Origin of the sequence: Cellulomonas timonensis, assembly GCF_900046455.1 — a bacterium.
In the GTDB taxonomy this organism is placed as follows: domain Bacteria; phylum Actinomycetota; class Actinomycetes; order Actinomycetales; family Cellulomonadaceae; genus Cellulomonas_A; species Cellulomonas_A timonensis.
In genome coordinates, this window is the sequence record NZ_FCOT01000013.1 from 345,154 (window position 1) to 575,839 (window position 230,686).

190 protein-coding genes, 1 tRNA gene and 7 pseudogenes (2 of these 198 running past the window's edge) are annotated in these 230,686 nt (G+C 72.2%); 120 read left to right on the forward strand and 78 right to left on the reverse strand.

Annotation, left to right across the window (positions count from 1 at the left end; genetic code table 11):
* From BN3788_RS15090 to BN3788_RS15120, 8 genes and pseudogenes are all read right to left on the reverse strand, one after another.
* Nucleotides 1–391 carry the 5' portion of a DUF6766 family protein gene (locus tag BN3788_RS15090; RefSeq protein WP_066587910.1) on the reverse strand. The gene continues 290 nt to the left of window position 1, outside the view, so only the first 391 of its 681 coding nucleotides appear in the window; its start codon is at nt 389–391; its stop codon lies beyond the left edge, outside the window.
* An 81-nt stretch (nt 392–472) separates the two neighbouring features.
* Nucleotides 473–946, reverse strand: a complete 474-nt coding sequence (locus BN3788_RS15095) for a hypothetical protein (RefSeq protein ID WP_066587912.1) — start codon at nt 944–946, stop codon at nt 473–475.
* Nucleotides 947–955: 9 nt separating this feature from the next.
* The gene (locus tag BN3788_RS15100) at nt 956–1,999 is read right to left on the reverse strand and encodes a glycosyltransferase (RefSeq protein ID WP_234346674.1); all 1,044 of its coding nucleotides are present in this window, start codon (nt 1,997–1,999) and stop codon (nt 956–958) included.
* Nucleotides 2,000–2,008: 9 nt separating this feature from the next.
* Nucleotides 2,009–2,338 (reverse strand): DUF2071 domain-containing protein, encoded by a 330-nt coding sequence (locus tag BN3788_RS19540; RefSeq protein WP_066587916.1) that lies wholly within the window; start codon nt 2,336–2,338, stop codon nt 2,009–2,011.
* A 2-nt stretch (nt 2,339–2,340) separates the two neighbouring features.
* Nucleotides 2,341–2,730 (reverse strand): annotated as a pseudogene (locus BN3788_RS20220) (DUF2071 domain-containing protein); the annotation flags it as partial.
* A gap of 91 nt (nt 2,731–2,821) precedes the next feature.
* The gene (locus BN3788_RS15110) at nt 2,822–3,703 is read right to left on the reverse strand and encodes a manganese catalase family protein (protein ID WP_066587918.1); all 882 of its coding nucleotides are present in this window, start codon (nt 3,701–3,703) and stop codon (nt 2,822–2,824) included.
* Nucleotides 3,704–3,883: 180 nt separating this feature from the next.
* A complete protein-coding gene (locus BN3788_RS15115; protein ID WP_066587920.1) occupies nt 3,884–5,506 on the reverse strand; it encodes a methyl-accepting chemotaxis protein in 1,623 nt (540 codons plus the stop codon).
* Nucleotides 5,507–5,652: 146 nt separating this feature from the next.
* Nucleotides 5,653–7,275 carry a methyl-accepting chemotaxis protein gene (locus BN3788_RS15120; protein WP_066587923.1) on the reverse strand — a complete coding sequence of 541 codons (1,623 nt, stop codon included), beginning with the start codon at nt 7,273–7,275 and terminating at the stop codon, nt 5,653–5,655.
* 439 nt (nt 7,276–7,714) lie between these two features.
* Here BN3788_RS15120 and BN3788_RS15125 point away from each other — a divergent pair, with 439 nt between their 5' ends.
* From BN3788_RS15125 to BN3788_RS15145, 6 genes are all read left to right on the forward strand, one after another.
* The gene (locus tag BN3788_RS15125) at nt 7,715–7,912 is read left to right on the forward strand and encodes a hypothetical protein (RefSeq protein WP_066587925.1); all 198 of its coding nucleotides are present in this window, start codon (nt 7,715–7,717) and stop codon (nt 7,910–7,912) included.
* 77 nt (nt 7,913–7,989) lie between these two features.
* Nucleotides 7,990–8,547, forward strand: coding sequence for an RBBP9/YdeN family alpha/beta hydrolase (locus tag BN3788_RS15130; RefSeq protein ID WP_147525140.1), 558 nt, complete (start codon nt 7,990–7,992; stop codon nt 8,545–8,547).
* A complete protein-coding gene (locus BN3788_RS19360; RefSeq protein ID WP_159066907.1) occupies nt 8,544–8,879 on the forward strand; it encodes a hypothetical protein in 336 nt (111 codons plus the stop codon). The genes BN3788_RS15130 and BN3788_RS19360 overlap by 4 nt, the downstream gene beginning before the upstream one ends.
* A gap of 26 nt (nt 8,880–8,905) precedes the next feature.
* Nucleotides 8,906–9,163 carry a hypothetical protein gene (locus BN3788_RS15135; protein ID WP_147525141.1) on the forward strand — a complete coding sequence of 86 codons (258 nt, stop codon included), beginning with the start codon at nt 8,906–8,908 and terminating at the stop codon, nt 9,161–9,163.
* 4 nt (nt 9,164–9,167) lie between these two features.
* Nucleotides 9,168–10,160 carry a hypothetical protein gene (locus BN3788_RS15140; protein WP_066587934.1) on the forward strand — a complete coding sequence of 331 codons (993 nt, stop codon included), beginning with the start codon at nt 9,168–9,170 and terminating at the stop codon, nt 10,158–10,160.
* Nucleotides 10,145–10,399 carry a hypothetical protein gene (locus BN3788_RS15145; protein WP_066587936.1) on the forward strand — a complete coding sequence of 85 codons (255 nt, stop codon included), beginning with the start codon at nt 10,145–10,147 and terminating at the stop codon, nt 10,397–10,399. The genes BN3788_RS15140 and BN3788_RS15145 overlap by 16 nt, the downstream gene beginning before the upstream one ends.
* 707 nt (nt 10,400–11,106) lie before the next feature.
* On the opposite strand, the gene BN3788_RS15150 is transcribed toward BN3788_RS15145, so the two are convergent.
* Together BN3788_RS15150 and BN3788_RS15155 are read right to left on the reverse strand one after the other, a co-directional pair.
* Nucleotides 11,107–12,711 (reverse strand): hypothetical protein, encoded by a 1,605-nt coding sequence (locus BN3788_RS15150; RefSeq protein ID WP_066587938.1) that lies wholly within the window; start codon nt 12,709–12,711, stop codon nt 11,107–11,109.
* A 234-nt stretch (nt 12,712–12,945) separates the two neighbouring features.
* Entirely contained in the window at nt 12,946–13,290 is a 345-nt protein-coding gene (locus tag BN3788_RS15155; RefSeq protein WP_066587940.1) for a hypothetical protein, read from the reverse strand.
* Between the two features lie 69 nt (nt 13,291–13,359).
* On the opposite strand from BN3788_RS15155, the gene BN3788_RS15160 reads away from it, so the two are divergent.
* The 5 genes from BN3788_RS15160 (at nt 13,360) to BN3788_RS15175 (ending at nt 18,354) form a co-directional block, all read left to right on the forward strand.
* On the forward strand, nt 13,360–13,740 hold the full coding sequence (locus tag BN3788_RS15160) for a hypothetical protein (RefSeq protein WP_066587941.1): 381 nt from the start codon (nt 13,360–13,362) through the stop codon (nt 13,738–13,740).
* A 12-nt stretch (nt 13,741–13,752) separates the two neighbouring features.
* The gene (locus BN3788_RS15165) at nt 13,753–14,118 is read left to right on the forward strand and encodes a DUF6507 family protein (protein ID WP_066587944.1); all 366 of its coding nucleotides are present in this window, start codon (nt 13,753–13,755) and stop codon (nt 14,116–14,118) included.
* A gap of 8 nt (nt 14,119–14,126) precedes the next feature.
* Complete coding sequence (locus BN3788_RS15170) at nt 14,127–16,463, forward strand: TNT domain-containing protein (RefSeq protein ID WP_066587947.1); 2,337 nt, start codon at nt 14,127–14,129, stop codon at nt 16,461–16,463.
* The gene (locus BN3788_RS19365; RefSeq protein WP_147525143.1) at nt 16,460–16,951 is read left to right on the forward strand and encodes a hypothetical protein; all 492 of its coding nucleotides are present in this window, start codon (nt 16,460–16,462) and stop codon (nt 16,949–16,951) included. The genes BN3788_RS15170 and BN3788_RS19365 overlap by 4 nt, the downstream gene beginning before the upstream one ends.
* A 110-nt stretch (nt 16,952–17,061) precedes the next feature.
* Nucleotides 17,062–18,354 (forward strand): hypothetical protein, encoded by a 1,293-nt coding sequence (locus BN3788_RS15175; protein WP_147525144.1) that lies wholly within the window; start codon nt 17,062–17,064, stop codon nt 18,352–18,354.
* Nucleotides 18,355–19,709: 1,355 nt separating this feature from the next.
* Here the strand turns inward: BN3788_RS15175 and glnA are convergent.
* Entirely contained in the window at nt 19,710–21,134 is a 1,425-nt protein-coding gene (gene glnA / locus BN3788_RS15185) for a type I glutamate--ammonia ligase (RefSeq protein ID WP_066587957.1), read from the reverse strand.
* A 184-nt stretch (nt 21,135–21,318) separates the two neighbouring features.
* Here glnA and BN3788_RS15190 point away from each other — a divergent pair, with 184 nt between their 5' ends.
* Nucleotides 21,319–21,816 (forward strand): RDD family protein, encoded by a 498-nt coding sequence (locus BN3788_RS15190; protein WP_108723868.1) that lies wholly within the window; start codon nt 21,319–21,321, stop codon nt 21,814–21,816.
* 12 nt (nt 21,817–21,828) lie between these two features.
* Here the strand turns inward: BN3788_RS15190 and BN3788_RS15195 are convergent, their stop codons facing one another.
* The 4 genes from BN3788_RS15195 to BN3788_RS15210 form a co-directional block, all read right to left on the reverse strand.
* Nucleotides 21,829–22,926, reverse strand: coding sequence for a serine hydrolase domain-containing protein (locus BN3788_RS15195; RefSeq protein ID WP_234346675.1), 1,098 nt, complete (start codon nt 22,924–22,926; stop codon nt 21,829–21,831).
* Between the two features lie 53 nt (nt 22,927–22,979).
* On the reverse strand, nt 22,980–23,687 hold the full coding sequence (locus BN3788_RS15200; RefSeq protein WP_066587962.1) for a DUF4191 domain-containing protein: 708 nt from the start codon (nt 23,685–23,687) through the stop codon (nt 22,980–22,982).
* Nucleotides 23,688–23,759: 72 nt separating this feature from the next.
* Nucleotides 23,760–24,761 carry a lipoyl synthase gene (lipA, locus tag BN3788_RS15205; protein WP_066587964.1) on the reverse strand — a complete coding sequence of 334 codons (1,002 nt, stop codon included), beginning with the start codon at nt 24,759–24,761 and terminating at the stop codon, nt 23,760–23,762.
* Between the two features lie 58 nt (nt 24,762–24,819).
* On the reverse strand, nt 24,820–26,097 hold the full coding sequence (locus tag BN3788_RS15210) for an MFS transporter (RefSeq protein WP_147525145.1): 1,278 nt from the start codon (nt 26,095–26,097) through the stop codon (nt 24,820–24,822).
* 213 nt (nt 26,098–26,310) lie between these two features.
* Here BN3788_RS15210 and BN3788_RS15215 point away from each other — a divergent pair, with 213 nt between their 5' ends.
* The gene (locus BN3788_RS15215) at nt 26,311–26,814 is read left to right on the forward strand and encodes a flavodoxin domain-containing protein (protein ID WP_066587968.1); all 504 of its coding nucleotides are present in this window, start codon (nt 26,311–26,313) and stop codon (nt 26,812–26,814) included.
* 24 nt (nt 26,815–26,838) lie between these two features.
* Here BN3788_RS15215 and lipB read toward each other — a convergent pair whose 3' ends face one another.
* Nucleotides 26,839–27,525, reverse strand: a complete 687-nt coding sequence (gene lipB / locus BN3788_RS15220; RefSeq protein ID WP_066587971.1) for a lipoyl(octanoyl) transferase LipB — start codon at nt 27,523–27,525, stop codon at nt 26,839–26,841.
* Nucleotides 27,526–27,534: 9 nt separating this feature from the next.
* Nucleotides 27,535–28,077, reverse strand: coding sequence for a MarR family winged helix-turn-helix transcriptional regulator (locus BN3788_RS15225; RefSeq protein ID WP_234346676.1), 543 nt, complete (start codon nt 28,075–28,077; stop codon nt 27,535–27,537).
* A 55-nt stretch (nt 28,078–28,132) separates the two neighbouring features.
* Between BN3788_RS15225 and BN3788_RS15230 the strand changes: the two genes are divergently transcribed.
* The 3 genes and pseudogenes from BN3788_RS15230 to BN3788_RS19890 all read left to right on the forward strand — a co-directional run.
* Nucleotides 28,133–30,454, forward strand: coding sequence for an MMPL family transporter (locus tag BN3788_RS15230; RefSeq protein ID WP_066587974.1), 2,322 nt, complete (start codon nt 28,133–28,135; stop codon nt 30,452–30,454).
* A gap of 49 nt (nt 30,455–30,503) precedes the next feature.
* Nucleotides 30,504–31,565: a Gfo/Idh/MocA family protein gene (locus BN3788_RS15235; protein WP_066587975.1), complete on the forward strand. Its 1,062-nt coding sequence runs from the start codon at nt 30,504–30,506 to the stop codon at nt 31,563–31,565.
* Between the two features lie 155 nt (nt 31,566–31,720).
* Nucleotides 31,721–32,251, forward strand: a pseudogene (locus BN3788_RS19890) (protein kinase domain-containing protein); the annotation flags it as partial.
* 958 nt (nt 32,252–33,209) lie between these two features.
* On the opposite strand, the gene BN3788_RS15240 reads toward BN3788_RS19890, so the two are convergent.
* The 4 genes and pseudogenes from BN3788_RS15240 to lpdA form a co-directional block, all read right to left on the reverse strand.
* A complete protein-coding gene (locus BN3788_RS15240; protein WP_066587977.1) occupies nt 33,210–34,097 on the reverse strand; it encodes a TIGR01777 family oxidoreductase in 888 nt (295 codons plus the stop codon).
* 128 nt (nt 34,098–34,225) lie between these two features.
* The gene (gene sucB / locus BN3788_RS15245; RefSeq protein ID WP_390620164.1) at nt 34,226–35,650 is read right to left on the reverse strand and encodes a 2-oxoglutarate dehydrogenase, E2 component, dihydrolipoamide succinyltransferase; all 1,425 of its coding nucleotides are present in this window, start codon (nt 35,648–35,650) and stop codon (nt 34,226–34,228) included.
* Nucleotides 35,651–35,779: 129 nt separating this feature from the next.
* A pseudogene (locus tag BN3788_RS19100) lies at nt 35,780–35,963 on the reverse strand (biotin/lipoyl-containing protein); the annotation flags it as partial.
* A 30-nt stretch (nt 35,964–35,993) separates the two neighbouring features.
* The gene (gene lpdA / locus BN3788_RS15250; RefSeq protein ID WP_066587979.1) at nt 35,994–37,379 is read right to left on the reverse strand and encodes a dihydrolipoyl dehydrogenase; all 1,386 of its coding nucleotides are present in this window, start codon (nt 37,377–37,379) and stop codon (nt 35,994–35,996) included.
* Nucleotides 37,380–37,627: 248 nt separating this feature from the next.
* On the opposite strand from lpdA, the gene BN3788_RS15255 reads away from it, so the two are divergent.
* A complete protein-coding gene (locus tag BN3788_RS15255) occupies nt 37,628–37,993 on the forward strand; it encodes an oxidoreductase (protein WP_066589501.1) in 366 nt (121 codons plus the stop codon).
* A gap of 126 nt (nt 37,994–38,119) precedes the next feature.
* On the opposite strand, the gene BN3788_RS15260 is transcribed toward BN3788_RS15255, so the two are convergent.
* Nucleotides 38,120–39,625, reverse strand: coding sequence for a leucyl aminopeptidase (locus BN3788_RS15260; protein ID WP_066589504.1), 1,506 nt, complete (start codon nt 39,623–39,625; stop codon nt 38,120–38,122).
* A 92-nt stretch (nt 39,626–39,717) separates the two neighbouring features.
* On the opposite strand from BN3788_RS15260, the gene BN3788_RS15265 reads away from it, so the two are divergent.
* From BN3788_RS15265 to BN3788_RS19370, 3 genes are all read left to right on the forward strand, one after another.
* Nucleotides 39,718–40,074 carry a hypothetical protein gene (locus tag BN3788_RS15265; protein WP_066587981.1) on the forward strand — a complete coding sequence of 119 codons (357 nt, stop codon included), beginning with the start codon at nt 39,718–39,720 and terminating at the stop codon, nt 40,072–40,074.
* Between the two features lies 1 nt (nt 40,075).
* On the forward strand, nt 40,076–40,516 hold the full coding sequence (locus tag BN3788_RS15270) for a hypothetical protein (protein WP_066587982.1): 441 nt from the start codon (nt 40,076–40,078) through the stop codon (nt 40,514–40,516).
* A gap of 504 nt (nt 40,517–41,020) precedes the next feature.
* On the forward strand, nt 41,021–41,188 hold the full coding sequence (locus BN3788_RS19370) for a hypothetical protein (RefSeq protein WP_159066908.1): 168 nt from the start codon (nt 41,021–41,023) through the stop codon (nt 41,186–41,188).
* Nucleotides 41,189–41,490: 302 nt separating this feature from the next.
* Here the strand turns inward: BN3788_RS19370 and BN3788_RS19375 are convergent, their stop codons facing one another.
* Nucleotides 41,491–42,261: a fructosamine kinase family protein gene (locus tag BN3788_RS19375; RefSeq protein ID WP_147525146.1), complete on the reverse strand. Its 771-nt coding sequence runs from the start codon at nt 42,259–42,261 to the stop codon at nt 41,491–41,493.
* 24 nt (nt 42,262–42,285) lie between these two features.
* Between BN3788_RS19375 and BN3788_RS19380 the strand changes: the two genes are divergently transcribed.
* The 7 genes from BN3788_RS19380 (at nt 42,286) to BN3788_RS15310 (ending at nt 51,296) form a co-directional block, all read left to right on the forward strand.
* Nucleotides 42,286–43,248: an aminoglycoside phosphotransferase family protein gene (locus BN3788_RS19380; RefSeq protein WP_159066909.1), complete on the forward strand. Its 963-nt coding sequence runs from the start codon at nt 42,286–42,288 to the stop codon at nt 43,246–43,248.
* Nucleotides 43,249–43,340: 92 nt separating this feature from the next.
* Complete coding sequence (gene ald, locus BN3788_RS15285; RefSeq protein WP_066587986.1) at nt 43,341–44,456, forward strand: alanine dehydrogenase; 1,116 nt, start codon at nt 43,341–43,343, stop codon at nt 44,454–44,456.
* A gap of 92 nt (nt 44,457–44,548) precedes the next feature.
* Nucleotides 44,549–46,039 carry an amino acid permease gene (locus BN3788_RS15290; protein WP_066587988.1) on the forward strand — a complete coding sequence of 497 codons (1,491 nt, stop codon included), beginning with the start codon at nt 44,549–44,551 and terminating at the stop codon, nt 46,037–46,039.
* A gap of 58 nt (nt 46,040–46,097) precedes the next feature.
* Complete coding sequence (locus BN3788_RS15295) at nt 46,098–46,643, forward strand: dihydrofolate reductase family protein (RefSeq protein WP_066587991.1); 546 nt, start codon at nt 46,098–46,100, stop codon at nt 46,641–46,643.
* Between the two features lie 49 nt (nt 46,644–46,692).
* Nucleotides 46,693–47,721: an NAD-dependent epimerase/dehydratase family protein gene (locus BN3788_RS15300; protein ID WP_187138395.1), complete on the forward strand. Its 1,029-nt coding sequence runs from the start codon at nt 46,693–46,695 to the stop codon at nt 47,719–47,721.
* Between the two features lie 21 nt (nt 47,722–47,742).
* Nucleotides 47,743–49,845 carry a M3 family metallopeptidase gene (locus tag BN3788_RS15305; protein WP_082813065.1) on the forward strand — a complete coding sequence of 701 codons (2,103 nt, stop codon included), beginning with the start codon at nt 47,743–47,745 and terminating at the stop codon, nt 49,843–49,845.
* 77 nt (nt 49,846–49,922) lie between these two features.
* Entirely contained in the window at nt 49,923–51,296 is a 1,374-nt protein-coding gene (locus tag BN3788_RS15310; protein ID WP_066588001.1) for a M20/M25/M40 family metallo-hydrolase, read from the forward strand.
* A 12-nt stretch (nt 51,297–51,308) separates the two neighbouring features.
* Here the strand turns inward: BN3788_RS15310 and BN3788_RS15315 are convergent, their stop codons facing one another.
* A complete protein-coding gene (locus BN3788_RS15315; protein ID WP_066588003.1) occupies nt 51,309–51,566 on the reverse strand; it encodes a DUF5703 family protein in 258 nt (85 codons plus the stop codon).
* A gap of 94 nt (nt 51,567–51,660) precedes the next feature.
* On the opposite strand from BN3788_RS15315, the gene BN3788_RS15320 reads away from it, so the two are divergent.
* Complete coding sequence (locus tag BN3788_RS15320) at nt 51,661–51,990, forward strand: primosomal protein (protein WP_066588006.1); 330 nt, start codon at nt 51,661–51,663, stop codon at nt 51,988–51,990.
* A gap of 16 nt (nt 51,991–52,006) precedes the next feature.
* On the opposite strand, the gene BN3788_RS15325 is transcribed toward BN3788_RS15320, so the two are convergent.
* Entirely contained in the window at nt 52,007–52,969 is a 963-nt protein-coding gene (locus BN3788_RS15325; RefSeq protein ID WP_066588009.1) for an aldo/keto reductase, read from the reverse strand.
* Nucleotides 52,970–53,033: 64 nt separating this feature from the next.
* Between BN3788_RS15325 and BN3788_RS15330 the strand changes: the two genes are divergently transcribed.
* Nucleotides 53,034–53,930 carry an undecaprenyl-diphosphate phosphatase gene (locus tag BN3788_RS15330; protein ID WP_066588012.1) on the forward strand — a complete coding sequence of 299 codons (897 nt, stop codon included), beginning with the start codon at nt 53,034–53,036 and terminating at the stop codon, nt 53,928–53,930.
* 32 nt (nt 53,931–53,962) lie between these two features.
* Entirely contained in the window at nt 53,963–55,225 is a 1,263-nt protein-coding gene (gene mshC / locus BN3788_RS15335; protein WP_066588013.1) for a cysteine--1-D-myo-inosityl 2-amino-2-deoxy-alpha-D-glucopyranoside ligase, read from the forward strand.
* Here the strand turns inward: mshC and BN3788_RS15340 are convergent.
* Nucleotides 55,222–56,085, reverse strand: a complete 864-nt coding sequence (locus BN3788_RS15340) for a PAC2 family protein (RefSeq protein ID WP_066588015.1) — start codon at nt 56,083–56,085, stop codon at nt 55,222–55,224. The two genes, mshC and BN3788_RS15340, sit on opposite strands and share 4 nt — an antisense overlap.
* Nucleotides 56,086–56,192: 107 nt before the next feature.
* Here BN3788_RS15340 and BN3788_RS15345 point away from each other — a divergent pair, with 107 nt between their 5' ends.
* Nucleotides 56,193–56,948: an HAD family hydrolase gene (locus BN3788_RS15345; protein WP_234346678.1), complete on the forward strand. Its 756-nt coding sequence runs from the start codon at nt 56,193–56,195 to the stop codon at nt 56,946–56,948.
* Here the strand turns inward: BN3788_RS15345 and BN3788_RS15350 are convergent.
* Nucleotides 56,880–57,842, reverse strand: coding sequence for a RecB family exonuclease (locus BN3788_RS15350; RefSeq protein ID WP_082812971.1), 963 nt, complete (start codon nt 57,840–57,842; stop codon nt 56,880–56,882). The two genes, BN3788_RS15345 and BN3788_RS15350, sit on opposite strands and share 69 nt — an antisense overlap.
* 96 nt (nt 57,843–57,938) lie before the next feature.
* Between BN3788_RS15350 and BN3788_RS19385 the strand changes: the two genes are divergently transcribed.
* The 4 genes from BN3788_RS19385 to dop all read left to right on the forward strand — a co-directional run bounded on the left by BN3788_RS19385 (nt 57,939) and on the right by dop (nt 63,611).
* Nucleotides 57,939–59,066 carry a site-2 protease family protein gene (locus tag BN3788_RS19385; RefSeq protein ID WP_082812972.1) on the forward strand — a complete coding sequence of 376 codons (1,128 nt, stop codon included), beginning with the start codon at nt 57,939–57,941 and terminating at the stop codon, nt 59,064–59,066.
* An 11-nt stretch (nt 59,067–59,077) separates the two neighbouring features.
* Nucleotides 59,078–60,124 (forward strand): tRNA (adenine-N1)-methyltransferase, encoded by a 1,047-nt coding sequence (locus BN3788_RS15360; protein WP_066588016.1) that lies wholly within the window; start codon nt 59,078–59,080, stop codon nt 60,122–60,124.
* Nucleotides 60,125–60,298: 174 nt separating this feature from the next.
* Complete coding sequence (arc, locus tag BN3788_RS15365; protein ID WP_066588018.1) at nt 60,299–61,933, forward strand: proteasome ATPase; 1,635 nt, start codon at nt 60,299–60,301, stop codon at nt 61,931–61,933.
* A gap of 67 nt (nt 61,934–62,000) precedes the next feature.
* Nucleotides 62,001–63,611, forward strand: coding sequence for a depupylase/deamidase Dop (dop, locus tag BN3788_RS15370; protein WP_066588020.1), 1,611 nt, complete (start codon nt 62,001–62,003; stop codon nt 63,609–63,611).
* A 16-nt stretch (nt 63,612–63,627) separates the two neighbouring features.
* Here the strand turns inward: dop and BN3788_RS15375 are convergent, their stop codons facing one another.
* Entirely contained in the window at nt 63,628–68,277 is a 4,650-nt protein-coding gene (locus BN3788_RS15375) for an SCO7613 C-terminal domain-containing membrane protein (RefSeq protein WP_066588022.1), read from the reverse strand.
* Between the two features lie 778 nt (nt 68,278–69,055).
* Here BN3788_RS15375 and BN3788_RS15385 point away from each other — a divergent pair.
* The 6 genes from BN3788_RS15385 (at nt 69,056) to hisF (ending at nt 73,960) form a co-directional block, all read left to right on the forward strand.
* Nucleotides 69,056–69,253, forward strand: coding sequence for a ubiquitin-like protein Pup (locus BN3788_RS15385; RefSeq protein WP_066588025.1), 198 nt, complete (start codon nt 69,056–69,058; stop codon nt 69,251–69,253).
* Nucleotides 69,254–69,259: 6 nt separating this feature from the next.
* Entirely contained in the window at nt 69,260–70,117 is an 858-nt protein-coding gene (gene prcB, locus BN3788_RS15390) for a proteasome subunit beta (protein WP_066588031.1), read from the forward strand.
* Nucleotides 70,114–70,827, forward strand: a complete 714-nt coding sequence (prcA, locus tag BN3788_RS15395) for a proteasome subunit alpha (protein WP_066588037.1) — start codon at nt 70,114–70,116, stop codon at nt 70,825–70,827. Before prcB ends, prcA begins: the two co-directional genes overlap by 4 nt.
* A gap of 46 nt (nt 70,828–70,873) precedes the next feature.
* A complete protein-coding gene (pafA, locus tag BN3788_RS15400) occupies nt 70,874–72,235 on the forward strand; it encodes a Pup--protein ligase (RefSeq protein WP_066588039.1) in 1,362 nt (453 codons plus the stop codon).
* 74 nt (nt 72,236–72,309) lie between these two features.
* Complete coding sequence (locus tag BN3788_RS15405) at nt 72,310–73,188, forward strand: FKBP-type peptidyl-prolyl cis-trans isomerase (protein ID WP_234346679.1); 879 nt, start codon at nt 72,310–72,312, stop codon at nt 73,186–73,188.
* 1 nt (nt 73,189) lies between these two features.
* Nucleotides 73,190–73,960 carry an imidazole glycerol phosphate synthase subunit HisF gene (gene hisF, locus BN3788_RS15410; protein WP_066588042.1) on the forward strand — a complete coding sequence of 257 codons (771 nt, stop codon included), beginning with the start codon at nt 73,190–73,192 and terminating at the stop codon, nt 73,958–73,960.
* Between the two features lie 43 nt (nt 73,961–74,003).
* Here the strand turns inward: hisF and BN3788_RS15415 are convergent, their stop codons facing one another.
* Nucleotides 74,004–74,654: a TIGR03085 family metal-binding protein gene (locus tag BN3788_RS15415; RefSeq protein ID WP_066588045.1), complete on the reverse strand. Its 651-nt coding sequence runs from the start codon at nt 74,652–74,654 to the stop codon at nt 74,004–74,006.
* Between the two features lie 94 nt (nt 74,655–74,748).
* On the opposite strand from BN3788_RS15415, the gene BN3788_RS15420 reads away from it, so the two are divergent.
* The 16 genes and pseudogenes from BN3788_RS15420 to pyk all read left to right on the forward strand — a co-directional run bounded on the left by BN3788_RS15420 (nt 74,749) and on the right by pyk (nt 95,432).
* On the forward strand, nt 74,749–76,638 hold the full coding sequence (locus tag BN3788_RS15420) for an ABC transporter ATP-binding protein (RefSeq protein WP_066588047.1): 1,890 nt from the start codon (nt 74,749–74,751) through the stop codon (nt 76,636–76,638).
* Nucleotides 76,635–78,458, forward strand: a complete 1,824-nt coding sequence (locus BN3788_RS15425; RefSeq protein ID WP_066588050.1) for an ABC transporter ATP-binding protein — start codon at nt 76,635–76,637, stop codon at nt 78,456–78,458. Before BN3788_RS15420 ends, BN3788_RS15425 begins: the two co-directional genes overlap by 4 nt.
* A 109-nt stretch (nt 78,459–78,567) precedes the next feature.
* Nucleotides 78,568–78,963, forward strand: a pseudogene (gene hisI / locus BN3788_RS15430) (phosphoribosyl-AMP cyclohydrolase); the annotation flags it as partial.
* A gap of 216 nt (nt 78,964–79,179) precedes the next feature.
* Nucleotides 79,180–80,724 (forward strand): annotated as a pseudogene (locus tag BN3788_RS15435) (anthranilate synthase component I); the annotation flags it as partial.
* A gap of 34 nt (nt 80,725–80,758) precedes the next feature.
* Nucleotides 80,759–81,424, forward strand: a complete 666-nt coding sequence (locus BN3788_RS15440; protein WP_082812975.1) for a Trp biosynthesis-associated membrane protein — start codon at nt 80,759–80,761, stop codon at nt 81,422–81,424.
* A 98-nt stretch (nt 81,425–81,522) separates the two neighbouring features.
* Nucleotides 81,523–81,843, forward strand: coding sequence for an HGxxPAAW family protein (locus tag BN3788_RS15445; protein WP_066588053.1), 321 nt, complete (start codon nt 81,523–81,525; stop codon nt 81,841–81,843).
* Nucleotides 81,844–82,025: 182 nt separating this feature from the next.
* Nucleotides 82,026–82,562 (forward strand): DUF4190 domain-containing protein, encoded by a 537-nt coding sequence (locus tag BN3788_RS20015; protein WP_159066910.1) that lies wholly within the window; start codon nt 82,026–82,028, stop codon nt 82,560–82,562.
* A gap of 24 nt (nt 82,563–82,586) precedes the next feature.
* Nucleotides 82,587–83,078: a DUF2752 domain-containing protein gene (locus BN3788_RS15455; protein WP_234346680.1), complete on the forward strand. Its 492-nt coding sequence runs from the start codon at nt 82,587–82,589 to the stop codon at nt 83,076–83,078.
* A 46-nt stretch (nt 83,079–83,124) separates the two neighbouring features.
* The gene (locus BN3788_RS19390) at nt 83,125–83,763 is read left to right on the forward strand and encodes a DUF4190 domain-containing protein (protein ID WP_147525148.1); all 639 of its coding nucleotides are present in this window, start codon (nt 83,125–83,127) and stop codon (nt 83,761–83,763) included.
* Between the two features lie 123 nt (nt 83,764–83,886).
* Nucleotides 83,887–84,699, forward strand: a complete 813-nt coding sequence (trpC, locus tag BN3788_RS15465) for an indole-3-glycerol phosphate synthase TrpC (RefSeq protein WP_066588064.1) — start codon at nt 83,887–83,889, stop codon at nt 84,697–84,699.
* A complete protein-coding gene (gene trpB, locus BN3788_RS15470; RefSeq protein WP_066588067.1) occupies nt 84,696–85,976 on the forward strand; it encodes a tryptophan synthase subunit beta in 1,281 nt (426 codons plus the stop codon). The genes trpC and trpB overlap by 4 nt, the downstream gene beginning before the upstream one ends.
* 2 nt (nt 85,977–85,978) lie before the next feature.
* Nucleotides 85,979–86,812 (forward strand): tryptophan synthase subunit alpha, encoded by an 834-nt coding sequence (gene trpA / locus BN3788_RS15475; RefSeq protein WP_082813067.1) that lies wholly within the window; start codon nt 85,979–85,981, stop codon nt 86,810–86,812.
* Nucleotides 86,809–87,702, forward strand: coding sequence for a prolipoprotein diacylglyceryl transferase (lgt, locus tag BN3788_RS15480; RefSeq protein WP_066588069.1), 894 nt, complete (start codon nt 86,809–86,811; stop codon nt 87,700–87,702). Before trpA ends, lgt begins: the two co-directional genes overlap by 4 nt.
* A gap of 151 nt (nt 87,703–87,853) precedes the next feature.
* Nucleotides 87,854–92,425, forward strand: coding sequence for a glutamate synthase large subunit (gene gltB / locus BN3788_RS15485; RefSeq protein WP_066588072.1), 4,572 nt, complete (start codon nt 87,854–87,856; stop codon nt 92,423–92,425).
* A complete protein-coding gene (locus tag BN3788_RS15490; RefSeq protein ID WP_066588076.1) occupies nt 92,418–93,902 on the forward strand; it encodes a glutamate synthase subunit beta in 1,485 nt (494 codons plus the stop codon). The genes gltB and BN3788_RS15490 overlap by 8 nt, the downstream gene beginning before the upstream one ends.
* A gap of 93 nt (nt 93,903–93,995) precedes the next feature.
* Nucleotides 93,996–95,432 (forward strand): pyruvate kinase, encoded by a 1,437-nt coding sequence (gene pyk, locus BN3788_RS15495; RefSeq protein ID WP_066588079.1) that lies wholly within the window; start codon nt 93,996–93,998, stop codon nt 95,430–95,432.
* Nucleotides 95,433–95,512: 80 nt separating this feature from the next.
* On the opposite strand, the gene BN3788_RS15500 is transcribed toward pyk, so the two are convergent.
* The 8 genes and pseudogenes from BN3788_RS15500 to BN3788_RS15535 all read right to left on the reverse strand — a co-directional run bounded on the left by BN3788_RS15500 (nt 95,513) and on the right by BN3788_RS15535 (nt 103,507).
* Nucleotides 95,513–96,709: a bifunctional 2-methylcitrate synthase/citrate synthase gene (locus BN3788_RS15500; protein WP_066588081.1), complete on the reverse strand. Its 1,197-nt coding sequence runs from the start codon at nt 96,707–96,709 to the stop codon at nt 95,513–95,515.
* 59 nt (nt 96,710–96,768) lie between these two features.
* Nucleotides 96,769–97,662, reverse strand: a complete 894-nt coding sequence (gene prpB / locus BN3788_RS15505; protein ID WP_066588083.1) for a methylisocitrate lyase — start codon at nt 97,660–97,662, stop codon at nt 96,769–96,771.
* Nucleotides 97,662–99,185 (reverse strand): MmgE/PrpD family protein, encoded by a 1,524-nt coding sequence (locus tag BN3788_RS15510; protein ID WP_066588085.1) that lies wholly within the window; start codon nt 99,183–99,185, stop codon nt 97,662–97,664. The genes prpB and BN3788_RS15510 overlap by 1 nt, the downstream gene beginning before the upstream one ends.
* A 167-nt stretch (nt 99,186–99,352) precedes the next feature.
* The gene (locus BN3788_RS15515) at nt 99,353–99,550 is read right to left on the reverse strand and encodes a CDGSH iron-sulfur domain-containing protein (RefSeq protein WP_066589528.1); all 198 of its coding nucleotides are present in this window, start codon (nt 99,548–99,550) and stop codon (nt 99,353–99,355) included.
* A gap of 47 nt (nt 99,551–99,597) precedes the next feature.
* Nucleotides 99,598–100,644 (reverse strand): iron-containing redox enzyme family protein, encoded by a 1,047-nt coding sequence (locus BN3788_RS15520; RefSeq protein ID WP_082812980.1) that lies wholly within the window; start codon nt 100,642–100,644, stop codon nt 99,598–99,600.
* A 123-nt stretch (nt 100,645–100,767) separates the two neighbouring features.
* The gene (locus BN3788_RS15525) at nt 100,768–101,799 is read right to left on the reverse strand and encodes an NAD(P)/FAD-dependent oxidoreductase (RefSeq protein WP_066588089.1); all 1,032 of its coding nucleotides are present in this window, start codon (nt 101,797–101,799) and stop codon (nt 100,768–100,770) included.
* A gap of 116 nt (nt 101,800–101,915) precedes the next feature.
* Nucleotides 101,916–102,425: pseudogene (locus BN3788_RS15530) on the reverse strand (isoprenylcysteine carboxyl methyltransferase family protein); the annotation flags it as partial.
* Nucleotides 102,422–103,507, reverse strand: coding sequence for a type III polyketide synthase (locus BN3788_RS15535; RefSeq protein WP_066588091.1), 1,086 nt, complete (start codon nt 103,505–103,507; stop codon nt 102,422–102,424). The pseudogene BN3788_RS15530 and the gene BN3788_RS15535, both read right to left, overlap by 4 nt.
* Nucleotides 103,508–103,754: 247 nt before the next feature.
* Between BN3788_RS15535 and BN3788_RS15540 the strand changes: the two genes are divergently transcribed.
* Nucleotides 103,755–104,528, forward strand: a complete 774-nt coding sequence (locus BN3788_RS15540; RefSeq protein ID WP_066588092.1) for a UbiA family prenyltransferase — start codon at nt 103,755–103,757, stop codon at nt 104,526–104,528.
* A gap of 18 nt (nt 104,529–104,546) precedes the next feature.
* On the opposite strand, the gene BN3788_RS15545 is transcribed toward BN3788_RS15540, so the two are convergent.
* Together BN3788_RS15545 and BN3788_RS15550 are read right to left on the reverse strand one after the other, a co-directional pair.
* Complete coding sequence (locus BN3788_RS15545; RefSeq protein WP_066589531.1) at nt 104,547–105,410, reverse strand: NAD(P)H-hydrate dehydratase; 864 nt, start codon at nt 105,408–105,410, stop codon at nt 104,547–104,549.
* A gap of 17 nt (nt 105,411–105,427) precedes the next feature.
* A complete protein-coding gene (locus BN3788_RS15550) occupies nt 105,428–106,339 on the reverse strand; it encodes a histidine phosphatase family protein (protein ID WP_082812983.1) in 912 nt (303 codons plus the stop codon).
* Nucleotides 106,340–106,458: 119 nt separating this feature from the next.
* Between BN3788_RS15550 and BN3788_RS15555 the strand changes: the two genes are divergently transcribed.
* From BN3788_RS15555 to BN3788_RS15565, 3 genes are all read left to right on the forward strand, one after another.
* Complete coding sequence (locus tag BN3788_RS15555) at nt 106,459–106,716, forward strand: hypothetical protein (RefSeq protein WP_066588093.1); 258 nt, start codon at nt 106,459–106,461, stop codon at nt 106,714–106,716.
* A gap of 385 nt (nt 106,717–107,101) precedes the next feature.
* Entirely contained in the window at nt 107,102–109,819 is a 2,718-nt protein-coding gene (locus BN3788_RS15560) for a beta-glucosidase family protein (protein ID WP_159066911.1), read from the forward strand.
* Between the two features lie 170 nt (nt 109,820–109,989).
* Nucleotides 109,990–111,561, forward strand: coding sequence for an aspartate:alanine exchanger family transporter (locus tag BN3788_RS15565; protein ID WP_066588098.1), 1,572 nt, complete (start codon nt 109,990–109,992; stop codon nt 111,559–111,561).
* A gap of 28 nt (nt 111,562–111,589) precedes the next feature.
* Here BN3788_RS15565 and narI (BN3788_RS15570) read toward each other — a convergent pair whose 3' ends face one another.
* The 5 genes from narI (BN3788_RS15570) to BN3788_RS15590 all read right to left on the reverse strand — a co-directional run bounded on the left by narI (BN3788_RS15570) (nt 111,590) and on the right by BN3788_RS15590 (nt 119,661).
* Entirely contained in the window at nt 111,590–112,333 is a 744-nt protein-coding gene (gene narI, locus BN3788_RS15570) for a respiratory nitrate reductase subunit gamma (protein WP_066588100.1), read from the reverse strand.
* On the reverse strand, nt 112,330–113,031 hold the full coding sequence (gene narJ, locus BN3788_RS15575) for a nitrate reductase molybdenum cofactor assembly chaperone (protein WP_066588103.1): 702 nt from the start codon (nt 113,029–113,031) through the stop codon (nt 112,330–112,332). Before narJ (BN3788_RS15575) ends, narI (BN3788_RS15570) begins: the two co-directional genes overlap by 4 nt.
* Nucleotides 113,028–114,767 carry a nitrate reductase subunit beta gene (gene narH / locus BN3788_RS15580; RefSeq protein WP_066588106.1) on the reverse strand — a complete coding sequence of 580 codons (1,740 nt, stop codon included), beginning with the start codon at nt 114,765–114,767 and terminating at the stop codon, nt 113,028–113,030. Before narH (BN3788_RS15580) ends, narJ (BN3788_RS15575) begins: the two co-directional genes overlap by 4 nt.
* On the reverse strand, nt 114,767–118,432 hold the full coding sequence (locus BN3788_RS15585; RefSeq protein ID WP_066589533.1) for a nitrate reductase subunit alpha: 3,666 nt from the start codon (nt 118,430–118,432) through the stop codon (nt 114,767–114,769). The genes narH (BN3788_RS15580) and BN3788_RS15585 overlap by 1 nt, the downstream gene beginning before the upstream one ends.
* 98 nt (nt 118,433–118,530) lie before the next feature.
* Nucleotides 118,531–119,661, reverse strand: coding sequence for an MFS transporter (locus BN3788_RS15590; RefSeq protein ID WP_234346681.1), 1,131 nt, complete (start codon nt 119,659–119,661; stop codon nt 118,531–118,533).
* Nucleotides 119,662–119,907: 246 nt separating this feature from the next.
* Here BN3788_RS15590 and BN3788_RS15595 point away from each other — a divergent pair, with 246 nt between their 5' ends.
* Both BN3788_RS15595 and BN3788_RS20225 read left to right on the forward strand, forming a co-directional pair.
* A complete protein-coding gene (locus BN3788_RS15595; RefSeq protein WP_066588109.1) occupies nt 119,908–120,198 on the forward strand; it encodes a hypothetical protein in 291 nt (96 codons plus the stop codon).
* Nucleotides 120,104–120,301: a VanZ family protein gene (locus BN3788_RS20225; protein ID WP_390620165.1), complete on the forward strand. Its 198-nt coding sequence runs from the start codon at nt 120,104–120,106 to the stop codon at nt 120,299–120,301. Before BN3788_RS15595 ends, BN3788_RS20225 begins: the two co-directional genes overlap by 95 nt.
* Before the next feature lie 22 nt (nt 120,302–120,323).
* Here the strand turns inward: BN3788_RS20225 and BN3788_RS15600 are convergent, their stop codons facing one another.
* Genes BN3788_RS15600 through BN3788_RS19115 form a run of 3 tightly spaced genes read right to left on the reverse strand, consistent with a single transcriptional unit; the run spans nt 120,324 to nt 125,436 of the window.
* A complete protein-coding gene (locus tag BN3788_RS15600; protein ID WP_082812987.1) occupies nt 120,324–121,871 on the reverse strand; it encodes an FAD-dependent oxidoreductase in 1,548 nt (515 codons plus the stop codon).
* Entirely contained in the window at nt 121,868–124,096 is a 2,229-nt protein-coding gene (locus tag BN3788_RS15605; protein WP_261797946.1) for a molybdopterin oxidoreductase family protein, read from the reverse strand. Before BN3788_RS15605 ends, BN3788_RS15600 begins: the two co-directional genes overlap by 4 nt.
* Nucleotides 124,093–125,436 (reverse strand): MFS transporter, encoded by a 1,344-nt coding sequence (locus tag BN3788_RS19115; protein ID WP_066588111.1) that lies wholly within the window; start codon nt 125,434–125,436, stop codon nt 124,093–124,095. The genes BN3788_RS15605 and BN3788_RS19115 overlap by 4 nt, the downstream gene beginning before the upstream one ends.
* Nucleotides 125,437–125,695: 259 nt before the next feature.
* Here BN3788_RS19115 and nirB point away from each other — a divergent pair, with 259 nt between their 5' ends.
* The 5 genes from nirB (at nt 125,696) to BN3788_RS15635 (ending at nt 133,648) form a co-directional block, all read left to right on the forward strand.
* Nucleotides 125,696–128,302: a nitrite reductase large subunit NirB gene (gene nirB, locus BN3788_RS15615; RefSeq protein WP_066588112.1), complete on the forward strand. Its 2,607-nt coding sequence runs from the start codon at nt 125,696–125,698 to the stop codon at nt 128,300–128,302.
* Nucleotides 128,299–128,802, forward strand: a complete 504-nt coding sequence (nirD, locus tag BN3788_RS15620; protein ID WP_082812989.1) for a nitrite reductase small subunit NirD — start codon at nt 128,299–128,301, stop codon at nt 128,800–128,802. Before nirB ends, nirD begins: the two co-directional genes overlap by 4 nt.
* Nucleotides 128,803–128,822: 20 nt before the next feature.
* Nucleotides 128,823–129,968 carry a uroporphyrinogen-III synthase gene (locus tag BN3788_RS15625; protein WP_066588114.1) on the forward strand — a complete coding sequence of 382 codons (1,146 nt, stop codon included), beginning with the start codon at nt 128,823–128,825 and terminating at the stop codon, nt 129,966–129,968.
* Nucleotides 129,965–130,717 (forward strand): sirohydrochlorin chelatase, encoded by a 753-nt coding sequence (locus BN3788_RS15630; RefSeq protein ID WP_234346682.1) that lies wholly within the window; start codon nt 129,965–129,967, stop codon nt 130,715–130,717. Before BN3788_RS15625 ends, BN3788_RS15630 begins: the two co-directional genes overlap by 4 nt.
* A 123-nt stretch (nt 130,718–130,840) precedes the next feature.
* Nucleotides 130,841–133,648: a putative bifunctional diguanylate cyclase/phosphodiesterase gene (locus BN3788_RS15635; RefSeq protein ID WP_199824797.1), complete on the forward strand. Its 2,808-nt coding sequence runs from the start codon at nt 130,841–130,843 to the stop codon at nt 133,646–133,648.
* A 19-nt stretch (nt 133,649–133,667) separates the two neighbouring features.
* Here the strand turns inward: BN3788_RS15635 and BN3788_RS15640 are convergent, their stop codons facing one another.
* The 3 genes from BN3788_RS15640 to BN3788_RS15650 all read right to left on the reverse strand — a co-directional run bounded on the left by BN3788_RS15640 (nt 133,668) and on the right by BN3788_RS15650 (nt 136,061).
* Nucleotides 133,668–134,189 carry a Dps family protein gene (locus tag BN3788_RS15640; protein WP_066588116.1) on the reverse strand — a complete coding sequence of 174 codons (522 nt, stop codon included), beginning with the start codon at nt 134,187–134,189 and terminating at the stop codon, nt 133,668–133,670.
* Nucleotides 134,190–134,293: 104 nt separating this feature from the next.
* Nucleotides 134,294–135,535: an MFS transporter gene (locus tag BN3788_RS15645; RefSeq protein WP_066588118.1), complete on the reverse strand. Its 1,242-nt coding sequence runs from the start codon at nt 135,533–135,535 to the stop codon at nt 134,294–134,296.
* 94 nt (nt 135,536–135,629) lie between these two features.
* The gene (locus BN3788_RS15650; protein ID WP_066588121.1) at nt 135,630–136,061 is read right to left on the reverse strand and encodes a GNAT family N-acetyltransferase; all 432 of its coding nucleotides are present in this window, start codon (nt 136,059–136,061) and stop codon (nt 135,630–135,632) included.
* Nucleotides 136,062–136,110: 49 nt separating this feature from the next.
* On the opposite strand from BN3788_RS15650, the gene BN3788_RS15655 reads away from it, so the two are divergent.
* The gene (locus BN3788_RS15655; protein ID WP_066588124.1) at nt 136,111–136,839 is read left to right on the forward strand and encodes an AAA family ATPase; all 729 of its coding nucleotides are present in this window, start codon (nt 136,111–136,113) and stop codon (nt 136,837–136,839) included.
* A gap of 48 nt (nt 136,840–136,887) precedes the next feature.
* Here BN3788_RS15655 and BN3788_RS15660 read toward each other — a convergent pair whose 3' ends face one another.
* Nucleotides 136,888–137,322, reverse strand: a complete 435-nt coding sequence (locus BN3788_RS15660; RefSeq protein ID WP_234346683.1) for a ChaB family protein — start codon at nt 137,320–137,322, stop codon at nt 136,888–136,890.
* Nucleotides 137,323–137,455: 133 nt separating this feature from the next.
* On the reverse strand, nt 137,456–138,358 hold the full coding sequence (locus BN3788_RS15665; RefSeq protein ID WP_066588127.1) for a choice-of-anchor L domain-containing protein: 903 nt from the start codon (nt 138,356–138,358) through the stop codon (nt 137,456–137,458).
* A 481-nt stretch (nt 138,359–138,839) separates the two neighbouring features.
* On the opposite strand from BN3788_RS15665, the gene BN3788_RS15670 reads away from it, so the two are divergent.
* The gene (locus BN3788_RS15670; protein ID WP_108723870.1) at nt 138,840–140,498 is read left to right on the forward strand and encodes a glycoside hydrolase family 68 protein; all 1,659 of its coding nucleotides are present in this window, start codon (nt 138,840–138,842) and stop codon (nt 140,496–140,498) included.
* Nucleotides 140,499–140,695: 197 nt separating this feature from the next.
* Nucleotides 140,696–142,177 (forward strand): glycoside hydrolase family 32 protein, encoded by a 1,482-nt coding sequence (locus BN3788_RS15675; protein WP_234346684.1) that lies wholly within the window; start codon nt 140,696–140,698, stop codon nt 142,175–142,177.
* Here BN3788_RS15675 and BN3788_RS15680 read toward each other — a convergent pair.
* Nucleotides 142,164–142,931: a helix-turn-helix transcriptional regulator gene (locus BN3788_RS15680; protein ID WP_066589549.1), complete on the reverse strand. Its 768-nt coding sequence runs from the start codon at nt 142,929–142,931 to the stop codon at nt 142,164–142,166. The two genes, BN3788_RS15675 and BN3788_RS15680, sit on opposite strands and share 14 nt — an antisense overlap.
* A 106-nt stretch (nt 142,932–143,037) precedes the next feature.
* On the opposite strand from BN3788_RS15680, the gene BN3788_RS15685 reads away from it, so the two are divergent.
* From BN3788_RS15685 to BN3788_RS19905, 3 genes are all read left to right on the forward strand, one after another.
* Nucleotides 143,038–144,213: a hypothetical protein gene (locus BN3788_RS15685; RefSeq protein WP_199824798.1), complete on the forward strand. Its 1,176-nt coding sequence runs from the start codon at nt 143,038–143,040 to the stop codon at nt 144,211–144,213.
* Nucleotides 144,210–145,475 (forward strand): hypothetical protein, encoded by a 1,266-nt coding sequence (locus BN3788_RS19900; protein ID WP_234346685.1) that lies wholly within the window; start codon nt 144,210–144,212, stop codon nt 145,473–145,475. Before BN3788_RS15685 ends, BN3788_RS19900 begins: the two co-directional genes overlap by 4 nt.
* A gap of 69 nt (nt 145,476–145,544) precedes the next feature.
* A complete protein-coding gene (locus BN3788_RS19905; RefSeq protein ID WP_234346686.1) occupies nt 145,545–146,927 on the forward strand; it encodes a multicopper oxidase domain-containing protein in 1,383 nt (460 codons plus the stop codon).
* 4 nt (nt 146,928–146,931) lie between these two features.
* On the opposite strand, the gene narI (BN3788_RS15695) is transcribed toward BN3788_RS19905, so the two are convergent.
* Genes narI (BN3788_RS15695) through BN3788_RS15715 form a run of 5 tightly spaced genes read right to left on the reverse strand, consistent with a single transcriptional unit; the run spans nt 146,932 to nt 155,106 of the window.
* Complete coding sequence (gene narI / locus BN3788_RS15695) at nt 146,932–147,681, reverse strand: respiratory nitrate reductase subunit gamma (protein ID WP_066588129.1); 750 nt, start codon at nt 147,679–147,681, stop codon at nt 146,932–146,934.
* On the reverse strand, nt 147,678–148,352 hold the full coding sequence (gene narJ, locus BN3788_RS15700; protein WP_066588131.1) for a nitrate reductase molybdenum cofactor assembly chaperone: 675 nt from the start codon (nt 148,350–148,352) through the stop codon (nt 147,678–147,680). Before narJ (BN3788_RS15700) ends, narI (BN3788_RS15695) begins: the two co-directional genes overlap by 4 nt.
* Entirely contained in the window at nt 148,349–150,040 is a 1,692-nt protein-coding gene (narH, locus tag BN3788_RS15705) for a nitrate reductase subunit beta (protein ID WP_066588134.1), read from the reverse strand. Before narH (BN3788_RS15705) ends, narJ (BN3788_RS15700) begins: the two co-directional genes overlap by 4 nt.
* Nucleotides 150,040–153,786: a nitrate reductase subunit alpha gene (locus BN3788_RS15710; RefSeq protein WP_066588137.1), complete on the reverse strand. Its 3,747-nt coding sequence runs from the start codon at nt 153,784–153,786 to the stop codon at nt 150,040–150,042. The genes narH (BN3788_RS15705) and BN3788_RS15710 overlap by 1 nt, the downstream gene beginning before the upstream one ends.
* 12 nt (nt 153,787–153,798) lie before the next feature.
* Nucleotides 153,799–155,106 carry an MFS transporter gene (locus BN3788_RS15715; protein ID WP_066588143.1) on the reverse strand — a complete coding sequence of 436 codons (1,308 nt, stop codon included), beginning with the start codon at nt 155,104–155,106 and terminating at the stop codon, nt 153,799–153,801.
* Nucleotides 155,107–155,753: 647 nt separating this feature from the next.
* Between BN3788_RS15715 and BN3788_RS18795 the strand changes: the two genes are divergently transcribed.
* Together BN3788_RS18795 and BN3788_RS19910 are read left to right on the forward strand one after the other, a co-directional pair.
* Entirely contained in the window at nt 155,754–158,666 is a 2,913-nt protein-coding gene (locus BN3788_RS18795) for an NACHT domain-containing protein (RefSeq protein ID WP_082812992.1), read from the forward strand.
* Between the two features lie 226 nt (nt 158,667–158,892).
* Nucleotides 158,893–159,071 (forward strand): annotated as a pseudogene (locus BN3788_RS19910) (23S rRNA (adenine(2503)-C(2))-methyltransferase RlmN); the annotation flags it as partial.
* Between the two features lie 44 nt (nt 159,072–159,115).
* Here the strand turns inward: BN3788_RS19910 and nrdG are convergent.
* Both nrdG and nrdD read right to left on the reverse strand, forming a co-directional pair.
* Nucleotides 159,116–159,718 (reverse strand): anaerobic ribonucleoside-triphosphate reductase activating protein, encoded by a 603-nt coding sequence (nrdG, locus tag BN3788_RS15730; RefSeq protein WP_066588149.1) that lies wholly within the window; start codon nt 159,716–159,718, stop codon nt 159,116–159,118.
* A gap of 1 nt (nt 159,719) precedes the next feature.
* Entirely contained in the window at nt 159,720–161,957 is a 2,238-nt protein-coding gene (gene nrdD, locus BN3788_RS15735) for an anaerobic ribonucleoside-triphosphate reductase (protein ID WP_066589558.1), read from the reverse strand.
* Nucleotides 161,958–162,280: 323 nt separating this feature from the next.
* On the opposite strand from nrdD, the gene BN3788_RS15740 reads away from it, so the two are divergent.
* A complete protein-coding gene (locus tag BN3788_RS15740; protein ID WP_234346687.1) occupies nt 162,281–163,540 on the forward strand; it encodes an LCP family protein in 1,260 nt (419 codons plus the stop codon).
* 214 nt (nt 163,541–163,754) lie between these two features.
* Complete coding sequence (locus tag BN3788_RS15745; protein WP_147525149.1) at nt 163,755–164,351, forward strand: hypothetical protein; 597 nt, start codon at nt 163,755–163,757, stop codon at nt 164,349–164,351.
* A 22-nt stretch (nt 164,352–164,373) separates the two neighbouring features.
* Here BN3788_RS15745 and BN3788_RS18800 read toward each other — a convergent pair whose 3' ends face one another.
* Nucleotides 164,374–164,868, reverse strand: a complete 495-nt coding sequence (locus BN3788_RS18800; RefSeq protein ID WP_082812993.1) for a hypothetical protein — start codon at nt 164,866–164,868, stop codon at nt 164,374–164,376.
* Between the two features lie 278 nt (nt 164,869–165,146).
* Nucleotides 165,147–165,220 (reverse strand) — tRNA-Leu (locus BN3788_RS15755).
* Between the two features lie 136 nt (nt 165,221–165,356).
* Here BN3788_RS15755 and BN3788_RS15760 point away from each other — a divergent pair.
* The gene (locus tag BN3788_RS15760) at nt 165,357–166,061 is read left to right on the forward strand and encodes an ANTAR domain-containing response regulator (RefSeq protein ID WP_066588160.1); all 705 of its coding nucleotides are present in this window, start codon (nt 165,357–165,359) and stop codon (nt 166,059–166,061) included.
* Nucleotides 166,062–166,281: 220 nt separating this feature from the next.
* A complete protein-coding gene (locus tag BN3788_RS15765) occupies nt 166,282–167,535 on the forward strand; it encodes an ABC transporter substrate-binding protein (RefSeq protein ID WP_066588163.1) in 1,254 nt (417 codons plus the stop codon).
* A gap of 69 nt (nt 167,536–167,604) precedes the next feature.
* Here BN3788_RS15765 and BN3788_RS15770 read toward each other — a convergent pair whose 3' ends face one another.
* Genes BN3788_RS15770 through BN3788_RS15785 form a run of 4 tightly spaced genes read right to left on the reverse strand, consistent with a single transcriptional unit; the run spans nt 167,605 to nt 171,759 of the window.
* Entirely contained in the window at nt 167,605–168,411 is an 807-nt protein-coding gene (locus BN3788_RS15770) for an ABC transporter ATP-binding protein (protein ID WP_066588169.1), read from the reverse strand.
* Complete coding sequence (locus BN3788_RS15775) at nt 168,408–169,337, reverse strand: ABC transporter ATP-binding protein (RefSeq protein WP_066588171.1); 930 nt, start codon at nt 169,335–169,337, stop codon at nt 168,408–168,410. Before BN3788_RS15775 ends, BN3788_RS15770 begins: the two co-directional genes overlap by 4 nt.
* Nucleotides 169,327–170,313, reverse strand: coding sequence for a branched-chain amino acid ABC transporter permease (locus tag BN3788_RS15780; protein WP_066588172.1), 987 nt, complete (start codon nt 170,311–170,313; stop codon nt 169,327–169,329). Before BN3788_RS15780 ends, BN3788_RS15775 begins: the two co-directional genes overlap by 11 nt.
* A 12-nt stretch (nt 170,314–170,325) precedes the next feature.
* Nucleotides 170,326–171,759 (reverse strand): branched-chain amino acid ABC transporter permease, encoded by a 1,434-nt coding sequence (locus BN3788_RS15785; protein WP_234346688.1) that lies wholly within the window; start codon nt 171,757–171,759, stop codon nt 170,326–170,328.
* Nucleotides 171,760–172,100: 341 nt separating this feature from the next.
* Between BN3788_RS15785 and BN3788_RS15790 the strand changes: the two genes are divergently transcribed.
* Nucleotides 172,101–172,790 (forward strand): GNAT family N-acetyltransferase, encoded by a 690-nt coding sequence (locus tag BN3788_RS15790; protein ID WP_234346689.1) that lies wholly within the window; start codon nt 172,101–172,103, stop codon nt 172,788–172,790.
* Here BN3788_RS15790 and BN3788_RS15795 read toward each other — a convergent pair.
* A complete protein-coding gene (locus BN3788_RS15795; RefSeq protein WP_066588174.1) occupies nt 172,703–173,107 on the reverse strand; it encodes a hotdog fold thioesterase in 405 nt (134 codons plus the stop codon). The two genes, BN3788_RS15790 and BN3788_RS15795, sit on opposite strands and share 88 nt — an antisense overlap.
* Between BN3788_RS15795 and polA the strand changes: the two genes are divergently transcribed.
* The 3 genes from polA (at nt 173,106) to BN3788_RS15810 (ending at nt 178,532) form a co-directional block, all read left to right on the forward strand.
* Nucleotides 173,106–175,874, forward strand: a complete 2,769-nt coding sequence (gene polA / locus BN3788_RS15800) for a DNA polymerase I (protein ID WP_082812995.1) — start codon at nt 173,106–173,108, stop codon at nt 175,872–175,874. The two genes, BN3788_RS15795 and polA, sit on opposite strands and share 2 nt — an antisense overlap.
* Before the next feature lie 676 nt (nt 175,875–176,550).
* Nucleotides 176,551–176,886, forward strand: coding sequence for a DUF485 domain-containing protein (locus tag BN3788_RS15805; protein WP_066588177.1), 336 nt, complete (start codon nt 176,551–176,553; stop codon nt 176,884–176,886).
* On the forward strand, nt 176,883–178,532 hold the full coding sequence (locus BN3788_RS15810) for a solute symporter family protein (protein ID WP_066588179.1): 1,650 nt from the start codon (nt 176,883–176,885) through the stop codon (nt 178,530–178,532). Before BN3788_RS15805 ends, BN3788_RS15810 begins: the two co-directional genes overlap by 4 nt.
* A gap of 24 nt (nt 178,533–178,556) precedes the next feature.
* Here the strand turns inward: BN3788_RS15810 and BN3788_RS15815 are convergent, their stop codons facing one another.
* Nucleotides 178,557–179,372, reverse strand: coding sequence for a class I SAM-dependent methyltransferase (locus BN3788_RS15815; RefSeq protein WP_066588181.1), 816 nt, complete (start codon nt 179,370–179,372; stop codon nt 178,557–178,559).
* Between the two features lie 168 nt (nt 179,373–179,540).
* Between BN3788_RS15815 and BN3788_RS15820 the strand changes: the two genes are divergently transcribed.
* From BN3788_RS15820 to BN3788_RS15865, 10 genes are all read left to right on the forward strand, one after another.
* Complete coding sequence (locus BN3788_RS15820) at nt 179,541–181,208, forward strand: ABC transporter substrate-binding protein (RefSeq protein ID WP_066588183.1); 1,668 nt, start codon at nt 179,541–179,543, stop codon at nt 181,206–181,208.
* 16 nt (nt 181,209–181,224) lie between these two features.
* Entirely contained in the window at nt 181,225–182,229 is a 1,005-nt protein-coding gene (locus tag BN3788_RS15825; RefSeq protein WP_066588185.1) for an ABC transporter permease, read from the forward strand.
* Entirely contained in the window at nt 182,226–183,158 is a 933-nt protein-coding gene (locus BN3788_RS15830; RefSeq protein ID WP_066588186.1) for an ABC transporter permease, read from the forward strand. Before BN3788_RS15825 ends, BN3788_RS15830 begins: the two co-directional genes overlap by 4 nt.
* A 5-nt stretch (nt 183,159–183,163) precedes the next feature.
* On the forward strand, nt 183,164–184,900 hold the full coding sequence (locus tag BN3788_RS15835; RefSeq protein ID WP_066588188.1) for a dipeptide ABC transporter ATP-binding protein: 1,737 nt from the start codon (nt 183,164–183,166) through the stop codon (nt 184,898–184,900).
* Nucleotides 184,901–185,038: 138 nt separating this feature from the next.
* On the forward strand, nt 185,039–186,064 hold the full coding sequence (locus BN3788_RS15840) for a 6-phosphofructokinase (RefSeq protein WP_066588191.1): 1,026 nt from the start codon (nt 185,039–185,041) through the stop codon (nt 186,062–186,064).
* A gap of 178 nt (nt 186,065–186,242) precedes the next feature.
* Complete coding sequence (rpsA, locus tag BN3788_RS15845; RefSeq protein WP_066588192.1) at nt 186,243–187,730, forward strand: 30S ribosomal protein S1; 1,488 nt, start codon at nt 186,243–186,245, stop codon at nt 187,728–187,730.
* Between the two features lie 143 nt (nt 187,731–187,873).
* A complete protein-coding gene (gene coaE, locus BN3788_RS15850) occupies nt 187,874–188,503 on the forward strand; it encodes a dephospho-CoA kinase (RefSeq protein ID WP_066588197.1) in 630 nt (209 codons plus the stop codon).
* Between the two features lie 87 nt (nt 188,504–188,590).
* Nucleotides 188,591–190,684 carry an excinuclease ABC subunit UvrB gene (gene uvrB, locus BN3788_RS15855; RefSeq protein ID WP_066588203.1) on the forward strand — a complete coding sequence of 698 codons (2,094 nt, stop codon included), beginning with the start codon at nt 188,591–188,593 and terminating at the stop codon, nt 190,682–190,684.
* Between the two features lie 192 nt (nt 190,685–190,876).
* Entirely contained in the window at nt 190,877–191,890 is a 1,014-nt protein-coding gene (locus BN3788_RS15860) for a TerC family protein (protein ID WP_066588205.1), read from the forward strand.
* Between the two features lie 50 nt (nt 191,891–191,940).
* Complete coding sequence (locus BN3788_RS15865) at nt 191,941–192,678, forward strand: Type 1 glutamine amidotransferase-like domain-containing protein (protein ID WP_066588207.1); 738 nt, start codon at nt 191,941–191,943, stop codon at nt 192,676–192,678.
* A gap of 28 nt (nt 192,679–192,706) precedes the next feature.
* On the opposite strand, the gene BN3788_RS15870 is transcribed toward BN3788_RS15865, so the two are convergent.
* Entirely contained in the window at nt 192,707–192,997 is a 291-nt protein-coding gene (locus tag BN3788_RS15870) for a YciI family protein (RefSeq protein ID WP_066588210.1), read from the reverse strand.
* 89 nt (nt 192,998–193,086) lie between these two features.
* On the opposite strand from BN3788_RS15870, the gene BN3788_RS15875 reads away from it, so the two are divergent.
* Genes BN3788_RS15875 through BN3788_RS15885 form a run of 3 tightly spaced genes read left to right on the forward strand, consistent with a single transcriptional unit; the run spans nt 193,087 to nt 195,852 of the window.
* Nucleotides 193,087–193,929: an aldo/keto reductase gene (locus tag BN3788_RS15875; RefSeq protein WP_066588213.1), complete on the forward strand. Its 843-nt coding sequence runs from the start codon at nt 193,087–193,089 to the stop codon at nt 193,927–193,929.
* 5 nt (nt 193,930–193,934) lie between these two features.
* Nucleotides 193,935–195,092 (forward strand): acyl-CoA dehydrogenase family protein, encoded by a 1,158-nt coding sequence (locus BN3788_RS15880; protein WP_066589575.1) that lies wholly within the window; start codon nt 193,935–193,937, stop codon nt 195,090–195,092.
* A 46-nt stretch (nt 195,093–195,138) separates the two neighbouring features.
* A complete protein-coding gene (locus tag BN3788_RS15885; RefSeq protein ID WP_066588215.1) occupies nt 195,139–195,852 on the forward strand; it encodes a GNAT family N-acetyltransferase in 714 nt (237 codons plus the stop codon).
* On the opposite strand, the gene BN3788_RS15890 is transcribed toward BN3788_RS15885, so the two are convergent.
* From BN3788_RS15890 to BN3788_RS15900, 3 genes are all read right to left on the reverse strand, one after another.
* Entirely contained in the window at nt 195,836–196,534 is a 699-nt protein-coding gene (locus tag BN3788_RS15890) for a hypothetical protein (RefSeq protein WP_066588218.1), read from the reverse strand. The two genes, BN3788_RS15885 and BN3788_RS15890, sit on opposite strands and share 17 nt — an antisense overlap.
* A 93-nt stretch (nt 196,535–196,627) precedes the next feature.
* Nucleotides 196,628–197,332, reverse strand: a complete 705-nt coding sequence (locus tag BN3788_RS15895) for an MBL fold metallo-hydrolase (RefSeq protein WP_066588220.1) — start codon at nt 197,330–197,332, stop codon at nt 196,628–196,630.
* 2 nt (nt 197,333–197,334) lie between these two features.
* On the reverse strand, nt 197,335–199,191 hold the full coding sequence (locus BN3788_RS15900) for a glycoside hydrolase family 15 protein (RefSeq protein ID WP_066588222.1): 1,857 nt from the start codon (nt 199,189–199,191) through the stop codon (nt 197,335–197,337).
* Nucleotides 199,192–199,283: 92 nt separating this feature from the next.
* Between BN3788_RS15900 and uvrA the strand changes: the two genes are divergently transcribed.
* Nucleotides 199,284–202,145 (forward strand): excinuclease ABC subunit UvrA, encoded by a 2,862-nt coding sequence (gene uvrA / locus BN3788_RS15905; RefSeq protein ID WP_066588224.1) that lies wholly within the window; start codon nt 199,284–199,286, stop codon nt 202,143–202,145.
* Between the two features lie 24 nt (nt 202,146–202,169).
* Here the strand turns inward: uvrA and BN3788_RS15910 are convergent, their stop codons facing one another.
* Nucleotides 202,170–202,697, reverse strand: a complete 528-nt coding sequence (locus BN3788_RS15910; RefSeq protein WP_066588227.1) for an OsmC family protein — start codon at nt 202,695–202,697, stop codon at nt 202,170–202,172.
* A gap of 72 nt (nt 202,698–202,769) precedes the next feature.
* On the opposite strand from BN3788_RS15910, the gene uvrC reads away from it, so the two are divergent.
* The 9 genes from uvrC to BN3788_RS15955 all read left to right on the forward strand — a co-directional run bounded on the left by uvrC (nt 202,770) and on the right by BN3788_RS15955 (nt 211,842).
* The gene (gene uvrC, locus BN3788_RS15915; protein WP_066589577.1) at nt 202,770–204,767 is read left to right on the forward strand and encodes an excinuclease ABC subunit UvrC; all 1,998 of its coding nucleotides are present in this window, start codon (nt 202,770–202,772) and stop codon (nt 204,765–204,767) included.
* Between the two features lie 22 nt (nt 204,768–204,789).
* Nucleotides 204,790–205,734 (forward strand): RNase adapter RapZ, encoded by a 945-nt coding sequence (gene rapZ, locus BN3788_RS15920; RefSeq protein WP_066588231.1) that lies wholly within the window; start codon nt 204,790–204,792, stop codon nt 205,732–205,734.
* Nucleotides 205,731–206,711 (forward strand): gluconeogenesis factor YvcK family protein, encoded by a 981-nt coding sequence (locus tag BN3788_RS15925; protein ID WP_066588234.1) that lies wholly within the window; start codon nt 205,731–205,733, stop codon nt 206,709–206,711. Before rapZ ends, BN3788_RS15925 begins: the two co-directional genes overlap by 4 nt.
* A 19-nt stretch (nt 206,712–206,730) precedes the next feature.
* Nucleotides 206,731–207,711, forward strand: a complete 981-nt coding sequence (gene whiA / locus BN3788_RS15930) for a DNA-binding protein WhiA (RefSeq protein WP_066588237.1) — start codon at nt 206,731–206,733, stop codon at nt 207,709–207,711.
* 197 nt (nt 207,712–207,908) lie between these two features.
* The gene (gene gap / locus BN3788_RS15935; RefSeq protein WP_066588240.1) at nt 207,909–208,916 is read left to right on the forward strand and encodes a type I glyceraldehyde-3-phosphate dehydrogenase; all 1,008 of its coding nucleotides are present in this window, start codon (nt 207,909–207,911) and stop codon (nt 208,914–208,916) included.
* A 129-nt stretch (nt 208,917–209,045) separates the two neighbouring features.
* On the forward strand, nt 209,046–210,245 hold the full coding sequence (locus tag BN3788_RS15940; RefSeq protein ID WP_066588242.1) for a phosphoglycerate kinase: 1,200 nt from the start codon (nt 209,046–209,048) through the stop codon (nt 210,243–210,245).
* A 3-nt stretch (nt 210,246–210,248) separates the two neighbouring features.
* The gene (gene tpiA, locus BN3788_RS15945; protein WP_066588245.1) at nt 210,249–211,043 is read left to right on the forward strand and encodes a triose-phosphate isomerase; all 795 of its coding nucleotides are present in this window, start codon (nt 210,249–210,251) and stop codon (nt 211,041–211,043) included.
* Nucleotides 211,044–211,236: 193 nt separating this feature from the next.
* Nucleotides 211,237–211,479 carry a preprotein translocase subunit SecG gene (gene secG, locus BN3788_RS15950; RefSeq protein WP_082812997.1) on the forward strand — a complete coding sequence of 81 codons (243 nt, stop codon included), beginning with the start codon at nt 211,237–211,239 and terminating at the stop codon, nt 211,477–211,479.
* Between the two features lie 12 nt (nt 211,480–211,491).
* Complete coding sequence (locus BN3788_RS15955) at nt 211,492–211,842, forward strand: RNA polymerase-binding protein RbpA (RefSeq protein WP_066588248.1); 351 nt, start codon at nt 211,492–211,494, stop codon at nt 211,840–211,842.
* 79 nt (nt 211,843–211,921) lie between these two features.
* Here the strand turns inward: BN3788_RS15955 and pgl are convergent, their stop codons facing one another.
* Genes pgl through tkt form a run of 5 tightly spaced genes read right to left on the reverse strand, consistent with a single transcriptional unit; the run spans nt 211,922 to nt 218,452 of the window.
* Entirely contained in the window at nt 211,922–212,677 is a 756-nt protein-coding gene (pgl, locus tag BN3788_RS15960; protein ID WP_066588251.1) for a 6-phosphogluconolactonase, read from the reverse strand.
* Complete coding sequence (locus BN3788_RS15965) at nt 212,674–213,591, reverse strand: glucose-6-phosphate dehydrogenase assembly protein OpcA (RefSeq protein WP_066588253.1); 918 nt, start codon at nt 213,589–213,591, stop codon at nt 212,674–212,676. The genes pgl and BN3788_RS15965 overlap by 4 nt, the downstream gene beginning before the upstream one ends.
* Entirely contained in the window at nt 213,588–215,129 is a 1,542-nt protein-coding gene (gene zwf / locus BN3788_RS15970) for a glucose-6-phosphate dehydrogenase (RefSeq protein WP_066588256.1), read from the reverse strand. The genes BN3788_RS15965 and zwf overlap by 4 nt, the downstream gene beginning before the upstream one ends.
* A complete protein-coding gene (gene tal / locus BN3788_RS15975) occupies nt 215,126–216,247 on the reverse strand; it encodes a transaldolase (RefSeq protein WP_066588258.1) in 1,122 nt (373 codons plus the stop codon). The genes zwf and tal overlap by 4 nt, the downstream gene beginning before the upstream one ends.
* A 30-nt stretch (nt 216,248–216,277) precedes the next feature.
* Nucleotides 216,278–218,452 carry a transketolase gene (gene tkt, locus BN3788_RS15980; protein WP_066588261.1) on the reverse strand — a complete coding sequence of 725 codons (2,175 nt, stop codon included), beginning with the start codon at nt 218,450–218,452 and terminating at the stop codon, nt 216,278–216,280.
* Nucleotides 218,453–218,897: 445 nt separating this feature from the next.
* On the opposite strand from tkt, the gene BN3788_RS15985 reads away from it, so the two are divergent.
* From BN3788_RS15985 to BN3788_RS16045, 13 genes are all read left to right on the forward strand, one after another.
* Nucleotides 218,898–219,824: a heme o synthase gene (locus tag BN3788_RS15985; RefSeq protein WP_066588263.1), complete on the forward strand. Its 927-nt coding sequence runs from the start codon at nt 218,898–218,900 to the stop codon at nt 219,822–219,824.
* Between the two features lie 13 nt (nt 219,825–219,837).
* On the forward strand, nt 219,838–220,821 hold the full coding sequence (locus BN3788_RS15990) for a site-specific tyrosine recombinase XerD (protein WP_082812999.1): 984 nt from the start codon (nt 219,838–219,840) through the stop codon (nt 220,819–220,821).
* 80 nt (nt 220,822–220,901) lie between these two features.
* Complete coding sequence (locus tag BN3788_RS15995) at nt 220,902–221,753, forward strand: ParA family protein (RefSeq protein ID WP_066588268.1); 852 nt, start codon at nt 220,902–220,904, stop codon at nt 221,751–221,753.
* A complete protein-coding gene (locus BN3788_RS16000) occupies nt 221,737–222,684 on the forward strand; it encodes a segregation and condensation protein A (RefSeq protein ID WP_066588271.1) in 948 nt (315 codons plus the stop codon). Before BN3788_RS15995 ends, BN3788_RS16000 begins: the two co-directional genes overlap by 17 nt.
* On the forward strand, nt 222,681–223,349 hold the full coding sequence (scpB, locus tag BN3788_RS16005) for an SMC-Scp complex subunit ScpB (protein ID WP_066588273.1): 669 nt from the start codon (nt 222,681–222,683) through the stop codon (nt 223,347–223,349). Before BN3788_RS16000 ends, scpB begins: the two co-directional genes overlap by 4 nt.
* On the forward strand, nt 223,346–224,269 hold the full coding sequence (locus tag BN3788_RS16010; protein ID WP_066588279.1) for a pseudouridine synthase: 924 nt from the start codon (nt 223,346–223,348) through the stop codon (nt 224,267–224,269). The genes scpB and BN3788_RS16010 overlap by 4 nt, the downstream gene beginning before the upstream one ends.
* A complete protein-coding gene (locus BN3788_RS16015) occupies nt 224,266–225,381 on the forward strand; it encodes a prephenate dehydrogenase (protein WP_066588280.1) in 1,116 nt (371 codons plus the stop codon). Before BN3788_RS16010 ends, BN3788_RS16015 begins: the two co-directional genes overlap by 4 nt.
* Complete coding sequence (gene cmk / locus BN3788_RS16020) at nt 225,363–226,121, forward strand: (d)CMP kinase (protein ID WP_066588286.1); 759 nt, start codon at nt 225,363–225,365, stop codon at nt 226,119–226,121. Before BN3788_RS16015 ends, cmk begins: the two co-directional genes overlap by 19 nt.
* Complete coding sequence (locus tag BN3788_RS16025; protein ID WP_082813000.1) at nt 226,118–226,843, forward strand: lysophospholipid acyltransferase family protein; 726 nt, start codon at nt 226,118–226,120, stop codon at nt 226,841–226,843. Before cmk ends, BN3788_RS16025 begins: the two co-directional genes overlap by 4 nt.
* A 33-nt stretch (nt 226,844–226,876) precedes the next feature.
* On the forward strand, nt 226,877–228,466 hold the full coding sequence (gene der / locus BN3788_RS16030) for a ribosome biogenesis GTPase Der (protein WP_234346691.1): 1,590 nt from the start codon (nt 226,877–226,879) through the stop codon (nt 228,464–228,466).
* The gene (locus BN3788_RS16035) at nt 228,463–229,581 is read left to right on the forward strand and encodes a hypothetical protein (RefSeq protein WP_234346692.1); all 1,119 of its coding nucleotides are present in this window, start codon (nt 228,463–228,465) and stop codon (nt 229,579–229,581) included. The genes der and BN3788_RS16035 overlap by 4 nt, the downstream gene beginning before the upstream one ends.
* A gap of 7 nt (nt 229,582–229,588) precedes the next feature.
* Nucleotides 229,589–230,269, forward strand: a complete 681-nt coding sequence (locus BN3788_RS16040) for a GntR family transcriptional regulator (protein ID WP_066588288.1) — start codon at nt 229,589–229,591, stop codon at nt 230,267–230,269.
* A protein-coding gene (locus BN3788_RS16045) for an MFS transporter (RefSeq protein ID WP_082813001.1) crosses the window boundary here: on the forward strand, nt 230,266–230,686 show its 5' portion. Its footprint extends 923 nt past the window's final position; 421 of the gene's 1,344 nt are visible here — the first part of the coding sequence; its start codon is at nt 230,266–230,268; its stop codon lies off the right edge, out of view. Before BN3788_RS16040 ends, BN3788_RS16045 begins: the two co-directional genes overlap by 4 nt.

The following is a 230,686-nucleotide window of genomic DNA, read 5'->3' on the forward strand; positions in this document are numbered from 1 at the left end:
TCGAGTACACGGCGAGCCGCCAGCCGCGTTCACGGGACCAGGACGGCGACTCGGCGGTCGCGCTGTCGGCGACGCGCTGGTCCTGCTCGGACTCGCGCCCGGCGTTGCCGAGCGGCTTCGACTCGGGCGAGCCGCGTTGCACGAACCAGACGGTCGCGAGGATGAAGAGCAGGAACTGCAGGAACTCGGACTGCCAGTTCTCTGTCACGTCGACGGCGAACGCGGAGGAGGTGAGGTACTGCCCGAGCGTGATCGCCTCCAGGCCGGCGCTGGCCTGATCCTGGTTGAACATCGCCAACCCGACAAGCGCCTGCCCCCCGAGGGCCAGCAGGAAGATTCCGGTGAAGACCAGTGTGAGGCCGTTGTCGCTCAGCGTGGTCCGGATGCTCATCGGTGCAGCAGCCCGATCGTGACGAAGTACGCGAGGGCGAGGAGCACGCCGGCCAAGAGCCCCACGTAGACCAGTCTCATCTCAGGCTCCTTCCAGGAGGCAGTCGTAGGGGCGCTCCGGCCGTGGGGCGCAGCCCGTCGCCGAGATGCGCCATCCGCCTCCCGACACGACGAGGAACGAGACCTCGCCGTCGAGGACGACTTGCGCGTTCCGGCCCGCGACCGTGACCGACTGCGCCGTCGCTCCCGTCGCTTGCTCGGCCGCGGCGGTGAGCTCGGGCCCGACCTCGTCGTCGAGAAGCGCGTCGGCGCAGGGCAGGCCGGCCTCCTCTTCGAGGCCCTCGAGGGCCGCCGGCGCGAGCAACCTGCAGGCTGCGGCGCCGTCCCCGTCGACGACGGCCCGGTAGAAGTCCCGCGTGACGTCCACGGCGGCGCCGCTGTCGGGGCCAGACGAGCACCCCGCGAGCAGCGCGGCAGCCGCCCCGGCGCTCGCGGCGCTCGCGGCGCTCGCGGCGAGGCGGTGGGGCAGGAGGACTGGGCGGGCGGCCGTGGGCATGCTCGGACGCTAATGCGCAGGTGGGCGGACCGCCACAGGTCGCCGCGCACTCGGCCGTGCGCCTCGGCGTGCGGGCCGCCCGCCGTCCCGCGCGAGGACGTGGGCGCGGATCCACCGCTCGGAGTGGGCCGCCGTGCGCAGCCTCGCGCCGGAGTACGGCATCCCCCCAGCGAGCAGGTGGCCGATCGCCAGCCACGAGCACACCGCGCGCTCCACCAGCCACACGGGTGTGAACGCGACGCACGACAGCCCGAACTCCCGCCTCCCGCCGGCCCGTGCCCGCCCGCATGCCGCCGTGAGCAGGGCTGCTGCCGCCAGCAGGACGAGGCGACGTGGACGCCGTGCTGCCCCGACGATCAGAGGGAGCAGGGCCAGCTCGGCCACGAGACGGACGGGCTGCGCCTGGCTGTCGTACGCCTGGCGCACCCGTTGGGAGAGGAAGCGGCCGGCGGTGGGCGGACGGCGCGCCACGAACAGGTCGTGGGCGCGGGTCTCGCGTCCACCGCCGGCGCGAACCGTGCGCATGAGTTCCAGATTCTCGAAGAGGACGTGAGTGTCGTAGCCGTGGGGGAGCGCGTCCCGTCGCACGCCCAAGGTGCCTGGGTAGTCTCCGCCGGCGGCCCGGTTGACCAGCGCGCGCGAGGTGTCCCACCGCGCGTGCCACGGAAGCGGCTGGAAGCGGTTCTGCGGGCGGACCAGGTCGGCGTCCTCGAGCAGGCGCAGCATGCGCGTGAGCCCGGCCTCGTCATACCGCACGTCGTCGTCGGCGATGACGACCAACGGCGCGCGGCTGGCCCGCAGGCCCTCCATCACGGCGACGGCCTTCCCGTTCTCGTCCGGGCCGGGGGCGCGGGACGCGAGGTGGGTGACCAGCTGGCCCCACGCCGCCCGGTGCTGGGCGAAGACGTAGGGCGGCGAGCCGTCGACGACGAGCACATCGATCCAAGCCGCCAGGCGCCTCAGGTACCGCATGAGCTCCCCGTCATCCGCGTGGTCCCAGCGCAGCGGCAGGAGGTAGACCGCGTCCGGGCGCGTGGTGCGCTGCGCTCCCACGAAGGCCCCTCAGCGCCAGCTGGCGAGACGGGGGGCGCCCAGCAGCGTGCTGACGCCGGGGGAGGCGTGCGCCATCGGCGCCGCGGTGGGCGTGGGCAGCCCCATCACCGTGAACACGTCGGTGTCCAGTGAGGCCACCTGCGCCTGGCGCAGCGGCCACGGCTCATGGGACACGGGGACCCGCCACAGGCGGCCCAGGCGCTCGAAGTACGCGTTCCACCGTCCGGTGAGCCAGGTCTCCAGGTCGGACGGCGCCGCGATGCGGTCTCCAGCCTGGACCGTCGCGGACAGGCGCAGCGGCGTCGTCCCCGGCGCCGGGGACGCCTGGTAGGCCAGCACCCCAGCTCGGGGGACGACACACGGGCGCGCATGCCGTGGTAGGGCAGGCCCAGCCCGCGCAGCGCGACGTTGAAGGCCGTGCGCGTCGACCACAGGCCCAGGAACCACAGGCCATCGGAGCCGTTGTCGTGCCGCACGTCAGTGCGCAGGTTCACTTCGGGGAAGGTCGACCAGCCGCGCAGGGGCGGCAGTGGCGGCACCCGGACGTCCCGCATCACGAAGGGCGTCAACCCGATCCACATCGCCCCAGAGTGCGTCTGCACGCGCAGCCCATCGGGGAGGCGGGACTGGACGACGTCCGGGTCCACCGGCCAGTGCAGGAAGGTCATCGCCGACCATGCCTGGCTGTTGACGGGCACGCGCACCCTGTTGTCCGGTATGGCCCCGCTCATCGCCCTCGCCTCCCACCGCGCCGGCGCGGATCCAATTCGGGGACCTCATGCGCGCCCGGGCCGTCGAGACGACGGCCCGGGCTGTCCCCGCTCACTCCTTGTGGAGGGCGTCCTTGGCCACGCCCTTCGCCTTGTCCAAGGTGTTCGGCACGTCCGTCGTGCCATGGAGGCGTGAGTCGGGGCGGGTGGGCTCCGGCATGGGGACGCCCGCGGGCGGCTCGGCCACGTACTGGAACTCGCCCCTGCCGTCAGGGGTGGGCCCGGCCGCCCAGCGGCCCTCGGAGGCATGGGCCCCGTTGGAGAAGTTGATGTACTGGTAGGAGACCGACCTGTCCTCCTTGGACAGCGGGAACGTGCTCGGCACCGGCAGCTCCTCCAGGCCCTCGTCGCGCAGCTCCTGCGCCGCGGCGAGCCACTGGTTCTGGTGCATCGTGTCCCTCGCCAGCAGGAACGCCAGGAGGTCCCTGACGCCGTGGTCGTCGGTCATGTGGTAGAGCCGGGCCACCTGCAACCGGCCCTGCATCTCGGCGTTCGCGTTGGACGTGAAGTCGGCGAGCAGGTTGCCGCTGGCGGTGACGTACCCGGCGGACCACGGGTTGCCATTGGAGTCGACCGGACGCGCCCCTGCCCCCGCGACGATGGCCTGCTGCGGATCCGTGCCACCGACGATCGCGGCGACCGTCGGGTCGTCCTGGACCGCGCCCTCGACCACTCCCAACGGGGCGTCCGCCAACAACTGGGAGATCATCGTCGCGAGCATCTCGACATGGCCGAACTCCTCCGCGCCGATCCCGTACAGCAGGTCGCGGTACTTGCCGGGCAGATGCGCGTTCCACGACTGGAACCCGTACTGCATCGCCACGGTGATCTCGCCGTACTGGCCCCCGAGGACTTCCTGGAGCTTGCGGGCGTACACGGCGTCTGGGCGGTCGGGCTTGGCGGTGTGCTGGAGTTCTTGTTTGTGGAAGAACATGCGGCGCCCCCTCGATAGGCCGCGGCAGTTCGCGCTCCATCGGAACCCCGTGACCACGGGGCGACCGCCGCGGTGCTCGCGCGCGCCTCGTCGACGCGCCGTCGTCCACGATGCCCGCAGTCTGGCGGGCCTGCATGTCGTGACGGCGACGACATCCAGCCCACGCGACAGACGAGGAGGTCAGTAGGTGAACACCACGACCTGGCGGCGCAACTCGGCGGACATGCGGGCGAGCTCGTCGACCGCCGCGCCCATCTGGCTGACGATGACCGCGCTTGACTCGGCGGACGCCGCGACCCCCGTGATGTGGGTGGCGATCTCGCCCGATCCAGACGCCGCCTCGCCCACACCGCGCGACATCTCGTGGGTGGTGGCGGTCTGCTCCTCGACGGCGGAGGCGATGGTGAGCTGGTAGTCGTTGATGTTGGCGATGATCTGCGAGATCTCCCCAATCGCCTCGACGGCGCCCCGGGTGTCGGCCTGGATGGCAAGGACGCGGCGCGCGATGTCCTCGGTGGCCCGCGCGGTCTCCCGGGCCAGCTCCTTGACCTCCCCGGCGACGACCGCGAACCCCTTGCCCGCCACGCCGGCCCGTGCGGCCTCGATCGTCGCGTTGAGGGCCAGCAGGTTCGTCTGCTCGGCGATCGACGTGATCACCTTCACCACGTTCCCGATCTCCTGGCTCGAGGCGCCCAGCTTCGCGACCTGCTCGTTCGTCGACTCCGCGACGGCTGTCGCACGCTCGGCGACACGCGCCGCGGCATTCGCGTTCTGGGCGATCTCCCGGATCGAGGCGCCCATCTGCTGGGACCCCGCGGCCACCGCCGGAACGCCCCGGCTCACCCGCTCCGCCGCTGCCGCCCCCCCGCCCGCCTGCACACTCGTCTCCTGCGACCCCGTGGCCACGCGCGCGTTCGCCGCCGACAGCTCCTCCGCGGAGGCCGCCACCATGTCGGCGGACCCGGCCACGCCGCCGACCAGCCGCCGCAGCGAGCCTTGCGCGACGGCGAGTGTCTGCGCCATCTGCCCGAGCTCGTCGCGGCTCGTGACCTCGGCATGGACTGTCAGATCGCCTGCCGCCAAGGCGTCCATCGCGGTGATCAGCCGTGTCGCGGACCGCCGGACGCTCCTGCCCACCACCTGCGTGGCGGTGATCACCAGCGCGGCGCCCGCCAGCATCGCGATGACCATGACGGCGCGGGCGCGCGCCGTCGCGGCCTGGGCATCCGCCACATCACTGGCGGTGCGCTCGGCGAGCAGGTCGTCGAGGACCGTCGTGTCCTCGACGATGTCGTCGTAGATGGAGTACACGTCTCCGCCGATCAACGCGTCGGCCTTGGCCTTTGCGCTCTCGGCGCCGTTCTCGTACAACGCGACGACAGCGTCATCCGCCACGAAGAACAGGTCCCACCGCTCGACGACGTGGTCGAACACGGCCCGCTCCTCGGCGGTCATCACTGCGACATCGATCTCCGCGAGCAGCGCGCGTAGTGCCTGTGCCGAGTCCAGGTAGCCCTGGCGGTTCGCAGCACCGGGGGCCACCGCCTCACTGGGGCCACGCAGGCTCGCATCCCACGCATAGGCCGTCTGCCACCCGCTCACGTCGGAGTTGTAGCGCGCGATGTCGGCGATCTGGAGCCGCAGGTCGTACAACCGGGTGAGATGGGCCGTTCGGGTGGCCTGTGTGGATTGCGTGAGCCACGCCGTGGCGGTGACGCCGACCGCGAGGAGCAGGCCCATGACGCCGATGCCCACAACCTTGCCGCCCAGTCCAACTCCGCGTCGTCGCGCAAGACGTGCCATCAGATGACCTCCAGAACCGAAGCCGACATGTGATCTGCAGGCCAGCGGCCCTGCTCACTCGATCGGGTGATCGTGTTCGGTTCTGACTGACAGTGGCCGTGACGTCGGTCATACGCGCAGGCCAGCCCGATCTCGGCGTCGCGACGTCAGTACGTGAACGTGTCGACTTGGGCGCGGAGCTCGGCGGACATGCGGCTGAGCTCGTCGACGGAGACCCCCATCTGCGCGACGACCGCAGCGCTGGACGCGGCCGCGTTGGCGACGCCGACGATGTTGGCGGCGATCTCCCCGGATCCGGTGGCGGCCTCGCTGACCCCGCGAGCCATCTCGTTCGTGGTGGCGGTCTGCTCCTCGACTGCGCTGGCGATCGTCACCTGGTAGTCGTTGATGGTCGCGATGATCTGCGAGATCTCCCCGATCGCCTCGACGGCGCCCTTCGTGTCGGCCTGGATGGCCTCGACGCGGCGCGCGATGTCCTCCGTGGCCCTGGCCGTCTCGGAGGCGAGCTCCTTGACCTCCCCGGCCACGACGGCGAACCCCTTGCCCGCCTCGCCGGCCCGCGCCGCCTCGATCGTCGCGTTCAGGGCCAGCAGGTTCGTCTGCTCCGCGATCGACGTGATCGCCTTGACCACGTCGCCGATCTCGGCCGATGAGGACCCGAGCCGAGTCATCTGCTGGTTGGTGGACGCGGCGACCTCGGTGGCGCGGGTGGCCACCCGGGCGGCCTCATGCGCGTTCTGCGCGATCTCCCGGATCGAGGCGCCCATCTGCTCGGATCCCGCAGCCACGGCCTGCACGCTGCGGCTGACCTGCTCGGCGGACGCGGCCACGGCGGCGGCCTGCACGCTGGTCTCCTGCGATCCCGCGGCGACTTGCACGTTCGCGGCCGACAACTCCTCCGCCGATGCCGCGACGACGTCTGCCGTGCTGGCGACCCGCCCGAGCGTGCCTCGCACCGAGTGCTGCGCTACCGCCAGCGCCCGCGACGTCTGGCCCACCTCGTCCCCGCTGGCCACATCGGCTGCCACGGTGAAGTCGCCCTCTGCCATCGCCGAGATCGCCATGCGGACCTTGAGCACCGAGGAGCGCAGACGGCGGGCGACCACGAAGCCCAGCGCGATCGCGACGACCACAGCGACGGCCACCGACGTGATCAGCACCAGCCTCGCCTGGGCGGTGCGCGCCTGACTGGTCTCGGCGATCGCGCCCGTCGCAGCCGCTGCGGCCTTCCGCACGGACGTCAGGTCGGCCTCGAACTCGGCGACCAGGGGAGCTCCGACCTGTTGGGACGCCTGCTCGTAGCGCGCCGGGTCCGCGGCGAGGGCGGCGGGAAGGATCTGCGCGTCACGGACGGCCAGCCACGCGGAATACCCGTCGACGAAGGCCGGCCACGCGTCGACGCGCGCCAATTCGGAGGCCCCGAATTCCTTGATCGCGCTCTGGACCAGGGCGTCATTCTCGTCTTGCAGGGCCAGGAGCGTCTGCGCCAACTCCGGGTCCTTGATCGCCGCCACCTGCGCGAGGATCCAGCGGGCGGTGACCTGCCCGTGGTCGATGTCGTCGGGCAGCTCGGCGACGGCCTGGATCTCCATGATGCGGTTCATGTCCTCGCCCGCGAACCGCAGGTTGGCCATGGCCATCCACCCCGCCCCCAGCGAGACCGCGCCGAGGAGCGTCACGACGGCCAGGATCTGCGTCTGGACCGACCTGTCCCGCCACACGCGGCGCGGGGCGAGGGCGGGGGCGGGGGACTGGCTCGCTGTGCTCATGGGCGTTCCTCTGCTGGTGCTGCCCCGGTCGGGTTCCGCCGTGGGGCGGATCCGGCTGAGGTCGGGAGGCGGCCGTGACCCGCGCGCGCACACCCCGGGCCGGTTACCTCTTCCATCGGCGCGGGAATCCGCGACTCGACCCGTCGCCACTGTGAGTTGTGCCACGGATCGGAATTTCACCTCCTCCTCACGGAATTGCGCCCTCAAGTACCGGGGAATTCAACGCCGGCGCGGTTCCTCACGCCATCCCGATCATTTGTGGCGCGCCTTGCCGCCTCGTATTGCCATGGCCGTCGCAAGGGCTGGGCGCGGCCGTCACACGGGCGGTGGTCCCGGTGTGGTGGCGGCTGTCTCGCCCCCATGCGAGATCGGCACGGATCGCGTCCCCCTGTCCCCGGCCCGCTGTGCCACGATGGCGGGCAAGCAGGGGGGAGACGCTGTGGTCCTCGTCGTTCCACGGACGGACTCGGGCGGCTGGGGGGCGGGCCTCGCCTACGGCGCGGCTGTCCTCGTCTTGGCGCTGCTCCAACCGCCCCGGCTTCTGGCCGATCTCCCTGTGGGCCGTGTGCTCGCCGCGGCCGTGCTGGGCACCGCCACCGCGGCGGTCTACGGCATCGGGCCGCGCGAGCAGCCCTGACAGCAGCCGGGCGACAGGACCAACAGCGCGGCGAGCGCTTGGTCGCACTGCCGCGGCGCCAAGGAGGAGGTGTGAGCATGTCCGTGAACCCCCTGAGCCCGGTCCCGGTCCCGGTCTTCGTCGCCGGCATTGGCAACTCGGGCGCCGACCACTGGCAGGCGCTGTGGCATGCCGAGCTGCCACAGGGCGTCTGGGTGGGGCACTCGTCGTGGGACGCGCCGGAGCGCGACGTCTGGGTGCGTGAGCTCGACGAGACCCTCAGGGCCATCAACGGGCCGAAGGTGCTGGTCGCTCACAGCCTCGGGTGCGCGCTCGTCACCGAGTGGGCGGCGCAGCACCAGGACGAGGGCGTGGTCGCGGCGCTGCTCGTGGCGGCGCCCGACGTGCACGGGCCCGCCTTCCCCGGCGAGGCGGTCGGGTTCGGCACGCCCGAGCTCCACGACCTGCCGTTCCGGGCCATCCTGGTCGCCAGCCGGGACGACCCGTACGGCTCGTTCGCGCACGCGGCCAGCACGGCGACCGAACTCGGCGCCGAGCTGGTGGACGTCGGGGCCCTGGGCCACATCAACTCCCGGTCCGGCCTCGGCCGCTGGCCGCAAGGGCGAGCTCTCCTCGAGGTGTTGTTGACACCATGACGTTCGGCCCGGTCCGCCTCGTCGCGACGATCACCAGCCTGTGGGACATCGCGTGGCTCCTCGCGGCGCTGCTAGTCGCCGGCACGGGCTCGCGCTGCCGCGACGGCAAGACGGGCGTACAACTGAGCGGTGGACGCACCGAGCAGCAGGTCCATGCACCGCAGCAGGGAAGACTTGCCGACGTCGTTGGCGCCGACGATCACGAGGTGCTTGCGCAGCGCGACCTCCATGTCGGCCAGCCTGCTGATGAAGCCGCACCTGAGCGCGTGAGTCGGGACTCGCGATCACGCGTGCACCGTCAGATCCAGATGAGTAGAGGACGCGGCCGTTGATGCGGTCACGGCAGGAGAGGAACGTCATGACCACCCAGGTACCTCCGCCCGCGCCGGGCTCCGACGTCGCCGATGCGGATGCGATGGTTGAGCTCGATGGGTCGCTGCGGATCCTCGTCCTGCCGCTCGTCGCGCGTGTGACCACGGAGCCCATGGCGCAGCCCCGTGAGGGTTCGTACTTCCTGCCTGGTCGCCAGCTCCAAGGTGAGGCGACGCGACTGTCGATGGATGCCGGGTGGGGAGCGCCGGTGCTGCTCGCGCAGACGTACCGAACTCTCGCGTGAGCCGATGGTCCGGTTCGGCAGGTCGATGGCGACTCTCAGCGGCCTTCGAGACGACGAGAGCATTGAGCACGAGGCGCCCCTCGTCGAGCAGGCCGTCGCGTTCTCCCTATGGGACACACGCGATGGGGTCGTGCTCGCCGCGGAGACGCTGCGGCACGTCGACGAGCCCGACGGCGTTCTCGGTGAGGGTAGGCGCGAGGGAGTCGTCGACGTCACGGCTGACTTCGCGCCGGCGCTGACCTCTCTGCTGGTCCTGGCGGGCATGTCGGACGATGCGTCGCTCGAGAAGGTGTTCGGGGCGCGGTTCCAGTGCCTGTCGGATGGTGACTGGAGGGCCCCGATCGCGTCGCGCCTCAGCCTCGCCGTCGAGCAGGCTCGCGGTAAACCGATGACGAACGGGCTGTACGTGGTCGTTCGTGCGGACTGCTCGGGCCTCGTCGAGGACCTGCTCCGCACGTCAGATCCGGCGTTCGGCGACCTCGAGCATGCGCAGCAGACGGGGATCACCCACGGCTGGCGGGCTCTGAGCCTGGCCGGAGAGCCCGCCGATCCTGATGCGCGGTCGGCGATCCGCGACGACGCGCGCGTCGTGGTGATGAACCTGGAGTCGATGTCGGTTCACCACGATTACGGCGGGCGGGTCGCGGCCGGCATCGTGGTCGCCGCGCTGCCGGTTGTCTCGAGTCGGGCACGGGCTGACTCGGACCACCTGGCGCTGATCGCGATGTTGTCACAGGGGCGGAGCTCGGCTGTCGAGGCGCCGGGGGTGCTGTTGAGCCTGCGCCGTGAGCACCTGCTGCGGGGGTGTCTCGCCGGAGGTCCAGGCTCGAAGAGCCGCACCCATGGACCCAGCCGACGACACTGGCGAACGCGCTGCTGTCGGTCGACTACGACGGTCAGTCCCGGGGCGAGGAGCTCGAGCGGATCGCCAGGTTCCTCCAGGAGGAGGCGGAGTTCGATCGTGACGAGCGCGAGCGCTGGTTGCAGTCGCTGCTGAAGATCTTCACGCCGGTGGCAGGGCTCGGTGTGGTGGCGACGATCCTGTCGGCGCTGCTCGCGGTTCCCTCGTTCGTAGGCGAGGGCCCGGTGCTGAGCCCTGGGATGGCAGTCGGCGCGATGGGCGGCTTGTGCGTCGTGGGCGTGCTGGCGGGGGTGCTGCTGCGCCTGCGTACGTCTCGCTCGACGGTGCGTGGCGAAGGGACCGGGCGCTGGCGGCGGGTCGGGCGTTCGCTGTAGCGCGAGGCAAGAGGGGTGCCGCGGCTGCGGGAGTGCCAGCGTCGCTGCGCCGGGGAGAGCCCGTGTTGGTCGGTGCGCCGGAGGCCTCGGCGAGGGCTGTCGGACCGCGGCAGGCTGCTGGCATCGGTCGACGCGCCCGCAAGATGAGCACCAGCGCCCTTCAGTCGCCGCCCCGACGTCTGTGGAGACCTTCCTGTCTATGGCGTGTGCGCGTTCGTGCAAGCGGGCGGCCAGACGGGCCAGCACCTGAGCACGTCGCGACTCACGAGACGCGGGTTCTGACAGGCCGCGGGACGCTCGTGGCGAGCGCCGTCGCCCGGGGCAGCGGTGAAGGGACTGACCGATCAGCTCGACTGCAGTGTCGGCCGTTCGTCGACCTGCCCGATCTGCAACCGGACCCGTTTGCATCGAGACCTTCGGGAGCGGTCCCGCGACGTTTGCTGTGCCTGGGCCGAGGTGGACTTGAAGTCGCGCAGTGTGGCGTAGCGGGTGGGCCCCGTAGGTGAGGTGCCCCATTCGGACTAGCACATCGTGTTTGGGTGGTCTGTAGCCGGGCGCGGGCGTCGTGGAATGACGTCGGGTAGGTCGCCGGCGAGGTCCGCCGGAGCCCGCGGTGGCACGTTCGGCTGGGCGCCGCTGAGCTGCAAGGTCAGCCGTTGCATGGGGTTGGGAGTGGCGGCGCACAGGTGGGGACGACGAGAGGACCCTCAACGGGCGGCGGCCCATTGTTGGCGCATGCTGACGCCTACCTTGAGGGCGGCGAGCTCGCCATGGCGGGACTGGATTTCCTCATCAAGGACGTCCAGCATTAGTCGCCCGGTCGTGGCAGCCTGCATCGCGTAGTGCAGGGCGCGGAACACCCGCCACCGCGAGTACTCCATCACGGACTCCGTCACCTCTGCCGAGGGCGGGGTTCCGTGAGCGATGCCGTTGCGCACGCGCTTGGTTCGACCGGCGAGCAGTTCGCACTGGTCTGCGAGGGTGTCGAGGAGTTCGACGTGGGCTGTGGCGTCATCGATGCTGGCAAGCCAACGGCGAGCGGTACGGCGCGTGTGGTCGTCGCCAGCCGCGGCGAGCAATTCGTCGAGGCGATCTGAGGCGACGTCGAAGTGATAGGTGCCGTGCGTGCGGACTGCCGAGTCCAGCGCCGGGTTGGCCTGGTTCTCCCACGACAGGCACGCATTGATGGCCTTCACCACTTCGCGGCTCCACCTCATGGTCGGCCAGCCTTCGCAGACGCGGGCGGCGAGCTCGTCGCCCGAGCACCGGGCGTACGTGGCCAAGTGGTCGTGCGCGGAGTCGTGCAGGGCAAGGACCGTTCGTCGATCGATCGTGCGCCGGTACCCGGAAGGACGCCAGGGGTCGTCAGCCTGACCAGCCTCGCCGAGCATGCGGACCGCCTCAGCCAGGTCGGGCGCGATGGGGCGAGACAACAGGTTGCCCACCAGGGGCCCGTGTTCGGCTAAAGACTCGGCGAACACGCGCCGACCGTAGCTCTCGGAGGGGTCCCCGGCACCGACCTCGGGAGAGTCGTGCCAAGTGGAGCTGCCCTGGCCGTCTACGACGAGGACCGCCGGCCCTGCGCGCCTCCAAGGGCGGCCCCCACCTTGGAGCCGTGAGACGTCGATCATGAGTTGGACGAGTTCGCCGGCGTGCTCGATCGCCTCGGTTGTGGCTCGGTCGCCCAGGTCAACGCGCGCGAGGACGATGTACGGGCGGCGGCTGCGGTCCGGCTTCCAGTTCTCGCCATCGAACTCCCAGTCGATGCCCTTCGCGGCGAGGGCGCGGACTTCGTCCCTGAAGGGGAAGGGTCGGCCGTCCTCACGGATGGCGTTCGGTAGGCACCAATCAGCCTCGAGGAACGTGATCGTGCCGTACGTCGAGGTGAAGTCGTCGGGCATCGCCTCGTCGTATGTCAGCCACGCCACGCACCGCCCAGTCTCCGGGTCACTGGCGAGGAGGTGCTCCGCCGTCTGCACCCGCATCTCCACGGGCGGGATCGGCCCGACGGTGTTCGCCGGGAGTTGCCCGACCAGAGCCGACGCCGCACCGGACAGCATCAGCTTGCCGGTGAAGCCTCGAGCGGTGAGCTGTGCCTCCAGGCACTCCGCTCCCCACAGCATCGCTGCGTCATCGCCGTCGCGTGCGGCCTCGACCAGGTCCGCCCAGGCGGCTTGCACTGCTGCAACGCTCATGAGTGATGCGACGAACGCCCCGCCCGAGATCGACCGCATCGTGGCCATGTCGGGCTTGCTCTCGCAGAACGGCCCCGAGACGGCCTCCACGAAGCGGCTGAGTTCGGGGTCAAGCACAGCACTCAGCCGGGGGCCGGCACCCGCAGTCGCAGCTCGCAGGTCCCGCGCCAGTGCGCGACGGTTCGCCCGCGCCGTCCATGTGTCAGGGCTCGCGAGCCGCTTCCATTCGTCCACCTCACGGACGGCACGGATGAGCGGGAGAGCAGGCGTACGGGGTGCCGGCGCGTTGAGGGCGGCAACGAGCGCCCGAATCCAGCCCGGGTCGTCGGTGGATCGTCCCCGGCCCACGTTCTACTCCACGCTCTCGGCTGCCAACAGCGAGTGTCCGCGCAGGTACTCGGTCTTCAGGTAGCGGTACCGCCCGTTCGAGGGGCCGTTGGCGCGTGCGGACCAAAGAGCACGGGCGTGCTCGTTGACGACCGCCGCGGGGACGAGGAAGGCATGCTCGGCACGCACCTCCCCTTGCGCCGAGAGGCTCCCTGGAGCCGGGCCGTCGACCAGGCGGAGTGCGTTCGTCTCGGCAAGGACGATCAGGCCGAGGTGCGTGGTCGGTGGGCGCACCAGGGGCATGCCGTTGCGCCCGTGCCACTCGATCACGTCGACGAGACCCTTGCCGTCGACGTCCGCTTGCGTCATTGTCGCGACCTTCGCATCGACCAGGTAGTCGGTGCTGTCAATTGCGGTCGACCTGACGTCGTACCCGGGGTGGCGCGGGCCCTCCCAGACCGTGCTGCCGGGGCCGTGCCGGAGGTGCAGCAACTCGGCGAGGAGAGCCTCGGCTGCGCGCCCACCGCGCACGCGATCGGGGTCGCCGCCGCGCAGGACCACCCCCTGGGGTCGCTGATCGACTACCACGACGGACTCATCCGGCAGGTCGTCGACGGCGACGGCCGCGCGCTGCTGTCGGTGTACCCGTCCAGGCCGGTGCTCGACCCGACGCAGGCGACCCAGTGCGTGGCCGATCCGCCGTCGAGCTTCGCGCTGTGGACCGACCTGGCCATCCCGTACGGCGACCCGACCGATGGACGCGCGCTGGCCGAGGCCATCGCCGCCGCCGTCGGCGGCGTCGTCACCGACCGCATCTGACCAAGGGGAAACGTGACCAGCTGGAGCATCCGACCGGCCGACGTGCAGGCGGTCCTGAGCGAGGTGCAGGCCACCGCCACGGAGCTGGGCGAGCAGCTGCCCGAGGCGAAGTTCCAATCCGTGCTCGACGGGCTGGGCTGGGCCGGGCCGCTCACCGGTGACGTGCCCGCCGCGGTCAACGCGATGCTCGGCGACCAGATGGGCCACCTCACCTCCATCTCGAACCGCATCAACGCCGGGACCCTGGGGGTGGCGAACGCGGTCATCGCGTACAACAACGGCCAGGAGGACATGGCCGGGGCCTACCAGTCGGAGCTGACGCGGGCCGCGGAGAGCGGCGACCTCACTTACTTCGCCCAGCACGGGCACCAGGGCTGAGGGCGGCAATGACCGACGCGACCTCCCGCGGGGGCCTGATCAACCCCGCCGCGTTCCCGGCCAAGTCCGCCGACCTCGACATCTCCGCGATCGGCGACTCGGCGTGGACGCTGCGGTCGATGGGGCAGGCGGTGGAGGAGAAGACGACCACGGTCAAGACCATCTGGGACCGGCTCACCGGCTGCTATCACGCCCCCGAGCAGGAGCAGGTGTACACCGTCATGGCGCCGGCGGTGACGTCTGCGCAGCAGGTGAACTCCCGTTTCGGGGAGGCCGCCACGCACATCGACACCTACGCCGGCGCCCTCGAGGCGATCAAGCCGCGCCTGGCCGACCTGGAGCGCCGCGCGACGGCGTTCCGGGCGAAGGTGGTCAACGGGGTGTGGATCGACGCGGCCTACTCCGCGAACGCCAGTTTCGGGGACCACGTGATGTCGGTCTTGGACCCGCTGCCGGTGTTCGAGAAGCGCCGCGTGAAGGTGTCCTGGACCGAGGACGGCGACTCTGTCGCCCGCAACACCGCGCTCCTTGAGGAGTGCGCACAGATCCTCGCCGACATCTCCACCGCCGCCACCACCTGCGCCCGATCGATCAACGCCCTCATGACGGGCGTGTGCGTCGCGCCGGTCGAGGCCATCCCGGCCGCGGCGTTCACCTCCGGCGAGGCGCAGATGCCGTGGGGGTCGCCCGCGGTGGAGGACCGCAACTGCGTGGAGTCGGTGGGGAGCGGCGCGCACACCTTCGGCTCGGAGTTCCTCGAGGGCGCCGGGATGCTGCTGGTCGGGTACAACCCCGAGACCGGGGACTGGTGGACTGGCGCCGGGTACGGGCAGGCGTGGGGCGGGCTGGGTGACCTGGTCGGGTCCGTGGCGGTCCTTGGCTCCCCGGTGGGGTGGGTCGCGGCGGGCATGGCTGCGACCGGTAACAACGACAACGCCTTCTCGGACTGGATGTACGAGCGGGCCACCGTGGCGCGCAACGCCGGCGGGTCCCTGGTCGGGTGGGACCCGACCGCCGAGGACGGCTGGCACCGGTGGAAGGAAGACGGCATCGCGGCCGGCACCAGCGTCGCGCTCAACGTCGGCACGTTCTTCATCCCCGTCGCCGGGCAGGTCGGCGCCGGGCTCAAGGCGGGGTCGATCGGCGCCCGAGTCGCGCGCGTCGCCGGCGCCGGCGCCGAGCTGGCGGTGCAGGGCGGGTCGTGGGCGGTGCGCGGCGGCGTCAAGGTCGTCACCGGCCTGCGCACCGCGGTCACCCGGGTCGACCTCGACGGCCTCATGCCCGGCGCCCGCGCCGGGCAGCTCGTCGACGCGGGAGCCGGGATCCGCCTGAACCCCGGTGGGCTCGTCAACGCGATGACCGACGCCTCCCATGCCGCCCCGAGCGGCGCTGCACACGTACCCGTGCGCGAGGCGCTGTTCGGCCGCGACACCGCGCCCGACCTCGACACCGGCGCCCGAACCGCGCCGGACGGTCCCCATTCGACGCGTGAGGGGCAGTCACCACCGGCATCCGGCGAAGCGCCCGCGGTGCGCGATCCCCACCCGGCGGGACCCGCACGGGACAGCGCCGCGCCGCACCCCACAGCGCCCGCACCCGAGAGCCCGCACGCACCCGGAGGGGACAGCGAACACCCCAACGGGCATCCCGATGTGCCTGCTGGCCATGCTGACTCAGGCCCGGACACGCCACCCGACACGCCAACACCCGCCCGTGCGCTGGAACAGCTCACGCGCAACGGTGCTGAACGCGGACCGGGATGGCGTCACGGAGCAGAGGTGCCGATCGATCTCCAGTACGGCGATCGCGCCCCGCGTCCGGGCGTCGACATGCCTTCCTACGTCGAGCCGCCAGCACAGGTTTCCGAGGACGTGGGCGCCGTGGGCGGCTCCGTCGACCAAGCCTGGGGCGTCGATGCCGTCGACGAGCATCCGCTGACCCGCAGCGAGTGGGTCGAACGCTACGTGGACGAGTATGGGGAACTTCGACGACCTCTGAACGACGGGGCGGTCCCTGGCACGAAGATCATCTTCGAAGACCCGACCCTGTTCGCCGAGATGTTCGGAACCAAACTCGACAGGGTGGGCAAACCCGGCGGGGTGTTCCTAGGCGTTCCTCCAGGGACTCCCTGGGCACAGCGGTCCTTGACCCCTGACACCCTCGGTAGCCGTGTCTTCCAGTACGCATTTGACGCTGCAGCCGCTGCGCGCGAAGGGGTGGAAATTCAGGTGTCGCAAGTCGCCAAGGCCTTCGGCCAACCCGGTGGCGGGATCCAGGTACAGTTCCTGCAGGATGGCGCCGAGGTGATAGTGCAAAAAATGATGGATGCCGGGGTACTAACGTGATCGATCTGGACGAAGACCTGAAGCGGCTACTGGAGGAAGGGGGGGACCGATTTAGAATCGTCAACGGCGCGCCATTCTGGGGCGACTCGGAGGCCGGGTATATTCTGACGGAGAACGGTGCCCTACTTGATGTCTCACTTTGGTCAAAAGGTCGCACGAACCCGCCCGAATTAACTGGAGCGACTTCACTCATAGCGCAGGTCTACCTGGCAATCTCGCTTGGCAACGACTGGCGCGTTGTGCACGGCATGCCTTTCCTCAGGATTAGCACTCCTGATGCGAGCTTGCCGCCTGGCTTCGAGGTGCTGGAGGAACCGGGGCGCCGACGAGTCGGGCTTCGCGTTCATGGCGATCCGGACATAGTGCTGGGCGAGTTGCTCAACAGACGAAATGCGATTGGGCTGGCGCGCGCCCTCGTGGTTCCTTTTGACAAACTCATCGCCTCTTTCCGGCATCCGGACGGGTTGCCAGCTTTCCCCCAGGGGTGACGGCCCGCCTGATAGCCGTCTGGCGATCAAGGAGGCCGCTGCATTGTGCGCGCCTCGCGGAGGTCGATCGAAACGTCGCTGGCTCCCCGGTGGGGTGGGTTGCCGCGGGCATGGCGGCGACGGGCAACGACGACAGTGCTTTCTCGGACTGGATTTACGACCGGGCCACCGTGGCGCGCAACGCCGGCGGATCCCTGGTCGGGTGGGACCCGAGTGCCGAGGGCGGCTGGCACCGGTGGAAGGAAGACGGCATCGCGGCCGGCGCCGGTCTCGCGCTGAATGTCGGCACGTTCTTCATCCCCGTCGCGGGGCAGGTCGGCGCGGGGCTCAAGGCGGGGTCGATCGGCGCACGGGTGGCGCGCATCGCCGGCGCCGGGGCCGAGCTCGCGGTGCAGGGCGGTTCCTGGGCGGTGCGCGGCGGCGTCAAGATCGTCACCGGCTTACGCACGGCGGTCACCCGGTTCGACCTCAACGGCCTCATGCCCGGCGCCCGCGCCGGGCAGCTCGTCGACGCGGGAGCCGGGATCCGTCTGAACCCTGGTGGGCTCGTCAACGCCATGACCGACGCCTCCCATGCCGCCCCGAGCGGCGCTGCACACGTACCCGTGCGCGAGGCGCTGTTCGGCCGCGACACCGCGCCCGACCTCGACACTGGCGCCCGAACCGCGCCGGACGGTCCCCATTCGAGGCGTGAGGGGCAGTCACCACCGGCATCCGGCGAAGCGCCCGCGGTGCGCGGCCCCCACCACACCAACGTCGTTCAGGACGACGTTGCGTCACACCAGACAGCAGCGGTCCCCGAGGTGCCGCATGCACTCGAGGGAGACGGCGTACACGTCGACGGGCATCCTGATTTCTCGGGTGCCCCTAGTGAACACAGCAACGGTCCACGCTCGGAGATTCTGCCCGGAATGGCGGAGCACAGTGCCATTCAGCCGGAACCTTATCCTGACATCCCACCGCCGGTCCCGATCGATCGATCCCTAGTCGACAGTTCGGTGTTTGATGCGTTCAAACCTGCCGTCGAACGAGACGGTGCGACCTTTTGGTCTGGACGCGTCATCATTGAGGGCGATGTCGTGCCCGACGGTGCAATGAATGGCGCGCGGTTGCTGGCTGAGCGCACCTACGGCGCTACCCTTGAGCAACTCCTGGAGCGCCAGGGTCTCGCTGAGCGCATGCCGACGGACTGGACCGACGTGAGGACAACTGAGACGTGGCGCGCAGTTTCAACGGAGTTGGCGTCCAATGCGTCGGGAGATGTGCGCCTGTACCTAGGCGATGTTCGCCCTGCGTCAGTGTGGAAGCAGTACGAGTTTCCAACGTTTAGGAATCCGAACGTCACGTCGATTTCGATTATCGACGCTGCGAGTGGGGAGTTGTTGCGTGTCTACCGACCTTGAAGGGTTCGATGTTGAGATTGTCAACTGTGCATTAGTGGCCTACGTCGGGCGTGGCGAGAGAAGAGATCGCCCGGGGCGGTACGCTGGCGCAGTCAGGTCGTTAGCGGACGCTGGGCGTGAAGAAGAACTACTCGCCATCGTGGAGCGACTCAACGAGGTTGCCGACTCAATTAGTGTGGACACTTCCGAAGCTGTTGACTTCAGTGTTACTCCTGCATTCACGCGGAAGATTCGTGCGCATTACCCCTGGATCGACGAGCAAGCAGCTGACGCCCTCTCCTGGGCGTCTCGCTATCGGCGGCTTCTTGAGTGATCGGTAGAACTCGAATGCCTCCTGTCAGGAACCGCGCGGTAGCGGTTCGACGGCGTTGTCCTCGAGGCGAGGGTAAGTATGCAAGGCGTTGCGGCACCCCGAGGTGACGCACGGCCCGCACCGGGCAGCTCGTCTCACCTCCGGCGGGGCGCAGATGCCGCCAGGGTCGGTTCATCCCCGGCGCTGAGCAGGTGGCGCACTGCCACCGGACGACGCGACGTATGCCGAAGACCGTCGGCGTTTCCCTCGCGACGTGGCACATCGGCCGATGTCGTTGCGGGAGAAGGTTGCGCGGAAGTGCGCAGCCGCACGGTGAGGTGGACGCCGTGCCTTGGAACGGTCTGCGTTTTCGAGGCGTCGTTCACCCCTGCGCGGTGCCTGACGGCTGTGCTCGACTTCCGGCCCCGTCCCGAGGCCACGAACTGGGCCGAGGGGGCCGCCGCACACCTGCGCGCACTTGGGATCGCGGCAGAGGTCGCGCAGGACATCGACGAGGAGAGCGGCGAGACGTTCCCAGTCGTCCGAGTCGAAGCTGGATCAGTGACGAGACCGTACGAGCGGGCGCTGGTGGACTTGCCCCCGAGTGACAGCCAGCCGAATCGCCGTCGTGGTCCGGGCGGGCGCGGGTGCGGCGGGTGCGGGTGCCGGGGTAGGCGTCGGAGCGGGACCCGCGGTGGCCGCGACGCCGACGGCGACGAAGTCGAGGATCTGCTCGCGGGGCCAGTACAGCCGGGCGGTGCGCGCGGGGCCGGTGCGGAACGCGGCCGGGAACCCGGGGGCGGCGACCAGGGCGCGGGTGGCCCGGGCGCCGAGTCGGACGGCGAGCGCGAGGTGTCGACGGTCCAGATCGGGTCGGCCAGGTCGGCGGGCGGCAGGGGAGTGGTCCGGGGGTGCATGCCGGGGACCGTCCGGCCGCCCGCGGCCGGCGCCGTCGCCGCACCCGGTTGTGGCAAAACGTGCGCCGCCCCCGCCGCCACGAGGGCGACGGGGGCGCCGTCACTGCAGGTCAGACGCTCACGGGAGCAGCCGTGAGCGCGAGCGATCAGCAGTCGTAGTAGAGCTCGAACTCGTGGGGGTGCGGCCGCAGGCGGATCGGGTCGACCTCGTGCGAGCGCTTGTAGTCGATCCACGTCGAGATCAGGTCGGGGGTGAAGACACCGCCGGCCGTGAGGTAGTCGTGGTCGGCCTCGAGGTTGTCGAGCACCTCGGAGAGCGAGCCCGGGACCTGCTGGATGAGGGCGTGCTCCTCGGGCGGCAGCTCGTAGAGGTCCTTGTCGACCGGCTCCGGCGGCTCGATGCGGTTCTGGATGCCGTCGAGGCCAGCCATGAGCATCGCCGCGAAGGCGAGATACGGGTTGGACGACGGGTCCGGGACGCGGAACTCGATGCGCTTGGCCTTCGGGTTCGATCCGGTGACCGGGATGCGGATGCACGCGGAGCGGTTGCGGGCCGAGTAGACCAGGTTGACCGGGGCCTCGAAGCCGGGGACCAGGCGGTGGTAGGAGTTCACCGTCGGGTTCGTGAAGGCGAGCAGCGAGGGCGCGTGCTTGAGCAGGCCGCCGATGTACCAGCGGGCCATGTCGGACAGGCCGCCGTAGCCCTTCTCGTCGAAGAACAGCGGCACGCCGTCCTTCCACAGCGACTGGTGCACGTGCATGCCCGAGCCGTTGTCGCCGAAGAGGGGCTTCGGCATGAACGTCGCGGTGCGGCCGTTCGCGTGGGCCACGTTCTTCACGACGTACTTGAAGAGCTGGATCTTGTCGGCGGACTTGCCGAGCTCGTCGAAGCGGTAGTTGATCTCCGCCTGGCCGGCGGTGCCGACCTCGTGGTGCGCGCGCTCGACCTGCAGGCCGAGGGCGTCGAGCTGCAGCGAGATCTGGTCGCGGATGTCGGCGAACTGGTCGACCGGCGGGACCGGGAAGTAGCCGCCCTTGTAGGGCGTCTTGTGCCCGAGGTTGCCACCCTCCTCGACGCGGCCCGAGTTCCAGGCGCCTTCGATGGAGTCGATGTAGTAGTAGCCGGCGTTCTGCTTCGTCTCGAAGCGCACGTCGTCGAAGATGTAGAACTCGGCCTCGGGGGCGAAGAACGCGGTGTCCGCGATGCCCGTCGAGCGCAGGTACGCCTCGGCCTTGGCGGCGACCTGGCGGGGGTCGCGGCTGTACGGCTCGTCGGTGTACGGGTCGACGATGTGGAAGTTGACGTTGAGCGTCTTCTCCGTGCGGAACGGGTCGACGTAGGCCGTCGTGACGTCCGGGATCAGCTTCATGTCGGACTCGTGGATCGCCTGGAAGCCGCGGATCGAGGAGCCGTCGAACATCTGGCCCTCGGTGAAGAAGTCCAGGTCGAGGGTGCCGGCCGGCACGTTGAAGTGCTGCATCGTGCCGGGCAGGTCACAGAAACGCACGTCGACGAACTTGACGTCCTCGTCCCTGATGAACGCCAGGACCTCTTCTGGCTTGCTGAACATCCGCTGCTCCTCGGGTTAGTCGTGCCCTGATCGGGCGCTTCGAGGCTAGGCCCACGCCGTTACTCGACTGTGTGCTGCCTGTTTCGGGGGTGTTACGCGACACCCCCTGGTGTAACGATCGCGCGGCCGACCCCTGTCGCCGGAGGTCGTCGGACCGTCTCCTGCCGCTGGTTAGGCTAGCGGTGTGGACGCACGTCAGAGTATGGGGTCATGGCTCGAGGGCGGGCCGTCGAGTGGTGGTGGCGCGTATCAGGGGGCCCGGTTGGGGCTGCCGCAGGACGGCCCGGGCTCGCTCGCCCCGCTCGGGCGTCGCGTCGTGGCGCTGATCATCGACTGGGTCGCGTGCGTCGCGATCTCCAATGCGTTCTTCGGCGGGCATCCGATGGCGACGCTCGCCGTGTTCGCCGTGGAGAACATCCTGCTCGTGAGCCTTTTGGGCACGACCCTGGGCCACCGGCTGTTGGGCCTGCGGGTGCGTCGCGTCGCGTCGCCGGAGCGGCTGGGCCCGCATCCGAGCGGCCAGGAGCCTCAGGTGGACGCCGGTCCGGCCGTGGTCCCCGGGCTGTTCTCCGGCATCGTGCGCTCGGTGCTGCTATGCCTGGTGATCCCCGTCGTCATCTGGGACGCCGACGGCCGCGGCATGCACGACAGGCTCGCCGGCACCGCCATCGTCCGGCGCTGACGCGGCTGACACTCAGCGCCCGTCGAGGATCTCGTCGATCTGACGGAACGGCGCCCACGCGCCATCCTCCGACGAGGTCACGAGCGCGACCGTCACATCCGACGCCGGGTAGTGCCGCAATATCGCGCTGGCGCCCGCGTTGATCCCGTCCTTCGAGGACGACCGCACCGACCCGTCGGGCAGCACGACGAACTCGAGCCCGAAGCCGTAGCGCACCGTGTGGCCCTCCGACTCGTGGTGCGTCACCTGCGGGGTGAGGAACGCGGCGGTCATCTCGGGCCCGAGGAGCTCGCCTCCCCGCACAGCGTCGAGGAATCGCACCAGGTCGCGGGCGGTCGCGTGGGCGCCTCCGTCGGGGGAGCCGATCGGCGGGTAGCAGAAAATGTTCGAGCGCCAGCCGGTGATGGCCCCGTCGTCATCCCGCACGGGGTCCCAGCCCTCGGCGACGTCGGGCACGGCGTCACGCATGTCGAAGAAGCCCGAGGAGTGCATGCCGGCGCGGGCGAGGACGTGCTCGCGGACGTGGTCGCGGTACGGCGTGCCCGTCACCGCCTCCAGCGCGAGCCCGGCCAGGACGTACCCCACGTTGCAGTACCGGCATCCCTCGCCGGGGGCGAAGTTGGCGGGCTTGTGCGCGAACTGGGGGAGGAAGTCGGCGGTGGTCGTCACGGTGTGGCAGGGGCGCTCGAGCCAGAGGGCCTCGTAGGACTCGCCGGCCTCCTCGTCGGCGTCGTCCCCGATGCCCGACGTGTGGGTGAGCAGATGCCGCAGCGTCACCGCGGGGGCGATCGTCGTGCCGGAGAGGTCGACGACGTCGGTGATCGGGGCGTCGAGGTCGAGCCTGCCGGCCTCGACTTGCTGGAGCACCGCCACCGCCGTGAACAGTTTCGTGATCGAGGCGATGTCGAACCTGGTCGCGGTGGTGACGGGCGCGTGCCAGCGGCGTGACGTCACGCCGTAGCCAGCGTCGAGCAAGGGCTCGGCGCCCTGGGCGATGTGGACGGCTCCAGAGAAGCCGTCGTCCATGGCCGCCGCGGAGAGCAGGTCGTGGATCGCCTGGATCGACGCGGTCGCAGGCATGGTGGCGCTGGTCAGCGGGGTGTCGGGCATCCGGTGAGCCTAGGCAGCGTCGTCAACGGGCGCCACCGGATTCCTGGGGACGGTCAGCGGCCGCGCATGCCCTTGCGGTCGGGGCGAGCGCGCATCGGGTCGACGCCCTTGGGCACCGGCAGCCGGACGGCGCCGAGCGCGGTGAGGCGCTTGAGCACCTCGCCGGTCTCCTGCTTGGTCAGGGTCGGCTTGAGCTTCTGCACGGCGCGCGGCAGCTTGCGCAGCGGCACCTGGCCCTCGCCGTTGCCGGCCTGGATAAGCGTGATCGGGACGCCGGAGAGGACGCGGGCGGTGCGCTTGCGCTCCGACTCCAGCAGCTTCTCGATACGCGGCGCCGGGCCCTCGCCGACCAGCACGACACCGGCACGGCCGACACCGCGGAACACGAGGTCCTGGGTGCGGGGGTCGACGGCGACGGGCTCCTCGGGGAAGGTCCACCCGCGGCGGATGGTCCCCAGCGCGGCGCGCGCGGCGCCCGGCTGGCCCTCGATCTGCGTGTACGCGGCAGCCTCGGCACGGCGCGCCAGGATGAACATCGCGCCCAGCACCGCGAACGGCAGGCTGACCACCAGCACGTACACGGGGTGGTTGATCAGGATGCCGACGATGGCGCCCACGGCGACGATGCCGAAGAACACCGCGAGCACGAGCCAGGTCACCGCCGGGTCGTTGCGGCGGGTCATCTGGTACGCCTGCCAGACCTGGTGGTACCACCGGGTCTTCTTCACCTTGGCGGGGGCGGGATTGGTGTCACGGGCCATGACGTTGGAGTCTACCGACCGTCCGAGGGCGCTGGGGACGCCTCGAGCCGGGACGGCGGCCTTTCGTCGAGGTCAGCGAGCCAGCAGGCTCGACGCCTCCTGCCGAGACGCCCGCTCCTCGCCGAGGTGCGCGAGGGCTTCGGGGATCTCGTGGCCCTTGCGGCGCATGGCCTGGCCCCACAGGCGCCCAGCCCGGTAGGACGAGCGCACCAGAGGGCCGGACATGACCCCGAGGAAGCCGATCTGCTCGGCCGTCTCGGAGAGTTCCACAAACTCCTCGGGGCGCACCCAGCGGCTGACCGGGTGGTGGCGCACCGACGGGCGCAGGTACTGGGTGATGGTGATGAGGTCGCAGCCGGCGGCGTGCAGGTCGGCCAGCGCCTCCTTCGCCTCCTCGATCGTCTCGCCCATGCCGAGGATGAGGTTGGACTTGGTGACCAGCCCGGCCTCGCGGGCCATCGTGATCACCGACAGCGACCGGTCGTAGCGGAAGCCGGGCCGGATGGTCTTGAAGATGCGCGGCACCGTCTCGACGTTGTGCGCGAGCACCTCGGGGCGCGAGGAGAAGACCTCGGCGAGCAGCTCGGGGACGGCGTTGAAGTCGGGGATGAGCAGCTCGACGCCCGTGGCGGGGTTGCCGGCGTGGATCTGGCGCACCGTCTCGGCGTAGAGCCAGGCGCCGCCGTCGGGCAGGTCGTCGCGGGCGACGCCGGTGATGGTGGCGTACTTCAGGCCCATCGCCTGGACGGACTCGGCGACGCGGCGCGGCTCGTCGGCGTCGAAGTCCGCGGGTTTGCCGGTGTCGATCTGGCAGAAGTCGCAGCGGCGCGTGCACTGGTCGCCGCCGATGAGGAACGTCGCCTCCCGGTCCTCCCAGCACTCGAAGATGTTGGGACAGCCGGCCTCCTCGCACACCGTGTGCAGGCCGCCGCTCTTCACCAGGCCCTTGAGCTCGGTGTACTCCGGGCCCATCGTGGCCCGCGTGCGGATCCAGTCGGGCTTCTTCTCGATGGGGGTCTCGGCGTTGCGGGCCTCGACGCGCAGCATCCTGCGGCCTTCGGGAGCGATCGTCACGTTCCTCACCCTACGACAGGCGACCTCGCCGGGGCAGGAGCCGCGGAGGAGTCGCCCGTCACATGGACGTGCTGGTCACCTCGGTGATCGAGGTCGCGCCAGCCGGTCCGCGCGGCGACAGCAGGCCAGCCGCCGCGACGAGGGCCGCCGCCACGAGCGGCACGACGAAGACCGCCGGGGCGCCCGCCTGGTCGGCGACGGACCCGGCGACGGCTGCGCCCAGGGCCACCCCGACGACGTTCGCGCTCACGAGCATCGTCATCGCCGTCCCGGCCTGCGCCACCGGGACCAGCGAGCCGCCCACGGAGAACAGCGTGACGAGCGTGGGGCCGACGAACAGGCCGACCACCGCGAGCACCGCCGCGAGCTGGCCCGGCCCGTCGGTGAGCAGCGTCGCCGCGGTGGTGAGGGTCAGGCCGGCTGCTCCGGCCACCCAGCGGGTGCGGTAGCCGATCGTGTCCGGCACGGCGACGAGGGCGAGCGCGGTGATCGCCGACCCGATGCCGAGCACGGCGTACAGCAGCCCGGCGATGCCCGCCTGGCCCGCCGCCTCGGCGACCGCCGTCACGCCGGCCTGGGTGCTGCCGAAGAAGACGCCCACGCCCAACATGCCGACCAGGGGCAGCGCGAGCCGGCGCAGTACGCGGGGCGAGCCGTGCCTCGTGCTGCCGGGGGCTGGGCGGGCCCGGCGTGTCGGGGCGTTGGCGGTCGGGTGCAGGGCGAATGCCAACCCGAACGTGGTGACCAGGCCCGCGGCGACGAGCAGGGCGATGGCGGGGCTGCCGGCGGTGGCGATCACGCCGACCAGCGCGGGGCCGAGCACGAACGTGATCTCGTCGACGGTGCTCTCGTAGCCCATCGCGGCGCCGATGGCCTGTGGCTCGTCATGCATGAGCGCGATCCAGCGCACCCGCGCGAGGGCGCCGACCTGGGGCGCGCTGGCGCCGAGCAGGAAGCAGGCGGCGGCGAGCACGATCCGGTGGGCGCCGCTAGTGGCGGCGAGCACGACGAGGACGGCGGCCACCGCGTTGAGCAGGCTCGCAGCGATCAGCACGGGGCGTTGCCCGAGGCGGTCCGCGAGCTTGCCCTGCACGGCCCCGAAGGCCGCGGTGCCGAGGGACGCCGCCGCGGTGGACAGTCCGGCGGCCGCGACCGACCCGGTGGTGGCGGTCACCAGGACCATCACCCCGAGGGTGTTCATCGAGAAGGGGAGTCGCGCCAGGAACGCGACGGGGAGGTAGACGCGCCCGCTGAGCGCGGGAAGGGTGCGGTAGGCGGCGAAGGCGCCCGCTGTGGTGGAGCTCTGGTTCATGGCCTCGGCGATGCGTGAGGGCACGCCGACCCACCCGTTCCCGGCGCGCACCTGACCCTGAGTACTCCGATGGTACCGGGGGAGGTGGGGCTGCAGCGTGCAGAGGAGGCCGGCGCGTCCTCCCTGCACACACGTGTGTGACCAGTTCCAGGGACCTCTGGCCTAGCGCGGCGGGTCCTCACCTGTGCACCCTGTTCCTGGGTGACGTCGCCCAATCGAATCGGCACGGAGGTCCTCTTGCGCATCTTGGTCAGCGTCGCCTCGCGACACGGAGCGACACAGGAGATCGGGACCGTCGTCGCCGAGGTCCTCGCAGAGGCGGGGCATGAGGTCGACGAGATCGAGCCCGACGACGTCGGCACCCTGGCGCCATATGCGGCGGGGGTCCTCGGCTCGTCCGTCTACAACGGCCGGCTCGCCGCCTCGTTGCGCGAGCTGGTGGACCGCCAGGAGGGCGCGCTCAGCGCCCGGCCGGTATGGCTGTTCTGGTCGGGGCCCGTGGGCGAGGACGCAGCGCCGCAGGAGCCCGACGACGTGAGGGACGCGGCGCGCCGCACGGGCGCCTATGCCGCGCAGTGCTTCCCCGGCCGGTTGCGGCCTGCTGAGCTGGGCATCGACGAGCGTGCCGTCGTCGCGCGGATCGACCCGGAGCCGGGTGACTTCCGCGACCTCGACGACGTGCGGGCGTGGGCGCGCACCATCGCCGAGCAGCTCCTGAGCCCGCGCGGCCCCGGGGGCTGATCTCCGCGATCTCCGGATGCGGGATCAGGTGGGGGAGAGGGGCTCGGCCCCTCGCGGCTCCAGCATCGGCCCCAACACGTCCGCGAGATGGCGCCGCACTAACGGCAGGGCTTCGGCGATGGACACTCGTCGGCCTGTCTCGAGCGACAGGGATGTGACGTCCGCGTCGGCGATGCCGCACGGCACGATGCGCTCGTAGGCGCCCAGGTCGGCGTCGCAGTTCAGCGCGAAGCCGTGCATGGTCACACCGCGGGCGACGCGGACGCCGATGGCGGCGACCTTCCGCGCCCGGCGCGCATGGGGCGCCGCGGCCGGGTCGGCCGGGAACCAGACACCGCTGCGCCCCTCGACCCGCTCGGCGGCGAGCCCCAGGTCGGCGCAGGCGCGGATCAGCGTCTCCTCGAGCGCCCGCACGTAGCGGACGACGTCGACAGGGCTCGGCAGCCGCACGATCGGGTAGCCGACGAGCTGGCCGGGGCCATGCCAGGTGATGCGGCCACCACGGTCCACGTCGACGACGGGGGAGCCGTCCACGGGCCGGTCCCAGGACGCTGTCCGGCGCCCTGCGGTGTAGACGTCCTCGTGCTCGCAGAGCAGCACGGTGTCCTCCCGCTCGCCCGCGGCCACCGCTGTGTGCACCTCGCGCTGGAGGTCCCAGGTCGGCTGGTAGGGGAGGAGGCGTGTCCCCAGGTCGAGCTCGACGAACTGCATGTGGTCAGGCTAGCCCTGGCCCGGCGCGCGGCCTGCGCCAGGCCGGTGGCTGGGCGCGTCCGGGCCGTTGGGCTTGGCGACGATGGCCAGGAGCTCCCTGAGCTGGTCGACCTGCCCGGCGGTGAGCCCGCGGGCGGTCATCTGCTCGGCGGGCGCCGGGTCGGCCGCGACGGCGGCTGCGGCACGCCCGGCATCGGTGACGGCGATCACGTGCCGACGGCGGTCGTCCTGGTGCGCGGAGCGGGTGATGTAGCCGGTCCGCTCCATCTTGGCGAGCACGCGGCTCATGGTCTGCTCGGTCACGCCGCACGCGTTCGCGAGCTCACGCTGGGAGTGCGGCCGGCGCATCAGGTGCACCAGGACGGGCAGGCTGGCGTGGTTGAGCTCCCAGCTGGACAGGTGGGTGTTCCACTCGCGCTCGACGCGGCGGGAGGCGGCCGAGAGCAGCCGCCCGAGCGGCCAGTCGCGCATGTCGGAGGAGCCCATCTGGTCCCACGGCATCCCGCCCTCGGCGGGCGGCTCCTGCTGCTGTGACAGGGGCTCGGTGGCCATCGGCTCGCGTCCTTCCGAATTGCGCATCGCGACCAGTGCCCTCATAGTACTCAGCATGCTGAGTAAAAGCGCCGGGGCAATCGGCCGAGCTCTCGTGATCGTCGCTGTCCTCGCCGCCTGGCTGGCGATCGGCGGTGTGGGGGGGATGGCTCAGGGTCGTCTCTCGCAGGTCCAGACGAACGACACGGCAGCCTTCCTGCCGTCGTCTGCGGAGTCGACCCGAGCCGCCGAGGCAGGTCAAGGTTTCATCGACAGTGAGACCTTACCGGTGCTCGTCGTCATGACGCCCTCGGACGGCGCGGAGGTCACGCCCGCGCAGGTCGCAGCCGTGCAGCAGTACCTGCAGACCCTCCCCGAGACGCCCATCCCCGGCGCCGACGCCGCCGCCGGCGACCCCACGACATTCGCCGACGTCCTGGCCGGCCCCACCGTCGCCGTCCCCTCGGAGGACGGCGAGGCGCTGCTCATCCCGTTGTCCCTCGACGCCGCAGTCACCGAGGAGCCGCTGGCCGATGGCGAGGGTGTCACCGGCGCAGTCGTCTCCGAACTGCGCGCCTCCCTCGCGGACGAGCTCGGGGCCACCGCGGACTCTGCCGGCGACCTCGGCCTGAACGCCTGGGTCACCGGGCCTGGCGGCTACGTGGCCGATCTGGTCGAGGCCTTCGGCGGCATTGACGGCGTGCTCCTCCTGGTCGCGCTCGGCGCCGTCCTCGTCATCCTGATCCTCGTCTACCGCTCGCCGTTCCTGCCGGTGATCGTGATCCTCTCTGCCGTCTTCGCGCTCTGCCTCGCCGCCCTCGTGGTCTACAACCTGGCCGACGCCGGCGTGCTCGTGCTCAACGGGCAGGCGCAAGGCATCCTGTCGATCCTCGTGGTGGGCGCCGCGGTGGACTACTCGCTGCTGCTCGTCAGCCGCTACCGCGAGGAGCTGCGCCGGGTCCCGAGCACCTACACGGCGATGGCGCGGGCCGTGCGTGGCTCCATCGAGCCGATCGCCGCGAGTGCCGGCACCGTGATCGCGGGCCTGCTGTGCCTGCTGCTCTCCGACCTCGGGTCCAACCGGAGCCTGGGCCCCGTGGGCGCGATCGGCATCGCCTCGGCCCTGCTGGCCACCCTCACACTGCTGCCCGCGCTGCTGCTCATCCTGGGCTCGCGCTCGCGTGGGCTGTTCTGGCCGCGCAAGCCCCGGCCCGTCGAGGGCGCCGCGGGCGCCACAGCCCCGGCGCTGCGGCCCACGGCCGAGGTGCTCACCGGGCTGTGGGGCCGCCTGGCCCGATTCGTCGGCGCCCACGCCCGCCCGGTCTGGGCCCTGACCACTCTCGTGCTCATCGGCGGCGCCGCGTTCCTGCCCACCCTGCAGGCCAGCGGCACCAACCAGTCCGATGTCTTCCTCACCCCGGTCGACTCCGTCGCGGGCGAGGAGGTGCTCGCCGAGCACTTCCCGGCCGGTGTCGTCCAGCCCGTCGTCGTGATCGCGCCGGAAGGCGACCTGGACGCGGTGATCGCGGCGGCCAAGGGAGTCGACGGGGTCGAGTCGGCCACGCCGGTCGCGGAGCGGGACTCGGGTGCGCCCGCAGGCGGCGCCCCGTCCGACGGGCCTCCCGCGGAGCCCCGTGTCGTCGACGGCATGGTCAAGGTCAACGTCGTCACCACAGCGGCGTCCGACACCCAAGACGCCGTGGAGACCGTCGAGTTGCTGCGCGACGAGGTGCACCAGGCGTCGCCCGACGCGCTCGTCGGCGGCGCCGCGGCGCAGACCCTCGACACGCAGATCGCCGGCGCCCGCGACCTCAAGGTCATCGTCCCGACGGTCCTCGCCGTGATCCTGGTCATCCTCGTGATCCTGCTGCGCGCCCTCGTCGCCCCGCTGCTGCTCGTCGTCGCGAACGTGCTGTCCTTCGCCGCGGCGCTCGGCATCTCCGCGGTGGTCTTCAACCACGTGCTCGACTTCCCCGGCGCGGACCCCACCGTCCCGCTGTACTCCTTCGTGTTCCTGGTCGCGCTCGGCGTCGACTACTCGATCTTCTTGATGACCCGCGTACGCGAGGAGACCGTGCACTTCGGCACCCGCGACGGGGTGCTCCGGGGCCTGGCCGTGACGGGCGGCGTGATCACCTCGGCCGGCGTGGTGCTGGCCGCGACGTTCGGGGCGCTCGGCATCCTGCCGCTGCTCTTCCTGGCGCAGCTCGCCTTCATCGTGGCCCTCGGCGTGCTGATCGACACGCTCATCGTCCGCAGCCTGCTGGTGCCCGCGCTGGTGCACGACCTGGGCCGCGTCGCGTGGTGGCCGAGCCGCCTCGCACGCGCCGACGTCGAGGCCGAGGTCCTGGCCGACCACGATCCGGGCCTGGCCACGGCGTCGGGTGGGGGGCGCTGACACCAACCCGCGCTCTGCCGCCTCCCGCCCCGCCGCCTAGGGTGAGCGCATGAGCGTCACAGAGCGGGTGGGACTGGTCGGATACGGATCCGCGGGGCGCACGATCCACTCCCGGCTGCTGCGGGAGGCCGGGCTGCGGGTGACGCACGTCGTCACCCGCAGCCCCGAGCGGTCCGCCGCCGCACGCGAGGACTGGCCCGGCGTGACAGTCGTGCCGAGCCTGCAGGTGCTCCTCGAGAGCGCGGCCGAGCTCGACCTCGTCGTCATCGCGAGCCCGACGGCCGAGCACGCCGAGCAGGCGCATGCGGTGCTCGCGGCAGGTGTGCCAGTGGTCGTCGACAAGCCGCTCGCGACCACCACCGAGGCCGCGCGCACGCTGGCCCGGGCCGCCGAGGGCTCCGGAGGGCGGCTCACCGTCTTCCAGAACCGTCGCTGGGACCCCGAGCAGCTCACACTCCAGGCTGTCATCGCCGCGGGGGAGCTCGGCCGGGTGCACCGGTTCGAGCGCCGCTGGGAGCGTTGGCGTCCCGAGCCGCAGCACCGCTGGAAAGAGCAGGACCTGATCGGCGGAGGCCTGCTGCTCGACCTGGGCGCGCACCTCGTGGACTCGGCCATCCAGCTCTTCGGCGCCGTGACCAGCGTGTACGCCGAGCTCAGGTCGATCACGACCCCCGCCGAGGACGACGTGTTCCTCGCCCTGACGCACCGCTCGCCCGACGGCGGGCCCGGGGTGATCAGCCACCTGCAGGCCAGCGGGCTCGCCGGGGCGCCCGGTCCGCGCACCCGGGTGCTGGGGGACAAGGGCGCGTTCCTCGTGACGAGCTACGAAGGGGAGCCGACGCCGTTCGCCGTGCTCGACGAGGCCTGGGTCCACGGCGACGGAGGCGAGCTCGAGGGCTGGCTCGTGCGCGGCTCGGAGCGGATCGCCGTGCCCCGCGCCCCGGGTGGACACGAGGACTACTACCGCGCGGTGGTGCGCTGGCTCGACGAGGGCGCCCCGCCGCCGGTCGACCCCTGGGACGCGGTGCGCACCGCGGCAGTGCTCGACGCCGCCCGCGCCTCCGCCCGCGAGGAACGCGTCGTGGCGGTCGGGCCGGCGACGAGCGGCTGAGCACCTCGCCGACGTCGGTCGGCGCCTCGGCCTGTGGACAGCGCGGTTCGGGGGCTTCCGCACGGTTCGATGGGCGGATGCCGACGTCACGTCCCACCGGGGCCGCCGCCCCGCCCGACGACCGGGTCGACCCCGCGCTGGCGGCCGCGCTGCTCATGGCCGGATACCGGGCGCTCGGGCCCGTTGGACGCGGCAGCGGCGGCCCGGCCTGGTCGGCCACCTCGCTCGACGACCCGACGCTCCGCGTCGTCGTCCGCATGGTCGACCTGGCGCCAGACCCGCGTCGTGAGGCGCGCCTGCGTCGCCTGGTCGACGTCCAGCACCCGCACCTCGCCCGCCTGGTCGCGGCCGTCCCCGTCCCGCCGAGCCGGTGCGCGCTGCTGGTCGAGCACGTCCCCGGTCCGACGCTCGAGGCGTTGCGGGCGGCGCGCGGGCCGCTGACGTCCGGCGAGGCCGTCACCGTCGCGGTGCCACTCGCCGACGCGCTCGCCGCACTGCACTCGGCGGGGCTGGTGCACGGCGACGTCTCGCCCGCCAACGTGATCATCCGGCCGGACGGCTGCCCGGTCCTCGTCGACCTGCAGGGCTGCGTCGTCGACAGCGGGGGCACTGCGGGCTTCACGGCGCCGGAGGTCGAGCGGGGCGCCGAGCCGACGTCGGCATCCGACGTGCACGCCCTCGGGCAGACGGTGCTCGCCCAGCTCCCGCCAGATCGGCCGCCGGGGATGCCCAGCCCCGAGCTCACGGAGCTCCGGACTGTGCTCGCCGACGCGAGCGCCCTTGACCCCGCGGAGCGCCCGCACGCCCGGACGTTCGGCGACGCGTGCTTCCGAGTCGACGAGGCGCTGCCGATCGCCTTGCCGGATCCCGCCGTGCTCGCCCGGACAGAGCTGGTCCGGCTGGGTGCTGGCCCCGGTCCCCGCTCGAGCACGCGGCCCGGCTCGGCCTTGCGGGGAAGGGGCACGTCACGGCATCGAGCCGGTCGCCGGTGGCCGACTCCGTTGCTCGGGACGGCGATCGTCGCGCTCGTGCTCGGCGTCGGCGCCGTGGGCGTGGTCGCCGTGCTGCGCCTGGGGCAGGGCGAGCCCGGGTTGCCAGCAAGCGTGGCAGCCGATGCCAAAGCCGCTGCCGCCGCCGATGACGGCGTCGATGCCGGGGAGGCGGCCGCGAACAGGCAGGCGCCGCCCGCTGCCGAGACCAGGGCCCGTGACATGGTCGAATGGTCCGCGCCCGACCCGGTCGCGGCCGCTGTGGCGCTCACCTCCGCACGGATCGCGGCGATCGCCAGCGGTGACCCGGCCAGCCTCACCGCCGTGGAGGCGCCCGGATCGCCTGCGCATGTGGCGGACACCCGCCTGCTGGCGGACCTCGCGGCAGAGGGACTGCGAATCGAGGGCCTCGGCGTCCAGGTGCTCGACGCGCAGCCGATGCCGAAACCCGCCGTGCACGTGCTCACCGCAGGTGCGGCCGTCGCGCTGCCTGAGCAGCTCGTGGCACGGGTGCGCGTCACCTCGACGGTCTCGGCCCACCAGCGGGTGACCGCCGAGGGCGTGCTCCATCACGAGGCCGCCGCGGGCGAGCCCACCACAGTGGTGCTGGTCCTGCGCTTGACCGCTGCGGGCTGGCGGGTCGCCGAGGTCGAGGTCAGCCCTGGGGGACGTAGCGGGCGGCGGACCCGACATCGGGGTGGCGAGGAGCGAATCCGCTCGCCAGCAGCTTGGCGGGGGAGGCGCGCACCGAGCCGAGCACCTCCTGTGACAGGTCGCCCAGCACGAGCCTCAGCGCCCAGGCAGGCGGTTGGAGCACCGCGGGCCGGTGCAGCTCGGCGGCGAGGGCGCGGGTGAGCTCCGCGTTCGTGGTGGCGGACCCGACCAGGTTGACCGGGCCGTGCACCGGGGCCTCGAGCAGATGGACGATGGCCCCGACCTCGTCGGGCAGGGTGATCCAGCTCCAGAACTGCCGGCCCGTGCCGAGTGGGCCGCCCAGCCCGAGGCGCAGCAGCGGCAGCAGCCGCCCGAGCGCGCCACCGCGCGGCGCCAGCACGATGCCGGTGCGCAGGTGCGCGACCCGGATGCCCGCGGCCTCGGCCGCCTGGGTGGAGGCCTCCCAGTGCCGGACCACCCCGGCGAAGAACGTCTGCCCGAGCGGCTCCGACTCGTCGACCACCACGTCGCCGCGGTCGCCGTAGGCGCCGATCCCGGAGGCCTGCAGCAGGACCGTCGGAGGAGTGTCCAGGCTGGCAAGCGCCTCGGCAAGGAGGGTCGTCGACCGGGTGCGCGAGGCCAGCACCTCCCGCTTGCGGGCGCCGGTGAGCGGCCAGTCGCCGATGTTCGTCCCCGCCAGGTTGACGACGGCGTCCGCGCCGCGCAGGTCTTGGGCGTCGAGCCGGCCCGCGCGGGGGTCCCAGCTCACCTCGTCGGGCCCCTGGGCCGGGCGGCGGACGAGTCGGCGGATGCGGTGCCCCCGGTCGCGCAGCTCGGCGGTCAGGGCCGTCCCGATGAGGCCGTGCGAGCCGGCGATGACGATGTCCATAGGGCCACCCTAGGGAGACAGCCCTCCCGTGGGTCGGTGGGCGCCGTCGACACACGTCGCCGGAGCATGACGCTGCCCCCGTCAGCCGGTGTGAGCCGGCCGCCGGGGGCAGCGGGGACGAGCAGGTGTCAGAGGCCGACCTGGTCCTCGAACGCGCCCTCTTCGATGCGCTGCTTGACCGTCATGAGGTAGCGCGACGCGTCGGCGCCGTCCACCAGGCGGTGGTCGTAGGACAGCGACAGGTAGCACATCGACCGGATCGCGATGACCTCGGCGCCGTCGGCGTCCGTCGTGACGACGGGACGCTTGACGATGGTGCCGGTGCCCATGATGGCGGAGGTGCCACCGGGGACGATGGGCGTGTCGAAGAGCGCGCCGCCCGAGCCGGTGTTCGTCACCGTGAAGGTGGCGCCGCTCAGCTCGTCGGGCTTGACCTTGTTGTCACGCGTGCGGGCCGCGAGGTCCGCGATCTTGCGGGCGATCCCGGCGAGGTTCATCCCGCCGGCGTCGCGGATGACCGGCACGAGCAGGCCGCGCGGGGTGTCGACGGCGATGCCGACGTTCTCCTCGCCGTGGTACGTGATCTGGTTGCCCTCGAGCACCCCGTTGACCTTGGGGTGCGCCTTGAGGGCCTCCGTGGCCGCCAGGACGAAGAACGGCAGGAACGTGAGGTTGACGCCCTCGCGTGCCTTGAAGTCGTTCTTGGCCTTCGCCCGGAGCCGCGCGACCTTCGTCACGTCGACCTCGACCACGGTGGTCAGCTGCGCCTGGCTGTGCAGGGCGTCGACCATGCGCTCGGCGATGATCTGGCGCAGGCGGCTGGCCTTCTCGGTGGTGCCACGCAGCGGCGACACCTCGACCGGGGCGGCAGCCTTGGCGGCGGCGGGAGCAGACGCGGCGGGCTTGGCCTCAGCAGCCTTCGCCGCCTCGGCGGCCTTGGCGGCAGCCTCGAGGACGTCCTCCTTGCGGATCCGCCCACCGACGCCCGTGCCCGAGAGGGTGGCGACGTCGACGCCCTTCTCGGCCGCGAGCTTGCGGACGAGCGGCGTGAGGTACGTGCCAGCGGCGGCCGGAGCGGCCGGGGCGGCGGGGGCCGCGGCCGGCTGGGCCGGAGCCTGCGGTGCGGCCGGGGCCGCCTCAGTCGGCTGCGCCGGAGCGGCCGGAGCCGTCTCAGGGGCGGGGGCTGGAGCAGCCGCCGGAGCCGCAGCCGCCGGAGCGGCAGCTGCCGGAGCGGAGCCCGAGCCGATGACGGCCAGCACGGCGCCGACCTCGACGGTCTCGTCCTCCTGGACCCGGATCTCCTGGAGCGTGCCCGCGAGGGGCGAGGGGATCTCGGTGTCGACCTTGTCGGTCGAGATCTCGAGCAGCGGCTCGTCGACCTCGACGGTGTCGCCGACGCTCTTCAGCCAGCGGGTGACGGTGCCCTCGGTGACGGACTCGCCGAGCGCGGGGAGGGTGACCTCCTCGCCGCCGGAGCCGCCCGCTGCGGGGGCTGGCTCTTCTCCCCATCTGACGCTGCCGACGATCCTACGCGTGCGCGCGCGCGCGGTTATGTAGATACATTCGATAACATTTTTGTGTGTTTTTTTTCTTTTTTTTTTGTTTCTTTTCAAGCAGAAGCCGGCATCCGAGATTTCTCCCTTTCTCGTGGGCTCGGAGAGGGCTCGGAGAATGTGTATAAGAGACAGGGATCTGCTCGAGCACGCCCGCGAGGGGCGAGGGGATCTCGGTGTCGACCTTGTCGGTCGAGATCTCGAGCAAGGGCTCGTCGACCTCGACGGTGTCGCCGACGTTCTTCAGCCAGCGGGTGACGGTGCCTTCGGTGACGGACTCGCCAAGGGCGGGGAGCTGCACGTTGTCAGACATGACCGCTCGTGTCTCCTTCGATTCGTGGGGTCAGTTGTGGGCGTGCAGCGGCTTGCCGGCGAGCGCGAGGTGCGCTTCCCCGAGAGCCTCGTTCTGCGTGGGGTGTGCGTGGACCAGTGCGGCGACGTCCTCCGGGTAGGCCTCCCAGTTGACGATGAGCTGGCCCTCTCCGATGAGCTCGCCGACGCGGGCGCCGATCATGTGGACGCCGATGACGGGGCCGTCCTTCTGGCGGACCAGCTTGATGAACCCGGCGGTGCCGAGGATCTGGCTCTTGCCGTTGCCACCGAGGTTGTACTCGAGGGTTTCGACGGCGTCTGCGCCGTGGATCTCCTTGGCCTTGGCCTCGGTGAGCCCGACGGAGGCGACCTCGGGGTCGGAGTAGGTGACGCGGGGGATGCCCGACTCGACGATCGGCTGGGGGTTGAGGCCCGCGATCTGCTCGGCGACGAAGATGCCCTGCGCGAAGCCGCGGTGCGCGAGCTGCAGGCCGGGGACGATGTCGCCGACCGCGTAGATGTTGCCGACGCCGGTGTGCAGGCGCTCGTCGGTGATGACGAAGCCGCGGTCCAGGGTCAGGCCCTGCTCCTCGTAGCCGAGGCCCGCGGTGACGGGGCCACGGCCGACGGCCACCAGCAGCAGGTCGGCGTCGAAGGTCTTGCCGTCCTCGAGGGTGACGTGCACGCCGTTGTCGTCCTGCGTGACGCCCTGGAAGCGGACGCCCAGGTTGAAGCCGATGCCGCGCTTGCGGAACGCGCGCTCGAACGCCTTGGACAGCGCCTCGTCCTCGTTGGGGACTAGGTGGGGGAGCGCCTCGATGATCGTGACGTCGGCGCCGAAGGAGCGCCACACGCTGGCGAACTCCGAGCCGATGACGCCGCCGCCGAGGATGATCGCGGAGCGCGGCACCCAGTCGAGCTGGAGGGCCTGGTCGGAGGTGATGACCCGGCCGCCGATGTCCAGGCCGGGGAGCGAGCGGGCGTAGGAGCCAGTGCCGAGGACGATGTTCTCGCCCGTGACGCGCTGGCCGTTGACCTCGACGGCGTTCTTGTCGACGAGCTTGCCGTAGCCCTCGAAGACGGTGATCTTGCGGGACTTGATCAGCCCCTGCAGGCCCTTGTACAGCCGGGCGACGACCGACTCCTTGTACTGGTTCACCCCCGCCATGTCGATGCCCTTGAGCTCGGTGTGCACACCGAAGTGGGCTCCGTCGCGTGCGTTGTCGGCGATCTCGGCGGCGTGCAGCAGCGCCTTGGTCGGGATGCAGCCGTTGTGCAGGCAGGTCCCGCCCAGCTTGCCGCCCTCGATCAGCGCCACGCTCTTCCCGAGCTGGGCGCCGCGGAGCGCAGCCGCGTAGCCGCCGCTACCTCCGCCCAGGACGACGATGTCGAAAGCGGTTCCGGTGGTGTCGGCCACGTGCAACTCCTCAGGTGCAGACGTGTAAGTTCTTGCTGTTCGGCGACCATCTTGTCATCCCGGCGCCTGACGAACGAACCTGATCAGCCGTTCTGCGTTGTGACGCTGAGAACATTCGTCCCATGTATGTCCGGCTTGTCCGCGTCATCGCCCGCGTCTGTGACCGCGGGCACACGCCGAGCGGCCCCGGCGAGACCAACGACCCAGAGGGCGCGGTGCGCGCGTGGTCCGGTCGGTACGCTGCCGTCATGGGTCTGTTCACACGCTGGCGTCGCGCTGGACGCAACACGACGCCGCCAGAGGCAGCGCCTGAGAAGGGCCGCGACCGCGAGCGGGCCACCATGGCGCACCTCGGCGACTTCGTCGCCACCCGGGTGGGCGTCGAGGCGTACGTCGAGCCGCAGACCAACGTCACGCAGACGACTGTCATGTTCATCGCCACCGACGGCGAGTGGACCCGGCGCCGGGTGCCCGACGCGAAGACCGCCTATGAGATCGCCCGCACGCTCGGAGTCCCCGTCTACGACGTGCAGCGCACCGGGTACCCGCAGCGCATGCGGGACTGGAACACCCGGCAGCGCCTCGAGCGCCAACGCCGCCGCGGGCAGGCCTGACAGCCGAGGTCGACACGGCACGGCGCATCACGGCCCCGGCCCCGGCCCCAGCACAGAAGAACGGCCCGGTCAGGAATCCTGACCGGGCCGTTCTGCTGTGCCGCGCCGTGACGGCGCCGGTGACGACTACTTGGAGCTGGCGGCCGCGCGGGCCTCGACGAGCGCGAGGAGCGTCCGCACGCCCACACCCGTGCCGCCGATCGGCGTGTAGCCGTGCGGGGCCTTCTCGTTGAACGAGGGGCCGGCGATGTCGAGGTGCGCCCACGGCGTGGAGCCGACGAACTCCTGCAGGAAGAGCCCGGCGCTCAGCATCCCGCCGAAGCGGTCGCCGATGTTCGCCAGGTCGGCGACCTTGGACTTGAGCCCGGCACGCAGCTCGGCTGGCATCGGCATCGGCCAGAACTGCTCGCCGGCCGCGTCCGCCGCGGCCACGACCTCGGAGCGAACGTCCTCCGAGCCCATCACCGCCGAGACCCGGTTGCCGAGCGCGACGATCTGCGCGCCGGTCAGCGTCGCGATGTCGAGGACGACGTCGGGCTTCTCCTCGACTGCCGCGGCCAGGCCGTCGGCCATGACCAGGCGGCCCTCGGCGTCGGTGTTGAGCACCTCGACCGTCTTGCCGCCACGGATCGTGATCACGTCGGACGGGCGCTGCGCCGTGCCCGACGGCATGTTCTCGGCGAGGCAGAGCCAGCCCGTGACGGCGACCGGCAGCTCGAGCTGTGCGGCGGCGAGGACCGTGTGCAGCACGGCGGCGGCGCCAGCCATGTCGGACTTCATCGCCTCCATGCCGGCGGCGGGCTTGATGGAGATGCCGCCCGAGTCGAACGTGATGCCCTTGCCGACCAGTGCGACCTTCGCGGTGGGCTTGCTCGGGGTGTAGGCGACCTTGACGAGGCGCGGCCCGCGGGCCGAGCCCTGGCCGACGCCCGTGAGGCCGCCGTAGCCGCCGGCGACGAGCGCCTTCTCGTCGAGGACCGTGATCTTCAGCGCGCTGCCGCGACCGGCCTCCTTCACCGCGGCCTTGGCCAGGTCGGCGAACGCGGCGGGGTAAAGGTCATTCGGGGCGGCGTTCACCAGGTCGCGGGTGGCGTGGACGGCGTCCGCGACGACCTCGGCGCGCGTCACCGCGGCCTTGACCGCCTTGTCCTTGGCCAGGGGCGTGACGACCTGGAGCTCCGCGACGGGGGCCGCCTTCGCGCTCGCCTCGGCGTCGCGGTAGCGGGTGTACGAGTAGGCGCCGAGCAGCGCGCCCTCGGTGACGGCCGACAGCGCGGCGACGTCGTCGGCGGGCAGCGCGAGGGCTGCCGAGGCCGAGCCCGCGAGCTCGCGCACGGCGGCGCCAGCGGCACGGCGAAGGGTCTCCGCGTCGGGGGACTGCGTCGGCCCGACACCCGTCAGGACGAGCAGCCTCGCCGCGATGCGGCCGCCGGTGGGGAGCTTGCGCACCTCGTCGACGGCGCCGGTGATGCCCAGCGGGGCGGCGACGGCCGAGATCTCGGCGCGCCCCTCCGCGGGCAGCCAGTCGGCGTCGACGAGCCGGGGACCGCTGTCGCCCTGGGCGACGGCGACGACCAGGGCGTCGACGGAGAGGAGTTCAGGGTTCTTGGAAGTCAGAGTCACTCGGGGCACAGCCCGATCGTAGTCCGGATGGCGGTACGGGCCAGTGACCTTGGGCTCCGCACGCGCCTGGGCGGGCATCCGCGCCGGTACGGTGGGGCCTCGTGGTCGGTCCCCTCGCACTCATCGTGATCGGAGCCGCGACCGTCCTCGCGGCCTGGGCGGCGTGGTTCGTCGTCCGCGACCGCGCGGTGATCCTGCGCCAGCTCTGGGGCGGCGCCGTCGTCGAGGGCCTGATGGTGGTGCAGGCGGCCGTCGCGCTGGTGCTCGTGCTGAACGGCACGGGCTCGCCGGAGCCGGGGACCTTCTGGGGCTACATCGTGGTGCAGCTGATGATCCTGCCGTTCGCCGCCGCATGGGCGTTCGCGGAGCGCACTCGCTGGAGCTCGGTGGTGCTGCTGGTCGCGTGCCTGACCGTGGTGTTCTTGGAGTACCGACTGCTGCAGATCTGGATGGGGTGACATGGGCATCAAGCTGCCGGAGCAGACCGCCCCCGCGCCGGGGAGCACGTCCTCAGGCCCTGGTCGGGCGCTCGTCGCCGTCTACGGGGTGTTCGCGCTGGCCGCGACCGCGCGGGCTGGCTTCCAGATCGCGACCAAGCTGGGCGAGGCGCCGTTGGCCTATCTGCTGTCGGGGCTGTCGGCGGTGGTCTACGTGGTCGCGACGGTCGCGCTGGCGAAGGGATCGCCGAGGGCCCGCCGGGTCGCGTGGGCGGCGGTGCTGGTCGAGCTCGTCGGGGTGCTCGCCGTCGGCGCCCTGTCCCTCCTCGACGCGAGCGACTTCCCGGACGAGACCGTGTGGTCCGGCTTCGGGGCGGGCTATGGCTACGTGCCGCTGGTGCTGCCGTTCCTGGGCATCGCATGGCTGTGGCACACGCGGCCGAGGGGCCCGTCCACGGACTGAGGCCGCGACCCGGCCGCGTGAGAATTTTCACAGGTGGTCGGCTCTCGGCGCGCCGCCCGGCCGAGTGCTCGGGGGCCCCTCAGCGGCGGTCACGGCGCGCCGCCTCGCGTGGCGTCCGCCGTGACGTCCCAAGCGTCGTCATCCGGCCCGCGTCGCCTCCGCACCGGACTCGGCGGGGACGCCATCAGGCGGGTTGCGAGGCTCCCAGATCGCGATGATCGTCCTGGTCGCGGCGCGTGCTGCGGGCATCGGCACGCTGTTCACGCGGCCCCGCCCCCGGTCGCGCCGCGGCCGCGCCACGATCCGGGCACGGGGCTCCGACGTCGAGGCCCGACGCTCCGCAAGGGGGGCAGGGGAGCGCCGGGCGATGGCCACGGTACCGCCGTCGGCATGGGCTCGGCACGACCCGTGCACAGCAGCCGCCAGTGAGCGCTCATGTGGCAAACGAGGCGAGCGTCCCGCAGGATGGGTCGGCACCTTGACCCACATCTCCAGGAGACATCCATGAGTGGACCGGACCTCTCGAGCGCGGCCGCGGCTCCTCGGGCCGACGCCTCGGCGCACGACGCGTCGCCGATCTACGACGCGCTCGTGGGTGAGCTCGGCGACCCCACACAGGCGGCGCCCGCGCCCAAGAACAGCAAGCTGGCGCGGAGCTCCCGCGGCAAGTGACGGACGCGCGTCGGTGGGACCCGGCCTTCCGCGGGGAATAATCCGTGGACGGTTCGCGCTGACCACCCTGAGACTGGTGCTCCCGGTCTGCGCGGCGGTGTCAGCATCCCGCCGCGAAGGATCGGCCCGGACGTGGAGGACGCGCCCCTCGTGAGGGGTGGACGGACACGGTCCGGGTGGCTCGTCGCCGACAGCCCTCAACAAAGGCCCAGGGCGGTTCAAGTCGCGTGTGAAGAGGACAAGCGGACGCGGTGGACGGCGACGTAGAGATGCTGGCTGACGGGCCAGCGGCCCCGGGGCGCCTAAGGCGCGTACGGGGCCGCTAGGCGCCGCATCTGCTCCACGTAGTGGCCCCCGAACAGCACCGCGTGCACCGCGACCGGATACAGCTGGTGCAGCCCGACCCGCCGCATGAACCCCGGGCGCAACGGATGCGCCCGCTGGTACGCGGCGAGGACCTCGTCGAGGTGGGGGAGCCCGAACAGCGCGAGCATCGCGAGGTCCGACTCCCGGTGACCGCCGTGCGCGGCGGGGTCGATGAGGGTGGCGCCCTGCGGCGTCCAGAAGACGTTCCCGCCCCAGAGGTCGCCATGCAGGCGTGCCGGGGCGTCGTCGTCGTCGAGGTCGCCGCGGACCAGACGGGCGGCGACGGCGTCGAGCAGGCGCGTGTCGTCGGCGCCCAGCGCTCCACGACGGCTGCCCTGGCGGGCGATCGCCTCCAGTCGGCAGTGGGCGTAGAACTCGCCCCACCGGGGGAACTCCCCGTCCAGCATCGGCAGCGGATCGGACATGGGGCCGAAGTAGCCGCCCCCGTGCCAGCCGTCCGGAGGGCTGCCGAACGCGGGTGCGCCAGCGTCGTGCAGCGCGGCCAGCCCCGCCCCGAGGGCGCGGGCGGCGGCGCGGGTCGGCGGCGCCGCGGTGAGCCGCTCCAGGTCCAGATAGCCCGGCCCGACGTCGACCACCCCCACGACCGGCACGGCGTCGGCTGCGCGCAGCCAGTCGAGTCCTGCCGCCTCGCAGGCGAAGAAGCCGGCTGGCGCATCCGCCCGCTGCTTGCGGAACACCTCGCGCACGTGCGCCTCCCGTACCGTCAGTGCGTGACCCCAGAGACCGCGCGCCCCGACCTCGCAGTCCCGACGATCCTGCACGACGGCGTCGGCCGCACGCCGTCTGGCGCGCGGTGGATCGAGGAGCTGCCCGCCCTCGTCGAGCGTGCGGCACGGCGCTGGGACCTCACCCTCGGGGAGCCCTTCCGCGACGGCGCGTCGGCGTGGGTCGCACCCGCACGCACCGTCGACGGCCGGGCCGCGGTGCTCAAGGTGGGGTTCCCGCACGACGAGGCCCGCCACGAGGCGGACGCGCTGCGCGCCTGGGACGGCCGCGGCACGGTGCGGCTGTGGGCGCACGACCCGCAGGACTGGGCGCTGCTGCTCGAACAGGTCGTGCCCGGCGCCCCGATGACGGCCGTCAAGGCCGTGCCCGCGTCCGAGCTGCTGGCCGCCGGCGCCGCGGTGCACCGTGCCCTCGTGACGGCGTGCGCCACTGACGAACCCGGGCTGCCTGGGCTGCCGCACATGGCGGACGTGTGCCGCGCGTGGTCGCACACCCTGCTCGACCGGGCCGGACGCGCTGCCGCGGAGGGCGAGCTCGACGTGGACGGCGGCCTCGTCGAGCACGCCCATGAGCTGCTGCGCGAGCTGCCCACGACAGGCGCCGCCGCCGTCGTGCACGGCGACCTGAATCCGGGGAACCTGCTCCTCGGCCCCGACGACCGGTGGGTGGCGATCGACCCCAAGCCGATGCGCGGCGACCCCGCCTACGACCTGTGGCCCTTGCTGGAGCAGGTCGACTCGCCGTTCCGCTCCGCCGACCCGGCCCGCCTGCTGCGCGAGCGCACCGCCGTGGCCGCCGACGCCGCCGGCCTGGACCCGCAGCGCGTCGCCGCATGGGCGCTGGCCCGCTCCGTCGAGGCGGCGCTGTGGCGATGGGACGAGCTCGGCGACCTCGCCGGCGCCCAGCGCGAGCTGGACCAGGCGGCGGTGTGGGCCGCACTCGCATGAGCGGCGCCCGAATTGGCTGACGCGCGGGCGCTCGGCCGACAGACTGGGGCAGACCCGACGCACCCCCTCCACCGACCGCCAGGAGCCCCGCGATGAGGATCGGCATCCCGACCGAGGTCAAGAACCGTGAGTATCGCGTGGCCATCACGCCCGCAGGGGTCGACCAGCTCGTGACCGCAGGGCACGACGTCCTGGTCCAGGCCGGGGCCGGCGTCGGGTCGGCGATCTCGGACGACCTCTACGCCGACGCCGGCGCCCAGATCGTCGCGCGGGCCGCCGACGCATGGGAGGGCGCCGACCTGGTGTGCAAGGTCAAGGAGCCCGTGGCGTCGGAGTACGGGTTCCTGCGCGACGACCTCGTGCTCTTCGCCTACCTGCACCTGGCCGCCGACCGGCCCACCACGGACGCCCTGCTCGCGTCCGGCGCCACAGCCATCGCCTACGAGACGGTGCAGCTCGAGGACAGGTCGCTGCCGCTGCTCGCCCCCATGAGCGAGGTTGCCGGGCGGCTCGCCGCGCAGGTCGGCGCGTACCACCTGATGAAGAGCGTCGGCGGCTCCGGCAAACTCCTGGGCGGCGTGCCCGGCGTCGACGCGGCGAAGGTCCTGGTGATCGGCGGCGGGGTGGCCGGGCGCAACGCGGCCGAGATCGCGCGCGGGATGCGGGCCGACGTGACGATCCTCGACGTGTCGGCGCGCCGGCTGCGCGAGCTGGACGTGCAGTTCCAGGGCTCGGTGCGCACGCTCGCGTCGAACGCGTACACCCTCGAGCGCGAGGTGGCGGACGCCGACCTGGTGATCGGCGCGGTGCTGGTCCCCGGCGCGCGGGCGCCGCAGCTCGTGACCACCGCGCTGATCAGTCGGATGCGCCCCGGCTCCGTGCTCGTGGACGTGGCGGTGGACCAGGGCGGCTGCTTCGAGCCCACGCGGCCGACCACCCACGACGAGCCCACCTTCCGGGTGGGCGGAGCCGTGCTGTACGCCGTGGCGAACATGCCCGGAGTGGTCCCGGTCACCTCGACCCGGGCGCTCACCAACGCGACCCTGCCGTACCTGACCGCGCTCGCGGACCACGGGTGGCGGGCCGCCACCGCCGCCGACCCCGCTCTCGCCGGCGGCCTGGTCACGCACGCCGGGCAGCTCCTGAGCCCCGAGGTCGCGGCGGCGCACGGCTACGCGGTCGCCGCGGCCCCCGGGCTGACCGTCTGACCGGATCTGGTCTCCGGCGCGGGCCGCGCCTGGCCGCGCGGGCCCGGCGGCGCCTCGCTATCGTCGGGTGACCGCCGGACGAAAGGCGCGCCATGGCGATGCAGCGTCGCGTCAAGACCATCGAGCAGGCCATCGCGGAGACGGACGACCCGGGCCACCAGCTCAAGCACGACCTGCGGACGATCGACCTGATCTCCTTCGGGATCGGCGTCATCATCGGCACCGGCATCTTCGTGCTGACCGGTCAGCAGGCGGCGGTCAACGCCGGCCCGGCTGTGACCCTGTCGTTCTTGTTCGCGGGGATCACCTGCGCGTTCGCGGCGCTGTGCTACGCCGAGCTCGCGTCGAGCGTCCCGGTGGCGGGCAGCGCGTACACGTACTCCTACGCGACCCTCGGCGAGGTGATCGCGTGGATCATCGGCTGGGACCTGCTGCTGGAGCTCATGCTCGGCGCCGCCGTCGTGGCACGGGGCTGGTCTGCCTATCTGCAGACCCTGCTGGACCTGCCGAGCTGGATGGCGGGCGCGGAGGCGCGACCCGACTGGGCGGCGGTGGCGGTCGTCGTCGCGCTCACCTGCCTGCTGCTGCGGGGGGCCAAGGACGCGGGGCGGTTCACCGGCGCCCTGGTCGCGGTGAAGGTGACAGTGATCCTCATCGTGATCGGCGTGGGCATGCGGTACATCGACACCGCGAACTACCGGCCGTTCATCCCGCCGGCCGAGAAACTGCCACCGGACACGGCCGACGTGCTGCGGCAGCCGATCGTGCAGGCGTTCCTCGGCCTGGAGCCCACGGTCTACGGGGTCTACGGCATCCTCGCCGCGGCGTCGGTCGTCTTCTTCTCCTATATCGGCTTCGACATCGTCGCGACGACTGCCGAGGAGACCAAGAACCCGCAGAAGGACATGCCCCGGGGGATCCTCGGCTCGCTGCTCATCTGCACCATCCTGTACATGGCGGTGGCGGCGACCATCACCGGGATGGTGCCCTACCAAGACCTCAACGACGCGGACCCGCTGGCGCAGGCGTTCGAGTCCCTCGGCGTGACCTGGGCGGCGAAGCTCGTCGCGCTCGGGGCGGTGGTGGGCATCACGACGGTGATCCTCGTGCTGATGCTGGGACAGTCGCGCGTGCTGTTCGCGATGGCCCGCGACCGGCTCGTGCCCGAGCGGCTCGCGCGGGTGAACACGCACGGCGCCCCGTCGACCATCACCATGCTCATCGGCCTGGGGGTGGTGCTCCTGGCGGCCTTCGTGCCGCTCAGCGAGCTGTCGGAGCTGGTGAGCATCGGCACCCTGTTCGCGTTCACCGTGGTGTGCATCGCGGTCCCGGTGCTGCGCCGGACCCGGCCGGACCTGCCTCGGCCGTTCCGGACGCCATGGGTGCCGGTGGTGCCGATCCTGGGCGTGGCGACCTGCGTGTGGCTGATGCTCAACCTGCCCGTGGAGACGTGGCTGCGGTTCGTGGTCTGGATGATCATCGGGCTGGTGATCTACGGCACGTACGGCAGGCGCCACAGCCGCCTGGCCCCCGGGGTCCCGCCGTCGGAGGCGCCCGGCGCCCGCAGGACGCCAGCCGGGTGAGGCGCCCCCGGACTGGCGGGGCGGTTGCGGTGTCACACCCGGGTGGGACGCTGCCGGGATGACGCTGACCCAGTACTACGTGGCCGCCAGCATGGACGGCTACATCGCCGACGAGCAGGGCTCCCTGGACTGGCTGTTCCAGTTCAACGACGCGGAGGGCGTGGGCGAGCACGTCCAGGCGTTCATGGCCGACGTGGGCGCGATCGCCATGGGCGCGACCACCTACGAGTTCCTCCTCGGGGAGGGGGTGGCGTGGCCGTATCCGGGCCTGCGCACAGCGGTGTTCACGCATCGCGAGCTGCCGCTGTTCCCCGATGCCGACATTGAGCTGACCAGCGACGACGTGGCCGAGGTGCACGCCCGTCTGGTCCAGGCCGCCGCTGGTCGGAACGTGTGGCTGGTGGGCGGCGGCGGGCTCGTCGCGCAGTTCGCCGAGCGCGGGCTGCTCGACGAGATCTGGTTGGGCCTCGCGCCCGTGGTGCTGGGCGGCGGCTCGCCGCTGCTCCCCGCCCGGCTGGCCGGCACCTGGGAGCTGCGGGACGTCCAGCGGCTCGGCAGCTCGTTCATGGAGCTGCGCTACGGCCGGGGACCGCAGGAGGCCTGAGGCGGGCGCATGGCGTCGGAGCCTGTGCCGGTGCCGATAGCGTCGGCGCATGGCGGACGCGTTGGTGCTGGGCGGCAGCGGGCAGATCGGGCAGGCGGCCGTGCGCGCGCTGCTCGTCGACGGGTGGGACGTGCGCGTCCTGTGCCGGGGGTCGGGCGACCATGCCGGGCGGGTCCGGGCATGGGGCGCCGAGCCGGTCCTCGGCGACCGCCATGACCCTGCCGCGCTGGATCGTGCCCTGGGCGCCGGTGTCGACGTGCTGGTCGACGCGATCGCCTACGACGACCGTGACGCCGCCCAGGTGCTCGCATACCAGCACCGCGTCGGCTCGGCGGTGGTCGTCTCCAGCGCCGCCGTCTACGCGGACGGCGCCGGGCGCTCCCTCGAGACCGAGGAGTTCCCCGACCTGCCCGAGCCCGTCGGCGAGGAGCAGGCGACAGTCGCCCCGGGCCGCACGGGCTATGCCGGCGGCAAGGCAGCGCTGGAGCAGGCGTGGCTGGGCCAGCACAGGGTGCCGGCCACGGTGCTGCGGCCGGGGGCGATCCACGGCCCCGGATGTGTGCAGCCGCGCGAGTGGACATTCGTGAAACGCGCGCTCGACTCGCGCGCGGTGCGGGTCCTGGCCTTCGACGGCGAGAGCCGCTTCCACACCACGTCCAGCGCCGTGCTCGGCGAGCTCATCCGGCTGGCCGCAGCGGCCCCGGGGACCCGGGTGCTCAATGCCGTCGATCCCCAGGCGCTCACGGTCGCGGAGATCGGCGCGGCAGTGCATGCCGCGATGGGGCACGACGCTGAGACTGTGGCGTTCAGCGGGCCGCCGCGCGGCAACGTCGGCCTCACCCCCTGGGCCGTGCCGGCGCCCGTGGTGCTGGACATGGCGGCAGCCGCACGCGAGCTCGGCTACGTCGCGCCCGGCACGTATGAGCAGACCGTCGGGGCGGCGGTCGAATGGCTGCTCGCCGCCGGAGCTCGCGAGGACTGGCGCACGGTGTTCCCTGGTGTGGCGCGCATGGAGGCGGGGCGCGACTTCTTCGACTACGCCGCCGAGGACGACCACCTGGCGCGCGCCGCGCGCTGAGCGATCCCCGGGTCGGGAATGATGGCCGGCATGACGATCGACCTCGACCCGGCCAACCCCTTCGCCACCGAGTCCCCGCTGCCGTACGGGCTGCCGGACTTCACCCGCATCCGCGAGGAGCACTACCTGCAGGCCCTGCTCGCGGGCATGGCCCAGCAGCGTGCCGAGATCGAAGAGATCGCCACCGACCCCGCCGCGCCCACCCCGGAGAACACGCTGGAGGCGCTGGAGCGCTCCGGGCGGCTCCTGCACCGCGCGGCCACGGCATTCTTCAACCAGTCCAGCTCCGACTCCACGCCCGGGCTCGAGGCCATCGAGGAGGAGGTGGCGCCGCTGCTCGCGGCCCACTCCGACGCCCTGTACCTCGACGCGCGGATCTTCGCCCGGCTCGAGGCGCTGCACCAGGCGGTCGAGTCCGGCGACCTCGTGCTGGAGCCCGACACCGCCTGGCTGTTGCACCGCCAGCGCACGGCGTTCATCCGGGCGGGCATCGGCCTGGACGCCGAGTCCCAGGACCGGCTGCGCGCGCTCAACGCGGAGATCACGTCGCTGGAGACGGCCTTCGGCCGCAAGCTGCTGGCCGGCGCCAACGCCGCGGCGGTGCTGGTGAGCGACGAGCGCGAGCTTGACGGGCTCTCATCCGACGCCCGCGCCGCCGCCGCCCAGGCCGCGACGGACCGCGGCCACGAGGGCGCCTGGCTCATCGAGCTGCAGCTGCCCACCCAGCAGGCGCCGCTGGCCGTGCTGCGGGACCGCGCGCTGCGCGAGCGGCTGCACACGGCCTCCGTGACGCGTGGCGCCACCGGCGACGACCACGACACCCGCGCCACGGTGCTCGCGCTCGTGCGGCTGCGCGCCGAGCGGGCCCGCCTGCTGGGCTACGAGCACCACGCGGCGTACATCGCAGAGGACGCGACCGCGAGGACCTCCGAGGCGGCCACGGGCATCCTCACGCAGCTCGCGCCCGCCGCCGTCGCGAACGCCCGCGCCGAGGCGGCGGACCTGCAGGCGGCCCTGGAGCGCGACGTGCCGGGCGCCGAGCTCGAGGCATGGGACTGGGCGTACTACGCCGAACAGGTGCGCAAGGAGCGCCGCGCGCTCGACGACTCGCTGCTGCGGCCCTACCTCGAACTGGAGCGTGTGCTGTACGACGGGGTCTTCCGCGCGGCCACCGAGCTCTACGGCATCCGGTTCACCGAGCGCGCCGACCTCAAGGGCTACCACCCCGACGTGCGCGTCTTCGAGGTCTTCGAGGAGGACGGCACGGCGCTGGGGCTGTTCCTCGGCGACTTCTGGACCCGCGAGTCCAAGCGCGGCGGAGCCTGGATGAACAACCTGGTGGACCAGTCCCACCTGCTGGGCGAGAAGCCCGTGGTGGTCAACAACCTCAACATCCCCAAGCCCCCGGCAGGCGAGCCGACACTGCTCGCCTGGGACGAGGTCATCACGATGTTCCACGAGTTCGGCCACGCGCTGCACGGGCTGTTCTCGGATGTGCGGCACCCATCGCAGTCCGGCACCGAGGTGCCCCGGGACTTCGTGGAGTACCCGTCGCAGGTCAACGAGATGTGGGCGTGGGAGCCGTCGATCCTGCGCGCGTACGCCGTGCACCACGTCACCGGCGAGCCGATGCCCCAAGAGTGGGTCGACACGATGCTGGCCTCGCGGCTCGACAACGAGGGCTTCGCCACCACCGAGTACCTGGCCGCGGCGCTCCTGGACCAGGCCTGGTACCAGTTGGCGCCGGCGGACGTGCCCACCGACGCCGAGGACGTGGTGCCCTTCGAGGCCGCGGCGCTCGAGCGCGCCGGGGTGGCGTTCACGCCGGTGCCGCCGCGCTACCGCACCACGTACTTCAACCACGTGTTCGGCGGCGGGTACTCCGCCGGCTACTACTCGTACATCTGGTCGGAGGTGCTCGACGCGGACACGGTGACGTGGTTCGAGGAGAACGGCGGCCTCAACCGCGAGAACGGCGAGCGGTTCCGTCGCGCACTGCTCGCACGTGGCGGCTCGGGCGACCCGATGGACGCGTTCCGGGAGCTGCGCGGCCGTGACCCCGAGATCACCCCGCTGCTCGCGCGGCGCGGCCTGCTCGCGGCGGCGTCGGCCTCGACCGACTGAGCGGGGGCCGGGCACGGGGAGTCCACCGGGTGGCAGACGCCTGACCAGGTGATCCGCCGACGGGTACGGTGAGGGGCATGTCCGCAGGTGATGACCGTGCCTCGTCCACCGCGCCCGTCGGCGCCCCCGCTGCCTCAGGCGGCCACCCGACCGCCGCCGACGAGGTCGTCCGCATCTGCCAGGAGCTGATCCGGATCGACACGTCGAACTACGGCGACGGGTCCGGGCCGGGGGAGCGCGCCGCGGCGGAGTACGTGATGGGGCTGCTGACCGAGGTCGGGTTGGATCCCGAGTACTTCGAGAGTGAGCCCGGGCGGGCCAACGTCGTGGTGCGGCTCGAGGGGCGCGACCGCGAGCGTCCGGCGCTCGTGCTGCACGGTCACCTGGACGTGGTCCCCGCGCAGGCCTCCGACTGGTCCGTGGACCCGTTCGGCGGCGAGGAGCGCGACGGCCTGATCTGGGGCCGCGGCGCCGTGGACATGAAGGACATGGACGCGATGATGATCGCGGTCGTGCGGCAGATGGCCCGCGAGGGCCGCAAGCCCGCGCGCGACGTGGTGCTCGCCTTCTTCGCCGACGAGGAGGCCGGTGGGGTGCACGGCGCCCGCTGGGCGGTGGACCACCGCCCCGACCTCTTCGAGGGCGCCACCGAGGCGATCAGCGAGGTCGGCGGGTTCTCCGTCGAGATCGACGGCCGCCGGGCCTACCTGCTGCAGACCGCCGAGAAGGGCATCGGCTGGCTGCGCCTGGTCGCCGACGGGCGGGCCGGCCACGGCAGCCAGGTCAACCACGACAACGCCGTGACGCACCTCGCCGCGGCCGTCGCGCGCATCGGGCAGCACCCGTGGCCACTGGCCCTGACCCCGACGGTGGAGCGGCTGCTGCGCGGCGTCGCCGACCTCACCGGGCTCCCGTTCGACCCTTACGACCCGCAGACCGTCGACCGGCTAGTGCGGGCGCTCGGCCCCGCGTCGCGCTTCGTCGGCGCGACGCTGCGGAACACCGCGAACCCCACCCAGCTCAGCGCCGGGTACAAGGCGAACGTCATCCCCGGCCGCGCCGAGGCCGTCATCGACGGGCGCTTCCTGCCCGGCCACGAGGCGCAGCTCATGTCCACGCTGCACGAGCTGGCCGGCCCGGAGGTGCGGATCGAGGTGCTGCACCGGGACGTGGCGCTCGAGGTCCCGTTCGAGGGGGACCTGGTGGACGCGATGACGGCGGCGCTGCTCGCGGAGGACCCGGGCGCCGCTGTGCTGCCGTACACGCTCTCCGGCGGCACCGACAACAAGTCGCTGTCAGTGCTCGGCATCACCGGCTACGGCTTCGCCCCACTCCGGCTGCCCGCCGCGCTGGACTTCTCCTCGATGTTCCACGGCGTGGACGAGCGGGTCCCCGCCGATGCGCTGCGGTTCGGGGTCCGAGTCCTCGATCGGCTGCTCCAGACGGCCTGACCGGGAGGCCGGTCAGTCGCGGTCGCCCACCAGATCGAGCGTGCTGCGCACCCGGATGATCTTGCGCCGGAGCCACACCTTGCGCTCGCCACCGGAGTAGAGGCGGGAGCGGGCCAGCTCCCACCGTCCGTACTCGGCCTCCTCCGTCAGCCTTCTGCGGGTGTCGCCGCGGCTGACGGTGCCGGGGAAGGTCAGCACCCGGTACTCGAACTGCGCGGTGGGCGCGTTCCTCGCCCGCTGGACGGGACGTCCTGTGTGCCTGTCGGTCATCCGTCACCACCGTTCTCCTGACAGACCGGGACAACGCAGACCGGCCCCGGTTCATTCAGTGCCATTGTGCACGGCGCGGCGCTACCGTCGTGGCATGACCGCCGACCCCCGTGCCGCGCTTGACCGCCTGATCGCCGCCCTCGAAGCCCACTATCTCGCCGTGACCACCCGGCGTGGCGAGGACGACCCAGCAGTGGACGACGCGTACGACATCCTCGCCGACGCCTTCGAGGTGTACGACGACGCGCTGGCCACCGTGCATGGCGAGGCGACGCCGTTCGACCTCGCCGACGATGACGATGACGACGACGACGATGAGGACGACGACTTCGACGAGGAGGGCGACGCCCCCCACTCCGCCGACGACGACGAGTACGACGACCTGGACGACTTGGTCGACGGATCGGCCCGCCAGGACCAGTGACGGGCGGACATGAGGGTCAGCGCCGCTCGGGATAGCCCAGATCGGGCGCGCTGACCTCGTCCAGGGCGCGGAGGATCTCCGGCGGGAGCTGGACGTCCTCCGCGGCCAACGAGGCGCGGAGCTGCACGGCGGTGCGCGCGCCGACGATCGCCGAGGACACCTGGGCGCGCACCCGCAGCCAGGCCAGCGCCACGTCGAGCGGGCTGCGGTCCAGGCCCTGGGCGGCGATGGCCACGGCCTCCACGACCGCGAGGGAGTCGGCGCCCAGATACGGCTCGACGAAGCCCGCCAGGTGCGGTGAGGCGGCGCGGGAGTCCGCGGGGATCGTGCGGCGGGACTTGCCGGTCAGCACCCCGCGGCCCAGGGGCGACCACGCGAGGACCCCGACGCCCAGATCGGCGGCCGCGGGGAGCACCTCGCGCTCGATGCCGCGCTGCAGCAGCGAGTACTCCGCCTCGACGGCGGCCAAGCCCACGTCGTCCGCCATCAGCGTGGCCGCGCGAGCGACCTGCCACCCGGCGTGGTTCGAGAGGCCCACGTACCGGGCGCGCCCGCTCGTGACCGCGAGCCGCAGCGCCGAGACCGTCTCGGTGAGCGGCGTGCGCGGATCGGGCGTCTGCACGAGCCACAGATCCACGTGGTCGGTGCGCAGCCGCGCGAGGGAGGCGTCCAGCGTGGTCAGCAGCCCACCACGGGACGCGTCCACGACACCCCCGGACGCGGTGCGCCGCACACCCGCCTTGGTGCACAACACCACGTCCTCGCGGGCCACCACATCTCCCAGCAGTGAGCCGATGAGCTCCTCCGCGCCGCCGTCGGCATAGGAGGCCGATGTGTCCACCAGCGTGCCGCCCGCGTCGACGAAGTCGCGGAGCTGTTCGCGGGCCTCGTGCTCGTCGGTGTCACGGCTCCAGGTCAGGGTGCCCAGGCCGAGGTGAGAGACGCGAAGACCCGTGCGGCCGACCTGGCGCTGTTCCATGAGGCGCAAGAGTAATCGGGGTGTCGTCGCCGGGGGGCTATCGTTCACGCTCGTGGAGTCCGGCATGGGTACATGGGAAGCAATCGTCCTCGGACTGGTGCAGGGGCTCACCGAGTTCCTCCCGGTGTCGTCGAGCGCGCACCTGCGCATCGTCGGCGAGCTGATCGGCTCGGCCGATCCCGGCGCGGCGTTCACCGCCATCACGCAGATCGGCACCGAGACCGCCGTGCTGCTCTACTTCCGGCGCGATATCGCGAGCATCTGCCGCGCCTGGTGGAGCTCAGTGCGCGGCGACCGGGGGACCGACCTGCGCGCCCGGCTCGGGGCGCCACGCGGGCAGCGGCCGGACCACGAGGCGCTGATGGCCTGGTTCATCGCGCTCGGCTCGGTGCCCATCGTCGTCCTCGGCCTGGCGTTCCAGGACAAGATCGAGGGCAGCTTCCGCAACCTGTGGCTCATCGTGCTGACCCTCGCCGGCTTCGCGCTCGTGCTCGGCTGGGCGGACCGGATCGGCTCGAAGCGGCGCGAGATCACCGAGCTCAACACCAAGGACGCCGTGCTGTTCGGCTTCGCCCAGGCGATGGCGCTGATCCCCGGCGTGTCCCGCTCGGGCGGCACGATCACCGGCGGCCTGCTCATGGGCTACACCCGTGAGGCCGCGGCCCGGTACTCGTTCCTGCTGGCGCTGCCCGCGGTGTTCGGCTCGGGCCTATTCCAGCTCGCGAAGAGCGTGGGCGACTTCGGCCAGAACGGCACTCCCAGCTTCGCCTCGACGCTCGTGGCCACCATCGTGGCCTTCGCCGTCGGCTACGTGGTCATCATCGCGTTCCTCAAGATCGTCTCGACGTTCAGCTACAAGCCGTTCGTCATCTACCGCCTGGCGCTGGCGGCAGTGGTGGCGATCCTCCTGCTCACCGGGGTGCTCGACCCCATCGGCGTCCAGCCCACGGGGGCGTTGTAGGAGTGCCCGCCCACGGCGGTTAGGCTTCCGACGTGCTTACCTGGCCGGCCCCGCAGATCCCCCAGCTCCCCGGACAGGGGGAGCCCGTCCGAGTCCGGGACACCTCCACCGGCGAGCTCGTCGTGGCCGCGCCGGGGCCCACCGCCACGCTGTACGTGTGCGGGATCACCCCGTACGACGCGACCCACCTGGGCCACGCCGCCACCTACGTCGCCTTCGACCTGCTGGTGCGGGCCTGGACCGACGCCGGGCAGCAGGTGCGGTACGCCTCCAACGTCACCGACGTCGACGACCCGCTGCTCGAGCGCGCCACCGCCACCGGCATGGACTGGCGCGAGCTCGCCCGTGAGCAGACGGCCCTCTTCGCGGAGGACATGACCGCCCTCGGGGTCGTCCCGCCCGACGTCTACACCGGCGCCGTCGAGTCCGTGCCCGCCGTCGTCGACGCCGTCGAGCAGCTCGTGGCGGCCGGCGCCGCCTACCGCGTCGGCGTCCCCGACGCCTCCGGCCAGGGCGAGGGCGATGTGTACGCCGACCTCTCCGCCGACTCGGCCTTCGGCGACGTCGCCGGCCTCGACGCCGCGACCATGCGCGAGGTGTTCGGCGAGCGCGGGGGAGACCCCGAGCGCCCCGGCAAGCGCAGCCCGCTGGACCCGCTGCTGTGGCGCGCCGAGCGTCCGGGCGAGCCCGCCTGGGACGGTGGCACGCTCGGCCGCGGCCGCCCCGGCTGGCACATCGAGTGCGCGGTGATCGCCCGCGACGGCCTTGGCCTCCCGTTCGACGTGCAGGGCGGCGGCGTCGACCTGCGCTTCCCGCACCACGAGATGAGCACGTCCCACGCTCGGCTGCTCGCCCACGGCCACGGCGCCCGCCACCACGTGCACGCGGGGATGGTGGGCCTCGACGGCGAGAAGATGAGCAAGTCGCGCGGCAACCTGGTGCTCGTCTCACGGCTCCGCGAGGCCGGCGAGGACCCGATGGCCATCCGCCTGGCGCTGCTGGCCCACCACTACGCCGACGACTGGAGCTGGACCCGTAACGACCTGGTCGTCGCCCGCCAGCGGCTGGAGCGGTGGCGCGCCGCCGTCGCCGGCAACGGCGGGCCCGACGCGACGGCGACCCTCGCCGCGATGCGGGCCGCGCTCGCGAACGACCTCGACGCGCCGGCGGCGCTGGCGGCCGTCGACGCGTGGGCAGCGGAGTCGATCTCGCGCGGAAGCACCGACGACGCGGTCGAGGGCGCGCCCGGCGTGATCGCCCGGGCCGTCAACACGCTGCTCGGCGTGCGGCTCTAGCCGCCCGTGCCCTTGTCCCGCCGGCGCAGGTAGCGTTCGAACTCCTGGGCGATGGCCTCGCCACTCGCCTCGGGCAGCTCGGCCGTGTCCTTCGCCTCCTCGAGCTGGTGCACGTACTCGGCGATCTCGCTGTCCTCGGCGGAGAGCTCGTCCACGCCGTGCTGCCACGCGATCGCGTCGTCCGGCAGTTCCCCGAGCGGCACGGGCTCGCCGATCAGCCCCTCGATGCTGGTCAGCAGCGACAGCGTCGCCTTCGGCGAGGGCGGGTGCGCCACGTAGTGCGGCACCGCGGCCCACAGCGACAGCGCGTTCATGCCCCGCGCCTCTGCCTCGTGCTGCAGCACGCCGACGATCCCCGTGGGGCCCTCGTAGCTGTTCGTCTCCACGCCGAGCTGCTCGCGCACCGTCGCGTCCTCGCTCGTGGTCGTCACCGGGATGGGCCGCGTGTGCGGCACGTCGGCGAGCAGGGCTCCCACCGTCACCACGGTGCGCACACCTAGGCGCTCCGCGATGTCGAGCAGCTCCGCGCAGTAGCGCCGCCAGCGCATCGACGGCTCGATGCCGTGCACCAGCACCACCTGGCGCCCGGTGCGCGGCGCCGAGGCCACGGCCACCGACGTGGTGGGCCAGGTGATCTCCCGGCGCCCGTCGAGGCCTGGCCCGACGATCGGGCGGTTCACCTGGAAGTCGTGGTAATCCTCCGGGTCGAGCTCGTCGATCTGCTCCGCCGCCCACACCTCGTGCAGGTGCTCGAGCGCCTGCGTCGCCGCCGATCCGGCGTCGTTCCAGCCCTCGAAGGCGGCCAGCATGATCGGGTCCCTGGTCGGGACGTCGGTCGGCCCCTGTGGCTGCTCGCTCATCACCCCAGCCTAGGGGCGCTGTCACGGACCGTCCGAGCCGCAGCGCCGAACACGGCGGGCATGGGCTGCCGGGCGGCTCTCAAGCCGGCTCGCCTACCATCGGTCAGATGCCCGATCTCGCTGACACAGCCCTCAACGCCCTGGACACGACCACGCGCTCCGCCGCCGACCGGCCCGCCGGCTCGCCACCGCCGTCCGCGCGGGTACTGCCGGCCGCGGTCCTGTGGGACATGGACGGCACGCTCATCGACTCCGAGCCGTTCTGGATCGGCGCGGAGTTGGAGTTGGCCGCCCTGCACGGCGCCGAGTGGACGCATGAGGACGGCCTCGCGATGGTCGGCAACCCGATGACGACGTGCGCCGCCGCACTGCGGGCTCGGGGCGTCGACCTCTCCGACGAGGAGATCTGCTCGTTCCTCAACTCCCGGGTCGCCGCCGGCGTCGCCGCGGGCACTCCGTGGCAGCCCGGCGCCCAGGAGCTGCTGAGTGCGCTCGTCGCGGCCCAGGTGCCGATGGCGCTGGTCACGTCCTCCCACCGCGAGCTCGCCGACCCGTTCGTGCGGTCTGCCGGGGTCTTCGACATCTCGGTGTGCGGCGACGAGGTGGCCCACCCCAAGCCTGACCCGGAGCCCTATCTGACCGCCGCGGCGCGGCTCGGGGTGGACATCGCCGACTGCGTCGCGTTCGAGGACTCGCCGGCCGGCATCGCCTCGGCGGTGGCCTCGGGCGCCCACGTCGTCGCCGTCGAGGTGATGGTGGGACTCGCACCGCGGCCGGGCGTCAGCAGGGTTCGGTCACTGGCTGACGTGACGCTCGACGACCTCGCCCGCGTGCTGCGCGGCGAGCGGCTCGAGCCCCGCTAGGCCGCTGACGACTGGCTCCACCCCGAGGGCGAGCCGCACGGCCCCCTCGGGGATCTCGGGCGGCGTCCCCCCGAAGGCCGGGCAGAGGTCGCGGTGCGCGCACCAGTCGCACAGCTTCGACTTCCGCGGCCGCCAGTCGCCGCTGCGGGCCGTCTCCTCGATGCCGGTCCAGATGGACCGGACCCGGGCCTCCAGGCTGAGCATCTCCGGCTCGGTGGGCTCGTGGCGCAGGATCGTGCCGTCGCCCAGGTAGACGAGTTGCAGCATGCGCGGCAGCTCGCCGCGCTCGCGCCACAGCATGAAGGCGTAGAAGCGCATCTGGAACAGCGCGGAGCTCTCGTAGCCCGCACGCGGCGAGCGTCCTGTCTTGTAGTCCACCACCCGCATGGCCCCGTTCGGCGCCACGTCCAGGCGGTCGACGATGCCGCGGAGCTGCGGGCCGTCGTCGAGCTGCGTGCGCACGGACATCTCCCGCTCATGCGGCTGCAGGCGGTTCGGGTCCTCGAGGGTGAAGTACGTGTCGAGCAGGCGTCCCGCGCTCGCCAGCCACTCGTCCCACTCGGCCTCGTGCTCGAAGAGCTCGGCGTGCCGCGGCTGGGCGGCGAGCAGCTCCTCCCAGCGCGCGGGCAGCATCGCGTGCGCGGCCGCGAGGGTGCGCTGGCCGGCCGGCAGGTCGAAGAGGTGCTCGAGGACGGCGTGGACCAGCGTGCCCCGCACGGCGGCGGCGCTTGGCGGCTCGGGGAGGCGGTCCACCACCCGGAACCGGAACAGCAGCGGGCACTGCAGGAAGTCGTTCGCACGCGACGGGGAGAGGCCGGGCACGGACCGGCGCGCGGCGGGCGCCTCGCCACTGGGCGGCTCGGACGGCGGGAGCGGGGTCTGCGTGGTCGACACGCGGCCAGCCTAGGTGCCGGGCCTGACACCGCCGTCGCTGGCCGCTGGCCCGGCCCCCGGCGCCGTGACCGCCCGGCGGCCACCTAGGCTGACCGGGTGAGCAACAGCGAGCGACCTGGCGCCCCGGGCTGGGTGATCGGCCGTGTGGCCGGCGCCCCGATCATCCTCACCCGCAGCTGGATCCTCGCCGCGGTGGTGCTGACGCTGGTCTTCGAGCCCACCGTGCGCGCCGCGGCGCCGCACCTCGGGGCGGCGGGCTATGTCGTGGCGTTCGGCTTCGCGGTGCTGCTGTTCGGCTCGGTGCTCCTCCACGAGCTTGCGCACGGCCTCATGGCCCGAGCCCGCGGCCAGCACGTCGAGGAGTTCGCGCTGACCGTCTGGGGCGGCCACACCACGTTCAGCGGCGCCGCGCCGACCCCTGCCACCAGTGCGCTCGTCGCCGTCGTCGGACCAGTGGCGAACCTCGTCCTCGCGCTGGCCTTCTGGCTGGGCGCCCAGGCCGTGCCCCCCACGGGACTCCTGGCGCTGCTGATGTACGCCGGGGCGATCTCCAATGGCTTCGTCGGGCTGTTCAACCTCGTCCCCGGCCTGCCGCTCGACGGCGGCCAGATCCTCCAGGCGGTGGTGTGGCAGGTCACTGGCGACCGCCACAAGGGCGCAGTGGCGGCTGGCTGGGCGGGCCGCGTCGTCGCGGTCGGGGTGCTCGTCTGGGCGCTCGTGACACCGCTCGCGCAAGGCCGTCCGGTGGACCTGTTCACCGTGGTGTGGGCCGCGCTCATCGGCGCGTTCCTGTGGAACGGCGCGTCAGCGGCGATCGCCATGGGACGGGCCAGCCGCTCCCTGGAACGCCTGACCGTCGAGTCCGTCGGGCGCCGCGCCATCTCGGTGCCCGTGCAGGCCACGCTCGCCGACGTCGACCGTGCTCGCGGCTTGGCCCAGGTCGACGAGGTTGTCATCCTGTCGCCCGACGGCCGCCCCGCCGCCTATGTCGACCAGGCCGCGGCGGCCACCGTCCCGCCCGAGCACCGGGCCGTCACCCCGGTCTCGGCGGTCGCGGTGGTGATCCCGGTGGGCGCGGTGGTCGACGCCCCGCTGCGGGGCGCCGACCTGGTGCGCGCCGTCGGCCACGTCACCCGCGCGTCGGGCGTCGTCGCCGCCGTCCAGGACGGCCACGTGACGGCCATCGTCAGGGCCGCGGACGTGATCGCCGCGTTGCGCTCCTAGACTCGACCCCCGTGACCGACCAGACGCCCCCAGCCCACACGACCGCCAGCACCGGGGCGGCCCAGCGCCGCGGCCCGCTGCGGGAGGGCGACCGAGTCCAGTTGACGGACCCGCGTGGCCGCCTGCACACCATCACGCTGACGCCCGGCGGCTCCTTCCACACGCACAAGGGCTACTTCACCCACGACCAGCTCATCGGAGCCCCCGAGGGCACCGTGGTGCGCAACACCGCCGGGATCGAGTACCTGGCGCTGCGCCCCCTGCTGAGCGACTTCGTGCTGTCGATGCCGCGCGGCGCCGCGGTGGTCTACCCCAAGGACGCCGGCCAGATCGTCGCCATGGCGGACATCTACCCGGGCGCCCGGGTAGTCGAGGCGGGTGTGGGTTCCGGAGCCCTCACCATGTCGCTGCTGCGCGCGGTGGGCGACGGCGGCCACCTGCACTCGATCGAGCGGCGTGAGGACTTCGCCGAGATCGCGCGCGGCAACGTCGAGTCGTTCTTCGGCGGCCCGCACCCCGCGTGGCGGCTGTCCGTCGGCGACCTGTCCGACGTGCTGCCGACGGTGGCGGAGCCCGGCTCCGTGGACCGCGTCGTGCTGGACATGCTGGCCCCGTGGGAGAACCTCGAGGCCGTCGCGGACGCGCTGGCGCCCGGCGGCGTGCTGATCGCCTACGTCGCCACCACGACGCAGCTCTCCCGCCTCGCCGAGGACCTCCGCGCCGATGGGCGCTACACCGAGCCCGAGGCGTGGGAGTCCATGGTCCGCGGGTGGCACCTGGAAGGGCTCGCTGTCCGCCCCCAGCACCGGATGATCGGGCACACCGGCTTCCTGCTCACGACCCGTCGCCTGGCCGACGGGGTCGACGCGCCGCTGCGCCGCCGTCGCCCGTCCAAGGGGGCCTACCCGGCGCCGGGCTCGCAGGACGCCGAGGCGAGCAGCGCCTCGGCCGTGCCGGACGACGCGTGGACGCCCGAGGCGCTGGGCGAGCGGCCCATCTCCGACAAGAAGATCCGCCGGGTGCGCCGCGACGTCGGGCGGGGCCCGGCCACCGACTGAGGCCTGACGGGCGGGCACGCCGCCGCGACCCGCGCTGAGCCCTGTGACCAGCGCCTTCGTGGCGGCATGCCCACCAGGAGAGAAACGATCGGCAGCGCGCTGCCCGAGAAGTTAGGGTCGTCAGACCAGCACATCGGTGTGCACCTCGGGGGTCGATCATGGGAGGACCACACGATGACGGAACCGGCAGCACCTGGCCACGACCTGCAACGTGAGATGAACCTCCTCGCCGCCCGCAACGAGCGCATCGCCGAGGCGTTGATGGCGGCCCGCGAGCAGATCGTGGAGCTGAAGCGCCAGCTCGACGAGCTCGCCAAGCCTCCGGGGAGCTTCGCGACGTTCCTGGCGGCCCGGCCCGACGGCACGGTCGACGTCATCTCCTCCGGCCGCAAGATGCACGTCGGCGCCAGCCCGGCGCTCGATGTCGAACGGCTGCGCCCGGGCCAGGAGGTCATGCTCAACGAGGCCCTGACCGTCGTCGAGGCCGGGGGGTATGAGGACGTCGGCGAGCTCGTCACCGTCAAGGAGCTCCTCGGCACGCATCGCGCCCTCGTGGTGGGACGCGGTGACGAGGAGCGGGTCGTGCGGTTCTCCGGGCAGCTGCTCGAGGACTCGGTGCGGGTGGGCGACGCGCTGACTGTCGAGACCCGCTCCGGCTTCGTGCTCGAGCGCATCCCCCGGGCCGAGGTCGAGGACCTCGTGCTCGAGGAGGTCCCCGACATCGACTACTCCGACATCGGCGGCCTCGGCCCGCAGATCGAGGCGATCCGCGACGCCGTCGAGCTGCCGTTCCTGCACCCGGACCTGTTCCGGGAGCACGGCCTCAAGCCGCCGAAGGGCGTGCTGCTCTACGGGCCGCCCGGCTGCGGCAAGACGCTCATCGCCAAGGCGGTGGCCCGCTCGCTCGCGACGACTGCCGCGAAGGCGCGCGGCGAGGAGGGCGACGAGGCGCGCAGCTACTTCCTCAACGTCAAGGGCCCCGAGCTGCTCAACAAGTACGTGGGGGAGACCGAGCGCCACATCCGGCTCATCTTCGCCCGGGCGCGGGAGAAGGCATCCCAGGGGCACCCCGTGGTGGTGTTCTTCGACGAGATGGAGTCGCTGTTCCGCACCCGCGGCACCGGGATCTCCAGCGACGTCGAGACCACGATCGTGCCCCAGCTGCTCAGCGAGATCGACGGCGTGGAGCGGCTCGACAACGTCATCGTCATCGGCGCCTCCAACCGCGAGGACATGATCGACCCGGCCATCCTGCGGCCCGGGCGACTCGACGTGAAGATCAAGATCGAGCGGCCCGACGCCGAGAGCGCCCGCGAGATCTTCGCCAAGTACCTCGTCCCCACGCTGCCCATCCACGCCGACGACCTCGCGGAGCACGGCGGGCAGGCGAGCGCCGCCGTCGAGGCCATGATCAACCGCGTCGTGGAGCGCATGTACTCCGAGAGCGAGGAGAACCGCTTCCTCGAGGTCACGTACGCCAGCGGCGACAAGGAGGTCCTCTACTTCAAGGACTTCAACTCGGGCGCGATGATCCAGAACGTCGTCGACCGCGCCAAGAAGTCCGCCATCAAGGACCTGCTCGCCACCGGCCAGCGGGGCGTCCGGGTGGACCACCTGCTGACGGCCTGCGTCGACGAGTTCAAGGAGAACGAGGACCTCCCCAACACGACCAACCCGGACGACTGGGCGCGGATCTCCGGCAAGAAGGGCGAGCGGATCGTCTTCATCCGCACGATCGTCCAGGGGAAGAAGGGCGCGGACGCGTCCCGCACGATCGAGACCGTCACCAGCACCGGGCAGTACCTCTGACGCGTCAGGGCGCCCCGGGCTGGGCGCCCGGGGTCCCGCCGTCGCGGCCGACGCCTAGGGTGTGCCTGTGAGCGTGCGTCGCGTGATGGGCATCGAGACCGAGTACGGGATCCTCCAACCGGGTCGGCCCAGCGCCAACCCCATGCTGCTGTCGAGCCACGTCGTGGCCGTGCACGCCGCCGCCCGCGAGGGAGGCCGCACGCGCGCCCGGTGGGACTACGACGACGAGGACCCGCTGCTCGACGCGCGCGGCTTCCACCTCCAGCGGGCGTCGGCGCACCCGTCGTTGCTCACCGACGACCCCGGTCGCCCCGCGCCGTCCGGCGACGGCCCGCAGGAGCTCGCCCGCTCGCTCGTCGAGGAGTACGAGGACCCGGGCGCCGCGAACGTCATCCTCACCAACGGCGCCCGGCTGTACGTGGACCACGCGCACCCCGAGTACTCCTCGCCGGAGGTCACCGGGCCGCTGGACGCCGTCCGGTGGGACCGGGCGGGGGAACTCGTCATGCTCGCGTCCGTGCGCGCCCTCGCGTCGACGCCGGCGTTGCCCGACGTCGCGCTGTACAAGAACAACGTCGACGGCAAAGGCGCCACCTACGGCACCCATGAGAACTTCCTGGTGGACCGCGCGGTGCCGTTCGCCCAGCTCGCCTCCCGGCTGATGCCGTACCTCGTGACCCGCCAGGTGTTCACGGGCGCCGGGCGGGTGGGCCTCGGGCAGCGTGGCGAGCACCCCGGGTTCCAGATCTCGCAGCGCGCGGACTACATCGAGGCCGAGATCGGGCTGGAGACGACCCTGCGGCGTCCCATCGTCAACACCCGCGACGAGCCGCACGCCGACCCGGACCGCTGGCGCCGGCTGCACGTGATCTTCAGCGACGCCAACCTGCTGGAGGTGGCGACCTACCTCAAGCTCGGCACGGCCTCGCTGGTGCTCTGGCTGATCGAGCAGGCGGAGGTCGCGGGGGCCGACGTCGGGCCGATGCTCGCGGCCGTCGACGCGCTGACCCTGCGCGACCCGGTGTCGGCGACGCACATCGTGAGCCACGACGTGGCGCTGACCGCGCGCCTGGAGCTCGCGGACGGACGCCGGATGACCGCCCTGGAGATCCAGGGCGCCTACCTCGACGCGGTGCGCGAGGCGCTCGACCGCACCGGCGCCGAGCCCGACGACGAGACGCGCGACGTGCTCGACCGCTGGGAGTCGCTGCTCCGCCGGCTCTCCGACGATCCGGCGAGCTGCGCCCGCGAGGTCGAGTGGCTCGCGAAGCTGCGGCTGCTCGAGGGGATGCGCCGTCGCGACCATCTGGAGTGGGACAACCCCCGGCTCGCCGCCGTCGACCTGCAGTGGTCCGACGTGCGTCCCGAGCGCGGCCTGTACCACCGGCTGCTGGCGGCGGGAGCCGTGGAGACGCTCGTGACCCCCGAGGAGGTCGAGCAGGCTGTCAGCCACCCGCCGCGCGACACCCGCGCCTACTTCCGGGGCGAGGCCATCGCGCGGTTCGGCGCGCAGGTCTCCGCGGCGAGCTGGGACTCGGTGATCTTCGACGTGCCCGGCGCCCCGACCTTGCAGCGCGTGCCGATGCGCGACCCGTTGCGCGGCACCGAGGCGCACGTGGGCGCGCTGCTCGAGGCGAGCCCGGACGCCGAGAGCCTGTTGAAGGCGCTCGGGAACTGAGCCGGCGGGGGACCGGTCAGCGCATCGCCCCGACGAACCGCACGGCCTCGCGGGCCTCCCGCAGTCGGCGCTCGTACGTCAGGCCCAGCCCGAGTAGCACCGCGCCGCCGACCGCCAGCACCGCCCACCACTCGACGACCCGCATCGCGGCCACTGCCGCCGGCGAGGCCTGGATCAACGCGACCGCTCCAAGCACGGCGCCGCCGAGCAGGAACGGCGCCTGCCAGCGCAGGACCGCCCCGGCGACGACCGCGACGAGCGCCCCCACGACGACCAACAGCAGCCGCCAGGTGGTGGGCGTCGCCCATCCGGTGGCGAACGGGACGGCCAGCACCAGCACCAGCCCGATCCCCAGTGTCGACCAGCTGCTGGCGTCCGGGTCGCGCCGCAGCCGCGCGGTCCCGAGGGTGAGCACCACCGTGCCCAGCAGCACGAGATAGACGTCGGGGGGCACGACCGGAGCGAGCCAGGCGCCCAGCAGCGCTGCCACGGCGGCGCTGACCAGGCCGGTCGCGACCGCGCGTCCCCGCGCCGCCCCGACATCCGCCCGCAGCCCGGCGACGAGCGCGAGCGTGCTCCCAGCCGTCAGCACGGCGAGGGCACGGGCCGCGCCCGCGCCGGTCGAGTCCACGGCGAGCAGAGTGGGGGCCAATGCGACAGCCGTCACCAGCGGCAGCCCCCATCGCCGCGGACCCGCGCTCGGGTAGGGCCATCGCCAGGCGGCCAGGACCAGCACGGCGGTGAGCAGCGCCGCACTCGGCAGCGACCACAGCTCGACGTCGCCCACACCGGGGGTTGCCCCGCCGTCGCGGGCGGTCGCGGGGACTGCGGCATAGCGCGCGGTGACGGCGACGGACAGCAGGGCCGCGCCGAGGAGCGGGCCTGCGCTCGCCTGAGCGGCACGGGCGCCGCGCTCAGCGGAGAGCCGGCCACGCGACAGCACCGCCGCGCTCGCGGCGATCAGCGCGGCAGCGGTGGCGAGGACGACAGGCGCGCGCCAGGGAGCGGCGGGGCCGAGCGCGAGCGAGGCGAGCAGGAGGGGGCAGGCCACGGTCCACGCCGTGCCCATGTGGCCACGGGCTGCCCACAACGCGCCGGTGGCGGTGAGGACTGCGCCGAGCACGACCAGGGGCAGTTCCACGCTCGGCAGCACGCCGTGCTGGAGCGCGGAGGGCGTGGCCAGCGCGCACGCGGTGAGCCCGACCGCCACGAGCTGCCCTGCGCGAGCCCCGGCGTGCGGCGACCAGGCCGCCCACCAGGCCATCGCCGTGCCCGCGACGATCACGCACGTCCAGCGGACGACGCCCGCGAGCGTCCCGTCCACCGCGAGGGCGGTGGGCAGCACGAGCACGAGGGTGAGCAGCCATGGCGCCAGGCGGGCGACGGCCCGCGAGTCGGCGCCACTGAGGTGGTGCAGCGCACGGGCGGCGGCCAGGAGGACGAGGGCAGCGGTGATCGTCCACAGCTCGACGTCGACGATCGACGGAGTGACGATCGACGGCGTGCTGTGGTCCAGGGCCCCCACGAGGCCGTGACGCACCGGTCCGGCCAGCACGAGCGCGGAGCCGACGAGCACGACCACCCGGGAGGCCGGCGCCCGGCGGAGCAACTCGGCGGAAGCCACCAGCGCGGCCCCGACGAGGAGCGTGGTGAGCATCCGCCAGAGGTCGTGGTGGAGAGCCGTGGGGAGCATCAGCAGTGCCCCGGTGCTGAGTTGTGCGGCTCCCGGCGCGTCGGAGTCGAGCAGCAGCGCGGCCACCGCGACGAGCAGCAGGCCGAGCAGTGCGAGCGGGACGTCCCAGGGTGTCGTCGAGGCGGCTGACGAGCCGACGAGCGCCGCGATGGCAGCGACCGCGAGGCCGACCGGCACGGCCGCGACGCCCCCCGTCGTGCGCCATGCGCCGCGAGCCGCGGTGCGCACGGCGAGCACGCCTCCCGCGGCGAAGAGCACGGACCAACGAGCCGCGCCGAGAACAGAGGCGTCGACGGCCAACAGGCTCGGGACCGCCACCACTGCGGCCACCGTCCACGGTCCGGCGAGGACCGCCACCTGCCGACTAGGAGGGGAGCACGAGGCGAGCCCTCGCAGGGCGATGACGACGAGTGCCGCCGCAGGCAACGACCAGGCCTCCACACCGAGCAGGCCTCGCTCGCCCTCGAGGGCGACTAGCGCACGACCCGTCGGGCCGAGCACGAGCACAAGGGCGGCCACCCACAAGACGACGTCGCGGCGCGGCGCGGCGAGGGCCGGACTCGTGCGACCCCACATCCCCCAGGCCACGAGTGCGGCCCCTGCGCCCAGCGCGAGCGCGGCACGTGGCACGTCCCCGAGCGGGAGGTCTCCGCCGAGCAAGGCGGTGGGCACGAGCGCCAGCGCGAGCCCTGAGAGCAGCAGCGGGACGTCGTCCTCGCCGCCGAGGCGTCGGCGGCGCAGCGCCACGACGAGCAGCACCACACCTGTCGGCGCCAGGTAGGCCTCGGGGACGCCCACCCCGCCGTCCAGCAGGAGGACCCAGGTCGCGGCGACGCCGAGCCCGAGCGCCCACCAGCGGGCCCACCGGCGGTCGCGCCGCAGCGACCACGCGCCGGCGATCACCGACGCGACGACCACGGCCAGGGCCAGGCGCCCGGCGCCGCCTTCGGCCGAGACCCCTGCCGCGGCGACCATCATCTGGATGCCTGCCATCGCCCACGCGGCGATCTCGGTGGCGCGGCGCGCGCCCTCGTGGCCTGAGGACAGCGGCCCTGCCAGGAGAACGCTGGCGCCCGCCACCGCTGTGGCGGCGACGGGCAGCGAGGCGCCCAGCAGGGCGCCGTCGGTCGCCATCGACACGACGAGCAGAGAACTGGGGACGAGCACACCCCATGCGGCCGCCGCGGCCACCTGCCACTGTTGCCCGAGTGCCGACCTGCCACGGCCTGCGACGAGCAGCGCCGCCAGGGCCGCGGCCACGGGGAGGGCGGCCACCGTCACCCTGTCGAGGGCAGAGGGCTGTGCGGGCAGGGCGCTCCATGCCCACCCGATGACAGACACCGCCGAGGCGACGCCCAGGGCGGCCCCCCGGTCGGCGCGGGTCCACGGCACACGCGGCGCCAGGACTGCGGCGACGACCCCGGCGAGCAGCAGCACCGCGAGGGCCGGGGCCGCCGTGCCCAGCGCGAGCCGCTCGGCGAGGAGGGCGACCGAGCCGGACCACAGCAGCCCGATGGACGTCGCGAGCAGCACGGCCCGGGTCCAGGCTCGGCCAGGAGCCCATCTGCGGGCGACCGCCGCCGCGGCCGCGCAGGCCAGCAGGGCGAGCCCAGCCGACCGCGCGTCCCGCGACGCGATGAGCGACACCGTGGGAGCCAGCACGACGAGGGCGCGCACGGGGGCACGGGCGCCGACGTCGAGGCGCACGCCGGCGCGGTCCGCGAGGTGGGCGAGCGCGGCCACTGCCGCCAGCAGCAGCACCAGGCCGACAGAGCCCAGGCCTGGCCATGTCGAGAGGACGGGCCCGGGCATGACGAGCGCGGCCAGCGCCGCGGTCCACGCCCCACCCACACGCACCGCCCGCCAGGGTGACGCGAGCCGCGTCGCCGCATAGAGCGCCAAGGCCCCCACGACCATCGCCGCCGCAGTCCAGGGCTCCGGCAGCAGGCGGACGTTGACCAGCATGGCTGCGAGCAGGGACATGAGCATGGCCGCCGAGGGTGCGGACACGAGCATCGTGACGACGAGTGCCCCACGCGTCGCGCGACCGGCGGATCGGGACAGGCCGATCGTGACGGCCGCCGCGCCGACGGGGCCGCACGCCCACAGGGCTCCGCTCGGGATCCCCGCATGGACTCCGGCCAGCGCGACGCCCGCGGCGCCCAGCGCGAGCAGCGCGCCCGCCGCCGACTCCCAGGCCTGGGCGCTGCCTGGGCGCCGCCCACGAGCCCAGCGGCTCTGCAGGCCCGCCAGCACGGCGAGCACGAGCAGGGCAGCAGCCGGGGACCATGGGGTGGCGCGGGGCGTCAGCACATCGACCAGGGCGACGACCGTCGCCGATCCGGCGGCCAGCCATGCCACCCACTCCAGCACCCCGCGCTCGATCCGGCTCCAGCCCCGCACGCGCTCGGCCCCGTGCTCCACTCCAGGGCGTGGCGCCTCCTCGAGAGGGGTATGACCGTCGGGCAGCTGGCCATCGACTGTGTCGACGGGACCCACTGTGACGAGGGGGTCCATGGCGAAGCGGCTCGAGGCCAGCAGCACGCTTCCGACCAGCAGCCAGCTCGTGTGGCCGGGGGTCAACGGGGCCAGGAGCACGGGAGCCACGGGGAGCAGCACCGCCGCGGCGGCGGCGCCGGTCCTGATCCGCGCGAAGTGGCCCCACGCCCCGAGCAGCAGCGCGCAGACCAGGCATGCGACGGCGGCGTACACGGCGCCGCTGCTCGGCGAGATCAGCCCGGTGGCGTGCACCGCCCATGCGTCGAGCAGCAGCATCACCGTCCCGATGCCGCCGACCGCCTCGGCGCTGGAGCCGAGCCGCGCTCGCCGGAGGCCCGACGCGGCGACGAACACCACGACGGTGCCGATCCCGATCACGGCCGCACGGCCCACCAGGCCGAGCCATCCCCAGCTGAACAGCAGGAAGACGACGCAGGCGGCGGCGAGCAGGAGGGCGCCCAGCACCTGGAGCACCCGTCCCTCTTACACATCCGACGCTGCCGACGCTCCGACCCGCGCCCGCATGACCCAATCGCCCATCCTTGCTCACATCGCTCCACTCCCCGCCCCCCCCCACCACCCCGTTACACTGCTACTTTCCTCTTCGTCGGCGGCATCGGGGGCGCCGGAGACGTCGGACCGGCCGGAGGGGAGACATGTGCCCCCGTTGCGGCGGCCTGCGGCGCGGACGGGATGACCGGGCCGGCTGGCAGAGGCGCGAGGGGCGGAGGCGCGAGGGGCGCAGGCGCGAGGGGTAGAGGGCCGACGGCCTGAGGCCTGACTGGCACGGGTGCGGCCTGGACGGCGACCCGAGCCGCCGCCACCGCGGCCGCGGCCTGCGCCGCGCTGCGCTGGTGCTGCTCGGCCCACATCAGGTCGAGGTGCTCGGTCCGGCGATCGAGCGCGTCGACGGCCTCGCGGGAGAGCGCCCAGAGGCGGCTCCCCGCCGGGCCGGTCAGCTCGAAGCCGCACGCCACGCAGATGCTCGCGGTGAGGCGGACTCCGCAGGACGGGCAGCCGGAGGAGTCGACGAGCGCCGCGCGCACCGCCATGACGAGGTCGCCTGGCTGGTCAGGGCGTTGCGAGGACGGCATGTGGCACATCGTGGCGCACACCGAGGCCCGCTGTGCGGGTATTCCACAGGCGATGTCGGCGAGGCTGTCCGCAGGGTGGACGGCTTCAGTCGGACCGGTCGCGGGGCAGGGCCTACTGTGGGAGCAGCACGACTCGTTCAGCACACCGGGAGGTCACGATGGCTGGTCAGGAACACGGTCGCGTCCGCCGCGAGGAGGACGAGCCGGTCGACGGACCGGACGTCCCCACGCCACCGACGCCCGCGGCGCAGGCCCGCGACGCGGAGGTCGACGCCCTCCTCGAGGAGATCGACGAGGTGCTGGAGTCGAACGCGGAGCAGTTCGTGCGCGGATTCGTGCAGAAGGGCGGTCAGTGACCGCCGATGGGCACGGACCACACCGCCTCCCCGGGGCGTCTGCCGGGCGCGTTCATGACGCCGGGCTCCTCGTCGTTCGTCGAGTTCTTGCAAGGGCATGCCCCTGCGCTGCTGCCCGGGCGGGGTGCGCAGACGTCGGGTGAGGGCCCGCTCGCGCCGCACGGCACCACGATCGTCGCCCTGACCTTCGATCGGGGCGTCATCATGGCCGGGGACCGCCGCGCCACGATGGGCTCGATGATCGCGCACCGCGAGATCGAGAAGGTCTTCCCCGCAGACGAGTTCTCCGCCGTCGGGATCGCGGGCACGGCAGGGCTGGCCGTCGAGCTGGTCCGCCTCTTCCAGTTGGAGCTGGAGCACTACGAGAAGATCGAGGGCACGCTGCTCTCGCTCGACGGCAAGGCCAATCGGCTGTCCACGATGATCCGCGGCAACCTGGGGCTCGCCATGCAAGGGCTGGCGGTGGTGCCGCTGTTCGCGGGGTACGACCTCGACCGCGACGCGGGGCGGATCTTCTCCTACGACGTCACGGGCGGCCGGTACGAGGAGCGGGACCACCACAGCGTCGGCTCGGGCTCGGTGTTCGCGCGCGGCTCGCTGAAGAAGCTCTGGCGGCCCGGCCTGGACGCCACGGCGGCGGTGCGGGTCGCGGTAGGCGCGCTGGTGGACGCCGCGGACGACGACTCCGCGACGGGCGGGCCCGACGAGTCCCGCCAGATCTTCCCTGTGATCGCGAGCGTGACGGCAGCCGGCTACGTCCGGGTGCCCCACGACGAGCTGGGGCGCATCGTGGAGGACGTGCTGGACGAGCGTCGCGCGCAGCATCGCCGCGACCGCCGCGAGACGGAGGACTCCGACCGATGAGCATGCCGTTCTACGTCTCGCCCGAGCAGCTCATGAAGGACCGGGCCGACTACGCGCGCAAGGGCATCGCCCGCGGCCGGTCGGTCGTGGTGCTGCAATACGAGGACGGGATCGCGTTCGCCACGGAGAATCCGTCCCGTGCCCTGCACAAGATCTCGGAGATCTACGACCGGATCGCGTTCGCGGCGGTCGGCAAGTACAACGAGTTCGAGAACTTGCGGGTCGCGGGCGTGCGCTACGCGGACCTGCGCGGGTACTCCTACGACCGCAAGGACGTGAACGCCCGGGGGCTGGCGAACGCGTACGCGCAGACGCTGGGCACCGTGTTCACCACCGAGTCCAAGCCCTTGGAGGTCGAGCTCGTCGTCGCGGAGGTGGCGGACACCCCGGCGGGCGACCAGATCTACCGGCTGTCCTATGACGGCTCGGTGGCCGATGAGCACGGATACGGCTACGTGGTGATGGGCGGCCAGGCTGAACGCCTCGGAACCGTGCTCGCCGAGGAGTGGCGGGCGGGGATGTCCTTGCCCGAGGTGCTCTCGGTGGCCGTGAAGGTGCTGGGCTCGACCGGTGAGGGCGAGCCGCAGACGATCCCGGCCAGCCAACTCGAGGTCGCGGTGCTCGACCGCACGCGTCCGAGGCGCGCGTTCCGGCGGTTGACCGGCCCGGTGCTCGAGGATCTGCTCGCGGTGGCGCCGCCGAGCGCATGAGCCGTCGGCTCGCACGCAGGCCAGTCTGACCACAGGGGGGCGAACGATGGACCGTCGGATCTTCGGGCTGGAGACGGAGTACGGCGTCACGTGCGCGTCGGACGATGGGCGTGGCCTCTCCGCCGACGAGGTCGCGCGCTACCTGTTCCGCAAGGTCGTCTCGTGGGGCAGGTCGTCGAACGTCTTCCTGCGCAACGGCTCACGGCTGTACCTCGACGTCGGCTCGCACCCCGAGTACGCGACGGCCGAGTGCGACGACGTGCGGCAGCTCGTCGCGCATGACCGGGGCGGCGAGCGGATTCTCGAGGGCCTGGTGCAGGACGCCCAGCAGCGGCTCGAGCATGAGGGGCTGACCGGCCGGATCCACCTGTTCAAGAACAACACGGACTCGGCGGGCAACTCCTACGGCTGCCACGAGAACTACCTGGTGCGACGGCAGGGCGACTTCGCGCGGCTGTCCGACGTGCTCGTGCCGTTCCTCATCACGCGGCAGGTGCTCACCGGCGCCGGGAAGGTGCTCACCACCCCGCGCGGCGCCGTGTACTGCCTCTCGCAGCGCGCCGACCACATCTGGGAGGCGGTGTCGAGCGCGACGACGCGATCGCGGCCGATCATCAACACGCGCGACGAGCCGCACGCCGACGCCGAGCACTACCGGCGGCTGCACGTGATCGTCGGCGACTCGTCGATGTCGGAGACGACCACCCTGCTGAAGGTGGGCTCGACGGACCTCATCCTGCGGATGATCGAGGCGGGCATGCCGATGCGGGACATGGCCCTGGAGAACCCGATCCGCGCGATCCGCGACATCAGCCACGACATGACGGGCATGCGGCCCGTCGTGATGGCCAGCGGGCGCACGGTCACGGCCGTCGACCTGCAGGAGGAGTACCTAGCGCGGGTCAAGGACTTCGTGGACCGCGAGGTCGGCCCCACGCCGGTGGTCAAGCAGGTGATCGACCTGTGGGAGCGCGGGCTGCGAGCGCTGCGCACCGGCGACCTGGCGCTCGTGGAGCGCGAGCTCGACTGGGTGATCAAGTACCGGCTGATCGAGCGCTACCGCGCCAAGCACGGCCTCGACCTGTCCGATGCCCGCGTGGCACGGCTCGACCTGGCGTACCACGACATCTCCCGCACCGAGGGCCTGTACAACCTGCTCGCGGCGCGCGGCCTCGTCGAGCGGGTCACCACGGACCTGGAGGTCTTCGAGGCGACGGCGGTGCCCCCGCAGACCACCCGGGCGAAGCTGCGCGGCGACTTCGTGCGCAAGGCGCAGGAGGCCCGCCGGGACTACACGGTCGACTGGGTGCACCTCAAGCTCAACGACCAGGCGCAGCGGACTGTCCTGTGCAAGGACCCCTTCCGCAACGTCGACGAGCGCGTGGAGAGGCTCATCGAGTCCATGTGATCGTCGTGGACCCCCGCAGGGCGCTCGGCGCCCGCCCCGTACAGTGGGGGCGGATCCACGACGGAAGGACGACTGTGCGACGTCACGTTGTCGCGTGCTTCGCGGCCGCGATGCTGCTGCTCACCGGCTGTGTCGCCGCGCCGGACGACCCGCCGGAGGTGGTGGTCACCGGCACGTCTGGCGAGCAGCCCACGGTCACGTACCGCACGCCGCTGGCGGTGAGCGAGACGATCACCCAGGAGGTCTGGCCCGGCACCGGCCCCGAGCTGGTCGAGGGCAGCCCGGTGCTCGTGGACTTCTGGCTGGAGAACGCCACGGACGCGAGTGTCGTCACGGAGAGCTACTCGACGAACCCCACGCCGCGAGTCCTCACGGCGGAGGACCTCGGCAAGGACCTCTACGAGATGCTGCGCGGGCAACGCGTCGGCGCGCGGCTCGTGCAGGTGAGCCCGGCGCCCGGGAGCGGCGCGGCCAACTACCCGACCGTCACGGTGATCGACGTGCTGAACACCCGCGCCGACGGCGAGCCGGTGGCGCCGCGCGAGGACCTGCCCGCGGTGACGCTGGCGGAGAACGGCGCCCCGTCGATCGCCCCGTCGGCCACCGAGCCGCCGTCCGACCTGGTGGTCCAGCCGCTGCTGCGCGGAACGGGCCAGCAGGTGGCCGAGGGCGACACGATCACGGTGCAGTACACGGGCTTCTCCTGGACGTCCGGCGAGCCGTTCGACACGAGCTGGACCAACGGCGTGCCGTGGACCTTCCGGCTCGACAGCGTGCCCGCGTGGTCGGCGCTCGTGGAGCAGCCGGTCGGCAGCCAGGTGATGCTCGTGGTGCCCCCGAGCTACCCGATGCGGGCGACCGAGAGCGAGGAGCTCGCCGGCCAGACCATCGTGTTCGTGATCGACATCCTCGCCACGGGCCCCGCGTCCGGCTCCGGCGGGACGGGAGGCTGACATGGCTGTCGCGCTGCGGGTCATCCCGTGCCTGGACGTGGACGCGGGCCGCGTCGTCAAGGGCGTCAACTTCGAGAACCTGCGCGATGCCGGGGACCCGGTGGAGCTCGCGCACCGCTACGACGCCGAGGGCGCCGACGAGCTCACGTTCCTCGACGTGTCCGCGTCCTCCGGCAACCGTGAGACCACCTACGACGTGGTGCGCCGCACCGCCGAGGAGGTCTTCGTCCCGCTGACGGTCGGCGGCGGCGTCCGGTCCACCGACGATGTGGACCGGCTGCTGCGCGCGGGCGCGGACAAGGTGGGCGTCAACACCGCGGCCATTGCGCGCCCCGACCTGATCGCCGAGATCGCCCAGCGGTTCGGCAGCCAAGTGCTCGTGCTCTCCGTCGACGCGCGGCGCGTCACGGGTGACGTCCGCACCGACTCGGGCTACGAGGTGACGACGCACGGCGGCCGCACCGGCACCGGCATCGACGCCGTCGAGTGGGCCGCTCGCGCCGCGGAGCTGGGCGCTGGGGAGATCCTGCTCAACTCGATGGACGCCGACGGCACCACCGCCGGCTTCGACCTCGAGATGTTGCGGGACGTGCGGCGCGAGGTGCGGGTGCCGCTGATCGCGAGCGGGGGAGCGGGGACGCCCGAGCACTTCGTGGAGGCCGCGCTCGCCGGGGCCGACGCCGTGCTCGCCGCGAGCGTGTTCCACTTCGGCGCGCTGACGGTGGCGCAGGTCAAGGACCACCTGCGGGGCGCCGGGATCACCGTCCGTTAGGGCGCCGGGATCACCGTCCGCTAGGACGCCCGGCGCTGGGCCGTCAGCCGCCGGGCAGCGTGACGCGCAGCGCCTCGACCGCGTGCGGCGCGCCGTCGAGCGTCACGCGGGCCGCCTCGCCGCGGCCGAAGACGTGCAGCACCAGCTCGCCGACGTCTCCGCGCACCACCACAGTGCCCTGGTCGCCGGTGGGCCTGCGCACCGCGCGCCGGACGCCGTCGGGGCGGACGAGCACGACGCCGGCGCCCGAGCGGCGGTAGGCCAGCGGCGCCATGCGCAGGAGCTGGCGCCACAGCGCCTCCGTCCGGTCGGCGTCGAGCTCGCGGGGCTCGACCTCGCCGTCGCCGCGGCGCACATCCTCGGTGTGGACGAAGAACTCGAGCACGTTGGCGAGCTCGCCGCCCCAGGCGAGCGGGTGCCAGCGGCGGGGGCCCTCGGCGATCTGCTCGAGGAGGGCCTCGAAGCCCGGCGCGGTGGCGCCCTGCGCGGCGGCGTCCTCGATGGCCTGGTCGGCGCGCTCGGCCAGCGGACCGCCCCCGAGCCCGGCAGGCACGACGAGCGAGCGCTCGCGCAGCACGACGTGCGCGGCCAGGTGGCGGGTGCGCCAGCCGGCGCACAGCGTGGGCGCGTCGGGCCCGGCATCGGACAGTGCCTGGACCAGGTCTGCGCGCTCAAGCGCGTGCCACGTCGTCATGCGCGCATCGTCCCACGTCACGAGCCCTCGCGGGCTGCTGTCGGTGCTGCGTGAGAGGATCCTCAGACCCCGCCCGCCCCATGGAAGGACCGTTGTGCCCGCGCGCCCCGCAGCACCGCGTCAGGTCGCGCTGACCGGATCCCTCGCCCGACGATCGGCCCTCCTGCTCTGGCGGGGCATCGCCTCCCAGCCGCGCACGTACGTCCTGGCCATCGGCACGTCGGCGGTGTTCGGAGCCTCGACGGTCGCGGTGAGCAGCGTGCTGGGCGTCGTCACCGACGACGTGGTGGTCCCCGCGCTCGACGGCTCCGCCGAGGCGCGGGCGCAGATCTGGCTGGCCGGGCTCGCGCTCGTCGCCGTCGCGATCACCCTGGCGCTGAGCGTCGCCGGCCGCCGGGTGTTCGCGGGCATGGGCGTGGCCGACCAGCAGGCGGGCTTCCGCACCAAGGTCACCCGCCAGTACCTGCGGCTGCCGATGTCGTGGCACCGGCGCCACCCCACCGGGCAGCTGCTGTCGAACGCGAACGCCGACGTCGAGGCCGCCACGTCCGTGTTCAACCCGCTGCCGTTCGCGCTGGGCGTGGTCGTGATGATCGGCGTCGCGGCCGTGCAGCTCCTGCGCACCGACGTGTGGCTCGCGCTGGCCGCCCTGATCGTGCTCCCGCTGGCCATGATCGCGAACGTGGTCTTCGAGCGCAGGATGTCCCCGGCGGTCACCCGGGCCCAGCAGCTCCGCGCGGAGGTCTCGGATATCGCGCATGAGAGCTTCGAGGGCGCCCTGCTGGTCAAGTCGCTCGGCGCGGAGGACCGTGAGGAGCGCAGGTTCACGGCGAGCGCGCAGACGCTGCGGGACGCGAACATCCGGGTCGGGGTGATCCGCGCGTTCTTCGACCCGACCATCGACGCGCTGCCGGGCCTCGGGACCCTGCTGCTCCTGCTGGTCGGCGCGGTGCGGGCCGCCGACAACGCTGTGAGCACCGGAGACATCGTCTCCGCGGCGTACTTGCTGACCTTGATGGCCGTGCCGGTGCGCGCGTTCGGCTGGGTGCTCGGCGACCTGCCACGGGCCCTGGTCGGCCACGACCGGGTCTCCCGGGTGCTCGACTCGAGCAGTGCGCTGGAGCCGGGCGAGGCCGAGCTGCCCCGCTCCGCCGAGGGAGCCCGGGTCTCGCTGCGCCACGTGGGCGTGAGCGTGCCGGCTGGCGGCGGCCTCGCGGAGCTCTTGGCCGACGTGGACCTCGACCTCGCTCCGGGGCGCACGGTCGCGCTGGTGGGCCCCACAGGCTCCGGCAAGACGACGCTGGCCTCGATGCTCAGCCGGCTGATCGACCCGTCGAGCGGCGTGGTCGAGATCGACGGCCACGACCTGCGCTCGCTGCGCGCGGAGGCGATCACCTCGCAGGTGGCGCTCGTGGCGCAGACGACCTTCGTGTTCGAGGACACCGTGCGGGGCAACGTGTCCCTGGCAGACGTGGACGAGCCCGGGGCTCCGAGCGACGAGGAGGTCTGGGCGGCGCTGCGGCTCGCCCGGGTGGACGACGTGGTTCGAGCGCTTCCAGGCGGGCTGGACGCGCAGCTCGGCGAGCGCGGGTCGAACCTGTCCGGCGGCCAGCGGCAGCGACTCGCGCTGGCCCGAGCGCTGGTCCGCCGGCCGCGGCTGCTCGTGCTCGACGACGCCACCTCGGCGGTCGACCCCGGCGTCGAGCAGCAGATCCTCGCCGGGCTGCGCGCGGCGGCCTCCGCCGACGAGGGCGCGGTGTCGCCGACGGTGCTGATGGTCGCGTACCGGATGTCCTCGGTGAGCCTCGCCGACGAGGTCGTGCACCTCGAGGGCGGCCGTGTGGTCGACCGGGGCACGCATGCCGAGCTGCTCGCGCGCGATCCCGGGTACCGCGAGCTGGCCACCGCCTACGAGCAGGAGTCGGCCCGCCGGGCGGCGGAGCTCGACGAGCCCGCCGGCCTGCCGACCGGAGGACCCCGATGACCGGCCCCACCGCGCCGCAGGAGGCCGACCACCGCATCGGCGCCTCGACGCTCGGCGTCTGGGGCACGCTGCGGCGCGGCGTGCAGGTCTCCCCGGAGCTCCTCGACGGCATCGCGCTCACCCTGCTGCTGGCGCTGCTCGCCGCGACGGGGCGCATCGTGGTGCCGATCGCGGTGCAGCAGACCATCGACAGCGGCATCCTGTCCGCCGGCGGCCCCGATGTGCGGCGTGTGGCCACGCTCGTCGCCCTGGCCGTGGTCGGGCTGCTCCTCGGCGCCGTCTGCTCGGCCCTGGTCAACGTGCGGCTGTTCCGGGCCAGCGAGCGCGGGCTGCTGGCCCTGCGGGTGCGGGCGTTCCGCCATGTGCACGACCTGTCGGTGCTGACCCAGAACACCGAGCGGCGCGGGTCGCTGGTCTCGCGCGTCACCTCGGACGTCGACACGATCTCGATGTTCGTGCAGTGGGGCGGCATCATGCTGCTCGTCTCGATGCTGCAGCTCACCGTCGCGACAGCGCTCATGGCCGTCTACTCCTGGCAGCTGACGATCCTCGTCTGGCTGTGCTTCCTGCCGCTGATGGTGGCGCTCGGACCGCTGCAGAAGCGGGTCAACGCCGCGTACACCGCAGTCCGCGAGCAGATCGGCGCGATGCTCGGCGCGATCTCCGAGGCCGTCGTGGGCGCCGAGACGATCCGCGCGTACGGCGTGCAGGCCCGCACGCAGCGCAAGATCGACCGCGCGATCCGCGGCACGCGCAACGCCATGGTGCGCGCGCAGAACACCGTCGCGCTGGTGTTCTCCAGCGGGGTGCTGGTCGCGAACCTGGTGCTCGCGGCCGTCGTGGTCGGCGGCACGCACCTCGGCATCGCGGGCGACTTGAGCGTGGGGCGGCTGCTGGCCTTCCTGTTCCTGGTGCAGCTCTTCACCGGCCCCGTCCAGATGGCCACCGAGGTGCTCAACGAGCTGCAGAACGCTGTGGCGGGCTGGCGGCGGGTGCTGGCCGTCATCGAGACGCCGGTGAGCGTCGTCGACCCCGGCCCCGACGCGCCGAGATCGCCGCGCGGCCCCGCAGCCGTCACGTTGCGGGACGTGGGCTTCGCCTACCCGGGCGGCCCCCCGGTGCTGCACGGCGTGGACCTCGAGCTGCCCGCCCGCACGTCCGTGGCGGTGGTCGGCGCCACCGGCTCGGGGAAGACCACCATGGCCAAGCTCGTCGGGCGCCTCATGGACCCGACATCGGGCCAGGTGCTCCTCGACGGGGTGGACGTGCGCGACATCGGGCTGGCGAACCTGCGCGAGCGGGTCGTGATGGTGCCCCAGGAGGGGTTCCTGTTCGACACGACGCTCGGGGAGAACATCGCGCTGGGGATGCGCGGCGTCGACGCGCCCACCCCCGAGGTGTGGGAGCCGGCCGCACGAGGCGCCCTCGTGGAGCTGGGCCTGGGCGAATGGCTCGACGAGCTCCCGCAGGGGCTGCGCACGCCGGTGGGCCAGCGCGGGGAGTCGCTGTCGGCAGGGGAGCGCCAGCTCGTGGCCCTCGCGCGGGCACACCTGGCCGGCGCCGACCTGCTCGTGCTGGACGAGGCCACCTCCGCGGTCGACCCGGCGACGGAGGTGCGCATCGCCCGCGCGCTGCGCTCGCTGACCCAGGGCCGCAGCACGCTGACGATCGCGCACCGGCTGTCCACCGCCGAGGCCGCCGACCTGGTGGTCGTGGTCGACGCGGGGGAGGTCGTCGAGGTGGGCACGCACCATGAGCTCGTCGCGCGCGGCGGAGCGTACGCGGGGATGCACGAGAGCTGGGTGTCCCAGACCCGTTGAGCCGCCCGCGCTCGACGCCCGGGCCGCTCGCCGGATCCCCGGCGGCGTCGGGCGTCCGGGCGGCGGACGACGGCGACGGGCGCGCGTGCCCGCGTGGGAAGATCCATGGGTGCCCGCATCGACCCCGCCCGCCACGGACCCGACTCCCGCAACCGGCCTCGACCCCGCCGTGGCCGCCCGCCTGCGGCGCGATGCCGCAGGCCTGGTCGCCGCCGTGGTGCAGCAGCACGACACCGGCGAGGTGCTCATGGTCGGCTGGATGGACGACGAGGCGCTGCACCGCACGCTGACCTCGGGCCGCGTCACGTTCTGGAGCCGGTCGCGCCAGGAGTACTGGCGCAAGGGCGACACGTCCGGCCACGCCCAATACGTGAAGTCGGTGAGCCTGGACTGCGACGGCGATGCGCTGCTCGTCCGCGTCGACCAGGTCGGCGCGGCCTGCCACACCGGCACGCGCACCTGCTTCGAGGCGGGCGGCGACCTGCCCGCCGTCGTGGGCTGGCGCCCAGAGCCGACCGCCGACAGCACCCGTCCTGTCCCGCCCCACCCTCGAGGAGCAGGTGTCTGGCTCTTTTCTCTCTACTCCGCTCCCCGCTCACTTGGGTTTGTTTTTTCCAAGCCGAGAGGGCCCATAGGTTTTTGCTGGCGGTCTGGGGGGCGGGGAGATGTGTAAAAGAGCCAGCCCTGGGGGGGAAGGGGGGGCGCCCCCGCCGTCCCCGCCGCGACGACAGCCGTCGAGGTTCCCTGGGGCGCGACGTGGCCGGCTCTCGAGGAGTTCCGCGCCCTCGCCGCCGAGCGCCGCGTGGTGCCGGTGGTCCGGCGGCTGCTCGCGGACGACGTGACGCCGGTGGGCCTGTACCGGACCCTCGCGCAGGGCCGGGCGGGGACGTTCATCCTCGAGTCCGCTGAGTCGGACGGCGCCTGGTCGCGGTACTCGTTCATCGGCGTGCGGTCCCGCGCGACGCTGACGGCGCGTGACGGCCGCGCGGTGTGGCACGGCGACGTCCCGGTGGGGGTCCCGCTCGAGGGTGATCCCGTCGAGGTGCTCGGCGCGACGCTCGAGGTGCTGCGCACCCCCACCGTGCCGGGCCTGCCCCCGCTGACCGGTGGCCTCGTGGGCGCCCTCGGCTGGGACGTGGTGCGGCACTGGGAGCCGACGCTGCCCGCGCGGGCCCCCGAGGAGCTCGGCGTGCCGGAGCTGACGATGTGCCTGGCGAGCGACCTGGCCGTCGTCGACCACCACGATGGCTCGGTGTGGCTGGTCGCCAACGCGATCAACTTCGACGACACCGACGAGCGGGTCGACGAGGCGCACGCCGACGCGCTGGACCGGCTGGACGCGATGCAGCAGGGCCTGCTGAGCCCGGCGCCCCCTGCGGCGTCGGAGCTGGTGGACGCCCCCGAGCCGGCCCTCGAGTTCCGCACGTCACGCGAGGACTTCGAGACGTCCGTGCGCACCGGCCAAGAGGCCATCCGCGACGGCGAGGTCTTCCAGGTGGTCCTCTCGCAGCGCCTGGACCTGGAGTGCGCCGCGGACCCGATCGACGTCTACCGCGTGCTGCGGACCATCAACCCCAGCCCGTACATGTACTACCTGCAGCTCGAGGACGCGGACGGCGCCGGGTTCGCGGTGGTCGGGTCCAGCCCGGAGACGCTGGTCAAGGTGACCGACGGACGCGTCGTGACCTTCCCCATCGCGGGTTCGCGGCCGCGTGGCGCCGATCCGGACCACGACAAGCAGCTCATGGACGAGCTGCTGGCCGACCCGAAGGAGCGCGCCGAGCACCTGATGCTGGTCGACCTCTCCCGCAACGACCTGGTCAAGGTGTGCGAGCCGGCCAGCGTCGAGGTGGTGGAGTTCATGGAGGTCAAGCGCTTCAGCCACATCATGCACATCTGCTCGACGGTGGTCGGGCGGCTGCGCGAGGGCGCCACCGCGCTGCAGACCCTGATGGCGACGTTCCCGGCGGGCACCCTCTCCGGCGCCCCCAAGCCCCGGGCGATCGCGCTGATCGACGAGATCGAGCCCGCTCGTCGCGGGATCTACGGCGGCACTGTGGGCTACTTCGACCTCGCGGGCGACATGGACATGGCGATCGCGATCCGCACCGCGCTGATCCGCGACGGCCGGGCCAGTGTCCAGGCCGGTGGGGGCATCGTGGCCGACTCGGTGCCCTCCCTCGAGTACGAGGAGTCGCGCAACAAGGCGGCCGCGGCGGTCCGTGCCGTGCAGGTCGCGTCGCGGCTGCGGGCTGTGCGGCGATGACGACCTCCCGGCCGCGTCGTGCGGGTGAGGCGCGATGAGCACCCGACCTGAGCACGTCTCCGAGGCGTCCGCGCCGGGCACTGGCCCCAGGCCCGAGCCGGCGATCACGGCAGGCGCCTCGGGTCGTCGGCGTGCCGGGCGCGGCCAGGCGGCGCTGCTGCTCCTGCTGCTCGCCGCGCTCACCGCGCTCAGCGCGGTCCCCGTCTGGCTGCGGAGCGCCGGGGCCTCGGCCCTCCAAGGCGAGGTCGCCGTCGACGTGACCGGCGCGCAGGCGGCGCCGGGCGTCGTGGCCGCCGCAGTGGTGCTGCTGGCGGCAGTCGGGGCGACAGGCCTGGTGGGGCGCGCCGGACGCTGGGTGGTGGTCGCCGTCGTCGCTCTCGCCGGCGCCATCGTGCTGGCATCCACCGTGGGCGCGCTCACGGACGCCGCGGGCATCGCGGAAGCCGCGGCCGCCGAGCTGACCGGCGTGGGCGCGCTGGCCGGGCCCGCGCGTCTCACCGCGTGGCCGTGGGCGGCGCTCGTGGTGGGCGTCGCCGACCTCGGGGGCGCGGTCTACGTCGCGGTGATGTCGCGCGGCTGGCCGAGCCCGACGCGCAGGCACTCCGCCCCCGGCGCCACCGGCCGGGTGGAGGCGCGCGCGGAGCCGGATGACGACCAAGCCGCGTGGGACTCGCTGACCCGTGGCGACGACCCCACCTGAGGCTTCTCCAACGTGTGGGGCCCGCGCCCAGCGCGCCGGTCTCCGTGCTGGTCCGATAAGGTGTCCAGCAGAATCTCTGACCCGAAAGGCGCCGTCACATGGCCGAGCAGACTGTCGAACGTCGTCCCGGGAGCGGTGCCCCGACGGGTTCCACATCCGAGGAGACGGTCACCCTTCCCCTCACCACCCCGCCGACGAACCACGGGCACACCAACGCCTCGTGGACCCTCGTCGTCTTCGTGCTCGTCGGCTTCACCGCCGCGGGCCTCGCGCTCGTCTTCGCGCAGCCGTGGCTCTTCTGGACCGGGATGGCCGTCGTCGTGCTCGGCGTCATCGTCGGCAAGGTCATGCAGATCCTCGGCCACGGCCAGGGCGGAGCCGCAACGCTCGCCAAGCAGGCGGAGCACGGCGCACACTGAACTCAAAGGGTTGCCGCGAGGAGCCCAGCCCCAGGTGGGCGAGTGATTCGCAGCGACGTGTCGGGCTGTGCGGGCTGGGCATCGGCACTAGGCTGCCCGCGCGGCAAGGCGCACCTGCCCTGCCGGAGTCAGACCGTTCCTTACCGATGGTGCGTGCCGTCGGTGTGACCTCAGGAGACATGATGTCGACCCCGAACGAGCCGCAGAACCCGTACGGCGCAGGTGACCAGCCCGAGCAGCCCGGCGGCACGCCGCAGCAGCCCGGTGGCGGCCAGTACCCGCCCGCGCCCCAGCAGCCGCCGGCCCCGCAGTACCCGTCCGCCCCGCAGTACCCGGGCGAGGCCCAGCAGCCCGGCGGCACGCCCTACCCGGCCGCCCCGCAGTACGGCGGCGCCGGCCAGTACCCCGGCGGCGGCTACGGCCAGCCCGCCTACGGCTACCCGAAGAACAGCCTCGGCGTGTGGTCGCCGGTCCTGGGCCTGGTCGGCATCTTCATCTGCGGGTTCTTCACCGGCATCCCCGCCGTGATCGTCGGGTCCAAGTCGAGGAAGGCCGTCGCCGCAGGCGAGGCGAACAACGGCGGCATGGCGCTCGCGGGCATCATCCTGGGCTGGGTCGCGATCGCGTTCTCGGTGCTGAGCATCATCTTCCTCCTCGCGATCGGCGGCCTGTCCGGCTGGGAGGACATGGTCAACGACATGGGCAACACCACCTACTGAGCCTCCTCACCGAGCCTCGGCGGCATGTCCGACCTCCAGCCCAGCCCGCTCCCGGATCCGGGAGCGGGCTGGGCTGCGTCCGGGGCGCCGCAGGAGCGCGGGGCGTCGCGTGGTCGGCTGGAGCGGATGCTGGCCCCCGGGGCCGTGGCGCTCGCCATCGCCGTCGGCACCGCATGCGTGGCGCTCGTGGACCCGCACACGCCCGGCCAGTACGGCGTGTGCCCGCTGCTCGCGCTCACCGGGCTGTACTGCGCCGGATGCGGGGGCTTGCGCGCCACGCACGACCTCGCGACCGGCGACCTGGCCGGGGCCTGGGCGATGAACCCGCTGTGGGTCCTGGCCGTACCGCTGGTCGCGGTGCTGTGGGGGCGCTGGGCTCTGCGTCGATGGCGTGGCACGCCACGCCCGGTCTCCGCCCGGTCCCAGCTGTGGCCCGCCTGGCTGTTCCTCGTGGTCGTGCTCGGCTACTCGGCGCTGCGGAACGTGCCTGATCTCGCCCCGTGGCTGGCGCCCTGAGGCCTAGGCTCACAAGACCGTCCAGGACCACAGAGAGATGCGTGCGATGAGCGACAACCCGAACCAGCCCGCCGACGACGCCGACGGCGCCGAGCCGCAGCAGCCCGCACAGCCGCCGTATCCCGGCGCGCAGCAGCCGGACGCCTCGCAGCCGCCGGCGCCGGGCCAGCCGCTCAGCACGCCGCAGCCCGACGCCGCCCAGCAGCCCGACGCCGCCCAGCAGCCCTACTCCGGACAGCAGCCCTACGGCGCCCAGCCGCCCTACTCCGGCCAGCAGCCCTACGGCGCGCAGCAGCCCTACCAGGGCCAGCAGCCCTACGGCGCCCAGCAGCCCTACCCGGGCCAGCAGCCCTACCCGGGCCAGCAGCCCTACCCGGCACAGCAGGGGTATGGGTACGCGGCTCCCTACGTGTACCCGCGCAACGACCTGGCGGTGTGGTCGCTCGTCCTCGGCATCGCGTCGTTCGTGTTGGGCTGCCTGTTCTTCACGGGCATCCCCGCCATCATCGTCGGCAAGAAGGCGAAGGGCGCGGCACTGGCCGGGGAGGCGAACAACGCGGGGCTGGCCACTGCGGGCGTGGTGCTCGGGTGGATCTCGATCGGGATCAGCGTGCTGATCCTGCTGTTCGCCGTCGTGCTGCCGCTGATCTTGGTCGGAGCCAGCAGCAACTCGTACGGCTACTGACCCCATGCGGCCAACCTGCGGGTCCACAGGTTGGCCGCTGGTCGGTGCCGTGCGGACTCGCCTCTACGATGGCAAGGGATGAGGCCGTCGACCTGAACGGTGACGGGTGCCGAAGGGGGAGACATGACAGTTCTCGACGACATCGTCGCCGGTGTGCGGCTGGACCTCGCCGCGCGCGAGGCGGCCACACCGCTGGTGGCTCTCAAGGAGCGCGCCGCTCGGATGCCCGAGGCCAAGGAGTGCCTCGCGCGGCTCCGGGTCGAGGACGCGGTCACCGTGATCGCCGAGGTCAAGCGCTCGAGCCCGAGCAAGGGAGCCCTCGCGTCGATCGCCGACCCCGCCGCCCTGGCCGCGGAGTATGAGAAGGGTGGCGCCGCCGCCATCTCGGTGCTCACCGAGCAGCGCCGGTTCAACGGGTCGCTCGCGGACCTGGACTCGGTGCGCGCGGCCGTCGACATCCCGGTGCTGCGCAAGGACTTCGTGGTCACCCCCTACCAGGTGTGGGAGGCGCGCGCCCACGGGGCGGACCTCGTGCTCGTGATCGTGGCGGCGCTGGAGCAGACGGTGCTGACGTCGCTCGTCGAGCGCATCCACTCGTTGGGCATGACCGCGCTGGTGGAGGTGCACGACACCGAGGAGGTCGCCCGTGCCGCCGACGCCGGCGCCCGGGTGATCGGCGTGAACGCGCGGAACTTGAAGACCCTCGACGTGGACCGCGGCACGTTCGCGCGCGTCGCCCCGTCCATCCCGGCGGGCATCGTGCGCATCGCGGAGTCCGGGGTGCGCGGCCCGCTCGACGTGATGGACTACGCGCGCGCCGGGGCCGACACCGTGCTGGTGGGGGAGGCGCTCGTCACGGACGACGCGCCGCGCGAGTCGGTGGCCGACCTGGTCGCCGCTGGGGCGCACCCGTCGCTGCGGGCGGTGCGGCAGTGAGCGCCGACGCGCAGCAGCGCGGCCCGCTGGGCACGCACGCCGGACCGTACTTCGGCCAGTTCGGCGGACGCTTCGTGCCCGAGGCGCTCATCGCGGCGCTCGACGAGCTGGAGACCGAGTACCACAAGGCGCTGGCCGACCCGGCGTTCGGCCAGGCGCTCGCCCGCCTGCACCGCACGTACACGGGCCGCCCGAGCATCCTCACCGAGGCGCCCCGGTTCGCCGAGCACGTCGGGGGCGGCGCCCGCGTCTTCCTCAAGCGCGAGGACCTCAACCACACCGGCTCGCACAAGATCAACAACGTGCTGGGCCAGGCGTTGCTGGTCAAGCGCATGGGCAAGAAGCGGGTCATCGCGGAGACGGGCGCGGGGCAGCACGGCGTGGCCACCGCGACGGCGGCCGCGCTCATGGACCTCGAGTGCACGATCTACATGGGCGAGGAGGACACCCGGCGCCAGGCGCTGAACGTCGCCCGGATGCGGCTCCTGGGCGCCGAGGTCGTCCCTGTGACGATCGGGTCGCGCACGCTCAAGGACGCCATCAACGAGGCCTTCCGCGACTGGGTCGCCAACGTCGACACAACCCACTACCTGCTGGGCACCGTGACCGGGCCGCACCCGTTCCCCGAGATGGTGCGCGACTTCCACAAGGTCATCGGCGAGGAGGCCAAGGCCCAGCTCGCTGAGGAGATCGGCCGCCTGCCGGACGCTGTCGCCGCGTGTGTCGGCGGTGGGTCCAACGCCATGGGCGTCTTCAACGCGTTCCTCGACGACCCGGGTGTCCGGCTGTACGGGTTCGAGGCGGGCGGCGAGGGCATCGCCAGCGGGCGCCACGCGGCCCGATTCAGCGGCGGCTCGCCCGGCGTGCTTCAGGGAGCGAAGTCCTACCTGCTCCAGGACGAGGACGGGCAGACACTGCCCAGCCACTCGATCTCCGCAGGCCTCGACTACCCGAGCGTCGGCCCTGAGCACGCGTGGCTGCACGAGATCGGGCGCGTCGACTACCGGCCCGTCAGCGACGTCGAGGCGATGGACGCGTTCCGGCTGCTGTGCCGGACCGAGGGCATCATCCCCGCGATCGAGTCCGCCCACGCGCTCGCCGGCGCGATCCAGCTCGGCGCCGAGGCGAGGGCCTGGACGGTCGCCGGCGGCAGCGAGCCCGTCATCCTCGTGAACCTCTCGGGTCGGGGCGACAAGGACGTGGCCACCGCGGCCGAGTGGTTCGGCCTGATCGACGCCGACGCCGTCCCGAACCTCAACGAGGGGACCCAGCTGTGAGCCTGACCACCACCCGTCTGCGCACGGCGGGCCTGCTCAGCAGGCTCGCGGCGGGCGAGGACGGCGCTCCCGGCCGCGCCGCTCTCATCGGTTACCTGCCGCTCGGATTCCCCGACGTCCCCCGCTCGGTCGATGCGGCGGTGGCGATGGTCGAGGCCGGCGCGGACGTGGTCGAGCTGGGCCTGCCGTACTCCGACCCCGGCATGGACGGCCCGACGATCCAGCACGCCGCCGAGCGCTCGCTCGCTGGCGGGACCCGGGTCCGGGACGTCTTCGGCGCCGTCGAGCAGATCGCGGCCACGGGCGCCCCAGTGCTCGTCATGACGTACTGGAATCCGGTGCTGCGCTACGGGGTCGACGCCTTCGCCCGCGACCTGGCCGCTGCCGGCGGCGCCGGCCTCATCACCCCCGACCTCATCCCCGACGAGGGGGCCGACTGGATCGCGGCCTCGGAGCGGCACGGCCTCGACCGGGTCTTCCTGGTCGCGCCGAGCTCTACCCCCGAGCGGCTCGCGTCGACCGCGGCCGCATGCTCGGGCTTCGTCTACGCCGCCTCCACGATGGGCGTCACGGGCGAGCGCGCGACCGTCGGCACGCGCGCCGAGCAGCTGGTCGCTGACACCCGTGCTGCTGGCGCCGAGCACGTGTGCGTCGGGCTGGGCGTGTCCCGGCCCGAGCAGGCGGCCGAGGTCGCGCGGTACGCCGACGGGGTGATCGTCGGCTCCGCCCTCGTGCGGGCGTTGCAGGAGTCGGAGTCGGACCCCGCCCACGGGCTGGACCTCCTCGCAGAGGTCACCGCCGGGCTCGCCGCCGGGGTGCGGGGGGCGCGCCGGTGACGACGCTCGCGGCGTTGGTCGCCCCCGCCGCCATCCCCAGCCCTTCCGTGGCCGTCTGGCATCTCGGGCCGTTCCCGCTGCGCGCGTACGCGCTCGCGATCCTCGCGGGCATCGTCGTCGCCGTGCTCATGACCCAGCGGCGCTGGGTCGCCCGTGGCGGGAACCCCGACGACGTGCTGGAGATCGCCTTCTGGGCGGTGCCCTTCGGCATCATCGGCGGGCGGATCTACCACGTGTTCTCCTCACCGGACCAGTACTTCGGCAAGGGGGGCGACCCGTGGAGCGCCTTCGCCATCTGGGAGGGCGGGCTCGGCATCTGGGGCGCCGTCGCGTTCGGCGCGGTGGGCGCGTGGATCGGCTGCCGGCGGCAGGGGGTGCGGCTCGCGTCCTTCGCCGACGCCGTCGCGCCTGGGCTGCTGGTCGCGCAGGCCATCGGGCGGCTCGGCAACTGGTTCAACCAGGAGCTGTTCGGCTCGGCCACGACGCTGCCCTGGGGGCTGCGCATCGACGACGCGCACCTGCCGCTCGGCTATGAGTCGGGCACGCTGTTCCACCCGACGTTCCTGTACGAGCTGCTGTGGAACCTCGCGGGCGCCGCGCTGCTCATCTGGCTCGACCGGCGGTACCGGCTGGGCCACGGCCGGGTGTTCTGGCTGTATGTGGTGATCTACACCGCGGGGCGCCTGTGGATCGAGCTGCTGCGCATCGACCCGGCGGAGATGATTGGGCCCTTCCGCCTCAATGTCTGGACGTCGATCGTGGTGGGGCTCGGTGCGCTGGTAGCGTTCATCCTGGTCGGACGTCGGCATCCTGGACGCGAGACGAGCCTCCTGTTGCGGACCCCCGCGGCGCAGGAGGACGAGGAGAACGCATCGGAGTCCACTCGCTGACCGCGGTGGACGGATGCACGTTCCTCACAACGACGATGTGACCCACCTCGCATGAGGGGATATCGTCGCGTGACGTTTGGGCCAATGGCGACCCCGCGTTCCCTCCATGTTGTCGCTACGCCCCGAACTCGGGGTTCTGAGGACGGTGCTGATGTCCACGTCGCCCGTGACCCCCGGCATGCTGCGCGCGCCGGTGTCGCAGGGTCTCTATGACCCCGCAGCCGAGCACGACGCCTGTGGGTTCGCGTTCGTCGCGACCCTGCGCGGCACTCCCGGCCGTGACATCGTCGACGCGGGCCTGACCGCGCTGCTCAACCTGGACCACCGCGGCGCCGTGGGCGCGGAGCCGGACTCGGGCGACGGCGCGGGCATCCTCACGCAGATCCCCGACGCTTTCCTGCGGGACGTCGTCGACGCCGAGCTGCCTCCGGCCGGCCACTACGCCATCGGGATGGCGTTCCTGCCGGTCGAGGCCGGCGAGCAGGCCGCAGCGGTCCGGGCCATCGAGGCCATCGCGATCGAGGAGAAGCTCGACGTCCTGGCCTGGCGTGACATCTCCGTGACGGCTGACCTGGTGGGGCCCACGGCCCGCGCGTCGATGCCGGCCTTCAAGCACCTGGTCGTGGCCGACCCCTCGCGGGAGCTGTCGGGCCTCGAGCTCGACCGTCGCGCGTTCCGGCTGCGCAAGCGGGCCGAGCGCGAGCTGGGCGTGTACTTCGCGTCGCTGTCGGCGCGCACGCTCACCTACAAGGGCATGCTCACCACGGCGCAGCTCGAGCCGTTCTTCGCGGACCTCTCGGACCCCCGCTACGCGAGCGAGCTCGCACTCGTGCACTCGCGGTTCTCCACCAACACGTTCCCGTCCTGGCCGCTCGCGCAGCCGTTCCGGATCGTGGCGCACAACGGCGAGATCAACACGGTGCGCGGCAACCGGAACTGGATGGCGGCCCGCGAGGGGATGCTGTCCAGCGAGCTGCTGGGCGACCTGGCCCCGCTGCTGCCGGTGTGCACCCCGGGCGGCTCGGACTCCGGCAGCTTCGACGAGGTGCTCGAACTGCTGCACCTGGCCGGCCGGTCGCTGCCGCACGCCGTGATGATGATGATCCCGGAGGCGTGGGAGAACCACGCGCAGATGGACCCGGAGCGGCGCGCGTTCTACGAGTACCACTCGACGCTGATGGAGCCGTGGGACGGCCCGGCGGCGATGACGTTCACGGACGGGACGCTCATCGGCTCGGTGCAGGACCGCAACGGCCTGCGTCCCGGCCGGTACTGGGTGACCGAGGACGGCCTCGTGGTGATGGCCTCCGAGGCGGGCGTGCTGGACCTCGACCCCTCCACGATCGTGCGCAAGGGCCGGCTCGAGCCGGGCCGCATGTTCCTGGTGGACACCGGCAAGGGCCGGATCATCGACGACGAGGACGTCAAGGCGCAGCTCGCCGCCCAGCGCCCGTACGCGGACTGGGTCCGGGAGAACTCGATCTACCTGGACCAACTCCCCGAGCGCGAGCATGTGGCGCACTCGTCGGCCTCGGTGCGCCGCCGGCAGCGGGCCTTCGGGTACACCGAGGAGGAGCTCAAGATCATCCTGGGCCCGATCGGGGCCACGGGCGCGGAGCCGCTCGGCGCGATGGGCTCCGACACCCCGGTGGCGGTGCTGTCCACCCGCCCGCGGCTGCTGTTCGACTACTTCACCCAGATGTTCGCGCAGGTGACGAACCCGCCGCTGGACGCTATTCGCGAGGAGCTGGTCACCGCGATCGGCGGGGCGATCGGCCCCGAGCCGAACCTGCTGGAGGACGTGCCCGAGCATGCGCGCAAGCTGGTGCTGCCGTTCCCGGTGATCGACAACGACGCGCTCGCGAAGATCGTCCGCATCGACAAGGACCCGAGGCTCGCGGGGATCTTCCGCTCGGTCATCGTCCGGGGCCTGTACAAGGTCGACGGCGGGGGAGCGGCGCTGGAGCGCCGACTCGAGGAGATCTTCGCCGAGGTCGACCGGGCCGTGGCCGAGGGCGTGAGCTTCATCGTGCTCTCGGACCGTGACGGCGACGCCGACCTGGCCCCGATCCCGTCGCTGCTGTTGTCCAGCGCGGTGCACCACCACCTGCTGCGGCGGCGCAGCAGGACACAGGTCTCCCTCGTGGTCGAGGCTGGCGACATCCGCGAGGTGCACCATGCCGCGCTGCTGATCGGCTACGGCGCCGCGGCGGTCAACCCGTACCTGGCGATGGAGACGGTCGAGGACCTGGCCCGCAGCGGCTACCTGCCGGGCGTCGCGCCCGAGCAGGCCGTGCGGAACCTCATCAAGGCGCTCGGCAAGGGCGTCCTCAAGGTCATGTCGAAGATGGGCATCTCGACGATCGCGTCCTACCGCGGCGCCCAGGTCTTCGAGGCCATCGGCCTGTCCCACGCGCTCGTCGACAGGTACTTCACGGGCACCACGAGCCGGCTCGGCGGCGTGGGCCTGGACGTCATCGCCGCCGAGGTCGCGGCGCGCCACGCCGACGCCTACCCGGCGAGCGGCAACCGCCAGCCGCATCAGCGGCTCGCGGTGGGCGGCGAGTACCAGTGGCGCCGCGACGGCGAGGAGCACCTGTTCGACCCGGAGACGGTCTTCCGGCTGCAGCACTCGACGCGCACACGGCAGTTCGACGTGTTCCGCGAGTACTCGAAGCGGGTCGACGAGCAGTCCTCGCGGCTGATGACGCTGCGCGGGCTCCTGAAGTTCAAGGACGGCGAGCGCACGCCGGTGCCGATCGACGAGGTCGAGCCGGTCAGCGAGATCGTCAAGCGGTTCAACACGGGCGCCATGTCCTACGGCTCGATCTCGGCCGAGGCGCACGAGACGCTCGCGGTGGCGATGAACAGCATCGGCGCGCGCTCGAACACGGGCGAGGGCGGCGAGGACCCGGAGCGGCTGCACGACCCGGAGCGGCGCAGCGCGATCAAGCAGATCGCCTCGGGCCGGTTCGGCGTCACGTCCGAGTACCTGACGTTCGCCGACGACATCCAGATCAAGCTCGCACAGGGCGCCAAGCCCGGCGAGGGCGGCCAGCTCCCGGGCCACAAGGTGTACCCGTGGGTCGCCAAGACGCGGCACTCGACGCCTGGCGTCGGGCTCATCTCGCCGCCTCCGCACCACGACATCTACTCGATCGAGGACCTCGCGCAGCTCATCCACGACGCGAAGAACGCGAACCCGCGGGCCCGCATCCACACCAAGCTCGTGAGCGAGTTCGGGGTCGGGACGGTCGCCGCCGGGGTCGCCAAGGCGCACTCGGACGTCGTGCTGATCTCCGGCCACGACGGCGGGACGGGCGCGAGCCCGCTGACGTCGCTCAAGCACGCGGGCACCCCGTGGGAGATCGGCCTCGCGGAGACCCAGCAGACGCTGGTGCTGAACAACCTGCGGGACCGTGTGGTCGTGCAGGTGGACGGCCAGCTGAAGACGGGTCGCGACGTGGTGGTCGGCGCGCTGCTGGGCGCCGAGGAGTTCGGCTTCGCGACGGCGCCGCTGGTGGTGTCCGGCTGCGTGATGATGCGCGTGTGCCACCTGGACACCTGCCCGGTGGGCGTCGCCACGCAGAACCCCGAGCTGCGGGAGCGGTTCACGGGCAAGCCGGAGTTCGTGGTGACGTTCTTCGAGTACATCGCCCAGGAGGTCCGCGAGATCCTCGCGAGCCTCGGCTTCCGCACGCTGCTGGAGGCGGTGGGGCGTGTCGAGCTGCTCGACACCCGCACCGCGATCGAGCACTGGAAGGCCGAGGGCCTCGACCTGGGCCCGGTGCTGGCGGTGCCGGAGCCGGTGGAGGGCTCGGCCCTGCACCACACCCGCGACCAGGACCACGGGCTGGCCCGGGCGCTCGACAACGAGTTCATCTCGCTCGCGGCGGATGCGCTCGAGCACGGGACGCCTGTGCAGATCTCGCTGCCGGTGCGCAACGTCAATCGCACCGTCGGGACGATGCTCGGCCACGAGGTCACCCGCCGGCACGGCGGCGCGGGCCTGCCCGACGGCACGATTGACGTGACGCTGACGGGCTCCGCCGGGCAGTCGTTCGGGGCGTTCCTGCCGCGTGGCGTCACGCTGCGGCTGTTCGGCGACGCGAACGACTACGTCGGCAAGGGCCTGTCCGGCGGCCGGATCGTGGTGCGGCCGGACCGCAACGCGGTGCTCTCGGGCGGCAACAACGTCGTCGCGGGCAACGTGATCGGCTACGGCGCCACCTCCGGCGAGCTGTACGTGAGAGGGCTCACCGGCGAGCGGTTCGGCGTGCGCAACTCGGGGGCGACGCTTGTCGTCGAGGGCGTCGGCGACCACGGCTGCGAGTACATGACCGGCGGCACGGTGCTCGTGCTCGGGCCCACGGGACGGAACTTCGCCGCGGGCATGTCCGGCGGCAGCGCCTACCTGCTGGACGCCGACCCGGCACTGCTCAACACGACGGCGCTGGCCTCGGGGGAGCTGGCTCTCGAGCCGCTCGACGACGAGGACGCCGCCATCGTCGATGACCTGCTCCGCCGACACCTGGCGGAGACCTCCTCCCCGGTGGCCGAGGAGCTGCTGGCCGACCCGGCCGCGACGCGCGCGCGGATCACGCGGGTCCTGCCCACCGAGTACGCCCGCATGCGCCGTGCGCTCGCCCAGGCCGAGGCAGACGGCCTCGACCCGGCAGCGCCCGGTGTCTGGAACGAGATCCTGGAGGTGGCACGTGGCTGACCCGCATGGCTTTCTGAAGGTGCGGGAGCGCGAGCTGCCCGCCAACCGCCCCGTCCCCGTGCGCCTGATGGACTGGCGCGAGGTCCACGAGCACCGCGCCGGGCATCCCGAGGACACTGCGGTGCTGACCCGTCAGGCGGGCCGCTGCATGGACTGCGGCATCCCGTTCTGCCACAACGGCTGCCCGCTGGGGAACCTGATCCCCGAGTGGAACGACCTGGTGTGGCGCGAGCAGTGGGCGGACGCGAGCGAGCGCCTGCACGCGACGAACAACTTCCCGGAGTTCACCGGGCGGATCTGCCCCGCGCCCTGCGAGACGAGCTGTGTGCTGGGCATCAACCAGCCGCCGGTGACGATCAAGAACGTCGAGGTCTCGATCATCGACGAGGCGTTCGACCGCGGGTTCGTGCAGCCGCAGGTGCCGCAGCGCCTCACCGGCCACACGGTGGCCGTGGTGGGCTCGGGGCCGGCCGGGCTGGCCGCCGCCCAGCAGCTCACCCGGGCCGGCCACACTGTGGCCGTCTTCGAGCGGGACGACGCGATCGGCGGACTGCTGCGCTACGGGGTGCCGGACTTCAAGCTCGAGAAGCGGCACATCGACCGCCGGCTCGAGCAGATGCGCGCCGAGGGCACCCGGTTCCGCCCGGGTGTGGAGATCGGCCGCGACCTGTCGTGGGACGACCTGCGCGCCCGTTTCGACGCCGTGGTCGTCGCCACCGGAGCCACCGTGCCGCGTGAGCTACGCGTGCCGGGCTCCGAGCTCGACGGCGTGCACGTCGCGATGGACTACCTGCACCAGGCGAACGCCGTGGTCGCGGGGCATTCCGTGCCCGACCAGATCACCGCCACCGGCAAGCACGTCATCATCATCGGCGGCGGGGACACCGGCTCGGACTGCCTCGGCACGGCACTGCGCCAGGGCGCCGCGTCGGTGACCACGCTCGCGATCGGCAAGCGTCCGCCGACGGAGCGGCCCGAGAGCCAGCCGTGGCCCACGGACCCGATCCTCTTCGAGGTCTCGAGCTCGCATGAGGAGGGCGGCGAGCGCGACTACCTCGCGTCCACCGTGGCGTTCCTCGGCGGCGAGGGCGACGAGGCGGGGCAGGTCCGCGCGCTACGGCTCGCCACCACGGAGTACCTGCCCGACGGCCGGCGCGTGCCCACGCCCGGCACCGAGCGGGACATCCCCGCCGACCTGGTGCTCATCGCGATGGGCTTCACCGGGCCTGAGACGGGCGACCTCGTCGAGCAGACGGGCATCGCGCTCACCGCGCGCGGACTGGTCGAGCGCTCGGACGACTTCGCGACGTCGGCGCCCGGCGTGTTCGTGGCCGGCGACGCCGGGCGCGGGCAGTCGCTCATCGTCTGGGCCATCGCCGAGGGCCGCGCAGCCGCCGCGGCCGTCGACACCTATCTCGCAGGGAGCACCGAGCTCCCTGCTCCGGTCACGGCCCGCACCATGGCGCTGCGACCGTAATTCCCCAGATCAACGTCGTAACCGGTCGGTGGGAACGCGGGCCGGGACGTTCGGTCCCGAACCAGTTCCCCACGAAAGGCCTAGGCTTGCCTCATGCGTAGAGCAAAGATCGTCTGCACCATTGGACCCGTCACGGAGTCCGCCGAACAGATCCAGGCGCTGGTCGACGCCGGCATGGACGTCGCCCGCCTGAACCGTAGCCACGGTGACACTGACGTGCACCGCAAGGTCTACGAGAACGTGCGCGCCGCCGCCCAGGCGTCGGGCCGTTCCGTGGCCGTGCTGGTCGACCTGCAGGGTCCCAAGATCCGCCTGGGCCGTTTCGCCGAGGGCAAGCACGAGCTGGCCGAGGGTGACATCTTCACCATCACCACCGAGGACGTGCCCGGCACCAAGGAGCTCGTCTCCACCACGCACAAGGGCCTCCCGAACGACGCCCGCGTGGGCGACCCCATCCTCATCGACGACGGCCGCGTGCTCGTGCGCGTCACCGAGGTGGACGGCCCCCGCGTCGTCACCCGCGTCGAGGTCGGCGGCCCGGTCTCCAACAACAAGGGCCTGAACCTCCCGGGCGTCGCGGTCTCCGTGCCCGCGATGAGCGACAAGGACGAGGCGGACCTCCGCTGGGCCATCCAGATCGGCGCCGACATCATCGCGCTGTCGTTCGTGCGCAGCGCGGCCGACTACGACGACGTCCGCCGGATCATGGAGGAGGAGGGCCGGATCCTCCCCGTCATCGCCAAGATCGAGAAGCCGCAGGCTGTCGAGAACCTGGTCGAGATCGTCGCCGCGTTCGACGGCATCATGGTCGCCCGTGGCGACCTCGGCGTGGAGCTGCCGCTCGAGCAGGTCCCGCTGGTGCAGAAGCGCGCCGTCGAGCTGGCCCGCCGTTCGGCGAAGCCCGTCATCGTCGCCACGCAGGTGCTCGAGTCGATGATCTCGGCTCCGCGCCCGACGCGCGCCGAGGCCTCCGACTGCGCCAACGCGGTGCTCGACGGCGCGGACGCGGTCATGCTCTCGGGCGAGACCAGCGTCGGCGACTACCCGATCGAGGCCGTGCGCACCATGGCGCGGATCATCGAGAACACCGAGGAGCTGGGCCGGGAGCGCATCGCGCCCCTCGGCTCGACGCCGCACACGCGTGGTGGCGCCATCACGCGTGCCGCCGCCGAGATCGGCGAGACGGTGGGCGTCAAGTACCTGGTGACGTTCACGCAGTCGGGCGACTCGGCCCGCCGCATGTCGCGTCTGCGCTCGTCGATCCCGCTGCTCGCCTTCACGCCGGAGCGCCAGGTGCGCAACGTGCTGTCGCTGAGCTGGGGCGTGCAGTCCTACGAGGTGCCCTCGGTCGAGAGCACCGACGCGATGGTCAAGCAGGTCGACACGACGCTGCGCGCCAACGGGCTCGCGGAGGTCGGCGACTACGTCGTCGTCGTCGCGGGCACGCCGGTGGGCGAGGTCGGCTCGACGAACTCGATCGTCGTGCACAAGATCGGTGACGAGGACGGCGGCTCGGGCCGCATCGCCTGATCACCCGCTCACGCAGACGCAGGCCCCCGGGATCCTTCCCGGGGGCCTGCGTCGTGTGATGTGCGCGTGGGAGCCAAGTGTCAGCGTGGGCGGGCGGGCTCGGAGCCGTGGGCCGTCCGCTGCGGCACATGGCGGCGCTCCGTCCCGGTGTACGCGCTCAGCGGCCTGATCAGCGCGTTGTGGGCGAGCTGCTCGCGCACGTGGGCGGTCCAGCCGACCACGCGGCTCGCGGCGAACAGGGGCGTGAACGTCGGGGTGTCGAACCCCATCAGGTGGTACGCGGGGCCCGTCGGGTAGTCGAGGTTCGGCAGGATGCCCGTGCGCTCGGCCATGCCGCGCTCCAGCGCGGCGTACATCGCGCCGAGCCCCTCCGAGTCGTCGAGGGCGAGCAGCCCGTCGAGTGCCGCCTTCATCGCCGGCACCCGCGAGTCGCCCGTGCGGTAGACGCGGTGGCCAAACCCCATGACCTTCTGCTTGCGGGCGAGGACGTCGTCGAGCCAGGCGTCCACCCGGTCCGCCGAGCCGATCTCGCCGAACGCGGCCATCACCGCCTCGTTGGCGCCGCCGTGCAGCGGGCCCTTCAGCGCGCCGACCGCCGCGGTGACGGCCGAGTGCAGGTCGGACAGCGTGGACGCGACGACCCGCGCGGTGAACGTCGAGGCGTTGAACGAGTGCTCCGCGTACAGCACCATCGACACCTCGAAGGCCTGGACGACGGGCGCGGGGGGAACCTGCCCGAACACCATGTGCAGGAAGTTCTCCGCGTACCCGAGGTCGGAGCGCGGCTCCACCGCCGCCAGGCCGTGCCGTCTGCGCTGGTCGAGCGCCACCACGGCGGGGAGCTGCGCCATGAGGTCCTGCGCGCGCGACAGGTCGGCCTCCGGGGACTTGTCCTCCCAGGTGGTGTCGTGCGCCCCGATCACGCTCACCGCCGTGCGGACCACGTCCATCGGGTGGGCGGTGAGCGGCAGCGCCAGGACGGTCTCCATGACGGCGTCCGGCAAGGCCCGCCGTGAGCGCTCCGCGGCGCGCAGCCGGTCGAGCTCGGCGGCATCCGGGAGCTCGCCATGCCAGAGCAGGTAGGCGACCTCCTCGAATGAGCAGGCGTCGGCCAGCTCCTGGACGGGGTAGCCCCGGTACAGCAGCGAGCTGCTGGCGGAGTCCACCGAGGAGATCTCGGTGGCGTCCACCACGACTCCGGCGAGGCCGCGATGGATCTGCGGCGGCTCGGGGGGTGCGGCGGCCGTGCCAGCGGTGCGGGTGCTCTCGTCGGTCATCGGTGCCTCCATCGTCGTGGTGACGTCGCGGTGCGCCTGAGCTGTTCGAGTCGGTGCTGTCAGAGCTGGAAGTCGTCGATCCCCGAGTCGAAGGCCCGGTAGCCGGAGTAGTCGACGAGCGAGTAGAGGTCGGAGCGGTGCTGCATGCGGTCCAGCAGGGCGGCCTGCGTCCCCGTGGCCCGGATCTCGTCGAGCCCGGCCTCGGCGGCGCCCATCGCCAGCCGGAGGAGCGTGACCGGGTAGATGACGATGTTGTACCCAAGCGCGGCGAGCTGCTCGGCGGTGAGCAGCTCGCCTTTGCCGAACTCGGTCATGTTCGCGAGCAGCGGGACGTCGATCGCGGCGCGGAAGGCCTCGAGCTCGTGGGGCCCGAGCAGCGCCTCGGGGAAGACCGCGTCGGCCCCGGCGCCGACGTACGCCTTCGCCCGGTCGATCGCGGCGGGCAGGCCCTCGACGGCGCGGACGTCGGTGCGGGCCATCACGAGGAAGTCGGGGTCGCGGCGCCCGGTGACGGCGGCCCGGATCCGCTGCACGGCCGTGGCCTGGTCGACCACCTGCTTTCCGTCGAGGTGCCCGCAGCGCTTCGGGTTCACCTGGTCCTCGATGTGGCAGCCGGACGCCCCCGCGTCCTCGAGCGCCTGCACGGTGCGGGCGACGTTCATCGGCTCGCCGAAGCCGGTGTCGGCGTCGACCAGCGTGGGCAGACGGGTCATGCGGGCGATCTGCCCCGCGCGGGCTGCCACCTCCGTGGCGGTGGTGAGCCCGATATCGGGCAGGCCGAGGTCCGCCGAGAGCACCGCGCCCGACACGTACACCCCGTCGAACCCCTTGGCCTCGACGAGCCGCGCGGAGAGGGGGTTGAAAGCGCCGGGCATCTGGAGCAGGTCGCCGCTGGCGAGCCGCTCGCGCAGGGCGCGCCGCTTGGCGGCTGGGGTGAGGTCCGAGTAGAGCATCAGAACAGGCCTCCGGGGCTGTGGAGCCGGTCCAGGAGCCCCGGCCGGGCGGTGAGGTGCACGCCGTCGAGCTCGCCGGGGCCGAGGGCGGGCAGCCGCTGCGCGAGGTGGAGGAAGCGCTCGAGCTCGCCCTCGTCGACGGCGTCCGCGGCGAGGGCGCGCATCTTGTCCACGTACTGCGGACGCGTGAACGGGCGGGCGCCCAGGGGGTGCGCGTCGGCCACGGCGATCTCCTCCTCGAGCCGGGAGCCGTCGGCCAGCTCGACGACGAGGCGGCCCCCGAACGCCTTCTCCCGCGGATCGGTGGCGTGGTACCGCCGAGTCCACTCCGGGTCCTCCACCGTGGTGATCCGCTGCCACAGCGCCACCGTGTCCGGCCGGGCGGCGCGCTCGGGCGTGTAGGACGCGTCGTGGTGCCACGCGCCGTCCTGCAGGGCCACCGCCAGGATGAACGGGATCGAGTGGTCGAGCGTCTCGCGGGAGGCCGCCGGATCGTACTTCTGCGGGTCGTGCGCGCCGGACCCGATCACGTGGTGGGTGTGGTGGGACGTGTGCAGCACGATCGAGCGGACCTTGCCCGGGTCGCCGACCTCGGGGCGCTCGCGGTGCAGGCGCCGCGCGAGGTCGATGAGCGCCTGCGACTGATACTCGGCCGAGTGCTCCTTGGTGTACGTCTCCAGGATCGCCCTGCGTGGCTCGCCCGGCCCCGGCAGCAGCACCTCGTAGTCGGCCTCCGGGCCGTCGAGCAGCCACGCGATGACGCCGTCCTCGCCCTCGTAGATGGGGGTGGGGGAGGTCTGGCCGCGCATGGCGCGATCCACTGCCTCGACGGCGGCCTTGCCCGCGAAGGCCGGCGCGTAGGCCTTCCAGGTGGAGATCTCGCCCTTGCGGGACTGCCGGGTGGCGGTGGTGGTGTGCAGCGCCTGCCCGATCGCGTGGAAGGTCGCCTCGGGCGGCAGCCTGAGCAGCGAGCCGAGCCCGGCGGCCACGGCGGGCCCCAGATGGGCGACGTGGTCGATCTTGTGCCGGTGCAGGCTGATCGCGCGGACCAGCGCCACCTGCGCCTCGTAAGCGGTGGCGATGGCGCGCACCAGGTCGGCGCCGGACGCGCCGACGTGGTGGGCCACGGCCAGCAGCGGCGGGATCGTGTCCCCGGGATGGGAGTAGTCCGCGGCGAGGGACGTGTCGTGGAAGTCGGGCTCGCGCCCCGCCACGCCGTTGGCCCACGCCGCCCACTCGGGGCTCGTGCGCACGCCCGGCGCTGCGCCCACCACCGTGGACCCCGTGCCGCCGCGGGACGGCGGGTGGCTCAGAGCCTGCGCGCGGGCCGCCACCACGGGCGGCCGCATGAGCGACGCGGCGGCGACGGCGGCGTCGTCCAGGACCCGGTTGACCACCATCTCCGCGACGTCGTCGTCGACGGGGACGTCATCGGCGGCGACCTCCGCCAACGCCCATGCGAGTTGCTCGGAGCGCGCCAGCCGCTCGCTGCTGGGGTGCACGCGGACGCGGTGGGCGATCATGCCGAGGTCCGGGCGTGGTCGCGACAGGCCGCGGACGAGGCGGGCAGGCTGGCGTGTGCTGTGCCGCTGCCGCGCATCCGGTCCTCCTCGATCGGGTGGACGGAACGTATCAACCAGGGCAGGCGCTGTACACCGGCGCCGCGCTCGGGTCAGTCCCCGGGCGCCGGTCAGGGCGCGGTGAAGCCCACCACTTTGTGGCTGCCGTCGCAGAACGGCTTGATCGCCGACATGCCGCAGCGGCACAGCGCCACTGTCGCGCGCCGGCGGGGCACGGGCATGCCGTCGCCGTCCAGGATCTCGATGTCGCCACGCACCAGCAACGGGCCGTCCGGGCAGGCGGTGATCCGCACGGCGGGCACGCGCATCGCCGAGGCTGGCGGCGGTGCGACGCCCTTCGCCGGCTGGGCGCTGGTCATGCGCCGCTCCCCGCATGCGCGGGGGTGCGGCTCGGGTCGATCGGGGAGCGCAGCGCGCTCTCGCCGCGGGTCCACGCGCCCATCAGGTGGGAGCCCGCGAGGTCGTCGAGCAGCAGGCAGGCCGCCGCGCCGAACATGATGTCGGGGAGCAGCGCGGGATCCTGCTGCGCGAGCCCGCCCGCGAGGTCGCGCCCGGCGATCTGCTCGTGCACCGCGTCGGCCTCGACGTGCTCGTCGAAGTACCACGTGGTGCCCTCGTCGTGGCCGAGGCGGCGGAAGCCGTTGCCGTAGAGCTGGTTGGGCGTCGAGGACGTCATCTCGAACGCCGCCAGGTGGCCCACGATCGCCCCGCGCAGCCGACGGTGCAGGCCGAAGAGTGACATGGTGTTGACCGATGCGAGGGTGATGGCCGGGACGTGGTCCACGTAGCGGCCGTAGGAGTCGTCGAGCCCGAGGCCGCGCATCGTCCGGGCGAACAGCGCCGCGTGCATGCGCTCGGGGTCGCCGCCGCCGTACTCGTCCGCCTGGATCTCCACCAGGGCGGCCTTGGGGGCGCCGTCGAGCCTCGGGATGGCCCAGGTGTGCGGGTCGGCCTCCTTGAGCTGGTAGACCGACCGGTGCACCAGCAGCTCCTCGAGCTGGGCCGCGTCCGCGCGCTTGGCCACGTAGGACGCCAGGCCGGGCTTGCCGGGGGCGGTGAGGGCGAACAGCGCCGCGGCGACGGCCGCCGCGGTGGGCTCGACGCCGGACGGCGGTGTGGCACGCTCCCGCAGCACGCGCTCCAGGTCGGCCTCGATCAGCGCGCGTGACGCCAGCAGGCCCGGATCCCACTCCCACCGATCGTCGACGTCGTCGAAGCCGCGGTAGTGCAGCTCGTACAGGCAGTAGAGCGCGAGCTGGAGGTCCTCGTCGTGCAGCAGGTCGCTCGTCGCGCCCAATGCGGCGCTGACGAGGTCGTCCGGGAGGCCATCCTGCCCGGACGGGCCGTGCAGGAGGTCGAGGAGCGCCTCGCTCACGGGTCCGCGCGGCTGGGGGGTGCGCATGGGGTCTCCAACGGGGGTCTTGCCCGGCAGGCCGGACGGAAGGGGGGTCCTTCAGGGTCGCACCGTCGGCGCTGCGCGCAACCGGAGCCGGGTGAAGCGCCCGCTCGGCACAGGGCGCGGGCCTCAGCGGGCCAGGCGTTCCACGACGTGGCCGTACAGGCGGGGCAGGGTGGCGGCAGCCGGGGCGATGGCGCCGCGCAACGGCGAGCGGGCCGCGGCGAGCAGCCCCGAGGTCAGCACGCGGTAGTCCCGCGTCGCCTCCGACCATGCCGCCTCGTAGGCCGCCTCGCCCGCGTCCAGGGTCGCGATGGCCGCCCGGGCCTGGGCCAGGCCCACCCGGATGCCCTCGCCGGTGAGGGCGTCGACGTATCCCGCGGCGTCGCCGACCAGCCGGATGCGCCCGGCGGAGCGCCGCCGGGCGCGCTGCAGCAGCGGGCCCGCGCCGCGCAGCGCCCCGACGGGCTCGGCGCCCTTCAGGCGTGCCGCGAGGTCCGGCAGCGCGGCGAGCGTCTCCCGGTAGCCGGCGCCGGGCGGCCCGAGCAGCGCGACGCCCACCAGCTCGGGCCCGACCGGCGTGACATAGGCCTCCGAGCGAGGCGACCAGTGCACCTCCACCACGTCGCTCCACGGCGCGACACGGAAATGCTGTCGCAGCCCGAACCGCCGGCGCCCCCGTGCGGGCGCCGGCGGGACGGCCAGCCCGGCGAGCTCGCGCACCCGGGAGTGCAGCCCGTCACAGGCCAGCAGCCAGCGCGCGCGGACGCCTGCCGCGTCGACGGACTCCGCGTCCTGCGCGACGGCGGTGACCCGCGCCTGGCACACCGTCACGCCCAACTGCACGGCCCGCACCGCGAGGGCGGCGTGCAACTGCGTGCGGCGCGCCCCAAGCCCGGGGCCGGTGGCGAAGCGGTGCTCAGCGCGCCGCGAGCCGCTCACGTACGCGATGCCGGCCAGGGGGAACCCGGCGGGATGGACCCCCAGCCGGTCCAGCGCCCGCACGGCGCCCGGCATCAGACCCTCGCCGCACGCCTTGTCGATCACACCCCTGCGGGCCTCGAGCACCACCACGCTGAGCCCGGCGAGACGCGCCTCGATCGCCGTTGCCAGGCCGATGGGACCGCCGCCGACGACCAGGACGTCGACGGGCGGGCTCATGACCCCGCCGGGCTCGAACCGCCGCCGCGGCTGCCGGACGGTGAGGGGGCCGTGGGGGAGGAACCGCCGCCGCGGCTGCCGGACGGTGAGGGGGCCGTGGGGGAGGCGGGGGCCAGCGCCAGCGCGCGCTCCTCGGCGGGGATGCGGAACCGCAGCAGCAGCACCGCGTTGAGCACCGTGAACGCCACGGCGGTGAGCCATGCGGAGTGGACGAGCGGCAGCGCGGCGCCCTCGAGGGCCACGGCCACGTAGTTCGGGTGCCGCAGCCAGCGGTACGGGCCGCGGGCCACCAGCGCGAGTCCCGGCACCACGATGATCCGCGTGTTCCAGCGAGGGCCGAGCGTCGCCACGCACCACCATCGGAGCGCCTGGCTCGCCAGGACCGCCGCAAGGGCGGCGAGGCCCCACCTCGGGTCGAACGGGCGCCCCGACCAGAACGCCTCCGCGACGCAGGCGCCCAGCAGGCCCGTGTGCAGCGCGACCATCGCGGGGTAGTGCCCGCGCCCGGACTCGACGCCGCCGTGCGCGAACGCCCAGGAGGCGTTGCGCTGGGCGACGGCCAGCTCCACGAGCCGCTCCGCCGCCACCGCGGCGATCAGGAGCGTGAACAGGGTGAGCGTGCTCATGTCAGTGCCTCCCATCGCAGCAGCAGCAGTTCGGTGCTGACCCCCGGGCCGAGGGCGAGCAGCACCACGGGAGACCCGCGCGGAGGCGGCGGGTGATCCGCTCCGGCCAGCGCGTCGGCGAGCACATGCAGCACCCCCGACGACGAGAGGTTCCCCGTGCGGGCCAGCGCCCGACGGCTCAGGTCCAGCGCATCCGGCGGCAGCCCGATCGATCTGGCGACGGCGTCGAGGATCCTCGGGCCGCCGGAATGGGCCAGCCAGGCGGCGACGTCGGTGACGGCCAGGCCCTGCGAGCCGAGGAAGGACTCGACAGCCGGCCCGAGCGCCGTCTCCACGAGACGCGGCAGCGTCGGCGCCAGGACGATCCGGAAGCCCGTGTCGACCACGTCCCAGCCGAGCACGTCCTCCGTGCCGGGGAACAGCCAGCTCCGGGTGGCCTGGATCGTCGGGCCGGGCAGGGTGGCGCTGACAGCGCGCTCGTCGCCGGCCACGACCACCGCGGTGGCGCCGTCCCCGAACAGCGCGCACGAGACGGCGTTCGCCAGCGTGCCGTCGTCGCGTTGCAGCGTGAGCGAGCACAGCTCGACAGACACGAGCAGCGCGACGTCGGACGGATGTCCCAGCAGGTGGTCGTGCAGCCGGGCGAGGCCCGCCGCCCCCGCCACGCAGCCGAGGCCGAAGACCGGGATGCGCTTGACGTCCGGACGCAGGCCGACCCGGCCCACGAGCAGCGCGTCGAGGGACGGCGCCGAGATCCCGGTGATGGACGTGAACATGATGAGGTCGATGTCGTCCGGGCCCAGCGCAGCCGCCTTGAGGGCCTGCCGCACGGCCTCCTCGGCGAGGTCCAGGCCGAGGGTGATGAACAGGTCGTTCGCCTGCCCGAAGGAGCGCAGCCCGGCGTACTCCTCGAGGGGCAGCGCGAAGTGTCGCGTGTCGACGCCGCTGGCGGCGCTCAGGCGTGTGATGACCGCCTGGCGCACGGGATCGGGGCTCAGCAGCGGGGCGATGTGCGCGGCGACCGCCGCCTGCGGGTAGGCATGCTCGGGGAGGACGGGCGCGACTGCGACGATCCTGGACATTTCGGCATCGTGCCACGCCCTGGCTCGAACGGCGCGGGCGCTGGCGGCGCCCCTACTCTCGGTGGCGGGGGTGAGGCCGATGTCGGACGGGTTGCGGGCCCCGAGCGAGGCGAGCCGCCCAGGCCCTTCAGTGGCGTCGCGCGCGCCTGTCGGGCCGGCGTCGAGAGCCCCCGCGGCAGGACCGCGCAGGCCGTGGCGGGCCGGGTGGGCGCTCCTCCAGGCGAGTCATCCCGGCCCGGCGCTCGCGGTGACGGTCTTCGCCACAGCGCTGTGCGCGGGCATGGGGGCCGCGGTGGGGGCGTGGCTCACGATGGCCGGCGCGGTGCTCCTGGGCCAGCTCTCGGTGGGCTGGTCGAACGACTGGGTCGACCACGCCCGAGACCTCCGTGTCGGCCGTGCCGACAAGCCGCTCGCAGTCGGCAGCCTGCGGGTGGACACGGTGCGGGCGGCGGCGTTGACGGCTCTCGCGGCGTGCGTCCCCGCCTCGTGGGCGCTGGGGTGGCAGGCTGGCGGCCTGCACCTGCTCGCGGTCGCGTCGGCGTGGTCGTACAACGTGGTGCTCAAGCGGACGGCGTGGTCATGGGCGCCGTTCGCGGTGTCGTTCGGGCTCATCCCGGTGTTCACAGCGCTCGCCGTGCCCGGCCGCGCGGCTCCTCCGTGGTGGGCGGTGGCCGCGGGCGCGCTGCTCGGGGTCGGGGCGCACCTGGTGAACGTCGTCCCCGACCTGGAGGACGATGCCGCGACCGGCGTGCGCGGCCTGCCGCACCGGCTGGGCGCGAGAGCCTCGACCGTGCTCGCCGCCGTGGCGATGCTGGTGGCGACGGGCTGCCTGGTGCTGGCGCCGGGCAGGGGGCTGATCGGCCCGCCGGGCGCCGGCCTCGCGGCCGCGGTCCTGCTCGTGCTGGGCTGCGCCGCAACGGCAGTGGCCCGCCCGCGGAGCAGGCTGCCGTTCGCACTGGCCATGGCGGTCGCCGCTGTGGACGTGGTGCTGCTCGTCGGGGTGGTCGGGGCCCAGGCCTGAGCCGTCGAGGGCGGGGGCTCAGGCCAGCAGTTCAGTGAGCACCAGCGGCAGCTCGTCGAGCAGCTCCCGGGCGAGATAGCCACGATGCCCAACGTGGGCGGCGAGCCGGTCCCCGGCGGCCCCGTGCAGATGGGTGCCCCAGCACGCCGCCTGGGCGAGATCGCCGCCGCCCGCGAGCACCCCGGCGACGGCCCCGGCGAGCACATCGCCGCTGCCCGAGGTCGCCAGGCCGTCGCTGCCGGTGGAGGACTGCCAGGCGGCCCCGTCGGGTGTGGCGATTTCTCCGCGCAGCGTCACCACGGCGCCGTGGCGGTCGGCGATCCGGGCGGCGGCGAGCCCAAGGTCACCGACGTCGGCGGAGGCCGGGTCGAGCGGGAGCAGCCGAGCCGCCTCGCCGGAGTTCGGGGTCAGCACCAGCCTGCCGCGCAGCGGCTCCCGGACGGCCTCCGGGAGCTCGGCGAGCACGCCGAGCGCGAACGCGTCGAGCACCACCGACGTGTCGTCGCCGATGCGGGGCAGGAGGGCGGTGAGGAGCGCGCGGGTCTCGTCGGCCCCGTCGAGCCCAGGACCCACGAGCACTGTCGACGCGCGTTCCAGCTCCGGGCCGAGGGTGGCGACGCCGTTGTCCGTCAGCAGCCCGGCATCGGTCTCTGGCAGCGCGAGGGCCGCGCACTCGGGCACGGCGACGCCGACCGCCGTCGCGACCGAGCCGCCGACGGCGAGCGTGAGCCGACCGGCCCCGACCCGTAGCGCCGCGAGGCCGGCGAGCATGGCGGCGCCAGGGGTGCTGCGCGCGCCGCCCACCACGAGGACGGCTCCTCGGGCGTCCTTCGAGCCCGACGCTCCATCCAGCGGCCATGAGCGCAGGAGGGCGGGCGTCACCGCGACCGCGCCGCGGCCTAGGACGCGCTCGGAGGCGTTTGACGGGAGCGTGTCAGGGGCGGGGAGGGCGAGCGCCACGGGGGGGCTCCCTCACGGCCCTCTGGGGGCACTTCCACGGCCAGGGGGGCGTGCCGGCCGCTCCCCAATCCGGCTACCTCCACCCCGCCGACCCCGTGGCTCGCGCGTACGATCACGATTACCGCGTCCACGACGCCCGAGTGCTCGGTGGCGGGCACACCGACGTCCTGGAGGTGGTCGGCGCGGTTGAAGTCATGCAGCGTCCAGGCCCCGCCCGTGGCGGGCCGCGCCAGTGTGGTCACGGAGGCGTTGCGCACGGGCGCCGTCCGATTGGCGTCGAGGACCTCGACCTCGGTGAGCTGCTCGCACACGTAGCGCGTCACCATGACGACGGCGTCGTGGCACACCACGAGCACCCGGCGCCCGGCCTCGACCCTGGCCACGTCGTCCAGGAGCGAGCGCATCCGCAGCGCGACGTCGGCCCACGACTCGCCGCCGGGCGGGCGGTAGTAGAACTTGCCGACCCAGCGCCGCCGCTGCGCCTCGAAGGGCATCCGGACCTCGACGCCGTGCGACGTGAGGGTGTCGAGCACGCCGAGCTCCCGGTCCCGCAGCCGCTCGTCGACGTGGATGGGCAGGGCCAGTCCTGCGGCGCCCAGCGCGATCTCCGCCGTCTGCACGGCCCGGGCGTACGGCGAGCACCACACGGACTGCGGACGCTCGGCCGCCGGGAGCCCGTCCAGCCATCGGCCCAGGGCTGCGGCTTGGCTGACGCCGAGGTCGGACAGCAGCACGTCCGGGTCGCGGGCGGGCACGTCGATCACCTCGGCACCGGCGGCGTCGGCGGCCGCGGCGGCGAGGTTCGCTTGGCTCTCTCCATGCCTGACCAGCAGCAGCGTCGTGGTGCTCATGCACCGAACCTAGGAGGGATGCCGCCAGGCCGCAGGACGGGGCCGGGCGAGCCGGACATCCTGGGCATGCCGCGGAGTCGCAGGCGAGCGGAGGCTCGCCGGCTCGAGGTGGGGGCAGAATGACAGAGGGACTGCCGTACGACGACCCAGGCCCGATCGCTCATGTGCGGGAGGGGACGAAGGTCGTCGACGTGGAGGGGCGCGAGGTGGGCAAGGTCGGCTTCGTGCGGATGGGCGACCCGGAGGCGGTGACGGGACGCGGTCAGAGGGGCATCGGCGCTGTGGCCGCGGCGCTCACCGACGAGGAGTGGCGGCGGGCGGCACCGGTTCGCGTCGTGCTCAGGTGGCCCGGGTGGAGGGCGACGTCGTCCATCTGAGCGCCCGCGAGGCGGATCTGGTGCGCTGACCGGCGGCTCTATACCAGATCCGCCTAGCGGTTGGCAGGGAAATATCGGGTGAAATAGTGTCAATTCCCTCTGGGGTGCCGCGTGAGCGCCGTAGCGACGTTCATCCGCCGCGCGGATCCCCAACACGAGGGAGTGTCCGATGCGACAAACACGACTATCACCGCCGTTGCGCGTCCTGGCTGCCGCCGCCTGTGCGTTAGCCCTCGTCGCGCCCGCGACCGCGGCCGTGGCGGGTGAGAGGAACACGCCACGAGGAGGCCAGCAGCACACCAAGGGGGACAACTGGCGGTCCGGCCAGCAATGGTGGGACACCGACGAGTCAGCGACCGAACGCGCCGAGGCGCTCCTCGCGGAGATGACCCTCGACGAGAAGGTCGACATGCTCCACGGCGAGCTCAACAACTCCTACGGCTTCTACAACGCGCCCATCGAGAGGCTGGGCATCCCCGCCCTGAAGATGACGGACGGCCGCAACGGCGTCCGCGTCGCCAACGACGAGGTGCCGGGCAAGCGATCCACGCTGCTGCCCTCCGCCGTGAGCGTCGCGGCGTCGTGGGACACCGACATCGCCGCCTACGCGTCCGAGGTCGAGACCGACGAGACGTACCTCACCGGTCAGAACATGGTGCTGGCGCCGTCGCTCAACATCGCCCGCGTGCCCCAGAACGGCCGCAACTTCGAGTCCTACGGCGAGGACCCGCTGCTGCAGGGGAAGCTGGGCGGCGCCTACGTCCGCACCACGCAGAACTACGGCGGGGTGATCGGCAACCTGCAGGACTGGGCGGTCTACACCCAGGAGTTCAACCGGCTCGAGGGTCTCAACGCCGTCGTCGACGAGCGCGCCCAGCAGGAGATCTACAACCGCGCCTACGACCTCGCCATCGAGGAGTCCCACGCGGCCTCGGTCATGTGTGGCTTCAACAAGGTCAACGGCGAGTACTCCTGCGGGAGCGACTACCTGATCAACCAGGTCCTCAAGACCCAGTACGAGTTCAACGGCTGGGTCGTCACCGACTACGGCGCCAACCACGGCACGCTCGAGATCCTCGCGGGCCAGGACCAGGAGATGCCCGGCAACTCCGACCCGTCGCAGCAGCCCGGCACATGCGCGTTCTGCGGGCCGCTCATCGACGCCGTGAATGACGGCACCGTGCCGATCAGCCGCGTCGACGACGCGGTGCTGCGCATCCTGCGGCCCATGTTCGGGCTCGGCGTGTTCGACAACCCGCAGGAGATCCAGCCGCTGCCCGAGGAAGAGCACAACCTGGCCTCGGCCGAGATCTCCGAGCAGGGGATCGTGCTGCTGAAGAACGACGACCAGGCGCTGCCGCTGGGTAGCGGCGTCGACTCGATCGCGGTGATCGGCTCCGACGCCGACACAGTCGTCCAGGGCGGCGGCAGCTCGCACATCGCCGACCCGACGATCACCACCTCACCGCTGCAGGGCATCCAGAACCGAGCCGGCAGCGGCGCCGACGTCACGTGGACGAGCGGGTCCGACCCGGTCACCTCGACAGCGCTCCTGCGCGGTGCGCAGCCCATTCCGTCGGACTTCCTGCGCGACGAGTCGGGCGCCAACGGCCTCACGGCCCGGTACTACCTCAACCAGGACTTCTCGGGGACGCCGTACTTCGACCGGACGGACCCGTACGCGGGCCTGAACGGCGGGTTCGTCATCTTCGACGGTCTGAACGCCAACTCGCCGCACTTCCCGCCGCAGACGCAGGCGCTCGACACGAACTCGTCGGTCCGGTGGAGCGGGTCGATCGTGGCTCCCGTGACCGGCGCCTACGAGCTGCAGGTGGTCACGAACGGCGTGACGACGCTCAACTTCGACGGAGCGGACGTCATCACGACCGAGGCGTTCGTCCCGAACGCGACCGAGTCGAACCAGATCGTGAGCTACTCGGTCGACCTCGAGGCCGGCTCGACCCACCCGGTCGTGCTGTCCTACGTGTACGACTCGAGCGAGGCGTGGAACCAGAGCGCCCAGCAGATCAAGCTCGGCTGGGTCCCTCCGGAAGGGGTCGTCGCCCCGCAGGCGACCGGAGCGGCCGAGGCCGCTGCGGCTGCCGACGTGGCAGTGGTCTTCGTCCGCGACTACTCGACCGAGGGCGCTGACCTCGCGACGATCGAGCTTCCCAACGGCCAGCCCGACGTCATCCGGCAGGTGGCCGCGGCCAACCCGCGGACGATCGTCGTCCTGACGACCGGCGCGGCGACCCAGGTCTCCGACTGGCAGGACGGCGTCGCCGGCCTGGTGCACTCCTGGTACGGCGGGCAGAACCAGGGCACGTCGATCGCCCGGATCCTGTTCGGCGACGTCAACCCGTCGGGCAAGCTGCCGATCACCCTCCCGGTGGACGACACCCAGACCCCGACGTCCACCCCCGCCCAGTACCCGGGCGACGGTCTGGACGCCGAGTACACCGAGGGCATCTTCGTCGGGTACCGCGGCTACCAGGAGCTCGGCATCGAGCCGTCGTACCCGTTCGGCTACGGGCTGTCGTACACCTCGTTCGCGTACTCCGACCTGCGGATCGCGTGCAAGACGTGGAACGTCACGAACCCGGACTCCGGCTCGGGAGGCCACCAGAAGAGCGCCGACCCGGATGAGGCCAACGCCAGGTCCAGCCATCTCAACGGCGGTGGCGACCGCGGGGACGACTGGGGCAAGGACAACGGCAAGGGCAAGGGCAAGGACAAGGGCTGGGGCTGGGGCAAGGGGGGTGGCAAGAAGGACAAGAACTGCAAGCAGGGCCTGACCGCCACCGTCAAGATCACCAACACCGGCAGGCGGACCGGCTCCGAGGTGGTGCAGGCCTACGCGGGCGAGCTCACGTCGGCGCCCGTGGCCACCGCGCCCAAGTCCCTGGCGGGATGGGGCAAGGTCACCCTCCGGCCACGTCAGAGCCAGGTCGTGACCCTGGAGCTCGACCAGGACGCGTTCTCCTACTGGGATGTCGACGGCGACCGCTGGGTGACGCCGTCCGGCGATGTGCCCGTGTACGTCGGCCCGTCGTCGCAGGACACCCCGCTGGTGGGGACGGTGCGGATCCGTTCACGCTCGTGAGGGTCGGGGCCGCCTAGGCCTCGAGGCCGGAGCCGGGGAGGGGCAGAGCGCTCTGCTGCTCCCCGGCTCCCGGTCCGCGGGGCCGTCCCGCGCGCTGGCGCTCCTAGGATGAGCGGGTGGGGGCAGCGCGCCCCCGTGGGGAGAACGCACGTGACACACCAGGCAGCCCGATGATCGAGGTCCTCGCCGCCTCCCCGCTCCTGACGATCCTGCTGGTGCTGGCCCTGGGCTCGCTGCTCGGCGCCGTCCCCTTCGGTCCGCTGCGCTTCGGCGCCGCGGGCGCCCTGTTCGTCGGGCTCGCCGTGGGCGCCCTCGACCCGCGGCTCGGGCAGGGCCTGGGGCTCCTGCAGAGCCTGGGCCTGGCGCTGTTCGTCTACACGGTGGGACTCGCGGCCGGCAACAGCTTCTTCCGGGACTTGCGGCGGCAGCTGCCGATCATGGCGGTGTCCGTGGTGATCCTGGTGATCGCCGCGGGGATGACGATCGTCCTCGCCGGCGGATTCGACATCGCCTCCTCGATCGCGTCGGGGATCTTCGCGGGCTCGCTCACCAGCACCCCGGCGCTCGCGGCCGCCACCGCGGCGGCCGACGGCAGCCAGGAGCCCGCCGTCGGCTACGCGCTGTCCTATCCGGTGGGCGTCACCGTCTCGATCATCGTCGTGGCCCTGACGGTCGGGCGGGCATGGCGGGCGCGGCGCGACCCGGAGTCCGCCGCCCGCCAAGGGCTCGTGGACATCTCCGTCGAGGTGCACCGCCCGGGCCCGCTGCGTGACGTGCCGGGCTTCGGCGACGGGTCGGTGCGGTTCTCCTACCTCGCCCGCGACGGCCACACCCGCGTGGTGACGGCCGACGAGGAGCTGCGCGAGGGCGACGTCGTCGTGGTGGTCGGACCGGCGCCGGACGTGCAGCGCGCCCGCGAGTACCTGGGCGAGCGGGTGGGCCAGCACCTGGCGCACGACCGCAGCGTGGTCGACTTCCGCCGGTTCCTGCTGTCCAGCCCGAAGGTCGCCGGGCGCACCGTCGGCGAGCTCGACATCCCCGCGAAGTTCGGCGGCACTGTCACCCGCGTGCGGCGCGGCGACCTGGACCTCCTCGCCTCCGACGACTTCGTCCTCGAGCTCGGCGACCGGGTCCGCGTCATCGTCCCCCGCGAGGAGATGCCCGCCGTCTCCCAGCTCTTCGGGGACTCCGAGCGCAAGGTCAGCGAGGTCGACGCGCTGTCCCTGGGCGTGGGCCTGGTGCTCGGCCTGCTGCTGGGCCTGGTGCAGGTGCCGCTGCCCGGCGGCACGACGTTCGCCCTCGGCGCCGCCGCCGGCCCGCTGGTGGTGGGCATGGTGCTCGGCCGCCTCGAGCGCACCGGGCCGCTGGTGTGGGGGCTGCCGCAGTCGGCGAACCTCACCATCCGCCAGCTCGGCCTGCTGCTGTTCCTCGCCGCCACCGGGCTGGCGTCCGGGCAGGCCTTCGCCGGGCAGGCGTTCTCCCTGCTCGGCCTCAAGATCGTGCTGGAGGCCGTGGTGGTGGTCGGCGCGGCCTCGGTGCTGTTCGTCGTGCTCGCCCGGCTCATCGGGGTCAGCTCGGCGCGCGCGGCCGGCGGACTGGCCGGATTCGTGGGGCAGCCCGCGGTGCTGGCCTACGCGAACAGCCGCACCGTGGACGAGCGCATCGACAGCGGGTACGCGGCCATCTTCGCGCTCGGCATCATCGTGAAGATCATCCTGGCCCCGGTGGTGGCGCTGATCTAGCCGTCCCTGGGCTCAGCAGTCCACCGGCTCAGCGGTCCACGGGCTCTGTCGCGCTCCAGCCCGCGCGGTCCGGGCGGGCGGGCTGATCGCCCCGGCTGCGGTACACGACATACGGCCGCCACAGGTAGAACAGCGGCGCGCTGAACACGTGCACCAGCCGCGTGAACGGCCACAGCGCGAACAGGATCATCGCGACCACCGCATGCGCTTGGAAGCCGATGGGAGCCTCGGCCATCAGCTCGGGCTGCGGCCGCAGCCAGAAGATCCCGCGCCACCACACGGACACGCCCTCGCGGTAGTTGTAGTCGCCCTCGACGCTCGGCACGGCGCCGGAGACGGTGTTGAACACGCCCAGCACGATCACGAGCGCGAGGAAGAAGTACATGACCTTGTCCATGCGCGTCGTGGCCCGGAACACGGGTCCCACCGTCCGCCGGCGGTAGATCAGCAGCGCGAGCCCGACGAGCGTGCAGAACCCGGCGATCGACCCCACCCCCACGGCGAACGCGTGGTAGACGCCCTCGGAGATGCCGATCGCGTCGGTCCACGACTCGGGGATCACCAGGCCGGCGACGTGGCCCACCACCACGGCGAGGATGCCGAAGTGGAACAGCGGGCTGCCCCAGCGCAGCAGGCGGCTCTCATAGAGCTGGGAGGACCGCGTGGTCCAGCCGAACTTGTCGTAGCGGTAGCGCCAGATGTGCCCGCCGATGAAGATCGCGAGGGTCACATACGGCAGCACCACCCAGAGCAGCAGGTCGCCAGAGCTCATCGTCGTGCTCCTTCGGAGGGGTGGCCGCCGAGGGCGGGGTCGTGGGCGCCGTACGGCTCGAGGCCCACCGACTCGTCCGGCGGGCCCTGGGCGACGAGCCGGGCGACCGCGTCACGGTCGTTCCCGGCGAGCGGGGGCAGCGTCGCGCACACCGCGGCGAGGGCTCCCGCGTACGGCGAGCCGGCATCGCGCAGCGCCAGGCGCAGCACCTCGAGCCCGGCACGGTGCTGCAGCAGCAGCGCGGTCCCGGCGGCGAGGTCCTGCGTCGCGCTGAACTCCAGCACCACGCACAGGTGGTCCGGCAGCTCGTCGTCGCGCAGCAGCAGCCCGGCGGCCCGGTAGGCCTGCTTGAACGCGAGCAGGGCCACACCGCGCTGCCGGGTGTCGCCATGCGCGTAGTAGGTCAGGTAGAGGCAGGCGCGGCGGCGCAGGTCGAACGTCTCCACGTAGGCCGCCCCGGCCTCCTGGGGCGGAGCGGCCGCCAGGTGGTCGACCAGCCCGGAGAGGTCGGAGCGCGCCGGCTCGGGGAGGGCGCCCACGGCTGCGCGCAGCGCCGGCAGCCGCCCCAGCAGCTCCGCGTCGGGATAGTCGAGCAGCAGCGCGGCGACGCGGTGCACGAGCGCGCGGTGGCCGTCGTCCAGCGGCGTGCGCCGGGCCCGCCCACGCCGCAGCCGGGCGGCCGGCGCACGGCTCGTCATCGTGCCTCCGGGTCGGGCCTGGGGTCGGGCGTGGGCCCGGTGTCGGGCAGGGGGCTTGCGGCCCCCGACGACTCCGCACCCTCGGACGGCTCCGCCCGGGGTGGGAACATCCCCCGCGGGGCCGCGCGACCGTCCCAGTTGAGCAGGTTGACCCTGCTGCCGGCGCCCGTGGTGTCGGTGCTCGACCCTGAGGTCTGCCGGTCCTGCAGGGCCCGGAAGTTCTCCACGGCGAGTGGTGTGCCCGCCCCCGAGCCCTCGCCGAACGGCCCCGAGCCGCCCATGCCCGGGCCGCCCTCGTAGTCGAGGCTGCACTCCGAGGCCAGCTCCTCCAAGTTGTGCGCCTGCTCGGCGTGCGCCGGGGGGATGACGTACCGCTCGTCGTACTTGGCGAGCGCCAGCAGCCGGAACATCGCCTCCATCTCCTGGGTGGACATGCCCACGGCGGCGGGGATCGACGGGTCGCCCTCGCGGCCCATGTTCAGGTCGCGCATGTACGAGCGCATCGCGGCGAGCTTCTTCAGCACGCCCGTGACCGGCGCGGGGTCGCCCGCGGTGAACAGCTCCGCGAGGTACTCCACGGGGATGCGCAGCGTGTCGATCGCGGCGAACAGGTTGTCGGCCGCCTCGGCGTCCTCACCCGTCTCCGCGACGACGTCCACCACCGGGGACAGCGGCGGGATGTACCAGACCATCGGCATCGTCCGGTACTCCGGGTGCAGCGGCAGCGCCACCCGGTACGTGCTGATCAGCGCCCAGATCGGCGAGCGTCGGGCCGCCTTGACCCAGTCGTACGGGATGCCCGCCTGCTCGGCGGCGCGCTCGACGGCGGGGTCGTTCGGGTCCAGGAAGACGCCGCGCTGCGCCTCGAGCAGGTCGTGCGGGTCCTGCACGGCCGCCGCCTCCAGCACCCGGTCGGCGTCGTACAGCACCAGGCCGATGTAGCGCAGCCGCCCCACGCACGTCTCCGCGCACACCGTGGGCAGGCCCACCTCGATGCGCGGGAAGCAGAACGTGCACTTCTCGGCCTTGCCGGTGCGGTGGTTGAAGTAGACCTTCTTGTACGGGCATCCGGTGACGCACTTGCGCCAGCCCCGGCACCGATCCTGGTCCACGAGCACGATGCCGTCCTCGGCGCGCTTGTAGATCGCCCCCGACGGGCACGACGCCGCGCAGGACGGGTTGAGGCAGTGCTCGCAGATCCGCGGCAGGTAGAACATGAACGTCTGCTCGTAGGACAGCTTGACCTTGTCCGAGACCTTGGCGAGCACCGGGTCCTGGCCGAGGGCCGTCGAGCCGCCCAAGTCGTCGTCCCAGTTCGCGCTCCACGTGATGGCGGTGTCCTCGCCGGTGATCAGCGAGCGGGGCCGCGCGACGGGGATGTGCTCCTGGCTCGGGGCGTCGGTCAGCACCGAGTAGTCGTAGGTCCACGGCTCGTAGTAGTCGTCGATCGACGGCATCTTGGGGCTCGCGAAGATCGTGAGCAGGTTCTTGAACCGCCCGCCCGCACGGAGCTGGAGGCGGCCCTTCTTGGTGAGCTCCCAGCCGCCCTCCCACGTGGACTGGTCCTCGTAGCGGCGCGGATAGCCCTGGCCGGGCCGCGTCTCCACGTTGTTGAACCACACGTACTCGGTGCCCGAGCGGTTCGTCCAGGCCTGTTTGCAGGTCACCGAGCAGGTGTGGCACCCGATGCACTTGTCGAGGTTCATCACCATCGCCATCTGGGCCATGACGCGCATCAGTACCGCACCTCCTGCGAGCGACGACGGATGACGGTGACCTCGTCACGCTGGTTGCCCGTGGGCCCGAGGTAGTTGAACGCGAAGCAGAGTTGCGCGTACCCGCCCACCAGGTGGCTGGGCTTCATGAGGATGCGGGTCAGGGAGTTGTGGATCCCGCCACGCTGGCCCGACGCCTCCGCGAGCGGCACGTCGATGAGCCGGTCCTGGGCGTGGTGCATGTAGACGGTGCCCTCGGGCATCCGGTAGGACACGACGGCCCGGGCCACCACGACCCCGTTGCGGTTCACCGCCTCGATCCAGTCGTTGTCCGCGACGCCGATCTTCGCGGCGTCTTTCTCGCTCATCCAGATCAGCGGCCCGCCCCGGGACAGGCTGAGCATGAGCAGGTTGTCCTGGTACTCGGAGTGGATGGACCACTTGTTGTGCGGGGTGAGGTACCGCAGCGTGATGCCCAGCTCGCCCTGCGTGCCGAGTTGCGGCTCGCCGAAGAGCGCCGCCATGTTGAGCGGCGGCCGGAAGACCGGCAGCTGCTCGCCGAGCTCGATCATCCAGTCGTGGTCGAGGAAGAAGTGCTGGCGCCCGGTGAGCGTGTGCCACGGCTTGAGGTGCTCGGTGTTGGTGGTGAACGGCGAGTAGCGCCGCCCGCCGGTCTCCGAGCCAGACCACTCCGGCGAGGTGAGCACCGGCGCGGGCGCCGCCTGGGCGTCGGCGAAGGTGACGCGCCGCCCCTCGTTCTCCAGCGCGAGCACCTCGACCATCGGCTGCCCGGTGCGGCGCTCCAGGTCGCGGAAGCCCGCCGCCGCCAGGGCGCCGTTCGTGGCGGCCGACTGCGCCAGGATCGCCTCGCAGGCGTGCACGTCCCGCTGCAGCGACGGCCGCCCGTCCGCGACGCCGCCGCGCACCACGCCGTTCTTGCGGGCCAGGTACGCCACCGGCTCGGTGAGGTCGTAGGTGATGCCCTTGGTCGTGGCGCCGAGCTTGTCGGCGAGCGGGCCCAGCGCGCCGAGCTTCTCCGCCACCGCCGGGTAGTCCCGATCCACCACCACGAGCTTCGGCATGGTCTTTCCCGGCACGGGGTCGCACTCGCCCAGCTTCCAGTCCCGGACCCGGCCGGAGGGGTTGGCCATGGCATCGGGGGTGTCGTGCATCAGCGGCACGGCCACGACGTCCTTGCGGGCGCCCAGGTGCACGGCCGCGAGCTCGGAGAACCTGCGGGCGATGGTGTGGAACGCGTCGAAGTCGGTGCGCGTCTGCCACGGCGGCGCGATGGCCGGGTTGAACGAGTTGACGAACGGGTGCATGTCCGTGGTGCTCAGGTCGAACTTCTCGTACCAGGTGGCCGCGGGCAGCACCACATCGGAGAACAGGGTGGTGCTGGTCATCCGGAAGTCCATGGTGAGCAGCAGGTCGAGCTTGCCGAGGGTGGCCTCCGGCGCCCACGCCACGTCCCGGGGACGGACCCCGGGCTCCGCCTCGTGGGCCCGCAGCGAGGAGTCGGTGCCGAGCAGGTGCTTGAGGAAGTACTCGTCGCCCTTGCCCGAGCTGCCCAGCAGGTTCGAGCGCCACACCGTGAGCAGCCGCGGGTGGTTCGCCGCCGCCTCCGGGTCCTCGCCCGCGAACTTGAGGCTGCCGTCCAGCAGCGCGGCTGGCACGTACTGGTCGACGGGGACCCCGGCGGCCTCCGCGTCGTCGGCCAGCGTCAGCGAGCTGCGGTCGAAGGTCGGGTAGCTGGGCATCCAGCCCATCCGCGCGGACTTGGCCAGCACGTCCGCCGTCGCCATGCCCGTGAACGCCCCGCCGCCGGCCGCTGAGGCGAGGGCGTCGGCGCCGAAAGAGTCGTAGCGGTACTGGCCGGAGTGCAGGTACCAGTAGGCCGTCTGGATCATCAGGCGCGGGGGGCGCGACCAGTCGAGCGCGTTGGCGTACTGCGTGAAGCCGGTGAGCGGCCGCACCTTCTCCTGGCCGACGTAGTGCGCCCAGCCGCCGCCATTGACGCCCTGCGTGCCGCACAGCATGGTCAGCGTGAGGAACGCCCGGTACATCGTGTCGGCGTGGAACCAGTGGTTGACGCCCGCGCCCATGATGATCATGGACCGGCCCTTCGACTCCTCCGCGTTGGCGGCGAACTCCCGGCCCACCCGGGCGGCCTTCGACGCCGCCACCCCGGTGATGGCCTCCTGCCAGGCGGGGGTGCACGGCGACGACGCGTCGTCGTACCCCGTCGGCCAGGTCCCGGGCAGCCCCGGCCGCCCCACCCCGTACTGCGCCAGGAGCAGGTCGTACACCGTGGTCACCAGGTGGCCGGCCACCACCCGCATCGGGACGCCGCGCCGGATGACCCCCGCCGAGCCGTCCACCCCGTCGAAGCGCGGGAGGTCCACCTCGACGCCGCGCGCCCCCTCCCCGGCCATGCTGAGCATCGGCACGACGTCGCCCAGGTCGAGGTTCCACCGCCCCTCGCCTTCGTCGCCGTACCGGAAGCCGAGCGAGCCGTTCGGCGCCACGGGCCGCCCAGTGGCATCGTCGAGCAGCATCGGCTTGAAGTCCGCATGCTCGCTGATCCCGCCCAGGTCAGCCTCGGTGAGGACCTTGCCCGGCGTGAACCGGTCACCATGCGGCTCCAGCCGCACCAGGAACGGCAGGTCGGTGAACCGGCGCACGTACTGGTCGAAGTGCGGGGTGGTGCGGTCCACGAAGAACTCCTTGAGCACCACGTGCCCCATCGCCATCGCCAAAGCGCCGTCGGTGCCCGGCTGCGGGGCGAGCCACTCGTCGCCGAACTTCACGTTGTCCGCGTAGTCGGGGGAGATGGCCACCACCTTCTGGCCCCGGTACCGGGCCTCCACCATCCAGTGGGCGTCGGGCGTGCGGGTCACCGGCACGTTCGAGCCCCACATGATCAGGTAGCCGGCGTCCCACCAGTCGCCCGACTCCGGCACGTCCGTCTGGTCGCCGAAGACCTGCGGGGAGGCGACGGGCAGGTCCGCGTACCAGTCGTAGAACGAGAGCATCGCGCCGCCGATCAGCGCGAAGAACCGCGACCCGACACCATGCGACACCATCGACATCGCCGGGATGGGGGAGAAGCCCGCGATCCGGTCCGGCCCATGCTCCTTGATGGTGTGCACATGCGCGGCGGCGACCATCTCGACGGCCTCGTCCCAGGTCGCGCGGACCAGCCCGCCCTTGCCGCGCGCCGCCTTGTACGCCCGGCAGCGCCCCGGGTCGGCCATGATGTCCGCCCACGCGAGGACGGGGTCGTCGGTGCGGGCGCGGGCCTCGCGGTACATCTCCAGCAGCAGGCCCCGCACGTACGGGTATCGGACCCGGGTGGGCGAGTACGTGTACCAGCTGAACGCCGCGCCGCGCGGGCAGCCCCGAGGCTCGTACTCCGGGCGTCCTGGGCCCGTGGTCGGGTAGTCCGTCTGCTGGGCCTCCCACGTGATGATGCCGTCCTTGACGAACACCCTCCACGAGCATGAGCCGGTGCAGTTGACCCCGTGGGTGGAGCGCACCACCTTGTCGTGGCTCCACCTGTCCCGGTAGAAGGCGTCGGCCTGCCTGCCCCCCACCTCGTGCAGCGTGCGCAGATCGTCGGAGACCTCGTTCTTCTGGAAGAACCGGCGGGTGCGCAGCAGCGCGCGGACCACGTCGTCGTCCATCTGTGGCGGGGTGGTGGCGGGGTCCTCCTGGATCGACACGGGGGTCCTTCCCAGTTCTCCGGCGATGCTCGGGCGGGGCTGCGGATCTGGCGGGCAGGTCAGGGGGAGCGGTGCGCGGAGCGGCGCAGCGGCCCCCATGTGAACAGCGCTGTCGCGATGCTGGTGAGGGCGAGCAGCGCCAACCCGGGCGCGTAGCTGCCCACTGAGCTGTAGAAGGCGCCCATGATGAGCGGGGGGACGAAGCCGCCGAGGCCGCCCGCGGCGCCCACAATCCCGGTCACGGCGCCCACCTTCGCCGCAGGCGCCAGGCGCGCGACCAGCGCGAACGTCGCCCCCGCGGCGGCGCCGAGCGCGGCGGCCAACCCCAGGAACGCGACGGTGCCCCAGGGGACGAGCGCGGGCTGGAAGGCGGCGACGGCGGCGAGCGCGGCGGCCACCAGGAAGCAGGCGACGAGCACCGTGATCGGGTCGATCCTGTCTGAGAGCCAGCCCCCGACCGGGCGCATCGCGACGGCCAGGACCACGAACCCTGCCGTCCGCAGCGCCGCGTCGGAGGGGGTGAGGTCGTACGCGTTGGTGAGGTAGGTCGGCAAGTAGACGCTGAACGCGACGAACCCGCCGAACCCGATCGCGTATGGCCAGGACAGCTGCAACGTCGCCGGCAGCTTGAAGGTCTCCCAGGTGCGCTTGACGAAGGAGCCCGGAGGCGGCGGGGTGCGGCCTGGCGCGTCGCGCATCCAGAGGGCGGCGACGATCGCGTACGCCACGAGGATCGCCGAGACGAGCACGAACGGGGCGCCGTCGCCGAACCGGTCCACCAGGTTGACGGTGGTGAACGCGGAGATCGCGGTGCCGCCCATGCCGATCCCGAAGATCCCCAGCGCGGTGCCGCGCCGCGCGGGCGGGTACCAGGCGTTGACCAGCGGGACGCCGATCGCGAAGGCCGTGCCGCCCAGGCCGAGGAAGAACCCGCCGACCAGCATCGCCACATAGCTCTGCGCCACGAAGCCGACGTAGAGCACGGGGATCACGGTGAGCAGGCTGATCACCGGGAACATCAGGCGGGCGCCGAACCGGTCGGTCAGCGCGCCGACGGGGATCCGGCCCAGGGACCCGACGATCACCGGCACGGCCACGATCACCGACTGCTCGAAGTCCGTGAGGTCCAGCGCCTCGCGGTAGCTCGACGCCAGAGGGCTGATCAGCGCCCAGGCCCAGAAGTTCACCATGAACCCGACGGTGCCGAGCAGCAGCATTAGCCCGGCAGGCGATCTCTCGCCCGCCTCGTCTCGCGCACGTCCCACATCGGACACGGCCGCCCCCCGGCGATGGACCTCACCCGTTCGGGCGAGATGTCCACTTCTGGACGCTAGCAGTGGGGCCATCCTCCTGCGACAGCGGGTGTGGCGGTCTGGCATGCCCCGAGCGCCACTACCGTGGGCGGCCCGGTTTTGTCCCGCTTGGAGTGTCTTCCTGTGATCTCCACCCTGCTCGTCGCCTACCCGTGGTTCTCTCCGGCGGTCCTCGCCGTGCTCGTGCTCGCTGGACCGCTGCTCGGCAGTTGGCTGGCCGGCCGCCAGCGGCTGGCGTGGACGTTCTTCGGCGCCTCGCTCCTTCCGGTGGTGGCGCTCACGCTCGTTCCGACGAGCCGGGAGGTGTTCGAGCGCTGCGCTGTGGCGTGGACCGTGCCGACTTTTAGCCGCGTGGAGCTCTGCCGGGATCGAGGTGGTGCAGGCGCTCCTCACCGGTCTCGGAAGGTCGTGTGACACGAACGACTGGCTCTCCAACTCGATCGGCGCCGTGATCGGGGCCGGCCTGGGATGGGCGGCACTAGCGGTGCGCCGACGGGAGGCGGCGCCAGTGCGCTAGGAGGCATGGCCCGCGGCCCGGCTCAGGCGCCAGGGCGAGTCGATCCGGTCCGGGCGCCTGGGACAGCCGGGCGGCGCGCCAGCGAGGGCTGCCCACCAGGCGGGGAGGGGTCGCTGCGCCCCAGCCACTCGAGCAGTCCGCACACGGCGTCCTCGCAGCCGCCGCAGCCGGTCGTCGCGCGGGTGGTCCTGGCGACGTCGGCGACCGAGCGCGCCCCGGTCTGCCAGGACGCCACCAGGTCGCCCTTGGTCACGCCGTTGCAGCGGCACACGGTGGCGCGATCGGGCATGAGCAGCGGCGAGCCGCCCTGCTCCGGGGCTCCGCCGCCGCGGGCCGGTCGCAGCAGCAGGTGGGCCGGGTCCAGCGGCGCCGGGGTGCGGCGCGTGTAGGCAGACGTCAGGTCCGCGGCCACCGGCCCCGCGCCCACGCACGTCGCGCCGACGACCACGCCGCCCTCGACCACCACCTCGACGTGGCGGCCCGCCCCGGGATCGCTGAGCCGGACGGCGCGCCTGCCGTCGCCGCCTGCCCCGCTCACACCCATCGTGATGACGTCGAGGCCCTGGGCCTTGACGCGCAGCACGTCGACCACCGGCGCCTCGTGCTCGGCGTTGGCGTCGGCGTCGCGCGTGCCGCCCGCCAGGTGCTCGGCGAGCCGGCGTGCCTGGTCCCATCCCTGGGCGAGCAGCCCGTGGCCCCCCTCGGGTGGTTGCGCGCAGTCCCCGATCGCGTGCACGTCCGGGTCAGACGTGCGGGCCTGCCGGTCGACGACGATCCCGCGGTCCACCGCGAGACCGCACGCCGCCGCCAGCCCTGTCTCCGGGACTGTGCCCGCGGCCAGCACGAGCAGGTCCGCCGCGACCGCCTCCCCGTCGGAGAGCAGCAGCCCGCGCAGCCGCCCGTCCGCGACCAGTGCCGACGACACTCCGAGGCCCGCCAGGCGCCGGATGCCCAGCCGGTCCAGGGCGTGGGCCACGGCGCCACCGGCCGCCTCGTCGAGGTGGCGTTCCATGACGTGCGTGCCCCGGTGGACCACTGTGACCCGAAGGCCGCGGCGGACGAGCCCGCACGCCACCTCGAGGCCGAGCACGCCACCGCCGAGGACCACGGCGTCGCGGGCGTTCAGTGTCGCCGCGACGATCTCGCGCGCGTCATCGAGGGTGCGCAGCGGATGCACCCCGGCCACCAGCGACGACGGGCCGCGCGCCGGCTCGCCCGCGCGGCGCAGCCCGGGGATCTCCGGCTCCACCGCCCGGGCGCCCGTGGCCAGCACCAGGGTGTCGTAGCCGACCATCGGCCCGTCGGCGGTGGCCACCGTGCGGCGCTCGCGGTCGATGGCCGTCACCAAGGCGCCGGCGCGGACGCGCACGCCGCCCACCGGCGGGCCAGCCAGGGTGAGCGAGGCGAGCTCGACGGTCCCCGCCACCACTTCGCTCAGCAGCACCCGGTTGTACGGCTCGTACTCCTCCGCCCCGAGCACCGTGACGGCCACATCCGGGTCGCGTCGCACGAGCTCCTCGACGAACCGGGAACCGACCATGCCGTTGCCCACGACGACGACGCGCCTCATCGGGGCCCCCGGCCCGCGGCGGCCGCGTCATCCACCGGCTCGTCGTCGGCGGGCTGCTCGGCGGAGGGCGGGGCGGGGCGCCGCGCCACCGCGCACAGCTTGAGGTCGGGCATGCCCGACACGGGGTCGGTGGTGTCGAGGGTGAGCCGGTTCACGCTGCCGGGGCCGGCCCAGTGGAACGGCATGAACACCGTGTCCAGCCGGGCGCTCGGTGTGACATGCGCGACGGCCATCGCCTCGCCCCGCGCGGAGGCGACCTGCACGAGCTCCCCGTCGGCGACACCCACCAGGTCGGCGAGCAGCGGGTGGAGCTCGACGAACGGCTCGGGCTGCGCGGCGGCCAGCGCCGGGACCCGGCGGGTCTGCGCCCCCGACTGGTAGTGCTGGAGGACGCGGCCGGTGATGAGGTGCACGGGAGCGTCGGGGCGCAGGCCGTCTGACGGGGAGTCGGGCTCCACCACGACGAGTCGCGCGCGGCCGTCGGGTGTCGGGAAGCGCTCTAGGAACAGCCGGGGCGTGCCGGGGTGCTGCTCTGAGCCCGCTGGGGTGGCAGGGCACGGCCAGAACAGCCCGCGGTGGTCGGCGTCGAGCCGCGCGTGGCTCAGGCCGCTGTAGTCGGCGACCCCTCCCGCGCTGGCCCGGGCGAGCTCGTCGAAGACCTCGGCGGGGTCGACGGGGAACCCAGTGGGCACACCCAGCAGCGCCGCCAGGTCGTGCAGCACCTCGAGCTCGGTGCGGACGCCCTGCGGCGCGGGCAGCGCCTGGCGGCGGCGCAGCACCCGGCCCTCGAGCGACGTCATCGTGCCCTCCTCCTCGGCCCACTGGGTCACGGGGAGCACCACATCCGCTAAGAGGGCTGTCTCGGAGGGCACCACGTCGCACACCACCAAGAGGTCCAGCGCCGCCAAGCGCTCGCGGACCCGGAGGGCGTCGGGGGCGCTGACCACCAGGTTGGAGCCGTGCACCAGCAGCGCGCGCGGCCCGTCGGCTGTGCCGCACCGCCGCAGCAGCTCGACGGCCGGCACACCCGGGCCCGGCAGGTCGCCAGGGTCCACGCCCCACACCGACGCGACATGCGCCCGGGCGGCCGGGTCGTCGATCCGGCGCGCCCCGGGGAGCTGGTCGGCCTTCTGGCCGTGCTCGCGCCCGCCCTGTCCGTTGCCCTGCCCGGTGATGGCGCCATAGCCGCTGCCGACCCTCCCGGGCAGGCCGAGCGCCAGCGCCAGGTTGATCGCCGCGCTGACCGTCGCCGTGCCCTGGGCGCTCTGCTCCACGCCGCGCCCGGTCAGCACGTACGCGCCGCGGCCACCCCGCGCGGGGGACGCCGCGGCGAGCAGGCGCGCCACTGCGCGCAGGTCGGCGGCGGGGACGCCGCACACCTGCTCGGCGCGCTCGGGCCACCACGCGGACACGCTGCTGCGCACCTCGCGCGCGCCGGTCGTGCGGCTCGCGAGGTACCGGCTGTCGGCGAGCCCCCCCGCCCACAGCACGTGGGCGAGGGCGAGCAGCACCCCGACGTCGGTCCCGGGCGCCGGTTGCAGGTGCACGCCCGCCCCGTCGTCCGCCAGCGCCGCGGGGGGCGTGCGCCGCGGGTCGACCACCACCAGGCCGCCCGACGCGCGCGCCCCGGCCAGGTGCGCCCCCGACGGCGGCATCGTCTCGGCGAGGTTGCTGCCCAACAGCAGCACCGCCTGCGCGCCGCCGAGGTCCGCCAGCGGGAACGGCAGCCCCCGGTCCACCCCGAATGCGCGGTTCGCCCCGGCTGCGGCGCTGGCCATGCAGAACCGGCCGTTGTAGTCGATGAAGGGGGTGCGCAGCCCCACGCGCGCGAACTTGCCGAGCGCATAGGCCTTCTCGTTCGTCAGCCCGCCCCCGCCGAACACCGCCACGGCCTCCCGGCCGTGCCGGGCCTGGATCTCCCGCACACGATCGGCCACCATGCCCAGCGCCTCGTCCCAGGTCGCGGGGCGCAGCTCGCCGTCGGGACCTCGCAGCAGCGGCGTGGTGAGCCGGTCCGAGGCGCGCAGCACCTGGCCGCTGGTCCAGCCCTTCTGGCACAGCCCGCCCCGGTTGGTCGGGAAGTCCCGTCCGGCCACCGCCACCGGCGCCCCTGCGGCTAGCGCGTCGTCGTCCGGCGGCCCCAGCGTCATCGCGCACTGCAATGCGCAGTACGGGCAGTGCGTCGCCGCACTCACGGCTGCCGCGCTCACGGTCGCCGCGCTCACACGCCCGCGCCGCTCATCAGCGAGCCGCGCCGCACGTACACGGCCCACGTCACGGCGCCCATGACCAGGTACACGGCCACGAACAGCGCCAGGGCGGGCTGCAGGCTGCCGGCCACCGAGCTCGACACCGCGAAGCCGCGCGGGATGAGGAACCCGCCCAGCGCCCCGATCGCCCCGGCGATGCCGAGGCAGCCCGCGGCGGCCTTGCGGGCGCGTGCCGCGCGCTCGGGTGTGCTGGCGCCGAGTTGGAAGACCGCCGGGATCATGCGGTACGTCGCGCCATTGCCCATCCCCGTCGCCACGAAGAGCACCAGGAATGAGCCCAGGAACAGCGCGAAGCTCGACTCGCGCAGCGCGAGCACCGCGCCGGCTCCTGCCACGGCCATCACCGCGAAGGCGCCGATGGTGACCCGCGCGCCGCCCCACCGGTCGGCGATGACGCCGCCCAGTGGCCGGGCCAGCGAGCCCACCAGCGCGCCGAGGAACGCGATGCTCAGCGTCACCTCGGGGAACTGGGACTTCAGCAGCGTGGGGAACGCCCCCGAGTAGCCGATGAACGACCCGAACGTGCCCACGTATAGGAACGAGATGATCCATGTGTGCCGGTTGTGCACCGCGGCGCCGAACGCCCGGTAGTCGGCCTTCGCGGAGGTGAGGTTGTCCATCAGCCGCCATGCCAGGAACGCGGCGAGCAGCAGCAGCGGCACGAACATCAGGCCCGCCCGGCCGAGTTGCAGCCCCGCGGGCGCCACGATGACCAGCGGCACCGCGAACTGCACCGCCGCCGTCCCGAGGTTGCCGCCGGCCGCGTTCAGGCCCAGCGCCTTGCCCTTCTCCCGCTCCGGGTAGAAGAACGAGATATTGGCCATCGACGACGCGAAGTTCCCCCCGCCGAGCCCCGCGAGGGCGGCCACGAGAAGCAGCACCCCGAACGGCGTCTGCGGGCGGGACGCGACGAAGGCCAGGGCGCTCGCGGGCAGCAGCAGGAGCAGCGCCGAGATGATCGTCCAGTTGCGGCCCCCGAACAGCGGCACCGCGAACGTGTACGGCAGCCGCAGCGCCGCGCCCACCAGGCTCGGCACCGCGATCAGCCAGAACTGCTGGTCCACGGTGAGAATGAAGCCCACCGCCGCGAGCTGTGGGACGACGATGCTCCAGGACGCCCACACGGCGAATCCGAGGAACTCGGCGAACACCGACGGCCCGAGGTTGCGCGCGGCGACCCGCCGCCCGGTGGACCGCCAGAAGTCGGAGTCCTCGGGGTCCCACGCCTCGATCCATCTGCCGCGCCCGGGCCGGTGCAGCGTGGCGGGGGCGTTCATCGTCTGCGGAGTGGTCATCGCGGGCTCCTGCGTGCTCGACGGGGCCGTGCTCTCCCGATCGAGGCTAGGAAAAGGGTGTTTCGGGCGGCGGCGCCGTGCTGTTTCCGCGCCGGAACGAAGTCCGCACCGCACGGGGGCGGCACCGGTGAGATCTCACACCCAGGACCTGGCGGGTGTGCGCGAACCGTTGCGCATCGGTAACCGCGCCGCGCCGCCGGGCGAAACATCACGTTCGTAGCGTCGAGGCCACGGGACGTCGAGCCGAGTGGGGGAACTGATGACTGCACCGCGGGCGCCGGGGGAGATCGTGGTGGTGGGCGGGGGCATGGCAGCCCAGCGCCTCGTGGAGGCCCTGCGCGACCGCGACGCGGAGGGCCGGTGGGGAGTGACGGTCCTGGCCGAGGAGCCGCGCGCGCCCTACGACCGGGTCGCGCTGACGTCCTACTTCTCCGGCCGTGACCCACAGGAGCTGAGCCTCGGGTCGCCCGCGCTGTGGTCGGACCCGCTGGTCACCCTGGTGCGCGGCGTGCGCGTCGAGGCCGTCGACCGCGCCGCCCGGACCGTGAGCGCCGGCGACGGGCGCACCTGGGCCTACGACCAGCTCGTGCTCGCCACCGGCTCGAGCGCGGCGATGCCGCCCATCGAGGGGAACGACCTGCCCGGCGTCTTCGTGTACCGGACGCTGGACGACGTGGCGGCGCTGCGCGGCTGGGTCGAGGAGCGCGCCGCCGCGCTGGGCGGCCGCCGGGTGCGGGGCGCGGTGATCGGCGGCGGGCTGCTCGGGCTGGAGGCGGCCGGCGCCTTGCAGGCCCTCGGCGCCCGGAGCACCGTGCTCCAACTGGGCACGCATCTGATGTCCACGCAGGTCGACCTCGGCGGCGGTGAGGCGCTGCGTCGGCTCATCCACCGGCTCGGGGTGGACGTCCTCGTCGGCGCCACGACCTCGCGCCTGCGCTCGGGGGCCAGTGGGAGGGTCGAGCGGCTGGACCTGGGGGACGGCGGGCGGCTCGACGTGGACGTGGTCGTGGTGGCCGTCGGGGTGCGGCCACGCGACGAGCTCGCGCGGGGCGCCGGGCTCGAGACGGGCGCGCGCGGCGGTGTCGTGGTCGACGAGGCGTGCCGCACCGCCGACCCGCAGGTGTGGGCGGTCGGCGAGGTGGCGTGTGTCGACGGCGCCTGCGTCGGGCTCGTGGCGCCGGGCTACGCGATGGCCGAGGTGGTGGCCGACCGGCTCCTCGGCGGCGCCGCGGTGGTCCCGCCCGCCGACACGGCCACCAAGCTCAAACTCGCCGGAGTGGACGTCGCGAGCTTCGGGGACGCGTTCGCGCGGACGCCGGGCGCGCTCGAGGTGGTCCACTCCGACCCCGTGGCGGGCGTCTACAAGAAGCTCGTCCTGTCCGACGACACCCGCACCCTGCTGGGCGGCGTGCTGGTTGGCGACGCCTCGGCGTATGCGGGCCTGCGCCCGATGCTGGGCCGGGCGCTGCCCGGCGACCCGTCCGCCTACCTCCTCCCCGAGGGCGGCTCGACGGCTGCGGGGCCCGCAGACCTGCCCGACGACGCCACCGTCTGCTCCTGCAACAACGTCTCGGCCGGGTCCATCCGGTGCGCTGTCACGGACGGCGGGTGCACCGACCTCGCGGGCGTCAAGGCGTGCACGCGGGCGGGGACGAGCTGCGGCTCGTGCCTGCCGCTGGGGAAGAAGCTGGTCACGGCCGAGCTGGCCCGCGCCGGCGTCGCCGTCAGCAACGCGCTCTGCGAGCACTTCGCGATGTCCCGCCGCCAGCTCTTCGACGCCTTGCGCGTCACCGGGCTGCGCACGTTCAGCGAGATCGTCGCGCGGCACGGCAGCGGGCGCGGCTGCGACATCTGCAAACCGGTGATCGCCTCGATCCTGTCCTCGCTGGACGACGGGCACGTGCTGGACGGCGAGCGGGCGACGCTCCAGGACACGAACGACCACGTGATGGCCAACCTGCAACGCGACGGCTCGTACTCGGTGGTGCCGCGCATCCCCGGCGGCGAGGTGACCCCGGAGGGGCTGCTGGCCATCGGGGAGGTGGCGCGCGACTACGGCCTCTACACGAAGATCACCGGCGGGCAGCGGATCGACATGTTCGGCGCCCGGCTCGAACAGCTCCCCGACATTTGGCGCCGGCTCGTGGACGCCGGGTTCGAGTCCGGGCACGCCTACGGCAAGTCGCTGCGGACCGTGAAGTCCTGCGTCGGCTCCACGTGGTGCCGCTTCGGCGTCCAGGACGCCGTGGGCCTGGCGATCGAGCTCGAGCTGCGCTACCGGGGGCTGCGCTCGCCGCACAAGATCAAGCTGGGCGTCTCGGGCTGCGCGCGGGAGTGCGCCGAGGCGCGCGGCAAGGACGTCGGGGTGATCGCGACGGACAAGGGGTGGAACGTGTACGTCGGCGGCAACGGCGGGTTCACCCCGCGGCACGCCCAGCTGCTCGCCGAGGACTTGGACACCGAGACCCTGGTCCGGACGATCGACAGGTTCCTCCTCTACTACATCCGCACTGCTGACCGCCTGCAGCGCACGGCGCCGTGGCTCGACGAGGTCGAGGGCGGGGTGCAGGGGGTGCGGTCGGTGGTGCTGGAGGACAGCCTGGGCATCGCCGCCGACCTGGACGCCGCCATGGCCCGGCACGTCGACGTGTATGAGGACGAGTGGCGCGCCACCCTCGACGACCCGGAGAAGCTGCGGAGGTTCGCGTCGTTCGTCAACGCGCCCACCACGCCGGACCCGTCGCTGGCCTATGTCGCCGAGCGGGGTCAGCGCAGGCCCGCCACGGCCGCCGAGCGTGCCTCCGGCCAGGCCGACCCCGCAGGGCCCGTGCTCGTCTCCGGCGCGACGCTGGAGGTGCGGGCATGACCGCCGACGCGCGCCCGGCGCCCGACGGCCTGCCCAGCGGCGGGCGCTGGGTGGCGGTGTGCCGGCTCGACGACCTGCCGCGCGAGCGGGGTGTGGCGGCGCTCGTGGCGGGGGGGCAGGGCGCGGTCTTCCGGCTCGTGGACGACACGGGGCGCGCCGGGCAGCATCAGGACCCGTACTCCGGCGCGCACGGGCTGGCCCGGGGGATCGTGGGCACGCGCGGCGGCGCCCCGACCATCGCCTCGCCGATGCACAAGCAGGTCTTCGACCTGCGCACGGGGGAGTGCCTCGACCCGGTCGGGTCAGATCCGCGGAGGCTGCGCACGTGGCGGGTCCTGGTCGTCGACGACGTCGTCCTCGTGGCGGGCGTGTCGGGGGGCGACGTCGACTCCGGCGGCCCCGAGCCCTCAGCCCGCGATCTGCCCGCTGTGTCCGATCTGCGAGATACGCCGGGCTCGGCGCCGGACTTCGCCGACCAGCACGCGACAGTGGTGCCGTGAGCGAACCGATTCAGCAGACGATGGCGGGCTGCGCGGTGCTCGTGACGGCGGACCGCCGCTCGGCCGAGCTCGGCGCCGCCCTGCGGCGTCGCGGCGCCCTCGTGCGCACGGCGCCCGCGCTGAGCATGATCCCGCACCACGACGACGAGCAGCTCCTCGCGGGCACGCGCGCCCTGATCGCCGACCCGCCCGACGTCGTGGTCGTGACCACCGGCATCGGCTTCCGCGCCTGGATCGAGGCCGCCGACGCGGCGGGGCTCGCGGGGCCGCTGACCGAGGTGCTGGGCGCCGCGCGGATCGTCGCGCGCGGGCCCAAGGCCCAGGGCGCCCTCCAGGCGGCGGGCCTGGCGGCCGACTGGGTCGCGGAGTCCGAGGTCTCCGCGGAGATCGCCGAGGCGCTGCTGGCCGACGGGGTGCGCGGGCTGTCCATCGCGGTGCAGCACCACGGCGCCGGGTCGGACGGCCTGGACGAGGCGTTCGCCGCCGCGGGCGCCCGGGTCCGCAGCCTCGTGGTGTACCGCTGGGGACCGCCGCCGGACCCCGCCGCCGTGGTCGCGTCGGCGCAGGCCACAGCGGCGGGAGAGATCGACGCCGTGGTGTTCACCTCGGCGCCGGCGGCCGCCGCGTGGCTGGACGCGGCCGACACGGCAGGGGTCGTCCCGGCGCTGGTGGAGCGGTTCGGCTCGGGGGAGGTCGTCGCGGCCGCCGTCGGCCCCATCACGGCGCGTCCGCTGGTCGCGCGCGGGATCACGCCGCTGGTGCCCGATCGCGGCCGCCTGGGCTCGCTCGTGCGGGCGCTCGTCGACCACTACGGCGGCGGGCACGTGCTCGACACCGTGGCGGGGCCGCTGCAGGTGCACCGCGGCGGCGCGGTGCTCGACGGCCGGGTCTTGGCGCTGTCACCGACGAGCCTGGACGTGCTGCGGCTGCTGGCCGCGCGGCGGGGCGCCGTCGTGCCTCGTTCCGACGTGCTCGCCGCCCTGCCCGGCGACTCGCAGGACCCGCATGCGGCCGAGGTCGCCGTCGCACGGCTGCGCGAGGCCGCCGGCAGCCGCGACCTGGTGCGCACGGTGGTGAAGCGGGGCTACCGCCTACAGCTGCATGAGCCAGACCCCGAGCCCGGCCCGCGACTCGACGCTCCGCCGCAGATGGAGACCGCGCCGTGACCGACACCGCCCCCACCTCCGCCGAGCCCGCCGCCGGGCGCGGCGCGGAGCCGGTGCTGATCGGCTGCTCGCATGGCACCGACAACGCGCACGGGCGGGCCGCGATCCGCGCGCTTCTCGACGGCGTGCGCGCCGCCCGTCCCGGCCTGGACGTCCGCGAGGCGTTCGTCGACGTCCAGGAGCCGCGTGTCGCCGCGGTAGTCGAGGGCGCGTTGGCCGAGGAGCGTGCCGTCGTGGTGGCGCCGCTTCTGCTGTCCGCGGGCTTCCACGTGCACGTCGACATCGCCACGGCGGTGGCGGCCCCCCAGGCCGTGGCGGCCGCGGCGCTGGGGCCTGACGCGCGGCTGGCGGAGCTCGTGGCCATCAGGCTGCGGGAGGCCGGCGCGCGGGCGGGCGACGCGGTGGTGCTCGCCGCGGCCGGGTCGAGCGACCCGCGCGCGGCGCAGGCCGTCGAGCAGGTGGCGGCAGGGTTGCGGTCCGCCTGGACCAGCGGGCCCGTGACCGTGGGGTACGGGGCGGGCTGTGCGCCTCGGGTGCCGGACGCCGTGGCCGCTGCGCGTCGGGCGGGCGCGCACCGCGTGGTCGTCGCGTCCTACCTGCTCGCGCCCGGTTTCTTCCACGACCGGCTGCTCGCGTCCGGGGCGGACCTGGTGACCGCCCCCCTCACCCCGGACCGTCGGCTGGTGGATGTGGTGCTCGACCGGTTCGACCGGGCCGCGCGGGCGCTGCCGCAGCGCGACCTCGTCTGACAGGGACCACGCCGTACGTCACATTCGCCTGCGTCGTCGCGTCGCAGGCCTCACGGACGGTGGTTCGCAGCCGATGGGAAGCGAGTGGCCATCGGGAGCGAGGAACCGCGCGAGACATCGGGCGTGACGACGACGCTGATCCTGCGCTACGTGGAGGAGCGCGGCGGTCCGCAAGCCGTCGCGGCGACGGTTGAGGCCGCTGGGGTCCCGTTCACCGTGGCGGAGCTCGACGACCCGTCGCGCTGGGTGGGCTACGACACCCGGATCCGGTTGTTCGAGGCTGCCACCGCAGTGCTCGGCGACCCTCGGGCGCCCTGGGAGATCGGCGCGGCGGCCCTCAGGCACGGGCTGCACCACGCGATCGTCCCGCTGCTGCGCGGCTTCGGCTCCCCGCGCGAGGTGTACCGGCAACTGCCGCGCGCGGTGCCGAAGTTCACCACGACCTCCACGATGGACCTGGTCGAGTGCGCCGGCGACGAGGCGACGATCCGCTACCGGCTGCATGAGGGGCACACCCACTCGAGGCTGGATTGCGAGTACGCGCAGGGGCTCATCTCGGGGGTGCCTGTGATCTTCGGGCTGCCGCCCGCGCGGATCCGGCACCCGGAGTGCGAGTCCGACGGGAGCTCGGCCTGCGTCTACCACGTGAGGTGGGAGCGCCGGCGCCGCTGGTGGTCGAGGGCGGCCCGGCGGGAGTCGGCCGATCTGGGCCTGACCGCGCTACGGGTCCAGCTCGAGGAGTTCCAGGACGCGGCCGCCGACTTGGTCAGCAGCGACGACGTCGAGGAGGTCCTCGAGCGCATCGTCCGGCGTGCCGTCGCGGCGGTCCTCGCCCCGGCGTACCTGCTGGTGCTGGACGGCGGCGACGGGGTGATGGCGCGCCACCACGGGCTCGACGCCGAGCGGGCGGAGCGGCTGGCACAGCTGCTCGTCGCAGGAGAGTCGCTGGGGGAGTCCGCCGTGGTGGTGGACATCGCCTCGGCGCGCCACCGGCACGGGCGCCTCGCGGCCGTCTACCAGCCGGGCCACCTGCCGCTGGACGGCGACCACTCGCTGCTCCGGGCGTACGCACGGCATGCCGCCGCCGCCCTGGACCTGCTCACCGCGCTCGAGGGCAGCAGGCTCGAGCAGCGCCGCACGGCCGCGCTGCTCGGCTTGGCGCATGAGCTCGCCGCGGTCGACACCGCCGCCGAAGTCGCCACAGTCGTCGCGCAGGCGGCCCCCGCCATCATCGGCTGCCGCGCTGCGGGGATCCTGTTGTGGGACCACGAGGCCGGGGCGCTGGGGGTCGTCGCGACATCAGGCCTCGGCCGGAGGCCGGACGACGTGCTGTCGGGGGCCGAGTTCCGCGCGGACCAGTCGCCCGAGCTCGTCGAGATGCTCACCCACCACAGCCCGCGCATGCTCCGGCGCGAACAGGCCAGCCCGGAGATCGCCGCGGCGATGCTGGCGATTGGCGCGGCGAGCCTCGTCGTGGTCCCGCTGCTGGCTGGCGACACGCTGCTGGGTGTGGCGGTGGCGGTCTCCGACACCGAGCCAGGCACCGCGGCCGAGCAGACTGCCCTGGCGCGGCTCGCCGGTGTGGGTGACCAGGCGGCGGCGGCGCTGCAGAACGCGAGGCTGCTCAGCACCGTGCGGCGGCAGGCCCATCACGACTCGCTGACGGGCTTGGCGAACCGGGTGCTGTTCTCCCAACGGCTCGACGCGGTGCTGGAGCGGCAGGGAGAGGCCGCGTGGACGGCGGTGCTGTTCTGCGACCTCGACAACTTCAAGCACGTCAATGACGAGCTGGGGCACAGCGCCGGCGACGAGCTGCTGCGCCAGGTCGCGGGCCGGTTGCGCGAGGCGGTGGGCCCGGAGCACGTGATCGCCCGGCTCGGCGGCGACGAGTTCGCCGTGGCGATGCGGGCGCCGGACGAGCGGACGGCGGTGGCCCTGGGTCGGCGGTGCGTCGACTCGGTGACCGCGCCCTTCCCCATCGACGGCCAGGAACTGCGCGTGACGATGAGCGTCGGTGTCGCCCTGCACGCCGGGCCCGACGGGCGAGGTGAGCGCATGCTCGCCGCGTCGGACCGCGCCATGTACGAGGCGAAGAGGCGCGGCCGCAACCAGGTGGTGGTGGGCGGTGACTCGACACAGGGCGCGCCCGGGCCCTCGCTCCAGGCCGAGCTCCGGACGGCGGTGGAGGAGGGGCACCTGCGGCTGCACTTCCAGCCGGTCGTCGACGTCTCCCAGCCGGGGATGGCCCGCGTGGTGGGCGCGGAGGCCCTGGTCCGCTGGGATCATCCTCGGCTGGGCCTGTTGTCGCCCGCGGCGTTCCTCCCGTTGGCGGAGGAGACCGGCCAGATCACCGACATCGACCTGTGGGTGCTCGAGGCGGCATGCGGCTGGCTCGCCGCGACGCCCGCGCCGGAGTCGGGTGTGCTGCACATCGCGGTGAACGTGGCGGGCCGGACCCTCAACGACCCGCGGTTCCTGTCGACGGTGCGGGGCGCGCTCAACCGGCACGGCCTCGCGCCGCGGCAGCTGGTGCTCGAGATCGTGGAGAGCCGGTCGTTGGCCGACCTGCCCGGTGTCGTGGAACGGCTCGTCGAGCTGCGCCAACTCGGCGTGCGGGTCTCGCTCGACGACTTCGGCACGGGCTACTCGACGCTCGCGTGGCTGAAGAACCTGCCCGTCGACCAGATCAAGATCGACCGCAGTTTCATCACCGCGCTGCCCGAGCAGGCGTCGGTGGCCCTGGTGCGCGGCGTGTTGGCCCTGGCAGCCGAGTTGGGCGTCGAGGTCGTCGCCGAGGGCGTGGAGCTGTTCGAGCAGCTCGAGGCGCTCCGCGAGGCCGAGTGCCACCTGGTGCAGGGATACCTGCTGGGCCGGCCCGAGGTGGAGCCGAGCCTCCAGACCCGGGCGGTGGGCGCGCACCCCGTGGCGTGAGCGAAACCGATCGGGCCGCCTACTGCGCGTCGGGGAGGCTGCCGCCCGAGGACTCCAGGTGCGCCCGCACGAGCCACTGGAAGAACTCCAGGTGGCGCAGCTGGTGCACGAGGATGCGCTGCGAGACGTCGTCGAGGTCGGCGAGTCGCGCGGCGGCGTCGCGATGGGACGCGGCGACCCGGTCGTACACGGCGTCCAGGGCGCGGAGGTGGTCGACTGTCGTCGCCCGGGCCAGGGGGTAGTCGGGCCACGAGCGCGTCGCGACGACGGCGCCCGGGGTGCCGTGGGGGACCGCTCCCAGCGTCGCGACCCGCTCGGCCGTCTTGTCGACCATGCGCTGCACGGACGCCACCTGGGGGTCGAGCATCTTGTGCACGGCGATGAACCGTGGGCCGACCACGTTCCAGTGGATGTGCTTGAGCGTCAGCGCGAGGTCCACGAGCGCGACCAGGCGCTCCTGCAGCACGGCCGCGACGTCGCCGCCGTCCGCGAGGGTCAGGCCGGGCACCGTGTACTTCGGCCGATCAGGCTGACGTGGCATCGCGGGCCCCCTCCGTCCTGCGTCCCGTCCCCGGTGCGGGGCACCCTGCCAACGTGCATCAGGATGCGCGGTCGCGCATCTCGCGGGCACGGGGAGCGGCTGGCTCAGGCCGCGACGGGCGCCTCGTCGGCATGGGCGATGTGGGCCATCTGGCGCCACAGCAGCACCACGAACAGCGCCGAGCCCGCGAACGCGAACCAGAACGGCGCGGTCACGCCCCACCGCTCCGCGAGCACGCCGCCGGCGCCTGAGCCGATCACCAGGCCGCCGAACACCGCGATCGTGTTCACGCTCCCCACCCGTCCTTGCAGGTGGGAGGGCACGGCGCGTTGGCGGATCGTCACCGACGTGGTCCCCCAGATGAAGGCGTGGGCCCCGAAGACGAAGAAGATCGACATCGCGACCCACGCCTGGCGGGTCAGCGCGAGGCCCAAGTGCGTGAGTGTCTCCACGATCAGGCCGATCCGCATGAGCTGGCCCAGGCTCACCCGCCGCGTGATCCAGCCGTACGCCGCCATGCCGGCCAGCCCGCCGACGGCGCTGACAGTGGTCAACAGGCCGAAGCCCACCTCGCCCAGCCCGATCCGCTGCGTGGCGTACAGCACCAGCACCGACCAGGCGGCGCCGAACGTGATGTTGAAGATGAAGATGGTGAGCGCCAGTGTGCGGACTGCGGCGTGATGGGCCACCCACGTGAGGGCCTCCGCGATCTCCTGGCGCACACGCGTCTCGGCGTCGGGCGCGCGCCCGTGTGGCGGCAGGACGATGCGCGAGACGAGCAGCGCGCCCAGCGCCACGGCGAGCGCCTGGGTGGCGAACGGCCACACCGCGCCCACGGCGAACAGCGCCGCGCCGAGGGGCGGGCCCGCGAGTTGGTTGACGGTGATGAAACCGGCCTGCAGCCGGGAGTTCGCCACCGCGAGGTCGTCGCGCGAGACCAGCATCGGCAGCAGGGTCTGAGAGGTGTTGTCGGCGAACACCTCGGCGATCCCCACGGCGAACAGCGCGGCGAGCACGATCCCGATGGAGACGCGGTCGGTGAGCACGACCAGTGCGAGCACCACGAGGACCGCCGCCCGCAGCGCGTCCACCGAGACGACCAGCAGCCGGCGGTCGACCCGGTCCGCGAGCGCCCCGGCGAACAGCCCGAAGAGCAGCGGGGGAAGCCACTGCAGGGTCGCCGCGAGGGCCACGAGGCGCGGGTCGTCGGTGAGCGACGCCACCAGCAGCGGCCCGGCCGCCAGGGCGATGCCGTCCCCCAGGTTGCTGGTCCAGGACGACGCGAGGAGCCAGCGGAAACCGCCGCCCAGGCGGAGGGGGGCGACGGCCTCGCCGAGTCGTGACACCGGCGGATCGTATCCGGGCGTCGACCCCGGGGGTCGGGTCGTTCCGTGGCGCCGCACCGCGCGTCGCGACGCCACGGACGTCACGCCACAGCTGTCACGCCAGGCGCACGGCCATCCCGATCGACGCGGGCGCCGTCTCGGTGAACCCATGACGCGCGTACAGGCGGTGCCCCGGGGGGTCGGCGAGCAGGCTGACAAAGGCCCCCGGGGGCGCGTCCCTGTCGATCTGCTCCAGCAGCGAGGCCAGCACCGCGTCTCCCAGGCCTCGGCGCTGATGCTCGGGCAGCACGGCCATGTCGACCACGTGGAAGCACCAGCCGCCGTCGCCGATCACCCGGCCCATCGCCACCGTCGTCCCGCTCGTGACGTGCACCACATGGCGTGCGGCCCAGCTCCCGGGCAGCCCGGCCACGGCCTGCTCGCGGGTCGCCGGTGTGAGGCCGGCGAGACGGCGCAGCGCCAGGTAGTCCTCGACGCCCGGCACGGCGGCGACGAGCTCATATCCCTCGGGGAGCGCGACGGTCATGGGGCACATTCTCGCCGCTGCGTCAGCGGGCCGTGCCAGGGTGGGGCGCATGACGACGGCACCGATCCTGCGGCGCCTCGGGGCGGATCCCGAAGGCCCGCCCCCGTCGGCGGACTGGTCTACCGCGATCCCCGCCGTGGCCCAGGTGCTCCGGGACGGCTGGGACCTGTCGGCCGTCACCGTCCTGGTGGGCGACAACGGGACGGGCAAGTCCACGTTGGTGGAGGCCTGCGCGCTCGCGGTGGGGACCGGGCCGGAGGGCGGCTCGCGGGGGTCGGAGTTCAGCACCCGGCCCACCGAGTCCGACCTCTGGCGGCGCCTGGTGGCCGAACGGAGCCCCGGCGCCACCCGGCGGGCCTTCTTCCTCCGGGCCGAGACGGCGCACGCGTTCTACACCTACCTGGAGGACAACCCCGGCATGCGCCCGGAGCCGGTGTTCCACGAGATGTCGCATGGCGAGTCCTTCCTCGCACTGGTGGGCGACCGCATGAAGAAGCCGGGCCTGTACCTGCTCGACGAGCCGGAGTCGGCGCTGTCCTTCCATGGCTGCCTCGCGCTGCTCGCCCATCTGCACGCCCTGGTCGCCTCGGGGTCGCAGGTCATCCTGTCCACCCACTCGCCGGTGCTGGCCGCGCTGCCCGACGCCCACATCTGGGAGCTGGGCGAGTGGGGGATGCGCCGGTCCGCGTGGGAGGACCTGGACCTGGTGCGCGCGTGGCGGGGCTTCCTCGACGACCCGGCGAGGTATCTGCGCCATGTGCTCGATGACGCGTCCTGACGCGCGGCACTCCGCTTACTGCCAAGAGCGCCAACGCCCGCGCTGGCCTCACTTTCGTGACGCGGCCGGCGTGCCCGTGCGCTGGATGGCCTGGAGGAGGTCGCCCTTCGACATCGTGGAGCGCCCGGCGATCTCCAGCCGCTTGGCGATGTCATAGAGCTGCGCCTTGGTGGCGCTCGCGTCGACGTTCGCGGTGGCGGGCCTGCGCCGACTGGCCGTGGCGGGGGTGCGCGCCGAGGGCTTGGGTTTGCGCTCCCAGCGTTTGTCGACCTTCTCGAACCTGTCCTTGAGCGCGTCGACGGCGATCCGGTGCGCGCGCTCGCCCTCGCCGTGCTTCCGGGCGGCGGCGTCATGCGCCTTCGCGAAGGCCCGCTGCGCCTTCTTCCCCGAGCGGGCGACGGCGCCAGGCAGCTTCTTGGTGCGGATCTTGCCCTTCCTGCTGATCATCCGCATGACGATCTCCCGGTGTGCGACTCGTCCCATGGCCTGCGCCTATCGTCGGCCGCGTGACGAGCCAGCGCATCCGCAGCGTCGGCGCCGTCCGTTCGAGGTGACTTGACGTGCGGCGCCGGGACAGGCGCGTGCTGTGCCTGCCCCGCCGCCGCATGCTCATGTCCTAGACCGCCCGGGGATGCCATCCCCAGTGGCCGTGGCCCCAGTGGCCGGTGGGCTTGCCGCCGTGGCCGCCACCGCCGCCGTGGCCGCCGCCCTTGGCCCGCTCGGACGTCAATCCGTCGCGGGCGAGGAGGACGGTGGAGTCGAGCTGGCCGTCGCGGGTGTCGGCGATCGCGATGGTGATCGTCGCCACGCGCCCCGCTCGGACCGTGGCCTCGCAGGTGAGCTCCTGCGTGAAGCCGTTGAGCTCCGTGTCGTGCTCGCCGGCGCCCGGGTCGTTCGGGGCGAAGTTCTGCACGTATTCCTCGGAGTGTGTGGTCTCGTTGATGGTGCTGGTCGAGACCAGGTCTGTGGTCCCTGGCACATGCGAGCACGGCTCGCCGTTGACCATGATGGCGAATGAGTCCGTGTAGTCCCGCTCGGCCCAGCCGGCGTACTCCTCGCTGCCGAAGACATACCGGAGCTTGAGTTTCGCGTGGCGCGGGACCACCTTCATCGTGAGGACCGCGGCGTCGTAGGTCGTGGAGCCGAACAGCTCGTCCAGCTCGGCGGAGCCTTCGCCGCCGAGGTCCCCGGTCGTGGTGAGGCTCACGTTCGGGCCCAGGATCGACGATCGTGTGAAGTCGACGTCCTCGGGTGACTGCGGGTCGGAGGGGATGACGGAGCCGCTGGTCAGGGCTACGCCACGTGCGATACCCGTGGCCTCGAGTCCGCCGAATCGGCCTGCCTGGACATCATTGCCCGTGAACTCCACCTCACGGACGTCGATGTTCCGGCCGGCGATGTTGTCGGCGAGCGCCTCGGCGTCGATCTGACGCAATGAGACGACTGTCTGACCAGGCGAGGCGTGCGCGACTGTCGCGCCCCCCGCTGCGATCAGGACGGTGACGACGGTGGTGGCCACTGTGCGCTGTGTCCATCTGTGGCGACCGTCGGCACGTACGGCACGACTGGGTTGGGTTGGGTGCTTCATGATGCTCCATGAGTTCGTCGGGATGCGCCTGAGGCGCCGCCACGCCGGAGCGTGGCGCTTGCTCGATGGAGGGGATGGTCGCCCGTTTCGACCGAAGCACGTGTGACGGCCAGCGGCGTCGCCGGTCCGTCGGGGCGAGACGGCCCGCCCGTGAACTTCACCCCCTTGGGTCTTGACTTCCCGTGCCCACCCTGAGTGGCGTACGGGGTAATCGCGACATTACGCTACGAATCGATGGGGGGAAGACCCGTAGAAAGCCGAAGACGCCACGCCAGTCGAGAGAAAGTGAACGGACGTGAAGTCTTCGACACGCACACCCAGGTCACGCACCGGAAGGCTGACGAGCGCGCTGCTCGCCTCAGCCCTCCTGTTCGGAGTCACAGCAGTCGGCTCCCTCCCGGCATCTGCTGCGGTGGACGATCCAGCGGCATCACCTACTCCGGATCCCGGGGCGGGCACCGACGATCTGGCCACCGACGACCCCACCACCGAGGCGCCTGACGACGACGCGCTGGTGACACCGTTCCGGCTCCCGGGCTTCCCGGCGCCGACCATCCACAGCCAACAGGCCTACGACCCCGAGTCCGACTTCACCTCGAAGTGGACGCGTGCGGATGCCCTGCAGATTCGCGCCTTCTCGGATCCGGCGGCGGCGGCGGGGGAGAACTCACTGCCCACCGAGTACACGATGCCGGACATCCCGCAGGACTTCCCGATCATGACAGACCAGAACGGGGAGCAGATCTGGGTGTGGGACACCTGGACCCTCACCGACGCCGAGTCGGACCAGCTCAGCTTCAAGGGCTGGGAGGTCATCTTCTCCCTCACAGCCGACCCGAACGCGGGGTACACGTTCGACGACCGCCACACCCATGCCCGGCTGGGCTTCTTCTACCGCAAGGCCGGTATTCCGGCGGATGAGCGGCCGGAGAACGGCGGCTGGATCTACGGCGGCCACGTCTTCCCAGACGGCGCCGCCGGGGCGATCTTCGAGGATCAGTCGTTCTCGACGGTCACCGAGTGGTCGGGGTCGACGCGCATCATGACGGGCAACAAGCTGCGGATCTTCTACACCGCAGTGGCCTTCTACCGCGACGCGAACGACCAGGACATCAAGCCGGCGGACCCGCGCATCGTCCAGACGGAGGCGCGGATCTTCGCGGACGAGGACGGCGTCTGGCTCACCGGCGCACGCGTCCAGCATCAGCTCCTCGTGCCGGACGGCACGTTCTACCAGACGCGGGAGCAGAATCCGTTCGTCAACTTCCGTGACCCGTTCACCTTCGAGGACGCGGCCAACCCCGGCCAGACGTTCATGGTCTTCGAGGGCAACACAGGCGGTGAGCGCGGCGCCCTGCCGTGCACCGAGGCCGACCTGGGGTATCGACCGGGCGACCCGTACGCCGAGGATCCGGCGACGGTGACGGCATCAGGCGCCAACTTCCAGATGGCCAACGTGGGAATGGCCACCGCGGACAACCTGGCGCTCACTGAGTGGCACTTCCTGCCCCCGATCCTCTCGGCGAACTGCGTCAACGACCAGACCGAGAGACCGCAGATCTACCAGGCCAACGGCAAGTACTACCTGTTCACCATCAGCCACCGGAGCACGTACGCCCGTGGGCCAGGGGTGGACTCCACCGACCCGCGGTTCTGGTACATGGACGGGCCAGACGGCGTCTACGGCTTCGTGGGCGACGGCATCAGGTCCGATTTCCAGCCGATCAACGAGAGCAGTGGGCTTGCCCTGGGCAACTCGACGAATCTCAACTACCCCGTCGGCACCCCAGCGCTTCCCGCCGAGGGCCAGACGGGGAACGCGTTCCAGTCGTACTCGCACTACGTGATGCCCGGAGGACTGGTTGAGTCGTTCATCGACGCGATCGGCAACCCGGACGTGCGGCGAGGCGGCACGCTTGCCCCAACGGTCCGGCTGCAGATCGCCGGCACCAGCGCCGTCGTCGACCGCTCCTACGGGAACGGTGGGCTCGGAGGCTACGGCGACATCCCGGCGAACAGGGAGCAGGACGTGCCCTCGACGCCGAACCCGCGTCCGACGCCCTTCCCCTAAGGGCGACGTCAGGCGATAGCAGGGCTGGGCGGCCCGTCTCATCGGGCCGCCCAGCTGGTGCGCAGGAGGAGGTCCGAGAGTTGGCACGAGGCGTGGTGCGGGTGGCGGCCGCCCTGGTGGCGACCACGTTGCTCGCGGTGGCCTGCACCAGTCAGGGACCTGTGCCCATCCGGCCCTCCCGGCCTACCCCATCCCCGGTGACCGCCGCCGCGCCCGACGTCGGGGCGTACTCCGAGCCGTGGCGGCCCCAGTTCCACTACAGCCCGCTGAAGGGGCGCATGGCGGACCCGAACGGGCTGGTGTGGTTCGCGGGGGAGTGGCACCTGTTCCACCAGCAGGACGGCACATGGGCGCATGCGGTCAGCACGGACCTGGTCCACTGGGAGCCTTTGCCGACAGCACTCGACCACGACCGGCTCGGCCAGGCCCTCTCCGGGAGCGTGGTCGTGGACGGCGCGAACACGAGCGGGCTGTTCGACGGCGTCGAGGGCGGCGGGCTCGTCGCGGTCTACACCTCGACCGAGGGCGGCGAGGCGCAGAGCCTGGCCTACAGCTCGGATGACGGGCGCACGTGGCAGCGGTACGCGGGCAACCCCGTCATCCCGAACAACGGCCGCGCGGACTTCCGCGACCCCAAGGTGTTCTGGCATGAGCCAACCCGCTCATGGGTCATGGTGGTCTCGGTGGGCGGGGCCGTCGAGCTCTTTGCGTCGCCGAACCTGCGCGAGTGGCGCTTCCTGAGCGCGTTCGGCGACGGGCAGGGGCTGCACGCCGCGGTGTGGGAGTGCCCCGACTTGTTCCCACTGCCGCTCGACGGCGATCCGGCGCGCACCCGCTGGGTGTTGACCGTCAGTGTGGGCGACAACGCCGAGACGAACGGGTCGACCGCCCAGTACTTCGTGGGGGCGTTCGACGGCACGGCATTCACCCGCGACCCCGCCACCCCTCCTTCGACGGTGCAGGTCACAGACGTGGGACAGGACTTCTATGCGGCGCAGACGTTTGAGCACGCGCCGGGCGGGCGACGGATCTGGATGGGGTGGATGGGGAACTGGCGCTACCCGTACTCAGCGCCGACGGCGCCCTGGCTGAACGCCATGAGCATCCCGCGCGAGCTGTCCCTGCGGACGATCGCGGGCCGCGCCACGCTGGCCCAAGCGCCCGTGGCCGAGCTCACCGAACTGCGCGAACGCGCCGTGACGATCGAGGGGTTGGCCGTGGAGGGCGACGTCCCCGTGGACGTCACGAGCACGACCTTCGAGTTCATCGCTGAGATCGACGTTGGGGACGCGGACGAGGTCGGGCTGCGCGTCCGCGAGCGGCCGGCAGGCCGCGGGGCGCTCGCCGAGGCGACGGCCATGGGGGTGGACCTGCGCTCGGGGACGTTCTTCTTGGACCGCACCGAGGGCGGGCTCGCGACGATCCGGGCCCGGGACGGCTCGGACTTCGACTTCGCGCTGCGCCGGACGGCGGCGTACTCCCCGCCCGACGGTGTGGTCCGGCTCCACGGGTTCGTGGACGAGTCCTCGGTGGAGGTGTTCGTCGACGACGGCGCGCTGACCGGCACGCTTCTCACGTTCCCGTCGGCCGGCGCGGACCGGCTGTCGGTCTACGCGAACGGGGGGACGGCGACTCTGCGCTCGCTCACGGTGTTCCCGCTGCGCTCTATCTGGCGTTGACCGCTGCCAGGGACGGGCCTGGCGCGTCGGCCGTCAGGCGCAACGCGCAATGCTGCGGCCCCACGAACGGCTCGAGGGCCTGCGCGCGCACGGGACCGCCGACCTGCTCCAGCACGCCCTGTGCGAGCCCGAGGTGCACGCTGCACACGACCTCGGGCCGGGACCGCGCGAGGCTGAGGAAAGGGCATCGCCACAGGTCGAACGTGAGCGTCTCGGGGTCGAGCACGGGGTCGAAGCCCATCCGGTCCAGGTGTGCGTCGAGCGCGAGGATTTGCCGGTCGCGGGGGTCGCGGGGGTCGCAGGCCGCGGAGTGCCCGGGCGGCGGGCTGCTGTCGACCAACCTCCGGCCGACGCTGGCGCCGTGCTGCTGTGCGGAGTCCGCGACGTCGTCGGTCGCGGCGCCGTAGCCGTCCAGCAGCGCGCGGACCAGCGCGGCCTGTGCGATCGAGTCCTCGAGCCGTCGCGTGGCGAGGGGATCCTCGTGCACGTCGCGCGCGGTGGTGGAGCGGTAGCGCATCCGAGGGCGGCCGCGCCCGTCCGGAGTGCCGCGCTCACGGTGGACGTACCCCTCGGCGATGAGCCGCTGCAGGTGCTCACGGGTGGTGTTCTCGTGCAGGCCGGTGGCCGTGGCCAGCTCGCCGACGGTGGACGGGCCGTTGCGCTGGAGCGCGTCGAGGAGCTCGACCCGTCGGCCGGAGGCGAGGACTGCGCGCGGGCGCCGCTCCAGGGGGTCCGTGCTCGTCGTCTCGTCCATGCGCATCCCCTCACTCCTGCTGCACCGCAGCCTGCGTCGACATCGGCGCCGTGCCCAGGGACGTACGTCCCGTGGACAGCCTGCCCCGAAATACCACGATGATCCCGTGGAAAATCGACGCGTCGCCCCGCGCTCCGCCTTCCTGCTGCCTGCGGGGGTCGCGATGCTCGCGGGCCTCGACGGCGCCCTGCTGCTCCTCGGCCTGCCCGCGCCCGTGGACCTGCAGCGGCTGCCCGAGGTGCACGGGCCGGTCATGGTGCTCGGGTTCGTCGGCACTGTGGTCGCGCTGGAGCGCGCCGTCGCGGTGGGCCGGCGGCCCGGCTTCGCGGCGCCGCTCCTGCTCGGCGCCGGCGGCCTCGCGCTGATCTCACCCCTGCCACGCGTCGTGGGGCAGTGGGGCCTGCTCCTCGGGGCCCTCGCCCTCGGCTGGCTCTACACCCGGGTGTGGCGACGGCAGCCCGCCACGGCAGTCGCCGTGCAGGCCACCGGGGCCGCGCTCGCGGTGGCGGCCGCCGCGCTGTGGGCGAGCGGGGTCTCCATCCCGCACCTCGCGCCGTGCCTGGCGGGCTTCCTGGTCCTGACGATCGCCGGGGAGCGCCTCGAGCTCCTCCGGGTGGCGGCCCCGCCGCGCGGGGTCGAGGACGCCGTGCTGGTGCTGGCACTCGGGTGGTGCGCCGCAGCGGTCCTCGCGCTGCTGTGGCCAGCTGTCGGCTATCCGGTGCTCGGCGCGGTGCTGCTGCTCCTCGTCGGCGTCCTCATGCGTCACGACGTCGCCCGCCGCACCGTCCACTCGACAGGGCTGCCGCGGTTCATGGCGGTGGCGATGCTCAGCGGGTACCTGTGGCTCGCCGTCGCGGGAGGGGTGTGGCTCGCCGCCGGGCCGGTGCTCTCCGGGACGGGGTACGACGCCGTGCTGCACAGCGTGTTCCTCGGCTTCGTGATGTCGATGATCATGGCCCGCGCCCCGGTGATCCTCCCCGCCGTCGTGCGCCGCCCGCTGCCGTACCACCCAGTGATGCTCGCGCCGCTCGCGCTGCTGCATGTGAGCCTGGCCGTGCGGGTGCTGATCGGCGACGCCCACGACGTGCCCGTCGCGGTGCAGATCGGCGGGGTCGGCAACATCGTCGCGCGGCTGGGATTCCTGGTGGTCGCGGCTGGGTCGGTCGTCCGTGCGGGCCGCTGCGGTCCCGACAGGCCCGCCCGGCCGCGCGATCCTGATCCGGCGCTCACGCGACCCGCCGGGCCGACAGTGGTGGCGGGCACGATCGGACTGCGGCCGTGAACCGCGCGGCATGGCACCTGCGCGCCAATGTCGTCGTCCTGGCCTGGCTGGCCGCGGCGGCGCTCGCGACTGTGGTGCACCGCGAGATCGCGGGTTCCGGCTGGCTCATGGTCCACCTGCTGCTGCTGGGCGGCGCCAGCACCGCGATCCTCATCTGGAGCCAGCACTTCGCCGATACGCTGCTGCGCCACCCGGCGAGCCGGCGTGCGCTGCTGGCACGCCTGGCCCTGCACAACGCCGGGGCCGTGGCCGTGGTGGTCGGGGTCCAGGTCGTCAGCACCCCGCTGGTCGTCGTCGGCGGCGCCGCCGTGGCGGGCGCGGCCGTGCACCAGGTGGTCGGCATCGTGCGGCAGCGCGGCCACGCCCTGCCCGCGCGCTTCGCGCACCTCGTGCGCTACTACCTGGCGGCCGCGGTGTTCCTGGTCCCGGGCGTGTCCTGCGGTGTCGTGATGGCGCGCTTCCCCGTCGACCCGGAGCCGCATGCGCGGCTGTCCGTCGCGCACCCCGCCCTCACGCTCTTCGGCTGGGTCGGGCCCACGGTCGCGGGCACGCTCGTCGTCCTGTGGCCGACGGTGCTGCACGCGCGCATCCCCCCCGCTGCCGCGGCCGCCGCCCGGCGCGCGTTCCCCGTCCTCGTGGGCGGTGTGGTCGTCCTGACGGCCGGGCCCGCCTCCGGCAGCAGGGTGCTCGTGGCGGTGGGGGCGGCAGTCGTCGTGGCGGGGATCGCCATGCTCGGCCGCTTCGTGGTCGCCCAGGCGCGGTCCTCGGCGCCCCGGACCTTCTCGGCCTGGAGCGTGGCCGCCGCGCTGCTCTGGTGGACCGGCACGACAGCGACGCTGGGGCTGCGGGTCGCCCTCGCCCCGGACTGGGAGGCGGCAGCCGCCGCGCTCGTCGAGCTGGTGCCCGCGTTCGTCGTCGGGTTCGTCGCCCAGGTGCTGGTCGGGTCCATGTCCCACCTGCTGCCCGTTGTGCTCGGCGGCGGCCCCGCCGTCCAGCGGCGCACCTCGGCGGCGCTCGACCGGGGCGGCGCCGCCCGGGTCGTGCTGCTCAACGGCGCGCTGCTGCTCTACGTCGCGCCGGTGCCCAGCGCGGTGCGGGTGGTCACCTCCCTCGTCGGTCTCGGCGCCCTCGTCGCCTTCCTCGTGCTGGCAGTCGTCGCCGTGCTTCAGTCCCGCCGCCCTGCCCCCGCAGCGACAACCCCCGCGCCGGCGGCTGCAGAAGGGGCGCAGCGTGAGGCGGCGTCAGAGGTGTATAAGGTATAAGGGACAGCGGGTGGGCCGCGGCCCGACCCGCTGCAGCCCACCCGCCACCGGGGAGGCGCCGCAGCCGCGGTGGGCGGCCTGCTCCTCGCCGTGGTCGTCGGCGTCGCGATGGACCCGGTCGCGGCCGGCCTGACGGACGCCGCCTCCTCATCGGCGGGATCGTCGGTCGTCGCCACGGGCGGCACGACGACAGTGCAGGTCACGGCGCTGGACATGCGCTTCAGCCCGCGGGAGGTCGAGGTGCCCGCCGGCGACCGGCTCGTCATCGAGCTGACCAACGGCGACTCCGCGGTGCACGACCTGGTGCTGGCGTCCGGCGCCACCTCGGGGCGGCTCGAGCCGGGGGAGACCACCACCGTGGACGCGGGCGTCGTCGCCTCCGACACCGACGGATGGTGCTCCGTGGCGGGGCACAGGCTCATGGGGATGACCCTGGAGATCGTGGTCACCGGCTCCGCCGCCGAGGCCGCGCCACCCGCTGTCGAGCACCAGCACGGCCAGGCCTCCGACGCGACGGACGCCGCCGACGACCTCGACCCCGGCGCCGAGCCGGACGCGGACTTCCGGGCCTGGGACGCCGTCCTGGCCCCTGCGGCCCTCTCCGGCGTCGAGCAGTCCGGCGGAACGGCGCACACGGTCGACGGCGCCACCACCCATCACGTGACGCTGCGTGCCCAGGAGGCCGAGCGCGAGGTCGCCCCCGGGGTGACGCAGCTCGCCTGGACCTTCAATGGCGCCGTGCCTGGGCCGGTGCTGCGCGGCCGCGTCGGGGACACGTTCGTGGTGACCCTCGTCAACGAGGGCGGCATCGGGCACTCGCTCGACTTCCACGCGGGCGCCCTGTCGCCGGACGAGGTGATGCGCACGATCGCCCCGGGCGAGACGCTCACCTACACGTTCACCGCGAACCGCAGCGGCATCTGGATGTACCACTGCTCCACCGCGCCCATGAGCCTGCACATCGCGAGCGGCATGTTCGGCGCCGTCATCATCGACCCGCCCGGCCTTCCGGCGGTGGACCACGAGTACCTGTTGGTCCAGTCCGAGCTGTACCTCGGCCCGCAGGGCGGCGAGGCGGACGCGGCCAAGGTCGCCGATGGGGACTCCGACCTGGTGGTGTTCAACGGGTACGCGCACCAGTACCGCCACCGCCCCCTCGAGGTGCTGACGGGCGACAGCGTGCGGATCTGGGTGCTCGACGCCGGGCCGAACCGGGCGAGCGCGTTCCACGTCGTGGGGGGCCAGTTCAGCTCGGTGTACCGGGAGGGCGACTGGGTGCTGCGGGACGGCGGCTCAACCGGAACCGGGGGCTCCCAGGTGCTCGCGCTGCAGCCCGCGGAGGGCGGCTTCGTCGAGCTGGACTTCCCGGAGGCCGGGACCTACCCGTTCGTGACGCATGCGATGAGCGACGCGGAGTCGGGCGCCAGCGGCCGGTTCCTCGTCACGGACTGAGCGGTCATCGCTGGCGCGAGCCGGGACGCTCCGAGCGCTCCCACCCCGGGCGCACGGCGCGCGAGCCGATCTGCTCGTCACGGGACCGGTAGACGATGTAGGGCCGGACCACGTAGCCCAGTGGCGCGGAGAACACGTGCACCAGCCGGGTGAACGGCCACAGCATGAACAGGAGCATCGCGCTGAGCACGTGCAGCTGGAACATCAGCGGCACGTCGGCCATGAGCGCCGCGTCGGGCCGCAGCGAGAAGAGCCCGCGCACCCACGGCGCGATCGACCCCCGGTAGTCGTACGCGTCGCCGAGGACCTGGAACAGCACCGTCGCGGCGGTCCCGAACGCGAGCGTCGCCCCGAGGCTGACGTACATGACCTTGTCCATGCGGGTGGTGGCGGTGAACACCCGGGTGACGGTGCGCCTGCGGTAGACGAGGATGGCCAGCCCGGCCAGGGTCAGCACGGCGGCCGCGGCGCCCATCCACGTCGCGCCCAGGTGGTAGAGGTGCTCGGTCACGCCGATCGCCTCGAGCCAGCCGCGCGGGATCAGCAGCCCCACCACGTGCCCGGCGATGACCATGAGGATCCCGACGTGGAACATCGGCGAGCCCCAGCGCAGCAGGCGGTTCTCGTAGACCTGCGACGAGCGCGTGGTCCAGCCGAACTGGTCGTAGCGGTAGCGCCACACGTGCCCGACGACGAAGACGGCGGACGCGACGTAGGGCACGACGACCCACCACAGGGTGTCCCAGGTGTTCACGAGAGCGCCTCCACAGGTCGGGTCGTGGGGAAGGGGAGCAGGGGGGTGGACAGCCCGACCATCTCCTGCGGCGGCCCGGCGGCGACCAGAGCGGTGAACCGCTCGGCGGTCGCGGCGTCCACCTGCGGAAGCGTCAGGCAGACCGCGTCGAGCACGTCGGCGTACGGGCTGGCCAGGCCGTGCAGGGCCGATCGCAGCACCTCGAGCCCGTCGCGGTGGGCGCCCAGCAGCAGGTCGCTGACCTCGCCGGGCTCGCGCGCGCACAGCTCGAGCACGGCGGGCAGGTAGTCGGGGAGCTCGTCGGGGGGCGGCTGCCAGCCGCATGCCCGGTACGCCTCGGAGAAGGTCACGAGCGCCATGCCGCGCCGGCGGGGGTCACCCGCGGCGTAGAACGTCAGGTACAGCGCGCAGCGGCGTTTGAGGTCGAACGTGCGGACGTACTCGGCCTCATGATGGGCGAGGTCCCACGTCCCCACCTGGTCGAGGAACGAGGTGAATGCCCGCTCCACCCGGCGGGGCAGGTCGGCGGCCGTCGAGCGGAGCGTCGCGAACCCGTCGCGCAAGCCGGCCGTCGGGTAGTCGAGCAGCAGGGCGGCCATCATGTGCGCTGCCGCGCGCTGAGTGCCGGAGCACGCGACCGGCGCCAGGAACGGCAGGGCGGTGCGCGTCATGACCGCGCCTCGGGTCCCTGGCCGTATCCGGCTTGGTCGGGCGCGGGCGGGAACAGCCCGGGCGGGGCGCCGCCGCCGTCCCAGTTGAGCAGGTTGACGCGGGCCGGCGCCCCCTGGTCGGCGGGGCTCTCAGCGCGCTGCCGGTCGCGCAGCGCGTGGAACGTCTCGACGGTCGCGCGGACGGGCCGCCCGCTCGCGGCGCCGAAGGGTCCGGCCGGGCCGCCGCCCATGCCAGGCCCGCCCTCGCCGTCGAGCGAGCACCCGCTGGCGATCTCCTCGAGCGCGCGCGCCCCCTCGGCGTGCGCGGCCGGGATGACGTAGCGGTCCTCGTATTTCGCGATGGCCAGCAGCCGGTACATCGCCTCGATGGTCGTGGCGTCCATGCCGACGGCCGCCGCGATGCGCGGGTCCTGCACGACCCCCAGGTTCACGTTGCGCATGTGGGCCCGCATCGCGGCGAGCCGTTGCAGCGACGCGACCACGGGCTCGGTGTCACCGGCGGTGAACAGCCCCGCCAGGTACTCGACCGGGATGCGCAGCCGGTCGATCGCGGCGAACAGCGTGGGCGCGTCCTCGCCGTCGGCGCCCGATCCGGCCACCACGTCGACCACGGGGGACAGCGGGGGGATGTACCAGACCATCGGCAGGGTCCGGTACTCGGGGTGCAGCGGCAGGGCGACCTGGTACTCCGAGATCAGCGACCAGATCGGCGACGCCTGGGCAGCCGTGATCCAGTCCTCGGGGATCCCGGCCTCGCGGGCCGCACGGACCACCTCGGGGTCGTGCGGGTCGAGGAACACCGAGCGCTGGGCGTCCAGCAGCTGGGCAGGGTCCTCGACGCTCGCGGCCTCCAGCACGCGGTCGGCGTCGTACAGCACGAGGCCGAGGTAGCGCAGGCGGCCGACGCAGGTCTCCGAGCACACCGTGGGCAGCCCGACCTCGAGCCGCGGGTAGCACATGGTGCACTTCTCGGCCTTGCCCGTGGCGTGGTTGAAGTAGACCTTCTTGTACGGGCACCCGGTCACGCACATCCGCCAGCCGCGGCACGCGTCCTGGTCCACCAGCACGATGCCGTCCTCGGAGCGCTTGTACATCGCGCCCGAGGGGCATGACGCCACGCAGGACGGGTTGAGGCAGTGCTCGCAGATGCGCGGCAGGTAGAACATGAACGCCGACTCGAACTCGGCCTTGACCTGCGTGCTCATGGTCGCGAGCACCGGGTCGCCGGCCATCGTCTCGCCCGAGCCGCCGAGGTCGTCATCCCAGTTCGCCGACCAGCGGATCTGCATGTCCTCACCGGTCAGCAGCGACTTCGGGCGGGCGACCGGGGTGTGCTCGCCCAGCGGCGCCGACAGCAGCGTGTCGTAGTCGTACGTCCACGGCTCGTAGTAGTCGTCGATCCCGGGCAGGGTCGGGTTGGAGAAGATGTGCGCGAGCTTGCTGAACCGCCCGCCGGCGCGGAGCTTGAGCCGGCCGCCGCGCGTGCGCACCCATCCGCCGCGCCACCGGTCTTGGTCCTCATACCGGCGCGGGTAGCCGACGCCCGGGCGGGTCTCGACATTGTTGAACCACGCGTACTCCACGCCCGTGCGGTTCGTCCACGCCTGTTTGCAGGTCACCGAGCAGGTGTGGCACCCGATGCACTTATCGAGGTTCATCACCATCGACATCTGGGCCATGACGCGCATCAGTACTGCACCTCCTGCGAGCGACGGCGGATGACGGTGACCTCGTCACGCTGGTTGCCCGTGGGCCCCAGGTAGTTGAACGCGAAGGACAGCTGCGCGTAGCCGCCGATCAGATGGCTCGGCTTGAGCAGCACCCGCGTGAGGGAGTTGTGGATGCCGCCGCGCAGCCCTGACGTCTCCGACCGCGGCACATCCACGGTGCGGTCCTTGGCGTGGTACATGTACACCGTCCCGGCCGGCATCCGGTGGGAGACGATCGCGCGGGCCACGACGACGCCGTTGCGGTTGTACGCCTCGATCCACTCGTTGTCCCGCACCCCGATGGTCGTGGCGTCCTGCGGGGACATCCAGATGGTCGGGCCGCCCCGGGACAGCGACAGCATGAAGAGGTTGTCCTGGTACTCCGAGTGGATCGACCACTTGGAGTGCGGGGTCAGGTACCGCACGGCCACCTCCGCCGTCCCCTCGGAGCCGGGCGCCCCGCTGGGGTCGGTGGACCCGGGCCGCGCGTCGCCGAACAACCGGTGCAGGTCGAGCGGCGGGCGGTAGACGGGCAGGTTCTCGCCGAGCTCGGTCATCCAGTCGTGGTCGAGGTAGAAGTGCTGGCGGCCGGTGAGCGTGTGCCAGGGCTTGAGGTGCTCGACGTTGATGGTGAACGGCGAGTACCGGCGGCCGCCGTGCTCGGAGCCCGACCACTCGGGCGAGGTGATCACGGGCACCGGGCGCGCCTGCACGTCGGCGAACCGGATCCGCTCGCCCTCATGGTCACGGGCGAGGGAGGCCAGCTCGGTGCCGGTGCGCCTCTCCATCTGCTCGAAGCCCTGGACCGCGAGGCGGCCGTTCGTGGTGCCGGACAGCGCCAGGATCGTCTCGCACACGTGCTGCGCGGTCGTCAGGCGTGGCCGCCCCGCCGTCGGGCCCGTGGTGACCGTCCCGTTGAGCCGCCCGAGCGCCTCGACCTCCGGCTCCGGCGAGTACGTGACGCCCTTCGTCACCATCCCCGCCTTGGCGGTCAGCGGGCCGAGCGCCTCCCACCGGTCGGCGATGGTCGTGTAGTCGCGCTCCACGACGACGAGCTTGGGCATCGTGACGCCCGGCACCAGCTCGGCCTGCTCGGGCACCAGGCCGTAGGGAGTGCTGAGCTCGTCGGGGGTGTCGTGCAGCAGCGGCGCCGCCACGAGGTCCTCGCGCACGCCGAGATGCTCCGCTCCGAGCCGCTGCACCTCGCGCGCGAGCGTGGCGAACGTGTCGAAGTCGGTGCGGGTCTGCCACGGCGGCGCGATCGCGGGGTTGAACGAGTGCACGAACGGGTGCATGTCGGTGGTCGACAGGTCGTGCTTCTCGTACCAGGTGGCGGTCGGCAGCACGACGTCGCTGAACAGCGTGGTGGACGTCATCCGGAAGTCGCTCGTGACGAGCAGGTCGAGCTTCCCGCGCGGCGCCTCGTCATGCCACTCCATGCTCACGGGGCGGCGTCCGGGCAAGGACTCCTCGGCCCGCACCGCGTTGTCGGTGCCCAGCAGGTGCCGCAGGAAGTACTCGTTGCCCTTGCCGGACGAGCCGAGCAGGTTCGCCCGCCACACCGTCAGCACCCGGGGGAAGTTCGCGGGGTCGTCGGGGTCCTCGCACGCGAACCGCAGCCGCCCGGCCTCGAGCTCGTCCACGACGTGCTGTGCGGGCTCCTTGCCCTGCGCGCGCGCCTCGTCGACGAGGTCGAGCGGGTTGCGGTTGAACGTGGGGTAGGAGGGCATCCACCCGCGTCGCGCCGACTCCACGAGGCAGTCGGCGGTGGTGCGCCCGGCGAACGCGCCCTCGGCGAGCGGGCTGGCCAGCGCGTCGGCGGGCAGCCCGTCGTAGCGCCACTGGTCCGTCGCGAGGTACCAGAACGCCGTGCTGATCATGTGGCGCGGCGGGCGTGACCAGTCCAGGCCGTTGGCGTACTGCGCCCACCCGGTGACGGGCCGGCACTTCTCCTGCCCGACGTAGTGCGCCCAGCCGCCGCCGTTGACGCCCTGGCACCCGGTCATCGTCACCAGGGCGAGGAACGCGCGGTAGATCGTGTCGGAGTGGAACCAGTGGTTGGTCCCGGCGCCCATGAGGATCATCGAGCGCCCGCCCGACGCCTCGGCGTTCGCGGCGAACTCCCGTCCGATCCGCTCCGCCGTCGCGGCGGGCACCGAGGTGATCTCCTCCTGCCACGCGGGCGTGCCGGGGCTGGCCGGGTCGTCGTAGCCCGTGGGCCAATCGCCCGGCAGCCCCTCGCGCCCCACGCCGTACTGCGCGAGCATCAGATCGAAGACCGTGGTGACGAGATGGTCGCCGATCCGCCGCACGGGCACGCCGCGCCGCACGATCCCGGCGCCGCCCTGGTGCTCGTCGCCGGGCTGCGGCGCCACGTCGAAGCGCGGCAGGTCGATGGCGACGGCGGCGCCGTCCCAGTCGGCCGCGTCGGCCACCGACAGCACGGGGTCGATGTCCCCGAGGTCGAGGTTCCACCGCCCCGCCTGCGCGGGGTCGAACCGGTGCCCGAGCGTCCCCGGCGGGACCACGGCCTCGCCCGACGCGTCCAGGACGACCGTCTGGAACGCCGCGTCGCGGTCCGCGCTGGGGGTGGGGAGCAGGTCGCCCGTGAGGAACTTGTCCGGCACCCAGCCGTCCTCGCGCGCCTTGAGCCGCACCAGGTGCGGGGCGTCGGTGAACTGCGTCATGTACGACGCGAACTGCTCGGTGCGGCGGTCGACCAAGAACTCGCGCAGGATGACGTGCCCCATCGCGATCGCCAGCGCGCCGTCGGTGCCGGGGTGCGGGGCCAGCCACTCGTCGGCGAACTTGCTGTTGTCGGCGTAGTCCGGCGAGACGGTGACGACCTTCTGCCCGCGGTACCGGGCCTCCGTCATGAAATGCGCGTCGGGCGTGCGGGTCACGGGGACGTTCGAGCCCCACATCATCAGGTAGCTCGCGTTCCACCAGTCGGCGGACTCCGGGACATCGGTCTGGTCGCCGAAGACCTGCGGCGAGGCGACCGGCAGGTCGGCGTACCAGTCGTAGAACGACAGCATCGTGCCGCCGAGCATTGACACGAACCGGGACCCGGCGCCGTGCGAGACCATCGACATCGCGGGGATGGGGGAGAAGCCCGCGATCCGGTCGGGCCCGTACTCCTTGATGGTGTGCACATGCGCAGCGGCGACGATCTCGGCCGCCTCATCCCACGTGGCACGGACCAGGCCGCCCTTGCCGCGGGCCGACTTGTAGGCCCGCGAGGTCTCGGGGTCGGATGTGACCTCGGCCCACGCCAGCACCGGGTCGCCGGTGCGCTGCTTGGCCGCGCGGTAGGCCTGCAGCAGCACACCGCGCACATACGGGTAGCGGATGCGCGTGGGGGAGTACGTGTACCAGGAGAACGCGGCGCCGCGCGGGCAGCCGCGAGGCTCGTACTCGGGGGAGTCCGGTCCGACCGACGGGTAGTCGGTCTGCTGCGTCTCCCACGTGATGATGCCGTCCTTGACGTACACCTTCCACGAGCACGACCCGGTGCAGTTCACGCCGTGCGTGGAGCGCACCACCTTGTCGTGCGACCAGCGGTCGCGGTAGAACGCGTCGCCCTGGCGGCCGCCCTGGAGGAAGACGGCGCGGAGGTCCTCGGAGACCTCGCCGCGGCGCAGGTGCGAGCCGAGGCGCAGCAGCCGGTCGATAGCGGCGTTGTCCGTGCCGGCCGTGCGCGGCGCGTCGGTGGGTGTGGGCATGGCTCCTCGTTCTCAGCTCGGGCGACGTGCGCCGGGCCGCGCGTAGTTGGACCAGGTCAGCCAGGTGCACAGCGCGAAGTACGCCGCAGCGCCGATGAAGAACGCTCGCGGGCTCCACACGGACAGGGCCATGCCCACGAGGAACGGCCCGAACGCCGCGATGGCGGACGTGAAGCCGATGACGCCACCGGCCTGCCGGCGGTCGAAGATCATGGGCATCTGCTTGAACGTCCCCGCGTTCCCGATGCCCGCGAACGTGAAGATCGCCAGCATCCCCACGAGGAACCAGGTGAACTGGCCGACGTCGTGCGGGTCTAGGAAGAACAGCGTGAACACCGTGCTTGCGGTCATGCCGATGCCCGCCACGAGCGTCCACACCGCGCCGCCGAACCTGTCGCACAGCGGCCCCCACGCCGCCCGGGTGAGCGACCCGAGCAGCGGGCCGAGGAAGGCGAACTTCAGCGGGTCGGGGGCGTTGGCGAAGTGTCCGTACTCGTTGAGGATCAGCAGGCCGAGCTGCGCGGCGAAGCCCGAGAACGCCCCGAACGTCATCGTGTAGATCGCCGTCATGAGCCACGTGTCGCGGTTGGAGAAGATGTCGAGCTGCTGCCGGAAGTTCGCTGTCACGGGCACGCGGCGCAGGAACAGCGCCGCCATCACGATGCCGGCCACGACCCACGGGATGAGCACCAGCCCGGCGTTGTGCAGCCAGAGCCGCCCGCCGTCGACGGTGGTCTGCGGGGTGAGCGCCGCCGTGCCGAGCAGGCCGAAGCCGACCACCCACGGCACCAGGAACTGGATGAGGCTGACCCCGAAGTTGCCCAGGCCCGCCTGGAGCCCCAGCGCTGTGCCGGACATCCGCCGCGGGAAGAAGTAGCTCGTCGACGGCATGAAGCCGGCGAACGCGCCACCGCCGATCCCGGTGGCGGCGGCCAGCAGGATGAGGACGCTGTAGGGGGTCGTGGCGTCACGAACGGCGAGGGCCCAGCCGATCATCGGGATCAACAGGAGCGTCGCGCTGCCCCCGACCAGCGTCCGGGTGCCGAGCACCGGCGGCAGGAACATGAACACCAGCCGCATCAGCCCGCCGGCCAGGCCCGGCACCGCGACCAGCCAGTACAGCTGGCCCGGGCTGAGGTCGAAGCCGATCATCGTGAGCCGCGGGGCGATCGCGGACACCAGGTACCAGACGGCGAACGCGAGGGTCAGGTTGTACGTGGTGATCGACAGCGTCCGCCACGCCAGCCGGCGGTCCCAGGTGTCCGCGTTCTCGGGATCCCAGCTGGTCAGATCACGGGTCGTGCTCGTCTGTGCGGCCATCTGCAACTCCCTTGTGGCGGCAGCCGTCCTGGTCCGGTCGGGGCCAGGATGGCGTGGTGCTCACCAGGGGTGCGAACCCGTAGACCGTGGAAAATCTCTCACCGCCTTCCAGGGCATCCGGGATTGGTTCACACGGTCGTGCCAGCCGTCCGACCCAACATCCATCCCGCGATCCAACAGCCGTCCTACGCCCCGAGAAGGGCTCTGCACGCGCCTCTATCCGGCGTAGGCGCGGGCGACCTCAGAGCAACGTGCCGGCGAAGGCCGCCGGGCAGTTCTTCCGCTGGCATCCGCCACGCGGAGCGCTGGTGCGGCGATCGGCGCGAGCGCGTCAGAGTCAAGAGGTCGCCCGCTCCCGGTACTCGGGCGACACCTCCAGCGGGTAATCCAGTCGGCGATTGGCGGTGCGGCCCCTCTTGCCCTCGTCAACATCGCGAGGGGCGGGTGTCGATGACCGCGGTCGGGCCGGGCGTCGGAAGCAATCCGATGGGCCCTCCAAGTAGCAACGTGGCCCAGCGAGCACAGTGCCGGTCGCCAGGAGAGAGCGTCTGGATTGTCCGGTCGGCCGAACGTCGCGGAGGCGCACGACGTCAGAACACGGCCTGCAGTACCGGTATGCCGATCCTGCCAGCGGTTGACCAGGCTCTATGGTGACGGACAACGAAGGGCCGGAGTTGAGCGAAGGGGCAGATGTGGACGCCGCGACATTGTCGATCTTGACCACCGTTGTAGGCAACGTGGCAACGTCTGCTGTCATGGGTGCAGGTCGCATGCTCGGCAGAGCATCAGCCGAACAATCTGTCGATCGCGGCCCGGAGGTGACCTTGACTGATGATGGCTCGGTCATCATTCAACTCGCCGACGCCAACAGACTGGTCGCAGTCATGGAGGGCCCGTATGTCTCGGCCCTCACGGAAGCTTACGTATTTGCGCGTATTCTCGCGCCGGTGCACGGCGATGCACCCGCGGAATTGGCCTTTATCGAAGAGGTGCGCGACGATTTCAAACGGCACTTGAGTAGAGTCGATGAGTTGGGTGCATCGGCGGCTGCTATCGAATACCTGTGGGTGAACCTCACAGAATATCTAGACTCCGTCGTCATGGCGAGCGAGATACATGACTTGCTCGATCCTGACGAACTGAACCGCCTTGCTCGAATGGACGTGCACGGCAAACTCGACCAGGAGAGCATTAAAGCACCAAGATTCCTGAGGGACCTTGCCAGCATCCTCCGAGATCCAACTCGGCTAGAGCGAGCATACTCATTCGGAAGCGACATAAACGCGCACTATGTGCAAGTGCACACCGACATGCGACTAGAGCACACGCTCGAGAGTGCGCCTCGAGAGGGTACGGCGCGCCTGCTGTTCGACAGCATATATATCTCGCGGGCAGTCCGCACGGCAGAAGGCGAGACGATTCAAACCGATGTCGCGCTCGATCTGACGCGCCGTGGTCGATTCGTCATAACCGGCGCGCCAGGCGCAGGCAAGTCGACCCTGATGCAGCATGTTGTTCGACAAGTGGCGACGGAAGACGGGGTTCGTGTACCGCTTTTGGTGCGCATCAGAGAGTTTTCGTCGGACAGGCCGGTACTGATTGACGAAATCGTTGCCGCCATTCGACGCGACCTTCAGATGCATGATGTAGGCGTGGATGAAATCGAGGCAATGCTCACCCTTGGGAGAGCAACGGTTCTCTTTGACGGACTCGATGAGGCACTGGACTTGCCTCGGCGACGCATAGTCACCGCGGCGATAGATGCTTTCTCCCACAGATTCCCACTGACAAGCGTGATTGTAACCAGCAGGGTTGTGGGGTACGAACAGGCGGCTTTGAGTGCCGCGTTCAAAGTTCTCGCCCTTCTGGACTTCACGGACACTCAGATCATGGAATACGCGCGGATTTGGTTCAGGCAGAATCTCAGCTATGAAGGAGACGTCGAGGTCTTCTACGGCGAACTTGACACAATACCTGACCTGCGCTCAAACCCGCTCATGCTTTCTCTCATTTGCGCCCTGTACCGAGCTCGCGGCCACGTGCCGCGAAACAGGCGGCAAGTTTACGCCGAATGTGCTGACTTGCTGTTTAATCGGTGGGACCCGATGCGTCGGATCACTCAACCCGTCGACCAGGTGCAACACGGTCAAGACCTAATGCAAGAAATTGCCTTGTGGTACTTTAAATCAGCGTCGGCTCAGGCTGGCGTCGAGCAGCGCCAACTCGAGGCCGTGGTGCAGCATTTTTTCGTAGATACCGCCGGGGTCCTCCCATCCGAGGCCAGACGCAGAGCCGCGTCGTTTATTGACTACTGTTCGGGCCGCGCATGGCTCCTGACTTGGGTGACAATGAACGAGAATGGCGAGAAGTTGTACACGTTCACACACCGAACGTTTATGGAGTACTTTGCGGCAGAAGGTTTGGCACGCAGTTCCGCCGACACTGATGTGCTTGTCCATCACGTCTTGAACGCGTACCGAGAGAACGGCAGTTCGGTCGTGCCTGAACTAGTCGTTCAATCGGCGGAATATGCTCGAAGAGGTCAGGGCCGGGCCGTCATTCGCGGTATCGAAGCATACGAGCGAAAGCTCGGCCGCCGCCACGTGGGCACATACCTGGCCCTTCGGGTTCGTCTTGCCGGGGTACTCACACTCCCTGCGTCGTTCATCGAGCCGCTATTCAAGGAGTGTCTCGAGGCATTAGCGAGCCAAAGCGCAGACACGTATGGAGTGCTGCTCGAGATGATGCGACTCCCGCGTGATCAGCGAAACCGCCTTGTTGCACATTTGGCTGGTGATCCCGAGATTGAGACGCCGCTTGGCGAAGAGTCAGTACGTCGACGATGGGCCGCGGACTTTCTTGAGCGTTGGGCTCAAGTGGTGCTTCGGCGAGATGCGAATACGAGTGAGTCGCAAGAATGGGTCCCCCAACTCACTGACCTCTGGCAACTACTGCGGGAAGAGCCTGGCTTCGCACCGGGCCCTGTTAGCCGACTCTATTTCTGGAAAGAGGGTTTCGATAGTAACAGTCTAGAGGGCGACGAGTTGGGCGCCTATTTGAGTCTCGGCCGCGGAATGCGGACTCGGAGCAAGGTTCTGTTCGCTGTGCATGAACTTGCACAGCGCGACAACGAAGGACACCCTGGGCGGGCTGAGATTCTTGCTCAACTACCCAACGTGTCACAAGCAGAGCGGTTCGGATTTGATGACGGGATGGACTACTTTCGCGAACTCGACGAGTTTCGGCGGATCGTGGATCCATCGGGTTGGAGTGTCTCGATACGGCGCGGAATCGGGGTGCTCGCTATGGTGGTATTTGAATCTGCCTCGGATCTGGCGGAACAGGCGGCGGTTGCACTCGCAAACCTTGCGGGTTTTGATCTCGTGGTCGCTGCGGCCGGCAGGCGCCCCGGGGTGGCGAACCGCACTGGGCTTGTTGAGGCCGCCCGCGGCGAGATGCGTCGATTCGGCTTGCCTCGTTGGGCGGACGAGTGGGCTAGTGGGCGCGTCCACCTTATAGCGGTCGAACATGATGAGTTTGACGACGAGATGTCGTTTTGACGGCGGCCGGGTAGTTCAGTCTGTTGTGAATGGTATGATCTGTTGCCTAGTTGGGCCGTTCTTTTGGGTTTGGATCAGAATGACTCGGCAGAGAATGTAGAGACGGCCCGGCTCGAGCGGTTGGCATTTCGGGATGCAGAGTCCTGTCGGGGTGCGCGGCCGTCGGAGTTTGTCAGTTGCAAGGTCTGGCTCCGACGACCGTGCCTCGACGCTTGGGAGAGGGGTGGTCGCGGTGTCGCTGCACACCCCGGACGACGAGCCGCGCGTCTCGCTGATCCCGATCAACACCCGATACAGCGTGGACGAGACGTTCGACGTCCGGCCTATCACTACTTCGAGGTGACCGGTCGGCGGGTGGCGATCGAGTTCGTGCTGATCAAGTACATGAACGATCAGGCGCGGCGACGCTAGCGCGTATGGGCGCGCGTCGGAGGTGTTGTGCGGACGCGCTAGATCAACGGCCGCCGCTCGACCTGCTCGAAGGTGGTCGACGCGTCGGTCCGGCGCTCCCACAGCCGCACCTCGCCCGCGGCGAGTGACGCCCGCACGTCGACGATCCGCTGGTTGCTGCTGCCCCGGAACTGCAGCCCCGGGTCTCGCAGCTCGCGACGGAACGGCCCGTCCACCAGCACGTCCACCTCGTGCAGCAGCGCGACCTTGTCGTCGCTGTCGGCGAGCAGCTCCTCGAAGGTGTAGCCCGACCACGCCCACACGTCCTTGGCGTGGCGGAGCTCCCGGCGCATGCGCGTGATCAGCCGCAGGCACACGCCGGTGTTGAGGAACGGCTCGCCGCCCAGCAAGGTCAGCCCCTGGACGGACTCGTGGCCTAGGTCCGCAAGGATCCGGTCCTCGAGCTCGTCGGTGTAGGGACGGCCGTAGCGGAAGCTCCACGTGGCCTCGTTGAAGCAGCCCTCACAGGCGAACAGGCAGCCGCTGACGTACAGGCTGCACCGCACGCCCTCGCCGTCGACGAACTGGAAGGGCTTGTAGTCCCCGACGTGGCCCTGGCTGAGCTTCTCGGACAGCCACTCGCGGGGGAGCGGGGTCCGCACCTCAGCCCTGGTCGGTCGCGGACGGCTGGCCAGGGACCCCGCCGACGGACCCGGTCATGTGCTTGACCCGCGAGGCGATCTCGGTGTGCCGGCCGTGCACCATGGGCCGGGCCTGCGGGTTGCCCAGGTAGCCGCAGGTGCGCTTGACGACGTCGCAGGTCAGCGGGTCGGCGTTGCCGCACTCGGGGCACTCGAACCCGCGTGCCGTCGCGTCGAAGTCGCCCGAGTAGCCGCACGCGTAGCACCTGTCGATCGGGGTGTTGGTGCCGAGGTAGCCGACTCGGTCGTACGCGTAGTCCCAGACGGCCTCGAGCGCTCGCGGGTTCTGCTGCAGCACCGGGTACTCGCAGTAGTGGATGAACCCGCCCGACGCGTAGGCCGGGTAGTCCATCTCGAAGTCCAGCTTCTCGAACGGCGTGGGGCTCTTGCGCACGTCGTAGTGAAAGCTGTTCGTGTAGTAGTCCTTGTCGGTGATGTCCGCCACGGACCCGAACTTGGCCTTGTCGAGCCGGCAGAACCGGTCCGTCAGGCTCTCGCTCGGCGTCGAGTACACGCTGAACTGGTAGCCGTTCTCCCGGCTCCACGCGCTCGTGCTGGAGTGCAGCGTCCGCAGGATGTCGAGCGTGAACTCCTTCGCCTCCGGGTTGCCCTCCCACGCGCCGCCGAAGAACGCCGCCGCGACCTCGTACAGGCCGATGAAGCCGAGTGACACCGTCGCGCGGCCGTCCTTGAACAGCGCGTCGACCGAGTCGCCCGCCGCGAGCCGCTCGCCGAAGGCGCCGTAGATGTACAGGATCGGCGCATTCTCGGGGGACGCCTCCTTGCAGCGGGCGATCCGGAAGAGCAGCGCGTCGCGCGCGATGGCCAGGCGCTCGTCGAGGATGCTCCAGAACCGCTCGGTGCTGCCCTGCGCCTCGAGCGCGATGCGCGGCAGGTTCAGCGTGACGACGCCCAGGTTCATCCGGCCCTCGGACACGTCGTTGCCGTCGGCGTCCTGCCATCCCTGGAGGAACGACCGGCACCCCATCGGCACCTTGAAGCTGCCGGTCAGCTCGACGATCTTGTCGTAGCTGAGCACGTCGGGGTACATGCGCTTGGTCGAGCACTCGAGGGCGAGCTGCTTGATGTCGTAGTTCGGGTCGCCCTCGTCGAGGTTGAGGCCGCGCTTCAGCGTGAAGATCAGCTTGGGGAAGATCGCCGTGCGCTTCTCGCTGCCGAGGCCGTCGATCCGGATCTGCAGGATCGCGCGCTGGATCTCGCGCTCGAACCAGTTGGTGCCGAGCCCGAAGCCCAGCGAGGTGAACGGCGTCTGCCCGTTGGACGTGAACAGCGTGTTGATCTCGTACTCGAGGCTCTGCATCGCGTCGTAGATGTCCTTGCGCGTGCGCTCCGCGGCGTACTGCTGGTGCAGGGACTCGTCCGCGACCCAGCGCTGGGCGTCCGCAAGGTGCTTGGCGAAGTTCCGCTCCGCGTACGGGGCCAGCAGCTCGTCGATGCGGTTGGCCGAGCAGCCGCCGTACTGGCTCGAGGAGACGTTCGCGATGATCTGGGAGATCTGCGCGGTGGCCGTCTGGATCGAGCGGGGCGGCTCGACCTCGGCGTTGCCGATCCGGAAGCCCCTGCCGAGCATCGTCTGGAAGTCGATGAGGCAGCAGTTCGTCATCGGCGCATACGGGTGGTAGTCGAGGTCGTGGTAGTGGATGTCGCCCTTCTGGTGGGCGTTCGCCACATGCGGGGGCAGCATCTTCAGGCCGATCGCCTTGCCCACCGCGCCCGCCGTGAGGTCGCGCTGGGTGTTGAAGACGTCGCTGTCCTTGTTGGCGTTCTCGTTGACGATCGACTGGTCCTTGTCGATCAGCTTGATGATCGAGTGGTTGATGTCGGTGGCCTTGCTGCGCGCGAAGTCCCGCTGGATGCGGTAGCTGATGTATGCCTCGGCGACGGCGTACTCGCGGCTGTCGAGCAGCACGTGCTCCACGACGTTCTGGATCTCGTAGATCTTCACGTCGACGCTGAACCGGGCGGCGAGCTCGCGGTTGATCCGAGCGACCAGGTCGCGCAGCGTGCGGTGGGTCATGGGCGTGGGCTCGCCGTGCACCTCGACGAACGCCCGGGCCAGCGCCGCGAATATGCGCTCGTCGTCGAAGGGCAGCCGTCGGCCGTCGCGCTTGCTGACCGTCAGCCTTCCCGGAGCCGCCGGGGTCTCCGGGGTCGTCGCGGGCGATTCGGTCTGCAGCATGCGGATGCCTTCCTCGGCCGTCGGACCCGCCAGGCGCATGCCGTCGACGGCCGCTGGGCCGTGCCCGGCGGTGCGCGCCGACGGCCGCTGGCGTGTCCTGGGGAGAGGAGCGCACCGCGGGTCGAACGACAAGATGTGGTGTTCGTGTGAGTGGTTGACGCTAGATGTAGTGATGCCCGACGCGGGGGGTCGTAGGTCCCGGATCAGCGGCGCAGACACGTGAGAGCGCTCGGGGCGACCCTCCGGCAGATGCGCACAGACGCTTCACGGGATCCCACGTCATTCGCGCTGCGCCGCCCCGCGTGCTCGTCTAGGTTCGCCCCGTGATCGCACGCCGCCCACGGCAGCAACTAAGCCCCGCGCCGCACCATGCGCGGCGGCCACGCGGCCACGCGGTGACGCGCGGCGTCGCACTGGGGCTCACTGCGGTGCTGCTGGCGACCGCCGGCGCGGTGGCGGGGATCGCTGTGCGGCTGGGCGGCAACGTGCAGCACATCGACCTCGGCGGCATGGTGGCCGAGCCCTCGTCCGCGCCCAGCAGCACTGGGCTCGACGACCCGGGCGCGGGCTCCGCTGCCACGATCCTGCTGCTCGGCTCGGACCAGCGTGACGGGGCCAACGCGGAGATCGGCGGCGACGCCGACACGATGGCCTCCGACACCGTGATCGTCGCCCACATCTCGGCCGACCGGCAGCGGGTCGAGCTCGTGTCCATCCCGCGCGACTCGATGGTCCGCATCCCCGCGTGCTCTGCGGTGGACGGCTCGACGTCCCGGCCTCGGGAGCGCGCGCAGTTCAACGAGGCCTTCAGCATCGGATGGGATCTCGGGGGCGACATCGCCACGGCGGCGGCATGCGCTTGGAGCGCCGTCCAGGAGAACACGGGCGTGCGGATCGACCATGTCGCCGTCGTCGACTTCTCGGGGTTCCAGCAGATGATCGACGCGATCGACGGGGTGGACATCTGCATCCCCACGGCGATGAAGGACCGCTACACCGGGCTGGACCTGGGACCCGGCGAGCAGCGCCTGGACGGCGTCGTGGCCACCCAGCTCGCCCGCTCCCGGCACATCGAGGGGTCCGACGGCTCGGACCTGAACCGCATCGGCAACCAGCAGCGCCTGCTCTCGGCAGTGCTCGGCGAGGTGCTGGCGAAGAACGTCCTGACCGACGTCCCCGAGCTGCTCTCGTTCCTGTCGGCCGCGACCAGCTCGCTCACCACCGACGGTGCGCTGAACGTCCAGCGGATCGCCGGGCTCGCGTACAGCCTGCGCGGGCTCGACAGGGCGCAGATCACGTTCATGACGATCCCCAACGGCCCCGACCCTGCCGACCGCAACCGGGTCGTGTGGACGGACGACGCCGACGCCGTGTGGGCCGCGATGGCCCAGGACCTGCCCGTCGTCCCGGCCGACGAGACCTCGACTCCGGACGTTGGCGGCGGGCCGGAGGCGACGCCCAGCATGCCAGCGACGGCAGCCGCGATCGCACCTGCCGCTCCCGTCCCGGCGCCCACGCACACGCGGGCCGCAGGCCGCGAGCCGTTCACCGGCGCGGACATCACCGCCACGTGCGGCGCCTGAGCGACGTTCGCGGCGGTGGAGTTGCGAGGGCTCGGCGCCGCGCACCTCACCGCGTCCGATGGTCTTCGTCGTCTGGCCCGCCGGCCGGCACGGCTCACACTTGCGCGCCCCGAGTCGATAGGACCTGCGGGCATTGCGGCGGCCGGCACGGTGGTCGTGGTCAAGAGGACCGCGACCTGCCGGGCCGCCCAAGAGACTGATGGAGGTGAGTTCTGTGGAGAGAGCCATGAAGTGCCTTGCAGGGCCCGCGCTGGGCACCCTGCTGACCGTAGGCCTGATCGCCGGCTGCTCGACGCCGAGTAACGGGCCCGCCGCCACACCGCCGACCGCCTCACCCACCGCTGCCGTCACCACAGCGCCGGAACCGGTCACTGTGACGGCAGGCGACACGGTGACCGAGGAGCAGGCCGAGGAACTGGCAGAGGGACAGGTGGCCTACCCGCTCGCGTCCGGCGAGCGCGTGGTCGTCGAGGCGACCGCACCGCTGCCCGACGCCGTTCGCGCAGACATGGTCGCTGCGGTGACCGCCGGCGTCAGCCCGCTGACCAGCGGTTTCGATGCGTACGCCTTCGCGATGAGCTACACGAAGTCAGCATCCGCGGCTGCGGGCAAGAACGTGCTAGTCGTCTTCCTCAGCCCGCTGGCCAGCTTCGGGGACGAGGAGCCCCACCCGATCTGGATCACCAAGGGCACCATGAATCCTCCCATCCAGGCAACACTCGGGCTGGAGGAGCAGATCGCGAACGTCGAGGCGTTCATCGCCGCGCAGCCCGACCCGAGCCTGTGGGATTACGTCGTCCAGACCGTCTGACCGCAGCTGTCTGCCCAGAGCCCTACCGCCCGTCGAGGAGCGCGTCGACGGCTGACCTGACCTCGGCCACGCGGTCCTTCTTGATCGCCACGAGCGGCGAGTCGCCGCCGAGATGCGGGTTGGCGCCCAGGAACCAGGCGCGTGCGGCGTCCTCGCCCTGGGCCCCTGCGACCCGCAACCAGGTCCGATGCGCGAGGCGCAGGCGGAGCGCGGCATCGGGGCCCGGCAGGGCTCCGTCCGGCGCGGACCACGCGGTCACCTGGTCCTTGCTGGGCGCCTTGGCGACGGCGGCGACGTACGTCGGGCCGAGCGCGGCCACGAGCCCCTGGATGGCGGCCCGCAGCGCCGAGCCACGCGTCGCCAGCACCCGGCTGATGGCGGCGGGCGGCACACCGGCGGCCTGCGCCGCCTCGACCGCGTCCTCTAGGCCCGCCTCGGCCCGATCCGCGGCGGCGACGGCGCGGCTGATCGCGGTGAGCAGAGCGTCGTCTGCGGAGGTGTCGGTGGTGTGAGTCACCCGGCCATCGTCGCATCGCCTCGCGGCGCCGCGGGAAGACCCCCGGCGCGACACCGACGGCTCTCACTTGAGGCTCCTGGTCGCCACGCGCATGCCGATATCGGTCCGCTTCGGCGACGGCCCGATCCGGATGGCATCGACTGGTGGGTGATCGCGAGGATGGACGCCGTGACGTTGCCGACACCCTCAAGGGAGGCTGGCGCCGAAGCGGGCGAGTCAACCGATGAGGCCAGCCGCCCCGTGCGGGCGCGGGAGTTGTCCGCGCGGGTGATGAACAGTGCCCCGAGTGGGATTCGAACCCACACTGGATCGGGTTTGAGCCGAACGCCTCTGCCGATTGGGCTATCGGGGCCCGCGCAGCAGAGTACCGTGCGGCGCGCGCGGTCCAGCATCGACGCGGCGTGGGGCCGTCATGGGAGCCTCATCTGCGGGCGCTGTCGGGGCGCCGTCCGGCCACGTGATGGCTCGCGCGGCATTAGGCTGACGCCGTGAGCACGAATGAGGAATCCCCGAGCACGACGCCGAGCACCGAGGGTGCTGGCACCCCCCTCGACCTGAGTGGCGCAGCCGCCCCCTCCGCCAAGGAGACGCCGGAGCCGGCGCCGACGCGCCCCGCGCGTCGAGCGGTCGTCGCCGAGGATGAGGCGCTGATCCGCATGGACGTCGTCGAGACGCTCCGCGAGGCGGGCTTCGAGGTCGTCGGGGAGGCCGGCGACGGCGAGACGGCCGTGGCGCTGGCCCTCGAGCTCAAGCCCGACGTCGTCGTGATGGACGTCAAGATGCCCGTGCTCGACGGCATCTCCGCGGCCGAGCGCATCGGCAAGGCGCACGTCGCCCCCGTCGTGCTGCTCACCGCGTTCTCGCAGACCGAGCTCGTCGAGCGGGCGCGTGACGCCGGCGCGATGGCGTACGTCGTGAAGCCGTTCAGCCCGGCCGACCTGCTGCCCGCGCTGGAGATCGCGATCTCGCGGTACGCGCAGATCTCCGCCCTCGAGTCTGAGGTCGCGGACCTCGCCGAGCGGTTCGAGACCCGCAAGCGCGTGGACCGCGCCAAGGGCCTGCTGATGGCGAAGATGGGCCTGACGGAGCCGGAGTCCTTCCGGTGGATCCAGAAGACGTCGATGGACCGTCGCCTGACCATGCGCGAGGTCGCCGACGCCGTCATCGACCAGGTCGGTGGCAGCGGCGCCTGACTGATCGGCCCCTGAGCCCGGACCTCCCCGCTGGTGTGGAGGGCCGGGCTTTTGTGCTGCCTGGGTGACTTCGCACGGCCATTTAGGTTACAAATAGGCCACAACCGGCGATGACGGTCGCCAAGTCACGTAACCGACACAAAGGATGGCTAGGTTTCCCGCACTGTTCGAACCGCCTTGCCTCCAGCACGGCGGGACCGTAGCCGAAGGGGTACCACGCATGATTCGCTCGTCGCATGGAATCCGAGCCGCCGCCCTCGCAGGGGCCGTCGCACTCGCCCTGACCGCATGCACGTCGGACTCGGAGTCGCCGTCCGGCGAGGGCGCCGAGAGTGCCGGGGAAGCGCTCGTCATCGGCTCGCTGCTGCCGCAGACCGGCTCCCTCGCCTTCCTCGGGCCGCCTGAGATCGCGGGTGTGGACCTGGCCGTCCAGGAGATCAACGAGTCCGGCGGCGTGCTCGGCCAGGACGTCGTCGTGGAGCACGCCGACTCCTCCGACGCCGACCACGCCGAGGTCGCGACGCAGTCGGTCACGGACCTGATCGGCAAGGACGTGCAGGTCATCATCGGGGCCGCGGCCTCGTCGGTGACGCGCAACGTGGTGGACGACATCACCAACGCGGAGATCGTCCAGATCTCCCCGGCGAACACCGCCACCGACCTCTCCGGCCGCGACCCGTTCTACTTCCGTACCGCCCCGTCGGACCTGCTCCAGGGCGCCTCGCTCGGCAACCTCATCCTCAACGACGGACACCAGAACGTCGCCGCCATCGTCTTCAACGAGGACTACGGCACGTCGCTGCGCGACGTCCTCCAGGACACGGTGGAGTCTGCGGGCGGCACGCTCGCCTACGGCGCCTCGGGCCAGGAGTTCGACCCGACGGAGCAGAACTTCAACACGATCGTCAGCAGCGCGCTGGCCACGAACCCGGACGCCATCGCGATCATCGCCTTCGCGCAGACCAAGCTGATCGTCCCCGAGCTCGTGGCGCAGGGCTTCGACACCTCGAAGCTGTACTTCGTGGACGGCAACCTGTCGGACTACAGCGCCGACCTGGCGCCCGGCACCCTCACGGGCGCCCAGGGCACACTGCCCGGGGCGTACCCGGACGACGCGTTCCAGAAGCGCCTGCTCGCGGTCGACAGCGGCCTCAAGGACTTCTCGTACTCGGCGGAGTCCTACGACGCCGTGATCCTCGCCGCGCTGGCCGCGGTGAAGGGCGGCGCCACTGACGGGCCGACGATCCAGAAGAACCTGGCGGCCGTCTCCGGGGCGAACGGCGGCACGGAGGTCACGACCTTCGCCGACGGCGTCAAGGAGCTCGAGGCGGGCAACGAGATCGCGTACAAGGCCGTCTCGGGAGCCGGTCCGTTCAACGACCAGAACGACCCGTCGTCGGCCTTCATCGGGATCTACCAGTACGGCGAGGACAACAAGTACACGTGGATCAAGGCGGAGTTCGGCGAGCTGTGACGCGCTGAGCACCACGCGGAAGGGCCCGGCGGTCAACCCGCCGGGCCCTTCCGTCATGCTTGCTCGGGGTCAGTCGGTCTCGGCGCCGCCCTCGACGTCGGTGGCCAGGGTGCCCAGGTACAGCTCGATGACCTTCGGGTCGTGCATGAGCTCGCGGCCCGGCCCCGAGTAGGCGTTGCGGCCCTGGTCGAGCACGTATGCGCGGTCGCAGATCTGCAGGCAGCGGCGGGCGTTCTGCTCGACGATCACCACGGACACCCCGGCGCGGTTGATCTTGCGGGTGCGGATGAAGGTCTCGTCCTGGCGCACGGGGGACAGCCCGGCGGAGGGCTCGTCGAGCAGCAGCACCGATGGGTCCATCATCAGCGCGCGTGCCATCGCCACCATCTGCCGCTCCCCGCCGGACAGGGACCCGGCGCGCTGCCGGCGACGGTCGCCCAGGGTGGGGAACAGGTCGACGATGAACTCGAACCTGTCGGCGAAGATCTTCGGGGCCTGGAACACCCCCATCTGCAGGTTCTCCTCGATGGTGAGCGAGGGGAACACATTGTTGTTCTGCGGCACGAAGCCGACCCCGCGGCGCACCAGGGAGTCCGCCCGGTGGTTCGTGATGTCCTCGCCCTTGAGCACGACAGTTCCGGACCGGATGGTCACGAGCCCGAACAGGGCCTTGAGCAGTGTCGACTTCCCGGCGCCGTTGGGCCCGATGATGCCGACCAGTTCCCCGGGGTGGACCACGAGGTTGCAGCCGCCCAAGATGTCGACGCCCGGCACGTAGCCGGCCACGAGGTCGGTGGCGGCGAGCAACGGCTCCCCGGCGGGCGCCCCGCGGTGGACGTCGGCGTTGGCCTCGACGGGTGCGGGGTCGGTGCTCATCGCTGCTCCTCCTCGGCCTGGGCCTCTGCCTCGAGCTGTTCGGTCACGTCGTCCTCGAGCAGGCGGTCGTCGCCCAGGTCGGTGTCGTGGTGGGCGCCCAGGTAGGCGTCGATGACGGCCTGCTCCCGCATGACGGACTCGGGCGGGCCCTCGGCGACGATGCGCCCCTCGGCCATCACCACCACCCAGTCGGAGATGTGCCGCACCATGTGCATGTCGTGCTCGACGAACAGCACCGTGGTCCCCTCGTCGCGCAGCGCCTGGATGTGGCCGAGCAGCGACTGCGTCAGGGCGGGGTTCACCCCGGCCATCGGCTCGTCGAGCATGACCATCGTGGGCTTGCTCATGAGGGCCCCGGCCCTCTCCAGCAGCTTGCGCTGTCCGCCGGAGAGGCTCCCCGCGAAGTCATTCTTCTTCTCCAGCAGCCGGAACCGCTCGAGCAGCTCGAGCGCCTGCTCGGTGATCTGCGCCTCGCGGCGGCGCCACAGCGCGGGCGCCAGGGCGATGAAGAGGTTCTCCCCGCTCTGGTCGGTGGCGCCCAGGCGCATGTTCTCCAGCACCGTCATGCGGGACAAGGCCTTGGTGAGCTGGAACGTGCGCACCATGCCGGCCTGGGCGACCTTCGCGGCGGGCACGCGTGCGAGCGAGCGCCCCTCGAAGGACCACGAGCCGGTGTCCGGGCGGTCGAATCCGGTGAGGAGGTTGAACAACGTGGTCTTGCCGGCGCCGTTGGGGCCGATCAGCGCGGTGATGGCGCCGCGCTGCACCTCGAGGCGGTCCACGTCGACGGCCGTCATGCCGCCGAACGTGCGGGTGACGTCCTGCGCGCTCAGGATCGGGTCGGGCTTCGCGGAGCCGGGGACGCGCTCGACGTCGGCGAGGGCGGGCCGGGCGGCGGCTCGGCCGGGGGGTGTGTCAGCGGACATCGATCGCCAGCTCCTTGCGGTCGCCGAGGATTCCTTGTGGTCGGAAGATCACCAGGAGCATGAGGGTCACGCCGACCAGCACCCACCCGAGCATCTCGATCTGCTCGGTGCGCAGCACGGTCGTGGGCACCACGTCGCGCAGCACCGTCTTGATCAGCATGAGCGTGGTCCACAGCAGGATCGACCCGAGCACCGGCCCGAACACCGTGGCGGCGCCGCCCAGTAGCAGGATCGTCCACACGTAGAACGTCATGGGGCGGCCCATCGAGTCCGGTTGGACGGCTCGTGGCAGCACGTACACGATCCCCGCCACCGCGCCGATCGCGCCGCCCAGGACCAGCGCCTGCATCTTGTAGGCGTACACGTTCTTGCCGAGCGAGCGGACCGCGTCCTCGTCCTCGCGGATGCCCTTGAGCACCCGGCCCCACGGGCTGTTCATCCACCGCCACACCAGGAAGCACGCGAGGGCCACCAGCGCCCACCCGACGATCCGCACCCACCAGCTGTTGGACAGGTTGGTGGAGTACGACCACGGGCCGATCGCGAAGTTCCCATCCGGCAGGGGCGACAAGTCTTGGAAGGAGCCCTTGAAGCCGTCACCGGCCAGGCCCGCGTTGCCCCCGGTGACCGCCGTCATCGAGGTGGAGCGCCCGACCATGCGGATGATCTCCGCCGCGGCGATCGTGACGATCGCCAGGTAGTCGCCGCGCAATTTGAGCGTCGGCACGCCGAGGATCAGCGCGAAGACCACCGCGCAGGCCAGCGCCACGAGGAACGCCGCCCACACGGGCCAGCCCGCGATGGACGCGATGGCGTAGCCGTAGGCGCCGAGCAGCATGAAGCCGGCCTGGCCGAAGTTGAGCAGCCCGGTCATGCCGAAGTGCACGTTGAGGCCGATCGCCGCGAGCGCGTACGCCGCGGTGGTCGGGGCGATGATCTCGCCGGCGACGTTGGTGAGGATCTGCTGCCAGTCCATGGGTGGCCTCCGTCAGCCGATGCGCTCGGCCCGGCCCAGGATGCCCTGGGGCCGGACGAGCAGGACGAGGATGAGGATGACGAGCGCGCCCGCGTAGCGCATGTCGCTCGGGATGACGAATGTCGACAGCTCGACGACGAGGCCGATGACGAGCGAGCCCACCAGGGCCCCCCACGCGGTGCCGAGGCCTCCGAGGGTGACCGCGGCGAACATCAGCAGCAGGATCGCGCCGCCCATGTTCCAATTCGTCGCGTTGAAGTACAGGCCGAGCAGCACCCCGCCCAGGGCGGCGAGCCCCGCGCCCAGGGTCCACACGATCCGCACGATCCGCTCGACGGTGATGCCGGACGCCGCGGCGAGCGCCGGGTTGTCCGAGACCGCGCGGGTGGCCCGGCCGGTGCGGGTCCGCACCAGGAAGAAGGCCACCGCGCCGATCGCGATGATCGCGATGCCGGCGGAGGTCAGCGACTGCTGCGTGAACAGCATCCCGCCGATGCGCACCGGCTTCGGGTTCGCCGTGACGATGCGCAGCGGGCTGCCGCCGAGGAAGAACTGGTACGTGTACTGCAGCGCCATCGACAGGCCGATCGTGACGATCATCTGCTGCGTGGTGCCGACCCTGCGCCTGCGCAGCGGATGCCAGATGCCGGCGTCCTGCAACCACCCGGACGCCGCCCCGAGCAGCACCGCCACGATGCCGGAGACGAGCAGCGGCAGGTCGAGCAGCTGGCAGCCAACGTAGGCCAGCAGGGCCCCGAGGGTGACCTGCTCGCCGTGCGCGAAGTTGCTCAGCCCGGTGGTGCCGTAGATCAGGGACAGGCCCACCGAGGCGAGCGCCAGCAGGAGGCCGAAGACGATGCCGTTGACGGTCTGCTGCGCGACGCGCTGCGCGGTGATGCTGCTCGGCTTGCCGCTGTCCGGCGTTGTCACCGCCGGGTCAGTGCCGGGCTCAGGGGTTGCGGTGGACGGGTCTCCGCCGCCCCCGCTGCCGCCAGCCGTCGGGGCTCCGAGCGGGAACAGGGCGCCGACGCTGGCGCCGAGCCTGACGGTGACGGTGCGCGGGTTGGCCGCCGGGTCCCGCAGTGTCTCGCCGGTGGGGAGCGTCGCCTCGTCGAGCGCGACCTCGTAGTCGCCGGCCGCCGTCACCGGGGTGGACCAGCGGCCGTCGACGCCGGTGACCACCGCGAGGCTCTCACCCTGGCCGGTGATCGTGAGGCCGATGCCCGGGGCGGGCTCGCCCGCCGACGTGCGGATGGTCCCGCCGATGCATCCGGTCGCCGGATCGGCGGCACACGGCACCGCCGCGGCCTGGGCGGGGATCGCGGCCAACAGCGCGGCGAGCACGCTGAGCAGCACAGTCAGCAGCGGGACGAGCGCGCGCCGTGAGCGGTGCGCGATCCGTGTGCGCGAGCTGGTGATGCGGTCCGGTGACGCGGCTCGGCGCACTGGGACCTCCGTCCGGTCGGTTCGATCGGTGGTTCACGGTCTTCGGCGCGGTGCCGTCTGGCGCTGTGCCGAGCGAAGCCTGGGCCCCGAGTGGGGAGGAGACTAGGAGCGGATTGTGTCGGGCGCATTACGCACAGCGCGACAGTATGCGGGACGAACCGGTCATCATTCACTATTTGGAGTGATTGTCCGCGAGGCGCGCGGGCGTCGTTGCGCTGGTGGGAGGACCGACTAGGCACGGCGGCCTCGGCTTTGTCATGATCGGGTCGCGGACGGGGTGTCGACCCTGTCCGCGACGAGAAAAGGACGGGAGGCCGACACAGGTGCGTCCAGGAGCCCAGGTGCGACCCGCTGAGCCCGGGGACCTGCCTGCCCTCGTCGACCTCTGCCTTGCCGCGCGGAGCGAGTCCACGATGGGCGCGCAACTCTGCAGCGACGACGGGGACCGGTTGCGGGACCAGCTCGGGGCGCTCCTCGCGTCACCCGGCGGCCAGCTCCTCGTGGGACTGCTCGACGGCGAGCCCGCGGGCCTGCTGCTCGGCCAGCTCGTCGGGCCCGGTCCTTTCACGGATCTCGTGAGCCTCAACCTCGAGGCGATCTACGTCGCGCCCCGGGCCCGCCGGCGTGGCCTTGGGCATGCGCTGATGGCGGGCGCGCTCGAGGTGGCCGAGCTCGGCGGGGCGACCGAGGTGTACGCGGCGCCCCTGCCCGGCGCCCGGGGGATGCAGCGGTTCTTCGTGCGGCTCGGCTTCGCCCCGGCCGCCGCGCACCGCGTGGTGAGCACGAGCGCCCTGCAACGCCGCCTGGTCGGCGAGACCGCCGGGGCGCAGTCGCGCCGCGCCTCAGGGCGTGGGCTCGAGGACCTCATCGCCCGACGGCGCCAGGTGCGGGCCGCCGCGCGGGGCGAGATGGCCGACCCGAGCAGCGTGCAGGCCGCGGCTGGTCAGCGGTCCCGGCCCGCCATCACCATGCAGGTCAACCGCGCCGTGCAGACCCGGCGCGACTCGGAGTCCTCGACCACGATCTCGTAGGTCGCGACGCGGGACCCGAGGTGCAGCGCGCGGGCCGTCCCGGTGACAGTCCCCGACGTGGCGCCGCGGTGGTGCGTGGCGTTGAGCTCGATCCCCACCGCGATCCGGCCCTCGCCGGCATGGGCGGCCGCGGCCAGGGAGCCGAGCGTCTCGGCGAGCACGGCCGACGCGCCGCCGTGCAGCAGCCCATACGGCTGGGTGTTGCCCTCGACGGGCATCGTGCCCACGGCCCGCTCGGGTGCCACCTCGAGGATCGTGATGCCCATCCGGTCGATGAGGGTCCCGGGAAAGGTCGGCGGCACGGCGTCGTCAGTCATGGCAGATAGGTTGGCACCCGTGAGCGACGTTCAGCCAGCCGACGACCAGCCGACCGCCCCCGAGACCAGTGGGACGACCCCCTCCGGAGCCAGCGGGCCCGCGCGCCTGCTGCTCATCGACGGGCACTCGATGGCCTACCGGGCCTACTTCGCGCTGCCCGTGGAGAACTTCTCCACCTCGACGGGCCAGCCCACCAACGCGGTGTACGGCTTCACGTCGATGCTCACCAAGATCCTCGCGGACGAGCAGCCCACCCACCTCGCCGTCGCGTTCGACATGGGGCGCACCACGTTCCGCACCGAGCGGTACCCGGCGTACAAGGGGACCCGGGACGAGACTCCGCAGCCGTTCCGCGGGCAGGTGCCGCTGATCCGCGAGGTCCTGGAGACCATGCGCGTGCCCGTCATCGAGCGGGAGAACTACGAGGCGGACGACGTGCTGGCGACCCTCTCGACCCAGGCGCGCGCGGCGGGCATGCAGGTGCTCATCTGCTCGGGCGACCGGGACGCGTTCCAGCTCGTCAACGAGGACGTCACGCTGCTGTACCCGATCCGCGGCGTCTCCGAGCTCACGCGGATGACCCCTGAGGCGGTGCGCGCCAAGTACGGCGTGGACCCCGGGCAGTACTCCGACCTCGCGGCGCTCGTGGGCGAGACCAGCGACAACCTGCCCGGGGTCCCCGGCGTCGGGCCCAAGACGGCGGCCAAGTGGATCACCGCGTACGGCGGCCTCGAGGGCATCATCGCCGCGGCCCCCTCGATCAAGGGCAAGGCGGGGGAGTCCCTGCGCGAGCACCTCGACCAGGTGGTGCTCAACCGCGAGCTCAACCACCTGCTGACGGACCTCGAGCTGCCGCTGGGCCCCGCCGACCTGGCCGTCCAGCCGTGGGACCGCGAGGCCATGCACCGGGTGTTCGACTCGCTGCAATTCACCGCGCTGCGCGAGCGGCTGTTCGCGGCGATGCCCGGCGAGGCGGCAGCGCCCGTCGAGGCGGGTGAGCCCGTCGACGTCACAGAGCTGGCGCCGGGCGGGCTGGGCGGCTGGCTCGCCGCCCGCGCCGGCCGCGAGCTCGGACTCGACGTGCGCGGCGCCGTCCGGCCGGGAGCCGGGGACGCGTGGGGCCTGGCGATCGCCGACGACGGCGCCGCGGCCGTGTCGCTCGACCTGACGACCATCGACCCGCAGGACGAGGCGGCGCTGGCCGCGTGGCTGGCCGACGCGTCGGCGCCCAAGTCGGTGCACGGGGCCAAGTCCGCATGGCACGCGCTCACCGGGCGCGGCCTGCCGCTCGCGGGCGTCGTCTTCGACACCGAGGTGGCCGCCTACCTGTGCCACCCCGATCAGCGCTCCTACGACCTGCCCTCCCTCACGGTGCGGTACTTGCACCGCGAGCTGGCGTCGGGCGCGGGCCCCACCGGCTCGCAGGGCGCCCTGGACCTCGAGATCGACGGCTCCGACGAGCACCAGCGCGCCGCCGAGCGCGCGGCGGCGGTGAGCGAGCTCTCCGGGGTGCTCGCCGACGCCCTGGCCGACCGCGGGGCGGCGGACCTGCTCACGCGGCTCGAGCTGCCCCTTGAGGACGTCCTGGCCGCGATGGAGCACCGCGGGATCGCCGCAGACGTCGACTACCTGCGCGAGCTGGAGAAGCTCTTCGACGCGCAGGTGCAGACGGCCGCCACCGAGGCGTATGACGTGATCGGCCGCGAGGTGAACCTGGGCTCCCCGAAGCAGCTCCAGGAGGTGCTGTTCGACCAGCTCGGCATGCCGAAGACCAAGAAGATCAAGACGGGCTACACCACCGACGCGGCGAGCCTCGCCGACCTGTACACCCGCACCGAGCACCCATTCCTCGCCCACCTGCTGGCCCACCGCGACGCGATCCGCCTGCGCCAGACGGTCGAGGGGCTGCTGCGCTCGGTGGCCGACGACGGGCGCATCCACACCACGTTCCAGCAGACCATCGCCGCGACGGGGCGCCTGTCCTCGACGGACCCGAACTTGCAGAACATCCCGATCCGCACCGAGGCGGGCCGGCAGATCCGGCGCGCCTTCGTGGTGGGCGAGGGCTACGAGACGCTGCTGACCGCCGACTACTCGCAGATCGAGATGCGGATCATGGCGCACCTGTCCGGCGACGAGGGCCTCATCGACGCCTTCAACTCCGGGGAGGACCTGCACAACTACGTCGGCTCGCGGGTGTTCTCCGTGCCCACCGACGAAGTCACGCCGGCGATGCGCTCCAAGATCAAGGCGATGAGCTACGGCCTGGCCTACGGGCTCTCCTCCTTCGGCCTCTCCAAGCAGCTCAACATCGAGGTCGGCGAAGCCGCCCGGCTCATGGACGATTACTTCTCACGGTTCGGCGGGGTGCGCCAGTACCTGACCGGAGTCGTCGACGAGGCCCGCGCCACCGGCTACACCGCCACGATCATGGGCCGCCGCCGCTACCTGCCGGACCTCACCAGCGACAACCGCCAGCGCCGCGAGATGGCTGAGCGGATGGCGCTCAACGCCCCGATCCAGGGCTCCGCGGCGGACCTCATCAAGGTGGCGATGCTGGGCGTCGAGCGCGAGATCACCCGGCGCGGGCTGCGCTCGCGGCTGCTGCTGCAGGTGCATGACGAGTTGGTGCTCGAGGTCGCGCCGGGGGAGCGGGACGAGGTCGAGGCTGTGGTCCGGGAGCAGATGGGGGCCGCGGCGGCGCTCGATGTGCCGCTGGACGTGTCGGTCGGGGTCGGCGCGAGCTGGCACGAGGCCGGGCACTGAATGCTGACCGGCAACGGCTTGGAGGTCGACCTCCGCTAGTGCGAGGCGGGTTCCCCCGCGTCTCCCACGCGACCCGGAGTTCACTTGGCTTCATTGCCACGCCGGCCGTCGTGGGTGTTGTTCGGGTCGGGCAATGAGCGGACAGGACTACCTCGATGCTGCCCGTCGTCTCGAGGCATCGGGGGGCCTGGATCCGTGGACCGCGCTCATGCGCGTTCTCGTTTGGCCAGGCTCCAGGGCATGGACCTCCCAGCGCCGCTCCAGCCAGCCCTGGTGCGGGCCGCGGGCCATTGGTCGAGGGGGGGCCTGGCGGTCTTCGTGAGGAGCGGGTTGGGGTGTGGCGGTACATCGAGGCACTCGGGCCCTCGGGTGCGGACCTGGCGTCACCTGAGGGCAGGAGGGATCAGCACGCGCAGGTTGAACTCGTGAATTGACAAGAGCGGGCGCCGGTTGGCTGAAGCACGGCGAAGCGCCTCTCGTAGTCGCGACCCAGGGCAACAGTGACCGACCTCGACGCGCCCACGCTTGCCGACGTGTCCCAGCGCTCCCGCCGCTCGCTCCGCTCGATTTGTTCACTACTTCGTCGTATTCACGGTCAAATGCGTGACTTCGGCCTGTGGTGTGCGTCACAGTAGGGCGCGGCGGCAACGGGGCCGCCACGACCCACGGAGGCACGATGTCCGAGGTGGCCCAGCAGCATGAGACCGACTACGAACGGGTGCAACGCTCGCCGGAGTTCCAGGCGCTGCGGCGGCGGTTCCGCCGGTTCGTCTTCCCCATGACCGCGTTCTTCCTCGCTTGGTACTTGCTGTACGTGCTGTTGGCCGACTATGCCCACGACTTCATGAGCACCCGGGTGTCCGGCAACATCACTGTCGGCCTGCTGCTCGGCCTCGGCCAGTTCGTCTCCACCTTCGTCATCACGATGGTGTACGCCAACTGGGCGAACAAGCACCAGGACCCGGTGGCTGACGAGCTTCGCCGCGAGATCGAAGACGGGACGCTCGCGTGAGCGCCCGGGTCGTGGCGGCGGTGGAGTCCGCCCAGATCGGCGAGCCGGCCGTCAACATCGGCATCTTCCTGGCGTTCGTCCTGGTGACGCTCGTCGTGGTGTTTCGCGCCTCGAAGTCGAACCGCAGCGCCGCCGACTACTACGCGGCGGGCCGCTCCTTCACGGGGCCGCAGAATGGCACGGCGATCGCTGGGGACTACCTGTCTGCGGCGAGTTTCCTCGGCATCTGCGGGGCCATCGCCGTCAACGGCTATGACGGCTTCCTGTACTCGATCGGCTTCCTGGTGGCGTGGCTGGTGGCGCTGCTCCTGGTTGCCGAGCTGATGCGCAACACCGGCAAGTTCACGATGGCGGACGTGCTGTCGTTCCGGCTCAAGCAGCGCCCGGTGCGGATGGCGGCGGCGCTGGCCACCCTCACGGTGGTGTTCTTCTACCTGCTGGCGCAGATGGCCGGCGCGGGCGGTTTGGTGGCGCTGCTGCTGGGCATCGACGGGGTCGCGGGCCAGGGCGTGGTGATCGCCGTGGTCGGCGCGCTGATGATCCTGTACGTGCTGGTCGGCGGGATGAAGGGCACCACGTGGGTGCAGATCATCAAGGCGGTGCTCCTCATCGCCGGCGCCGGCATCATGACCATCTGGGTCATGGGCAACTTCGGGATGGACTTCTCGGCGCTGCTGCAGGGCGCCATCGACAAGGCCGGCCCGGGTGGCGAGGCGCTCATCGAGCCCGGCAAGCAGTACGGCGCCACGTCGATGACCCAGCTGAACTTCCTGTCGCTCGCGCTCGCGCTGGTGCTCGGCACGGCGGGCCTGCCGCACGTGCTGATGCGCTTCTACACGGTGCCGAGCGCCAAGGAGGCGCGGCGCAGTGTTGTCTGGGCGATCTGGCTGATCGGCATCTTCTACCTGTTCACCCTGGTGCTGGGCTACGGCGCGGGCGCCCTGGTCGGGCCGGACGTGATCCGGGCTGCGCCTGGCGGGGTGAACTCTGCCGCGCCGCTGCTCGCGTTCGAGCTCGGGGGCGCGGTGCTGCTGGGGCTGATCTCGGCAGTGGCGTTCGCGACGATCCTCGCGGTGGTGGCCGGTCTGACGATCACCGCCGCCGCGTCGTTCGCCCATGACATCTACGCGTCGGTGATCAAGGACGGGAAGGTGGACCCGGACAAGGAGGTGCGGGTCGCCCGCATCACGGTGGTGGCCATCGGCCTGCTGGCGATCGTCGGCGGCATCTTCGCCAACGGGCAGAACGTGGCGTTCCTGGTGGCGCTCGCCTTCGCGGTGGCCGCCAGCGCGAACCTGCCGACCATCCTGTACTCGCTGTTCTGGAAGCGGTTCAACACTTCGGGCGCGCTGTGGAGCATGTACGGCGGGCTCATCTCCTGCATCGTGCTGATCGCGCTGTCCCCGGTGGTGTCGGGCAAGGTCGACCCGGTCACCGGGGCGAGCCTGTCGATGATCAAGGACACCTCGGTGGACTTCGCGATCATCCCCCTGGAGAACCCGGGGCTGATCTCGATCCCGCTGGCCTTCCTGCTCGGCATCGTCGGGACGTACCTCAGCAAGACCCCGCCGGCGGCGGGCAAGTTCGCCGAGATGGAGGTGCGCTCGCTCACGGGCGCCGGGGCCGAGAAGGCCACGGCGCACTGACGGGCCGCCGGCGCGCGGTGGGCGTCAGCCCGGGAGGTGGGTCACGAAGATCGCCGTCCCGGGCAGGCGCTCGCCGCGCACCGGCCCCCAGCCCCCCCATGTGCGGTCGTGGCCCGCGGGCCACTCGGGCTCGACCAGCCGGTCGATCACGAGCCCCGCGGCCACGACCTCGCCCACGTGGTCGCCGAGCGTGCGGTGGTACTCGGCGTAGAGCACGTTCCCGGAGGCGCCCACCTCGACGTAGGGGCGCCTGTCGAAGTAGGACCGGGTCGCGGTGAGGCCGCCGACGCCGGGATCGTCGGGGAAGGCCCAGCGCAGCGGGTGGGTCACCGAGAACACCCACCGCCCGCCGGGGCGCAGCACGCGCGCGACCTCGGTGTGCACGCGCGCGGCGTCGGGCACGAACGGGATGGCGCCGAACGCGGTGAACGCCACATCGAAGGAGTCGTCGGCGAAGGGGAGCGCGCGCGCGTCGGCCTGGGCCATCGGGGTCCGCCGCCCTGCCGCGGCGTCGTACCGGGCGCCGGCGGCGAGCATGCCGCCGGACACGTCGGTGGCGACCACCTGGGCCGCCCCGTGGCCCAGCAGCCAGCGGGAGCACTGCGCCGCGCCGGAGCCGACCTCGAGCACGCGGGCGCCGGTGACGTCGCCCAGCAGGTGGGCATCGCGCTCGCGGAGGCCCTCCGGGCACCAGCAGAACTCGTCGGGGCCCAGGAAGGCGCCGTGCTCGTCGAGGTACTCCGCGGCGTTCGCGTCCCACCAGCGCCGTCCGGCCCGCCCTCCGGCCTCATCCGGCACCGTGCGGTAGCCGGCGTCAGCCAGCCGATCTTCGGAATCCATCGAAAACACCCTTTGACACGGCGTGAATCGCCCTTTGACACGGTAGGTTTCCCCAGATCCGAGGATGTACCCGGACGTAACATCCGCGTGACGTGGCGCGCCTACCGTCGGGGGCTCTTCCCCCGGTGGCGTGATCATGCCACCGGCCCGTCGACGAGGGGTGATCATGTGAAGACCTTCCTGAGGGTCGCCGCATCGGGCGCAGCGCTGGCTCTGGTGCTGACCGCGTGCGCGGCGAGCGACCGTGAGGGCGAGGCGGCGCAGAGCGAGACGGGGGGATCCCGGACCACGTTCGTCTTCGCGGCGTCCTCGGACCCGGCCTCGCTGGACCCCGCGTTCGCGAATGACGGCGAGACCTTCCGGGTCGCCCGGCAGATGTTCGAGGGCCTGGTCGGCACCGTGCCGGGGACTGCCGACCCCGCGCCGCTGCTCGCCGAGTCCTGGGACGTGAGCGAGGACGGCCTGGAGTACACGTTCCAGCTCAAGGAGGGTGTGAAGTTCCACGACGGCACCGACTTCGACGCCGCCGCGGTCTGCTTCAACTTCGAGCGCTGGAACAACTTCACCGGAGTGCTGCAGTCCGAGAGCCTGTCGTACTACTGGCAGAAGGTGAACGGCGGCTTCGCGACGAGCGACGTGCCGGGGCTCAACGGCACCGGCAAGTACGAGAGCTGCGAGGCCTCTGACGCCTCGACGGCTGTGATCCACCTGGCGAGCCCGCTGCCCGAGCTGGTCTCGGCGCTGTCGCTGCCGTCCTTCTCGATCCAGTCGCCCGCGGCGCTCGAGAAGTACGACGCCGACGGCGTCACCGGCGGCGAGGAGGCTCCCGTGCTTCCCGAGTACGCCAAGGCGCACCCGACCGGCACCGGCCCGTACATCTTCGAGAGCTGGAGCCCTGGCGAGCAGGTTGTCCTGGCGGCCAACCCCGACTACTGGGGTGACGCGGGCCAGATCAAGAAGATCGTCTTCACCGTCATCTCGGACGCCACCGCCCGGCGGCAGGCGCTGCAGGCCGGTGACATCGACGGCTACGACCTGGTGGGGCCGGCGGACGTCGAGGCGCTTGACGAGGCCGGCTTCCAGATCGTCAACCGCGACCCGTTCAACGTGCTCTACCTGGCGATGAACCAGGCCAACCCGGAGCTCGCGGACGTCAAGGTGCGGCAGGCCATCGCGCACGCCATCGACAAGGAGGCGCTCGTCGCGCAGACGCTCCCCGAGGGCACCGAGGTCGCCACGAACTTCGTGCCGCCCGCCGTCGACGGGTGGAACAAGGACGTCGCCACGTACGACTACGACCCGGAGAAGGCGAAGGCGCTGCTCGCGGAGGCCGGGAAGTCGAACCTCACCATCGACTTCAACTACCCGACCAACGTCTCGCGGCCCTACATGCCCACGCCCGAGCAGGTCTTCACCGCCATCTCGGCCGATCTGGCCGCGGTGGGCATCACCGTGAACCCGGTGCCCGAGCCGTGGAACCCGGAGTACCTGGACCGCATGCAGGGCACCGCGGACCACGGCATCCACCTGCTGGGGTGGACCGGCGACTACAACGACACCTACAACTTCATCGGCGTGTTCTTCGGCGCGCCGGCGAACGAATGGGGCTTCGACGACCCGGCGCTGTTCAAGGCCATCGGCGACGCGCGCTACCAGGCGGACAAGGCGGCGCAGACCGCGGCGTATGAGGCGGCGAACGCGCAGATCATGGAGCTGCTGCCCGGCATCCCGCTCGCACACCCCGTGCCGTCCCTCGCGTTCAAGGCCGACATCCACGGATACCCGGCCTCGCCCGTGCAGGACGAGGTCTACAACGTGATCACGATCGGCGACTGAGGAGCAGCACCCCGCGATGACCCGACTCGTCCTGCGGCGCACAGCGCTGCTCGTCCCGACCCTGCTCGGGTTGTCCGTCTTGCTGTTCCTGTGGGTGCGCGCTCTCCCAGGAGGTCCTGCCACGGCCCTCCTGGGGGAGCGCGCCACACCCGAGGCCGTGGAACGCCTCAACACGCTGTACGGCTTCGACCGGCCGGTGCTCCAGCAGTACACCGGCTATCTGGGCCAGCTCGTGCAAGGCAACTTCGGGACGTCCACCCGCACTGGGCGCCCGGTGCTGGAGGAGTTCCTCGCCCGGTTCCCGGCGACCATCGAGCTCACGGTCCTCGCGCTCGCGATCGCCGTCGGCGTCGGCATCCCGCTCGGCTACCTCGCCGCCCGGCGGCAGGGCGGCCTGGTGGACAACGGCACGGTGGTGGTCTCCCTGCTCGGGGTCACCATCCCCGTCTTCTTCCTCGCGTTCCTGCTCAAGTGGCTGTTCGCGGTGCAGCTCGGCTGGTTCCCGTCCGCCGGGCGCCAAGACCCGACGATGGTGGCCACCCACCCCACCGGCTTCTACGTGCTCGACGGCCTGCTCACCCGGGAGCTCGACGCGAGCTGGGACGCGTTCGTGCACCTCGTGCTCCCCGCGCTGGCGCTCGGCTCGATCCCGCTCGCGATCATCACCCGGATCACGCGCTCGTCGGTGCTCGAGGTGCAGGGCGCGGACTACGTGCGCACCGCCCGGGCCAAGGGCATGGGGCGCGCGCGGCTGCGCAACCGCGTCATCCTGCGCAACGCGATGCTGCCGGTCTCCACGACCATCGGGCTGCAGGTGGGGCTGCTGCTCTCCGGGGCGGTGCTCACCGAGACGGTGTTCGCCTACCCGGGGATCGGGAGCTTCCTGGCCCAGGCCGTCTTCAACCTCGACTACGCGGTGCTGCAGGGCTTCATCCTCATCATCGCGATCGTCTACGCGGTGGTGAACCTCGCCGTCGACGTCTCCTACGGCCTGATCGACCCGAGGATGAGGACCAGATGAGCGCGACTGAGACGCATGAGCTCCTCGCCCCGCCCAGCGGCCCGCCCGCGGCGCCCGACCATGCCGGGGACTCCGCGTGGCGGGCCGCAGCCCGGCGCCTGCGGCGCAACCCAGGCGCCATCGCCGGCGCGGTCATCGTCCTGGTGTTCCTGGCCGTCGCGACGTTCGCGCCGCTGATCGCCCCGTTCGACGCGGGCGAGCTGCCGGGCCGCGCGCAGGTGCGGCCCACGTTCATCCCCGGCCCATCCGCCGAGCACCTGCTGGGCCTCGACCGCTACGGCGCCGACCTGTTCTCCCAGCTCGTCTGGGGCGCCCGCGCGTCCCTGCTGATCGGCGTCCTCTCCACGCTGGTCGGCTTGCTTGGCGGCGTGCTGCTCGGCGTCGTCGCCGGAGGGCTGGGCGGGTGGGTGGACACCGCGACCATGCGGCTCGTCGACCTGATGCTCTCCGTGCCCAGCCTGCTGCTCGCGGTGTCCATCGCGGCGGTGATCGGCCAGTCCTCCACCGCCGTGATCATCGCGATCGGCGTGGTGCAGGTGCCGATCTTCGCGCGGCTGCTGCGCGGGTCGATGCTCGCCCAGCGGGGGCAGGACTACGTGCTGGCCGCATCGTCGCTGGGCCTGAGCCGGCGGACCGTGACCATGAGCCATGTGCTGCCCAACAGCATCTCCCCGGTGATCGTGCAGGCCACCCTGATGCTCGCGACGGCGGTCATCGAGGCGGCGGCGCTGTCCTTCCTGGGGCTGGGCGGCGGCGCGCCGACCGCCGCCGAGTGGGGTCGGATGCTCACCGCGGCGCAGAACGAGCTCGAGGTGGCGCCGCGCCTGGCGCTGTGGCCCGGCGCCTGCATCGCGGTGACGGCGCTCGGGTTCACGTTGTTCGGCGAGGCGCTGCGCGAGGCGCTGGACCCACGGACGAGGAAGCGGTGAGCGGGATGGTCGTGTCGACGCAGACGGAGCCTCAGCCGCTGCTGAGCGTGCGCGGGCTCGAGGTGGCCTTCACCTCGGACTCCGGGCGGACGGTGGCCGTCACAGGCGTCGACCTCGACGTCCACCCAGGCGAGACCGTGGCGATCGTGGGGGAGTCCGGCTCGGGCAAGTCCACCACCGCGGCGGCCGTCATCGGGCTGCTGGCCTCCAACGGCAAGGTCACGGCGGGCCGCATCAGCTTCGACGGGCAGGACCTCACCGCCGGCGGCCCGGCGGCGGTGGCGCGGCTGCGGGGCGTCGAGATCGGCATGGTCCCGCAGGACCCGATGTCCAACCTCAACCCGCTGGCCCGCGTCGGTGCCCAGATCGTCGAGGCCCTCGAGGCCGGGGGCGTGGCCCGGGGGCGCGCCGCCCGGGCGCGCGCCGTCGAGCTGCTGGAGGAGGCGGGCCTGCCAGACGCGGAGGCCCGGGCCCGCCAGTACCCGCATGAGTTCTCGGGCGGGATGCGCCAGCGCGCGTTGATCGCCATGGGCCTGGCCTGCCGCCCACGACTGCTCATCGCCGACGAGCCGACGTCGGCGCTCGACGTCACCGTGCAGCGCACGATCCTCGACCGGCTCACCGGCCTCACCACCGAGCTCGGCACGTCGGTGCTGCTCATCACGCACGACCTCGGCCTCGCCGCCGAGCGCGCCGACCGGGTGGTGGTGATGTACCGCGGCCGCGTCGTCGAGCAGGGGCCCGCCCGCGAGCTGTTGCGCGACCCGCAGCACGAGTACACCCAGCGGCTGCTGGCCGCCGCGCCGTCGCTCGCCTCGCGCCGGATCGAGATCGCCAAGGCCGCTGGCGACGAGGCGGCGCTCGCGGGCGACCTGCTCGTCGTGGGCGCGCGAGAGTCGTCCGCGACGGAGGGCGACACTGGCGACACGCCCGACTCGATCGTCGAGGTGTCCCACGTCAGCAAGGCCTACCGGCTGCGCGGCGCACGCCTGCTGTCGCGGTCGACCGCGTTCACGGCGGTGGACGATGTCAGCCTCTCGGTGCCCCGCGGGCGCACAGTCGCCGTGGTGGGGGAGTCGGGCTCGGGGAAGTCGACGCTCGCGAAGATGATGCTCGCGCTGGTGGAGCCCACCTCGGGGTCCATCACCTTCGACGGCGAGCTCGTGGCCGGCGCCGACCGGGCGGCCGAGGTCGCGTTCCGCAGGCGCGTGCAGCCGATCTTCCAGGACCCCTACTCGTCGCTGGACCCGCTGTTCACGGTGTACCGCACCATCGAGGAGCCGCTGCGCGCGCACGGCGTCGGCGACGCGCCGGCCCGACGCGCCCGCGTCGAGGAGCTGCTCGACGAGGTGTCCCTGCCCACTGAGGTGCTGCGCAGGTACCCGGCCGAGCTCTCCGGCGGGCAGCGCCAACGCGTCGCGATCGCCCGCGCGCTCGCGCTGCACCCCGACCTCGTGGTGTGCGACGAGGCGGTGTCGGCACTCGACGTGATCGTGCAGGCGCAGATCCTGCGGCTGCTCGCGGACCTGCAGCGCCGCCTGGGGCTGAGCTACCTGTTCATCAGCCACGACCTGGCCGTGGTGCGCCAGATCGCCGACACGGTCTGCGTGATGCAGCACGGCAGGATCGTCGAGCAGGGCCCCGTCGACGCGGTCTTCGACACCCCGCAGACCGAGTACACGCGCACGCTCCTGGCGGCGATCCCCGGGCGGGACCTGGAGCTGGCGGCGGGCGTGGGATGACGTCGCGACGGTCCCGGGCGCGACGCGCGTGGGACCCAAGGCCCGGCGGTCCAGGCCGGAGGTGGATACGCTGACCTGGACGGGGGCGCGAACACCGCGCGGGAACCTTGTCTCCAGGCAACTTGAAGGAGTGCTCGCGTGCGTGTCGGACTGCTCACCGGAGGCGGGGACGTCCCCGGTCTGAACGCGGCCATCCGCGCTGTCGTCAAGCGAGGCGAGGGCGAGCACGGCCACTCCATCGTCGGCTTCCGCAACGGCTGGCGCGGAGTGGTGGACGGCGACGTCATGCCCCTCACCCGCCAGCACATCCGCAACGTGCTGCCCGTCGGCGGGACGCTGCTCGGCACGGCCCGGTACCACCCGAACGCGTCGGACGGCAGCCTCGACGCCGTGATGCAGACCCTCGAGGCCGAGCGCATCGAGGCCCTGATCTGCATCGGCGGCGACGGCACGCTGCACGCCGCGAGCAAGGTCGCCGAGGCGGGCGTCAAGATCGTCGCGATCCCGAAGACGATCGACAACGACGTGTGGGGCACGGACCGGTCGATCGGATTCGACACGGCCGTCACGATCGCCACCGAGGCCATCGACCGGGTGCACACCACGGCGGAGAGCCACAACCGCGTCATGATCGTCGAGGTCATGGGCCGCCACGCCGGCTGGATCGCCGTCACGTCCGCGATCGCCGGCGGGGCCGAGGTCGTGCTCGCCCCCGAGGAGCCCTTCGACATCGACAAGGTGATCCGGTTCCTCAAGCACCGGCACCGTGCCCACGCGAGCTTCTCGATCGTGGTCGTGGCCGAGGGCGCGGTGCCCGCCGAGGGCACCTCGATGTCCTACGAGGCGCCCGTCGGCAAGTTCGGCGAGATCGTCGCCGGCGCCATCGGCGAGCGCGTCAAGGCGGAGATCGAGCAGCGCACCGGGTTCGACACCCGCGTGACGGTGCTGGGCCACGTGCAGCGTGGGGGCATCCCCACGCCCGAGGACCGCATCCTGGGGAGCCGGTTCGGCGTCGCGGCGATCGACGCGGTGACCCGCGGCGACTCGGGCGTGATGACGGCCCTGCGGGGCGAGGAAGTCGTGCTCGTGCCGCTCACCGAGATCGCCGGGAAGGTCAAGCACGTGCCGGCCTCGCTGCTCCAGGTGGCGCAGGCTCTCGCCTGAGTCCCCTCGGGTCTGCGCTGGCTTTGACCCGCCTGCCGCTCAAAGATAAGGTTGACGCGGTGTCGCACGTCTTCCTGCCGCCGGTTCGCCGGCCTCGACGACATGCACCGACAACACCACACATCCGCCGGGATCCTTGCCCGCACTACTTCCTGTCCGCATCGGAGTCCATCACTACATGAGCATTTCCACCGCGAAGCCCGCCACGCCGCAGGTCGCGATCAACGACATCGGCTCGGCCGAGGACTTCCTCGCCGCCATCGACGCCACCATCAAGTACTTCAACGATGGTGACATCGTCTCGGGCACCATCGTCAAGGTTGACCGCGACGAGGTGCTGCTTGACATCGGTTACAAGACCGAGGGCGTCATCCCCTCCCGCGAGCTGTCCATCAAGCACGACGTGGACCCCGGAGAGGTCGTCCAGGTCGGCGACGAGGTCGAGGCCCTGGTCCTCCAGAAGGAGGACAAGGAAGGTCGTCTGATCCTGTCCAAGAAGCGTGCGCAGTACGAGCGCGCGTGGGGCACGATCGAGAAGATCAAGGAGGAGGACGGCGTCGTCACCGGCACCGTCATCGAGGTCGTCAAGGGCGGCCTCATCCTCGACATCGGCCTGCGTGGCTTCCTGCCCGCATCGCTTGTGGAGATGCGTCGCGTCCGCGACCTCCAGCCCTACGTGGGCAAGGAGATCGAGGCCAAGATCATCGAGCTCGACAAGAACCGCAACAACGTCGTCCTGTCGCGCCGTGCCTGGCTCGAGCAGACGCAGTCCGAGGTGCGCTCGACCTTCCTGCAGACCCTGCAGAAGGGCCAGGTCCGCCCCGGTGTCGTCTCCTCGATCGTCAACTTCGGCGCGTTCGTGGACCTCGGCGGCGTCGACGGGCTCGTCCACGTCTCCGAGCTGTCCTGGAAGCACATCGACCACCCCTCCGAGGTTGTCGAGGTCGGCCAGGAGGTCACCGTCGAGGTTCTCGACGTCGACTTCGACCGCGAGCGTGTCTCCCTGTCGCTGAAGGCGACGCAGGAGGACCCGTGGCAGGCCTTTGCCCGGACGCACGCCATCGGGCAGGTCGTTCCCGGCAAGGTCACGAAGCTCGTCCCGTTCGGCGCGTTCGTGCGCGTCGAGGACGGCATCGAGGGCCTGGTCCACATCTCGGAGCTGGCCGTGCGCCACGTCGAGATCCCGGAGCAGGTCGTCCAGGTCGGCGACGACGTCTTCGTCAAGGTCATCGACATCGACCTCGAGCGTCGCCGCATCTCGCTGTCGCTCAAGCAGGCCAACGAGGGCGTCGACCCCAACAGCGACGACTTCGACCCGGCGCTGTACGGCATGGCTGCCGAGTACGACGAGCAGGGCAACTACAAGTACCCCGAGGGCTTCGACCCGGCCACGAACGAGTGGCTCGAGGGCTTCGAGGCTCAGCGCGAGGTGTGGGAGGCGCAGTACGCCAAGGCCCACGAGCGCTGGGAGGCCCACCGCAAGCAGGTCGCCGAGGCCAGCAAGGCCGACGCCGAGGCTGCGAACAACGAGGGCGTGGTGAGCTCCAGCAGCTCGTCCTCCTCCTCCGCGTCGTCCTACTCGTCGGCTCCGGCCGAGGAGGCCACGGGCACCCTCGCGTCCGACGAGGCGCTCGCCGCTCTGCGCGAGAAGCTCACGGGCAACTGACACCCGGCGCCTCGGCGCCGACGTCACGCTCCTCATAGCGGGCCGGTCACCTTCGGGTGGCCGGCCCGCTGTGCTGTGCGAGGGCGGAGCTGTGTGGCGGCGCTGGCTGCGCCGAGCTGGACCGACTCGGGCAGGATGGGGCGATGCAACGCATCGGACTGACTGGCGGGATCGCGGCGGGCAAGTCGGCGGCGGCGACACGGCTCGAGGAGCTGGGCGCCGTAGTCATCGACTACGACGTGCTGGCACGCGAGGCGGTGGCCCCCGGGACCGTCGCGCTCGGCGACATCGTCGAGGCGTTCGGGCCCGAGGTGCTCGACCAGGAGGGCGCACTCGACCGTGCCGCGCTGGGCGCCGTCGTCTTCGCGGACCTCGACGCCCTGACCCGCCTGAACGACATCGTGCACCCCTGCGTCCGGCGGCTCTCCGCGGAGCGGGAGGCGGCCGCCGCGACCGCCGACCCTGGCGCCGTGGTGGTGCATGACATCCCGCTGCTTGTCGAGACGGGCCAGGCCGACGCGTTCCACGTCCTGGTGGTGGTGCACGCCCCGGCTGCGCTGCGGGTGGAGCGGCTCGTCGAGCAGCGTGGGCTGAGCCGCGACGAGGCGCAGGGCCGGGTCGCCGCGCAGGTGGACGATGAGGCCCGGCTGTCAGTCGCCGACGTGGTCCTCGATGGGACGGGGACGGTGGAGGGACTGCGCGCGCAGGTGGACGAGCTGTGGCATCGCCTCGCGGAGGAGCGGGCCGCGGAGCTCGCGGCCGAGACGCCCTGACCTCGCCGAGCCGTCGTCATCCCGGCGCCCGCGGCCGCGGACCGGGCTGCCCCGATCGATGTCAGACAGAGCACGTACGGTGGTGGCATGCGTCCTGTGACTGATCTCGAGCGAACCGTCGCGCCGTTCAAGGTCGTGTCCGACTACTCGCCCTCGGGGGACCAGCCCGCCGCGATCGCGGAGCTGACCCGCCGCATCCAGGCCGGTGAGAAGGACGTGACGCTGCTCGGCGCCACCGGCACCGGCAAGTCGGCCACCACGGCCTGGCTCATCGAGCAGCTGCAGCGGCCCACGCTGGTGATGGCGCCGAACAAGACGCTGGCCGCGCAGCTCGCGACGGAGTTCCGCGAGCTGCTGCCGAACAACGCCGTCGAGTACTTCGTCTCGTACTACGACTACTACCAGCCCGAGGCGTACATCGCGCAGACGGACACCTACATCGAGAAGGACTCGTCGATCAACGACGAGGTCGAGCGGCTCCGGCACTCGGCCACGAGCTCGCTGCTGACCCGGCGCGACGTGGTGGTGGTCGCGTCGGTGTCCTGCATCTATGGCCTGGGCACCCCGCAGGAGTACGTCGACCGGATGGTCCGGCTGGCCGTCGGCGACCAGGTCGACCGCGACCAGATGCTGCGGCGGTTCGTGGCGATGCAGTACACGCGCAACGACATGGCGTTCACCCGCGGCACGTTCCGGGTCCGGGGCGACACCGTCGAGATCATCCCGGTGTACGAGGAGCTGGCCATCCGGATCGAGTTCTTCGGCGACGAGATCGAGTCGATCCAGACGCTGCACCCGCTCACCGGCGACGTCATCCGCGCCGAGGAGTCGATGTACCTGTTCCCGGCCACGCACTACGTCGCAGGCCCCGAGCGCATGGAGCGGGCCATCGGCTCGATCGAGTCCGAGCTGGCCGAGCGCCTGGACCAGTTCGAGCGGCAGAACAAGCTGCTCGAGGCCCAGCGGCTGCGTATGCGCACCACCTACGACATCGAGATGATGCGGCAGATCGGCTCCTGCTCCGGGATCGAGAACTACTCGCGGCACATCGACGGCCGTGAGCAGGGCACCCCGCCGCACACGCTGCTGGACTACTTCCCCGACGACTTCCTGCTCGTCATCGACGAGTCGCACGTGACGGTCCCGCAGATCGGGGCGATGTACGAGGGGGACATGTCGCGTAAGCGGAACCTCGTCGACCATGGGTTCCGGCTGCCGAGCGCGATGGACAACCGGCCGCTGCGCTGGGAGGAGTTCGTCGAGCGGATCGGCCAGACGGTGTACCTGTCGGCGACGCCGGGGGCCTACGAGCTGTCGATGTCGGACGGCACTGTCGAGCAGATCATCCGCCCCACCGGGCTGGTCGACCCGCAGGTGGTGCTCAAGCCGACCACTGGGCAGATCGACGACCTGCTCGACGAGATCCGCACGCGCGCGGAGAAGAACGAGCGGGTGCTGGTCACCACGCTCACCAAGAAGATGTCCGAGGACCTCACCGACTACCTCCTGGAGAAGGGGGTGCGGGTGCGGTACCTGCACTCCGAGGTCGACACGCTGCGCCGTGTCGAGCTGCTCCGAGAGCTGCGGCTGGGGGAGTTCGACGTCCTGGTGGGCATCAACCTGCTGCGTGAGGGGCTCGACCTGCCCGAGGTGTCGCTCGTGGCGATCTTGGACGCCGACAAGGAGGGCTTCCTCCGCTCGGCGACCTCGCTCATCCAGACGATCGGGCGCGCCGCCCGCAACGTCTCGGGCGAGGTGCACATGTACGCCGACAAGATCACGCCGGCGATGGCGATGGCCATCGACGAGACGAACCGCCGCCGCGAGAAGCAGGTCGCCTACAACCTGGAGCACGGCATCGACCCCACGCCGCTGCGCAAGAAGATCGGCGACATCACCGACATGCTCGCGCGCGAGGACGTCGACACGAAGGAGCTGCTCGAGGGCGGCTACCGCAAGGCCCCGCAGCGAGGGCGGGCCCCTGTGCCGGTCGGCGCCGGCGGCTCGCGCGCGCACCTCGCGGGGGCGGCCGCGGGCGAGCTCGCCGAGCTCATCCAGGAGCTCAGCGACCAGATGCACGCCGCCGCCGCCGAGCTGCAGTTCGAGTTGGCGGCCCGCCTGCGTGACGAGATCTCCGGCCTCAAGAAGGAGCTGCGGCAGATGCAGGCGGCGACCGCCTGAGGTGACCGCCTGCGGGCGGCCGCGATGCGGTCAGTCCGCTGTGCTTTATGCTGGGGCACTTGGTGGAGGGGAGTATCCCGACACGGCTTCCTCGTCATCACGGCCTGCTCCGCAGCGGCCCGGGGAGCCGGCTGGCCTCAGCGGCTGGTGGGAGAGACCTCCGGTACCCGAACTCGTACCGGAGGTACGCCTGTGTCTGTCCCGCTGTGGGTCTGGGGTGCGACTGTCGCCCTCGTCATCGCGATGGTCCTCTTCGACTTCTTCTCCCACGTGCGCACACCGCATGAGCCCACGTTCAAGGAGTCCGTGCGCTGGTCGGTGTTCTACATCGCGCTGGCCATCGTCTTCGGCATCGGCCTCGCCCTGGTCTGGGGCGGCGGGCACGGCACCGAGTACTTCGCGGGGTACATCACCGAGAAAAGCCTCTCGGTCGACAACCTCTTCGTCTTCCTCATCATCATGACGAAGTTCAAGGTCCCCCGGATGTACCAGCAGAAGGTCCTGCTGGTCGGCGTGGTGATTGCCCTCGTGCTGCGCACCGTGTTCATCCTCGCGGGCGCGGCGGCCATCGAGCGCTACTCGTGGGTCTTCTACATCTTCGGCGCGTTCCTCATCTACACGGCCCTCAAGCTCGCCTTCGAGAAGCACGACGACGAGGACCCCGAGGCCGCGGCCGCGGAGCGCAAGGACGGCTTCGCCGTGCGCATGATGAAGAAGGTCGTCCCCACGACCGACGTCTACCACGGCGACCGCCTCACCACCGTCATCGACGGCAAGCGGTTCATGACCCCGATGCTGGTGGTCATGGTGGCGATCGGCAGCACCGACGTGCTGTTCGCCCTGGACTCGATCCCCGCCATCTACGGCCTCACCAAGGAGCCGTTCATCGTCTTCACGACGAACGCCTTCGCGCTGCTGGGGCTGCGCCAGCTCTACTTCCTGCTCGGCGGACTGCTCGAGCGCCTCGTCTACCTGGCTCAGGGCCTGTCGGTCATCCTCGGCTTCATCGGGGTCAAGCTCGTGCTCGAGGCGCTGCACACCAACGAGCTCTCGTTCATCAATGGTGGCGAGCACGTCGCCTGGGCGCCCGAGATCCCCATCTGGCTCTCGCTCACCGTGATCATCGGCACGTTGGCCGTGGCGACCGTCGCGAGCCTGGCCAAGACCCGCAAGGACGCCCGCATCGCCGCCCAGCCCGGCGAGTGACGTCAGCCTGACCAGCCGGGGGCTGGCCGGGAGCCGTTAGGGTCGGTCGCATGTCAGACCGCATCCCCACGATCCTGGCCACCTCCGGCGGCCTCGTCCCCGGCCGGCGCACCCGGCTCGAGCTCGGCCCGCTGATGCGCCATGCGGTGGACCTCTCGGGCGCCACCGGCCGCCCGCGGGTGTGCCACCTGGGCACGGCCGGAGGCGACCAGCGGTGGTTCAACGCGGAGCTCGGCGACGCCGCCCGCGTGGCGGGCGTCGAGTTGACGCACCTCAACCTGTTCTCGATGCCGAACGTCGACGACATGGAGGCGCACCTCCTCGCCCAGGACGCGGTGTGGGTGGGCGGCGGATCGGTCGCCAACCTGCTGGCCGTGTGGCGGGTGCACGGCCTGGACGCGATCTTCCGCCGTGTGTGGGAGGCCGGCGTGGTGCTCGCCGGGGTCAGCGCGGGATCGATCTGCTGGCACGTCGGCGGCACGACCGACTCGTTCGGGCCGGAGTTGCGCGCCGTCACGGACGGCCTCGCGCTGCTGCCCTACGGCAACGGGGTGCACTACGACTCGGAGGCCGGGCGGCGGCCGCTGGTCCACCGGCTCGTCGCCGACGGCGTCCTGCCGCGCACGCACTGCACCGACGACGGCGTGGGCCTCGTCTACCGCGGCACGGAGCTCGTCGAGGCGGTCACCGAGCGACGCGGCGCGGCCGCCTACGTGGTGCGGCAGGACGGCGCGGGGGCAGTCGTCGAGGAGCGGATCGAGCCGCGCCTCCTGCCCGGCGCACGCTGAGCGTCGTCAGGTCGTGCGCTGAGCGTCGTCAGGCCCCTGCTGCCCAGGGCCCCAGCACCACGTTCCACGTCCGGACGCCGACGGAGCTGATGACCCCCGCCTCGGCGAACGGGTCGGCCGCGAGCAGCGCGTCGAGCTGGGCACGGTCCTCCGTCCGGAACACCAGGAGCGCTCCGGGCTCGCCGTCGGTGTACGGGCCGGAGCCGAGCAGCAGGCCCTGATCGGCGAGGCCGCCGAGGTAGGCGCGGTGGGCGGGGCGCACCTCGTCCTGCAGGTCGCGGCGGTCGTCGTAGACGTACTGGACGGCGTGGGTCAGCATGGGCTCATCCTGCCCCACAGCCGCTGGCCGGCGTGGGAGCGGCATGGCGGGGTCGCGAGGGGCTGCTGTGCGGATGAGAGCATGAGTGGATGACTTCAGCACCAGCCCTTGTCCCAAACGTGGCACTCCTCGATGGGACGTCCATCCCGCAGCTGGGCTTCGGTGTCTTCAAGGTGGACGACGACGCGGCGGAGGCGGCCGTCGCCCACGCCCTCGCCGCCGGTTACCGGCTCATCGACACCGCCAAGCTGTACGGCAACGAGGCGGGTGTCGGCCGCGCGGTGCGCGCCAGCGACATCCCGCGCGACGACGTGTACGTCACCACGAAGGTCTGGAACACGGACCAGGGCCGTGAGAAGACGCTGCGCGCCTTCGACGCGTCGGTGAAGCGGCTCGACGTCGGGATCCCGGACCTGTTCCTCATCCACTGGCCGATCCCGGCGCAGGACCTGTACTCCGAGACGTGGCGCACGCTCGTCGAGCTGCGGGACGCCGGGCGGGTGCGCTCGGTGGGGGTCTCCAACTTCCAGCCCGCGCACCTCGCGCGGGTCATCGAGGACTCGGGTGTCGTTCCCGTGATCAACCAGGTCGAGCTGCACCCGTACCTGCAGCAGCGCGCGCTGCGCGAGGTCCACGCGGAGCTGGGGATCGCCACCGAGGCGTGGTCCCCGCTCGGGCGGGACACCGGCCTGCTGGACGACCCGGTGCTGCTGGCCATCGCCGCACGGCACGGTGTCAGCCCCGCGCAGGTCGTGCTGCGCTGGCACCTGGACCTCGGCAACATCGTGATCCCCAAGTCGGTGACGCCCACGCGGATCGCCGCGAACCTGGACGTGTTCGGCTTCGCGCTCACCGCGGAGGACCACGCCGAGATCGCCGGGCTGGACCGTGGCGCCCGGATCGGCCCCGACCCCGACCTGATGGGAGCGTGAGCGGCATGGCCTCCACGCCTGTGCTGACCGAGGAGCTGCTCGCGCGGATCGCCGAGCGCGCGCCGTTGCATGACAAGGCGAACACCTTCCCGCACGACGATCTGAGCGACCTGGTCGCGGCCGGGTACCTTCGCGCGTTCGTGCCGGAGCGCCTCGGCGGCCTGGGGCTGACGCTCGAGCAGGTCGCCCGGGAGCAGGTGCGCCTGGGCGCCGCGGCGCCTGCCACCGCGCTGGCGGTGAACATGCACCTCGTGGTGACGGGCATCGCGGCGGCGCTCGCCGCGCGCGGTGACGACTCCCTCGCGTTCGTCTTGGAGGACGCCGCACGAGGCGAGGTGTTCGCGTTCGGGAACTCCGAGGGCGGCAACGACCTGGTCATGTTCGGGTCGCGCACCCGCGCGGAGCCGCAGCCCGACGGCGGCTACCGGTTCTACGGCACGAAGATCTTCACGTCGCTCTCGCCGGTGTGGACGCGGCTGGCGACTTTCGGACGCGACGACTCGAACCCGGACGACCCCCGTCTGGTGCATGCCGTGGTCACGCGCGAGGGCGGGGGCATCGAGGTCCGCGACGACTGGGACACCCTGGGGATGCGCGCGAGCCAGAGCTGCACCACGGTGCTGGACGGCGCGTACGCCCGCCCCGAGTGGGTCCACCGGTCGCTGCCGCCGGGCCCGAGCGCGGACCCGTTCATCTTCGCGCTGTTCGCGACGTTCGAGATCCTGCTGGCGGCGGTCTACACCGGCATCGGGCAGCGTGCGGTGGAGCTCGCGGTGGCGGCTGCGCACCGGCGCACGTCGATGAAGAACGACGGCCGCACGTACGCGCAGGATCCGGACATCCGCTGGAAGATCGCCACCGCGGCGATCGCCCAGGACGGGATGCTGCCGCAGATCACCTCCCTCGCCCGGGACGTCGACGAGCAGGTCGACCACGGCAGCCAGTGGTTCCCGCGCCTGGTGGGGCTCAAGGTCCGGGCGACTGAGAACGCGCGCGTCGTGGTGGACCAGGCGCTGCGCGTCTCCGGCGGCGGCTCGTACTTCGCCGGCAACGAGTTGGGGCGGCTGTACCGCGACGTGCTCGCGGGGATCTTCCACCCCTCGGATGACGAGTCGGCGCATGCGACGGTCGCGAACGCGCTGCTGGGGCCCATCGAGCGCTGACGGATTTCGCTCGCCACCCTGCCGGTGCTGCTGGCAGGGTGGCGCGATGACGACGACGACCGACGTGGCGGTGTGGCCCCTCGCCGGGCTGCGGGTGGCGCAGGGCGGCCTCGAGTTGAGGTACCTCTCCGACGACCTGCTGCACCGGCTCGCCGCCGTCGCCGCGGGCGGTGTGCATGAGCCCGACGCGATGCCGTTCTCGAAGCCGTGGAGCCGGGGCACGCCCGAGGAGGTGGCCCGCAGGGTCCTCGTGTACCAGTGGGGCCTGCGGGCTGCCGTCACCCCGGAGAAGTGGGCGATCGAGCTCGCCGTGGTCCTCGACGGGCAGGTCGTCGGAGTGCAAGGGCTGTACACCCAGGACTTCGCCGTGACCCGCGAGGTCACCACCGGCTCATGGCTCGGGCTGCCGTACCAGGGCCGGGGGACGGGCACCCGGATGCGCGCGTTGATCCTGCACCTCGCCTTCGAGGGCTTCGGCGCCCGTGTGGCCAGGACGGACGCGTTCGCGGACAACCCCGCGTCCAACCGGGTCACCCGCAAGCTCGGGTATGCGCCAGATGGCACCGAGGCCTTCGCGCGCGACGGGCGGGCGGCGGTGTCGAACCGCTACCGGCTGGACCGGGAGGACTGGGAGCGGCGAGGGGGCAGGTTGGACCGCGTCGAGCTGCACGGCGTCGCCGACGCGCGCCGGTTCCTCGCTGTCGACGCTCCGGCGGATGACGGCGCGCCGTCGGCCGACGCGGCTACCCCAGGATGTTGACGGCCCGCGCGACGACCAACGCGACAGTCACCAGCGAGATCGCCGACTGCAGCAGCATGATCAGCTTCGCCCAACGCGTCAGCGGCAGCGTGTCCGCGGGGCCCCACGTCGCGGCGTTCGTGGACGACAGGTACAGGTAGTCCGCGAACCTCGGCTCCCAGTGCGGGTTGGCGATGTGCGGCGTGGCCATCTGCGGGAAGAGGAAGTCAGGGAACTGCCGGTCCCCGGACGCGCGCATGGCGGGGCCGCCGCGGTCCAGCTCCCAGTACCAGAGCGCGAACACCAGGATGTTGGTCAGGAACACCGACGCGCCCGCCCACAGCAGCCCGCCGCCGGTCTGCCCGAGGCCGCCGGTCACGAGCAGGTCGACCAGTTGCGCGGCGGCGACGCCGTTCCCCAGGCTGACCAGTGCGATCAGGATGAGGCCCGCGATCCGCAGCGGCCCCGACGCCCGGACGATGTGCCGGGGGTTCAGCACGAGCAGCACCATGAGCAGCAGGGCCTCGACGGCTGGCAGCAGGTAGCGCGGCTGGGGCGTCAGGTCGTCCGGGAGCGACACCTGGAGCGCGATGGCGACGCCGATCGCGACCAGCACCGGCCAGCGGACCTCGCCCCGGGTCCGGCGCCGCCATGCGGGCACGACGGGCTGCGGGGGTGGCGGGTCCGGCGGCGTGGCGCCCATGCTCGCCCCTCCCTCGCGGCCGCATGGCGATGACGACACGCCCACGATGCCAGCGTGGCGCGCCGCCCGCCTGGGCGGTCGGGTGCGGTCGGGTCACCAGCGGCGCGCGCGCCACTCCTCGAGGTGCGGACGCTCGGCGCCGAGCGTCGTGTCGCGTCCGTGCCCCGGGTAGACCCAGGTCTCGTCGGGCAGGGTGTCGAACACGCGCCGTTGGAGGTCGTCCATCAGGCTGTCGAAGTCGTCGCCGTCCGAGGTGCGCCCCGGTCCTCCGGGGAACAGCGAGTCGCCGGTGAACAGGTGGGTGCGCCCCGGCACGGCGTCTGCGGCCTCGGCTCCGGCCGGCTCCCGGTAGGCGAGGGCGATCGACCCCGGGGTGTGGCCGCGCAGCGCGATCACGTCGAGCACGAGGTCGCCCAGCGGCACGGTGGCGCCGTGATGTAGGCGGCCCTCCACGTGGACATCCGCCGCCTCGGCGATCGCATGCGCGTCGTCGGCCCCGGCGAGCGCGCGGGCGCCGGTGACGGCGATGATCGAGGTGAGCGCACCGAGGTGGTCGCCGTGCCGATGCGTGGTCACGACCCCGTCGAGCCGCGCCTGGGGCGACCCCTCCCGGATGAGCTCGAGCAGGCGGTCGGCGTCCGCCGCCGCGTCCACGAGGAGCTGGGCGCCCGTGCGGCGACAGGTGAGCAGGTAGGCGTTGTTGTCCATCGGCCCCACCGAGGCCTTGCGGATCGTCAGGGCGTCGAGCTCGCGGACGTCGGCCGGGCCGCCGGGGGAGGCCTCTCCGGTGTAGGCCATGGTCATTCCTCCAGCAAGGGTCGGTCGGCGCGCGGGGCCGCGGGGGACGGCCGTCGCGCGGCGCGGCGGGCGAGGGCCCGGTCGTGGCTGTGGACGGCCTGCACCAGTGCGAGGTGCGAGAGCGCCTGGGGGAAGTTGCCGACCATCCGCCCGCCCACCGGGTCGTACTGCTCCGCGAAGAGTCCCACATCGTTGCCGAGCCCGATGAGGCGGTCTAGGAGCTCGCCGGCCTCGTCGACCTCGTCGCCGCGCGCCAGGGCGTCCACGAGCCAGAACGAGCACGCGAGGAACGGGTGCTCGTCGCCGCGCATGCCGTCGTCCGTGGCGTCGGCGCGGTACCGCAGCACGAGGCCGGGGGCGACCTCCAGCTCCTCGCGGATCGCGGCGACAGTGCCCCGCATCCGGGGGTCGTCCGGTGGCAGGAACCCCACCTGCAGCATCTGCAGCAGCGCGGCGTCGGTGTGCGCCGAGCCGTAATGCTGCGTGAACGTGTTGCGTCGGGCGTCGAAGCCGTGCGTCAGCACGTCCAGGCGGATCGCGGCGCGCTCCGCCCGCCACCGCTCCAGAGGGCCGGGCAGCCGATGCTGCTCGACGGCACGGACAGCGCGGTCGAGCGCGGCCCACGCCATCACCTTCGAGTGCGTGAAGTGCTGCGGCTGCCCGCGCACCTCCCAGATGCCGTGGTCCGGCTCCCGCCAATGCCCGATGAGCTCGGCGACGAGGTGCTGCTGCATCGACCAGGAGTCGGTCGACTCGTGCAGGCCTGCCGCGCGGGCCGACTCGAGCGCGACCATGACACCGCCGAGCACGTCGTTCTGCACCTGCCCGACGGCGGCGTTCCCGATGCGCACCGGCCGGGAGGCCGCATACCCGGCCAGGTGCTCCAGGATCGTCTCGGGCAGGTCCCGTCGCCCGTCCGAGCCGTACATGATCTGCAGGTCGGCGGGGTCTCCGGCCACCGCGCGCAGCAGCCAGTCCCGCCAGGCGGTGGCCTCGGCGTGGTACCCGTAGCCGAGCAGCGCGTCGAGGGTCATCGCGGCGTCGCGCAGCCAGCAGTACCTGTAGTCCCAGTTCCGCTCCCCGCCGAAGGCCTCCGGCAGCGAGGTGGTGGGCGCCGCGACGATCCCGCCGGTCTCCTCGTCGGTGAGCATCCGCAGGATGAGCAGCGACCGGACGACGGCGGCCCGGTGCGTGCCCTGGTACTCGCAGAGCCGTGCCCATCGCACCCAGCGCTGCCGGGTCTCGGCAAGCCGGTCGATGACCGACAACCGGCGTGGCGCGCGTCGCCAGGAGTTGGTCCAGGTCGCGGCAAGCTCCACGACCTCGCCCTCGGCGAGGTCGAACGCGTCGACGTGCGCCCGCCCGGCGCCATGCGGCAGGCGAGTGCCGCGCAGCATCAGCGAGTCAGGGCCGGCGATCGCCCGGATGGTGTCGTGGCCCTCGCGGTCCTCGACGTGGTGCACCCACGGCAGGATGGTGCCGTAGCCGAACCGCACGACCCACTCATGCCGCACCGACACTGTCCCCGACAGGCACTCGATGCGGCGCACGAGGTCGGCGCGCTCGTCGCCCAGCGGCATCGCCTCGGTGACCAGCGCGGTGCCCGTCGGGGAGGTGTAGGTGGTCTGCAGCACGAACGACTCGCCGAGGTAGGCCCGCCGCACGTCGGTGGCGTCAGGCACGGTGAGCAGCCACCGCCCCTGGGACGGGCCGCCCAACAGCGCGGCGAAGCAGGCGGGGGAGTCGAAGCGGGGGAAGCAGAGCCAGTCGACCGAGCCGCCCCGGGAGACGAGGGCCGCCGTGCGGCCATCCCCGAGCACGGCGTACTCGCCGATCGGCACCGTCCGCGATCGCGCCATGGCTCCATCATCGTCCGCCGGAGGCGCCAGTGAGATCTGCGCCACAGTTCGAACACCTGTGCGATGTCAGTCGATCGACTTACCATGTCCGGGTGAATGACCGACTGATCGTGCAAGGAGCGCGCGAGCACAACTTGCGCAACGTCGACCTCGATCTTCCCCGTGACTCGCTCATCGTGTTCACGGGGCTGTCCGGGTCGGGCAAGTCGTCTCTCGCGTTCGACACCATCTTCGCGGAGGGGCAGCGGCGGTACGTCGAGTCGCTGTCGGCGTACGCGCGGCAGTTCCTCGGGCAGATGGACAAGCCCGACGTCGACTTCATCGAGGGGCTGTCACCGGCCGTCTCGATCGACCAGAAGTCGACGAACCGCAACCCCCGATCGACCGTCGGCACCATCACCGAGGTCTACGACTACCTGCGCCTGCTGTTCGCGCGCGCGGGCACCCAGTTCTGCCCGGTGTGCGGCGAGCAGGTCACGGCCCAGACGCCGCAGCAGATCGTCGACCGGCTGCTCGAGCTGCCCGAGGGCACGCGCTACCAGGTGCTGGCCCCGGTGGTCCGGGGGCGCAAGGGCGAGTACGCCGACATGTTCAAGGAGCTGCAGTCCAAGGGCTTCGCGCGCGCCCGCGTCGATGGCGAGGTCGTGCAGCTCACCGATCCGCCGACGCTCGAGAAGAAGCTCAAGCACGACATCGAGGTCGTCGTCGACCGGCTGGTGGCCCGTGAGGGCGTCCAGCGCCGGCTCACCGACTCGGTGGAGACTGCCCTGGGCCTCGCCGGCGGCCTGCTCGTGGTCGAGATGGTCGACGCCGACAAGGACGACCCGGAGCGCGAGCGCCGCTTCTCCGAGCACCGGGCGTGCCCCAACGACCACCAGCTCACGCTCGAGGAGATCGAGCCGCGCACGTTCTCCTTCAACGCCCCGTACGGCGCCTGTCCCGAGTGCACGGGCATCGGCTCACGCCTCGAGGTGGACACCGACCTGGTCGTCCCCGACGAGGACCTCTCGCTCGCCGACGGCGCCGTCGCCCCCTGGGCGCAGACGTCCAGCGAGTACTTCACGCGGGTGCTGACCGCGCTCTCGAGCGATCTGGGCTTCTCGATGGACGTCCCGTGGCGGGCGCTGCCCGAGCGGGCCCAGAACGCGGTGCTGTACGGCGAGAACCATGAGGTGCAGGGCCGGTACAAGAACCGCTGGGGCCGCGAGCGGCAGTACTCGACAGGCTTCGAGGGCGCGGGGACCTTCATCGAGCGCCGCCACAAGGAGACCGAGTCGGACTGGAGCAAGGAGCGCTACGAGGCGTACATGCGCGAGGTCCCGTGCCCGGTCTGCCAGGGCGCGCGGCTCAAGCCCGAGGTGCTCGCGGTGCGCGTCGGCGGCCGCTCGATCGCCGACGTCTGCGAGCTGCCGATCCGCGAGGCCCGCGACTTCCTCGACGACCTGCGGCTCGGCGAGCGCGAGCGCGCCATCGCCGTCGAGGTGCTCAAGGAGATCCAGGCCCGGCTGGGCTTCCTGCTCGACGTCGGGCTCGACTACCTGTCGCTGTCCCGCCCCGCCGCGACGCTCTCCGGCGGAGAGGCCCAGCGCATCCGCCTGGCGACCCAGATCGGCTCCGGGCTGGTGGGCGTGCTGTATGTGCTGGACGAGCCGAGCATCGGCCTGCACCAGCGGGACAACCGCCGCCTCATCGAGACCCTGACGCGGCTGCGCGACCTGGGCAACACGCTGATCGTCGTGGAGCACGACGAGGACACGATCCGGGCCTCCGACTGGATCGTCGACATCGGCCCGGGCGCCGGCGAGCACGGCGGCCACGTGGTGCACTCGGGCGACTTCGCGGGACTCCTCGCGTCCCCCGAGTCCATCACCGGCGCCTACCTCTCGGGCAGGCGCGCGATCCCGATGCCCGCCGAGCGCCGCCCGGTCGACCCGGCCCGCCAGGTGACGGTGATCGGCGCGCGGGAGCACAACCTGCGTGGCATCGACGTCTCGTTCCCGCTCGGCACGCTGACGGCCGTCACCGGTGTCTCGGGCTCGGGCAAGTCCACGCTGGTGAACACGATCCTGTACACGGTGCTCGCGAATGAGCTCAACGGCGCCCGCCAGGTCGCCGGCCGGCACAAGCGCATCACCGGGATGGAGAACCTCGACAAGGTCGTGCACGTCGACCAGGGGCCCATCGGGCGCACCCCGCGCTCGAACCCGGCCACGTACACCGGCGTCTGGGACCGCATCCGCAAGCTGTTCGCCGAGACGACCGAGGCGAAGGTCCGGGGCTACACGCCCGGCCGGTTCTCGTTCAACGTCAAGGGCGGGCGCTGCGAGGCGTGCGCGGGCGACGGGACGCTCAAGATCGAGATGAACTTCCTGCCCGATGTGTACGTGCCGTGCGAGGTCTGCCACGGCGCGCGCTACAACCGGGAGACGCTCGAGGTCCGGTACAAGGGCAAGAACGTCGCCGACGTGCTCGACATGCCGATCGAGGAGGCCGCCGAGTTCTTCGCGCCGTTCGCGGCGATCTCGCGCCACCTGAACACCCTCGTCGACGTCGGACTCGGCTACGTGCGGCTCGGACAGCCGGCGCCGACGCTCTCCGGCGGCGAGGCCCAGCGCGTGAAGCTCGCGACCGAGCTGGCGCGGCGCTCGACGGGCCGGACGATCTACGTGCTCGACGAGCCGACCACGGGCCTGCACTTCGAGGACATCCGCAAGCTCCTCGAGGTGCTGCAGTCCCTGGTCGACAAGGGCAACAGCGTCATCGTCATCGAGCACAACCTCGACGTGATCAAGAACGCCGACTGGGTCATCGACATGGGCCCCGAGGGCGGCTCTGGCGGCGGCATGGTCGTCGCCGAGGGCACGCCGGAGCAGGTGGCCGCGAGCGAGGCGAGCCACACCGGCCGGTTCCTGGCCGAGGTGCTCGAGCCCGCGGAGGTCGCGGTCAGCGCCTGACCTCGTGTGACGGCGGGTCGCGGCTCAGGCGCTCGGGGCCGCGACCACCGGCGTCGGCTCCGTGCGCGGGGTGCACGGCTCGCACCGCACCGGGAAGTTCACGGAGCGGGCGATGAAGCAGTGCTCATGAGCGCGCACATGCAGGGCGCCTAGCCGGGCGTCGTCGACAGCGCCGCCGTCCTCGACGCGGCTCCCGGCGGCGACGGTCACGGACGGGCGCAGCACCACCTCGGTGAACTGGCCGTGCCCCGCCGCCTCGACGCGCATCGTGCCGTGCGCGCGGTCGGTGTAGCCCGTGACCACCACGCCGTCCGTGGCGGCCAAGTGCAGGAACCACAGCATGTGGCACTGGGCCAGCGCCGCGACGAGCAGCTCCTCGGGGCTATAGCGGGCCGGGTCGCCGCGGAAGGCGGGGTCGGCCGACCCCGGCAGCGGGGGCTTGGCCCCGATGCGCACGTCGTGGTCACGGCTGTAGGACGTGTAGCCGGTGGTGCCGGAGGCGCCGGCGCCCGTCCAGACGACGTCGGCTGAATAGGTGTGCAGCAGGCCCATCGCGCCACGCTACCGGCGCGGGGCGCCGGGCGGGCCGCGTTCGGGGTCAGGGGCGCGAACTACGCTCGTCACATGGCCGATCCCGCGACCTACCGCCCCTCACCCGGTGAGATCCCCGACTCCCCGGGCGTGTACCGCTTCCGCGACGAGCACGGGCGCGTCATCTACGTCGGCAAGGCGAAGAGCCTGCGCTCCCGGCTCAACAGCTACTTCCAGGACGTCGCGGGCCTGCACCAGCGCACCCAGCAGATGGTCACCACTGCCGCGTCGGTGCAGTGGACGGTGGTGGGCACCGAGGTCGAGGCGCTGGCGCTGGAGTACTCCTGGATCAAGGAGTTCGACCCGCGCTTCAACATCAAGTACCGGGACGACAAGTCCTACCCGTACCTGGCCGTGACCATGTCGGAGGAGTTCCCGCGCGTGCAGGTCATGCGCGGCGCGAAGCGCCCCGGCACGCGCTACTTCGGCCCGTACGGCCACGCCTGGGCGATCCGCGAGACCGTCGACCTGCTGCTCCGCGTCTTCCCGGTGCGCACCTGCTCGGCGGGGGTGTTCAAGCGCGCGCACCAGCAGGGCCGGCCCTGCCTGCTCGGCTACATCGACAAGTGCTCGGCGCCATGCGTCGGCCGCATCTCCCCGGACGACCACAAGGCGCTCGCCCAGGACTTCTGCGATTTCATGGCGGGGGACACCGCGAAGTTCACGCGCCGGCTGACCGCGCGCATGAAGGAGGCCGCCGCCGACCTGGACTTCGAGCGCGCCGCCCGGCTGCGCGACGACATCGCCGCCCTCGAGCGGGCGACGGAGCGCAACGCGGTGGTGCTCCCCGACGGGACGGACGCCGACATCTTCGCGCTCGTCGGCGACGAGCTCGAGGCCGCCGTCCAGGTCTTCCACGTGCGCGACGGGCGCATCCGGGGCCAGCGCGGCTGGGTGGTGGAGAAGGTCGAGGACGCCACCGACGCGGACCTGGTGGAGCACCTGCTGCAGCAGGTGTACGGCGGCGAGGACGAGGCTGCCCGCCTCGAGGGCGAGCGGCGCGGCGACACGCGGGCGGTGCCCCGCGAGGTGCTGGTCCCGGTGCTGCCGCCGGACGTCGAGCAGGTGCAGGCCTGGCTGACCGGGCTGCGCGGCAGCAGGGTCGAGGTCCGGGTGCCGCAGCGCGGTGACAAGAAGGACCTCGCCGAGACGGTGCGCCGCAACGCCGAGCACGCCCTCGCGCTGCACCGCACGCGGCGGGCCGGGGACCTCACGACCCGCAGCCAGGCCTTGCGCGAGATCCAGGAGGCGCTCGAGCTGCCCACCGCCCCACTGCGGATCGAGTGCTACGACGTGTCGCACAACCAGGGCACCTTCCAGTCCGCCTCCATGGTCGTGTTCGAGGACGGCCTGGCGCGCAAGAGCGAGTACCGGCATTTCTCGGTGCGGGGCGCGGAGGGCCAGGGCGCGCGGGACGACACCGAGGCGATGCACGAGGTCATCACGCGCCGGTTCCGCCGCTACCTGGCCGAGCGCACAGCGTCGGGCGACCTGGAGATGGGCGCGGACGAGGACGACGCTCCGCGCTCCGGGCCGATCGACGAGACGACCGGCAAGCCGGTGAGGTTCGCGTACCCGCCGAACCTCGTGGTCGTCGACGGCGGGCCGCCCCAGGTGGCGGCGGCCGCGGCCGCGCTGGCGGAGCTGGGCATCGACGATGTGGCGCTGTGCGGGCTCGCCAAGCGCCTCGAGGAGGTGTGGCTCCCGGGCGAGGAGTACCCGGTCATCCTGCAGCGCAGCTCGGAGGGCCTGTACCTGCTGCAGCGGGTCCGTGACGAGGCGCACCGGTTCGCGATCACGGCCCACCGCAAGCGGCGGAGCAAGGGCATGACAGTGTCCGCGCTCGACTCGGTGCCCGGCCTCGGCCCGGCGCGCTCGGCCGCGCTGCTCAAGCACTTCGGATCGCTCAAGCGGCTGCGCGCCGCCTCGGCGGAGGAGATCGCGTCGGTGCCCGGCATGGGGGAGCGGACGGCCGCCGCTGTGGTCGCGGCGCTCGCCACGCCCTCGCCCGCGGAAGCCACGCTCTCCTGAGCCCGCCTGGCATGCTGGGGCCATGTCAGACGAGCCGTCCCCCATCACGGTGCCAGCCGGCATCCCCGCTCTCGAGGCAGCAGCCGAGGCCCCTCGACTGGAGACCCCTGAGGTCCTGATCATCACCGGCATGTCCGGCGCCGGTCGCACCCGCGCCGCCGCCGTGCTCGAAGACCTCGACTGGTACGTCGTGGACAACCTGCCCGCCCAGATGCTCACGCACCTGGTCGGGCTGATGACCCACGGCGCCGGCGGCGGCCTGCGGCAGCGGCTCGCCGCCGTCGTGGACGTGCGCGGGCGCGAGTTCTTCGCCGACCTCGAGCAGGTGCTGTCCGGGCTCGGCGAGTCGGGCATCGAGTACCGTGTGCTGTTCCTGGACGCCTCCGACGAGGTGCTGGTCCGCCGGTACGAGCAGGTGCGCCGCCCGCACCCGTTGCAGGGCGACGGCCGCATCCTGGACGGCATCGGGGCGGAGCGCGCGATGCTGCGCAGCACCCGCGAGCGGGCCGACATGCTCATCGACACTTCGGACCTCAACGTCCACGACCTGGCCCGCGAGGTCCGGGCGGCGGTGGCGGGCGGCAGCTCGGACGCCCTGCGCGTCAACGTGGTCTCGTTCGGCTTCAAGTACGGCCTCCCGCTCGACGCCGACCACGTCGTCGACGTCCGGTTCCTGGCCAACCCGTACTGGATCACCGAGCTGCGCCACCTGTCGGGGCGCGACGCCCCGGTGCGCGACTACGTGCTCGGCCTCCCGGGCGCGCAGACGTTCGTCGAGCGCTACGTGGACGCCCTGGAGCCCGCGCTCGCCGGGTACGTGCAGGAGGAGAAGCGGTACCTGACGATCGCCGTCGGGTGCACGGGCGGCAAGCACCGCTCGGTGGCGATCAGCGAGGCGATCGCGGCGCGGCTGCGTGATCGAGGAGCCCGCGTGACGGTCTCGGCGCGGGACCTCGGCAAGGAATGAGCGCGCTCGCCGGCGGCGCCCCCGCGTTCGTCGCCCTCGGCGGGGGTCATGGCCTGTCCGCGACGCTCTCGGCGTTGCGGCTCATGTCGGATCAGCTCACGGCGGTGGTGACCGTCGCGGACGACGGGGGCTCGTCCGGGCGGTTGCGCGACGAGCTGGGCGTGCTGCCGCCCGGCGACCTGCGGATGGCCCTGGCGGCGCTGTGCGACGACTCCGAGTGGGGCAGGACGTGGCGGGACGTGCTGCAGCACCGCTTCTCCTCGTCGGGGGACCTCGACCGCCACGCGGTCGGCAACCTGCTGATCGTGGCGCTGTGGGAGCTGCTGGGGGACACCGTCGAGGGGCTCGACTGGGTGGCCAAGCTGCTCGGGGCCCGCGGCCGGGTGCTGCCCATGGCCGCGGTGCCGCTGGAGATCGAGGCGGATGTCGACCGGGGCGACGGCGTGACGTGCGTGGTCCGCGGGCAGAGCGCGGTGGCGGTGGTGGGCGAGCGCATCACCCAGCTCCGCCTGGTGCCCGAGGCGCCCCCGGCCTGCCCTGAGGCGGTCGCCGCCGTCGAGGCCGCGGACTGGGTGGTGCTCGGGCCCGGGTCGTGGTTCACCTCGGTGCTGCCGCATCTGCTGGTCCCCGACCTGGCCGCCGCGCTGCACCGCACCACCGCCCGGCGGGTCGTGGTCCTCAACCTCGAGCCGGACGCCGGCGAGACCGACGGCATGCGCGCCGAGGACCACATCGACGTGCTCCGCCAGCACGCTCCCGACCTCCGCGTCGACGCCGTGGTGGCCGATCCGGGGGCCGTGGAGGATGTGTCGGTGCTGGTCGAGCGGACCCGCGCGATCGGCGCCCGGTTGCTGCTCCGACAGGTCGGAAGCAGCGATGGATCCGCGCGTCATGACCCGTTGCGCCTGGCTGCGGCGCTGCGCGACGTGGTGGACGGGTTTCTCGGAGACGTGGGGACGCGTACTGCGGACGCGTAGGAAATGGCAGGATGACGCCATGGCGCTGACGGCACAGGTGAAAGATGAGCTCGCACGGCTCCAGGTCGACAAGACGTCCTGCCGCAAGGCAGAGGTCTCGGCGATGCTGCGGTTCGCGGGCGGGCTGCACATCATCTCGGGGCGCATCGTCATCGAGGCCGAGCTGGACACGGGCATCGCGGCCCGGCGGCTGCGGCTGGCGATCGCGGAGGTCTACGGGCACGGGAGCGACGTGATCGTCGTCTCAGGCGGGGGCCTGCGACGCGGGAGCCGCTACGTGGTGCGGGTGGTCAAGGACGGGGAGTCGCTGGCCCGCCAGACGGGCCTGCTGGACAACCGGGGCCGCCCGGTGCGCGGACTGCCCCCGCAGGTCGTCTCGGCGGGCGTCGGGGAGGCCGAGGCGGCGTGGCGCGGGGCGTTCCTGGCCCATGGCTCGCTCACCGAGCCTGGCCGCTCCTCCGCGCTCGAGGTGACCTGCCCGGGGCCGGAGGCGGCGCTGGCGCTGGTGGGCGCGGCCCGCCGGCTCGGCATCGCGGCCAAGGCCCGCGAGGTGCGCGGCGTGGACCGCGTCGTGATCCGCGACGGCGACTCGATCAGCGCGATGCTGGCCCGGCTGGGCGCCCACGACACGATGCTGGTCTGGGAGGAGCGGCGCGTGCGCCGCGAGGTGCGGGGCACCGCGAACCGGCTTGCGAACTTCGACGACGCGAACCTGCGCCGCTCGGCCCGGGCGGCTGTGGCGGCGGGCGCGCGGGTCGAGCGCGCTTTCGAGATCCTGGGCGCTGACCTGCCCGAACACCTCCGCGAGGCCGGGGAGCTGCGCCTGGCGCACAAAGAGGCCTCGCTCGAGGAGCTGGGCAAGCTGGCGGACCCGGTGCTCACCAAGGACGCCGTCGCGGGGCGCATACGGCGGCTGCTGGCGACCGCGGACAAGCGCGCCGTGGAGCTCGGCATCCCCGACACCGAAGCCGGCCTCAGCCCCGAGCTGTTGGACCTCTGAGCGACGTCTCACGTAGACCAAGGTCCCGGCGTGATGCCGGTCACGGGTATAGGCTCGGGTCATCCGGTGGCCGGGGGAGGGCCAAGGGGGAGCACGACTCTTCCTCGCAGGACACCGGTGGCGCACATCGGCGTGCGTGTCAGTCAATCACCGTAAATGTGTGCGCCGACCTTCGTCGGCGCTGCCGAGGAGGGCAAGTGACCATCCGCGTCGGTATCAACGGCTTCGGCCGCATCGGACGTAACTTCTACCGGGCCATCCTGGCGTCCGGGGCGGACATCGACGTTGTCGCTGTCAACGACCTCACGGACAACAAGACCCTGGCGCACCTGCTGAAGTACGACTCCGTCCTGGGTCGCCTCCCCGCCGAGGTCACCTTCGACGAGTCGTCGATCATCGTGGACGGCAAGGCCATCCGCGCCCTCGAGGAGCGCGACCCCGCGCTGCTGCCGTGGGCCGAGCTGGGCGTCGACATCGTCATCGAGTCGACCGGCTTCTTCACTGACGCGACCAAGGCGAAGGCTCACCTCGACGCCGGCGCCAAGAAGGTCATCATCTCGGCTCCGGCCAAGAACGAGGACGGCACGTTCGTCATCGGCGTCAACGAGCAGGACTACGACGCTGCCACGCAGCACATCATCTCGAACGCGTCCTGCACGACGAACTGCCTGGCGCCGCTCGCGAAGGTGCTCGACGAGGCCTTCGGCATCGAGCGTGGTCTCATGACCACGATCCACGCCTACACGGGCGACCAGAACCTGCAGGACGGCCCGCACCGCGACCTGCGTCGCGCGCGTGCCGCTGCGGTCAACATCGTCCCGACCTCGACCGGCGCCGCGAAGGCTGTCGCCCTCGTGCTCCCGCAGCTCAAGGGCAAGCTCGACGGCTACGCGCTGCGCGTCCCGGTCCCGACCGGCTCTGCCACGGACCTGACGTTCACGGCTGGCCGCGAGGTCACCGCCGCCGAGGTCAACGCCGCGGTCAAGGCCGCCTCGGAGACCGACGCGCTCAAGGGCGTCCTGGTCTACACCGAGGACGAGATCGTGTCGTCGGACATCGTCACCGACCCGGCCTCGAGCATCTTCGACTCGAAGCTCACCAAGGTGATCGGCGACCAGGTCAAGGTCGTCGCCTGGTACGACAACGAGTGGGGCTACTCGAACCGTCTCGTGGACCTCACGGTCTACGTCGGCGAGCGTCTCTGATCGTCGACCTGACGTAGCACGACCATGCGTCCGCGTGCGCGCCGCGGCCTTCGGGTCCGGGCGCGCACGCGGACGCTGTCATGTGTGGCGGGTCGCCCCGCGCGACCCCTGTGAGGAAATGAGAACGCCATGAAGACCATCGAGGACCTCGGGGACCTGCGGGGCAAGACCGTTCTGGTCCGCTCCGACTTCAACGTGCCGCTCGACGGCACGACCATCACCGACGACGGGCGCATCCGCGCGGCGCTGCCGACGCTGACGACCCTGCTCGACAAGGGCGCGCGCGTCGTCGTCGCCGCGCACCTGGGCCGCCCCAAGGGCGCCCCGGACGCGAAGTACTCCCTGGCGCCTGTCGCGGCCCGCCTGAGCGAGCTGCTCGGCAAGCCCGTCGCCCTCGCCGAGGACACCGTCGGCGACTCCGCCAAGGCGACTGTCGCGGCGCTGCAGGACGGCCAGATCGCCCTGCTCGAGAACATCCGCTTCGACGCGCGTGAGACCTCCAAGGTCGACGCCGAGCGCGAGTCGCTCGCCGAGGACCTCGCGGCGCTGGCCGACGCGTTCGTCTCCGACGGCTTCGGCGTGGTGCACCGCAAGCAGGCGTCGGTGTACGACGTCGCGAAGAAGCTGCCCAGCGCTGTGGGCCTGCTCGTCCTCAAGGAGGTCGAGTCCCTGAAGAAGGCGACCGAGAACCCGGAGCGCCCGTACGTCGTGGTGCTCGGCGGCTCGAAGGTCTCCGACAAGCTCGGCGTCATCGACAACCTCATCACCAAGGCCGACCGCATCCTCATCGGCGGCGGCATGGTCTTCACGTTCCTCGCCGCCAAGGGCTACTCGGTGGGCGCCTCGCTGCTCGAGGCCGACCAGATCGAGACCGTCAAGGGCTACCTGGCCAAGGCCGAGGAGCGCGGCGTCGAGATCGTGCTGCCCACGGACATCGTGGTGGCCGACGCGTTCGCTGCGGACTCCCCGCACGAGGACGTCGCCGCCGACGCGATCCCCGACGGCAAGATCGGCCTGGACATCGGCCCCGACTCGCGCGACCTGTTCCGCTCGAAGATCCTCGACGCGAAGACCGTCGTGTGGAACGGCCCGGCGGGCGTGTTCGAGTTCGAGGCGTTCTCGAAGGGCACCCGCGCCGTCGCGCAGGCGCTCGTCGAGGCCGCGCAGAACGGTGCGTTCACCATCGTCGGCGGCGGCGACTCGGCTGCGGCCGTGCGCGTCCTGGGCTTCGACGAGGCCGGCTTCGGCCACATCTCCACGGGTGGCGGCGCCAGCCTGGAGTTCCTCGAGGGCAAGTCCCTCCCCGGCATCGCAGTTCTGGAGGGCTGAGCCATGACAACCCGCATCCCGCTCATCGCGGGCAACTGGAAGATGAACCTCGATCACAACGAGGCCATCCACCTGGTGCAGAAGCTGGCCTGGACGCTCAAGGACGGCAAGTTCGACTACGCCACGACCGAGGTCGTCGTGCTGCCGTCGTTCACGTCGATCCGCTCCGTGCAGACGCTCGTGGACGCCGACAAGCTCGAGCTCGGCTACGGCGCGCAGGACATCTCGCAGCACGCCAGCGGCGCGTACACCGGCGAGGTCTCGGCGGCGCAGCTCTCCAAGCTCGGCGTCACGTACGTGACTGTCGGCCACTCGGAGCGTCGTGAGTACCACCACGAGACGGACACGATCGTCGCGGCCAAGGCCGTCGCGGCCTTCGGCGCGGGCATCGTCCCGATCGTGTGCGTCGGCGAGGGCCTGGACATCCGCAAGGCTGGCGAGCAGGTTCCGTACACGCTGACCCAGCTCGAGGGCTCGCTGGCGGGCATCACCGCCGAGCAGGCCGCGAAGGTCGTCATCGCGTACGAGCCCGTCTGGGCCATCGGCACCGGCGAGGTGGCCACCCCGGAGGACGCGCAGGAGGTCTGCGGCGCGATCCGCGGCAAGCTGGCCGAGCTGTACGGCCAGGAGGTCGCCGACGCCGTGCGCGTGCTGTACGGCGGCTCGGTGAAGTCGGGCAACGTGGCCTCGATCATGGCCAAGCCCGACGTCGACGGCGCGCTCGTCGGCGGCGCGAGCCTCGACGCCGAGGAGTTCGCGAAGATCGCGCGCTTCCAGGCGCACGAGGTCGGTCTCTGACCGTCTAGCGCACCACCCCTGGTGGGCGTGCGGGCCACTTCCGGCTCGCGCGCCCACCGGCAGGTCGGCGGCGCGCGCACTCGTTCGCCCGGATGTTGGCGAACATGGTGTGCCGTCGCCTAGGCTGGATCGCCTAGTCTTGACGCGATCACCTCTCGGTGACGCCCCGCACGAGTGAGGACAGACCCCCGACGTGGACGCCCTGCGCATCACCCTCCAGGTCCTGCTGGTGCTCTCCAGCTTCCTGATGATCCCCTTGGTCCTGCTGCACAAGGGTCGAGGCGGCGGTCTGTCCGACATGTTCGGCGGCGGCATCACCTCGAGCGCGGGCAGCTCCGGCGTCGCCGAGCGGAACCTCAACCGCATCACGGTGACCGTGGCGATCCTGTGGGCCGTCATCATCGTCTTGCTGGGCCTGATCCAGCGCGTGGGTTGAGGGGGGAACTCGATGGCGAGTGGGAGTGCGATCCGCGGATCGCGAGTCGGCGCCGGCCCGATGGGCGAGGCCGAGCGGGGCGACAGCGCGCCGCGTGTGTGGATCTCTTACTGGTGCGCGAACGGTCACGAGACGCGCCCCAGCTTCGCCGAGGAGGCCGCCGAGGAGGCGCCTGTCACCTGGGACTGCCCCCGCTGCGGATTCCCTGGCGGCCAGGACCAGGAGAACCCTCCTGCGCCCTCGCGCAACGAGCCGTACAAGACGCACCTCGCGTACGTGAAGGAGCGTCGTTCTGACGAGGACGGCGAGGCGATACTCGACGAGGCGCTGGCCGCCCTGCGCGCCCGCCGCGGACGCCGCTGAGCGCACCGCACCACGCAGCAGAAGAGCGCCCGACCCGATGGGGGTCGGGCGCTCTTCTCATGCGCGCCAGGCGGCGGGGTCAGTCGGCCGCCACGGTCCCGGCGGCAGCGGCGTCGATCAGCCACAGGGTCCGCTCCTGGCCCTGTGCGCCCCCTGCGGGTGTCTGGTCCACCGGGGCGCCTGAGAGCGCCAGGGCGACGGCCTCGGCCTTCTCCGGGCCGGCCGCGACGACCCAGACCTCACGGGCGGCGTGGATCGCATCGAAGGTCAGCGAGATGCGCTCCGCTGGCGGCTTGGGGGAGCCGTGCACGCCGACGGTGGCGACGCCGGAGGCCTCGAGCGCCGAATGCCCGGGGAAGAGCGACGCGACGTGGCCGTCGGGTCCCATGCCGAGGAGCAGCACGTCGAACGCGGGGACGTCGGCGCCGGAGGGCGCCCACCGGGCGAGCTCGTCGGCGTACAGTGCCGCCGACTGCTCCGGGGTGGCAACCTCGGCGCTGGGCGCGGGGACCGCGTGCACGTGGGCCGCGGGGAGCACGTCGCCGAGCGAGCGCAGCAGCGCGTCGTGCGCCTGGGTCTCGTTGCGATCCGAGTCGCCGTCGGGCAGGAACCGCTCGTCGCCCCACCACACGTGCACCTGCGACCAGTCCACGGCAGTGCGGACGGGGTGGCTGGCGACGGCGGCGAGCGTGGCGATGCCGACGGTGCCGCCGGTGAGCACCACGTGCACCGGGCTGCGCTGCGACTGGACGTCGAGGATCCGGGTCAGGAGCCGCGCCGCCGTCGCCTCGGCGAGGATGGCGGCGTCCGGGTGGACGACCACGAGGCGGTTCATGACTCGATCCTCAGGAGGCCCTTGCGGAGCACCTCGCCGTAGACCTCGTCGGGGTCGAGCCTGCGCAGCTCCTCGGAGAGGCACTCGCGCAACTGCCGTATCGGCAGCGCGATGCGGTGCTCAGGCTGGCCCGGCTGCGAGAGGGCAGCGGTCTTGCCGTCCGGCCGGTCGAGGACGATGGGGCCGCTCTTGCGCTCCAGGCGCACCTGGGTGATCGCAGGGGCGCCCGCGACGCGCTCGACGTCGACGGGGCATCGCAGCGCCTCGGCAAGCCACGCGGCCATGAGGTCCACCGACGGGTGGGTGCTCTCCCCGACGACAAGTGCGCGTTGCACCTCCTCGTAGGGCGGCTGGTCGAGCGTCGCGGCGATGAGCCCGCGCCACAGTGTCGTGCGGGTCCAGGCGAGGTCCGAGTCACCGTCCGAGTACACCGACGCGAGGTGGCGCAGCGCGTCCGACGGGACGGCGGAGCTGACGGAGTCGGTGATGCGGCGCTGCGCCATCTTGCCGACGGGGTGCTCCGCGGGATTCTCGGGCACCTCGTACGGCCACCACACGACGATCGGCGCGTCGGGCAGGAGCAGCGGGATGACGAGCGTGTCCGCGTGACGGCACAGTGCCCCGGCGGCACGCAGCAGGATCACCTCGCTGGCGCCCGCGTCGCCGCCCAGGCGGATCTGCGCGTCGAGCGAGGCGGGCGCGTCGCCGGGCTGGTCGAGGAGCACGATGATGCGGCACGGGTGCTCGCGGCTGGCCTGATTGGCCGCGGCGATCGACTCCTCGGGGTCGTGCCCCGCGGCGTCGATGATGAGCGTGAGCACGCGCCCCAGGGCCACGGCGCCGCCCTCGTCACGAGCCTTCACCAGGCGCTTGTTGATCGCCCGGGTGGTGGTGCCGGGAAGGTCGATGATCACGGGATCCTCCAGGCGCGGCCGTCGCGGGCCATCATCTCGTCAGCGGACGCCGGGCCCCACGTGCCAGAGCGGTACGGGTCGGGCTTGCCGTGGGTGGCCCAGTACTCGGTGATCGGGTCCAGGATCTTCCAGGACAGCTCGACCTCCTCGTGGCGGGGGAAGAGCGGCGGGTCGCCCAGCAGCACGTCGAGGATGAGCCGCTCGTAGGCCTCCGGCGAGGACTCGGTGAACGCGTGGCCGTAGCCGAAGTCCATTGTGACGTCGCGGACCTCCATGGCCGTTCCGGGCACCTTGGCGCCGAAGCGCAGGGTGACGCCCTCGTCGGGCTGCACGCGGATGACCAGGGCGTTCTTGCCGAGCTCCTCGGTGGCCGTGGACTCGAACGGCAGGTGCGGGGCCTTCTTGAAGACCACGGCGATCTCGGTGACGCGGCGGCCGAGCCGCTTGCCGGTGCGCAGGTAGAACGGCACCCCGGCCCAGCGGCGGGTGTCGATGTCGACGCGGATCGCGGCGAACGTCTCGGTCGTCGAGCCGGGGTTGAAGCCCTCTTCCTCGGTGTACCCGGCGACCTTCTCGCCGCCCTGCCAGCCCGCGGAGTACTGACCGCGCGAGGTGTGCTTGCCCAGGTCCTTCGGCAGGCGCACCGCTGAGAGGACCTTGGTCTTCTCAGCGCGCAGGCCCTCCGCGTCGAAGGAGACGGGCTCCTCCATCGCGGTCAGCGCGAGGAGCTGCAGCAGGTGGTTCTGGATGACGTCGCGCGCGGCGCCGATGCCGTCGTAGTAGCCGGCGCGGCCCCCGATGCCGATGTCCTCGGCCATCGTGATCTGCACGTGGTCGACGTAGTTGGCGTTCCAGATCGGCTCGAAGAGCTGGTTCGCGAACCGCAGGGCGAGGATGTTCTGGACCGTCTCCTTACCGAGATAGTGGTCGATGCGGAACACGTCATCGGGCCGGAAGACCTCGGAGACCACGGCGTTGAGCTCGCGCGCGCTCTCCAGGTCGTGGCCGAAGGGCTTCTCGATGACGACCCGGCGCCAGGTGCCCTCGCGGGGCTGGGACAACCCGGATCGCGCGAGCTGGCGGCACACCACCGGGAAGGAGCTCGGGGGCACCGACAGGTAGAACGCGTGGTTCCCCTCGGTGCCGCGCACCTCGTCGAGCTCGTGCACGGTGTCGCTGAGCCGGTCGAAGGCCGCGTCGTCGTCGAAGGAGCCCTCCACGAAGCGGATGCCCTCCGCGAGCTGGCGCCATGTCGCCTCACGGAACGGGGTGCGCGCGTGCTCCTTGACGGAGTCGTGCACTATCTCGGCGAACTGCCGCGTGTCCCAGTCGCGGCGCGCGAAGCCGGTGAGCGCGAAGCCGGGCGGCAGGAGGCCGCGGTTGGTGAGGTCGTAGACCGCCGGCATGAGCTTCTTGCGCGCGAGGTCGCCGGTGACGCCGAAGATCACCAGGCCGGAGGGGCCGGCGATCCGGGGCAGCCGCCGGTCGCGCGGGTCCCGCAGTGGGTTGTGCTCGGCGGTGACGTCGGCCGGGCTCACCGAGCCACCTGGCCGAGGCCGGTGGAGACGGTGGCCAGGAGCTGGTCCCAGCTCGCCACGAACTTCTGGACGCCCTCGACCTCGAGCTGTGCGGTCACCTCGTCGAGGTCGACGCCCAGCGCGGCGAGGTCCGAGACGACCTGGGCGGAGGCCTGCTGCGAGCCGGACACGGTGTCCCCGGCCACCTCGCCGTGGTCGGCGAAGGCGAGCAGCGTGGCCTCGGGCATCGTGTTGACGACCCCCGCGACCACGAGCTCCGACACGTAGAGCGTGTCGGGGTAGGCCGGGTCCTTGACGCCGGTGGAGGCCCACAGCGGGCGCTGCGGGTGGGCGCCGCGCTCGGCGAGGCCCTGCCACCGGTCGCCCGCGACGACCTCCTCGTACAGCCCGAACGCCAGGCGGGCGTTCGCGATCGCCGCCTTGCCCCGCAGCGCGGCGGCCTCGGGCGTGCCGAGGGCGTCGAGCCGCGGGTCGATGGCGGCGTCCACGCGGGAGACGAAGAACGACGCGACCGAGCCGATCGTGCGCAGGTCGTAGCCGTTGTCGTGGGCGCGCTCGAGGCCTTCGAGGAACGCGTCCAGGACGGCCGCGTAGCGCTCGAGCGAGAAGATCAGCGTCACGTTGACGCTGATCCCCTCGGCGAGCACCGCGGTGATCGCCGGCAGGCCCTCGAGGGTCGCCGGGATCTTGATGAAGACGTTGGGGCGGTCGACGGCAGCCCAGAGGGCCTTCGCCGAGTCGATCGTGCCCCGGGTGTCATGCGCGAGGCGGGGATCCACCTCGATCGAGACCCGACCGTCGACGCAGTCCGTCGCGTCGTACACGGGACGCAGCACGTCGGCCGCCTCCCGCACGTCGTCGGTCGTGATCGCGAACACTGCCGCGTCGATGTCGGCGCCGGCGGACGCGAGCTCACCGAGCTGCGCGTCGTAGGCGTCGCCCTTCGCGAGCGCGCTCGCGAAGATCGACGGGTTGGTCGTGACCCCGACGACGTGGAGGTCGGCGACGAGCCCCGCCAGGTTGCCCGTGCGGAGCCGCTCGCGCGACAGGTCGTCGAGCCACACCGCCACGCCGGCCCTGCTGAGCCGGTCGAGCGGGTTGGTGGTGGCCTCGGTCATGGTGGATCCCCTTCCTCGCATGGCGGGCTATCAGACGATCTGGTCGCCGGTCCCGCTCTGCGTCGGCGTCCCCGCGTCGGAGGCCGGCGCGTGCTGGCCGCGTGCCGCGGCGATGGACTCGTGCGCGGCCTCGGCGACGGCCTCGGCCGTGATGCCGAACTCCTGGTACAGGCGCTCGTAGTCCGCCGAGGCGCCGTAGTGCTCGAGCGAGATGACCCGACCGGCGTCGCCGACGAGGCGGTGCCAGGGCAGCGCGATCCCGGCCTCGACGGCCACGCGGGCGCGGACCGACGACGGCAGGACCTGCTCGCGGTACGCCTCGTCCTGCTCGGCGAACCACTCGAGGCTCGGGGCGGAGACGACGCGCGTGGCGACGCCCTGCGCCTCGAGGGCCTCACGCGCGGCGACCGCGAGCTGGACCTCGGAGCCGGTGCCGATGAGGATGACGTCCGGCGTGCCGGTCGACGCCTCGAGCAGCACGTAGGCGCCGCGCTCGACGCCGTCCGTGGTGGCGTAGCCGTCCTCGCCGCGCGGGAACGTGGGGACGTTCTGGCGGGTGAGGATGAGGCCGACGGGGCCGTGCGGGCGCTCGAGGATCGCCTTCCAGGCCGCTGCCGTCTCGTTGGCGTCGGCCGGGCGGACGATGTCCAGGCCCGGGATGGCGCGCAGCGCGGCGAGGTGCTCCACCGGCTGGTGCGTGGGGCCGTCCTCGCCGAGCCCGATCGAGTCGTGCGTCCACACGTAGACGACCGGCACGCCCATGAGCGCCGCGAGGCGCACGGAGCCGCGCATGTAGTCGCTGAACGTGAGGAACGTGCCGCCATAGGGCCGCGTGAGGCCGTGCAGCGCGATGCCCGACAGGATCGAGCCCATCGCGTGCTCACGGATGCCGAAGTGCAGCGTGCGCCCGTAGGGGTTGCCCGCGAACTCCTTCGTGGAGCGCTCCGTGGGGAGGAAGGACGGCTCGCCCTTCATCGTGGTGTTGTTCGAGCCGGCGAGGTCGGCGGAGCCGCCCCACAGCTCGGGCAGCGGCTCGGCGAGCGCGGAGAGCACCTCGCCGGAGGCGGCGCGGGTGGCGATGGCCTTGCCGGCGGGGAACGTCGGCAGCGCGGCGTCCCAGCCCTCGGGCAGCTTGCCCTCGACGAGCCGGTCGAGCAGGGCCGCCCGGTCCGGGTTGGCGGCGCGCCAGGCGTCGTACTTCGGCTGCCACAGCTCCTTGGCGGCCTTCGCGCGCGCGGCGACCTGGCCGCGGGTGTGCGCGATGACCTCGGGGTCGACGTCGAAGGACGTGTCGGGGTTGAAGCCCACGACCTCCTTGAGCGCGCGGACCTCGTCGGCGCCGAGCTTGGAGCCGTGTGCGCTGTGGCTGTTCTGCTTGGAGGGCGACGGCCAGGCGATGATCGTCCGCAGCCCGATGAAGGACGGGCGGTCGGTGACCTGCTTGGCGGCCTCGATCGCGGCGTTCAGCGCGTCGACGTTCTCGGTGTAGCCGTCGTCGCCCGCGGTCCAGTCGACGAACTGCACGTGCCAGCCGTAGGCCTCGTACCGCTTGAGGACGTCCTCGGTGAAGGCGATGTCGGTGTCGCCCTCGATGGAGATGTGGTTGTCGTCCCACAGCACCACGAGGTTGCCGAGCTGCTGGGTGCCGGCGATCGAGGAGGCCTCGCTGGTGACGCCCTCCTGCAGGTCGCCGTCGGAGGCGATGACGTAGACGAAGTGGTCGAACGGGCTCTCGCCGGCGGGGGCCTCGGGGTCGAGCAGGCCGCGCTCGCGACGCGCCGCCATGGCGAAGCCGACACCGGACGCGAGGCCCTGGCCGAGCGGTCCGGTGGTGATCTCCACACCGGTGGTGTGCTTGTACTCGGGGTGGCCCGGGGTCTTGGAGCCCCAGGTGCGCAGCGCCTCGATGTCCTCGATCTCGAGGCCGTAGCCCGCGAGGTAGAGCTCGAGGTACTGCGTCAGGCTCGAGTGGCCCGCGGACAGGATGAAGCGGTCGCGGCCGAGCCAGCTCGGGTCGGCGGGGTCGTGCTTCATCACGTTCTGGTAGAGCAGGTACGCCGCTGGGGCAAGGCTGATCGCGGTGCCGGGGTGGCCGTTGCCGACCTTCTCCACGGCATCTGCGGCCAGGACACGCACCGTGTCCACTGCCTTCTTGTCGAGCTCGCTCCAGCCGACTGACTGGGCCTCGGGGGCCTTGGCGTTCACCGCACCTCATTCCCGCCCGGGCCTCTTGCGCCCAGGGCGTTGGATCGAACTGTCCGGCAGCCCGTCGATGGACGCCGGCCACGAGCTGTGCTCAGCCCGGAAACGGGCGCGTGGCTTACTCGTGAGGTTCGACCCTATCTCGCTTGGGAGGTCGTGGAGTGAACGCTCTCAGATCTTGGTAAGCGCTTTCCGCCTGATTCTCCGGCCAATGTCACACCTGCCGCGGCCCGCCGGACGCGGCGGAAGGCCTGTCCTGTCGGGCAGCGCCGTAGCATGGGCATCCGACGAAGGTCCCGCTTTGCTGAAGAACGGAAGTCCGTAGCGCGTGCGCACCACGAGCCCAGCCCCCCTGGATGATGCCGGGGCGTCCGCCCGAGCAGCGGGAGACTGGCGACCTCCTGTCGAGGCCAGCGCACCCGCCGGCGCCGTCGCGCGGCCCGCCGTCGTGCCGCCGCTCGACGCCAGTCGCGACTCGCAGTGGTGGCAGTCCGCGCGCCGGACTCTCGCCAACTACGTCTCGCTCACCAAGCCGCGCGTCATCGAGCTGCTCCTGGTGACCACCATCCCGACGATGATCCTCGCCGAGGGCGGCTTCCCGTCGATCGGCCTGATGCTCGCCACGCTGATCGGCGGGGGAGCGGCGGCCGGCGCCGCGAACTCCTTCAACTGCTACCTCGACCGCGACATCGACGAGGTGATGAACCGCACCAAGCGGCGGCCGCTCGTCACCGGTGAGATCACCCCGCGCGCCGCGCTCGTCTTCTCCTGGATGCTCGCGATCATCTCGCTCGCCTGGCTCGCGCTGCTCGTCAACGTCGCTTCCGCGGCGCTGACCGCCCTAGCGGTGCTGCTGTACGTCGTCGGCTACACGATGATCCTCAAGCGGCGCACCCCGCAGAACATCGTCTGGGGCGGAGCCGCCGGCTGCATGCCGGTGCTCATCGGCTGGTCCGCCGTCACCGGCGGGGTCTCCTGGGCCGCGGTGCTGCTGTTCGGCGTGATCTTCTTCTGGACGCCGCCGCACTACTGGCCGCTGTCGATGAAGTTCCGCCGCGACTACGCCGCGGCGAATGTGCCGATGCTGCCCGTCGTGGCCGCGGACACGAAGGTCGCGCGGCAGATGATCGCGTACACGATCGCGATGATCGCCTGCTCGCTGCTCCTGATGCCCGTCGCGGGGATGACCTGGGTCTACGGCGTGCTCGCGCTGGTGCTCGGCGGCTGGTTCCTCGCGTCATGCATCGGCCTGTACCGGCGGGCCCTCGACCCCTCGCGCGGCAAGCTCGGCGCGATGAAGGTCTTCCACGCCTCGATCACCTACCTCACGCTGCTGTCCGTCGCGATCGCGGTGGATGTCTTCCTGCCCCTCTGACGAGGGTCGGGCGATGTCCGAGAAGGCGCTGCAGCGGATCCTGCAGGACTACCTCGCCCATTTGACGGTCGAGCGCGGGCTCTCGCCGCACACCCTCTCCGCGTACCGACGGGACCTGCTGCGCTACCTCGACCACCTCGCGGCGCGCGGCCGGGAGCTCCCCGGCGACGTCACCGAGGCCGACGTCGAGGACTTCGTCACCGTGGTGCGCACCGGCTCGGACGGGCGCAGCGCGCTCTCGGCCTCGTCCACCGCGCGCAGCGTCGTCGCGGTGCGCGGGCTGCACCGCTTCTGGGCCCTCGAGGGCCTGACGGGCAGCGACGCGGCCAGCGCCGTCAGGCCCCCCGCGCAGCCCAAGCGGCTGCCCAAGGCGATCTCCACCGCCGACGTCGAGCGACTCCTAGAGGCCGCATCGGCAGGGGAGGGCGCGATCCCGCTGCGCGACCGCGCGCTCCTCGAGCTCGTCTACTCCACGGGCGCGCGCATCTCGGAGGCCGTGGGCCTCACCGTCGACGACCTCGACCTGACGCCCGGGCGGGGCGCGGTGCGCCTGCTCGGCAAGGGCGACAAGGAGCGCATCGTCCCGGTGGGCTCCTATGCGATCGAGGCCGTCGAGGCCTACCTCGTGCGCTCGCGCCCGGCGCTCGCCGCCGGGGGGCGTGGCGTCCCCGCGTTGTTCCTCAACACGCGTGGCGCCCGGCTCAGCAGGCAGAGCGCGTGGGCGGTGCTGCGCGCCGCCGCCGAGCGGGCGGGGCTGCCCGCCGCCGCGCACATCTCGCCGCACACGCTGCGCCACTCCTTCGCGACCCACCTGCTGGCGGGGGGCGCCGACGTCCGGGTGGTCCAGGAGCTGCTCGGGCACGCGTCGGTGACCACGACGCAGGTGTACACGCTGGTGACACGCGACACGCTCCGCGAGGTCTACGCCACGGCACACCCGCGCGCGATCCGGCGCGGAGAGCCGTCGGCAGCGCGGACCCCGGCTCCCGCGTCCTAGGAGTCCTCCGGGCGTGTCCGGGATGTCGCAGCCGCATGGCGCGCGCGCTCCGGTAGGTTGTCAGCGTGGCAACCGAGCAGATGACCGAGATGGAGCTCGACCCCGTCGGTCGACCCCTGCCGCGCTTCCCCGAGCCCGCGCCGCTGGCCTCGCACGGCCCGGCCCGCGTCATCGCGATGTGCAACCAGAAGGGTGGCGTCGGCAAGACGACCACCACGATCAACCTCGCGGCGGCTCTCGCCGAGGTCGGCCGCCGGGTGCTCATTGTCGACTTCGACCCGCAGGGCGCGGCCTCCGTGGGCCTGGGCATCAGCCCGCACGAGCTGGAGCGCACGGTCTACAACTTGATGATGGAGCGCAGCGCCTCGCTCGCCGAGGTGGTGCGCAGCACCGACATTCCGAACCTCGACCTGCTGCCGGCCAACATCGACCTCTCGGCGGCCGAGGTGCAGCTCGTCTCCGAGGTGGCCCGCGAGTCCATCCTGGCCCGGGTCCTGCGGCCCGCCCTCGACGACTACGACGTGATCCTCATCGACTGCCAGCCCTCGCTCGGGCTGCTGACCGTCAACGCTCTCACGGCGGCCCACGGCGTCCTCATCCCGCTGGAGTGCGAGTTCTTCGCGCTGCGCGGCGTCGCGCTGCTCGTGGAGACCATCGAGAAGGTGCGCGACCGCCTGAACCCGCGCCTCGAGGTCGACGGGATCCTCGCCACCATGTACGACTCTCGGACGCTGCACGCCCGCGAGGTCGTGGCACGGGTGCACGAGGCCTTCGGCGACACGCTGCTGCAGACGGTCATCGGGCGCACGGTGAAGTTCCCGGACTCCTCGGTCGCGGCGGAGCCGATCATCACCTACGCGTCGAACCACAGCGGGGCGAGCGCCTACCGGCAGCTCGCGCGCGAGCTCATCGCCCGTGGCGACGCCGCCTAGCCTGGTCGCCGAGGCGCCCGCTGCCCACGAAGCCGCCCAGCAGGCGGCAGCCCCCACCGGCGGAGACATGCCCTCGCCGTCGGGGACCAGCCCGTTCGAGGTGCACCTCGACAACTTCAGCGGACCGTTCGACCTGCTGCTGGGGCTGATCTCGAAGCACAAGCTCGACATCACCGAGGTGTCCCTCGCCCGGGTGACCGACGAGTTCATCGCCCACATCCGCGCGGCCGAGCGCGCCGCCGCCGCCGGGGGCAAGTCCTGGGACCTGAGCCAGGCCAGCGAGTTCCTGGTCGTCGCGGCGACGCTGCTGGACCTCAAGGCGGCCCGCCTGCTGCCGCAGGGCGTGGTCGAGGACGCCGAGGACCTCGAGTTGCTCGAGGCGCGCGACCTGCTGTTCGTGCGGCTGCTGCAGTACCGCGCCTACAAGGTGGTCGCCAGGGACATCGGCGAGCGGCTCACCGCCGAAGGGCGCAGGTTCCCGCGCTCGGTCACCCTCGAGCCGCAGCTCGCGGCGCTGCTTCCGGAGCTGGTGTGGCAGATCGGCCCCCAGCAGCTCGCCGCGCTCGCCGCGAGGGCGCTGGCCCCCAAGGCCCCGCCGCCGGGCGTGGACCTCAGCCATCTGCACGCCCCGGCCGTGTCGGTGCGCGAGCAGGCGGGGCTGCTGGTCGAGCGGCTGCGGCGCGGCGGCTCCGCGACCTTCCGGGCCCTGACCGCCGACGCGGACTCCACCCTCATGGTGGTGTCGCGCTTCCTCGCGCTCCTCGAGCTCTTCCGCGAGGGCGCCGTCGGATTCGACCAGGTCACGCCGCTCGGCGAGCTCACCGTGCGGTGGACCGGCGCCGAGGACGGCGAGGTGCTCGTCTCCGACGACTTCGACGTGGCGGATCTCACAGCCGGCCCCAGCACCACCCCCCAGGAGCCCGACGCATGAGCCAGACCCCTCCCGACCTCGACGCGCTGAGCGCGCCGGACGCTGACGGCCCGGCGGTCGAGGCCGACGAGCTCGCCTTCGACGTCGACGACCTGCCGGGTGGCGCGCTCGCCGCCCTGGAGGCCGTGCTGATGGTCGCTGACGAGCCGATCCCGGCGGTGCGCCTGGCATCGGTCCTCGCCCTGCCCACCGACCGCGTCGAGGGCCTGCTGGAGGCGTTGGCCGCGGAGTATCGCGGCGAGCACGGGGGCAGGATGCGCGGTTTCGAACTGCGGCATGCGGGGGCCGGCTGGCGGATCTACTCGGCGTCGGCGTTCGCCGAGGTCGTCGGGCGGTTCGTGCTCGAGGGCCAGACGTCGCGGCTGACACAGGCGGCGCTGGAGACTCTGGCGGTGATCGCCTACCGGCAGCCGGTCACCCGCGGGCAGGTCTCGGGGGTCCGCGGGGTCAACGTCGACGGGGTGGTCCGCACGCTGACGTCGCGCGGACTGGTGGCTGAGGCGGGCTCCGATCCGAGCACTGGCGCCGTGCTCTACGAGACCACGGGATACTTCTTGGAGCGGATGGGGCTCGCGAGCCTGGATGAGCTGCCTCCACTTGCGCCCTATCTGCCGGACTTCGACGCGCTCGAGGGCGTGGACATGGCGAACAGGGAGACACGATGAGCACTGAGGGACGACGAGGCGGCGCCGCGGGCGCAGGCCGTGGACGTGACGGCGGCGGGCGCGCGGGGGCCCCGCGCGGAGCAGGCGGGGGTCGGAGCGGCCAGCAGCGTCCAGCACGCGCGGGACAGCCGGGACGACCGGCGCGCGCCAAGGCGCCGGCACGCGCCGCCGAGCCGCCGCGCGACGTGCACGACCCCGAGGGCGTGCGCCTGCAGAAGGTGCTCGCGACGGCCGGGCTGGGCTCGCGCCGCGCGTGCGAGGACCTCATCACGGCCGGCCGGGTGACGGTGGACGGGGTGCCCGTCATCGAGCTCGGCGTGCGGGTCGACCCGGCGAAGGTCGCGATCCACGTCGACGGGATGCGCGTGCAGCTCGACACCTCGATGGTGACGATCGCGCTGAACAAGCCGCTGGGCGTGGTCTCGACGATGCACGACCCCGACGGGCGCCCGTCGCTCGCCGAGTTCGTGAAGAACCGCGAGGAGCGGCTCTTCCACGTGGGCCGGCTCGACGCCGAGACCGAGGGCCTGATCCTGCTGACGAACGACGGCGAGCTGGCGAACCGCCTGGCGCACCCGTCGCATGAGGTGCCCAAGACGTACTTCGCGGAGCTCGAGGGACGGGTGCACCCGTCGCTCGGCAAGCAGCTGCAGAAGGGCATCGAGTTGGAGGACGGCCTCGTCACGGTCGACAGCTTCCGGATCGTCGACCAGACCGCGCAGGCGAGCCTCGTCGAGCTGGTGCTGCACGAGGGGCGCAACCGCGTGGTCCGGCGCATCTTCGAGGAGGTGGGCTTTCCGGTGACGCGCCTGGTGCGCACGCAGATCGGCCCGATCAAGCTCGGCGACCTGCGCCCGGGGCGCACCCGCGTGCTCGGCAAGACGGAGCTGGGCACCCTCATGGCGCTGGTGGGAATGTGACCCAGGCGGTCGCGACCCAGGGCCCGGTGCGCGTGGTCGGCACCGGGCTCCTTGGCGCGTCCGTCGGTCTGGGCCTGGCCACGCGCGGGGTCGACGTCGTGCTGCACGACCCGTCGCGCACCGCGCTGGCCCTGGCCCGCGACGTGGGCGCCGGCCGCCCGGCCACCTCCGACGACGCCGCGCCGGCCCTGGTGGTCGTCGCGGCGCCACCGGACGTGACCGCTGACGTGGTGCGGGCCGAGCTGGCGGCGTGGCCGCACGCCGTGGTGACCGATGTCGCGAGCGTGAAGGGCTATGTGCTCGACGAGCTGCGCGAGTCCGGCGCCGACCTGAGCCGTTACGTGGGCTCCCACCCGATGGCCGGCCGTGAGCGGTCCGGGCCTGCCGCCGCCGTGCCCGACCTGTTCGTCGGGCGGCCCTGGGTGATCGCGGACTCCGGGGCGTCGTCCACGCAGGCGCTGCTCACCGTGCGCGCGCTCGCCGTCGACCTCGGCGCGATACCCGTGGAGATGGACGCGCAGGCGCACGACGAGGCCGTGGCGCTCGTGTCGCATGTGCCGCAGGTGGCCTCGAGCCTCGTCGCGGCCCGCTTGCGCGACGCCAGCGAGCCCGCGCTGGGGCTCGCTGGGCAAGGACTGCGGGATGTGACGCGGCTCGCCGCGAGCGACCCCGCGCTGTGGACGTCGATCCTGGCCGCGAACGCCGAGGCCGTCGCGGCGGTGCTGCGGGACCTGCGCACCGACCTCGACGTGGTGATCGAGGCGCTCGATCAGGCCGCGGCGGCCAACGGCCCCGAGACCGTGGAGCTCGGCGCCCTCGCGAGCATCGCGCAGGCCATCGGCCAGGGGAACACCGGCGTCGCCCGGGTCCCCGGCAAGCACGGTGGCGCCGCGCGCGTGTACGAGGTCGTCACTGCGCTGGTCCCCGACGTCCCCGGCGAGCTCGCGCGCCTGCTGGCCGACGTGGGCGAGGCCGGCGTGAACCTGGAGGACCTCCAGCTCGAGCACTCAGCCGGCCGCCCCGTCGGCATGGCGTCGATGTCGGTGCTGCCCGGACGGTCCGAGCACCTCGAGGCGGAGCTCAGTGCCCGCGGATGGAGACTGGTGAGTTGAGCACGGAACCTCAGGACGGCACGCGGCGCCAGCAGGCGATCGTGGTCGCGATCGACGGCCCCTCGGGCTCGGGCAAGTCCAGCGTGTCGCGCATGGTGGCCGAGCGGCTCGGGCTCGCGTTCCTGGACACCGGGGCGATGTACCGCGCGGCGACGTGGTGGTGCCTCGAGCAGGGTGTGCCCCTCACCGACACCGAGGCTGTGGCCGCGCTCATCCGCGACCTGCCGCTGTCAGTCGGGGTGGACCCGGCTGGGCCGACGGTGCACGTGGGCGGGACGGACGTCGGCGAGGCGATCCGCACCACGGCGATCTCCTCGGCGGTGAGCGCCGTCGCCACGAACCTGGAGGTGCGCGCCGAGCTGGGCCGTCTGCAGCGCGAGGCCATCGCCGCGGAGCGCGTGCCGCAGTCGTTCTCCCACGGGCGCGGGATCGTCGCCGAGGGCCGGGACATCACCACGGTGATCGCCCCGGACGCCGACGTGCGCATCCTGCTGACCGCCAGCGAGGAGGCGCGGCTCGCCCGCCGGGCCAAGGAGGTGCACGGCAGCGCGGACGCCGAGGCGGTGCAGGCCACCCGCGACCAGGTGCTGCGACGCGATCGGGACGACTCGACGGTGTCGACGTTCCATGTCGCGGCCGACGGCGTCGTCACCGTCGACTCATCAGACCTCGACCTGGAGGAGACCGTGCAGGCAGTGCTCGACGTCGTGGCCCAGGTCTCCGGGCGGGCAGCCCGATGAGCGCCGACGCCACCGCGCGGACAGCCGCCCCGCGGGACGCCACGGGCATACCCGACGAGCGGCAGGCCCGGCGGGGCCACGCGCTGGGCAAGCTCTTCGCGCACGTCATGTGGAACACCGAGGTGATCGGCGCGCACCATGTGCCCGCTGACGGCCCGGTGCTGCTCGCGGCCAACCACTCAGGCGTCGCCGACGGCCCGGTGCTCGTGGGCGCCTCGCCGCGCCCCTCGCACGTGCTGATCAAGGCGTCGATGTTCACGGGCCCCGTGGGCGCCGTGCTGCGCAGCGCGGGCCAGATCTCGGTGGACGGCGATGGCCGCTCATCCCTCGCCACAGCGTTGGGCGTGCTGCGCCGCGGCGGCGTCGTCGGGGTGTTCCCCGAGGGCAGCCGGGGTCGCGGCGACATGGCCGACGCCCGCGCGGGTGTGGCCTGGCTGGCGATCAACGGCGCCGCCCGCGTGGTGCCCGTGGCTGTGCTCGGCACCCGCCGCACGGGGGAGGCCGTCGGCCGGCTGCCGGGGTTCCGGCGGCGTCTGGTCGTGGAGTTCGGGGCGCCGCTGACCTTGGAGCGTGCGCCCGGGACGTCGGGCCGTGCCGCCGTCGCGCAGGCCAATGAGGCGATCCGCGTCGCGATGGTGGCGCTGGTGGCCGACGCGGCCGAACGGGCTGGCCTCCCGCTGCCCACCGACGACCCCCACAGCGAGGCGCGGGCAGCGCATTAGTCGTCCGGCCCCCGGGCAGGGGAGAATGGGCCCATGACCGAGACCGACCCGACCGCGGGCATGCCCGACGACGCTGCCGCGACGGCAGCCGACACACCCTTGGACCCCGCGCACGTCGATCCCGGACCGTCCGACGCCGCACCGTCTGACGCCGCCCCCTCCGACGACTCGTCGGACACCGCACAGTCGGATGCCGCGCGCGAGGAGGCCCTGCGCGCCGGGCTCGCCGAGTACGACCTCGAGGAGGACGACCTCGCGCTGCTCGAGAGCGAGGCCGCTGCTCAGGCGGGCGAGCCCGGGGGAGCCCCGCTGCCCGTGCTCGCCGTCGTGGGCCGCCCCAACGTGGGCAAGTCCACCCTCGTCAACCGCATCCTCGGCCGCCGTCAGGCCGTCGTCGAGGACAAGCCCGGTGTGACGCGCGACCGCGTGAGCTACCCGGCGGAGTGGGCGGGCCGGAACTTCACGCTCGTCGACACCGGCGGGTGGGAGGTCGACGTGCTCGGCATCGACGCCCGCGTCGCCGAGCAGGCCGAGGTCGCGATCTCCCTGGCCGACGCGGTGCTCTTCGTCGTCGACGCCACCGTCGGCCCGACGGCCACCGACGAGCGCGTCGTGCGCCTGCTGCGCAAGTCCGGCAAGCCCGTGGTGCTGTGCGCCAACAAGGTGGACGGCCCGCGCGTCGAGGCCGACGCGACGGAGCTGTGGAGCCTCGGCCTCGGCGAGCCGCACCCGGTCTCGGCCCTGCACGGCCGTGGCACCGGCGACCTGCTCGACGCCGCGATGGCCGCGCTGCCCAAGGTGTCGCAGCACGGCTCCGCGATCCCCGCGGGCGGCCCGCGCCGCGTCGCGCTGGTGGGGCGGCCCAACGTGGGCAAGTCCTCGCTGCTGAACAAGATCATCGGCTCCGAGCGCGTCGTCGTGGACGACGTCGCGGGCACCACCCGCGACCCGGTCGACGAGCTGGTGCAGCTCAAGGGCAAGACGTGGTGGTTCGTCGACACCGCCGGCATCCGCCGCCGCGTGCACCAGTCGCAGGGCGCGGACTTCTACGCGTCGCTGCGCACGCAGGCCGCCATCGAGAAGTCCGAGGTCGCCGTCGTCCTGCTGGACGCGTCGGCGAAGCTCACCGAGCAGGACACGCGCGTCATCTCCCAGGCGATCGACGCGGGCCGCGCCATCGTGCTGGCGTTCAACAAGTGGGACCTGATGGACGAGGACCGCAGGCCGTTCCTCGAGCGCGAGATCGAGCAGGACCTGGTGCAGGTGCAGTGGGCGCCTCGCGTCAACCTGTCCGCGAAGACGGGCTGGCACGCCGAGCGGCTGGTCCCGGCGATCGAGCGCGCGCTCGCGTCGTGGGAGACCCGCATCCCGACGGGGCGCCTCAACGCGTTCCTCGGCGAGCTCGTCGCCGCCCACCCGCACCCGCTGCGGGGCGGCAAGCAGCCGCGCATCCTGTTCGCCACGCAGGCGTCGACCTCCCCGCCGCGGTTCGTGATCTTCGCCAGCGGCTTCCTCGAGGCGGGCTACCGGCGGTTCATCGAGCGCCGCCTGCGCGAGGACTTCGGCTTCGAGGGCACACCGATCGAGATCTCGGTGCGGGTGCGGGAGAAGCGCAAGCGGTGACCCGTGAGGCGGCCGACGGCGGCGACCCCGCCGTCGGCGCGCCCGCAGGACGGGGCGGGGGTTCGGCCCCGCTCGCCGGGCGGGCGCTGCTGCTGAGGCCGGGCCTGCCGCGCGACCCCGCCGCGCCCCAGCATCTCGCCGCGTTCCTGGTGGCGACGGTCGTCACGGTGCTGCTCACCCGCGGGGCGCTGGCGGCCACCGGATACCCGCAAGTCGGCGGCGCCACCCTGCACATCGCGCACGTGCTGTGGGGCGGCCTGCTCCTGGCCGTCGCCGTGGTGCTGCTGCTGTCCTATGCCGGGCCGGTGGTGCGGCCGATCGGCGCCCTCGTCGGCGGGATCGGGTTCGGGCTGTTCGTCGACGAGATCGGCAAGTTCGTCACCGCAGACAACGACTACTTCTACGAGCCGACGGCCTCGCTCATCTACGTGGTCGTGGTGCTGCTGGTGCTGCTCGCCGAGGTGCTGCACGGGCGCCGCGAGCGTGATCCGAGCGAGCTGCTGGCCGGCGCCGTCGATCGTGCCGTCTCGGGCGTGGTGGGCGGGTTCAGCCCGCGTGCCCGCCGGCAGGCCCGCGCGCTGGTCCGCGCCGCGGGGGAGCAGCACGGCGCGGCCGAGGTGAGCGCCCTGCTGCGCGTCGCGGAGGACGACCGCGAGGAGCTGCCCGACGTCACGGGCGCCGTCGCCCGATGGGTCGTGCGGGGCACGTACCGCCTCGTCCGGGCCCGATGGGTGCCGTGGGTGGCGGTGGCGGTGCTGACGGGGACTGCCGTCGCGACGATGGGCCGCGGGCTGGCGGCGTGGATCGCCGGCGCCGACGTCCCGGGCTGGGTGGTGGCGGGGGTGCTGCTCTCCGGCGCGGGGTCGGGGGCGGGCTCCGTCGTCGGCCTCCTCGTGGTGCGCCGCTCCCGCGAGAACGGCTTCGCATGGTTCCGCAGGGCAGTGCTGATCAGCCTGCTGTTGACGCAGATCTTCCTGTTCCGGCTCGAGCAGTGGGCCGCCGTCGCGGGGCTGCTGGTGGACCTGGTGGTGCTGGGGGTCGTGGCCGCGGAGGGTGAGGTCGCGCGCACCCGCAGGCTCGAGGCCGGGTCGGGAGCAGCCTCCACGGCGACATAGACTCGTCTTGTGTCTATGTCGTCCCCCACCCGGCGCCGCGGCCCCGGCGGCCGAGCGCGCCTACGCGCACGTCAAGGAGCTGGTGCTCACCGACTCGCTCTCCGGCGGCACGATGGTCAGCGAGGGCGACATCGCCGCCCAGCTGTCCATGAGCCGCACGCCCGTGCGCGAGGCGTTCCTGCGCCTCGAGTCCGAGGGCTGGCTGCGGCTCTACCCGAAGCGTGGCGCCCTGGTGGTGCCCGTGGCGGCTGGCGAGGCGCAGTCGGTGGTGGACGCGCGCCTGCTGCTCGAGGTCCACGCCGTCGAGGCGCTGCGGCACCGCGACGACCGCGAGCGGCTGGAGGAGCGCTTGCGCGCGTCGATCGAGCAGCAGCGGGCCGCCCTGGACCGCGGCGACATCGACGCCTACGCGGAGCACGACACCGAGTTCCACCTGACGATCGTCGCCGCGGGCGGCAACCCGCTGCTCACCAGCTTCTACGTCACCCTGCGGGAGCGGCAGCGGCGCATGGTCGCCCGGTCGCTGTGGCGCGACGAGGGCCGTGCGCGGGCCTTCGTCACCCAGCATGAGCACCTCGCGGCAGCCGTCGGCGCCGGGGCGGTCGCGGAGTTCAAGGTCGCGCTGCGCCGCCACCTCGACCACGCGCACCTGCCCGAGCGGGCCGCCGCGGCCGTCGACGCACGATGACCGCCACCGACCTGCGACCGCCCCCCCAGGAAGCCCACGAGGCCGGCGCCCGCCCCTCGCGCCGCGCCTGGGTCGCGGTGGCCGCGACGATGGTGGCCGTCGCGTGGGGTGGCAACGAGTTCACACCGCTGCTGGTCATGTACCAAGAGGTGAGCAGCTTCTCCGCCGTGACCGTGTACCTGCTGCTGGGCGCCTACGTGCTCGGCATCGTGCCCGCGCTGCTGCTCGGCGGCCCGCTCTCCGACAGGTACGGGCGCCGGCCCCTGCTGCTCCCAGCGGCGCCGCTGAGCCTGGCGGGGTCGCTCGTGCTGGCCGTCGGCTCCGGCTCGCCGCTCGCGCTCGGCATCGGGCGTGTGCTGTGCGGGGCCGCCCTGGGCCTGGTGATGGCGGTGGGGTCCACGTGGATCACGGAGCTCT

Bases quoted from the DNA above. Each gene is read 5' to 3' on its own strand.
- BN3788_RS15095 (WP_066587912.1), bottom strand. From the start codon at position 946: ATGCCCACGGCCGCCCGCCCAGTCCTCCTGCCCCACCGCCTCGCCGCG.
- BN3788_RS15110 (WP_066587918.1), bottom strand. From the start codon at position 3,703: ATGTTCTTCCACAAACAAGAACTCCAGCACACCGCCAAGCCCGACCGC.
- BN3788_RS15115 (WP_066587920.1), bottom strand. From the start codon at position 5,506: ATGGCACGTCTTGCGCGACGACGCGGAGTTGGACTGGGCGGCAAGGTT.
- BN3788_RS15120 (WP_066587923.1), bottom strand. From the start codon at position 7,275: ATGAGCACAGCGAGCCAGTCCCCCGCCCCCGCCCTCGCCCCGCGCCGC.
- BN3788_RS15130 (WP_147525140.1), top strand. From the start codon at position 7,990: ATGTCCGTGAACCCCCTGAGCCCGGTCCCGGTCCCGGTCTTCGTCGCC.
- BN3788_RS19360 (WP_159066907.1), top strand. From the start codon at position 8,544: ATGACGTTCGGCCCGGTCCGCCTCGTCGCGACGATCACCAGCCTGTGG.
- BN3788_RS15135 (WP_147525141.1), top strand. From the start codon at position 8,906: ATGACCACCCAGGTACCTCCGCCCGCGCCGGGCTCCGACGTCGCCGAT.
- BN3788_RS15140 (WP_066587934.1), top strand. From the start codon at position 9,168: ATGGTCCGGTTCGGCAGGTCGATGGCGACTCTCAGCGGCCTTCGAGAC.
- BN3788_RS15155 (WP_066587940.1), bottom strand. From the start codon at position 13,290: ATGACGCAAGCGGACGTCGACGGCAAGGGTCTCGTCGACGTGATCGAG.
- BN3788_RS15170 (WP_066587947.1), top strand. From the start codon at position 14,127: ATGACCGACGCGACCTCCCGCGGGGGCCTGATCAACCCCGCCGCGTTC.
- BN3788_RS15175 (WP_147525144.1), top strand. From the start codon at position 17,062: ATGGCGGCGACGGGCAACGACGACAGTGCTTTCTCGGACTGGATTTAC.
- glnA (WP_066587957.1), bottom strand. From the start codon at position 21,134: ATGTTCAGCAAGCCAGAAGAGGTCCTGGCGTTCATCAGGGACGAGGAC.
- BN3788_RS15195 (WP_234346675.1), bottom strand. From the start codon at position 22,926: ATGCCCGACACCCCGCTGACCAGCGCCACCATGCCTGCGACCGCGTCG.
- BN3788_RS15200 (WP_066587962.1), bottom strand. From the start codon at position 23,687: ATGGCCCGTGACACCAATCCCGCCCCCGCCAAGGTGAAGAAGACCCGG.
- lipB (WP_066587971.1), bottom strand. From the start codon at position 27,525: ATGCAGTTCGTCGAGCTCGACCTGGGGACACGCCTCCTCCCCTACCAG.
- BN3788_RS15225 (WP_234346676.1), bottom strand. From the start codon at position 28,077: ATGGCCACCGAGCCCCTGTCACAGCAGCAGGAGCCGCCCGCCGAGGGC.
- BN3788_RS15230 (WP_066587974.1), top strand. From the start codon at position 28,133: ATGCTGAGTAAAAGCGCCGGGGCAATCGGCCGAGCTCTCGTGATCGTC.
- BN3788_RS15235 (WP_066587975.1), top strand. From the start codon at position 30,504: ATGAGCGTCACAGAGCGGGTGGGACTGGTCGGATACGGATCCGCGGGG.
- BN3788_RS15240 (WP_066587977.1), bottom strand. From the start codon at position 34,097: ATGGACATCGTCATCGCCGGCTCGCACGGCCTCATCGGGACGGCCCTG.
- BN3788_RS15255 (WP_066589501.1), top strand. From the start codon at position 37,628: ATGGGTCTGTTCACACGCTGGCGTCGCGCTGGACGCAACACGACGCCG.
- BN3788_RS15270 (WP_066587982.1), top strand. From the start codon at position 40,076: ATGGGCATCAAGCTGCCGGAGCAGACCGCCCCCGCGCCGGGGAGCACG.
- BN3788_RS19370 (WP_159066908.1), top strand. From the start codon at position 41,021: ATGAGTGGACCGGACCTCTCGAGCGCGGCCGCGGCTCCTCGGGCCGAC.
- ald (WP_066587986.1), top strand. From the start codon at position 43,341: ATGAGGATCGGCATCCCGACCGAGGTCAAGAACCGTGAGTATCGCGTG.
- BN3788_RS15290 (WP_066587988.1), top strand. From the start codon at position 44,549: ATGGCGATGCAGCGTCGCGTCAAGACCATCGAGCAGGCCATCGCGGAG.
- BN3788_RS15295 (WP_066587991.1), top strand. From the start codon at position 46,098: ATGACGCTGACCCAGTACTACGTGGCCGCCAGCATGGACGGCTACATC.
- BN3788_RS15300 (WP_187138395.1), top strand. From the start codon at position 46,693: ATGGCGGACGCGTTGGTGCTGGGCGGCAGCGGGCAGATCGGGCAGGCG.
- BN3788_RS15305 (WP_082813065.1), top strand. From the start codon at position 47,743: ATGGCCGGCATGACGATCGACCTCGACCCGGCCAACCCCTTCGCCACC.
- BN3788_RS15310 (WP_066588001.1), top strand. From the start codon at position 49,923: ATGTCCGCAGGTGATGACCGTGCCTCGTCCACCGCGCCCGTCGGCGCC.
- BN3788_RS15315 (WP_066588003.1), bottom strand. From the start codon at position 51,566: ATGACCGACAGGCACACAGGACGTCCCGTCCAGCGGGCGAGGAACGCG.
- BN3788_RS15320 (WP_066588006.1), top strand. From the start codon at position 51,661: ATGACCGCCGACCCCCGTGCCGCGCTTGACCGCCTGATCGCCGCCCTC.
- BN3788_RS15325 (WP_066588009.1), bottom strand. From the start codon at position 52,969: ATGGAACAGCGCCAGGTCGGCCGCACGGGTCTTCGCGTCTCTCACCTC.
- BN3788_RS15330 (WP_066588012.1), top strand. From the start codon at position 53,034: ATGGGTACATGGGAAGCAATCGTCCTCGGACTGGTGCAGGGGCTCACC.
- BN3788_RS15340 (WP_066588015.1), bottom strand. From the start codon at position 56,085: ATGAGCGAGCAGCCACAGGGGCCGACCGACGTCCCGACCAGGGACCCG.
- BN3788_RS15345 (WP_234346678.1), top strand. From the start codon at position 56,193: ATGCCCGATCTCGCTGACACAGCCCTCAACGCCCTGGACACGACCACG.
- arc (WP_066588018.1), top strand. From the start codon at position 60,299: ATGACGGAACCGGCAGCACCTGGCCACGACCTGCAACGTGAGATGAAC.
- BN3788_RS15385 (WP_066588025.1), top strand. From the start codon at position 69,056: ATGGCTGGTCAGGAACACGGTCGCGTCCGCCGCGAGGAGGACGAGCCG.
- prcB (WP_066588031.1), top strand. From the start codon at position 69,260: ATGGGCACGGACCACACCGCCTCCCCGGGGCGTCTGCCGGGCGCGTTC.
- prcA (WP_066588037.1), top strand. From the start codon at position 70,114: ATGAGCATGCCGTTCTACGTCTCGCCCGAGCAGCTCATGAAGGACCGG.
- pafA (WP_066588039.1), top strand. From the start codon at position 70,874: ATGGACCGTCGGATCTTCGGGCTGGAGACGGAGTACGGCGTCACGTGC.
- hisF (WP_066588042.1), top strand. From the start codon at position 73,190: ATGGCTGTCGCGCTGCGGGTCATCCCGTGCCTGGACGTGGACGCGGGC.
- BN3788_RS15415 (WP_066588045.1), bottom strand. From the start codon at position 74,654: ATGACGACGTGGCACGCGCTTGAGCGCGCAGACCTGGTCCAGGCACTG.
- BN3788_RS15425 (WP_066588050.1), top strand. From the start codon at position 76,635: ATGACCGGCCCCACCGCGCCGCAGGAGGCCGACCACCGCATCGGCGCC.
- BN3788_RS15440 (WP_082812975.1), top strand. From the start codon at position 80,759: ATGAGCACCCGACCTGAGCACGTCTCCGAGGCGTCCGCGCCGGGCACT.
- BN3788_RS15445 (WP_066588053.1), top strand. From the start codon at position 81,523: ATGGCCGAGCAGACTGTCGAACGTCGTCCCGGGAGCGGTGCCCCGACG.
- BN3788_RS20015 (WP_159066910.1), top strand. From the start codon at position 82,026: ATGTCGACCCCGAACGAGCCGCAGAACCCGTACGGCGCAGGTGACCAG.
- BN3788_RS15455 (WP_234346680.1), top strand. From the start codon at position 82,587: ATGTCCGACCTCCAGCCCAGCCCGCTCCCGGATCCGGGAGCGGGCTGG.
- BN3788_RS19390 (WP_147525148.1), top strand. From the start codon at position 83,125: ATGAGCGACAACCCGAACCAGCCCGCCGACGACGCCGACGGCGCCGAG.
- trpC (WP_066588064.1), top strand. From the start codon at position 83,887: ATGACAGTTCTCGACGACATCGTCGCCGGTGTGCGGCTGGACCTCGCC.
- gltB (WP_066588072.1), top strand. From the start codon at position 87,854: ATGTCCACGTCGCCCGTGACCCCCGGCATGCTGCGCGCGCCGGTGTCG.
- pyk (WP_066588079.1), top strand. From the start codon at position 93,996: ATGCGTAGAGCAAAGATCGTCTGCACCATTGGACCCGTCACGGAGTCC.
- BN3788_RS15500 (WP_066588081.1), bottom strand. From the start codon at position 96,709: ATGACCGACGAGAGCACCCGCACCGCTGGCACGGCCGCCGCACCCCCC.
- prpB (WP_066588083.1), bottom strand. From the start codon at position 97,662: ATGCTCTACTCGGACCTCACCCCAGCCGCCAAGCGGCGCGCCCTGCGC.
- BN3788_RS15510 (WP_066588085.1), bottom strand. From the start codon at position 99,185: ATGATCGCCCACCGCGTCCGCGTGCACCCCAGCAGCGAGCGGCTGGCG.
- BN3788_RS15515 (WP_066589528.1), bottom strand. From the start codon at position 99,550: ATGCGCGTGCCCGCCGTGCGGATCACCGCCTGCCCGGACGGCCCGTTG.
- BN3788_RS15520 (WP_082812980.1), bottom strand. From the start codon at position 100,644: ATGCGCACCCCCCAGCCGCGCGGACCCGTGAGCGAGGCGCTCCTCGAC.
- BN3788_RS15525 (WP_066588089.1), bottom strand. From the start codon at position 101,799: ATGAGCCCGCCCGTCGACGTCCTGGTCGTCGGCGGCGGTCCCATCGGC.
- BN3788_RS15535 (WP_066588091.1), bottom strand. From the start codon at position 103,507: ATGTCCAGGATCGTCGCAGTCGCGCCCGTCCTCCCCGAGCATGCCTAC.
- BN3788_RS15550 (WP_082812983.1), bottom strand. From the start codon at position 106,339: ATGAGCACCACGACGCTGCTGCTGGTCAGGCATGGAGAGAGCCAAGCG.
- BN3788_RS15555 (WP_066588093.1), top strand. From the start codon at position 106,459: ATGACAGAGGGACTGCCGTACGACGACCCAGGCCCGATCGCTCATGTG.
- BN3788_RS15560 (WP_159066911.1), top strand. From the start codon at position 107,102: ATGACCCTCGACGAGAAGGTCGACATGCTCCACGGCGAGCTCAACAAC.
- BN3788_RS15565 (WP_066588098.1), top strand. From the start codon at position 109,990: ATGATCGAGGTCCTCGCCGCCTCCCCGCTCCTGACGATCCTGCTGGTG.
- narI (WP_066588100.1), bottom strand. From the start codon at position 112,333: ATGAGCTCTGGCGACCTGCTGCTCTGGGTGGTGCTGCCGTATGTGACC.
- narJ (WP_066588103.1), bottom strand. From the start codon at position 113,031: ATGACGAGCCGTGCGCCGGCCGCCCGGCTGCGGCGTGGGCGGGCCCGG.
- narH (WP_066588106.1), bottom strand. From the start codon at position 114,767: ATGCGCGTCATGGCCCAGATGGCGATGGTGATGAACCTCGACAAGTGC.
- BN3788_RS15585 (WP_066589533.1), bottom strand. From the start codon at position 118,432: ATGGACGACGACGTGGTCCGCGCGCTGCTGCGCACCCGCCGGTTCTTC.
- BN3788_RS15590 (WP_234346681.1), bottom strand. From the start codon at position 119,661: ATGGTGAACTTCTGGGCCTGGGCGCTGATCAGCCCTCTGGCGTCGAGC.
- BN3788_RS15600 (WP_082812987.1), bottom strand. From the start codon at position 121,871: ATGAGGCGCGTCGTCGTCGTGGGCAACGGCATGGTCGGTTCCCGGTTC.
- BN3788_RS19115 (WP_066588111.1), bottom strand. From the start codon at position 125,436: ATGACCACTCCGCAGACGATGAACGCCCCCGCCACGCTGCACCGGCCC.
- nirB (WP_066588112.1), top strand. From the start codon at position 125,696: ATGACTGCACCGCGGGCGCCGGGGGAGATCGTGGTGGTGGGCGGGGGC.
- nirD (WP_082812989.1), top strand. From the start codon at position 128,299: ATGACCGCCGACGCGCGCCCGGCGCCCGACGGCCTGCCCAGCGGCGGG.
- BN3788_RS15625 (WP_066588114.1), top strand. From the start codon at position 128,823: ATGGCGGGCTGCGCGGTGCTCGTGACGGCGGACCGCCGCTCGGCCGAG.
- BN3788_RS15640 (WP_066588116.1), bottom strand. From the start codon at position 134,189: ATGCCACGTCAGCCTGATCGGCCGAAGTACACGGTGCCCGGCCTGACC.
- BN3788_RS15650 (WP_066588121.1), bottom strand. From the start codon at position 136,061: ATGACCGTCGCGCTCCCCGAGGGATATGAGCTCGTCGCCGCCGTGCCG.
- BN3788_RS15655 (WP_066588124.1), top strand. From the start codon at position 136,111: ATGACGACGGCACCGATCCTGCGGCGCCTCGGGGCGGATCCCGAAGGC.
- BN3788_RS15660 (WP_234346683.1), bottom strand. From the start codon at position 137,322: ATGGGACGAGTCGCACACCGGGAGATCGTCATGCGGATGATCAGCAGG.
- BN3788_RS15680 (WP_066589549.1), bottom strand. From the start codon at position 142,931: ATGGACGAGACGACGAGCACGGACCCCCTGGAGCGGCGCCCGCGCGCA.
- narJ (WP_066588131.1), bottom strand. From the start codon at position 148,352: ATGACGCGCACCGCCCTGCCGTTCCTGGCGCCGGTCGCGTGCTCCGGC.
- narH (WP_066588134.1), bottom strand. From the start codon at position 150,040: ATGCGCGTCATGGCCCAGATGTCGATGGTGATGAACCTCGATAAGTGC.
- BN3788_RS15710 (WP_066588137.1), bottom strand. From the start codon at position 153,786: ATGCCCACACCCACCGACGCGCCGCGCACGGCCGGCACGGACAACGCC.
- BN3788_RS15715 (WP_066588143.1), bottom strand. From the start codon at position 155,106: ATGGCCGCACAGACGAGCACGACCCGTGATCTGACCAGCTGGGATCCC.
- BN3788_RS18795 (WP_082812992.1), top strand. From the start codon at position 155,754: ATGGTGACGGACAACGAAGGGCCGGAGTTGAGCGAAGGGGCAGATGTG.
- nrdD (WP_066589558.1), bottom strand. From the start codon at position 161,957: ATGCTGCAGACCGAATCGCCCGCGACGACCCCGGAGACCCCGGCGGCT.
- BN3788_RS15765 (WP_066588163.1), top strand. From the start codon at position 166,282: ATGATTCGCTCGTCGCATGGAATCCGAGCCGCCGCCCTCGCAGGGGCC.
- BN3788_RS15770 (WP_066588169.1), bottom strand. From the start codon at position 168,411: ATGAGCACCGACCCCGCACCCGTCGAGGCCAACGCCGACGTCCACCGC.
- BN3788_RS15775 (WP_066588171.1), bottom strand. From the start codon at position 169,337: ATGTCCGCTGACACACCCCCCGGCCGAGCCGCCGCCCGGCCCGCCCTC.
- BN3788_RS15780 (WP_066588172.1), bottom strand. From the start codon at position 170,313: ATGGACTGGCAGCAGATCCTCACCAACGTCGCCGGCGAGATCATCGCC.
- polA (WP_082812995.1), top strand. From the start codon at position 173,106: ATGGCAGATAGGTTGGCACCCGTGAGCGACGTTCAGCCAGCCGACGAC.
- BN3788_RS15795 (WP_066588174.1), bottom strand. From the start codon at position 173,107: ATGACTGACGACGCCGTGCCGCCGACCTTTCCCGGGACCCTCATCGAC.
- BN3788_RS15805 (WP_066588177.1), top strand. From the start codon at position 176,551: ATGTCCGAGGTGGCCCAGCAGCATGAGACCGACTACGAACGGGTGCAA.
- BN3788_RS15815 (WP_066588181.1), bottom strand. From the start codon at position 179,372: ATGGATTCCGAAGATCGGCTGGCTGACGCCGGCTACCGCACGGTGCCG.
- BN3788_RS15825 (WP_066588185.1), top strand. From the start codon at position 181,225: ATGACCCGACTCGTCCTGCGGCGCACAGCGCTGCTCGTCCCGACCCTG.
- BN3788_RS15830 (WP_066588186.1), top strand. From the start codon at position 182,226: ATGAGCGCGACTGAGACGCATGAGCTCCTCGCCCCGCCCAGCGGCCCG.
- BN3788_RS15835 (WP_066588188.1), top strand. From the start codon at position 183,164: ATGGTCGTGTCGACGCAGACGGAGCCTCAGCCGCTGCTGAGCGTGCGC.
- rpsA (WP_066588192.1), top strand. From the start codon at position 186,243: ATGAGCATTTCCACCGCGAAGCCCGCCACGCCGCAGGTCGCGATCAAC.
- coaE (WP_066588197.1), top strand. From the start codon at position 187,874: ATGCAACGCATCGGACTGACTGGCGGGATCGCGGCGGGCAAGTCGGCG.
- uvrB (WP_066588203.1), top strand. From the start codon at position 188,591: ATGCGTCCTGTGACTGATCTCGAGCGAACCGTCGCGCCGTTCAAGGTC.
- BN3788_RS15865 (WP_066588207.1), top strand. From the start codon at position 191,941: ATGTCAGACCGCATCCCCACGATCCTGGCCACCTCCGGCGGCCTCGTC.
- BN3788_RS15870 (WP_066588210.1), bottom strand. From the start codon at position 192,997: ATGCTGACCCACGCCGTCCAGTACGTCTACGACGACCGCCGCGACCTG.
- BN3788_RS15875 (WP_066588213.1), top strand. From the start codon at position 193,087: ATGACTTCAGCACCAGCCCTTGTCCCAAACGTGGCACTCCTCGATGGG.
- BN3788_RS15880 (WP_066589575.1), top strand. From the start codon at position 193,935: ATGGCCTCCACGCCTGTGCTGACCGAGGAGCTGCTCGCGCGGATCGCC.
- BN3788_RS15885 (WP_066588215.1), top strand. From the start codon at position 195,139: ATGACGACGACGACCGACGTGGCGGTGTGGCCCCTCGCCGGGCTGCGG.
- BN3788_RS15890 (WP_066588218.1), bottom strand. From the start codon at position 196,534: ATGGGCGCCACGCCGCCGGACCCGCCACCCCCGCAGCCCGTCGTGCCC.
- BN3788_RS15895 (WP_066588220.1), bottom strand. From the start codon at position 197,332: ATGGCCTACACCGGAGAGGCCTCCCCCGGCGGCCCGGCCGACGTCCGC.
- BN3788_RS15900 (WP_066588222.1), bottom strand. From the start codon at position 199,191: ATGGCGCGATCGCGGACGGTGCCGATCGGCGAGTACGCCGTGCTCGGG.
- BN3788_RS15910 (WP_066588227.1), bottom strand. From the start codon at position 202,697: ATGGGCCTGCTGCACACCTATTCAGCCGACGTCGTCTGGACGGGCGCC.
- uvrC (WP_066589577.1), top strand. From the start codon at position 202,770: ATGGCCGATCCCGCGACCTACCGCCCCTCACCCGGTGAGATCCCCGAC.
- rapZ (WP_066588231.1), top strand. From the start codon at position 204,790: ATGTCAGACGAGCCGTCCCCCATCACGGTGCCAGCCGGCATCCCCGCT.
- BN3788_RS15925 (WP_066588234.1), top strand. From the start codon at position 205,731: ATGAGCGCGCTCGCCGGCGGCGCCCCCGCGTTCGTCGCCCTCGGCGGG.
- whiA (WP_066588237.1), top strand. From the start codon at position 206,731: ATGGCGCTGACGGCACAGGTGAAAGATGAGCTCGCACGGCTCCAGGTC.
- BN3788_RS15940 (WP_066588242.1), top strand. From the start codon at position 209,046: ATGAAGACCATCGAGGACCTCGGGGACCTGCGGGGCAAGACCGTTCTG.
- tpiA (WP_066588245.1), top strand. From the start codon at position 210,249: ATGACAACCCGCATCCCGCTCATCGCGGGCAACTGGAAGATGAACCTC.
- BN3788_RS15955 (WP_066588248.1), top strand. From the start codon at position 211,492: ATGGCGAGTGGGAGTGCGATCCGCGGATCGCGAGTCGGCGCCGGCCCG.
- pgl (WP_066588251.1), bottom strand. From the start codon at position 212,677: ATGAACCGCCTCGTGGTCGTCCACCCGGACGCCGCCATCCTCGCCGAG.
- tal (WP_066588258.1), bottom strand. From the start codon at position 216,247: ATGACCGAGGCCACCACCAACCCGCTCGACCGGCTCAGCAGGGCCGGC.
- BN3788_RS15990 (WP_082812999.1), top strand. From the start codon at position 219,838: ATGTCCGAGAAGGCGCTGCAGCGGATCCTGCAGGACTACCTCGCCCAT.
- BN3788_RS15995 (WP_066588268.1), top strand. From the start codon at position 220,902: ATGACCGAGATGGAGCTCGACCCCGTCGGTCGACCCCTGCCGCGCTTC.
- scpB (WP_066588273.1), top strand. From the start codon at position 222,681: ATGAGCCAGACCCCTCCCGACCTCGACGCGCTGAGCGCGCCGGACGCT.
- BN3788_RS16010 (WP_066588279.1), top strand. From the start codon at position 223,346: ATGAGCACTGAGGGACGACGAGGCGGCGCCGCGGGCGCAGGCCGTGGA.
- cmk (WP_066588286.1), top strand. From the start codon at position 225,363: ATGGAGACTGGTGAGTTGAGCACGGAACCTCAGGACGGCACGCGGCGC.
- BN3788_RS16025 (WP_082813000.1), top strand. From the start codon at position 226,118: ATGAGCGCCGACGCCACCGCGCGGACAGCCGCCCCGCGGGACGCCACG.
- der (WP_234346691.1), top strand. From the start codon at position 226,877: ATGACCGAGACCGACCCGACCGCGGGCATGCCCGACGACGCTGCCGCG.